Source organism: Erythrobacter sp. R86502, assembly GCF_042466465.1.
Classification (GTDB): domain Bacteria; phylum Pseudomonadota; class Alphaproteobacteria; order Sphingomonadales; family Sphingomonadaceae; genus Erythrobacter.
The window spans coordinates 803,965-1,034,650 of record NZ_JAXHCJ010000001.1 but is presented as its reverse complement, the minus strand read 5'-3'; the positions used below and the strand labels follow the sequence as shown (position 1 = coordinate 1,034,650).

The 230,686-nt window shown below is 60.3% G+C and carries 213 protein-coding genes, 3 tRNA genes and 1 pseudogene (2 of these 217 running past the window's edge); 78 read left to right on the top strand and 139 right to left on the bottom strand.

The window, feature by feature from the left end:
* The 29 genes and pseudogenes from trbG to SJY33_RS04780 form a co-directional block, all read right to left on the bottom strand.
* Window positions 1-644, bottom strand: partial view of a P-type conjugative transfer protein TrbG gene (gene trbG / locus SJY33_RS04920; RefSeq protein WP_379921477.1) — the 5' portion only. Its footprint begins 322 nt before the window's first position; 644 of the gene's 966 nt are visible here — the first part of the coding sequence; it begins with the start codon at window positions 642-644; its stop codon lies off the left edge, out of view.
* Window positions 641-1,324: pseudogene (gene trbF / locus SJY33_RS04915) on the bottom strand (conjugal transfer protein TrbF). Before trbF ends, trbG begins: the two are co-directional and overlap by 4 nt.
* A 5-nt stretch (window positions 1,325-1,329) precedes the next feature.
* On the bottom strand, window positions 1,330-2,649 hold the full coding sequence (trbL, locus tag SJY33_RS04910; RefSeq protein ID WP_379921476.1) for a P-type conjugative transfer protein TrbL: 1,320 nt from the start codon (window positions 2,647-2,649) through the stop codon (window positions 1,330-1,332).
* A 1-nt stretch (window position 2,650) separates the two neighbouring features.
* On the bottom strand, window positions 2,651-2,977 hold the full coding sequence (gene trbK-alt, locus SJY33_RS04905; protein ID WP_379921475.1) for a putative entry exclusion protein TrbK-alt: 327 nt from the start codon (window positions 2,975-2,977) through the stop codon (window positions 2,651-2,653).
* Between the two features lie 4 nt (window positions 2,978-2,981).
* Entirely contained in the window at window positions 2,982-3,716 is a 735-nt protein-coding gene (gene trbJ, locus SJY33_RS04900) for a P-type conjugative transfer protein TrbJ (RefSeq protein WP_379923520.1), read from the bottom strand.
* Window positions 3,717-3,745: 29 nt separating this feature from the next.
* Entirely contained in the window at window positions 3,746-6,235 is a 2,490-nt protein-coding gene (gene trbE / locus SJY33_RS04895; protein ID WP_379921474.1) for a conjugal transfer protein TrbE, read from the bottom strand.
* A gap of 4 nt (window positions 6,236-6,239) precedes the next feature.
* The gene (locus SJY33_RS04890; protein ID WP_379921472.1) at window positions 6,240-6,515 is read right to left on the bottom strand and encodes a VirB3 family type IV secretion system protein; all 276 of its coding nucleotides are present in this window, start codon (window positions 6,513-6,515) and stop codon (window positions 6,240-6,242) included.
* Entirely contained in the window at window positions 6,515-6,847 is a 333-nt protein-coding gene (locus SJY33_RS04885) for a TrbC/VirB2 family protein (protein WP_379921471.1), read from the bottom strand. The genes SJY33_RS04890 and SJY33_RS04885 overlap by 1 nt, the downstream gene beginning before the upstream one ends.
* Window positions 6,844-7,827: a P-type conjugative transfer ATPase TrbB gene (trbB, locus tag SJY33_RS04880; protein WP_379921469.1), complete on the bottom strand. Its 984-nt coding sequence runs from the start codon at window positions 7,825-7,827 to the stop codon at window positions 6,844-6,846. Before trbB ends, SJY33_RS04885 begins: the two co-directional genes overlap by 4 nt.
* Before the next feature lie 139 nt (window positions 7,828-7,966).
* The gene (locus SJY33_RS04875; RefSeq protein WP_379921468.1) at window positions 7,967-9,154 is read right to left on the bottom strand and encodes a GIY-YIG nuclease family protein; all 1,188 of its coding nucleotides are present in this window, start codon (window positions 9,152-9,154) and stop codon (window positions 7,967-7,969) included.
* Window positions 9,147-11,210, bottom strand: coding sequence for a DEAD/DEAH box helicase (locus SJY33_RS04870; protein ID WP_379921466.1), 2,064 nt, complete (start codon window positions 11,208-11,210; stop codon window positions 9,147-9,149). Before SJY33_RS04870 ends, SJY33_RS04875 begins: the two co-directional genes overlap by 8 nt.
* Window positions 11,211-11,215: 5 nt before the next feature.
* On the bottom strand, window positions 11,216-13,963 hold the full coding sequence (locus SJY33_RS04865) for a class I SAM-dependent DNA methyltransferase (RefSeq protein WP_379921465.1): 2,748 nt from the start codon (window positions 13,961-13,963) through the stop codon (window positions 11,216-11,218).
* A gap of 317 nt (window positions 13,964-14,280) precedes the next feature.
* Window positions 14,281-15,651: a hypothetical protein gene (locus SJY33_RS04860; RefSeq protein WP_379921464.1), complete on the bottom strand. Its 1,371-nt coding sequence runs from the start codon at window positions 15,649-15,651 to the stop codon at window positions 14,281-14,283.
* A 67-nt stretch (window positions 15,652-15,718) separates the two neighbouring features.
* Window positions 15,719-17,641: a UvrD-helicase domain-containing protein gene (locus tag SJY33_RS04855; protein ID WP_379921463.1), complete on the bottom strand. Its 1,923-nt coding sequence runs from the start codon at window positions 17,639-17,641 to the stop codon at window positions 15,719-15,721.
* Window positions 17,638-19,959: an AAA family ATPase gene (locus tag SJY33_RS04850; RefSeq protein ID WP_379921461.1), complete on the bottom strand. Its 2,322-nt coding sequence runs from the start codon at window positions 19,957-19,959 to the stop codon at window positions 17,638-17,640. Before SJY33_RS04850 ends, SJY33_RS04855 begins: the two co-directional genes overlap by 4 nt.
* A 340-nt stretch (window positions 19,960-20,299) precedes the next feature.
* Window positions 20,300-20,689 (bottom strand): CopG family transcriptional regulator, encoded by a 390-nt coding sequence (locus SJY33_RS04845; protein ID WP_379921460.1) that lies wholly within the window; start codon window positions 20,687-20,689, stop codon window positions 20,300-20,302.
* A complete protein-coding gene (locus tag SJY33_RS04840) occupies window positions 20,686-22,674 on the bottom strand; it encodes a conjugal transfer protein TraG (protein ID WP_379921459.1) in 1,989 nt (662 codons plus the stop codon). The genes SJY33_RS04845 and SJY33_RS04840 overlap by 4 nt, the downstream gene beginning before the upstream one ends.
* Window positions 22,675-22,786: 112 nt before the next feature.
* Window positions 22,787-23,488, bottom strand: a complete 702-nt coding sequence (locus SJY33_RS04835) for an RES family NAD+ phosphorylase (protein ID WP_379921458.1) — start codon at window positions 23,486-23,488, stop codon at window positions 22,787-22,789.
* Window positions 23,475-23,912 (bottom strand): antitoxin Xre-like helix-turn-helix domain-containing protein, encoded by a 438-nt coding sequence (locus SJY33_RS04830; RefSeq protein ID WP_379921457.1) that lies wholly within the window; start codon window positions 23,910-23,912, stop codon window positions 23,475-23,477. The genes SJY33_RS04835 and SJY33_RS04830 overlap by 14 nt, the downstream gene beginning before the upstream one ends.
* Before the next feature lie 79 nt (window positions 23,913-23,991).
* Window positions 23,992-25,737 carry a relaxase/mobilization nuclease domain-containing protein gene (locus SJY33_RS04825; RefSeq protein ID WP_379921456.1) on the bottom strand — a complete coding sequence of 582 codons (1,746 nt, stop codon included), beginning with the start codon at window positions 25,735-25,737 and terminating at the stop codon, window positions 23,992-23,994.
* Between the two features lie 247 nt (window positions 25,738-25,984).
* Window positions 25,985-26,686, bottom strand: a complete 702-nt coding sequence (locus SJY33_RS04820) for a lytic transglycosylase domain-containing protein (RefSeq protein ID WP_379921455.1) — start codon at window positions 26,684-26,686, stop codon at window positions 25,985-25,987.
* A gap of 3 nt (window positions 26,687-26,689) precedes the next feature.
* Window positions 26,690-27,019 (bottom strand): DUF736 domain-containing protein, encoded by a 330-nt coding sequence (locus tag SJY33_RS04815; RefSeq protein WP_379921454.1) that lies wholly within the window; start codon window positions 27,017-27,019, stop codon window positions 26,690-26,692.
* 3 nt (window positions 27,020-27,022) lie between these two features.
* On the bottom strand, window positions 27,023-27,601 hold the full coding sequence (locus tag SJY33_RS04810) for a S26 family signal peptidase (protein WP_379921453.1): 579 nt from the start codon (window positions 27,599-27,601) through the stop codon (window positions 27,023-27,025).
* Entirely contained in the window at window positions 27,598-28,137 is a 540-nt protein-coding gene (locus tag SJY33_RS04805) for a DUF2840 domain-containing protein (RefSeq protein ID WP_379921452.1), read from the bottom strand. The genes SJY33_RS04810 and SJY33_RS04805 overlap by 4 nt, the downstream gene beginning before the upstream one ends.
* Before the next feature lie 146 nt (window positions 28,138-28,283).
* Window positions 28,284-29,177, bottom strand: coding sequence for a replication initiator protein A (locus SJY33_RS04800; RefSeq protein ID WP_379921451.1), 894 nt, complete (start codon window positions 29,175-29,177; stop codon window positions 28,284-28,286).
* Between the two features lie 8 nt (window positions 29,178-29,185).
* On the bottom strand, window positions 29,186-29,458 hold the full coding sequence (locus SJY33_RS04795; RefSeq protein WP_379921450.1) for a helix-turn-helix transcriptional regulator: 273 nt from the start codon (window positions 29,456-29,458) through the stop codon (window positions 29,186-29,188).
* 130 nt (window positions 29,459-29,588) lie between these two features.
* Window positions 29,589-30,092 carry a DUF2285 domain-containing protein gene (locus SJY33_RS04790; protein WP_379921449.1) on the bottom strand — a complete coding sequence of 168 codons (504 nt, stop codon included), beginning with the start codon at window positions 30,090-30,092 and terminating at the stop codon, window positions 29,589-29,591.
* Window positions 30,070-30,363, bottom strand: a complete 294-nt coding sequence (locus tag SJY33_RS04785; RefSeq protein WP_379921448.1) for a transcriptional regulator domain-containing protein — start codon at window positions 30,361-30,363, stop codon at window positions 30,070-30,072. Before SJY33_RS04785 ends, SJY33_RS04790 begins: the two co-directional genes overlap by 23 nt.
* Window positions 30,364-30,520: 157 nt before the next feature.
* Window positions 30,521-30,787, bottom strand: coding sequence for a DNA -binding domain-containing protein (locus SJY33_RS04780; RefSeq protein WP_379921447.1), 267 nt, complete (start codon window positions 30,785-30,787; stop codon window positions 30,521-30,523).
* A gap of 220 nt (window positions 30,788-31,007) precedes the next feature.
* Between SJY33_RS04780 and SJY33_RS04775 the strand changes: the two genes are divergently transcribed.
* Entirely contained in the window at window positions 31,008-31,232 is a 225-nt protein-coding gene (locus SJY33_RS04775) for a helix-turn-helix domain-containing protein (RefSeq protein WP_379921446.1), read from the top strand.
* A gap of 50 nt (window positions 31,233-31,282) precedes the next feature.
* Here the strand turns inward: SJY33_RS04775 and SJY33_RS04770 are convergent, their stop codons facing one another.
* The 16 genes from SJY33_RS04770 to SJY33_RS04695 form a co-directional block, all read right to left on the bottom strand.
* Window positions 31,283-31,603, bottom strand: coding sequence for a DUF736 domain-containing protein (locus SJY33_RS04770; protein WP_379921445.1), 321 nt, complete (start codon window positions 31,601-31,603; stop codon window positions 31,283-31,285).
* Window positions 31,604-32,214: 611 nt separating this feature from the next.
* Complete coding sequence (locus tag SJY33_RS04765; protein WP_379921444.1) at window positions 32,215-32,739, bottom strand: hypothetical protein; 525 nt, start codon at window positions 32,737-32,739, stop codon at window positions 32,215-32,217.
* 24 nt (window positions 32,740-32,763) lie between these two features.
* The gene (locus tag SJY33_RS04760; protein WP_171008551.1) at window positions 32,764-32,928 is read right to left on the bottom strand and encodes a hypothetical protein; all 165 of its coding nucleotides are present in this window, start codon (window positions 32,926-32,928) and stop codon (window positions 32,764-32,766) included.
* Window positions 32,929-33,223: 295 nt separating this feature from the next.
* Window positions 33,224-34,108 (bottom strand): FRG domain-containing protein, encoded by an 885-nt coding sequence (locus tag SJY33_RS04755; RefSeq protein WP_379921443.1) that lies wholly within the window; start codon window positions 34,106-34,108, stop codon window positions 33,224-33,226.
* A 156-nt stretch (window positions 34,109-34,264) separates the two neighbouring features.
* A complete protein-coding gene (locus SJY33_RS04750) occupies window positions 34,265-35,182 on the bottom strand; it encodes a DUF2493 domain-containing protein (RefSeq protein WP_379921442.1) in 918 nt (305 codons plus the stop codon).
* A 306-nt stretch (window positions 35,183-35,488) separates the two neighbouring features.
* Entirely contained in the window at window positions 35,489-36,547 is a 1,059-nt protein-coding gene (locus SJY33_RS04745; protein WP_379921441.1) for a toprim domain-containing protein, read from the bottom strand.
* 1 nt (window position 36,548) lies between these two features.
* Complete coding sequence (locus tag SJY33_RS04740) at window positions 36,549-40,892, bottom strand: strawberry notch-like NTP hydrolase domain-containing protein (RefSeq protein WP_379921440.1); 4,344 nt, start codon at window positions 40,890-40,892, stop codon at window positions 36,549-36,551.
* A gap of 41 nt (window positions 40,893-40,933) precedes the next feature.
* Entirely contained in the window at window positions 40,934-41,149 is a 216-nt protein-coding gene (locus SJY33_RS04735; RefSeq protein WP_379921439.1) for a DUF6117 family protein, read from the bottom strand.
* A gap of 72 nt (window positions 41,150-41,221) precedes the next feature.
* A complete protein-coding gene (locus tag SJY33_RS04730; RefSeq protein WP_379921438.1) occupies window positions 41,222-43,294 on the bottom strand; it encodes a ParB/RepB/Spo0J family partition protein in 2,073 nt (690 codons plus the stop codon).
* 130 nt (window positions 43,295-43,424) lie between these two features.
* Complete coding sequence (locus SJY33_RS04725) at window positions 43,425-44,618, bottom strand: DUF932 domain-containing protein (RefSeq protein ID WP_379921437.1); 1,194 nt, start codon at window positions 44,616-44,618, stop codon at window positions 43,425-43,427.
* 544 nt (window positions 44,619-45,162) lie between these two features.
* A tRNA-Lys gene (locus SJY33_RS04720) sits at window positions 45,163-45,238 on the bottom strand.
* A gap of 128 nt (window positions 45,239-45,366) precedes the next feature.
* A complete protein-coding gene (gene rodA, locus SJY33_RS04715; RefSeq protein WP_379921436.1) occupies window positions 45,367-46,500 on the bottom strand; it encodes a rod shape-determining protein RodA in 1,134 nt (377 codons plus the stop codon).
* A complete protein-coding gene (gene mrdA / locus SJY33_RS04710) occupies window positions 46,497-48,638 on the bottom strand; it encodes a penicillin-binding protein 2 (protein ID WP_379921435.1) in 2,142 nt (713 codons plus the stop codon). The genes rodA and mrdA overlap by 4 nt, the downstream gene beginning before the upstream one ends.
* Window positions 48,638-49,192: a rod shape-determining protein MreD gene (locus SJY33_RS04705; protein ID WP_379921434.1), complete on the bottom strand. Its 555-nt coding sequence runs from the start codon at window positions 49,190-49,192 to the stop codon at window positions 48,638-48,640. Before SJY33_RS04705 ends, mrdA begins: the two co-directional genes overlap by 1 nt.
* Entirely contained in the window at window positions 49,192-50,157 is a 966-nt protein-coding gene (mreC, locus tag SJY33_RS04700) for a rod shape-determining protein MreC (RefSeq protein ID WP_379921433.1), read from the bottom strand. The genes SJY33_RS04705 and mreC overlap by 1 nt, the downstream gene beginning before the upstream one ends.
* 47 nt (window positions 50,158-50,204) lie before the next feature.
* On the bottom strand, window positions 50,205-51,251 hold the full coding sequence (locus SJY33_RS04695) for a rod shape-determining protein (protein WP_379921432.1): 1,047 nt from the start codon (window positions 51,249-51,251) through the stop codon (window positions 50,205-50,207).
* Between the two features lie 203 nt (window positions 51,252-51,454).
* On the opposite strand from SJY33_RS04695, the gene mutL reads away from it, so the two are divergent.
* On the top strand, window positions 51,455-53,311 hold the full coding sequence (gene mutL / locus SJY33_RS04690; RefSeq protein WP_379921431.1) for a DNA mismatch repair endonuclease MutL: 1,857 nt from the start codon (window positions 51,455-51,457) through the stop codon (window positions 53,309-53,311).
* 13 nt (window positions 53,312-53,324) lie between these two features.
* Here the strand turns inward: mutL and SJY33_RS04685 are convergent, their stop codons facing one another.
* The 11 genes from SJY33_RS04685 to SJY33_RS04635 form a co-directional block, all read right to left on the bottom strand.
* On the bottom strand, window positions 53,325-54,128 hold the full coding sequence (locus SJY33_RS04685) for a DUF1206 domain-containing protein (RefSeq protein ID WP_379921430.1): 804 nt from the start codon (window positions 54,126-54,128) through the stop codon (window positions 53,325-53,327).
* A gap of 54 nt (window positions 54,129-54,182) precedes the next feature.
* The gene (ychF, locus tag SJY33_RS04680) at window positions 54,183-55,283 is read right to left on the bottom strand and encodes a redox-regulated ATPase YchF (RefSeq protein WP_379921429.1); all 1,101 of its coding nucleotides are present in this window, start codon (window positions 55,281-55,283) and stop codon (window positions 54,183-54,185) included.
* 81 nt (window positions 55,284-55,364) lie between these two features.
* The gene (locus SJY33_RS04675; RefSeq protein ID WP_379921428.1) at window positions 55,365-55,859 is read right to left on the bottom strand and encodes a topology modulation protein; all 495 of its coding nucleotides are present in this window, start codon (window positions 55,857-55,859) and stop codon (window positions 55,365-55,367) included.
* Window positions 55,860-55,877: 18 nt separating this feature from the next.
* Window positions 55,878-56,459: an aminoacyl-tRNA hydrolase gene (gene pth, locus SJY33_RS04670; RefSeq protein WP_379921427.1), complete on the bottom strand. Its 582-nt coding sequence runs from the start codon at window positions 56,457-56,459 to the stop codon at window positions 55,878-55,880.
* A 93-nt stretch (window positions 56,460-56,552) separates the two neighbouring features.
* The gene (locus tag SJY33_RS04665) at window positions 56,553-57,179 is read right to left on the bottom strand and encodes a 50S ribosomal protein L25/general stress protein Ctc (protein WP_379921426.1); all 627 of its coding nucleotides are present in this window, start codon (window positions 57,177-57,179) and stop codon (window positions 56,553-56,555) included.
* A gap of 114 nt (window positions 57,180-57,293) precedes the next feature.
* Entirely contained in the window at window positions 57,294-58,220 is a 927-nt protein-coding gene (locus tag SJY33_RS04660; protein ID WP_379921425.1) for a TraB/GumN family protein, read from the bottom strand.
* Between the two features lie 4 nt (window positions 58,221-58,224).
* Entirely contained in the window at window positions 58,225-59,133 is a 909-nt protein-coding gene (locus tag SJY33_RS04655; protein ID WP_379921424.1) for a TraB/GumN family protein, read from the bottom strand.
* A 122-nt stretch (window positions 59,134-59,255) separates the two neighbouring features.
* Window positions 59,256-59,885: a hypothetical protein gene (locus SJY33_RS04650; RefSeq protein ID WP_379921423.1), complete on the bottom strand. Its 630-nt coding sequence runs from the start codon at window positions 59,883-59,885 to the stop codon at window positions 59,256-59,258.
* Window positions 59,872-60,066 (bottom strand): helix-turn-helix transcriptional regulator, encoded by a 195-nt coding sequence (locus SJY33_RS04645; protein WP_379921422.1) that lies wholly within the window; start codon window positions 60,064-60,066, stop codon window positions 59,872-59,874. Before SJY33_RS04645 ends, SJY33_RS04650 begins: the two co-directional genes overlap by 14 nt.
* 4 nt (window positions 60,067-60,070) lie before the next feature.
* Window positions 60,071-60,475, bottom strand: a complete 405-nt coding sequence (locus SJY33_RS04640) for a hypothetical protein (RefSeq protein ID WP_379921421.1) — start codon at window positions 60,473-60,475, stop codon at window positions 60,071-60,073.
* 71 nt (window positions 60,476-60,546) lie between these two features.
* Complete coding sequence (locus tag SJY33_RS04635) at window positions 60,547-60,687, bottom strand: hypothetical protein (RefSeq protein ID WP_379921420.1); 141 nt, start codon at window positions 60,685-60,687, stop codon at window positions 60,547-60,549.
* A 219-nt stretch (window positions 60,688-60,906) separates the two neighbouring features.
* Here SJY33_RS04635 and SJY33_RS04630 point away from each other — a divergent pair, with 219 nt between their 5' ends.
* The 3 genes from SJY33_RS04630 (at window position 60,907) to ppdK (ending at window position 66,693) form a co-directional block, all read left to right on the top strand.
* Window positions 60,907-61,839, top strand: a complete 933-nt coding sequence (locus tag SJY33_RS04630) for a glycine--tRNA ligase subunit alpha (RefSeq protein WP_379921419.1) — start codon at window positions 60,907-60,909, stop codon at window positions 61,837-61,839.
* Window positions 61,839-63,950, top strand: coding sequence for a glycine--tRNA ligase subunit beta (gene glyS, locus SJY33_RS04625; protein ID WP_379921418.1), 2,112 nt, complete (start codon window positions 61,839-61,841; stop codon window positions 63,948-63,950). Before SJY33_RS04630 ends, glyS begins: the two co-directional genes overlap by 1 nt.
* A gap of 76 nt (window positions 63,951-64,026) precedes the next feature.
* Complete coding sequence (gene ppdK / locus SJY33_RS04620; protein WP_379921417.1) at window positions 64,027-66,693, top strand: pyruvate, phosphate dikinase; 2,667 nt, start codon at window positions 64,027-64,029, stop codon at window positions 66,691-66,693.
* On the opposite strand, the gene SJY33_RS04615 is transcribed toward ppdK, so the two are convergent.
* The gene (locus tag SJY33_RS04615; RefSeq protein ID WP_379921416.1) at window positions 66,690-67,457 is read right to left on the bottom strand and encodes a methyltransferase domain-containing protein; all 768 of its coding nucleotides are present in this window, start codon (window positions 67,455-67,457) and stop codon (window positions 66,690-66,692) included. The genes ppdK and SJY33_RS04615 overlap by 4 nt on opposite strands.
* On the opposite strand from SJY33_RS04615, the gene SJY33_RS04610 reads away from it, so the two are divergent.
* The 4 genes from SJY33_RS04610 to SJY33_RS04595 all read left to right on the top strand — a co-directional run bounded on the left by SJY33_RS04610 (window position 67,450) and on the right by SJY33_RS04595 (window position 71,377).
* A complete protein-coding gene (locus SJY33_RS04610) occupies window positions 67,450-68,214 on the top strand; it encodes a ComF family protein (protein ID WP_379921415.1) in 765 nt (254 codons plus the stop codon). The genes SJY33_RS04615 and SJY33_RS04610 overlap by 8 nt on opposite strands.
* Before the next feature lie 395 nt (window positions 68,215-68,609).
* Window positions 68,610-68,999 carry a phosphoribosyl-AMP cyclohydrolase gene (gene hisI, locus SJY33_RS04605; protein ID WP_379921414.1) on the top strand — a complete coding sequence of 130 codons (390 nt, stop codon included), beginning with the start codon at window positions 68,610-68,612 and terminating at the stop codon, window positions 68,997-68,999.
* Between the two features lie 37 nt (window positions 69,000-69,036).
* On the top strand, window positions 69,037-69,519 hold the full coding sequence (locus tag SJY33_RS04600; protein ID WP_379921413.1) for a MerR family DNA-binding transcriptional regulator: 483 nt from the start codon (window positions 69,037-69,039) through the stop codon (window positions 69,517-69,519).
* Between the two features lie 52 nt (window positions 69,520-69,571).
* Window positions 69,572-71,377: an acyl-CoA dehydrogenase C-terminal domain-containing protein gene (locus SJY33_RS04595; protein WP_379921412.1), complete on the top strand. Its 1,806-nt coding sequence runs from the start codon at window positions 69,572-69,574 to the stop codon at window positions 71,375-71,377.
* 78 nt (window positions 71,378-71,455) lie between these two features.
* Here the strand turns inward: SJY33_RS04595 and SJY33_RS04590 are convergent, their stop codons facing one another.
* The 5 genes from SJY33_RS04590 to tyrS all read right to left on the bottom strand — a co-directional run bounded on the left by SJY33_RS04590 (window position 71,456) and on the right by tyrS (window position 75,968).
* Complete coding sequence (locus SJY33_RS04590) at window positions 71,456-71,989, bottom strand: hypothetical protein (RefSeq protein ID WP_379921410.1); 534 nt, start codon at window positions 71,987-71,989, stop codon at window positions 71,456-71,458.
* Between the two features lie 81 nt (window positions 71,990-72,070).
* Window positions 72,071-72,991 carry a cysteine synthase A gene (gene cysK / locus SJY33_RS04585; RefSeq protein WP_379921408.1) on the bottom strand — a complete coding sequence of 307 codons (921 nt, stop codon included), beginning with the start codon at window positions 72,989-72,991 and terminating at the stop codon, window positions 72,071-72,073.
* Complete coding sequence (locus SJY33_RS04580; protein ID WP_379921407.1) at window positions 72,988-74,256, bottom strand: MFS transporter; 1,269 nt, start codon at window positions 74,254-74,256, stop codon at window positions 72,988-72,990. Before SJY33_RS04580 ends, cysK begins: the two co-directional genes overlap by 4 nt.
* Window positions 74,257-74,322: 66 nt before the next feature.
* Window positions 74,323-74,661 carry a PilZ domain-containing protein gene (locus SJY33_RS04575; protein ID WP_379923519.1) on the bottom strand — a complete coding sequence of 113 codons (339 nt, stop codon included), beginning with the start codon at window positions 74,659-74,661 and terminating at the stop codon, window positions 74,323-74,325.
* Window positions 74,662-74,738: 77 nt separating this feature from the next.
* Window positions 74,739-75,968, bottom strand: a complete 1,230-nt coding sequence (gene tyrS / locus SJY33_RS04570) for a tyrosine--tRNA ligase (protein ID WP_379921406.1) — start codon at window positions 75,966-75,968, stop codon at window positions 74,739-74,741.
* A gap of 20 nt (window positions 75,969-75,988) precedes the next feature.
* Between tyrS and SJY33_RS04565 the strand changes: the two genes are divergently transcribed.
* The gene (locus SJY33_RS04565) at window positions 75,989-76,561 is read left to right on the top strand and encodes a hypothetical protein (RefSeq protein ID WP_379921405.1); all 573 of its coding nucleotides are present in this window, start codon (window positions 75,989-75,991) and stop codon (window positions 76,559-76,561) included.
* Here SJY33_RS04565 and SJY33_RS04560 read toward each other — a convergent pair.
* On the bottom strand, window positions 76,558-77,061 hold the full coding sequence (locus tag SJY33_RS04560) for a TspO/MBR family protein (RefSeq protein ID WP_379921403.1): 504 nt from the start codon (window positions 77,059-77,061) through the stop codon (window positions 76,558-76,560). The two genes, SJY33_RS04565 and SJY33_RS04560, sit on opposite strands and share 4 nt — an antisense overlap.
* Before the next feature lie 88 nt (window positions 77,062-77,149).
* Between SJY33_RS04560 and SJY33_RS04555 the strand changes: the two genes are divergently transcribed.
* The gene (locus tag SJY33_RS04555; RefSeq protein ID WP_379921402.1) at window positions 77,150-78,349 is read left to right on the top strand and encodes an exo-beta-N-acetylmuramidase NamZ domain-containing protein; all 1,200 of its coding nucleotides are present in this window, start codon (window positions 77,150-77,152) and stop codon (window positions 78,347-78,349) included.
* Window positions 78,350-78,432: 83 nt separating this feature from the next.
* On the top strand, window positions 78,433-79,725 hold the full coding sequence (locus SJY33_RS04550) for a spinster family MFS transporter (protein ID WP_379921401.1): 1,293 nt from the start codon (window positions 78,433-78,435) through the stop codon (window positions 79,723-79,725).
* Between the two features lie 53 nt (window positions 79,726-79,778).
* Here SJY33_RS04550 and SJY33_RS04545 read toward each other — a convergent pair whose 3' ends face one another.
* Window positions 79,779-80,963 (bottom strand): VWA domain-containing protein, encoded by a 1,185-nt coding sequence (locus tag SJY33_RS04545; protein ID WP_379921400.1) that lies wholly within the window; start codon window positions 80,961-80,963, stop codon window positions 79,779-79,781.
* A 132-nt stretch (window positions 80,964-81,095) separates the two neighbouring features.
* Between SJY33_RS04545 and SJY33_RS04540 the strand changes: the two genes are divergently transcribed.
* On the top strand, window positions 81,096-82,496 hold the full coding sequence (locus SJY33_RS04540) for a methyl-accepting chemotaxis protein (protein ID WP_379921398.1): 1,401 nt from the start codon (window positions 81,096-81,098) through the stop codon (window positions 82,494-82,496).
* 188 nt (window positions 82,497-82,684) lie between these two features.
* Here the strand turns inward: SJY33_RS04540 and SJY33_RS04535 are convergent, their stop codons facing one another.
* The 4 genes from SJY33_RS04535 to SJY33_RS04520 all read right to left on the bottom strand — a co-directional run bounded on the left by SJY33_RS04535 (window position 82,685) and on the right by SJY33_RS04520 (window position 86,080).
* Window positions 82,685-83,545, bottom strand: coding sequence for an AAA family ATPase (locus SJY33_RS04535; protein WP_379921397.1), 861 nt, complete (start codon window positions 83,543-83,545; stop codon window positions 82,685-82,687).
* 80 nt (window positions 83,546-83,625) lie between these two features.
* The gene (locus tag SJY33_RS04530) at window positions 83,626-84,942 is read right to left on the bottom strand and encodes a serine hydrolase (protein ID WP_379921396.1); all 1,317 of its coding nucleotides are present in this window, start codon (window positions 84,940-84,942) and stop codon (window positions 83,626-83,628) included.
* Between the two features lie 44 nt (window positions 84,943-84,986).
* Complete coding sequence (locus SJY33_RS04525) at window positions 84,987-85,562, bottom strand: hypothetical protein (protein WP_379921395.1); 576 nt, start codon at window positions 85,560-85,562, stop codon at window positions 84,987-84,989.
* A complete protein-coding gene (locus SJY33_RS04520) occupies window positions 85,559-86,080 on the bottom strand; it encodes an RNA polymerase sigma factor (protein ID WP_379921394.1) in 522 nt (173 codons plus the stop codon). Before SJY33_RS04520 ends, SJY33_RS04525 begins: the two co-directional genes overlap by 4 nt.
* A 133-nt stretch (window positions 86,081-86,213) precedes the next feature.
* On the opposite strand from SJY33_RS04520, the gene SJY33_RS04515 reads away from it, so the two are divergent.
* Window positions 86,214-87,404, top strand: a complete 1,191-nt coding sequence (locus SJY33_RS04515) for a glycosyltransferase family 87 protein (RefSeq protein ID WP_379921393.1) — start codon at window positions 86,214-86,216, stop codon at window positions 87,402-87,404.
* 1 nt (window position 87,405) lies between these two features.
* On the opposite strand, the gene parE is transcribed toward SJY33_RS04515, so the two are convergent.
* On the bottom strand, window positions 87,406-89,406 hold the full coding sequence (gene parE, locus SJY33_RS04510) for a DNA topoisomerase IV subunit B (RefSeq protein ID WP_379921392.1): 2,001 nt from the start codon (window positions 89,404-89,406) through the stop codon (window positions 87,406-87,408).
* Between the two features lie 56 nt (window positions 89,407-89,462).
* Window positions 89,463-90,671 carry a penicillin-binding protein activator gene (locus SJY33_RS04505; RefSeq protein WP_379921391.1) on the bottom strand — a complete coding sequence of 403 codons (1,209 nt, stop codon included), beginning with the start codon at window positions 90,669-90,671 and terminating at the stop codon, window positions 89,463-89,465.
* 38 nt (window positions 90,672-90,709) lie between these two features.
* Here SJY33_RS04505 and rsmI point away from each other — a divergent pair, with 38 nt between their 5' ends.
* Genes rsmI through SJY33_RS04485 form a run of 4 tightly spaced genes read left to right on the top strand, consistent with a single transcriptional unit; the run spans window position 90,710 to window position 93,580 of the window.
* The gene (gene rsmI, locus SJY33_RS04500; RefSeq protein WP_379921389.1) at window positions 90,710-91,567 is read left to right on the top strand and encodes a 16S rRNA (cytidine(1402)-2'-O)-methyltransferase; all 858 of its coding nucleotides are present in this window, start codon (window positions 90,710-90,712) and stop codon (window positions 91,565-91,567) included.
* A complete protein-coding gene (locus tag SJY33_RS04495; protein ID WP_379921388.1) occupies window positions 91,564-91,938 on the top strand; it encodes a YraN family protein in 375 nt (124 codons plus the stop codon). The genes rsmI and SJY33_RS04495 overlap by 4 nt, the downstream gene beginning before the upstream one ends.
* A gap of 22 nt (window positions 91,939-91,960) precedes the next feature.
* Complete coding sequence (gene gshB, locus SJY33_RS04490; RefSeq protein WP_379921387.1) at window positions 91,961-92,929, top strand: glutathione synthase; 969 nt, start codon at window positions 91,961-91,963, stop codon at window positions 92,927-92,929.
* 27 nt (window positions 92,930-92,956) lie between these two features.
* Window positions 92,957-93,580, top strand: coding sequence for a DedA family protein (locus tag SJY33_RS04485; RefSeq protein ID WP_379921386.1), 624 nt, complete (start codon window positions 92,957-92,959; stop codon window positions 93,578-93,580).
* A 3-nt stretch (window positions 93,581-93,583) separates the two neighbouring features.
* On the opposite strand, the gene SJY33_RS04480 is transcribed toward SJY33_RS04485, so the two are convergent.
* The gene (locus SJY33_RS04480; protein ID WP_379921385.1) at window positions 93,584-94,474 is read right to left on the bottom strand and encodes a tyrosine recombinase XerC; all 891 of its coding nucleotides are present in this window, start codon (window positions 94,472-94,474) and stop codon (window positions 93,584-93,586) included.
* Window positions 94,471-95,622, bottom strand: a complete 1,152-nt coding sequence (gene hemW, locus SJY33_RS04475) for a radical SAM family heme chaperone HemW (protein ID WP_379921384.1) — start codon at window positions 95,620-95,622, stop codon at window positions 94,471-94,473. The genes SJY33_RS04480 and hemW overlap by 4 nt, the downstream gene beginning before the upstream one ends.
* Window positions 95,623-95,670: 48 nt before the next feature.
* Between hemW and SJY33_RS04470 the strand changes: the two genes are divergently transcribed.
* Window positions 95,671-96,231, top strand: a complete 561-nt coding sequence (locus tag SJY33_RS04470; protein WP_379921383.1) for a CAP domain-containing protein — start codon at window positions 95,671-95,673, stop codon at window positions 96,229-96,231.
* Between the two features lie 4 nt (window positions 96,232-96,235).
* On the opposite strand, the gene rdgB is transcribed toward SJY33_RS04470, so the two are convergent.
* Complete coding sequence (gene rdgB / locus SJY33_RS04465) at window positions 96,236-96,862, bottom strand: RdgB/HAM1 family non-canonical purine NTP pyrophosphatase (protein ID WP_379921382.1); 627 nt, start codon at window positions 96,860-96,862, stop codon at window positions 96,236-96,238.
* Window positions 96,859-97,572 (bottom strand): ribonuclease PH, encoded by a 714-nt coding sequence (gene rph / locus SJY33_RS04460; RefSeq protein ID WP_379921380.1) that lies wholly within the window; start codon window positions 97,570-97,572, stop codon window positions 96,859-96,861. Before rph ends, rdgB begins: the two co-directional genes overlap by 4 nt.
* 78 nt (window positions 97,573-97,650) lie before the next feature.
* Between rph and hrcA the strand changes: the two genes are divergently transcribed.
* The 3 genes from hrcA to SJY33_RS04445 all read left to right on the top strand — a co-directional run bounded on the left by hrcA (window position 97,651) and on the right by SJY33_RS04445 (window position 99,681).
* Complete coding sequence (gene hrcA, locus SJY33_RS04455; RefSeq protein WP_379921378.1) at window positions 97,651-98,694, top strand: heat-inducible transcriptional repressor HrcA; 1,044 nt, start codon at window positions 97,651-97,653, stop codon at window positions 98,692-98,694.
* Window positions 98,695-98,710: 16 nt separating this feature from the next.
* On the top strand, window positions 98,711-99,319 hold the full coding sequence (locus SJY33_RS04450) for a nucleotide exchange factor GrpE (protein ID WP_379921377.1): 609 nt from the start codon (window positions 98,711-98,713) through the stop codon (window positions 99,317-99,319).
* A 92-nt stretch (window positions 99,320-99,411) separates the two neighbouring features.
* On the top strand, window positions 99,412-99,681 hold the full coding sequence (locus SJY33_RS04445; protein WP_379921376.1) for a YMGG-like glycine zipper-containing protein: 270 nt from the start codon (window positions 99,412-99,414) through the stop codon (window positions 99,679-99,681).
* Here the strand turns inward: SJY33_RS04445 and SJY33_RS04440 are convergent.
* Both SJY33_RS04440 and SJY33_RS04435 read right to left on the bottom strand, forming a co-directional pair.
* Window positions 99,678-100,190: a vgr related protein gene (locus SJY33_RS04440; protein ID WP_379923518.1), complete on the bottom strand. Its 513-nt coding sequence runs from the start codon at window positions 100,188-100,190 to the stop codon at window positions 99,678-99,680. The genes SJY33_RS04445 and SJY33_RS04440 overlap by 4 nt on opposite strands.
* A 23-nt stretch (window positions 100,191-100,213) precedes the next feature.
* On the bottom strand, window positions 100,214-100,693 hold the full coding sequence (locus tag SJY33_RS04435) for a copper chaperone PCu(A)C (protein WP_379921375.1): 480 nt from the start codon (window positions 100,691-100,693) through the stop codon (window positions 100,214-100,216).
* A 171-nt stretch (window positions 100,694-100,864) separates the two neighbouring features.
* On the opposite strand from SJY33_RS04435, the gene dnaK reads away from it, so the two are divergent.
* From dnaK to SJY33_RS04420, 3 genes are all read left to right on the top strand, one after another.
* Window positions 100,865-102,787, top strand: coding sequence for a molecular chaperone DnaK (gene dnaK / locus SJY33_RS04430; RefSeq protein ID WP_379921373.1), 1,923 nt, complete (start codon window positions 100,865-100,867; stop codon window positions 102,785-102,787).
* A gap of 92 nt (window positions 102,788-102,879) precedes the next feature.
* The gene (gene dnaJ, locus SJY33_RS04425) at window positions 102,880-104,025 is read left to right on the top strand and encodes a molecular chaperone DnaJ (protein ID WP_379921372.1); all 1,146 of its coding nucleotides are present in this window, start codon (window positions 102,880-102,882) and stop codon (window positions 104,023-104,025) included.
* Between the two features lie 6 nt (window positions 104,026-104,031).
* Window positions 104,032-104,655, top strand: coding sequence for a DUF6445 family protein (locus tag SJY33_RS04420; protein WP_379921371.1), 624 nt, complete (start codon window positions 104,032-104,034; stop codon window positions 104,653-104,655).
* Here SJY33_RS04420 and SJY33_RS04415 read toward each other — a convergent pair.
* Entirely contained in the window at window positions 104,652-106,979 is a 2,328-nt protein-coding gene (locus tag SJY33_RS04415; protein WP_379921369.1) for a patatin-like protein, read from the bottom strand. The two genes, SJY33_RS04420 and SJY33_RS04415, sit on opposite strands and share 4 nt — an antisense overlap.
* Before the next feature lie 72 nt (window positions 106,980-107,051).
* On the opposite strand from SJY33_RS04415, the gene radA reads away from it, so the two are divergent.
* The 10 genes from radA to SJY33_RS04365 all read left to right on the top strand — a co-directional run bounded on the left by radA (window position 107,052) and on the right by SJY33_RS04365 (window position 118,811).
* Window positions 107,052-108,419: a DNA repair protein RadA gene (radA, locus tag SJY33_RS04410; protein WP_379921368.1), complete on the top strand. Its 1,368-nt coding sequence runs from the start codon at window positions 107,052-107,054 to the stop codon at window positions 108,417-108,419.
* A gap of 12 nt (window positions 108,420-108,431) precedes the next feature.
* A complete protein-coding gene (locus SJY33_RS04405) occupies window positions 108,432-108,977 on the top strand; it encodes a CvpA family protein (RefSeq protein ID WP_379921367.1) in 546 nt (181 codons plus the stop codon).
* Window positions 108,978-108,982: 5 nt separating this feature from the next.
* Window positions 108,983-109,423: an iron-sulfur cluster assembly scaffold protein gene (locus SJY33_RS04400; RefSeq protein ID WP_379921365.1), complete on the top strand. Its 441-nt coding sequence runs from the start codon at window positions 108,983-108,985 to the stop codon at window positions 109,421-109,423.
* Window positions 109,424-109,470: 47 nt separating this feature from the next.
* Entirely contained in the window at window positions 109,471-111,102 is a 1,632-nt protein-coding gene (locus SJY33_RS04395) for an MFS transporter (protein ID WP_379921364.1), read from the top strand.
* Complete coding sequence (alr, locus tag SJY33_RS04390; RefSeq protein ID WP_379921362.1) at window positions 111,095-112,165, top strand: alanine racemase; 1,071 nt, start codon at window positions 111,095-111,097, stop codon at window positions 112,163-112,165. The genes SJY33_RS04395 and alr overlap by 8 nt, the downstream gene beginning before the upstream one ends.
* An 83-nt stretch (window positions 112,166-112,248) precedes the next feature.
* Window positions 112,249-112,818, top strand: a complete 570-nt coding sequence (gene phaR, locus SJY33_RS04385) for a polyhydroxyalkanoate synthesis repressor PhaR (protein ID WP_379921361.1) — start codon at window positions 112,249-112,251, stop codon at window positions 112,816-112,818.
* 61 nt (window positions 112,819-112,879) lie between these two features.
* Entirely contained in the window at window positions 112,880-114,424 is a 1,545-nt protein-coding gene (locus tag SJY33_RS04380) for an aminoacyl--tRNA ligase-related protein (RefSeq protein WP_379921360.1), read from the top strand.
* A 37-nt stretch (window positions 114,425-114,461) separates the two neighbouring features.
* Complete coding sequence (locus SJY33_RS04375; RefSeq protein ID WP_379921359.1) at window positions 114,462-115,826, top strand: M28 family peptidase; 1,365 nt, start codon at window positions 114,462-114,464, stop codon at window positions 115,824-115,826.
* Window positions 115,827-115,939: 113 nt separating this feature from the next.
* Window positions 115,940-118,240 (top strand): ribonuclease R, encoded by a 2,301-nt coding sequence (rnr, locus tag SJY33_RS04370; protein ID WP_379921358.1) that lies wholly within the window; start codon window positions 115,940-115,942, stop codon window positions 118,238-118,240.
* Between the two features lie 55 nt (window positions 118,241-118,295).
* Complete coding sequence (locus SJY33_RS04365) at window positions 118,296-118,811, top strand: peroxiredoxin-like family protein (protein ID WP_379921356.1); 516 nt, start codon at window positions 118,296-118,298, stop codon at window positions 118,809-118,811.
* Window positions 118,812-118,818: 7 nt separating this feature from the next.
* Here SJY33_RS04365 and SJY33_RS04360 read toward each other — a convergent pair whose 3' ends face one another.
* On the bottom strand, window positions 118,819-119,271 hold the full coding sequence (locus tag SJY33_RS04360) for a universal stress protein (protein WP_379921355.1): 453 nt from the start codon (window positions 119,269-119,271) through the stop codon (window positions 118,819-118,821).
* 152 nt (window positions 119,272-119,423) lie between these two features.
* Between SJY33_RS04360 and SJY33_RS04355 the strand changes: the two genes are divergently transcribed.
* The 5 genes from SJY33_RS04355 (at window position 119,424) to SJY33_RS04335 (ending at window position 124,234) form a co-directional block, all read left to right on the top strand.
* Window positions 119,424-120,842 (top strand): 2-oxo acid dehydrogenase subunit E2, encoded by a 1,419-nt coding sequence (locus SJY33_RS04355; protein ID WP_379921354.1) that lies wholly within the window; start codon window positions 119,424-119,426, stop codon window positions 120,840-120,842.
* 26 nt (window positions 120,843-120,868) lie between these two features.
* A complete protein-coding gene (locus SJY33_RS04350; protein WP_379921353.1) occupies window positions 120,869-121,372 on the top strand; it encodes a hypothetical protein in 504 nt (167 codons plus the stop codon).
* A 4-nt stretch (window positions 121,373-121,376) separates the two neighbouring features.
* Entirely contained in the window at window positions 121,377-121,778 is a 402-nt protein-coding gene (locus SJY33_RS04345; protein ID WP_379921352.1) for an acyl-CoA thioesterase, read from the top strand.
* Between the two features lie 163 nt (window positions 121,779-121,941).
* Complete coding sequence (gene lpdA / locus SJY33_RS04340; protein WP_379921351.1) at window positions 121,942-123,351, top strand: dihydrolipoyl dehydrogenase; 1,410 nt, start codon at window positions 121,942-121,944, stop codon at window positions 123,349-123,351.
* A gap of 16 nt (window positions 123,352-123,367) precedes the next feature.
* Window positions 123,368-124,234, top strand: coding sequence for a class I SAM-dependent methyltransferase (locus SJY33_RS04335; protein WP_379921350.1), 867 nt, complete (start codon window positions 123,368-123,370; stop codon window positions 124,232-124,234).
* A gap of 30 nt (window positions 124,235-124,264) precedes the next feature.
* Here SJY33_RS04335 and SJY33_RS04330 read toward each other — a convergent pair.
* Window positions 124,265-124,354 (bottom strand) — tRNA-Ser (locus SJY33_RS04330).
* Between the two features lie 140 nt (window positions 124,355-124,494).
* Here SJY33_RS04330 and SJY33_RS04325 point away from each other — a divergent pair.
* From SJY33_RS04325 to mazG, 9 genes are all read left to right on the top strand, one after another.
* Entirely contained in the window at window positions 124,495-125,544 is a 1,050-nt protein-coding gene (locus tag SJY33_RS04325) for a lytic transglycosylase domain-containing protein (RefSeq protein ID WP_379923517.1), read from the top strand.
* A 117-nt stretch (window positions 125,545-125,661) separates the two neighbouring features.
* Window positions 125,662-126,768, top strand: a complete 1,107-nt coding sequence (locus SJY33_RS04320) for a D-alanyl-D-alanine carboxypeptidase family protein (protein WP_379923516.1) — start codon at window positions 125,662-125,664, stop codon at window positions 126,766-126,768.
* Window positions 126,765-127,397 carry a dTMP kinase gene (gene tmk, locus SJY33_RS04315; protein ID WP_379921349.1) on the top strand — a complete coding sequence of 211 codons (633 nt, stop codon included), beginning with the start codon at window positions 126,765-126,767 and terminating at the stop codon, window positions 127,395-127,397. The genes SJY33_RS04320 and tmk overlap by 4 nt, the downstream gene beginning before the upstream one ends.
* Complete coding sequence (locus SJY33_RS04310) at window positions 127,394-128,350, top strand: DNA polymerase III subunit delta' (RefSeq protein WP_379921348.1); 957 nt, start codon at window positions 127,394-127,396, stop codon at window positions 128,348-128,350. Before tmk ends, SJY33_RS04310 begins: the two co-directional genes overlap by 4 nt.
* On the top strand, window positions 128,343-129,908 hold the full coding sequence (metG, locus tag SJY33_RS04305; RefSeq protein WP_379921347.1) for a methionine--tRNA ligase: 1,566 nt from the start codon (window positions 128,343-128,345) through the stop codon (window positions 129,906-129,908). Before SJY33_RS04310 ends, metG begins: the two co-directional genes overlap by 8 nt.
* A complete protein-coding gene (locus SJY33_RS04300) occupies window positions 129,908-130,684 on the top strand; it encodes a TatD family hydrolase (RefSeq protein ID WP_379921346.1) in 777 nt (258 codons plus the stop codon). The genes metG and SJY33_RS04300 overlap by 1 nt, the downstream gene beginning before the upstream one ends.
* Entirely contained in the window at window positions 130,681-131,463 is a 783-nt protein-coding gene (locus SJY33_RS04295; protein WP_379921344.1) for an MBL fold metallo-hydrolase, read from the top strand. The genes SJY33_RS04300 and SJY33_RS04295 overlap by 4 nt, the downstream gene beginning before the upstream one ends.
* Window positions 131,460-131,663 carry a hypothetical protein gene (locus tag SJY33_RS04290; RefSeq protein ID WP_379921343.1) on the top strand — a complete coding sequence of 68 codons (204 nt, stop codon included), beginning with the start codon at window positions 131,460-131,462 and terminating at the stop codon, window positions 131,661-131,663. Before SJY33_RS04295 ends, SJY33_RS04290 begins: the two co-directional genes overlap by 4 nt.
* 32 nt (window positions 131,664-131,695) lie before the next feature.
* Window positions 131,696-132,463 (top strand): nucleoside triphosphate pyrophosphohydrolase, encoded by a 768-nt coding sequence (gene mazG, locus SJY33_RS04285; protein WP_379921342.1) that lies wholly within the window; start codon window positions 131,696-131,698, stop codon window positions 132,461-132,463.
* 3 nt (window positions 132,464-132,466) lie between these two features.
* Here mazG and hflX read toward each other — a convergent pair whose 3' ends face one another.
* The 7 genes from hflX to dusB form a co-directional block, all read right to left on the bottom strand.
* The gene (gene hflX, locus SJY33_RS04280; protein WP_379921340.1) at window positions 132,467-133,759 is read right to left on the bottom strand and encodes a GTPase HflX; all 1,293 of its coding nucleotides are present in this window, start codon (window positions 133,757-133,759) and stop codon (window positions 132,467-132,469) included.
* Window positions 133,760-133,785: 26 nt separating this feature from the next.
* Window positions 133,786-134,370: an RNA chaperone Hfq gene (gene hfq, locus SJY33_RS04275; RefSeq protein WP_379921339.1), complete on the bottom strand. Its 585-nt coding sequence runs from the start codon at window positions 134,368-134,370 to the stop codon at window positions 133,786-133,788.
* Window positions 134,371-134,526: 156 nt separating this feature from the next.
* Entirely contained in the window at window positions 134,527-135,909 is a 1,383-nt protein-coding gene (locus SJY33_RS04270) for a sigma-54-dependent transcriptional regulator (RefSeq protein ID WP_379921338.1), read from the bottom strand.
* A gap of 46 nt (window positions 135,910-135,955) precedes the next feature.
* Complete coding sequence (locus SJY33_RS04265; RefSeq protein ID WP_379921337.1) at window positions 135,956-138,193, bottom strand: ATP-binding protein; 2,238 nt, start codon at window positions 138,191-138,193, stop codon at window positions 135,956-135,958.
* Window positions 138,194-138,264: 71 nt separating this feature from the next.
* Window positions 138,265-139,704: a sigma 54-interacting transcriptional regulator gene (locus tag SJY33_RS04260; protein WP_379921336.1), complete on the bottom strand. Its 1,440-nt coding sequence runs from the start codon at window positions 139,702-139,704 to the stop codon at window positions 138,265-138,267.
* 3 nt (window positions 139,705-139,707) lie between these two features.
* On the bottom strand, window positions 139,708-140,784 hold the full coding sequence (locus SJY33_RS04255) for a nitrogen regulation protein NR(II) (protein WP_379921335.1): 1,077 nt from the start codon (window positions 140,782-140,784) through the stop codon (window positions 139,708-139,710).
* A 45-nt stretch (window positions 140,785-140,829) separates the two neighbouring features.
* Complete coding sequence (gene dusB, locus SJY33_RS04250; protein WP_379921334.1) at window positions 140,830-141,846, bottom strand: tRNA dihydrouridine synthase DusB; 1,017 nt, start codon at window positions 141,844-141,846, stop codon at window positions 140,830-140,832.
* A gap of 78 nt (window positions 141,847-141,924) precedes the next feature.
* On the opposite strand from dusB, the gene SJY33_RS04245 reads away from it, so the two are divergent.
* From SJY33_RS04245 to SJY33_RS04235, 3 genes are read left to right on the top strand one after another with little or no spacing between them, the layout of a single operon-like run.
* Complete coding sequence (locus SJY33_RS04245) at window positions 141,925-143,082, top strand: bifunctional 2-C-methyl-D-erythritol 4-phosphate cytidylyltransferase/2-C-methyl-D-erythritol 2,4-cyclodiphosphate synthase (RefSeq protein ID WP_379921333.1); 1,158 nt, start codon at window positions 141,925-141,927, stop codon at window positions 143,080-143,082.
* A gap of 12 nt (window positions 143,083-143,094) precedes the next feature.
* Window positions 143,095-143,673 carry a hypothetical protein gene (locus tag SJY33_RS04240; protein ID WP_379921332.1) on the top strand — a complete coding sequence of 193 codons (579 nt, stop codon included), beginning with the start codon at window positions 143,095-143,097 and terminating at the stop codon, window positions 143,671-143,673.
* A 5-nt stretch (window positions 143,674-143,678) separates the two neighbouring features.
* On the top strand, window positions 143,679-144,191 hold the full coding sequence (locus SJY33_RS04235) for a CinA family protein (protein WP_379921331.1): 513 nt from the start codon (window positions 143,679-143,681) through the stop codon (window positions 144,189-144,191).
* Here SJY33_RS04235 and SJY33_RS04230 read toward each other — a convergent pair.
* The 3 genes from SJY33_RS04230 to SJY33_RS04220 all read right to left on the bottom strand — a co-directional run bounded on the left by SJY33_RS04230 (window position 144,152) and on the right by SJY33_RS04220 (window position 147,061).
* Window positions 144,152-144,613, bottom strand: coding sequence for a type II toxin-antitoxin system RatA family toxin (locus SJY33_RS04230; protein WP_379921330.1), 462 nt, complete (start codon window positions 144,611-144,613; stop codon window positions 144,152-144,154). The genes SJY33_RS04235 and SJY33_RS04230 overlap by 40 nt on opposite strands.
* The gene (lipA, locus tag SJY33_RS04225; RefSeq protein WP_379921328.1) at window positions 144,613-145,593 is read right to left on the bottom strand and encodes a lipoyl synthase; all 981 of its coding nucleotides are present in this window, start codon (window positions 145,591-145,593) and stop codon (window positions 144,613-144,615) included. The genes SJY33_RS04230 and lipA overlap by 1 nt, the downstream gene beginning before the upstream one ends.
* Window positions 145,594-145,720: 127 nt before the next feature.
* Window positions 145,721-147,061: a hypothetical protein gene (locus tag SJY33_RS04220; RefSeq protein ID WP_379921326.1), complete on the bottom strand. Its 1,341-nt coding sequence runs from the start codon at window positions 147,059-147,061 to the stop codon at window positions 145,721-145,723.
* Between the two features lie 319 nt (window positions 147,062-147,380).
* Here SJY33_RS04220 and gyrA point away from each other — a divergent pair, with 319 nt between their 5' ends.
* Window positions 147,381-150,200, top strand: a complete 2,820-nt coding sequence (gyrA, locus tag SJY33_RS04215; protein WP_379921325.1) for a DNA gyrase subunit A — start codon at window positions 147,381-147,383, stop codon at window positions 150,198-150,200.
* Here the strand turns inward: gyrA and SJY33_RS04210 are convergent.
* Window positions 150,193-150,858 carry a lysoplasmalogenase family protein gene (locus SJY33_RS04210; protein WP_379921324.1) on the bottom strand — a complete coding sequence of 222 codons (666 nt, stop codon included), beginning with the start codon at window positions 150,856-150,858 and terminating at the stop codon, window positions 150,193-150,195. The genes gyrA and SJY33_RS04210 overlap by 8 nt on opposite strands.
* Window positions 150,859-150,925: 67 nt before the next feature.
* Between SJY33_RS04210 and trmFO the strand changes: the two genes are divergently transcribed.
* Window positions 150,926-152,311 carry a methylenetetrahydrofolate--tRNA-(uracil(54)-C(5))-methyltransferase (FADH(2)-oxidizing) TrmFO gene (gene trmFO / locus SJY33_RS04205; protein ID WP_379921323.1) on the top strand — a complete coding sequence of 462 codons (1,386 nt, stop codon included), beginning with the start codon at window positions 150,926-150,928 and terminating at the stop codon, window positions 152,309-152,311.
* 4 nt (window positions 152,312-152,315) lie between these two features.
* On the opposite strand, the gene SJY33_RS04200 is transcribed toward trmFO, so the two are convergent.
* Both SJY33_RS04200 and SJY33_RS04195 read right to left on the bottom strand, forming a co-directional pair.
* A complete protein-coding gene (locus tag SJY33_RS04200; RefSeq protein ID WP_379921322.1) occupies window positions 152,316-152,615 on the bottom strand; it encodes a hypothetical protein in 300 nt (99 codons plus the stop codon).
* 206 nt (window positions 152,616-152,821) lie between these two features.
* Window positions 152,822-153,481: a squalene/phytoene synthase family protein gene (locus tag SJY33_RS04195; protein ID WP_379921320.1), complete on the bottom strand. Its 660-nt coding sequence runs from the start codon at window positions 153,479-153,481 to the stop codon at window positions 152,822-152,824.
* A gap of 236 nt (window positions 153,482-153,717) precedes the next feature.
* On the opposite strand from SJY33_RS04195, the gene SJY33_RS04190 reads away from it, so the two are divergent.
* Genes SJY33_RS04190 through SJY33_RS04180 form a run of 3 tightly spaced genes read left to right on the top strand, consistent with a single transcriptional unit; the run spans window position 153,718 to window position 156,976 of the window.
* Window positions 153,718-155,658: a pilus assembly protein TadG-related protein gene (locus SJY33_RS04190; protein ID WP_379921319.1), complete on the top strand. Its 1,941-nt coding sequence runs from the start codon at window positions 153,718-153,720 to the stop codon at window positions 155,656-155,658.
* Window positions 155,655-156,269, top strand: coding sequence for a TadE/TadG family type IV pilus assembly protein (locus SJY33_RS04185; RefSeq protein WP_379921318.1), 615 nt, complete (start codon window positions 155,655-155,657; stop codon window positions 156,267-156,269). The genes SJY33_RS04190 and SJY33_RS04185 overlap by 4 nt, the downstream gene beginning before the upstream one ends.
* Window positions 156,269-156,976: a TadE/TadG family type IV pilus assembly protein gene (locus tag SJY33_RS04180; RefSeq protein ID WP_379921317.1), complete on the top strand. Its 708-nt coding sequence runs from the start codon at window positions 156,269-156,271 to the stop codon at window positions 156,974-156,976. The genes SJY33_RS04185 and SJY33_RS04180 overlap by 1 nt, the downstream gene beginning before the upstream one ends.
* Window positions 156,977-157,008: 32 nt before the next feature.
* Here the strand turns inward: SJY33_RS04180 and SJY33_RS04175 are convergent, their stop codons facing one another.
* From SJY33_RS04175 to SJY33_RS04160, 4 genes are all read right to left on the bottom strand, one after another.
* The gene (locus SJY33_RS04175; protein ID WP_379921316.1) at window positions 157,009-158,388 is read right to left on the bottom strand and encodes a pyruvate dehydrogenase complex E1 component subunit beta; all 1,380 of its coding nucleotides are present in this window, start codon (window positions 158,386-158,388) and stop codon (window positions 157,009-157,011) included.
* Between the two features lie 3 nt (window positions 158,389-158,391).
* The gene (gene pdhA / locus SJY33_RS04170) at window positions 158,392-159,447 is read right to left on the bottom strand and encodes a pyruvate dehydrogenase (acetyl-transferring) E1 component subunit alpha (protein ID WP_379923515.1); all 1,056 of its coding nucleotides are present in this window, start codon (window positions 159,445-159,447) and stop codon (window positions 158,392-158,394) included.
* A gap of 179 nt (window positions 159,448-159,626) precedes the next feature.
* A complete protein-coding gene (locus tag SJY33_RS04165) occupies window positions 159,627-159,866 on the bottom strand; it encodes a septum formation initiator family protein (protein ID WP_379921314.1) in 240 nt (79 codons plus the stop codon).
* Window positions 159,867-160,033: 167 nt separating this feature from the next.
* Window positions 160,034-161,197 (bottom strand): acyl-CoA dehydrogenase family protein, encoded by a 1,164-nt coding sequence (locus SJY33_RS04160; protein ID WP_379921312.1) that lies wholly within the window; start codon window positions 161,195-161,197, stop codon window positions 160,034-160,036.
* 137 nt (window positions 161,198-161,334) lie between these two features.
* Here SJY33_RS04160 and SJY33_RS04155 point away from each other — a divergent pair, with 137 nt between their 5' ends.
* Window positions 161,335-162,561 carry an MFS transporter gene (locus tag SJY33_RS04155; protein ID WP_379921311.1) on the top strand — a complete coding sequence of 409 codons (1,227 nt, stop codon included), beginning with the start codon at window positions 161,335-161,337 and terminating at the stop codon, window positions 162,559-162,561.
* Between the two features lie 145 nt (window positions 162,562-162,706).
* On the opposite strand, the gene SJY33_RS04150 is transcribed toward SJY33_RS04155, so the two are convergent.
* From SJY33_RS04150 to grxC, 4 genes are all read right to left on the bottom strand, one after another.
* Window positions 162,707-162,783, bottom strand: a tRNA-Arg gene (locus tag SJY33_RS04150).
* 33 nt (window positions 162,784-162,816) lie between these two features.
* Window positions 162,817-163,287, bottom strand: coding sequence for a DUF1178 family protein (locus SJY33_RS04145; protein WP_379921309.1), 471 nt, complete (start codon window positions 163,285-163,287; stop codon window positions 162,817-162,819).
* 6 nt (window positions 163,288-163,293) lie between these two features.
* On the bottom strand, window positions 163,294-164,115 hold the full coding sequence (locus tag SJY33_RS04140; RefSeq protein ID WP_379921308.1) for a carbon-nitrogen hydrolase family protein: 822 nt from the start codon (window positions 164,113-164,115) through the stop codon (window positions 163,294-163,296).
* Window positions 164,115-164,378 (bottom strand): glutaredoxin 3, encoded by a 264-nt coding sequence (gene grxC, locus SJY33_RS04135; RefSeq protein ID WP_379921307.1) that lies wholly within the window; start codon window positions 164,376-164,378, stop codon window positions 164,115-164,117. The genes SJY33_RS04140 and grxC overlap by 1 nt, the downstream gene beginning before the upstream one ends.
* A gap of 160 nt (window positions 164,379-164,538) precedes the next feature.
* Here grxC and SJY33_RS04130 point away from each other — a divergent pair, with 160 nt between their 5' ends.
* Window positions 164,539-165,018, top strand: a complete 480-nt coding sequence (locus SJY33_RS04130; protein WP_379921306.1) for an Hsp20 family protein — start codon at window positions 164,539-164,541, stop codon at window positions 165,016-165,018.
* A 400-nt stretch (window positions 165,019-165,418) separates the two neighbouring features.
* On the opposite strand, the gene SJY33_RS04125 is transcribed toward SJY33_RS04130, so the two are convergent.
* The 3 genes from SJY33_RS04125 to tpiA all read right to left on the bottom strand — a co-directional run bounded on the left by SJY33_RS04125 (window position 165,419) and on the right by tpiA (window position 168,451).
* Window positions 165,419-167,056 carry a CTP synthase gene (locus SJY33_RS04125; protein ID WP_379921305.1) on the bottom strand — a complete coding sequence of 546 codons (1,638 nt, stop codon included), beginning with the start codon at window positions 167,054-167,056 and terminating at the stop codon, window positions 165,419-165,421.
* Between the two features lie 126 nt (window positions 167,057-167,182).
* Window positions 167,183-167,566 (bottom strand): preprotein translocase subunit SecG, encoded by a 384-nt coding sequence (gene secG / locus SJY33_RS04120; protein ID WP_379921304.1) that lies wholly within the window; start codon window positions 167,564-167,566, stop codon window positions 167,183-167,185.
* A 111-nt stretch (window positions 167,567-167,677) separates the two neighbouring features.
* Window positions 167,678-168,451, bottom strand: a complete 774-nt coding sequence (gene tpiA / locus SJY33_RS04115; protein WP_379921303.1) for a triose-phosphate isomerase — start codon at window positions 168,449-168,451, stop codon at window positions 167,678-167,680.
* Between the two features lie 244 nt (window positions 168,452-168,695).
* On the opposite strand from tpiA, the gene SJY33_RS04110 reads away from it, so the two are divergent.
* The 9 genes from SJY33_RS04110 (at window position 168,696) to lexA (ending at window position 178,010) form a co-directional block, all read left to right on the top strand.
* A complete protein-coding gene (locus SJY33_RS04110; protein ID WP_379921302.1) occupies window positions 168,696-170,630 on the top strand; it encodes a SurA N-terminal domain-containing protein in 1,935 nt (644 codons plus the stop codon).
* 80 nt (window positions 170,631-170,710) lie between these two features.
* Complete coding sequence (locus SJY33_RS04105; RefSeq protein ID WP_379923514.1) at window positions 170,711-172,201, top strand: anthranilate synthase component I family protein; 1,491 nt, start codon at window positions 170,711-170,713, stop codon at window positions 172,199-172,201.
* Window positions 172,198-173,040 (top strand): phosphodiester glycosidase family protein, encoded by an 843-nt coding sequence (locus tag SJY33_RS04100; RefSeq protein ID WP_379921301.1) that lies wholly within the window; start codon window positions 172,198-172,200, stop codon window positions 173,038-173,040. Before SJY33_RS04105 ends, SJY33_RS04100 begins: the two co-directional genes overlap by 4 nt.
* A complete protein-coding gene (locus tag SJY33_RS04095; RefSeq protein WP_379921300.1) occupies window positions 173,037-173,663 on the top strand; it encodes an anthranilate synthase component II in 627 nt (208 codons plus the stop codon). The genes SJY33_RS04100 and SJY33_RS04095 overlap by 4 nt, the downstream gene beginning before the upstream one ends.
* Window positions 173,660-174,652 (top strand): anthranilate phosphoribosyltransferase, encoded by a 993-nt coding sequence (gene trpD, locus SJY33_RS04090; protein WP_379921299.1) that lies wholly within the window; start codon window positions 173,660-173,662, stop codon window positions 174,650-174,652. The genes SJY33_RS04095 and trpD overlap by 4 nt, the downstream gene beginning before the upstream one ends.
* Window positions 174,653-174,656: 4 nt before the next feature.
* Window positions 174,657-175,457: an indole-3-glycerol phosphate synthase TrpC gene (trpC, locus tag SJY33_RS04085; RefSeq protein ID WP_379921298.1), complete on the top strand. Its 801-nt coding sequence runs from the start codon at window positions 174,657-174,659 to the stop codon at window positions 175,455-175,457.
* Window positions 175,454-175,927 (top strand): cyclic pyranopterin monophosphate synthase MoaC, encoded by a 474-nt coding sequence (moaC, locus tag SJY33_RS04080; RefSeq protein ID WP_379921297.1) that lies wholly within the window; start codon window positions 175,454-175,456, stop codon window positions 175,925-175,927. Before trpC ends, moaC begins: the two co-directional genes overlap by 4 nt.
* Complete coding sequence (locus SJY33_RS04075; protein ID WP_379921296.1) at window positions 175,924-177,117, top strand: molybdopterin molybdotransferase MoeA; 1,194 nt, start codon at window positions 175,924-175,926, stop codon at window positions 177,115-177,117. Before moaC ends, SJY33_RS04075 begins: the two co-directional genes overlap by 4 nt.
* Before the next feature lie 200 nt (window positions 177,118-177,317).
* Window positions 177,318-178,010 carry a transcriptional repressor LexA gene (lexA, locus tag SJY33_RS04070; RefSeq protein ID WP_379921295.1) on the top strand — a complete coding sequence of 231 codons (693 nt, stop codon included), beginning with the start codon at window positions 177,318-177,320 and terminating at the stop codon, window positions 178,008-178,010.
* Between the two features lie 117 nt (window positions 178,011-178,127).
* Here the strand turns inward: lexA and SJY33_RS04065 are convergent, their stop codons facing one another.
* A complete protein-coding gene (locus tag SJY33_RS04065) occupies window positions 178,128-180,431 on the bottom strand; it encodes a ComEC/Rec2 family competence protein (protein WP_379923513.1) in 2,304 nt (767 codons plus the stop codon).
* 100 nt (window positions 180,432-180,531) lie between these two features.
* On the opposite strand from SJY33_RS04065, the gene gltX reads away from it, so the two are divergent.
* Both gltX and SJY33_RS04055 read left to right on the top strand, forming a co-directional pair.
* Entirely contained in the window at window positions 180,532-181,968 is a 1,437-nt protein-coding gene (gene gltX, locus SJY33_RS04060) for a glutamate--tRNA ligase (RefSeq protein WP_379921294.1), read from the top strand.
* Between the two features lie 53 nt (window positions 181,969-182,021).
* Entirely contained in the window at window positions 182,022-183,308 is a 1,287-nt protein-coding gene (locus SJY33_RS04055) for a citrate synthase (protein WP_379921293.1), read from the top strand.
* A 286-nt stretch (window positions 183,309-183,594) separates the two neighbouring features.
* On the opposite strand, the gene SJY33_RS04050 is transcribed toward SJY33_RS04055, so the two are convergent.
* The 4 genes from SJY33_RS04050 to SJY33_RS04035 all read right to left on the bottom strand — a co-directional run bounded on the left by SJY33_RS04050 (window position 183,595) and on the right by SJY33_RS04035 (window position 187,629).
* Window positions 183,595-185,013, bottom strand: a complete 1,419-nt coding sequence (locus tag SJY33_RS04050; RefSeq protein ID WP_379921292.1) for a sensor histidine kinase — start codon at window positions 185,011-185,013, stop codon at window positions 183,595-183,597.
* A complete protein-coding gene (locus SJY33_RS04045; protein WP_379921291.1) occupies window positions 185,010-185,936 on the bottom strand; it encodes a hypothetical protein in 927 nt (308 codons plus the stop codon). The genes SJY33_RS04050 and SJY33_RS04045 overlap by 4 nt, the downstream gene beginning before the upstream one ends.
* A 52-nt stretch (window positions 185,937-185,988) precedes the next feature.
* Entirely contained in the window at window positions 185,989-187,029 is a 1,041-nt protein-coding gene (locus SJY33_RS04040; protein ID WP_379921290.1) for a hypothetical protein, read from the bottom strand.
* A gap of 264 nt (window positions 187,030-187,293) precedes the next feature.
* On the bottom strand, window positions 187,294-187,629 hold the full coding sequence (locus SJY33_RS04035; RefSeq protein WP_379921289.1) for an Hpt domain-containing protein: 336 nt from the start codon (window positions 187,627-187,629) through the stop codon (window positions 187,294-187,296).
* Between the two features lie 70 nt (window positions 187,630-187,699).
* On the opposite strand from SJY33_RS04035, the gene SJY33_RS04030 reads away from it, so the two are divergent.
* Window positions 187,700-190,249, top strand: a complete 2,550-nt coding sequence (locus SJY33_RS04030) for an ATPase (protein ID WP_379921288.1) — start codon at window positions 187,700-187,702, stop codon at window positions 190,247-190,249.
* On the opposite strand, the gene SJY33_RS04025 is transcribed toward SJY33_RS04030, so the two are convergent.
* From SJY33_RS04025 to SJY33_RS03925, 21 genes are all read right to left on the bottom strand, one after another.
* Entirely contained in the window at window positions 190,246-190,527 is a 282-nt protein-coding gene (locus SJY33_RS04025) for a DUF1467 family protein (protein ID WP_379921287.1), read from the bottom strand. The two genes, SJY33_RS04030 and SJY33_RS04025, sit on opposite strands and share 4 nt — an antisense overlap.
* The gene (locus tag SJY33_RS04020; RefSeq protein ID WP_379921286.1) at window positions 190,527-192,182 is read right to left on the bottom strand and encodes a ribonuclease J; all 1,656 of its coding nucleotides are present in this window, start codon (window positions 192,180-192,182) and stop codon (window positions 190,527-190,529) included. Before SJY33_RS04020 ends, SJY33_RS04025 begins: the two co-directional genes overlap by 1 nt.
* Before the next feature lie 25 nt (window positions 192,183-192,207).
* On the bottom strand, window positions 192,208-193,002 hold the full coding sequence (locus SJY33_RS04015) for a type III pantothenate kinase (protein ID WP_379921285.1): 795 nt from the start codon (window positions 193,000-193,002) through the stop codon (window positions 192,208-192,210).
* A gap of 16 nt (window positions 193,003-193,018) precedes the next feature.
* Window positions 193,019-193,720, bottom strand: a complete 702-nt coding sequence (locus SJY33_RS04010; protein WP_379921284.1) for a biotin--[acetyl-CoA-carboxylase] ligase — start codon at window positions 193,718-193,720, stop codon at window positions 193,019-193,021.
* A 20-nt stretch (window positions 193,721-193,740) separates the two neighbouring features.
* Window positions 193,741-195,219 carry an NADH-quinone oxidoreductase subunit NuoN gene (gene nuoN, locus SJY33_RS04005; protein WP_379921283.1) on the bottom strand — a complete coding sequence of 493 codons (1,479 nt, stop codon included), beginning with the start codon at window positions 195,217-195,219 and terminating at the stop codon, window positions 193,741-193,743.
* Window positions 195,219-196,769 carry an NADH-quinone oxidoreductase subunit M gene (locus SJY33_RS04000; RefSeq protein ID WP_379921282.1) on the bottom strand — a complete coding sequence of 517 codons (1,551 nt, stop codon included), beginning with the start codon at window positions 196,767-196,769 and terminating at the stop codon, window positions 195,219-195,221. Before SJY33_RS04000 ends, nuoN begins: the two co-directional genes overlap by 1 nt.
* A 14-nt stretch (window positions 196,770-196,783) precedes the next feature.
* Window positions 196,784-198,844, bottom strand: a complete 2,061-nt coding sequence (gene nuoL / locus SJY33_RS03995) for an NADH-quinone oxidoreductase subunit L (protein ID WP_379921281.1) — start codon at window positions 198,842-198,844, stop codon at window positions 196,784-196,786.
* Between the two features lie 8 nt (window positions 198,845-198,852).
* On the bottom strand, window positions 198,853-199,158 hold the full coding sequence (nuoK, locus tag SJY33_RS03990; RefSeq protein ID WP_379921280.1) for an NADH-quinone oxidoreductase subunit NuoK: 306 nt from the start codon (window positions 199,156-199,158) through the stop codon (window positions 198,853-198,855).
* Window positions 199,155-199,778: an NADH-quinone oxidoreductase subunit J gene (locus SJY33_RS03985; protein ID WP_379921279.1), complete on the bottom strand. Its 624-nt coding sequence runs from the start codon at window positions 199,776-199,778 to the stop codon at window positions 199,155-199,157. The genes nuoK and SJY33_RS03985 overlap by 4 nt, the downstream gene beginning before the upstream one ends.
* A gap of 133 nt (window positions 199,779-199,911) precedes the next feature.
* A complete protein-coding gene (nuoI, locus tag SJY33_RS03980) occupies window positions 199,912-200,400 on the bottom strand; it encodes an NADH-quinone oxidoreductase subunit NuoI (protein WP_379921278.1) in 489 nt (162 codons plus the stop codon).
* Window positions 200,397-201,533, bottom strand: coding sequence for an NADH-quinone oxidoreductase subunit NuoH (nuoH, locus tag SJY33_RS03975; protein WP_379921277.1), 1,137 nt, complete (start codon window positions 201,531-201,533; stop codon window positions 200,397-200,399). Before nuoH ends, nuoI begins: the two co-directional genes overlap by 4 nt.
* Entirely contained in the window at window positions 201,530-203,545 is a 2,016-nt protein-coding gene (gene nuoG, locus SJY33_RS03970; protein ID WP_379921276.1) for an NADH-quinone oxidoreductase subunit NuoG, read from the bottom strand. Before nuoG ends, nuoH begins: the two co-directional genes overlap by 4 nt.
* Entirely contained in the window at window positions 203,545-204,837 is a 1,293-nt protein-coding gene (gene nuoF / locus SJY33_RS03965; RefSeq protein WP_379921275.1) for an NADH-quinone oxidoreductase subunit NuoF, read from the bottom strand. The genes nuoG and nuoF overlap by 1 nt, the downstream gene beginning before the upstream one ends.
* Window positions 204,824-205,045 carry a hypothetical protein gene (locus tag SJY33_RS03960; RefSeq protein ID WP_379921274.1) on the bottom strand — a complete coding sequence of 74 codons (222 nt, stop codon included), beginning with the start codon at window positions 205,043-205,045 and terminating at the stop codon, window positions 204,824-204,826. The genes nuoF and SJY33_RS03960 overlap by 14 nt, the downstream gene beginning before the upstream one ends.
* The gene (locus SJY33_RS03955; RefSeq protein WP_379921272.1) at window positions 205,021-205,164 is read right to left on the bottom strand and encodes a hypothetical protein; all 144 of its coding nucleotides are present in this window, start codon (window positions 205,162-205,164) and stop codon (window positions 205,021-205,023) included. Before SJY33_RS03955 ends, SJY33_RS03960 begins: the two co-directional genes overlap by 25 nt.
* Window position 205,165: 1 nt before the next feature.
* Window positions 205,166-205,834: an NADH-quinone oxidoreductase subunit NuoE gene (nuoE, locus tag SJY33_RS03950; protein ID WP_379921271.1), complete on the bottom strand. Its 669-nt coding sequence runs from the start codon at window positions 205,832-205,834 to the stop codon at window positions 205,166-205,168.
* Complete coding sequence (locus SJY33_RS03945) at window positions 205,834-207,045, bottom strand: NADH-quinone oxidoreductase subunit D (RefSeq protein WP_379921270.1); 1,212 nt, start codon at window positions 207,043-207,045, stop codon at window positions 205,834-205,836. The genes nuoE and SJY33_RS03945 overlap by 1 nt, the downstream gene beginning before the upstream one ends.
* Entirely contained in the window at window positions 207,042-207,833 is a 792-nt protein-coding gene (locus SJY33_RS03940; protein WP_379921269.1) for an NADH-quinone oxidoreductase subunit C, read from the bottom strand. Before SJY33_RS03940 ends, SJY33_RS03945 begins: the two co-directional genes overlap by 4 nt.
* 11 nt (window positions 207,834-207,844) lie before the next feature.
* A complete protein-coding gene (locus SJY33_RS03935) occupies window positions 207,845-208,423 on the bottom strand; it encodes a NuoB/complex I 20 kDa subunit family protein (RefSeq protein ID WP_379921268.1) in 579 nt (192 codons plus the stop codon).
* A complete protein-coding gene (ndhC, locus tag SJY33_RS03930; protein WP_379923512.1) occupies window positions 208,420-208,794 on the bottom strand; it encodes an NADH-quinone oxidoreductase subunit A in 375 nt (124 codons plus the stop codon). Before ndhC ends, SJY33_RS03935 begins: the two co-directional genes overlap by 4 nt.
* Before the next feature lie 142 nt (window positions 208,795-208,936).
* Window positions 208,937-210,367, bottom strand: coding sequence for a coniferyl aldehyde dehydrogenase (locus SJY33_RS03925; protein ID WP_379921267.1), 1,431 nt, complete (start codon window positions 210,365-210,367; stop codon window positions 208,937-208,939).
* Between the two features lie 163 nt (window positions 210,368-210,530).
* On the opposite strand from SJY33_RS03925, the gene SJY33_RS03920 reads away from it, so the two are divergent.
* Window positions 210,531-211,727, top strand: a complete 1,197-nt coding sequence (locus SJY33_RS03920) for a thiolase family protein (protein WP_379921266.1) — start codon at window positions 210,531-210,533, stop codon at window positions 211,725-211,727.
* A 20-nt stretch (window positions 211,728-211,747) separates the two neighbouring features.
* Here the strand turns inward: SJY33_RS03920 and SJY33_RS03915 are convergent, their stop codons facing one another.
* On the bottom strand, window positions 211,748-212,245 hold the full coding sequence (locus SJY33_RS03915) for an SH3 domain-containing protein (RefSeq protein WP_379921265.1): 498 nt from the start codon (window positions 212,243-212,245) through the stop codon (window positions 211,748-211,750).
* A 96-nt stretch (window positions 212,246-212,341) separates the two neighbouring features.
* Here SJY33_RS03915 and SJY33_RS03910 point away from each other — a divergent pair, with 96 nt between their 5' ends.
* A complete protein-coding gene (locus SJY33_RS03910; protein WP_379921264.1) occupies window positions 212,342-213,355 on the top strand; it encodes a 2-hydroxyacid dehydrogenase in 1,014 nt (337 codons plus the stop codon).
* Window positions 213,356-213,377: 22 nt separating this feature from the next.
* Here SJY33_RS03910 and SJY33_RS03905 read toward each other — a convergent pair whose 3' ends face one another.
* The 5 genes from SJY33_RS03905 to SJY33_RS03885 all read right to left on the bottom strand — a co-directional run bounded on the left by SJY33_RS03905 (window position 213,378) and on the right by SJY33_RS03885 (window position 220,391).
* The gene (locus SJY33_RS03905; protein ID WP_379921263.1) at window positions 213,378-214,781 is read right to left on the bottom strand and encodes an NAD(P)H-dependent flavin oxidoreductase; all 1,404 of its coding nucleotides are present in this window, start codon (window positions 214,779-214,781) and stop codon (window positions 213,378-213,380) included.
* 82 nt (window positions 214,782-214,863) lie between these two features.
* Window positions 214,864-215,601, bottom strand: coding sequence for a class I SAM-dependent methyltransferase (locus SJY33_RS03900; RefSeq protein WP_379921262.1), 738 nt, complete (start codon window positions 215,599-215,601; stop codon window positions 214,864-214,866).
* Window positions 215,602-215,606: 5 nt separating this feature from the next.
* Window positions 215,607-216,734, bottom strand: a complete 1,128-nt coding sequence (gene prfB / locus SJY33_RS03895) for a peptide chain release factor 2 (RefSeq protein WP_379921261.1) — start codon at window positions 216,732-216,734, stop codon at window positions 215,607-215,609.
* 171 nt (window positions 216,735-216,905) lie between these two features.
* Entirely contained in the window at window positions 216,906-219,437 is a 2,532-nt protein-coding gene (locus tag SJY33_RS03890; protein WP_379921260.1) for a penicillin-binding protein 1A, read from the bottom strand.
* A gap of 54 nt (window positions 219,438-219,491) precedes the next feature.
* Window positions 219,492-220,391 carry an N-acetylmuramoyl-L-alanine amidase gene (locus tag SJY33_RS03885; protein ID WP_379921258.1) on the bottom strand — a complete coding sequence of 300 codons (900 nt, stop codon included), beginning with the start codon at window positions 220,389-220,391 and terminating at the stop codon, window positions 219,492-219,494.
* A 425-nt stretch (window positions 220,392-220,816) separates the two neighbouring features.
* On the opposite strand from SJY33_RS03885, the gene SJY33_RS03880 reads away from it, so the two are divergent.
* Window positions 220,817-223,693: an Rne/Rng family ribonuclease gene (locus tag SJY33_RS03880; protein ID WP_379921256.1), complete on the top strand. Its 2,877-nt coding sequence runs from the start codon at window positions 220,817-220,819 to the stop codon at window positions 223,691-223,693.
* Between the two features lie 61 nt (window positions 223,694-223,754).
* On the opposite strand, the gene SJY33_RS03875 is transcribed toward SJY33_RS03880, so the two are convergent.
* A complete protein-coding gene (locus tag SJY33_RS03875) occupies window positions 223,755-224,387 on the bottom strand; it encodes a class I SAM-dependent methyltransferase (protein WP_379921255.1) in 633 nt (210 codons plus the stop codon).
* An 86-nt stretch (window positions 224,388-224,473) separates the two neighbouring features.
* Between SJY33_RS03875 and SJY33_RS03870 the strand changes: the two genes are divergently transcribed.
* A complete protein-coding gene (locus tag SJY33_RS03870; protein WP_379921254.1) occupies window positions 224,474-224,788 on the top strand; it encodes a hypothetical protein in 315 nt (104 codons plus the stop codon).
* Here SJY33_RS03870 and SJY33_RS03865 read toward each other — a convergent pair.
* Window positions 224,785-225,531: an SDR family NAD(P)-dependent oxidoreductase gene (locus tag SJY33_RS03865; protein ID WP_379921253.1), complete on the bottom strand. Its 747-nt coding sequence runs from the start codon at window positions 225,529-225,531 to the stop codon at window positions 224,785-224,787. The two genes, SJY33_RS03870 and SJY33_RS03865, sit on opposite strands and share 4 nt — an antisense overlap.
* A gap of 234 nt (window positions 225,532-225,765) precedes the next feature.
* Between SJY33_RS03865 and SJY33_RS03860 the strand changes: the two genes are divergently transcribed.
* From SJY33_RS03860 to zapE, 3 genes are read left to right on the top strand one after another with little or no spacing between them, the layout of a single operon-like run.
* Window positions 225,766-226,545, top strand: coding sequence for a succinate dehydrogenase iron-sulfur subunit (locus tag SJY33_RS03860; protein ID WP_379921252.1), 780 nt, complete (start codon window positions 225,766-225,768; stop codon window positions 226,543-226,545).
* Window positions 226,546-226,549: 4 nt separating this feature from the next.
* Window positions 226,550-227,011 carry a PaaI family thioesterase gene (locus SJY33_RS03855; RefSeq protein WP_379921250.1) on the top strand — a complete coding sequence of 154 codons (462 nt, stop codon included), beginning with the start codon at window positions 226,550-226,552 and terminating at the stop codon, window positions 227,009-227,011.
* A gap of 1 nt (window position 227,012) precedes the next feature.
* Window positions 227,013-228,134 carry a cell division protein ZapE gene (gene zapE / locus SJY33_RS03850; protein ID WP_379921249.1) on the top strand — a complete coding sequence of 374 codons (1,122 nt, stop codon included), beginning with the start codon at window positions 227,013-227,015 and terminating at the stop codon, window positions 228,132-228,134.
* Here the strand turns inward: zapE and SJY33_RS03845 are convergent.
* Together SJY33_RS03845 and xrtA are read right to left on the bottom strand one after the other, a co-directional pair.
* Window positions 228,131-230,029 carry an XrtA/PEP-CTERM system amidotransferase gene (locus SJY33_RS03845; protein ID WP_379921248.1) on the bottom strand — a complete coding sequence of 633 codons (1,899 nt, stop codon included), beginning with the start codon at window positions 230,027-230,029 and terminating at the stop codon, window positions 228,131-228,133. The genes zapE and SJY33_RS03845 overlap by 4 nt on opposite strands.
* 11 nt (window positions 230,030-230,040) lie before the next feature.
* On the bottom strand, window positions 230,041-230,686 hold the 3' portion of the coding sequence (gene xrtA / locus SJY33_RS03840; RefSeq protein ID WP_379921247.1) for an exosortase A. 359 nt of this gene lie beyond the right edge of the window; the window shows 646 of its 1,005 coding nt (coding positions 360-1,005); its start codon lies off the right edge, out of view; the stop codon is at window positions 230,041-230,043.

Here is a 230,686-nt window from a genome sequence, read left to right as displayed (position 1 = left end):
GCGGCGCGCGCCTGGGCTTCCTGCGCTTGTTGCAAGGCGATCAGCTCGTCCTGCGGATACTTCCACGAGACCGACGCCATGTAGACCGACGGATTGGCGCGTAGCTCGATATGATAGGTGCGCCGGTCGGTGTTGATGACGAGGTTTGTGGTGATGTCCGAGCGGACCGGCTTCACCAGAATGTGGACGCGGGCACTGGCCCCGCGCCCGCTTACGGTGTCGCCGATCAGCCAGCGCACCGTATCGCCCGCAGCGACTGGTCCGGCGCCAACCAGCTGCTCGCCCTCCTGCAGCGCAATGTCGGTCACCTGTCCCGGCGCGGCATAGACCTGATAGAGCGCGCCGGGAGCCCAGGCATAGTTCTGGATCGCGTTGATGAATTGCTCGCCCTCGGGCTGCACGCGCGCGGCGGCGTTTGCCGCTCCCACCCGATCCCGGGGGGCGGATGGCTGGGAGCGGCGCGCGGCGGGGGAGGGGGCTCGCCGCGGTTCGGATTGCGTCTGCATTGTCGCAGTGGTCCCCGCATCGGCGACCACTGGCGCCGGTTCTGATGCCACCACTTGGGCTGAAGCCGGACAGGCGGTTGTTCCAAGCAGGGCGGGGAGGAGGGTCACCGCAAGGCGACCGGGAATGGGCGAGATCATGAGCCAAGTTCCTTTGACCAGTTGATGGCATTGACGAAAATGCCGAGCGGGTTCTTGCGCAGGGCATCGGGGGTGCGCGGGGTTTGGACGGTGATCGTCAGGATCGCGGACCAGCGACTGGTCTCGGCAAGGCTCCCATCGCGGTAGCGGCGTTCGACCCAGGCAACGCGGAAGCTGGTCGGCGAGGCGCGGATGACGCTGGTGACATCGATCCCGACCTGTTCGCGGCCAATTAGCGCGAAGGGATCATTGGTCCGCGCATAGTCGTTGAGCACGAGCGCGCCGCGGTCGGTGACAAAGTCATAGGCGCGCAGCCAGTTCTGGCGAACGATGATCGGATCGTCGGGAATGCTGCGCACCTGCTCGATAAACCGCGCGAGGTGGAATGCGATCTGCGGGTCGCTCGGGTCGAAGTCGCTGACCGCAGGGGCGACGGCCTGGGCTTCGCCGAGCTTGTCGACCTGCACCACCCAGGGAATGATCGAGCCTTGCGAACCCTGCCAGACGATCCCGGCGGTGAGGCAGGCGGACAGGCCGAGCGCGCCGAAAAAGGCATAGCGCCAGCTGCGCGCCTGGACCCGTGCCGAGCCGATGCGCTCGTCCCAGACCTAGGCCGCGCGTTGGTAGGGCGTTTCGGGCTCGGGGGTCTTGCCGTAGCGGATCGAGGGTCGTCGGAACATGTGTGTCAGTCCTTTTCTGAGGTGTCGACTGAGGCGCCGCCGCCATGGCTGTCGCCCGATTTGAGCGTGTGCGCGGCGATGCTCGCGCCGTGGGAAATCGTTTGCCGGTCCTTCATCGCCTTGGCCCATGCGGGCTGGCCCTGATCAGCAGCTGCAGACGGCGATGACGGCGGCGTATTGGGACTGGGCGTGATGCTGCCGCCTGTTTTGGTGATGGCGTCGCGGCTGCCTTCGCGGAACGATTGCTTCACGCCGTCACCAGCCTTCCTCAGCGGCGATGTCGCGGCGCTGGCGGCATATTCGCCGACGGCACGCGCGCCGCCTGCCACTGCTGCGCCGCCCGACTTGCCGGCTGAGCCGAGGGCGTAAGCCATGGTTGCGCCGCCTGCGGCCCGCGACGTCCCTTGCGCGACATTGGAGGCAGCACTGGCCACTGCGCCGCCCGCCAGTTTTGCTCCGGCGACGGCACCTGCGGCAGCGCCGCCAGCGAGCAGCGCGGTGCCGGCTGCGGCGCCTGCGCCAAGCTGCGGTCCGCCCGACACGATGCCATTGGCGATCCCGGGACCGAAGATGCCGAGGCCGAGCAGCGCCAGGCTCGCCAGCACGATCGACAGCGCGTCTTCAATCGTGGGTTCGCCCGCAATCGCGGTTGTGAACTCGGAAAAGATCGTCGAGCCGATGCCGACGATCACCGCGAGCACCAGCACCTTGATGCCTGACGAGACGACATGGCCAAGCACGCGCTCGGCCATGAAGGCGGTCTTGCCGAACAGGCCGAACGGGATCAGCACGAAGCCGCAGAGCGTTGCCAGCTTGAACTCGATTAGGGTGATGAACAGTTGGATCGACAGAATGAAGAAGGCGATGATGACGATCGCCCAAGCGACAAGCAGGATCACGATCTGCAGGAAATTCTCGAAGAAGCTCACAAAGCCGAGCAGCTCGGAGATCGATTCCAGCAAGGGATAGGCGGCATCGAGCCCCACTTGCGCGACCCGGCCCGGCTGCAACAGTTCGGCAGCCGTAAACCCGGTACCACTGGCCTTGAGGCCAAGCCCGGCAAAGCTTTCGAAGACGATGCGGGCGAGGCTGTTCCAGTTGCCGATGATGTAGGCGAAGATGCCGACAAAGAGCGTCTTCTTGACCAGGCGGGCAAGAATGTCGTCCTGCTCGCCCCATGACCAGAACAGCGCTGCCAGCGTGACGTCGATGACGATCAGCGTGGTCGCGATGAAGGCGACCTCGCCGCCCAGCAGACCAAAGCCGCTGTCGATGTAGCGCGAGAAGATGTCGAGGAAGCGGTCGACGACGCCGGTGCCACCCATGTCAGCGATCCCCCGCCATATCGAGGGTGGGATCCCCGCTGTTGTCAGCCACAGCCGGCACGACCGCCGCATCGCGCTCAGCTTGCCCTAGGAACCGGCGGCGTTCCGCAGCCCAGGCTGCGGTGCAGATATCGACCGAAGCCGCCTCAAGGCCGAGCGCTGCGCAATAGGCGAGGGTGGCCTTTGCATCGTCTCCGGCTTCATGTGCCGCAGCGATGACATCGTCTGGCGGCGGCGCAGACTCTTCGCGCAATTCGAGCACGGCCATGGTGATGGCAATAGCGACGAAGGCGCCGGCCCCGATCCGCGCAAAGAGCTTGCTGTCCATCGCGTCAGTTCCCGAACAGCCGGGCATTGCCCGGGACATAGGGCCGGCGATCGCCGAGGAAGCGGCGCAGCTGTTCGCGTGCCTGCGCCTTGGCTGCCGCTTGCGCAGCGGCATCGAGCGATTGCGCCCGCGCCAGCGAGGCGACCGTGGCGGTCAGGTCGGCGAGTTGCTGCGCCTGCACCGCCAGCAGCTGATTGCCCGCCTGGGCAGCCTGAAGCGCGCCGGTTGCCGACTGGCTTGAGCCAACGAGGCTGTCGATGGCGCCGCGCGTGCCGTCGATATTGCCAATCACGCCGGCCTGAACCCGCAAGGCATCCTCGAACGCGCCGACACTGTTCTGCCACCTGGCCTCGGCACCCTCGACCAGCATGCGCTGCGGCCCGGTCATCGCGCCCGCGAGATAGTTGTTCTGGAACTCGCGCTCGATCTGGCGAACATCATAGGCAACGCGCTGCGCCTGTCCGAGCAAGGCCTGCGTCTGCCGGATCTGCGCCTGCAGCGGTTCGAGCACGGTCAGTGGCAGCGATTGCAGATTGCGCGCTTCATTGACGAGCGAGGTGGCCTGGTTCTGGAGCTGCCGGATCTGGTTGTTGATCTGCTCGAGCGTGCGCGCAGCGGTCAGGATGTTCTGGGCATAGTTGCGCGGGTCGAACACCACGCCGCCGAGCTGGGCACTGGCAGCGGTCGGCAGCATGGCGCCGACGCTGACCGAGAGAACCGCGGCACCGGCAGCGAGCATCGAGACGAATTTACGGGCTTTCATGGGCACTACTCCTGGGGTTGGTCCGGCAAAGGACCGGGCTGGGGACCGGGCTGGGGAAGGGGGGAAGGGGCGGGCAGCAGTTCGGCTGCCCAGCCAAGACCGCGATGGCGCAGCCAGCGCGCCGCAAAGTCGGCGCAGCCGTGCGCCGCCGTGACCGCATCGATCGCGAGCTGGTCAGCCTTTGATGAGGTCGCGGTGAAGGCGAGCGCGACTTCGCCAAGGCCAAGTTCGAACACTCGGTTGCCGCGCGCCGACTGGCAGTAATAATCGCGCTTGGGCGCCGCCCGCGCGATGATCTCTATCTGCCGGTCATTGAGGCCGAAGCGGCGATAGATCGCCAATATCTGCGGTTCGACCGCGCGTTCGTTGGGGAGGAAGATGCGGGTGGGGCAGCTTTCGATGATCGCGGGCGCAATCGCGCTGGTCTCGATGTCAGCGAGGCTCTGGGTCGCGAAGACCACGCTCGCATTCTTCTTGCGCAGCGTCTTGAGCCATTCGCGCAGTTGTGCGGCAAAGGCCGGACTGTCGAGGACGAGCCAGCCCTCGTCGATGATGATCATGGTCGGCGAGCCGTCGAGTCGGCCTTCAATACGGTGGAACAGGTAGGAGAGCACGGCAGGCGCTGCGGCCGAGCCCGTCAGCCCTTCGGTCTCGAAAGCCTGAAAGCTGGCCACGCCCAGATGTTCGCTCTCGGCATCGAGCAGCCGCCCGAACGGCCCGCCAATGCAATAGGGCGCCAGCCCCTGCTTTAAGGCCTGCGATTGGAGCAGGACGGCCAACCCGGTGAGCGTGCGCTCGGCCATGGGCGCGGTGGCGAGCGAGGTCAGCGCCGACCAGAGATGCTCCTTGGTCGCGGGATCGATGGTTATGCCTTCAGCAGTGAGGATCGCCTGGAGCCATTCGGCCGCCCAGTTGCGCTCTGCCGGTTCGTCGATCCGGGCCAGCGGTTGCAACAGCACCGCGCCAGCGCTGCCTTCGGCCATGCCAGAACCGGTCAAAGAATTGCCGAGGTCCTGCCAGTCCCCACCGCATGCCAGCGCCGCAGCCCGGATCGATCCGCCGAAATCGAAAGCAAAGACCTGGGCGCGACCATAACGCTGAAACTGCAGCGCCATCAGTGCCAGCAGCACCGACTTGCCGGCCCCGGTCGGGCCGACGATCAGCGTGTGCCCGACGTCGCCAACATGGAGCGAAAACCGGAACGGGGTCGAGCCTTCGGTCCGCGCATAGAATAATGGGGCGGCGTTGAAGTGATCGTCCCGTTCCGGCCCGGCCCACACGGCAGACAGGGGGATCATGTGGGCAAGGTTGAGCGTGGAGATCGGGGGTGTCCGGACATTGGCGTAGACATGACCGGGAAGCGATCCGAGCCATGCCTCGACCGCGTTCATGCCTTCGGCGATCACGGTAAAATCGCGGCCTTGGATGACCTTCTCGACCAGACGCAGCTTCTCCGCTGCCAGCGCCGGATCCTCGTCCCAGACGGTGACGGTGGCGGTGACATAGGCTTGGCCGACAAAATCCGATCCGAGCTCCTGCAGCGCGGCATCGGCATCGGCGGCTTTGTTCGAGGCATCGCTATCGAGCAGCGTCGAGGCCTCGTTGGTCATGACTTCCTTGAGAATGCTTGCGACCGATTTGCGCTTGGCGAACCATTGCCGGCGGATCTTGGCGGTCAGCTTGGTGGCGTCGGTCTTGTCGAGCATGACCGCGCGGGTTGACCAGCGATAGGAAAAGGCGAGCCGGTTGAGTTCGTCGAGCAGGCCTGGGAAGGTCGCACTGGGGAAGCCGACCACCGTCAGCGTGCGCAGGTGCGCGCGGCCAAGGCGCGGTTCGAGGCCGCCGGTCAGCGGTTCGTCCGCCAGCACGGCGTCGAGATGCATCGGGGTTTCGGGGACGCGGACACGGTGGCTGCGGGTGGAAACGCAGCTGTGCAGATAGGTCAGCGTCTCGCCGTCGTCGAGCCATGCCACCTCGGGCACAAAGCCATCGATCAGACGCAGCAGGCGCTCGGTGCGGTCGATGAAGAGGTCGAGCAGCTCCTTGGGATTGATGCCCCTTTCGGCCTTGCCCTCGTAGAGCCAGCTCTCGGCGCGGGCGGCGTCTTCGGCGGGCGGCATCCATAGCAGGGTCAGAAAATAGCGGCTTTCGAAATGGGCGCCTTCCTCGGCAAATTGCGCGGCGCGTTCACGCTCGACCAGCGCCGAGGCCGGATCGGGAAAGTCGCTATCTGGGTAATCCAGCGCCGGGCGGCGCACCGCCTCGACGAAAATGGCCCAACCTGAACCCAATCGCCGCAGCGCGCTATTGAGACGCGCGGTTTTAGCGATCAGCTCGGCAGGCGTCGCGCTGTCGAGATCGGGTCCGCGGAAGCGGGCCGAGCGCTGGAAGCTGCCGTCCTTGTTGAGCACGACGCCGGGCGCGACCAGCGCAGCCCAGGGCAGGAAGTCGGCAAGCCGGTCGGCCTTGTTCCGATATTCGCGAAGCGAAAGCATGGGATCAGACCCTCAGGAAAGTGGGGAAGCGCAGATGCCGCCGAGCGACATCGACGAACTGAGGATCGCGCCGCGCCGCCCAGACCGAGACCATGTGGCCGAGCGCGAAGATCACCACCCCGGCGATCCACAGGCGCAGGCCCAGCCCGATCGCGGCCGCCAGCGTCGCATTGGCGATCGCGAGCCCGCGCGGCGCGCCGCCAAGCAGAATATGCTCGGTCAGCGCGCGGTGAACCGGCACGACAAAGCCGGGCACGGCTTCAGGCGACACGGTTTCCATCAGACGAGAGCCCCGCCGCCGAACGAGAAGAACGACAGGAAGAAGGAGGAGGCAGCGAACGCGATCGACAGGCCGAACACGATCTGGATCATCCGCCGCGCGCCGCCCGAGGTGTCGCCGAACGCCAGTGCCAGGCCGGTGGCGATGATGATCATGACCGCAACGATCTTGGCGACCGGGCCCTGGATGGACTCGAGGATCGACTGGAGCGGCGCTTCCCACGGCATCGATGAGCCTGCCGCATAGGCAGGATTGGCGACGGCAAGAGCAACGAAGCCGCCGATCATGGCAGCGGAGAGGCGGGCACGGGCGCGCGATAGGGTCTTGATCACGATGAAACTCCTGTGGCTGGTGGTGTGATGGGGCGGAGGGTGTAGTCGCCATGGGAATCGAGGCCAGTGACCTCGGCGAGTTCGGCAAGCCGCCGCCCGGTCCCGTCGCGGACAAGGACGGCGATGACATCGACGGTCTCGGCGATCAGCGCGTGCGGCACGGTCACCACGCTCTCCTGGATCAGCTGCTCCATGCGCCGCAGGACCCCAAGCGCGGATCCTGCGTGGATCGTGCCGACGCCGCCGGGATGGCCGGTGCCCCAGGCCTTGAGCAGGTCGAGCGCTTCGGCACCGCGCACCTCGCCGATCGGGATGCGGTCGGGCCGCAGGCGCAGGGCCGAGCGGACCAGGTCGGAGAGCGTGACCACGCCGTCCTTGGTGCGCAGCGACACGAGGTTGGGTGCAGCGCATTGCAGCTCGCGGGTGTCCTCGATCAGGACCACGCGGTCGTCGGTTTTGGCGACTTCGGCCAGGAGCGCGTTGGTGAGGGTGGTCTTGCCGGTCGACGTGCCGCCAGCGACCAGAATGTTCTTTCGGGCCGCAACGGCGCGAACCAGCGCGTCGGCCTGCCATGGAGAAATGATCTTCGCTGCGACATAATCAGCGAGCGTGAATACCGCGACAGCGGGCTTGCGGATCGCGAAGCTCGGCGCAGCCACCACCGGCGGCAGCAGACCCTCGAAGCGCTCACCCGTATCGGGAAGCTCCGCCGACACGCGCGGCGCCCTGGCATGAACCTCGGCTCCGACATGATGCGCCACCAAGCGGATGATCCGCTCGCCATCGGCAGCGCACATCCCGCTTCCCGTATCGGCGATCCCGGCCCCGAGCCGATCGATCCACAGCCGCCCATCGGGATTGAGCATGACCTCGATCACCGAGGCATCCTCAAGCCAAGCGGCAATCTCCGGCCCCAGCGCAGTGCGCAGCATGCGCGCTCCGCGCGACGATGCTTGCGACGGGATGGGGATGACGCTCATGAATTGCCTCGTATCGGCGAGGCAACCGATCATCGGCTGCGCTCGTGAGGCAGATCAAAGAGACATCAAATGGTTGCGGTGCAACAGCTAGTTCGATGCGGCGTATGCTGGCGAAGAGTTGGCCGTGAAATGCGGCGCGTCAGACCTGAACGAAGCGCGCTTGATCCCGGTCGTATCGAAATTCCGTCACGGTTCCGTCGCTGATCCGAGTGACGAGCTCATTGATTGCTGCGAGCGGAACCAGAAACCACTCGCGAGGCTGGACAGACCTGCCAAAGCGGTCACCGGCTGAAAGATCCAGACGGGCGGGGGCCAGTGCGCGGTGTATCAAGCCCTCCAGTTTGCTCCGGTTGATATTGTAGAGCTTGTATTCGGCAACAATTTCGACGTCGGCGAGCAGAAATGTCGGGTCATTGCGAGCATTGGCGATGCGGCTCGCGACAGGCTGGCCGGTCACCCCGATCTTGTGGATCAGCTCCCGGTGTTGGTCCACATAGGGGTGAGCCGATTTGCTGCGGAGCACATAGATCGTCCCGCTCGCCAGGTCATCCGGTTCGGCGACATCGCCAAACAGCGGACCGGCGCTGAGTTCGGTTATCCTGCGTGCCGTATCATCCCGGTAAAGTGCCTTTTGGAATGACCGCGACAGAACGGTGGCTTCGGTTCCGTTGTCGTAAATCACGCGCACGCGGCGATCCTTGCGCTCATATTGCGTGACGAAGTCCTCGGTAGAGGCAGCAATATAGGCCAGCTGGCCGCCGACGATGAAGAAGTTGCCAAGCTGTATCTCAGCGAGTGTCACTTCGGTCTGTTCGAACACCTTTGCCTGTCGCGCGCCCGCTTTGAGATCGGCCTGAACCCGCTCGAACAAGGGGCTGAAGGTGTCGAAATCGGGGCAGGGCTCACGATTTGCGATCTCCTCGGCGGCGCGCTTTTCGGCGCGGGATGAGACATGCCGAAGCCGGGTAATGTCGGCCTCAGCGCCGCCTGCTATGCCAAGTTCGGCGAGCAGGGCATCGTCATCGAGCGCGGAAGGAGCTGCTGCAGGGGTTGCGCCGTCAAGGATCCCGGCGTTGTCGATGGGCGACAATAATTCACGCGCCTCCGGCATCTTGCGAAGCTGTTCGAGGCGCACGGCATAGAGCCGTTCGAAGATGTCCCGATCGTCGCCATGCTGCGGCAAACGGCCATGCTCGGCAGCAAACCGCTGGATGTCTTCAAAGCCCGCGACGATCCGCTCCTGTAGCGGCGTCAACGTGCGCTTGGCCTCGGGCGCCATGTCGACGCCGAGTTGAGCCAGAAGCTCCAGATCGCTGAGTTCAGCCATCGGCGCCGGCCTGTGCGGCATGGCGCTGGAGGAAGGCAATTCCTTCAGCCATCTTGCGCTCCCAGGCATCCTGCGAGGTCAGCGCGGGCAGTCGCCCACGCTCGCGCTTGAAGTCCAGTGCACGCTCGGCGAGGGAACGGGCATCCTCGTAGGTAAGCTTGTCCTTCTTTGCGTTGATCACCGCCTGCACCTGAAGGAGTGTCGCCTCGTCCATCGCCTTGGCCATCACGGCAATGGTGGCATCGAACGGATTGACGTGATCAATCAGATCGATGTCGAGATCGGTGACGCTGAGTGCGAACTTGCGCACCCCGTCGATGAACGCGGTGTTGGCCTTGATTTCGCCATCGACGACATCGCCCGTGATCATGGCCTTGGCCTGCTGCGTCACCGTCAAGGCCGCAATTGCATGCTGCCGCACCGCCTTCTGATCCTCGGCGGTCAAGTCAGGATACTTATCACGGATAATCTTGCCCATCTTCAGCTGGGTCAGTTCCTCGGGCACCACGTCAGGATCGAACATGCCGCGTTCGACGACCGACTTGTCCTGCACGAAGCTGGCGATCACCTCGTTGAGGTCTTCGCGGCAGATGCGCGTCGCCTCGATGCTGGTCGGCAGTTTCAGCCCCTTGATCTCGAAATGCATCTGACCGTGGGCGTTGACTCCGACATTGGCTTCCCCCGGCTTGTAGCCGTCGTCGCCATAGTCGAAGCCGTCCTTTGGACCGGCATCCTTGGGGGTGAACTCGAAGCGGGGGGCGAGCACCTGCTCCATCAGCAGGCTGGCGGCGATGGCCTTGAGGTAGTCATTGATCGCATCGACCACGAGCGGATCGTCCGCCGCCGGTTCGGCGATCAGATTGGTGAAGCGCGCCCGGGTCTTGCCCGGCGCATCACGCGTGGCGCGCCCGATAATTTGGATGATCTCTGTCAGGCTAGAGCGATAGCCCACGGTCAGCGCATGTTCGCACCAGATCCAGTCAAAGCCTTCCTTGGCCATCCCGAGCGCAATGATAATGTCGACATGATCACGGTTGGTCCGGGCTTCAGGCGATTTCAGCGCGGTGACCACTTTGTCGCGCTTTGCTGCGTCGTCATCGACAAGATCGGCGATCTTGATGACACCGCCTGTCGCCGTTTGCACGAGGTGGAACCCCGTCACGGGATCAACGCCCTGCCACTCGCCGAGGTGGTTCATGATATCCTCGGCCTCGCGATGCTTGTCCTTGAGGCTCTCGCGCGAGTTGACCGAGGGGATATGGACGATGGTCTTCACCGTCGGGTCGAGCAAGGCTGCGATCTTGTCGGTATAGCGGCCCATGTAGAAGCTGTAGCCGATGTCGAGCACCTTCAGATGCTCGTAACCATTGAGCTGTTCGTAATAGGTGTACGTGACAGTCTCGAACTTCGCCTCGTCCTCGGGCGCCAGCACCGGAATAGCGTCGCCCCGGAAATAGCTGCCGGTCATGGCAACGATATGGGCCTTGTCCCGGCCGATTAGCTGGGCCAGCTGCGCTCCGAGCCGGTTGCCGGCATCTGCCGAGACATGGTGGAACTCGTCGATGGCGATGACGGTGTCGTCGAAAGCCTCGACTCCGAGCTCGTCAAAGGCAAAGCGGAATGTGGCATGGGTGCAGACCAGCACGCGTTCGTCGCCAGAAAGGAATTCGCCCAGTGCCTTGACCTTGGACTTGGCAACCTTCGGATCATCGGCACCCGGCGTGTTGCACAGGTTCCATTGCGGCGCGACCACCCAGTCGGCCCAGAAGCCGTGTTTGCTCAAGGGCTCGCTGGCAAAGCTCGAACCAATTGAACGCTCGGGAACGCAGACGATGGCCTTCTTCACGCCCTGATTGGTCAGCTTGTCGAGCGCAATGAACATGAGCGCACGGGACTTTCCCGAAGCAGGCGGCGACTTGATCAGCAGGAATTGCTCGCCGCGCTTGTCATAGGCGCGCGCCTGCATGGGCCGCATGCCCAGCTCGTTGGCCTTCGCCGTGGCACCGGTTCGGGCAGGGCGGAAGGTGACCGTGGGGATGATATCGCCGTTTGCCATGGGGTTCAGGCCGCCTTCTTGCCGGTCATCTTGGTGTAGAGTTCGAACAGCTTCTCGAGCCGTTCGGTATCGTTGCGGAACTTGCGTCCGATATAGATCCGCTCCAGCACTTCGTCATTGCGCTCATGCGCATGGCGCAGGTTATCGGGCATCTTTTCCGGATCATAGAGCTCGGCAATGGTCTTGGGGAAATGCGCCTCGCGAGCAAGCAGGATATCCTCAGCGCAGCGGGTTAGGTCGAATTTGTGCTGTTCAGTCAGTTTCGGAACGGGAAAGGTATTGTAGCAAACCCCGGATGAATATCGATAATCCGACTTCATTCGGCCTGCCGTGAGGCCGACCCAGCAAGTGTGCATTTTCGAGCAAATGAGAGACATCGTGAATAAAGGGGCATCGTAGATAGCTTGTGCTGCATCAGATATGATCGTGTCACTCTTCTGGAGCCCGATTGGAATGTAGCTCCGGCGCTCAGACGACACCCGAGGAATTATCAATTGATCCCTCTTTCCCGTAATGGTCCGTTCAAATTTGTAAGGCGTATCCACGCCCAGTTTACCGCGCTCGCTACCGCTTTGTCGGTAGCGACGAACTCTCTCAATCCGATCTGCGATCGGAGGAATTTTCAACGCTGCATCAGCGTTGCGATCGTTAATCCAAAGGCAATAGCGCTCAATGCCATTGATAAACTCACTAGAGCCCATGATCCGGCGGCAGAATTGCTTCGCTTCGGGATAAGCCTGCGATAACTCTTCATACTCCATCCGAGAGAGAGTGAAGTTCCCTAGATCTCTCGGGATGTTTCCCGCAAACATCTGAGGCAGCGAGTTGATAGGCTGTGGGGCTTTGTCGATGATAACATCAGGTCCATCGATCAGATAAGCGTTGATGTGGGATGCAAGCTTTTTGACGTCGCCGTCGTAAATGTATTTTTGGCTGACAGATGCTGAGGTAACGCCAACGATTACGCAGATCACATTCGCGTTCCTGCTCGCGTTGTTGGCCCAATAAAAATCCTTGTGACAGAAAAATATAGATTGGCCGTTGCCAAAAATTGGCGGCCAGATCAGGGGAACTTGAACGCCCTGGCAAACTGAATTCGTTGACACGAAAGCAAAGGAGCCCCCGTTCTTTATAAATTGGGAAGCTTTCCAGAACCATCCAACGATATAGTCGATCGACTTGACGGACCGGCCATTCTCCAGTTGCCTAAGGTCAGACTTTTGGCTGTCTGTTTGAAATTTATCTCCAATGTAGGGCGGATTTCCGCAAATGTACGTCTCTCCGCCCGTGTTTTCGAAGTCGATCGACGCTTGATCGAGCGGGCTGCCGAAGAGGTCGTCGGCATAGATTTTTACACCGGTCGCCCGAGTATCCATCAAGCTCAACCAATCAAGCCTCAGAGCATTGCCACAGGTGATCCAATTCTGACTGTCCAACGGCAGGAAATCCGCTAGCGCCTCTTTCTGTCCGCGATAAAGGACGTCGCACTGAAACTCGGCGATTATCAGTGCCAACCGCGCGATTTCGGCTGGAAATTCACGAAGCTCGATCCCGCGAAAATTTGTCAAAGGGATTGCGGTTTTCCGGTCATGCTCGCCTCGCCGTGCATTAACCTCAGCCTCAATCTCACGCATCTGCTTGTAGGCAATGACGAGGAAATTGCCCGAGCCACACGCCGGATCGAACACACGAATGCGCGCCATGCGGTTTCGCAAATTCAGCAGCTTGCGGGCATTTTCTCCTGCCTCTTCAAGCGCTGACCGCAAGTCATCTAGGAACAGCGGGTTCAGCACCTTCAGGATGTTGGGCACGCTGGTGTAGTGCATGCCGAGCGCGCCGCGCTCTTCGTCATCCGCAACGGCCTGGATCATGCTGCCGAAGATGTCGGGGTTGATCTTCTTCCAGTTCAGGTTGCCAATCTGGATCAAGTAGGAACGCGCGATCCTGCTGAACCGCGGCACGTCCGTACTGCCGGAGAAGAGCTGCCCGTTGACGTAAGGGAAGACGTCTGCCCATCGCGGCGTGCCTACAGCCTTGCGGTAGCGATCGTCCAGCTTGCCTTCGTGCCGGGTGGGTGTGTCCATCGCCTTAAAAATCTGGCTGATGACTTCATGTGTGTTGGCGGAATCGCGCGCACTCATCTGTTCAACGGTGCGTGTGAACAGGCCTTCGCCATTGAAGATGTCCGTATCCTCCGCGAAGAAGCAGAAGATCAGACGGGCCATGAAATGGTTCATGTCGGCGCGGCGCTCGGCCGTCGCCCATTGGCGGTTGTCCTTCAGCAGTTCGACATAGAGCTTGTTCAACCGGCTCGTGGCCCGGATATCGAACGTGCTCTCGCGGATCTGCTTGACCGTCGTGATGCCGGCCAGCGGCAGGAAAAGGCCGAAGTGGTTGGGGAAATCGGTGAAAGCACAAGCGACCGTCTCGCCGGTGTTCATATCTTCCGCCTGAAAGTCAGCCCCGTCGGTTGCCAGAATGAATTTAGTCTTCGCCGCCGCCGTCTTCGGACTTTCGCGCAGTGCCCTCAGCGTCTCGTCGACCGCCCCTGCATCGCATGTGGCGATATGGATATTGCTCCGCTGCAGAACGCCGCCAGGCAGGTCGGAAGCATTCGATGCGCCGCTGCGCAGCTTTTTGAGGGTTGTGGCTTTGTTTCCAAAGGCTTCGAGAAACGCAAACGGAAACTCCGCCCGGTCAAAGGGAAGCTCCGCCAGTTCAGAAATTGCTTGTTCGATCTCGACGGCATTCATCCCTCACCAGTAGGGCTTAGAACGGTGTGAGGACAAGATGCCTGTTGGAGTGGTTGATAAGTATGTCGAATTTGAGTTGATGACAGAAGTTGGTGGATGGCGATGTTTGGGGATGATCCGGATTGTCTCGTCGGGATCGCAAAAGGCGGTAAGCTGCCGTTCAGGCCGGTCGCCGCTATCTTTAGCAACGCATCGCAATTTTCGCCGTTCAGCAATATGATCTTCGATCGTGGAAGCAGACATTCGTTTCCAAGAGGACCAGACTGAAGAGCGGCACGGGGTCGAGCAGCAGTGCGATGGACCCGGGGACAGCGGTGTCAGGTCACACCAGCTTCGTCGGACACCTCAGATGTGTGATCCCGCAGAGTGATGCTGGTCCGCGAAATGTAGGGTTGAAAGTCGGGCAACAGCGACATGATGCTCCCATCGGGTTGAAGGAACTCGTGGTCGGCGCCAGGAATGAGATCAGGATCGAGCGGAACTCGCGCATGAGGATTGTGCAGGACGACAGCGCCTTCCACCCAGCTTTCGGCATACGCCGGATCGCGAACGTCCTGATGGAACATGGTCGGCTTCGGGTCATTCGGGTTCCTTTCACCGCGTGCGATGCCGCTCCGGATCATCCTGACGTCGCGGTTGCCGAAACCCGCGATGTAGCCGAGCCGGTTAAACTTGGTGATCGTGCCTTGCGGGTTCAGGAATACAGCGCTGACATTCTCGGCTTCGGGCAGTTCGAAGAAGTTCGATGGCTCGCGAGCATTGCCATAGACGTGCTCGGTCAACCATTCGATCTGACGCATCCCCTCGGCGATTGAATGGCGCACCCCGAACACATATTCGATGGCCAGCGGGGTGATGCGGGTCATCGCTGCCGGCGCATGAAAATCCTGCAATGCGATCACGAATGGCGCACCATCAACCCCAGGCCCATTCCAGTAGCGCTGCTTGTGATAGAGTTTGCGCGTCAGAGCCCGGGCAAGTTTGATCTGCACATAATTTTCGAGATAGGCGCGGATCTCGTCGTCGGACTTCGGCTGCGGTGCAGTTCCAACCTGAGGCGGGTTGGCGGTCGTGGCCTCGATCGCGATGCGACCGCGCGGCCCTGCGAGCAGAAGGTCCGGGACTGCCACGCTCTCTTCATGTGCATAGCCGAGCTCGGTGAACGTCGCGAAGAGATAGAGCTCCCAAAGCCGCGGATCGAAGCCGGTGGTCTGAAACTGTTCAACGAAGTTGCCGTCAGCATCCTCGAAGAAAGGCATCATTGCCGTGATCAGGTCGCGTGCAGGGGAGAACCGTTCCTGCTCGACCAGCACCTTGAAGATCGGATGCAATCTCGCTTCGGCCACGGTCGGCGTGAAAAAGTCGACCGGTGCGCCTTCCTCATCGCCCTGACAATAGCTCTCGTCCGGCAAGGCTGCGTGCTTCTCAATTGCTACCCCGAGACGATCCTGCGCCTCGGCGAAGGTCGGGTATGAGACATCCTGATCAATGGCTCGGAAGCGCCCACGCAGATCCCGCCCTAAGACGATCCATCCGTAATCATGGTCGAACCGGTCCCAGGTGATGAGTGCGAGCAGCCGTTCGTCTGCAGTTGCGAACCACGCCGCTTCCTGGATGATCAGCACAATCGCCGGCAGACGGGTATAACCAGCCAATGCGTCAAAGCGCTGTTGGCTGATCGGAGTCATCGCTTCCGCCCGATGTAGCCGATGTCGCACGCCCGCGCTTCAGGGTTTCCGAAGTCCCGCGCTTCCATCATCGGACGATCTCGATCTCATCCGCGTCGAACCAGTTGCGTGCGATAAGGCCATCGCGAACGGTCACGGGATCGCTCGAGTAATAGACGATCGCGAGGCTCTGTTCGGCACGGCTGCAAGTCACGTAGAACAGCCGCCGGGTGCGATCTAGGGCTGTCTCCTTGCCGGCCGCCTCATTGTCGTGGTCGGCCTTTGTTTTCTCCTTGATGCCCATCAGCTTGCCGTAGTTGAACATGAAGCCGCGGGCTTCCTCGTCGCTGATCACCACCATCACGCGGGGGAATTCGAGACCCTTCACGCCCTGATGGGTGTCGAACCGCGACACACCACGAACATAGCGATCATACTTCGAAATCTGCTCGAATGGAGCATCAAGCGCGAGGCGCCAGGCGCCCGTTTCGCTCTTTGCGTCCTCAAGATCTTCAGCGGCCCGCGCGTCAGCCTCTTTAGAGGTCTGTTCTTCTGCAATAGGCTCGACCGGATCGTCGTGCTTCGCGAATGGCGCCAGAATGTCCGGAATTGTGAACAGCCCGGTCTCGGCAACGAGGCGCAGAACGTCCCGGAGGGTGGGGGAGCTGCCGCTGTGCAGCAATTGATGCAGCCGGGCGCAGGTGGATTTGGCTTCGATGAGCAGGTCGCGCTGGTTCAATCCTGCTTCGGCCAGCCGATCACGTTCCAGCAGCGGCGATGTCTTGCGGAGCGTCGCAGTGATTGCGAACTTGTCGTCTCCGGCCAGCGCCTGCGCGAGCGGAAGCAGCTCACGGGTGAAGAAACCGATGCCGCGCGCCGAGCCATCAAGTAAGCCCGTGCGCATCTGTTCGTGATTGTAGAGTGGCTCGAAAAACGCCTGAAACCCGAACCGGCGCGCCGACATCAGATGCTCAAGCGCCAGCGTCTTTATCTCGGCATCGCCCGCCGACCAGAGCGCGTCGCCCGTGACTTCGGCCATGCGGGCAGCTGCGGCTGACTCGATTTGCGACGGGCTACTGCTTGTCTCCGGTGCAAGGAAGATGCGAACGACGCCGTGCGCCGCATCTTTGCGGGGACGCTGCTCCTGCTGATCGTCCTCGGCACGTATCTGATTGATCAGCTGGATCACCCGCTTCGGGCAGCGATGGTTCATAATCTTGCGTGGCCGGGCCCATTCCGGCGGGATGGCATCCGCCAGCTTCTCCATGCCTTCGGCATAAATGCGCTGCATCGTGTCGCCGAACAGCCCGAGGCTGAAGCTGTCCTTATGGGCGGTCTGTACGTCGAGCAGTGCCTCCATCAGGCGGCGGCTGGTATCCTGGCTCTCGTCGATCATCAGAATTGGAAACCGCGCGATCAGCAGGCGCCGCAAGCCTAACTTGGTGCGAAGAAATTGCGCGGTCATGGCGATGACCTCGGCATGGTTCAGCGCGTCACGCGTACGGTTATCGCCGGTCGGGCTGTAAACGAAGCGGATGATTTCGTTTAGGCTCGCATGCCGCCGACGCTTGGACTCAATCGATCGCGCGCGATCCGAAGCAGCCTTGGAGCCCGCCCGGCCTTTCGCCTGAGCGGCTTCCAATTCGGCGATCTCCTCGAGCAAGTTGGTGGCGAGCCATTGGCGAATATCAGCATCGTATCCGCCAATCAGGGCCCACGCGAACGCATGGATCGTTGAGACCTCGACGCGCGGATCGAATTCCAGACGTTGCTTGATCTCGTCGCAAGCGGCGTTGGTGTAGGTTATGACGCCGATCTGTCGACCGCTCAACGAGAGCTGGCGGCCCTGCTTCGCGCATACTGTGCGGATGGCCTCGACCAGCGAACGCGTTTTACCCGAACCCGCGCCAGCGTAGAGGAAGAAGCTCTTCGGCGCAGAGAGATCCAAGCATGCGAGGATGGTCGCGTCGGCCTCGGCATCGACGAGATCGTCGGGTGCCGCGCTGTTCATATGGTCGGCTCAGGCGCTGGGAGGATGTCCACCTGCTTCTTCTTGAGCCGGTCCTGAAGCCAGTCGAGCCCTTCTGCGATGTAGCGAGGCACGGTCAATGTCTCAAAGCCCTCGGCGAGGATGACATCCAGCGCGAATTCGGCTTTCTTACCATTGCGCAGCGCGTCGTACATCGCCGCGCCGATCGCAGAAGCGCCCCCGCCAGAGTTGATGGCGTCACGGAACTTGCGGACCAGTCCATGTCCGGCGAGGCCTGCAAAAAATTCCAAGTTCTCGAAAGCGAGCGCGTCCTCGAACGTATATGGGTAGGCCGTGTCTATCGCAGTCGCCCCTGGTACAGTCACCGGGATGGGCGTCTGATAGGCAACGCGCACAGCAAACAGAGCGTCCTCAGCCGGTTCGATTGTCTTGGCCGCTGCGGTGGTCGCCATTAGCGCATCGACTTGGGTGAGGGACGGCACCCATAACTTGAGCGTGTCATTGTCGGTGATTTGGCTCGCGCCCCGCGCTGGCTGCGCGGATTTGCCAGTGGTTGCGTCGAGTGTGTCGATGTCGGTGACAATCAGAGTCAACAGGCCGAGATGATCGATCAGCGAGCGGAGCCGATGCGCGTGGCTACCGCCGATTTCCAGCAGCGAGATGTAGCTCTGGTTGAGCTTCTTATAGTTGGTGCGAATGAAATTCGGCAGCATCATCCGCTCGGCTGGGCCCTCGACTAGGATAGCCGCATCGGCAAAGAAGAGATCGGCATGCTGTGCGCGCAAATATCGGGTCACAAACCGCTGGGTTGCGTCACCACTGCCGAACACGTCGTGAAGGTTGATGACGGTGGAGACCGGTACCCGGGCGACCATGCCTGCCGGCAAGCGGCGGAAATATCTCAGGCAGTCGAACGGCGTCTCGTGCGCGACGTGGCTCGAGTGTGTGCTCACCACGAGTTGGGTCCGCAATCGAGGATTTTCACCCAGATCCTCATGCGCTCGCAGGACGTCATAGGCCTTTTTGATGAAAACTTGCTGGACCTGGGCGTGGAGATGCGCCTCCGGCTCTTCGATCAATACCAAATGGAGTGGTTCGGTATGGGTGGCGGATACGCTCTTCGATGCCTTGCCGACGCGCATCCAGGCATCGCGAAAGCTCATCAGCTTGAAAATCATCGAGATGAGGTTCTGATAGCCGAGACCATTGTTGTTTTCGGGCAGGCGCAGCAGCGGCGTGACCTCGCCACTCTCGCTCGTTACATCGACCACGAACGTGACGGCCGCTGAATGATTGAGGCCGTCGATCGCCTTCAAGCGCGTCGATACCTTTGGCCGAGGATCGGTAACGCCAGGATATCCCATTTCCTCGACTTCAAGGAACGCAGCCATGAAACTCTCGGTCAGCCGCTGATCGAAAGCGTCCTGTGCTGCCTCGATCGCCTGCAATGCGCCAAGGTCCTTTGGATCCGGCCCCTTGGTCGGGTCGAGATGCTTGGAATAGTAACTCCGCAGCTGGTCCGAGAGTCGGCTGCCCGGCGATCCTGCGGGCGTGTCCTCGTCTTCCTCCTTCGCCGCCTCTTCGCCAAACCCGCGCTGAGCCGGGATGTCATGAACGCGCACGAGGCCTTTCAGTGGGTCTCCCTCAATCGGCAACGAGGCTGCCGGGAGAATTTGGGGGTGAGCCCGCGACTGGACTGGCGACGCAAGCTGGTCGGGGTCGATCGTAAATGCCCTGATCGTGAAATGGGTCTTGAGCCGACGGCTTAGGAAGTCGCACAGGCTGGACGGCCAGAGCGTGAGCTTGGGCTGCGGGGCCGGGGGATCGAAATTTTCATTGCGCTTTGCGTGGTCGGCCGAGGCGGCCGCCTGCAACTCCGCCGCGTCGGCGGCAGCTCGCATGAAATCCTTGTACAGTTCGGACAAGTCGCCGGGTTCGTAGCGAAGGCGCACGCCCAGCCTGCCGCCCTCCCAATCGAGCGTGGGGATCAGGTCGCGGACCTGATGCATCTCGCCTGGTTCGACATGCAGCCATAGATCGAGCGTCGGAAGCACCCCAAGCCACGGCCCTAGATCTAACTCGACCAACTCGTCGGCGGCGCGCGCGGCAATCCAGCTCTGCCCTATGGCGTCGATCACCGGCCAGTGGCATAGCGTGAAATCGTGAAGCTCGAAGGGACAGCGGCGAGGCGACAGGAAACGCCGCAGGGCCAGCATCGCCGAGGTCTTGCCGCTGTTGTTCGCTCCGACAAACAGAGTCTTGCTTGGCGACAGATCTATTCGCGTCGCCAGTAGCTTGCGAAAATTGGCAATTTCGACGAACTCGATATACACGGTCATTCCCCTGGGCATTCTTACGACGCGTTGGCCCGACCTATCTACGTCTTTTGGGTCGATAAGCGCAGCTCCGCCGTTACCTGCCTATTCTGCATGCTGCTCGTCGCCGACGCGAGCACATTCGCAGCAGACGAAGCAGCTATATTCGCTATGACTTTGGCATGAATACCAGTCCTAGACTACGGAGTTCTTCTTCGTCGCGAGCGGGGCTTTGGTTCACGCAAAGTCTCCGACGACCACGCCGCAATCGGGCTGACACATCGCCTGGACCTAAGCCTGGACCTGAACGCTGTTGGCGGCGGTGATCGGATAACGTCAGCCATGCAGGCGAATACCGCCCCGTCTAGACCCGAAAGTCTCCCAACCGGGACCGTCCCTCCAACCTTCGCGCGAGTGCCTCTACAAATCCCTCATAGCGCTCCTTGCCCTGCGCTTGCGCTGCGGCAAGACCACTATCCGGCAGTGGCGGATTGGCTGTTAGCCAGAACCGCACGAACAATGCCAACGCCTCGGTGGTGATCTCGGTTTGCTGATCGAGCTGGCCTAGCCGCCGGTCGATGCGATCAAGGCGGCGGCTGAGCGCCGCTTCGAGCTGCTCAGGATTGTCTGGCGACATGAATGACCGCAGAGCAGCCTCTACCACATCGGGTTGGCCGACGCGCCTGCGCATTGCGAACTCGGAAAGCTGGTCGATCACATCGGGAGGTAGCCGAAACGTGCGCTTCAGCTTCACAGTTCGATCCCGTCGCCGAGGTCGAGCGAGGCCTGCCGTGCGCCGCGCTCCATAGTGCGCCGGATGCGTTCACCGTCCGCGGCTGATTGGTCAGCGTCTGCGGCGTCAGATTCGGCAAAGTCGAATTCCGCTGCAGGAGACTTGGGCCGCGCAACCACTTCGACATGTTCGGGCAAGTCAGGCTCGCGCCGTAAACCGCCATTGGCAGGATCGATCCTGCGGCCACCGTCTTCGGCTGATTTGGGGTCTGGCTCAATCGGGGGCAGAGCGCTCCAGTCGTCGGTGGCGCGCGTGTCCGCGGGCTGGCCGCAGATCGCGGGGGTGGGCAGCACTCGGGACTGCAGTCGACGGTCAGCGTAATAGCGCGCCTTCTTAGCCTTGATCGGCGGTGCCCCTGACAAGAGAACAACCTCGTCGGTCTGCGGCAATTGCAAGATCTCGCCGGGCGTGAGGAGTGCGCGCGCCGTTTCAGAGCGCGAGATCATCAGGTGGCCAAGCCAAGGCGAGAGCCGGTGCCCGGCATAATTCTTCATCGAGCGCTGCTCCGTGGTTGTGCCGAGAGCTTCTGAGACCCGTTTGGCTGTGCGTTCATCGTTGGTCGCAAAGGCCACGCGAACATGGCAATTGTCGAGGATGGCGTTGTTCTGTCCATAGGCACGCTCGATCTGGTTCAGGGACTGCGCAATCAGGAAGGCCTTGAGGCCGTAGCCCGCCATGAAGGCTAGGGCGCTTTCGAAGAAATCGAGGCGGCCGAGGGCTGGGAACTCATCCAGCATGAGCAGCACGCGCTGGCGCTTGGTCGCAGGGTCGAATTCTTCGGTAAGGCGGCGGCCAATCTGGTTGAGGATCAGGCGGATCAGCGGCTTGGTGCGGCTGATGTCGGACGGCGGCACGACCAGATAGAGCGAGGTCGGTCGCCCGTTGATAAGATCGGCGATCCGCCAATCCGAATGGCTGGTGACCTTGGCGATGACTGGATCGCGATAGAGGCCCAGAAAGGACATTGCGGTCGACAGCACGCCCGATCTCTCGTTGTCAGACTTGTTGAGCAGCTCGCGCGCCGCGCTGGCAACGACCGGGTGCGGGCCCGCTTCACCGAGATGCGGGGTGTCCATCATCGCATTAAGCGTGTTCTCAATGGTCTCGTCGGGGTTGGAGAGGAAAGCCGCGACGCCAGCGAGCGATTTGTCGCGCCCGGCGTACAGCACGTGAAGGATGGCTCCGACCAGCAGCGCGTGGCTGGTCTTTTCCCAGTGGTTGCGCTTTTCGAGACTGCCTTCGGGGTCGACCAGAATATCTGCAATGTTCTGCACGTCGCGCACCTCATTTAGGCCGCGGCGCACTTCGAGCAGCGGGTTGTAAGCGGACGATTCAAGACTGGTTGGATCGAAACGCAGCGTACGGCTGAACGTGCTACGAAAACCCGCAGTGACATCCCAGTTCTCGCCCTTGATGTCATGCACGATCGCCGAGCCCGACCAGGTCAGCAGGGTCGGGATTACCAGGCCGACGCCTTTGCCGGAGCGTGTCGGAGCAAAGCACAGGACATGTTCAGCCCCGTCGTGGCGAAGGTAGTTGTTCTGAAACTGGCCAAGCACTACCCCGGTGTCGGCCAGTAATTCGGCCTTGCGGATGTCATCGCGGGTTGCCCAGCGTGCGGTTCCGTAGGTGTTGGCGTTGCGGTTCTCGCGGCCGCGCCAGACGGACATCGCGATGGCGACCACGATTGCCACGAACCCGCCCGAGGTGGCGATCATCCCCCCGGTATCGAATATCTGCGGAGCGTAGGCGTCGAACGAGAACCACCACCAGAACAGGTCATAGGGGCGATAGACCGGATGGTCGAACAGACGGAACCAGGGCGCACCGAGCTCTGGCTGGAAACTGAGCGCCGAGGCTGTCCATTGGGTTGCCGACCAGACGCTCGCAACAATGATGATCAGTACCGCGAGGATCTGACCCCACAGGATTTTTGCAGCCGACATAGCGCAACTCCGCTTCGTTCACGCCTAGGTCGGTGAGCTTCGGAGAAGTTGGCAAGCGAGGAGTTGGGTTGTGAAGGCCTTGGCGTAGAAACGGACAGGTTTGCGCAGATCGTTAGATCGGCTCCCACGCATAATCCGGTGTGCCCGACCAAGTCAGCCGAACCATTGCGCCTTGGACCACCGACTGCACGACGTTTGGCCAGAGCGCAGCGATGCAGGTGCCGCCTGTGTGGCGGACCGAGGGGTAGATAATGCCGTTGTGGCCCTCGACGCGTGCCTGCGCGGCTAGAACATTGCCAGCGTCATATCCGGTCGCGGGGTCGGCATCGAGCGCGGGATGATCCGCTGCCTCGCGCAGGTCAACGAACACGCCGGCCATGCTCGCCAGCATTTCGCCATATTCGACAACCGCGTTGAAGTCGCCAGCGTCAGCAAGTGCCTTGGTTAGGTGATGCCCGACTTCTGCAATGCAGGTTTCAACCGCCAACGCCGCATACCATGCACCGCGGTCCGCAGGGTTGAAGCGCATTTGCTCACGGGGTTTGGCATAGGCGAAGCTGGCATTGATGAAGCGGGCATGCGGCACGCCATGGACGAGTTCTTCGGGGCTGAGTGCGCCAAGTCCGCGCTCCTCGGCAACCAACCGCCCGCTGGTCGCGCCTTCGATCTCGGCAAGCAGCGCCAACTCGTCGGGATCGTCGGCCAGCGGCGCGAGCACGGCTTCGCGCAGCCGCGCGCTGGCCACAAGCCTGATGGTGCGCGGGAATGCCTCACGCACCAGCGGCAGTGCGGATTGCGGCTCAGAGCCCGCCACGCAGCGCGTCGATATACTGCCGGGTTTCGAGCATACGGGGAATGCCGCCTTCGATCATCGCGTCGACCGGCGACTTCGCGCCGAACACCGGCGCCCGGTTGGGCAGGCGCGGCCAGCGGTCGGCCATCGCGTCGGCAAACAGCAGATGCAGCCCCTTGAAGACACCGATCAAGGCAGAGGCGCGGGTCAGTTGGTCCTGGCTCAGGGTGCCGTCCCATTTGCCAGCCTTGATCCGGTCCCATGTGCTCTCGGATACGCCGAGCAGCGCGGCGCCTTCGGCATTGCTGCCACCCCAGGCATCGACGAGCCGCAGCACGGCCTTGACCGCCGCGCCGGTCAGACGCTTGCGGTCGCCGTCGCTCGAAAAGGTCTGCAGGCCTGCTGCTGCCGGGGCCGCATGATGGGTGAATGCTGCGCTTGCCATGGTCGTTTCTCCTGACGCGAATATACGCATCACATGGTGCGGTTGTCAAGATTGGGCTGATACCGGTCAGCTTGCCACATCATATCTCGATCGACCTGCTTCGGCCGAGTGTCCATTCGATGCCACCACCTGACCGCGGCTGGCCGCTCACATATTGCCCGAGCTGCCGGTCGAGCTGCTTTGACCAAGGGACAAGCGAAAACCCAAGGCCATCGTCGATCATCGCAAACCGGCCCGAAGCAAGTTGGATGCGCTGGCGATAGACGCCTGATACCTCACCGGATGATCGGCTTTGGCGATAGGGCAAGCCATGTTCACGCGAAAGTGAGGCGCCGGCGTCGGCGAGGTCGCGCTCGCGCAAGGTGCCAAGCAGGTTGCGGGACAGGGCGAAGCGGTCACCGCGCCGTTGGGCAAGACCTTCGCTTTCCAGATATTCGAGCCGGCGCGTTTTCGCTGCTTCGACTTCGCTGCCAAAACCTGGACCGAGCGGCAGAGGCTCCGATGCAATCAATTGCTTGTCGAGCCAGGTGGCTCCGCCGCTGCGCTCCTGGGTAGCAAGATCGAGATCAGAATGTGTCAAGAGCGAGGATTGCTCGCGGCCGCGCCGATCAGTCCAGACGCGCAGCTCGACGATTGCGCCCGGCGCAGCATCGCCGGTCAGGTCGATGTCGGAGAATTTGCAATGATGGACCCGGCCATCCACGCCGTCGACTACGGCATAGGCCTGACCGGTCAACTCATTGTGCAGGCCGCGCTCGACCAGTCGCCCGAGGACAGGCTCGCTCGCCCTTTCATTATGAAGGGCAAATCGACCCGCTTCAGCGGCAAGGCCGTGCCCGGTCATGGCGCGGTGCATCGTTTTGATGATATCGCCTCTGGTGCCAAGTTCCCGCAAGGCCTGCTCCAGTGCTGGCTTCAACCGCCAGCAAGCTGGCGCAATCCTGTCTGCCAGTCCCATCCGCTCGAGCTTCGTGGCGCGGCCGATGAGATGCTGATTGGCCGGATTGCCGATCCGTTGCGGATCGGGGCGCAGATCGACCACGCCGCCGAGGCCGTCACCAAGCGTTTGCAGCTGGCGATCAAGACCGGTCCAGCGATCGGCCTGCACCTCGCGGGCCAGGCTTCGATCAATGTCCTGCTGGGTCCGTGCGCCCAGTTCCATGGTCACCAGCTGCGCGGCGCGAGCCCGCATGCCCTCGCTGATGTAGCTGCGGTCGATAACCAGGTCGCGGCCATCCTCGGCCTTGCCGCGTACCAGAATGTGGATGTGGGGATTTTCGGTGTTCCAATGGTCAACGGCGACCCAGTCGAGATCGGTGCCAAGATCCTTTTCCATCTGCGTCAGCAGGTCTCGGGTAAAGCTCCGCACATCGGTCAGTTCGGCCGTGTCTTCGGGCGAAACAATGAAACGGAAATGGTGGCGGTCATCGGCGCAGCGCTCGGCGAAGGCTCCGCCGTCGACGGTATCATCGCCGCTGCCGAACAGCGCCGCATCCTTTCCGTCGCGGGTCACGCCATCGCGCTTGAGATAGGTCAGGTGCTTTGCCAGCGGCGCGGCAGTGAAGCGAGCCCCGCGATGCCGCACAATCCTCGCCTTGACGATCACCCGGCGCTGACTTGCGCGTGAGCTTGCCTGCAGGCTTGCGATCCTTCCCCGGGCAAGCCGACCGCTGCTGCGCCGCGATCCGGAACCACCCGCTCGGCCGCCATGTCCTGACCGGTTGGCAAGCGCCCGCAGTTGGGCTTTGAGTGTGCGCGCCTTGCCTTGGCCGGAACTGCGATCTCGGATGCGCCCGGGCCTGATTTCCAGATCGTCATCACTCATGAGGTCAAGCGATGCAATGCAGCGGCTGGCTCATTGAACGGCGGAATTGCGACAATTATCGAACCAGGAGCCAGCCATGGGGCAGGGCGGCTGGCTGTGAAAATCCCGCAATTCTGCGGCCCCACACCCCGGCGGCTGGCTCCGCTTTCATCTTGCCATCCTCCTGACCCATCCTTTCCTGCAACCCCGCTTCCGCACAATTTTGCGCTAGTCCACGCCATGACGCGCCAGATTGGGAGGTGGCCCATCACTGGTCGCGGTTCCCCAAGACAGGGACGAACAGGCCGCCATGCGGACGCAGCGAAGCAGGTGGCGCAGCCGCCGTTCCTTCGCTTATGTCCGCGTTTGGCGCTGACTCGGTCGCGGCAGTTCGCGCCGCGAACAGCCCGCTTTGCGTCCACGCAATGCGCACGGGCCGCGCAGGCGACGCGCTGGCGACGACATTTGCTGTGCTGTCGGATTGCAGCATCGGTGCGATTTTGGCGACATAAGCGTGGGTTTCGGCAGGAAGCGGGCGACCGCGATCGCGCCACTCCTGATAGCGCCCTGGGCCTGCATTATACGCGGCGAGCATGCCGTAGGCGCCGTAACTGTCGTACATTTCGCGAAGATAGCTGGTGCCTGCCAAAATGTTGTCGCGCGGATCGAACGGGTCGCTGCCGAGACGGAAACGGGCGCGCTGGCGCGCCCAGGTTCCAGGCATGAGCTGCATCAGCCCCATCGCTCCGGCCGACGATACCGCGCCGATCCGGCCAGCGCTCTCGGCCCGCATGACCGCATAGATCCATTGCTCCGGGATGCCGAAACGCAGCGATGCCTCAGCAACGTGCGCTGCAATGTCGACGGTGCGCGGCGCTGCCGGGTCGGCAGCGTCCTGCCCAAAGGCAGGCGCGGCACCGAACATGGCGAGCGCAGCCAAGGCGGCAAAGCCCAAGCGGCGTAGCTGCATGGCTCAGTTCGCCTTTTCGCGCCGCGAGGGACGCGACCACACCAAAACATGGCCGTCGTCATCGCCCTTGAACAGGTTTGCCCGCAGCGGCTGCAAGAATGAGGGATCATCAATCTGCAAGCTGACATAGTCGCCAGCCTTCTCCCCGACATGCTTCCAGCCTGCGCCGATTTCGCGCGCGCCTTCATCTTCGCCAGCAACCACACGGAAGTCCGGAGCATTTTCACTTTCCGATAGGTCTGCCGGGACGAGTGAGATCTCAATGCTGAGCGACAGCGTCCGCAATTGCCCGTTGTAGCCGCCACCGGCCGCACGAAAAGTTCCGATACGCATGGGTCAATCTCCTTGGGTTGAGGGTAAAGAAGCGTCGGAGGTGCGCGGATCGGCGAACCAGACATGGTCGCCAATGCCCGCTTCATCGGTCCAGACTGGGGCCGCGCGACCAATGACATGGGTCAGACGCAGCACGCCGAAATAGCGCCCATCGAAACTGTCGGGCGCTGCCGGGTTCATGACAAACAGCTCGCCGATGCGCAGCACATGGCAGCCGGCCCAGGTCGGCAGTGCGCGCCCCAGACGGTCCCGCGGACGCGCCGCGCCGACATATTGGCCGTCGATCGTGATGCTCAATGCATCTCGGCAGACGCGCTGGCCGCGCACTGCTGCGATGCGCTTCAGCAGCGGGACGCCTGTCGGGAGGTAATGCCGCTCGGCGAGCAAGCGGCGCAATTCCGGCGGCGGCTCAATGGCCACCCGCTCGCCAACATGTAGGCTCGCCTTGCCACGGATGGCGTAGAGTCCAGTGGGGACCGAGGCGGTCGCATTCCACACGGCGAAGCGCGCGACTGGCACGGCCAAGGTCGTGAGCGTTGCGCAACCGACGATGGCTGCAAATATCATGCTGCGCCGCTTCATGGCAGAAGTGCCTTGCGCTGGAGCCAGGCTTGGTGCCGCGCGGGCGTGTAGTCACGCGGAGTAAGTCGGCCCGCCATCCTGTTGTGGATGTGTCGCCAATGTTCCGGAGCAACATCGCAGGGGTCTATACCAGACGCTACGACGCCATCGATCAGCCGGAAAACTTGCGCGACCTTGGGCCAGCCATGGACCGAAAGCAGCAGCTCTCCGCCGGGGTCGACCTGCGGCACGGTTGCGCATTGCTTGCCCAGGCTGACAGCTTGAACGATGTCTAAGGTTGAACGGACGGTGCCATAATTGTTGGACGCCCAGCGGACCAAGGCGAACACCTGACCCGCCTTATAGCTCTCGATCCGCTCGCTACGGCTGAGGATCCGTTCGGTAACGGGCTTACCGAATTTGACCCAGTCCTCATGCCGGCCCTCGCGCCAGACCAGCGTCACACGGGTCAGCTCCGGGTCATCGCCGATCCTCGTATCGGCAGGCCTTTCGGGCGGCGCGCCGCTGTTTGTCCACAGGCGCGTAGCCGTTAGCAAGAATCCGAAGGATTCTTTGTTAGGATAGTTAAGGGCAAAAATTGCCGATGTTTTCCCGTAATTTGGACGGCGTTTTGGTTCCCGATAGTCCGAACTTCCGGTTCCTGATGGTCCGAGTGTGGCGGTTCCTGATAGTCCGTGCTGCATCATGACATATCCACAGGGTGATGGTTGGTGGTCCGCAGACCAAGACGGCGCATTGCGGCGTCGAACGGGTCGGGCCGGACAGCGACAAAGTTCAACCGTTCGCGGCCGAGTGCATGTACGATGGTGAGCGTGTATCCCGGCAGCGCTTGGCGGCGGACGATGTCGCGCAGCTCGAATGCGAAGCGTTTCGGCGGCGAGAGCGCACCTGACTTCATGTGCAGATGCTGGAAGTCGAAGCTCCAGCCTCCGCGCTGTTTGCCCCCATGCTTGCGCACGAGGCGGTAAAGCCAGCGCTCCAGACCACCGGTCAGTGCGAAGTAGTCGGCATCAATGGTGAGCACGAGCGCCTGATCGATCACGCCTTCGTAGAACCAATCAGGGATGATCATCTCGATCCCGAGCGCGCGACCCGAATGGTCGAGACGCTCTTTCCACTCATTGATCCACGAAAAGCGGTGCCGCCGCCGCGCATCATGCTGGCGGATGGAGGTTGCGATGGTGGTCGATTGCAGGCGATCCAGCCCGGCCTTCAGCCGCTCATAGCTGGCTTTGCCTGTGCCCCGCCGGGTGAAGGCAAGGATCTCGTGCGGGGTCGCGGCGATCAACCGCGAGGTAGGCCGACCGGCATCGCGCGCTTCGACGATCTGGCTCGCTACCCAGATGAGGACATCAGCGTCCCAGATAGTCGCCATGCCATGTTCGGCTGTCGCCTCGACGAGGATCGAAACCTCACCCATCCGGAAATCGATCGGACGGACTCGCTTTGATTTGGCGAGGCTGAAGAACGGCCAAGCCATCAGGTCCTGCGCGTCGCGCGCGGCAATATCGCGGCCTTGGGACACGAACAGGTCAAGCTGCGCAGGCTTGGCTGTGAAGGCGGACAGGCGTCGCATTGCGTGCCTCAGCGCCGGACCGGCGGAGTATAGCCATCAAGACGCTTGGCTGGGTGGACGATACCTTTGCCGGGATCGCTGGTTGACCGCCGCAGCCCTTGCTCTGCCCATGCGTCAAGATCTGTCACCGCATAGACGATCCGGCCACCGAGCTTGCGATAGACTGGCCCCGTCCCGAAACAGCGGTGCTTTTCGAGTGTGCGGGCCGAAAGCCCGAGGTGCACTGCAGCATCGGGCGTCCGCAGAAATCGTGCAGTCACAGGGGTGGGTATGGCATCCATGGCAAGGCTCCGGCGAAGGTTGGCAGCGGCAGCGGGCTGTCGCTGGGGTTCGCGAGCTTTGGCGGAGGATTGGCATGGGCAGGGAGTGACCGAATGCAGGTGCCGCAATCTGTCACCCCGGATGTCTCGGTCAGCGGTGTAAGAGAATATCGCGATATCCGCCGGAGACGAGGCTACGCGCTTGGGCGATCAGCCGAAGAACCTGCCGCCGCTCACTCGAGGCTTTCCAGGTCGCTCCGACAAGAGGACGGTGGTTGGGGAAGATCAGGCCGTAGGCGAGGTCACGAGAAGACGCACCCGCCACGAGCGTATCGTGGATGGCGAGGAAGCGGCTCAACCGCAGCCGTTGATTGTGCGTGATGACGTGAGCGCCTTGGGATTTAGAGCTGGAGCCGCGCGTTATCAGATGCATACGCGTGACAGCTGCGATGCGCAGGTGATAGGTTTCATCGCACGGTATCGAGACGGCGGGAACGGGCAAGGCGGCTCGGTATTGAATGCAAAGTCGCAGCTTGGAGCTGCCCCTCGTATAAACGAGATGTTTGCCGACTGATGTCGATATCTCTGCCAGCGGCTTCCAGCTCGACAGCCACATCAGAGGCAGGTCCGGGTTAGAAGTTTCGACGATGATCACGTCGGGCGATGCGCTGGGCGACCAGTGGGCCGGGCTCTGGCGCGGATTTGCTTGTGGATCGGTGGGGAAAGCTCAGGCCCCATCGCCGGGACAGGCCCTCCTTTTCATGGTGTTCGACCGATGGGAAGCGAGCAATGCGCTCTTCAGTTTCGGCATAATCGCGGCGGTAATCAGCATTACGGTGCAGGAATTCCTGCGCGAAGTCCGCATAGTCGTGATCGCGATATTGATCCGCGGTCGATGGTGACCGCCATGACGAACCACCGGGCATAAAGACCCCTGCAAAGCACAGGCAAAAAGGCCAAGCATCAAGGTTTTGTTAACCAACGGTAAGCCGCAAGTATCAAAATCTGGGGATGCTTATGCCCGGAGGCGCAGAAATTCTGACGGAGCGTTTAGGGCAAGGGGGCCAATCCGTGTCCGAGAATTCAGCCTTTTTGTTCTTTCTCAAGCAGATGTCGATATCCGTGGGACGTCATCCAGCGTGCTCGGTCGAGGTGGGTCTCATGGACCTGACGCGCCCAGACCGGCTCCAGGGCAGGATCGATCCCAAAGACGATCTGCACAACTTCGGTCCATTCCGCACCTTCGTCGGCGGCATCAAGTAGCCGTAAATACGTGACAAAATGGCGTTCGTCATACGGCGTTACCGTATCCGAGACGGGCGGGCTTTTTTCGAAAGAAGCAATCGTCATGGTCCGAGCCTTTGGTTCCGACTCATTTTTGCATCGACAGTCTTTTAGCACCAAGACCCACCAAAATGGCGAAAACTTCGCTTGTTCGACAACGGGCAGGGAATTGTACCTTTTCGCGGATAACCCGTGCGCGTTGCCAGCCTGCTGAAATCAGCCGAACTCCAGTCTTGAAGAGTATACTCCGTGGTTAAATACTCTGCAACGGTGGTGAGTTCGTGCAATGAAATTGCGCGAGGTCCTGGCTGCGAATCTGAAACGCTATCGGTTGGCTGCTGGCCTGTCGCAAGAAGAGCTTGCACATCGGGCCCATCTCGATCGAACCTATGTCAGCAGCCTTGAGCGTGGACGCTACAGTGCCTCGGTCGACAAGCTTGAGCATCTTTCCATAGCGCTCGGCATTGAAGCCTCAGAACTCCTTATAAGAGTGACGTCAGCAGACGAATGAGAATGCCAGAAGCCCCGCCCGGCAGGTGCCGGGCGGGGCTGGCTGTTCGGTCAGTCGCCGTTGGTGCGGCGCGCGCGCGACCAGATCAGATTGAAGCTCTTGCCGTCTTCGTCATCGAAGAGGTTGGCAAAGATGGGAGCGGTGAAGCTGGGATCGTCGAGCTTGACCGAGAGATATTCGCGGCCTTCGTTGGAGGTCTTGGTCCAGGCGGCGCCGATTTCCGCGCGGCCGACGAAAACCCGGTGCGACGGCGCATTTTCGTTGTCGCTGGCTTCGGGGACGATGCGGACGTTCTTCTGCTGCACCGACATGGTGACGATCTCGCCCTTGTATTCGCTGCCGGTCTTGGTGAAAGTTCCGATGTTGGCCATGATGCATTCCTTCAAGTTGGTCGAACCCGCGCCCATCGCGGCCTCGATGGCTGGTTGAAGGCAGGGGCTTGCGCCCGCTGCACCGGAACGGCCGAAACGCAGTGGAGGACGACGGCCAGACGGCTTTCTTGCCTCGCGAGGAATGGGCGGCACGTCCAGGGGAAGAAAGTTGGCGCAGACGGCGTTGCAGCAAGGGATCAAGCGGCGAAGCCATCCCCTGCCAACCACGGCCATTGACGAGGCAGCAGTGGGCCCGGGTCACACTTGACCGGGAGAAATGGCACTTCCCGGACTTCCAAGACCGAAATGCGATGAGAAAGGTGTCGTCACCGGTGTGCTGCCTAGTGGTCACCGCAATCGCAGATATCGGCAACGGCCATGCGCCAATCCGGGCCTGATTGAGATCAGCGCAATCGGTCCGCCACTGGCCAGCTCAAAACCGGCTGCGAATTCTCGGCCTCGCTCCGACCGCGCAAACGCCCAGACCAAGCTGACCCAAGAAGAGGGACGCAGAAACTGCCACTCGAACACAACGCCTGCCTCGTACTGGCCGATTTGGCCGTGTGAGCCCCGCCGGGCACCTGCCGGGCGGGCCTTCGAAAATGGCAAAGCTAGGGACGGGCGCGGCTCCAATGAGTCCAGGATGCAGCCGCGATGATCGCAGCGCCAAGCAATGACAAGGCGTGTTGCCATGCGCTTGGCGGCATGGTCGCCGCAGCAATGCCGTGGACTGCGTGATAGCCCGCAATGGCTGCGGGCGCGGCAAAGGCGAAGCCGACCGCAGCACGTGTCAGGTCGGACTTAGCAAACGCCAGCGTTAACTGGGCTGCAGCGAGCACGATGATGGTAGATATGCCTGCGGCGGCGAGCGCAGCGAGAATGCCGCTATCGGTGCGGTAAGTCGCCGAACCCGCAAGAAACGCGACTAACAGCGGAAGGGCGTAAATCGAAAGGCGGAATAGAAGCGCGCAGCACAGGAATACTGCGACGATTAACAGGGCAAAGCCGATCAGCATGGCGTCCTCCTTGTATCCAAGGGTAAGGGACGCGCTCTCCACCTCCACCGCAGCGCAATGTGCATGGAATCCATAGCAGAAATGCGCATCGGCTGGAATACCCGATGAGCATCCAGCCATGCGCCGCAACGCAATCTGACGCGGTCAGGGATTGAACGGGTCATATTCGCGCACGATGCTGTCGGCATCGCCATCGAATTCGGACGTTGGGACTGCGGCGTAGCCGTTACCGGCGTGGAACAGGGTAACGCAGACCATCAGGGTGCGGGCGAGGCTCCAGGCATGACGCTGAGCGATGGTGAGTGACATATTCGAGCTCCTGTCTCGGAGCAGGGACCATCCCCGCTCGACAGGCCCCGGACAGACGGCGCAAAGCCGCAATCACCACGAAGGTGCAGCCGCAGTGGCCGCACGCGCAGCGTAGCGGACCCTTTACGGGTTGATTGAGGGAGGCTTGGGGTCGGCCAACGGATTGGCCACGAAGAGCGAGGTAGTTGCCGCGTGTGCGTAGTGGTCCTATTTGGACGACACCGTCGAAGTCGGCTTCAGATGGAACACTCGAATAGGCCGCGGGAAGTAGCACCGTGTTGCGAAGTCATGCCGGCTAAATCAACTTCGACGCCGTATCGCCTGATGATAGTGTGCCGGTGATATAGCGTGCCGCACGCTCGATTTCAGGGAACATTGTCTTCTCATTGATGCCGAGCTTGTCGAGTTCCTTGAGAATGTCGGCCTTTGATTTTGCATTGACCGTGATGTGCTCGACCTTTATCTTGTCCACGCTACCGCTGACAATCTCCTCGTCGAGGCCGAAGGCGAAGAAAGCGCCAGCTTGGGCGAGAATGCGCTTGTTGTTCTGCTTTGGCTTAACCAGCAATATACTGTCGAGGTCGCTTGGTATGATCTCGGGCAGAAAGCCATTCTTCTCCTGCAGAATGAAGTGCAGCAGCCGCTTGACCGGTGTGCTGCCATTGAATTTGATTTGCTCAAGGTCCGTGTCGATTTTTTCCTTGTAGTTCCATGAGAGTCTGGCGAGGTTGGTCAGGCAGCTCACGGTGTCGCTGTCGAAATAGCGGATGCGGCGCTTATGGACGAGTAGAATGACGACTTGGCCATCCATTTCCACCGTACGAGTAGAAGGCCGACCATCTCGTTTGATCAGAATTCGTTTTTTGACGCTCTCACAGGCAAAATAGAGCGCCACTAACGGATTGAATGTCACGTCAAGCAATCGGGTCGGCAGCGAATAGTGCTGCATTCTCACCAGCATTTCGAGCGCACTGGTGTCGCCGTGAAAATCCTCTGGATGAGCCGCGATTAGCTCACGCAGCAGAATGTGCTCGTTCTCTTTGGTGCCGGATTTGCGGAAGATCGACGGCTTAAGCTTAAAATCGGTGCTGCCGTGGCCCCGATAGGAGGTAACGATGCTGGTCGAGGTGGACCTCTCAAGGATGCTTTCGACGAATTCCGACACGGATGTAATCGACAATTGCGTTCCTCCCAGTCCTGCCACCCTCAACGGCGCCACGCTTATAGGTGTGTACGCTATGTGAGGCGAACGCAGAAATAGTGCGCGGTGTCGGCGACCGAAAGCAAGCGATGGCGGGCGATGTAGTGTCGAAATCCTAGGCTGAGCGCGAGCCCGTCATTCAATCAGCCACACCGAAATCCCCATCTTGCGCGCCTTGTCGACGAGGTTGGCATTGATGCCATTGCCTGGGCAGGCGACCACAGCCTTGGGCAGTGCTTCCAGCATCTGATCGTTGCGCCGAAACGGTGCTGCTTTTTTGAAACGTGACCAGTCTGGCCGGAACGGGACATGGGTGATTTTGCGATTGCGCGCCCATAGCGAAGCGATGTGTTCCCCGCCGGTTGGATTGCCGCCGTGGAACAGGACCATGTCTGGATATTTGGCGAGCACCTTGTCCAGGACGGCCCATATCCGGTTGTGGTTCTGATAGTCAGGACCGGACGTAAACGCGATGCGCGTGCCCACCGGAAGCAGCGGCTCAGTCTCTGAGCGACGTTTGGCAGCGAGGAAGTCGCGGCTGTCGATCATGGCGGCTGTCATAGTGCGATGATTTACGAGTGACCCGGTGCGCGGGGTCCAGGCCTTGCGGAAATGCAATTCGAACTGGTCTCCGGCGGCATCACGCATAAATTCCATCGCATTGCGGCGTTCAATCAAGCTGGTGCCTTCGCGAAGTAGGCGTTCGAGTTCGACCGACATGACCTCGGAGCCATCCTGCTCGCGCTGGCTGCGCTTCTGAGCATCTTCATTGTCGTCGAGTTCGCGCTGGATCCGGCCTTCGGCTCGGTGGAAGAGATTGGCGAGCGACCAGCACAGGTCCTCCAGATCGGGTTCGAGCCTCGTGTCTATCATGGTGGCGATGAGGGCATCGAACATGTCGGCGACGGCGCCAGCGGCAATGCGCTCTTCGGGGAGCGGTCGCGGGTCGGCTTCGTCGGAGAAGGGGCGATAGCCGTAGAGGGCGATTTCATCGAGGAGATGGGCGGTGGCTGAGGCTTCGTGTTCGGGTTCTGAATCGGTCGTGATGGTCATTGCGTCGGTCCTTGGGGCCTTGGGACCGGGCAACTTGTCCGGCCTTCATGGGCGTCCCTCTGACCGGCTGACGCGAGGCTGCATCCGTATGGACCGAAGTGCAGCGGAGGATGGCGGACGGGCGGCTATTTTGGTTCGCGATGGAAAGGCGCGGACGCGCCGCCGGAAAATAGCCGCATGACCGCCATTGCGGCCTCGCGGCAGCCGGTCTTTCGGACGCCACTCGAAGAAGGCCGGGGCTGGGCCAGGTCTTGGCTCAAGTCCCATGCACGTTGCCATCGCCCCATCCTCCAACTCCGTATCGGCTCAGCCAATTTCGACGGAAAAGCGTGTCTGATCCTGCGCTCGGAGATGATGGCGGACCCGTTCCGCCAGTGCAGCAACGCCATGCTGGCGGAGGTCGTCATTGAAGTCAGCGAGGACAGGCATGAGTGATACAAGTTCAAGCCCTGCTGCCTGTGTGCGCTCGGTCAGGACGCCAAACGCTGCGTCGCCTGCAGCATCCAAGTCACGTGCGACGTAGAGAAGTCGAAGTGTTGGCGGAAGCAGGATGGCGGCAAGGTGGGCTGACGAAGTTGCGGCGACCATCGGCATGGTTGGCAGAACTTCGCGCAACGACAGCATGGTTTCAATGCCTTCGCCTGCGATCATGACATCATCCGCAGATCCGAACCTGATGGCGTTGCCGAGGATGTTGCCCATCGCCCTGCGCGGCGATGCGACTTTGGCCTTCGCGCTGCCGGATGGATCGAGCCAGGTGCGATGGGTGCCGGTCTGCACGCCGTCGTTGTCGGTTACTGCTGCAATCAGTGCCGGGAAAGCGCCTAGTGTTGCTGGATCATCGTCCTCGTTCGGTCTGTAGTAGCATCGCGGATGAAAGCGCAGGGCTGGCAGGTCAGATACGCGTGTGATGCCACGTGATCGCAGGTAGGTGCTCGCCATTGATCCAGTCAGTGGTTTCGAGGCGGCAAACAGGCGTATGGCAGCGGTTGTGGATCCTGCGCGCGCGGGCTTGGCGAATGACGCGGCACTGCGCTGATCGTCCAAAGCCGATGGTGGCAGGCTGAGGAAGCGTTCGGCTTCCTCAATGGTTTCGGACAGACGCCCATGCCGCTGGTTGAGCCGGATGAGATCAACGAGATCGCCATGCTCACCGGTTGCGGCATCGACCCAGTTGCCGATCGCGCCGCGTTCGGTTTCGAATAGGCGGACGTAGAGACTGCGCCCGGGTGTTCCGGCGACATCGCCAACCATCCAGTAGCGGCCTTCGCGCCTGCCTGCGGGCAGATAATGGCGGCAAACGGCCTGCACGTTCTGCGCAAGCCGTTCCGATAATTCTGCCGCGCGCGTAGAGAGCTTTGCCATCTCAGGCAGCCTTTCGATCAAGAATTCGGGCCAAGGGGTGCCGTTCGAACAGTCGCTCGAGCACAGCCGACCCTGTCACCATGTTGTCGGGCACGAACAGACGCAGTTTCCAGCTGATTATCTCTGAGAACAGCCCCATGGCTTTGAGCCGGTCGATCGCCGCCGATCCGAACCCGGTGAGTTCGATCCGGTTCACCTGCATCAGCCGCGACCGGCGCAGTTGCAGCCCATCGGCAAGGTCGAGCACCGCGTGCCCTTCACGCAGCAATGCAAGTGCCTGTGGTGGCGATAACACTGGCGCGTCTGGCCTAGCTGTCGCGCTCGCTGCCCATGCTGCGGACACGCGGCGACCGACAATGCGGGTGCCATCGTCGGTCTGAAGCCGATAGACACGCGTGGATTCCTCGGGAAGCTGTTTCCAGATTGGCAGCAGGAGGCCGGTGACGATGTGCAGTTCGCTTGTCGTGAACTCATCGATTTGTGCCACCTCGTCCTGCCAGATTGTCGCGAATGTCCGCTCGTCCACCTCCTCCCAGTGGGTCTCGGGCAGATGGCTATGGGCAAAGTTCAGCCGCTCCATCGGCCGGATCAGCCGGACGCGGCGTTCAACTTCGCCATCGTCGAGCATGACGCTGCGAGCCGGCAGCTGCACTGCAGCGCGTTTCGAGCGAGTGTTGACCAACAGCCGTGCTCCAGGCTCACGCCGAAGGTCGAGCGCCCGCTCGAGCGAGACCGGCTGATTGCGTTGCTGCATTGCAATCGTGAGCAACCGGGTTTCTGCGCCGGTGGCCGGATGGACGTAGATCGGCTCGCTGCCCGTGGCGGTGAAGCTGTCTGCGGTGAGCGTTTCCAGCCCGAGATCGTAACTGCCCGCCGCGATTGTGCTCTCGACCTTGGCGCTAAGCAATTGCTCGAACACCGTGAACAGCACGTTCTGCATATCGATGGTGAGTGCCAGCAGCCGGTTCAGGAAAGTCGTGATCGGCGGCAGTTCGTCCTTGAGGCACCCGCTTCTGTCGGTCAGCGACAGGCCGGTCATGCTTTCGAAGGTCGCTAGCGAGCATCGCTCGACCTTGCACGCATAGATCAACACATAGAGCTGGCGCAGCGCATCGCGGGCATAGGGGCTTTCGAGATTGTCTTCGGGGCGGAACAGCCCCTGACCACCGGTCTGCCGCTGTCCGCGCGTGATCGCACCCAGAGTGTCGAGCCGCCGGGCGATTGTTGAGAGGAAGCGTTTCTCGGCCTGGACATTAGTGGCCACCGGCCGGAACATCGGCGGCTGCGCCTGATTGGTGCGATTGGTGCGGCCCAGGCCCTGGATAGCAGCATCGGCCTTCCAGCCTGCTTCCAGCAGATAGTGATGGCGGAGCCGCTGGTTCCTCGCGCCCAGATCGGCATGGTAGCTGCGTCCAGTGCCCCCGGCATCGGAGAATACGAGGATTTGCTTGCGATCCTCCATGAATGCCTGCGCTTCGGCGAGGTTGGCATGGGCAGGCCGGTTCTCGACCGCGAGCCGGTCACTATTCGCGTCGACCCTGCGGACGATCCGCCGCGATCGACCAGTTACCTCGGCCACCATATCCGTCCCGAACCGCTGGACGATCTGGTCCAGTGCGCCTTGCACCGGCTCCATTGATGCCAATTGTTCGATCAGCCGGTCGCGCCGCTGACAAGCCTCGCGGCACTGCACGACATTGCCATCCTCGTCATAGGCTGGCCTTGACGCGAGATTGCCGTCGCCGTCGGTGAAGCTCTCATGAAGCTGGGTCGGGAAGCTGTGGAGGAGGTAATCCAGAACATATTCGCGCGGCGTGATATCGACCTGAGTGTCGTTCCACTCGCCCGGATCGATGTCGGCGAGGCGGCGCGACAGCAGCGCTTCCCCCGTCGAGACGATCTGCACCACAGCGGCGTGGCCATCGGCGAGGCCCTGCTCGATCGCGGCGATCAGCGTTGGCGTCTTCATCGCCGTAATCAGATGATTGAAGAAGCGCTGCTTGGCGGATTCAAACGCCGAGCGGGCCGCAGACTTGGCCTGTGCGTTGAGCGTGCCCTCGCTGCTCGTGACGTTGGCGGCCTCCAGCGCTGCGTCCAAGTTGTTGTGGATGACCTGAAACGCCCCGGCATAGGCATCATAGATGCGGACCTGGTCCGGTGTCAGCTGATGCTCGACCAGCTCATATTCGACGCCTTCGTAGGAAAGCGAACGGGCGGCATAGAGGCCGAGCGATTTCAGATCGCGGGCCAGCACTTCCATCGCTGCGACCCCGCCCGCTTCGATGGCCGCAACGAAATCGGTGCGCTTGTCGAAGGGAAAGTCTGCGCCGCCCCACAGGCCGAGCCGCTGAGCATAGGCAAGGTTCTCGATCGTGGTTGCCCCGGTTGCAGAGACATAGACGACCCGGGCATCGGGCAGTGCATGCTGCAGGCGCAGTCCGGCACGTCCCTGCTGCGAGGGGGCGCAATCGCCCCGTTCGGATTTGCCGCCTCCGGCATTCTGCATGGCATGGCTCTCGTCGAAGACAATGACCCCGTCGAAGTCGGTCCCCAGCCAATCGACGATCTGCTGGACTCGGGAAACCCGGTTTTCGCGCGCGTCGGAGCGTAGCGTGGCATAGGTCGTAAAAAGGATGCCCTGCTCGAGCCGGATGGGTGTGCCTTGACGGAACCGGGTGAGCGGGGTGACCAGCAAGGGCTCTTCCCCCAGAGCTTTCCAGTCGCGCTGCGCATCTTCGAGCAGCTTGTCGGACTTGGAAATCCAGACCCCGCGCCTGCGACCCTTGAGCCAATTATCGAGCAAGATGCCTGCCACCTGACGCCCTTTGCCAGCGCCGGTGCCATCGCCGAGGAACCAGCCCTTGCGGAACCGGACGGCCGTGTCGCAGTCATCGGGCGCAGCCTCGACCCTGTCCCAGGTCGCATCGACGGACCAGCTGCCGGCGAGATGGTCGGCATGGGCTTCGCCCGCATGAATTACCGATTCGAGCTGGGCATCGGACAGCAGCCCCTGTTCGACGAGGCCCGCGGGCAGATGCGGGCGATAGCTCGGCTTGGGCGGCGCAACCGAGGACATCGCGGCTGACTGCACCAGTCGTGTCGGATGCGGCTGAGCGCCAGCGATGCGGATCGATTGGAGCGTGTAGGGCTCATAGAGCGTTTCGGAGAGCTTGCCGTCGGTCGGAGCACACCAGTCGATCACATCATAGTCGAGCGGCACGCCGGATGTCGCAGGGATCGGGGCTGCAGCCAGTCTCGGCTTTGGGCTGGCTTTGATCGCTTTTGAATTGCGGGCAGCGACCAGTGGCTGAAGCGCTGATGCGGCGATGGGCTGACGTGGCGGGAGGCTGTCGGCCAACCAGCGCAGCAAGGTCGCAAGATCGGGAGCCATGCCTGGCGACGCCGGAAATTGCGCTGGATCGTCAGCGGGAGCCTTGTCGATCACGGTCAACCGGGTTTCGATCGTAGTGCCGTGCGGTGCGAATACGCTGCCCGCAATGCTCGCGCTGAACACCACCCGGGCCTTGTCCTGCATCCGGAAGAAACCATCTTGCCATGCCTTGTGATCTGGCGCGCAGTTGGACCCTGTAATTGCGACGAGCCGACCGCCGTCGGCAAGCCGCGCCAATGCTGACGACAGATGTCGGTACGCTGCGTCGGCTACACGGGCTTCGACATTCAGTGCTGCCGAGAATGGCGGGTTCATGATGATGCAGCTCGGCACCACAGCTGCATCGAGCCGGTCGTGGATCTGTGCGGCGTCATGCATCGACACGGCCGAGCCTGCGAACAGGCTGCCAAGCAGGGCTGCACGCACGTCGGCGACCTCGTTCACGGCCAGCCTGCATCCGGCGAGCTCAGCCTGTACCGCCAGCAGTCCCGTGCCTGCAGAAGGTTCGAGCACCAGTTCGCCTGGCAAAAAGCCCGCAGCAAACCCGGCCACCCATGCCAGTCCCAGCGGCGTCGAGAACTGTTGGTAGGCGTGCATTTCCTCGCTGCGCCGGGTTTGCGTCGGGGCAAGCCGGGCAATCCGTTCGACCAGTTTCAGCCGTTCGAACGGATCGGCGGTCCTGGCGTGGATCGCCGGGCCGTAGCGGCGCATGAACAGTAATTGCGCGACCTCGACGGCTTCGTAGGCGATCTTCCAGTCCCAGGCTCCTGTCGCATCGCTTGCGCCAAAGGCGGACTGCATGGCGGTGCGAATGGCGGGCGTGTCGATCCGGCGACCGGCGGCAAGGTGGCCGAGCAGGTCATGGGCTGCGGTGATGATCGCGGTAGCGGTTTGCTGCGGGCAAGCAGCGGCAAGCGGGCGCGCGGAGGCCCCCGCCAAAGGCGAGTTGGTCATGTCGGAATTCCTTCAATGAAGTTGGGGGAGTGCAGGCCGGATCAGGCGGGCGGAATATAGGCCTCGTAGGGATTGCCCGGTGCGAGGTGCCCGAACGGTGTCATCACATAGTCGCCGTCGTCGCGGCCAACTGCGCAAAGAACGTAGCGGGTTTCGCCGCTGGCAACCTCGGTACATTCCATCAGCGCGAGATCGCCCGCTTGTGCCGCTTTTAGCAGCGTCTTGAAATTGGCGCGGGCATGGTCAGGAATTGCCATGGCAAGGCTCCTTCATCGGTGAGGGGGGGCAAGACACGCGGGGCGACCGGGGCCGCCCCGCGCGAGCAAAGTTCATTCGGCAGCGATCGCGAAGGCGCCGTCGGCGTCCGCCTGTCCGGCATCATCCGCGAGGAAATCGGGCAGGACCGCAATTTCAGTTTCGTCTCCTTCGATGACCGGCAACCGCAGGGGTTCCGGCAACCAACCGGCGCCGCTCAGCAGCCGTTCGGCCTCGCGTGCCATGTCACCCTTCTTGAGATGTTCGATCAGGGCTGCGGTCGCATCGCCCTTGGCTTCGCGGACCGCTTCGATGATCCGGGGCTTGGTCACCCGCCCGAGGTAGTTGTCGACCGTTGGCGTCCAGCCAGCCTCGGCCATGTCGAGCCCGACGACTGCTGCCAGAGCATCTGCGGCGGCAATGCGCTGCGCCACGCCATGCGCCGAGATGCGTCCATCATAGCCCTTGCTCGGCTCAAACAGTGCGTTGACGCCATGGCTGACACAGTGGGCGAGCAGCGCCATCTGCTCATCCTGCGGCATTGCGGCGAGGGCGTCCCACAGCGCCTGTGGTTCATCCGGCAGCCTTTCACCCCAATGTTCGTGCCGCGCCTGGATCGACTGGCTCCAGACACTCTCGCGCAAGTTTGGTGCGACATTGCCGAGCCAGGCCTGGGTAACGCCGATCTGCACACAGCCATGAGTCCCGTGGGGACGGAACACCGCCAGGACGAGCGCATGAAGAAGGGCGAGGAACGCCGCCTGCGGAGCGTTGGCCAGTGCATCGCGCAGCGCGAGCGTGCGTTCAGCAGTGAGTTCGGAAACGAGCCTGTCAGGCAACGGCTTGATCGCCTCATCTTCGTCGTCGTCACCGCCGATTGGCGCCGCTTGCCCTGCGACGGTGACAGTCGCGCCATCGGACATGTCGGGGTTGGTTTCGTGCGCACCGTCATTCTGGCCTTCTGCGACGGGTTCATCTTCAGGACGGACATAGCCGCGGTCGATCCGCAGGCGACCATCGTGGGTCAGCGAAATGAACACGCCAGCACGCACCATGTCGTCCGGATCGTAGACCGTGGGACGGCTGTTCAAGGCGGTCAGTTCGGCATCGATTGCGGTCAGCCGCGCATCGACTTCGTCCGGAAGGTCGCTGCCATCGCCGTAGTCGTCGCCAATGCGGTCATATTCCTCGACCAGCACATCACGCCGTGCCTGCTCGTCGTCGGTCAACGGAACGGTCGTGGCGACGATCCGGCGTTTGCCGCGCTCGCAGCCATAGGGCAGGTCAACCGCAGCCTCGACCCATTTCCAGCCTTCTGCACCGATTTCCTGTGCGAGTTCGGAGAGCTTTTCGCTCACCAGCAATTCGACCAGTCCGGGATCCTGCAACCATCCATCCTCGTCCGACGAAAACAGATCGCGCATCACATAGCCGCCAGCCTCGGTGTAGGCGTCAATGCCGATGAACCGGACGCGGCGGTCGCTTGCGGAGATCGCATCTTCGGTCAGCAAGCGGCGGATGTGGTAAGCCGGCACATGGTGCCCCTGATTGACCTGTTCCCAGACCTGCTCCTGGCGCGCGTGGTTGTCGGTAACCGAGAAGGCCATGAGCTGTTCGAGCGTGATGCCGTCGTCACCATAGATCTCGAGCAGGGTGGGCGAGACCGAGGCGAGCCGCAGGCGCTGGCGTACGGTCGAGACAGAGACGAAAAACCGCGCGGCGATGTCTTCCTCGGACAGGCCAGCTTCGATCAGCGCGCTGAAGGCACGGAACTGGTCGAGCGGATGCAGCGCAACGCGCATGACGTTTTCCGCGAGTGAGTCCTCTTCGGCAATCCCGGCTTCACGCACGACGCAAGGAACGGGCTGATCCTTGGCCATCCGCTTGGTCTTCACAAGCAGTTCGAGGGCTCGGAAACGGCGGCCACCGGCCGGCACTTCGAACATGCCGGTTTCCTTCCCGTCGACATCGAGCAAGGGGCGGACGTTGATGCTCTGGAGCAGGGTCCGGCGGTAAATGTCCTCGGCCAGATCCTCGATCGAAAGGCCGGCTTTCACGCGCCGCACATTTTTCTGGCTCAGCACCAGCTGCGAAAACGGGATGTCGCGCGAGGCGCTGAGCACGAGCTTGGGCAGTGTCTTGGTCATGGGGTTTCTCCATGACGGGCCGCCCGAAAGACTCTCTCTCAGGCCCGAACCCGTCACGAAGCGAAGCGCCGCCCTCTCACTTTCGAGAAGGCAGCGCAACGCAGGAGTAACTGGCTGGGCCCGGGCACGCTTAGTGCACCCGGTCGAGCAACTTCTTGGCCTTGCCTTCCATATCGAGCCGGGCGTCCTGATGGGCCTTTGACCGCGCCAACGCGGTGATGCCCTGAACGAAATCGAAGATCGATTCCGGCGGTCGGCCTTCCTCGGCGAGGACGGTCTCGATGATCCGGCCGGTTTCAGCCTTGGAGAATCCGCGCGCCCGGAGGAAATCCTGCCGGTCTTCGTCGCTGCGGGCGACAATTCGCTCTCGGGCGGTCTTGATGCCGTTGACGAACGGCTGCGGCGAGGAATTGGCAAAGTTCAGCAGCGCCGGTTCGGCTTCGTGGGCAAAGCGGTTCGCCGCATATTTGCTGTGGCGGATGCTGATCTCTTCGAAGTCCTCCACCCCCCACAGGTTCCGGTTCTGGCAGACCGCGCGCAGGTAGAAGCTCGCCATGCCGAGCGTCTTGGCGCCGACCTCGGAGTTCCAGCAATAGAACCCGCGGAAGTAGAGATCGGGCGATCCGTCGGGCAGCCGCCCGGCTTCGATCGGGTTGCAATCATCGACCAGAAACAGGAAGACGTCGCGATCGGACGCATAGAGCGTGGTCGTATCCTTCGAGATGTCGACATTAGGGTTGTAGACCCCGGTCGACCAGTCGAGCACGCCTGGAACCTTCCAGCGTGTGTCGCCGGTGCCGTTGCCAGCGATCTTCTGCACCGCTTCGACGAGCTCATGGTCGTAGATCCGGCCGTAATCGGGGCCCGTCACGGCGCGCAGTTCGACGCGGCCATTGTCGGTTTCGAGCGTCTTGATCTGCTCGGCTCGGTTGGAGGTCAGCCCGTATTGCAGATTGATCGCGGCGAGCGGCGCCGGAAGTTGGCGCAGATAGGCAGCAGGAGCGCCTACCTGGCTGGCCAGTTGCCCAAAGCTCCAATGAGTTGGCGTCACCGGTGCCTCGGCACCCGGCAACATGAGAGTCAGGCGTTCCGGATCATTGCGGTTTGCTTCGACATGGATCAGCGCCGTCTCGACCACGCGCGTCCGGCTCCGGTCAGACCGACCGCGCACTGATCGGGCCAGATCGCCCAGTGACAAAAACCGTTCATCATCGGGGCGCGAGAACCATTCCGACGACACCCGACCCACGCGCGAGCCGCGCGAGACATCGACCTTGTAGCCACCGTTTGGGTCGCGGCGCGTATCGAGAAACTGCATATCCATGGGAAAATCTCCATGACGGCTGGCCGGGAGCCTCTCTCTCGACCCTCATCCCGTCACGGCGAAGCCCCGCCAAACTCTCACTCTCAAATCCCAAGCCTTGTAGTTGCACGAGCGACCAGCGCGATTACCAAGACAAGAAACTGCACCCTGAAAGAGGCGGAGCATCGTGTCATCGCTCGTGCAGGCCGAAAGGCGGGGCCTGTCGGCTTTCCCAGCCTGCGCTTCGTTTCGTGTCCGCCGGTTCAGAGTGCGTGCGGGGCCCTTGTGGTGAAACGCCGCGCCCGCAGGAGTGCACCGGAACGGCGCACGGGACCGAGCGCGTCGCCAGCCCCGCTCCTCGTTTCGGGGCGTTGCGGGGTGTCCCCGCTGAGGTGGGTGTGAAGAAGACGCTCAGCGGCTTCGACCAGGGAGGAAACGTCCTCCCACACATCGAAAATCAAGCCTCTACGCCAGACTACGAAACACGTTGATTACGTGGCGATTACGTGGCGCTCGACAGCCCCTTGGAAGGGGTGTATATTTACACCTAAGTCGTTGAGAAGTTTGGTGGACGCACTTGGGCTCGAACCAAGGACCCGCTGATTAAGAGTCAGCTGCTCTACCAACTGAGCTATGCGTCCATTCCGATCAGCCCTCGAAGGGGTCGGACTGCAAACCGGAGAGCTATGTAAGCGCCCTGATCCGCGTGAGGCGCTGCATTTAGCGCCTCTCGTTTGGATGGCAAGGGGTTAAACGCAGGAAAGTGAATTTATAGTGCCAACCCACGACGCGGGGCCGCCTTGTTCCAGCGATTCACCATCATCAACAGTCCTATGCAGATCATGTTCGTCATCATCGAAGAACCCCCATGGCTCATCCAGGGCAGGGGGATACCCTTGGCCGGCGCCATACCCATCACCATCAACAGATTGATCGCGATGTAGAAAAAGATCGTCGCTGTCGCCCCTGCGGCCAGCAAGGCACAAAAGCGGTCTTGCGATTCGCTGGCAACCTTCCAGCCCCAGCGCAGGATCAGCGCATACATGGTCAGGACGAACATTCCGCCAACCAGTCCCCATTCTTCAACCATGCTTGAAAAGACGAAGTCGGTGTGGGGTTCGGGCAGATAGTTCAGATGGCTCTGCGTGCCGTTGTTGAATCCCTTGCCGAAAATCCCGCCCGATCCGATTGCGATCTTGGATTGCGCGATGTGATAGCCCGCGCCGAGCGGATCGTTTTCCGGATCGAGGAATGTCGTGACACGGGCACGTTGATAATCGTGCAGCGCGAAGAAATAGATAACGGGCAGGGCGGCGACGCCGGCCCCTGCTGCGGTCAGGAACCACCACAGGGGAAGACCTGCCAGAAACATCACCACCACGCCCCCAAAGGCAATGGCGACCGATGTGCCAAGATCAGGCTGCATCAGGACAAGCCCGATGGGCAGCAAAATCAGCATGCCCGATGGCATTGCCGAACGCCAGGATCCAACCATGCCCGGGGGCAATGTCTCGTAGAACCGCGCCATCGCCAGAACCACCGCCGGTTTCATGATTTCGGAGGGCTGGATACGGATCGGCCCGAATTCAAGCCAGCGCTGGCTTCCGCCGCCCACCTGACCCACGATCTCCACTGCCAGCAGCATGAGCAGCACCATCAGATAGGCTGGGTACGTCAGCAATCGCACGGCATCGCGCGGCAGCGATGCAATGATCCCCGCCATGACCGCAAACACCAAAAACCGTACCAGATGCGACATGGCAAACGGCTGCATCGCGCCGCCGCCTGCCGAATAGAGCACAAGTCCGCCAAATCCGGTCAGCAGCACCAGAGGGATCAGCATTTCCCACGGCTGACGCGCAATCGGTTCGGGGACGATCCCGCGTGATGCGTAAGTGTTCATTCCGAAGGCCCGGTTACCGGCGGTGCCGGGGCAGCGGCGGCCGGCGGCGATGCGGATGCGCCGGGCAGCACGGCCGGCCCCGGCGGCGTGCCCGAAGGATTGGCTTCCGGGCGCGGCGCAATGACTTCATCTGCGATCGCTTCAGGCTGCGTGGCAGCGCGGCGCGCCTCGGCCTCGACGCGGTCGAAGATTTCCTCTTCGCGGCGAGGCGGGCGACTGACAGTGGCGCCGCGTTCCGCAGCGTAAGCCGCATAGCGCGCATCAAGCCGTTGCTGGGCGGTACCGCCCCATCCTTCTTCGAGCGCCGACAGCGCTTCAAGCCCCTTGGTCGGATCGAACATGAAAGTCATCACGTCCCGCGCAATCGGATAGGCCGCGCCCGAACCGCCGCCGTGTTCGATCACGACAGCTCCGGCGTAACGCGGATTATCGTACGGCGCAAAAAAGATGAAAAGACCATGATCGCGGTATTTCCACGGTCCGGATTTGCCGTTCGAAATGCTAAGCGAGACGACCTGCGCGGTGCCTGTCTTCCCGGCAATCTGCACCCCGTCGATCGGGAGCCGTGCGCGGCCCGCTGTGCCGGGGCCGTTGACCACATCGCTCATCGCCTGGCGCACGTATTCGACCTGTTCAGTCGGAAAATCGATATCGTCGAAACCCTTGGGCTTTGTATCCAGCGTCAAACGCGGCATGACATGGCGGCCGGTGGCCAACCGCGACGCCATGACGGCGAGCTGTAACGGGCTGGACAGCATATACCCCTGACCGATCGTTGCGTTGACCGTATCGAAGGTCTGCCATTCGCGGCCCCACTTCTTCATCTTCCAGGCAGGATCAGGAACGGTGCCGTAAAACTGGCTGGTGACGGGCAGGGGAAATTCCTGCCCCATCCCGCAGCGCCGCGCCATCGCGGCAATCGGGTCCATGCCGACACGCTGCGCCATGGCGTAGAAATAGACGTCGCAGCTTTGATAGATGCCCTTGGCCATATCGACCGCGCCATGACCGCGCCGGTTCCAGCAGCCAAACACACGGTTGCCGACACGCAAACCGCCGCCGCAGAACACGGTTTCCGCAGGATCAACCCCTGCCTGCATCAGCGCCATCGACACCATCGGTTTGACTGTCGATCCGGGCGGGTAGAGCCCCTTCAGCACCTTGTTGCGCAGCGGTACGCGTTCGTCATCGCGCAGCATCGCGTATTCCACGCCGCCGATCCCATCCGAAAACGAATTGGGGTCGAAGCTGGGCATGGACGCCATACACAGCAAGTCGCCCGTGCGGCAGTCCATCACCACCACCGAACCGCTTTCAAGCCCGATGCGGCGGGCGGCATAATCCTGCAGCGGCCCGTCAATCGTCAACTTGATGGGGTTGCCCTGCACATCTTCCCGGGTTTCCAGATCGCGCACAATTCGTCCCGATGCCGTCACTTCAACCCGCCGCGCACCGGGCACCCCGCGCAGATTGCGTTCAAATTGCTTTTCCAGCCCGTCCTTGCCGATCTTGTAACCGGGTGTGATGAGAAGCGGATTGGGGTCTTTTTCGTATTCCTCAGCCGATGCCGGGCCGACATAGCCGATGAGATGGCCGACGCTGGATGCGGTGGGGTAAAACCGTGAAAATCCGCGTTGCGGGACCACGCCGGGAAGGTCGGGCAATCGCACGCTCAGCGCGGCGAATTGATCGTACCCCAGCCCGCTGGCCACTTCGACAGGTTGAAACCCGCGGGCGGTTGCGACCTTGTCCTTGATATCAGCAATCCGCGACGGCTCCAGCGCAAGAAGCTGGCCGAGGCGATTGATCGTGTCCTCGGCATTCTGAAGTCGTTCGGGGATAATATCGACACGGAAATCGGCGCGGTTGGATGCAAGCGGTGCGCCGTTGCGATCCAGTATCCATCCGCGCCGCGGAGGAATCAGTGTCAGGTTGACCCGGTTGCTTTCGGATTCGAGCCGGTATTTCTCATTCTCGGCAACAGCAAGATACCCCAGCCGTAGCGCCAGCAAGACCCCGATCCCTCCCTGCACGGCGGCAATCATCGCGCCGCGACGCTCGAAACTGCTGCGCAGGATCGAGGCGTTGACCATCCGCGGGCCGCGGTCCGGTCCATCGCGCAGGAACGGGATCTTCATCAGTTGATCCTTCGTGCCCGCGCCAACCGGAACCGGTCAAGCCCAGCCACGATCCGCGCGATAAGTGGGTATAGCACCACCGCCAGCAACGCCTGCGGCAGCGCAACGATGAACAGGTCTTGAGAAAGACGTGCGCCCGATGTCAGCAGCGCAGCAAACCAGTAGATAGTGGCGACGAGCGCGGCCGTAAACCAGTCCTGCCAGAACCCGCGCCAGGGAAAGCGTGTTTCGATCAGTTCAATGAAGATCAGCGCAAGCGACCACAGCAAAACCGCGCTGCCGAAAGGCTGTCCGCTCACCAAATCATCAAATGCGCCCAGTGGCGCGCCGGCCCACAGCGGCAAAAGACCAGGGCGCACCAGCCGCCAACCCAGCAATGTCAGAAAGCCGAGCGACGGCAATAATGGCATCAGATCGGCAATCAGCAGCACGGGAAGCACCGAACCCAGCATGACGGTTAACCACGGCACACTACGCGCGCGCAGCGGTGAGGGCGCACGGTTGATGCGTCGCCCGTAAATGTCCGAGCGCGACCTGGGATCCAGCCGCTCCATCACTCCGCTCCGGTCACGGCGCCTGCGGGTTCCGCCGGCGCAGGCGTGGAAGAGGGAGAGGGCGATGCAGCGGGCGATGCGGCCGCCGTGGGCGCATCGATTTCTTCAAGTTCCGCCACGGCAACCGGTTCGTGCACAGGTTCAACCGCCACGAAATTCGTCGCCGAAGGTTCGGCCACCAGCCGCGCGATACCGCCATCTGGGGTAAGTTTCGAAATCACCGCAACGGCAACGCCGGGGCGGTAATATCCCCCCGCGCCGCTGGTGACCAGCAGATCGCCAACCTTGAGCGGATTGACGCCGAGATTGACCAGACGGATCCGCAGCAACCCATCGCCGCGCCCTTCGGCAAAGGCGATCACGTTGTCCTTTGCGCGGCGCACGGGAAGCACGCTTTCGCTATCGGTCAAAAGCATCACGCGCGCCGAGGTACGGCCCGCTTCGAGCACACGGCCAACAACGCCGCGTTCGGAAATCACCGCCATGCCGGGGGCAACACCGTTTGCACGGCCTGCACTGATATAGGCGTGACGCCTCGCGCTGGTGGCTGTCGATCCGACGAGGCGTGCCGTGGCAACGGGACGCGCTTCGCTGTCGCGCAAGGCCAGCAAGCCTTTCAACCGACGGTTTTCGGCCTTGACGGCCTCGGCTTCGCCAAGACGGATACGCGCAATCTCCATTTCCTGCCGCAATGCCGCATTCTGCCGCCCTGCGTTGAAATAGCCGCTGATGCCAGCGAAGAAGCCCTGCGATCCTGCGCGCGTGACCGCGCCGACTTCGCCAGCAGGGGCCACCACATCGCTTGCAACACCGCGCACGGGTGCAAACGCCGCCGGATACCACAAGGATACCGCAAGCAACGCAAGACCAAGCAAAGCCCCCGCACCGGCCAACAGGTAGCCGGTAAACAGCGAGAACTGCGCCTTCTTCGAAAAGCCCGATCGGCGCGAAGAGGGGGGCGCCATGGGTTAGGATCCCTTCTGTCGTATAGGGCGGCTCAGATACGCGTGCGTCACGCGGTCATCAGCACGCCGCGATAGATGGGATCTTCCATCGCCCGGCCTGTGCCGATCGCGACGCACAGCAGCGGATCTTCGGCGACCGATACCGGCAGGCCGGTTTCTTCACGCAGATGTTCGTCCAGCCGGCGGATCAAGGCCCCGCCGCCGGTCAGAACGATGCCCTGATCAACGATATCGGCTGCCAGTTCGGGCGCGGTGTTTTCAAGCGCGATGCGCACACCTTCAACGATCGCGCCGATCGGTTCGCTCAAGGCTTCAGCGACATGAGCCTGATTGATCGTGATTTCCTTGGGCACGCCGTTCACAAGGTCGCGGCCCTTGAGGGTGATGGTTTCGCCAAGACCATCTTCGGGGATCATCGCGATCCCGTAATCCTTCTTGATGCGTTCCGCAGTGGCATCCCCGATCAACAGGTTATGGTGACGGCGCACATAGGAAACGATGGCTTCGTCCATCTTGTCGCCACCGGTGCGCACCGATGTGGTGTACGCCAATCCGCGCAGGCTGAGCACGGCTACTTCGGTCGTGCCGCCGCCAATATCCACCACCATGCTGCCAACCGGTTCCGTCACCGGCATATCGGCGCCGATTGCCGCGGCCATGGGTTCAAGGATCAGGTGGACATCGGAAGCACCCGCGTTGGAGGCCGCATCGCGGATGGCGCGGCGCTCAACCGATGTTGATCCTGACGGGACGCAGATCACGATCTGCGGCGGCGAAAAGATCGAGGTGCGCTTGCCATTCACCTTGCGGATGAAATGCTTGATCATTTCTTCGGCCACTTCGATGTCGGCGATAACGCCATCGCGCAGCGGCCGGATGGCTTCAATGCTGTCGGGGGTCTTGCCCATCATCATCTTGGCATCATTGCCGACGGCTTTGACCCGGCGAATCCCGTTGATCGTTTCAATCGCCACCACCGAAGGCTCGTTCAGCACGATGCCTTGATCCTGCACATAAACAAGCGTGTTGGCCGTACCAAGATCGATGGCCATGTTTTGCGAGCCGAATTTGAAGAATTTGGACAGGAAGCTCATGTGTAGTGGTGTTCCAGTGATGGCGGGGCGGGTCCGCGCGACGTTCCGGACAAACGGCAGCGGAAAAATTCGACCCGGTTATGACATGACACCGGGCGCCTAGCGAATCCGCAGGCAAAAGGCCAAAATATTTGTCCACTGCCAAAGCGATTTCCGGCCCTGTCCCCTCGAAATTGCGACGTCCGAACGCTAGCGTGCGACAAATGCCCGAAATCCGCCGCCTCCCATCCGCTCTTGTCAACCGTATTGCCGCCGGAGAGGTGGTTGAACGACCGGCTGCGGCGCTCAAAGAGCTGGTGGAAAACGCAATCGACGCCGGTGCGCAGCGAATCGGCGTGATACTGGCAGAAGGCGGCCTCACGCGGATCGAGGTGATCGACGACGGGTGCGGGATGGGGCCGGATGCGATGGCGCTGGCGTTGGAACGGCACGCGACATCGAAGCTGCCCGATACGCTGATCGGTCCGGACGGCGCAATCGAACTGGTGACGACACTGGGCTTTCGCGGCGAAGCCCTGCCATCGATCGCCAGCGTCGCGCGCCTTACGATCGAAAGCCGCGAAGCGGACGCGGGCGAAGGCTGGCGGCGCGTCATCGATCACGGCGCCGTGCTGAACGATGAACCTGCTGCGCTGCCGCCCGGTACGCGCGTGCGAGTGGAGGAACTGTTTGCCAAGGTGCCGGCACGCCGCAAATTCCTGCGCACCGCCCGCAGTGAATATGCCGCTTGCCTGGATGTGGTGCGCCGCCTTGCCATGGCGCGGCCCGATGTCGCTTTCAGCCTTGAAACCATCGGAGACAACGGCAAGCGCACAGTGCTTTCGCTTCAGGCGGGCGAAGACCTGGCAACCCGCGTCGCACGCATCATCGCGCACGAACTGAAAGATAATTCGGTTGCGATCGATATGCTGCGCGAAACGCCGCACGGCATCATGCGGCTGACCGGACTTGCTGGCCTTCCGACGTATAATCGCGGGGTGGCCGATCACCAGTATCTGTTCGTCAACGGCCGCCCGGTGAAGGACCGCTTGCTGGTGGGCGCCGTGCGCGGCGCATACGCAGATATGTTGGCGCGCGATCGCCATGCGGTGCTGGCGTTGTTCCTCGACCTGCCGCCGCCCGATGTCGATGTGAATGTCCACCCGGCCAAGACCGAAGTGCGGTTCCGTGACAGCGCCGGCGTGCGCGGGTTCATTGTCAGCGGACTTCGTCAGGCGCTTGCAACAGGGGACAGGCGCAGTGCGCAGGGGCCGGATCGTGCCGCGATGGGGCGATGGGTTTCGGAACCTGCACCCAGCGCGTCAGCGCCCACCGCGCCGACGCTGGCAAATATTTTTGGAGGCGGTGATGACAGCGCGCCGCACACCCGTCTGGGCGAGGCGCATTCGGCTTGGACGCCGCCGCTTGCGCAGCCACAAGGCCGCGCTGAAGAAGCCGCGCCTTTGCCCGAGCAGGCCCACACCTATCCGCTTGGCATTGCCAGAGGTCAGGTCGCCAATACGTATATCGTCGCCGAATCCGCCGACGGGTTGGTGCTGGTCGATCAACACGCTGCGCACGAACGCCTTGTGCTGGAACGTCTGCGTGCGGCTGGAGCGGGGGAGGCCAACCGCCGCAGTCAGGCGCTGCTGGTGCCCGATGTGGTCGATCTCGACGAAGTCGATTGCGACCGGTTGGAGGATGCCGCCGAAGGGCTTGCGCGTTACGGACTGGTGATCGAACGATTCGGCCCTGCAGCGATGCTGGTTCGCGCACTTCCCGCAGCTTTGCCCAAGGCCGATAGCGGCAGGCTGCTGCGCGATCTGGCCGACGATATCGCCAAACACGGCAAGCAAGAGGACAGCGGGGCGCTGCTGCTTGCCGAACGGCTCGAACTGGTGCTGGCGACGATGGCATGCCACGGATCGGTGCGCGCCGGACGAACGCTGAGCGTGGCGGAGATGAACGCTCTCCTGCGCGAGATGGAGATCACGCCGCGATCAGGTCAATGCAATCACGGACGACCGACATGGGTCAAGCTGTCGATGGAAGATGTCGAAAAGCTGTTCGGACGGCATTGAACCTGCTGACACGTCAGCCTTTGCGAAACTTGGGTACGCGGCCATCGGCATCGAAATCGGGGACGATGGCGTACCGCGCCAGCACAAGGCTGAAGAGGCCGAACATCAGCAGACCGATCGCAAACACGGTGTAAAGCCAACCCGTGCCAGCCAATGCCCCAACGGCTTCGCCCAGTGTTTTCACATTGCCTGCACCTTCGGCCATGAAGCCTGTTTCGATCAGCGACCAAGCCGTGACGCCAAACACCACGGCGCGGGTGGCATAGCCTGCACGCCCCATCCAGCGGGTCTGATCGGGTGCCGCGGGCGATATGCGCGCCATGAAGCTGGCGGTGATCGCCTTGCTGGCCTGCGCAAAGGCCGCAAGGAAGAACACCACCCCAAGAAGGCCGACGATCACGCCGCCAAGTTCAAGCGACAATACGCCGCCAGCTGCTTGAGAAGCACTGCTTTCGCCGCCGCTTTCGGTATTGGTGGCAAACTTGTAAGCCGTCCAGGCAAGCGCCAGGTGGCCAACCGCGCTTCCGGCATGACCGATCCGCTGTGCCCAGCCCTTCCAATCGGACCCATTGTGCTCGATGTCGAACACTGGCGACGCCAGACGAAACAGGGCGTAGCACGCAAGCCCCACCACCAGAATCCACAGCAGCGCGGTTCCGCCGGGCAATTGCGAGACTGTGGCAAAAATCCCGTCGGTGCCTTCAGAAATTTGTCCGATGGTGCCCAGCGCAATCAGTCCGAGCACGATGTAAAGCAGCGCGCGGGAGAAATAGCCGGCGCGTACCATCATATCGAACTTGCTGTCGGTGTCGGGCATTGTCATCTTTCACTGGGATGGCCGCCATGTGCGGGCGGTTTGCCGGGAGGCAGATCAGACGTTGAACTTGAATAGCAGCACGTCGCCATCTTGCACGACGTATTCCTTGCCTTCCTGACGCAGCTTGCCCGCTTCTTTTGCACCAGCTTCGCCGCCGAGCGCGATGTAATCTTCGTAGGCGATCGTTTCGGCGCGGATGAAGCCGCGTTCAAAGTCGCTGTGAATCTCGCCTGCCGCCTGCGGGGCCTTGGCACCATCGGGGAAGGTCCAGGCGCGTGCTTCCTTGGGACCGCAGGTGAAGAAGGTTTTCAAGCCCAGCAGTTTGTACCCGGCGCGGATCACGCGGGCGAGGCCGCTTTCTTCAAGCCCCAGTGCTTCAAGAAATTCGCCCCGGTCTTCGATCGGCATCGTCACCAGATCGGCTTCGATCGCGGCTGACACCACCACGGCTTCGGCGCCTTCAGCCGCAGCCTTGGCGAAAACCTTGGCGGACAATTCATTGCCTTCGGCTGCGTCTTCTTCCGCGACGTTGCATACGTAAAGAACAGGCTTTGCGGTCAGAAGCTGTGCCTGTTTGAACAAGCGATCTTCTTCGTCATCAGCAGGCACGGTGAGGCGGGCAGGCTTGCCATCGCGCAGCAGTTCAAGCGCCTGACCCAGCACGCTCGCCATCGCCTTGGCTTCCTTGTCACCGGCCGCGCCGCGCTTGGCTGCGGCGGGCACGCGCTTTTCTAGGCTTTCCAGATCGGACAGCATCAATTCGGTTTCGACCACTTCGGCGTCAGCGATGGGATCGACCTTGTTGGCGACATGCTGGATGTCGCCATCTTCAAAGCAGCGCAGCACATGGACAATCGCGTCCACTTCGCGGATGTTGCCGAGGAACTGGTTGCCGAGCCCTTCGCCCTTGCTCGCGCCCTTCACAAGGCCCGCGATGTCGACAAAGCCCAGCTGCGTTTCGATGATCTTGGCGCTCTTGCCAATCGCGGCAATCTTCTGCAACCGGTCGTCCGGCACGGCCACCTGCCCGACATTAGGCTCGATTGTGCAGAACGGATAATTGGCCGCCTGCGCGGCCTGCGTTTCGGTCAAAGCATTGAACAAGGTGGACTTGCCAACGTTGGGCAGACCAACGATCCCGCAACGGAAACCCATGATGTATGTTCTCTTGGCTATAGGGAAAGCGCGGCCCTTAGCGCCGCTTGGACGAGATAGCCAGAGCGCGCAGCACCTGTGTCAGCCAAGATTGTGCCGCTTCCGCCATTGGGCAAGCTGCTGCGGGGATGACAGGCGCACCACCTTGTCCGCATAGGGCACAAGCGCGCGATCGGTGCGGACACGCGGGCCGGAATTCCAGTTCAGCACATACCAGAAGAACGCAGCATCGACGCGTTCCGGACAGCCTTCGGGCATGTCAGGACGCGATTGGCCACGCAGTGTCGTCACCCGGCGGATCAATCGCCACAAGCACAGGCGTATCGGAAAATCGAGGTAGATCACCGTATCTGCGCGGGCGAGGCGCGGGGCAAGCGTGCTGCCGTAATTGCCTTCGATCAGCCATGTGCTTTGCGTCACGGCATCGGCAAGGCGCCCGACAAGTTCGGCCTTGTCGGTTTCGACCCAGCCTGCCTGCCAGCCCAGCTGATCCATATGCACAAGCGGCAGGCCAAGTCGCGGCGCAAGTTCGCGGGCGAGAGTGCTTTTGCCCGAACCACAGGGTCCGATAATCATGACCCGCTGCATGATAGATTACCCCTGCATTCTGAGAGCAACATCGTTCATGAAGCGCACATCATCACCCTTGGCAAGCCATTCGGCTTCTGCCCCGATGGCGCCGAGCATGGCGACCAGATCATCCTGTTCATCCTTGGCGTAATTTCCCAGCACGTGGCCCGTCACACGATCCTTGTGTCCCGGATGACCGATGCCCAGCCGGATGCGGCGAAACTCGGCGCCCCCAAGGCTGGCGGCGTGCTGGTCGATCGAGCGCAGGCCATTGTGCCCTGCGTGCCCGCCGCCCTGCTTCACCTTGACCTTGAAGGGGGCAAGATCAAGCTCGTCATGAAATACCGTCAGCGCATCTGTGCCCAGCTTGTAGAAACGCAGCGCCTCACCAACGGCGCGCCCGCTTTCGTTCATGAAGGTAGCAGGCTTCAGCAGCAGCACCTTGTGCGTGCCGATGCGCCCTTCCTGGGTCCAGCCTTGGAACTTGGTCTGCACCGGGCCGAAGCCGTGCATGTCGGCAATCACATCCAACGCCATGAACCCGACATTGTGGCGGTGGAGCGCATAACGCGGTCCGGGATTTCCAAGGCCGACCCAGATCTGCATGGCGTGTTTCCTAGCTGCGGCTTACGCAAAACGAAACGCCGGACTTCCCTTGCAAGAAGCCCGGCGTCTGTAAGCCTGGATCGAACCGATCGCTTAGTTGACTTCGGTTGCCTCGGTCGTTTCGGTCGAGGTGTCGCCTTCGCTGCTCTTGAGCGCCGACGGCGCGACAAGCGTTGCGATGGTGAAGTCACGATCCGTGATCGCGCTGGTGACGCCCTTGGGCAGGGTCACTTCGCTGATATGGATCGAATCGCCCACGTCCTTGCCGCCGACGTCGACCTGAATTTCTTCAGGAATGTCGGCGTTGGGGCAGACCAGTTCGAGTTCGTGACGGACGATGTTAAGAACGCCGCCCTTCTTCAGACCGGGCGAGGTATCTTCGTTGATGAAGACCACTGGCACCTGCACCTGGACCTTGCTGTCGCCGGTCATGCGCAGGAAGTCGACGTGGGTCGGCCGGTCGGTGACGGGGTGGAACGCCACATCCTTGGGCAGAGTACGGACGGTCTCGCCACCGATCTCGATGTTGACGATCGAGTTCATGAAGTGGCCGGTCATCAGCTGACGGACCAGTTCCTTTTGCTCGACGTGGATCAGGGTGGGTTCTTCCTTGCCGCCATAAATGACAGCAGGTGTCCGACCATCGCGGCGAAGTGCTCGGGAGGCTCCCTTGCCAGCCCGTTCGCGCGCTTCAGCCGGCAGGTTCAGAGCGTCGCTCATAATCAAGCCTTTCGAATGCGTGTTTGAAGGTATCGTTCCGCGCACCGCCTCCAGGGATGACCGGAGCGCCGAAGCGCGGGCCCTTAATGACAGGTGGCCCCTTTGGCAACCGTTTTAGGGGATCGGGCGCACGCTGTATCCTTGCGCCCCCAGCATAACGACAAGTCCATCGGGGCCAACCAGGTGCGCAGCGCCCACGGCGATCAGCGGGCGGGGCGCATCGGACAGCAGCGGCGCCAAGGCAGATACCCAGCGTCGGTTCCGGCCGACAAGCAACGCTTCGCGCAGCACAGGATCGACCAAGAACCCTTCGCGGGTGGACTGTTCGATCGCCGCGGCGTCTCCTGCAAGCCACGCCCGTTGCAAACGCAGCGGATCGCGCTGTGTATCGCCGCTGTCCTGCACCACTGCGGCCAGCATCGTGCGCTGGGCCGCTTCGGGCAAGCGGTCGAATATCGAAAGCTGACCGCGCAGACCTTCAAGTTCGCGGATAGGGCGACCGGTGAAATCTGCGATCAGGGCGCGATCGACGCCGTTCGCCCAATCGCCCGGCGCGTCGATCCCCGCAAGGCTGATGGCCATCACCCAGGTTTCCTGGTCGGTGAAGTCGCCGCCGCCCATGTTGCCGCGTTCTGCCAGTGCGGCAAGCTGCGGGCGCAGATCGGGAGGAAGACGCTGAGGCAGGGGCGGCAGGCCGGGGGTCGTGGCCAGGTCGGCGATAACCGTGCGGTGTTTCGCAGGATCACCCAGCCGGACTTCAACCACCAGAAGATCGGCATCGCCAATGGCGTCAGAAATCGCCGGCGTCTGCCAGCGCGTGCCAGCGGGGAGGGCGTGGATCGTACCCAGCAGCCACCCTTCCACCGTGCCATCGGATGATGCAATTTCGTAGAACAGCGGGCTGGCCACTGGCCCGTCATCGGCACCCTTGCCGGGTGCATCGCTGCAACCGGCAAGGGACATCAACAGCGTAGGGGCCAGCACGGCCGCAAGAAAACGTCTTGCGATACGTGCCGGGCTGGCTCCAGCGGACGGCATCATCGTCTTACTTCACTCGCATCGTGGTGATGCCCTTTTCGGCGAGGTAATCCTGCACGCTCTTGGCACCCGCAAGATGGCCTGCGCCCACAGCGATGAACACCGAACCCGGTTCGTCCATCCGCGCATCGATCCATTCTGCCCAATTGGCATTGCGGCTGTACAGAAGCGCATCGGCCACCGCCGGATCGGTCATGCCTTCGTTCATGATCGCGGCCAGCGCATCGGCATCGCCCTTGACCCATTCGGCCACCATACGATCGAGCATCGGCTTGACTTCGCCGATCCCGTTGGCCGCTTCCATCATGAAGGCGATCTGCGCGTCCTGGGTCATGCCATCGAAAATGCCGAGCTGAAATTCGGCGGTTTCCAGTGCGCCGGTGGGCTTTTCGGGAACCTTGGCCAGCAACACCTTTTCCACGCCGCTGTTCAGGTCATAACCCTGCTGCATCAGCGGTACGATCGACATCGTCAGACCTGCGAGCCAAGGCTTGTAAGGATCGAAGGCTTCGGCCGGAATCCCCAGTTTCGCCATTGCCGCAGTGTAGATTTCGGCCTGCTCTGCCGACAGTAACGAACGCAGCGTGGTTCCGGCGGGAAGGACACCCTTTGCCGCAGTCAGCTGCTGCAGCCCCGCCTGGCTTTGTTCGTCCATCGGGATTTCGGTGACAATCATGTCCGATCCGGTCAGCGCGTCGGCGATGGCCGCATCGTACCACTGCACTTCCTTGGGCAGCACGTGAACCGTGCCGAAAAGGTAGATCGTGGTGTCTTCATCAGCGACCTTCCACAGCGCCGGGCCGCTGGCTGCAGCCACGGCGGCATCGGATGTGGCGTGATGATCGGCAAAGGCGGGGCTCGCGGCAAGAAGCGCGAAGGGGGCGGCGGTAAGCGCAAGAAGAGAGCTGAGTTTCATAAAACATTCCTTTCAGAGGTAAGTCGGGTGGAGACAGGAAAATGGAAGGGCATTATGTCTGCGCCCAAAGTAGTCAGACGACAGTATGACCAGGACGTTTGCTTATCGTCTTATGCGAACATCTATCCGGCCCGCTTCACGAACCAGACCGCGGTGAAGACAGCCAGCACGCTTATGAAAACGATGCCGCCATCGACGCCGGGCAGAAAACCCGCCGCTGCGCCCAGCCACCAGCCGATCGATCCGTACAGATAAACCGACAGCGCCCAGTAGCTTGCAGTTTTGACCGAGGCGAAGTCATGCTCGTCCATCTGATTTTGCCAGAGCAGACCGATGACAAATGACAGACCAAGAAGAACGTAGCCGGCAATTGCCTCTCCCTCGCTCAGCACGAATGTACCATCAATCAACCGGTCGATCGCGTCGGTAATGACCAGATACATCCCAAGCAGTGCGCCGATCAGCCCGCAGGTCAGCAGGATCAGTTGCGACCGGCCGGTCTTCGATCGCAGATTCGGCGGATCGAAGCTGCCGATGCGGATGGCGCCAAGGATGGCGGCGGCGCCCAGCGCCATTACGGTGCCGCACACGGCAATCAGGAGCAAGGTGATGCCTTTTTCCATGCCCAGCGCGATCCCCGCGGCAAGTCCGCCACCAATCAGGCTGATGCCAAGATACATCAGAACCTGCGCCAGAACCTGATGGCCTGTGCCGCCCGGACGGTCGGCCACGTTCGGATTAGACTTCATCATCGAAAATCTCCTCGATGCGCATGTCGAACAGGCGCGCGATGCGAAAGGCGAGTGGGAGGGAGGGGTCATGCTTGCCAGTTTCGATGGCGTTCACCGCCTGGCGCGACACATCCAGCTGACCCGCCAGATCGGCCTGGGACCAGTCGCGCTCGGCACGCAGGACCTTGAGTCGGTTCTTCATCGTGTCACACACCCCTGATCCGTTTGGCGTAATGCGCGGCGACAAAGCAGACGAGAGCGGCGATTGAGGCGCCCTCGGATGGCAGATTGCGAACGCTCTCATTAGCAGTAAGGCCGTCATAAAAGCCTTCGAAAAAGGGCAGGAAAACTAGCCAGCTGATCGCGCCGAGGAATCCGGCATTGGCGCCCGCTGTCCAGAGCGAGCGGATCCACTCATCCGCGTCGCGCGTGCTGTACATGAACACCACTGCCAGCGCGCCGAAGGTGAAACCGATGAGGGCAAAATCCTTCGGAATCAATTCGGATGCGGAAAGCAGCACCACGATCAATGCCGCGGCGGCCACGTGATTGAGCACAAGGTGCATCTGACCGTAGCTGCGCGGCGAATGCGGGTTTCCGGGAAAGCTCATGACTTCTGGCCTTTTGGCTGAATTGGAAGCGGGTATGGCCGCGGTGTAGATATGAGGGTTGGCCGCGTGCGTCAGGCCAGAACCAACGGTGCACCGGCTTCATGCAAGGCGGTCAAACCGGTGGTTTCGTCGGTTGAAATCGGGGCCGTGACGATCGCCGTCATCACAAGCGCGGCTACAGCAGCGAAAAAGTTGGTCTTGACGTTTTGCATGGCGAATTTCCTTGAACAGAAAATTAGGTAACGGGTTTGTCATGTGTCTCGTCAACCTTCCCTATTGTCAGGTTGTCCTGACTTTATGTCGTGATTCGCTGACTATGTCAACACTACCTGACTTTGTGTCGTGCTGACGTGACCTGAGCCGTCCGCATCTAACGCAATGCTGCGCCGCGGCATTGACGCTTTCGGGGTGTTCGGCCATTGCCAGCCGCCATGAGTTCTCAGACCCTTTTCACTGCGCCGACCCGCGATCCGGCGCATTCGTTTCAGGACATGATTCTGACGCTCCACGACTTTTGGAGCCAGGCGGCAGGCTGCGTGATTCTGCAGCCCTATGACATGCGCATGGGGGCCGGCACGTTCCACACCGCCACCACGCTGCGTGCGCTGGGGCCGGAGCCATGGAATGCCGCCTTCGTGCAGCCCTGCCGCCGTCCGACCGACGGGCGCTACGGGGAGAACCCCAACCGGTTGCAGCATTATTACCAGTATCAGGTGATCCTGAAGCCGAGCCCTTCGGACATTCAGGAGCTTTACCTCAAAAGCCTCGCGGCGATTGGCATCGACCCGCTGGCGCACGACATCCGGTTTGTGGAAGACGACTGGGAATCGCCGACGCTGGGCGCTTGGGGGCTGGGTTGGGAGGTCTGGTGTGACGGGATGGAGGTTACCCAGTTCACCTATTTCCAGCAGATGGGCGGTTTCGATTGCAAGCCGGTCGCGGGAGAGCTGACCTACGGGCTCGAACGCCTTGCCATGTACATCCAGGGCGTCGACAACGTCTATGATCTGGCGTTCAACTCTGCCGGGGTCAGCTATGGCGACGTGTTCCTTGAGAACGAACGCCAGATGTCGAAGTGGAACTTCGAGGTCGCCGACACCGACGCCTTGTTCGATCTTTTCGCCAAGGCCGAGGCCGAGTGTCGCAATGCCCTGTCCGCTGACGTGCCCATCGCCGCCTACGAACAGGCGGTTGAGGCAAGCCATGTCTTCAATCTGCTTCAGGCACGCGGCGTGATTTCGGTACAGGAACGGGCCAGCTATATGGGCCGGGTGCGCGATCTGGCGCGCTCTTCGTGCGAGGCTTACGCCGCCAAGATGACGCCCGAATGGGAAGCGAAGTATCCCGGATGGAGTCTCGTCTGATGGCCGATTTTCTGTTCGAACTGCGCTGCGAAGAAATCCCCGCCCGGATGCAGGCTGGCGCACGCGCCGAACTGGATAAGCTGCTGCGCCGCGAATTGCAGGCAGCAGGTGTCGCCGCGGGCGATCTTGCCATCTGGTCGACCCCGCGGCGTCTTGCGCTGATTGCACGCGGACTGCCGCTGGCGACCGAGGCGGTCAACGAGGAAGCCAAGGGCCCGCCCGAAGGTGCGCCAGATGCCGCGATTGACGGGTTCTGCAAGAAGAACGGCGTGACCCGCGATCAACTGGAACTGCGCGATGTGAAGGGCCGGATGACCTGGTTTGCGGTTATCGAAAAGCCCGGCCGCGCCGTCAGCGATGTTCTGGGCACAGCAATCCCTGCGATCATCCGCGACTTCAGCTGGCCCAAGTCAATGCGATGGGGCGCGGAGTCCATCGCCACGGATAGCCTGCGGTGGGTGCGTCCGCTGTCGGGCATCGTGGCTCTGCTGGATGGAAAAGTGGTGCCATGCGCCGTCGGCACAATCGCTGCAGGGCGTGAAACGTTCGGCCATCGTTTCCACGCGCCCGGCGCCATCACCATTGACGGCGCTGATGATTATGCCGCCAAACTGCGCGCCGCACATGTCATCGTCGACCATGAAGAACGCGCCGCCATCATCCGCGATGGCGCAGCCAAGGCCGCAGCCGATGCAGACCTTACGCTGGTTGCAGACGAAGGTCTGGTGATCGAGAACGCAGGTCTCACAGAATGGCCCGTGCCGCTGCTGGGACGTTTTGACGAGAGCTTCCTCGACGTGCCGCCCGAGGTCATCCAGCTGACCGCGCGGGTGAACCAGAAATATTTCGTGTGCGAGAACGCAAGCGGGGAATTGGCGAACGCGTTCATCTGTACCGCCAATATCGAACCGATTGATGCAGCCGTGGTCGTCGACGGCAATCGCAAGGTCCTTGCTGCGCGCCTTTCGGATGCGCGCTTTTTCTGGGAGCAGGACCAGAAGGCTTCGCTCGCCGAACACGCGAAAAAGCTTGAGCGGATCACCTTCCACGAAAAGTTGGGCACCGTCGCCGACAAGGTGGATCGCGTTGCAAAGCTGGCGCGCTGGTTGTGCGAAGCGGGCGTTGTCTCTGCCGATCCCGCACTGGCCGAACAGGCTGCACGCCTGTCCAAAGCCGATCTGGTCACCGAAATGGTCGGAGAATTCCCCGAATTGCAGGGGCTTATGGGCGGTTATTACGCCGCGAAGGAAGGTCTGCCGCGACAGGTTTCTGACGCGATCCGCGATCATTACAAGCCAGTCGGGCAAGGTGATGACGTCCCGACCGCGCCGGTGACGGTGGCGGTGTCGCTGGCAGACAAGCTGGATACCATGCGCAGCTTCTTTGCCATCGACGAGAAGCCGACCGGATCGAAAGACCCCTTCGCGCTGCGCCGCGCCGCGCTCGGCATCATCCGTCTGATCACCGAAAACGGTCTTCGGATGGGGGTTGGCGAAGGCGACCTCCTCGATTTCTTCGCCGACCGCCTTAAAGTTCAACAACGCGAAGCGGGCATCCGACACGACCTGATCGATGCGGTGTTCGCGCTCGGCGGCGAGGACGATCTCGTCCGCCTGCTCGCCCGCGTCCATGCGTTGCAAGCCTTCGTCACCACCGAAGACGGCACCAACCTCCTCGCAGGCTACAAGCGCGCGGCCAACATCCTCAAGAAGGAAGACTGGCGCGGGATCGAAGGCGAAATTGCGCACACCGGCGAAGAAGACCCGTTGGCCGGAGTGGATGATCCCGATCTGGCCCCGGTGATTGCGGCCAAGATGGCCGAACGCCATGCAGCCGCTTCGGCGCTTTCCTACACCCCCGAACCGGCGGAAAAGGCGCTGATCGACGCGCTTGCCGATGCTGCACCCCGCGCTGCGGAAGCGGTGGAGGTGGAACGGTTTGCCGACGCGATGGCCGCGCTTGCCACCTTGCGCGCTGCTGTTGACCGGTTCTTTGAAGAGGTGATCGTCAACGCCGAAGAGCCTGAAAAGCGGGCGGCGCGCCTTGCGCTGCTCGCCGCTTTCCGCGACGCGGTTCATACGGTCGCGGACTTCAGCCGGATCGAGGGATGATTTCGTTTCCTGGACTGTGTCTCATGTGTATCACGGTTCAGCCTTGCTACGCCCAAGCTTAACAGGATGACGTAAAGTGCAAACAGTCTATCCCTTTGGCGGAAACGCCGTGCATGACGACAGCCGCCAGAAGGACAAGACCGTGACCGGGGGCAAGGGCGCCAACCTTGCTGAAATGGCCAGCATCGGCCTGCCTGTTCCTCCGGGTTTTACGATTACCACCGAAGAATGCGTGGCATATCTGTCCGATGGTGCCGATTTCTCCGATGGATTGCGAGACGCGGTTGCAGCCGCGCTTGCGCATGTCGAAGCAACGGTGGGCAAGCGGTTCGGGGATGCGAAGGATCCGCTGCTGGTGTCTGTCCGTTCGGGCGCGCGGGTTTCAATGCCGGGGATGATGGACACGGTTCTGAACCTCGGTTTGAATGATGCGACCGTGCAGGGCCTTGCCGCATCAAGCGGGGATGCACGTTTTGCCTGGGATTCGTACCGCCGTTTCATCCAGATGTATTCCGACGTGGTTCTCGGAATCGATCACGGACTATTCGAAGAGGCCCTCGAAATCGTCAAGGAAGACAAGGGCTTTTATAACGATACCGAGATGACTGCTGAAGATTGGCAGGCGCTGGTCGGCCAGTTCAATGCGATCGTCGAAGACGAACTGGGCCGTCCATTTCCGCAGGACGTACAAGAACAGCTGTGGGGCGCGATCCGCGCCGTGTTCGACAGCTGGGATAGCGACCGCGCCAAGGTCTACCGCCGGTTGAACGACATTCCGGGTGATTGGGGCACCGCGGTCAACGTGCAGGCGATGGTGTTCGGCAACATGGGCGACACCAGCGCAACCGGGGTCGCCTTCACCCGCGATCCCGCCACGGGCGCGCGCGCCTATTACGGCGAATACCTGATCAATGCCCAGGGCGAGGATGTGGTGGCCGGTATTCGCACCCCCCAGTACCTGACCAAGAAGGCGCGCGAGACTGCCGGCGCAAAAGCCCCTTCGATGGAAGAGGCGCTTCCGCAGGCCTATGGTGAACTTGCACGGGTGTTCGACCTGCTGGAACTTCATTACAAGGACATGCAGGACATTGAATTCACGGTAGAACGTGGAAAGCTTTGGATGCTTCAAACGCGGTCCGGCAAGCGTACGGCGAAGGCCGCGCTCAAGATGGCGGTCGATATGGTGGCCGAGGGCCTGATTGACGAGCGCGAGGCAGTGCGACGGGTCGATCCAATGGCGCTCGACCAGCTGCTTCACCCGACGCTTGATCCCAAGGCCGAACGTAACGTGCTGACCACAGGCCTTCCCGCATCACCCGGTGCGGCCGCGGGCAGGATCGTGCTTGATGCCGACACCGCTGAACAATGGGCCGGACGCGGAGAGAAGGTAATCCTGGTGCGGGTTGAAACCAGCCCGGAGGACATCCACGGGATGCATGCGGCGCAGGGCATTCTGACAGCACGCGGCGGGATGACCAGCCACGCAGCGGTGGTCGCCCGCGGGATGGGGCGGCCGTGTGTCTCCGGGGCCGGGGCGGTGTCGATTGACCGCAACAGCCGGACGCTGCGCATCGGATCGACCGAGCTTAAGGAAGGCGATTCCATGACGCTTGACGGGGCGACCGGCCAGGTCATGCTGGGGATCGTGCCCACGGTCGAACCTGAACTTGCAGGCGATTTCGGGACGCTGATGGTGTGGGCCGACAAGCTGCGCCGCATGAAGGTGCGTACAAACGCCGAAACGCCCGAAGATTGCCGCATGGCGCGCCAGTTCGGCGCCGAAGGCATCGGGTTGTGCCGCACCGAACACATGTTCTTTGAAGCCTCGCGTATCTCGCTGGTGCGCCAGATGATTCTGGCGGATGACGAAGCGGGCCGCCGCCGTGCGCTGGAGCAGTTGCTGCCCGAACAGCGCGCAGATTTCACCGCGATCTTCGAGGTCATGGCCGGCCTGCCCTGCACGATCCGGTTACTCGATCCGCCCCTGCACGAGTTCCTGCCGCACGCGGATGAGGACTTCGCCGAACTCGCCGATGCGACCGGGCTGGGGGTGGATCACCTGAAGCGCCGAGCAGACGAACTGCACGAATTCAATCCCATGCTGGGCCATCGGGGATGCCGCTTGGGGATCACCTATCCCGAAATCTACGAGATGCAGGCGCGTGCCATTTTCGAGGCGGTGTGCGCGGTGAAGGCTTCATCGGGCGAGGCGCCTTTACCCGAAATCATGATCCCCCTGGTCGCGACCAAACGGGAGCTTGCAATCCTGCGAGTGCTGATCGACCGCGTGGCCGAGGCCGTGTTTGCCGAAGTCGGCACAAAGGTCGACTATCTTGTCGGGACAATGATCGAATTACCCCGTGCGGCGTTGATGGCTGGCGAGATCGCCGAAGAAGGCGCGTTCTTCAGCTTCGGGACGAATGATCTGACACAGACCACGCTGGGCGTATCGCGCGATGATGCGGCGCGGTTCCTGAGTGTCTATGTCGACAAGGGCATCTTCCCGCGCGATCCTTTCGTCAGTCTGGATATCGACGGGGTCGGGCAGCTGGTCGAACTGGCAGCCGAGCGCGGTCGCAAGACGCGGCCCGACATCAAACTTGGCATCTGCGGTGAGCACGGGGGCGATCCGGCCAGCATCGCCTTCTGCGAAAAGGTCGGCCTCGATTACGTCAGTGCCTCACCTTACCGCGTGCCGATTGCGCGGCTCGCCGCAGCACAGGCCGCACTGCACCGCGCCTAGGTTCCTGCCAGCGATCGCCGGCCGGTCAGCGTGATGATCTCGAAGGTCTCGGCGGTCTTGCCATCGGCATCGGCGCGCGCCGCAAAGGCTGCGCGGGCGCGGCCCAAGGCGGCTTTGCCCAGCGCCGCGGCCGGGTGCGCCAGTGCATTGCCGAGCCCCTGATCGCGCAGGTCAGCGACCAGTCGGCCAAGCGTTGCATAGCGCACGGTAAGCCGGTGGGTATCGACCACCGGATCCTTCCACCCAGCCCGCTGAAGCAGGCCCGGTGCGGCGCGCGGATCGACCAGCGGATGAATGCGGGCCGCGGGGCGCTCAGGCTCGGCAGCGATCATCGCGTCCCGCAACGCTGAAAGGCTCTGCCCGCCGATGAAATGCGCCATCACCAGGCCGCCCGGGGCCAAGGCGTTGCGCAGATGGATCAATGCCCCCGGCAGATCGTTCACCGCGTCGAGAAGGCCCAACACAACGATGAGGTCGAAGCCTGATGAGGGGTAGGGCAGTTCAAGATTGAAGTCGGCGCCTTCGTCAACCTGCGCTTCGGGGCCGGAGCGAATGGTCTGCGCCAAGGTGCTAGTCGGATCGCCAAGCACCAGCGCGCGCGAAGGCGCATGGCGAAGGAAGGCCAGCCGTTCGAGCGTGTCCTCGATCATGTCGTCAGCCACAAAGCGCGCCGCATCGGGAAAAGCCATCCGCGCACGCGCCCTGGCGAGACGGTGTGCCCGCCGCTGTGCGCTGAAGATCGAAGGGATTGTGGGAGTGCTCATTACCCGCGCCCTGCCGCGCTTGCCAGCCAAGTGCAAGCCGTGCGACACACTCGATGTGGTTGCGGTCGCACGCCTTGCCCGACATCTCGTTCCGGTTGTCGATGTCCTTTACCCGCCGCGTTGTCCGGCTTGCGGAGACGCGATTGCCCAACAGGAAGGTCTTTGTGTAGAGTGCTGGGCCAAGCTTGCCATCCCGTCGCATGTCGAACACGCGGGCGACGTTGTCCCTGTCTACGCCGCGACACTGTACAACGACACCTCGCGCAAACTGGTGCTTGCCTACAAGCATGGGGGGCGAATTGGCTTGTCGCGGATGCTGGGCCGAATGATGGCGTCCGTGCTGCCAGAGCCGCTTTCAGGTGCCAGCCCAACCATACTCGTCCCCGTGCCGCTTCATCGCTGGCGCTTATGGCAGCGCGGCTACAATCAGGCCGCTTTGTTGGCGAAGGAATTGGCGCAGATGGGCAAGGGCGACGTGGTTCTGGATGCTTTGTTGCGGCACAGGCGTACGCCCAATCTGGGCGGGCTTGGGAGGGACGCGCGAGAGCGCTTGTTGAGAGATGCCATCAAGTTCAACGTTGTACGCGCAAGAAGTGTCGCGGGGCGTAATGTCGTTGTTGTCGATGATGTTCTGACCAGCGGGGCAACATCCCGCGCTTGCATCGCGGCGCTTACCGATGCCGGGGCCGCTTCTGTCGCTGTCGCATGTTTTGCGCGGGTCGAGCATGATCATCTGAACGATGATACAAAAACATAACGCCCGGGGCCATTACGACCCCGGGCGCCACGTGACGAAACGGTGCGGATCCACCCTTGCGGGCCGAGGCAGCGACCCCCTAACTTCGCTGCCGGGATCCAATCCCTATCGTTCGACCGGTCGCGCTGACACCCCGTTGCCAGTATGCGGTCCGGTCACCCCCTGAACCTGACACCGGGCGATGCCATTGTTCGAGTTACGACCCCCTTGCGAAAGTCCTGCGCTCTCTTTCCCACCCTGTTGCATCAGACGGAAGGCTTAACCGCCTGGTTCTGCATTTTTTGCAGCGGCCTGTTGTCTGTGTGCAACAATCATCGCATGAGCGCCGCGAAAGCGACATTTTTTGCGCATCGGGATGAGCCTGTACGCATCGCTTGTTTATTCGGAGCTGCGCAGTGACTGGCGACAACCTTACCACACAGGAACGCGAAGGCGGTACGGTCTTTGCGCCCAAATTCGACGCATTGGGCTTGTTGACCGCAGTCATCATCGATGATTCGGATGGCAAGGTGCTGGTGGTAGCGCACATGAACACACAGGCGCTTGAGGCCACGATCGAAACAGGGAAGGTTCATTTCTGGTCGCGATCACGCGCGTCCCTGTGGATGAAGGGCGAGACGTCGGGCAATGTATTGAACGTAGCGCAGATTATGGTCGATTGCGATCAGGATGCTCTTGTCATTCGCGCCATTCCCGCAGGGCCGACCTGTCATACCGGGGCGCAAAGCTGTTTTTACCGGCTTCTGGATACAGAATCAGGATCACCGGTGCTAAAGCAGGTCTAACTTGACGCTCACGTAAACGGAAGGTATGAGCGTGTGCATGGCAACCGTTCCAGCATCCGCCGCATCGCACTCTCACAAAAGCAGCGCTACCAAGGTCGGCGGCGAGGCGCGTCGCAATGGCGCGCATCTTGACCGACCTGACGTGCATGAACGTGAACAGTTCACGATTTCCGATCTGACATCGGAATTCGGCTGCACGGCAAGGGCGTTGCGCTTTTACGAGGATGAAGGGCTGATCAATCCGGCCCGGGTCGGTCTCACCCGCGTGTATTCAAAGCGTGACCGCGCGCGTCTGGCCTGGATCATGCGCGCCAAGAATGTCGGTTTCAGCCTGACCGAAATTCGCGAGATGATCGATCTTTATGATCTTGACGATGGCCGGGTCGAACAGCGCCGCGTCACGATTGAAAAATGCCGAACGCACGTCGCCAAACTCAAGGCGCAGCGTGATGATATCGATTCATCGATCAAGGAACTTACCGATTTCGTGGCCGAGATCGAAAAGCTCGATCTGCGTTGAGCCGACACGACCAAATCCACCCCCACAGAACGCTCACTAAAGGGATCATGTGATGCCGACCTATACCGCCCCCACCCGCGACACCCGTTTTGTCGTCAACGAAGTGCTTGACCTGGCAAGCTATGGCAATTTGCCCGGCTTCGAGAATGCCACGCCCGACATGATTGACACGGTCATCAACGAAGCTGGCAAATTCTGCGCCGAAGTGCTCGCACCGGTCAACCAGGCGGGTGACGAACATGGTTGCACGCGCCATGAAGATGGCAGCGTCACCACCCCGCCTGGGTTCAAGGAGGGGTATCAGGCCTATGTCGAAAGCGGTTGGGGAACGCTTGCGCAGCCCGAACAGTTCGGCGGTCAGGGGCTGCCGCATGTGCTGGGCTTCGTCCTTGAAGAGTTCAGCGGCACAGCCAATCAGGCATTTGCCATGTATCCGGGGCTGACTGCGGGCGCGATTTCGGCGATTATCGCCAAAGGTTCAGATGAGCAAAAGGCCGCCTATCTTCCCAAGATGATTTCAGGCGAATGGTCGGGCACCATGAACCTGACCGAACCGCATTGCGGCACCGATCTCGGCATGATCCGCACCAAGGCTGTGCCCAATGGCGATGGCACTTATGCGATTACCGGGACGAAGATCTTCATCTCCGCTGGCGAGCATGACCTCACCAGCAACATCATCCACCTGGTGCTCGCCAAAACCCCCGGCGCGCCTGACAGCACCAAGGGGATTTCGCTGTTCATCGTCCCCAAGTTCATCCTTGATGAAAATGGCGAACCAGCAGCGCGCAACGGCGTGACGTGCGGTTCAATCGAAAAGAAAATGGGCATCCACGGCAATGCGACCTGTCTGCTCAACTACGATGGCGCCACCGGCTACATGGTGGGCGAGGAAAACAAGGGTCTGGCCGCAATGTTCATCATGATGAACGCGGCGCGTCTTGGCGTTGGTATCCAGGGCTATGCGCAAGCCGAAGTCGCCTACCAGAACGCGGTGACCTATGCGCTCGATCGGCGTCAGGGCCGTGCTTTGGGCGGTCCGGCTGAACCGGAAGCCAAGGCTGATCCGATCTTCGTTCACCCCGACGTGCGGCGGATGCTGATGGACGCCAAGGTGTTTACAGAAAGCATGCGTGCCCTGTGCCTGTGGGGCGCCCTGCAGGTCGATCTGACGCACAAGGCCCAGACGCCTGAAGAACGCGAGCAAGCCGACTTGCTGATCGGGCTGATGACCCCGGTGATCAAGGGTTACGGCACCGACAAGGGCTATGACATCGCCACCAACATGCAGCAGGTCTATGGCGGGCACGGCTACGTCAAGGAATGGGGCATGGAGCAGTTCGTGCGCGATAGCCGCATCGCGATGATCTACGAAGGTGCGAACGGCGTGCAGGCCATGGACCTTTGTGGACGCAAGCTGGCGGCCGGCGGCGGGAAGGCTATTCAGGCGTTCTTTGCGATGATCGATGAAGAAATCGCGGCGGCCAAGCAGGTTGCCGAGTTGAAGGACGTCGCTGAACGCCTTGAAAAGGCGCTTGCCGAACAAAAGGCAGCGACCATGTGGTTCATGCAGAACGCGATGGCCAACCCCAATCATCTGGGGGCAGGCGCGCATCACTACATGCACATCATGGGCATCGTGACGCTTGGCTATTTCTGGCTGAAAATGGCGAAGGTTGCCGTGAATGCGCTGGCCGGCACCCCTGAAGATCGGGAGTTCTATGAAGCCAAGATCGTTTCGGCCAACTACTATGCCACGCGCTTCCTTCCCGATGCGGGCGCCCTGCGGCGCAAGCTTGAAGCTGGCAGTGATTACATGATGAAGCTGCCGGCAGAAGCATTCGCCACTGCCGCCTGACCGGCTTGCCGATCGGCTAATTGATATGGGAGGGGGCCGTCATGCTTGGACATGGCGGCCCCTTTTTTCGTTCGTTCGCTATTCAAAGCGGCCCATCATCCGCTGCGAACTGACCTTCACCTTGATACCCGATGATGCAGATGCGGCCGCGGGGCGTTCCCATAAGCTTGCCGAATTTCGAGACACGGGCCGCGGCTTGGCCGATGTGGAGACGGGCTTTGAACCCGGCTTCGAAGCCACGGGCGCGGGTACTGACGTGACAATCGGCGCAGGGTCCACTGCGGCAGGTTGTGGCAGTGGAGGTTCGGAGTCGGGTTCGGGCGGCGCTGACTGCGGAACTTTGGCATCTGCCAATTCAGCAGGGGCTGCCATTTGCGCCGTAACGGCAGGCGGTGGCGAGGCAGGGGCCGCAGCAGAAGTCGGGCTGGGTTCTTCTGCCGTGCCGGACAGGATCTGATCTGCCACTTCCTCGATCGATCCTACCACTAACAGCGGTTGACCACCGACGATCCCCACACTGGTCTGTCCGTTTTCGGCCGTCCGCAACCACGCGACGTTTTCAGCCACGACAAGATAATTGCCGCCGCGCGAATTGAGCTTGATGAATTTCATGGGCGGCGCTTCCGGAACAGGTACGCAAAACAGCGTGAGGATTCTCTTCCGATATTACGCCGGCACGGTTAAGGAATCGCTTTACTCCACCGGCAGGAAATCTGGGACCGACAAGTAACGTTCGCCCGTATCGTAGTTGAAACCCAACACGCGGGCGCCTTCTGGAAGCTCGGGCAGCTTGTTGGCAATCGCTGCCAGTGTGGCGCCCGACGATATCCCGACAAGCATGCCTTCTTCGGCCGCAGCCCGGCGCGCCATGTCCTTGGCTTCCTCAGCATCGACCGCGATCGCTCCGTCAATCGCACTGGTGTGCAGATTGCCCGGGATAAAGCCTGCGCCAATGCCCTGTATCGGGTGCGGACCGGGTTGGCCGCCATTGATGACAGGCGAAAGGGCAGGTTCAACGCCATACGCCTTCATCGTGGGCCAATGCTTTTTCAACGCTTCGGCGCACCCTGTCAGATGGCCGCCCGTTCCGACACCGGTGATCATCACATCAATGGGCGTATCGGCAAAATCGGTAAGGATTTCCTGTGCAGTGGTGCGGGCATGGATCGCAGGGTTGGCCGCGTTGTCGAACTGGCTTGGCATCCAAGCGCCCTCTGTCTGTTCGACCAGTTCCTGCGCGCGTTCGATCGCGCCCTTCATGCCGCGTTCGCGCGGGGTAAGGTCAAAGCTTGCTCCGTAAGCGAGCATCAAACGCCGCCGCTCAATCGACATCGATTCGGGCATGACCAGCACCAACTTGTAGCCCTTCACCGCAGCAACCATGGCAAGTCCGATGCCGGTATTCCCGCTGGTGGGTTCAACAATCGTGCCGCCCGGTTTCAGCGCGCCGCGTGCCTCGGCATCTTCAACCATGGCAAGTGCAATGCGATCCTTGATCGACCCGCCGGGGTTCGACCGTTCGGACTTCACCCAGACCTCATGATCGGGGAACAGCCGCGAAAGGCGGATGTGGGGTGTGCGTCCGATGGTGGCGAGGATGTTGTCAGCCTTCATGTCGATACCTCTCGTTTGAGCTCTGCTGGCTCGAAGCTGCGGGCGCGGCGCAGTTCCGGGAAGTACCACGCCCATACCAATGTCACGAATATCGCACCCGCTCCGCCGAATACAACCGCACCGGTGGTTCCGAGGATCGCAGCGGCAAGACCGGATTGCATTTCGCCCAACTCGTTCGAGGCTGATACCGCCAGACCCGAGATTGCCGATACCCTGCCGCGGCGATCATCGGGCGTGAACAATTGGACAAGCGATGATCGGATGAAGACCGACACCATGTCCACCGCGCCCATTGCCGCCAAAATCGCAAGAGACAGCGCAAAGCTGCGCGAAAATGCAAAGGCGATTGTCAAAGCGCCAAAGCCGGCAACCGCCCAAAGCATTTTCACGCCAACTTCGCGTTCGAGCGGCCGGAAGGACAGGATCAGGGCCACGCTTGCCGCGCCGAGCGCAGGTGCCGCCCGCATCAGGCCAAGCCCTTCTGGCCCCACGAACAGGATATCGCGGGCAAATACCGGAAGAAGCGCTGTCGCCCCTGCCAGCAGCACCGCAAACAGATCCAACGTGATGCATCCCAGCAGAAACCGTTCACGCCAGACATAAATCAGGCCCTCGACGATCTGTTTCAGGGGCTTAAGACGGGCACCTTCATGCACCGCCTTAATGGGGCGGACAGTCAGGATCATCAGCATCGAACCCGCGAGCAATGCTGCCGATATCGCGTGCGGCAGCCACATCGTTCCCGCATAGATGACCCCGCCAACAGCAGGACCGGCAACGCTGGCGACTTGCCAGGCGATCGAAGACAAGGCGATGGCGCGTGGCAACAGCGGCGGGGGCACGATGTTGGGCGCAATCGCGCTCATCGCCGGACCAACGAAAATGCGGGCTGCGCCATGCATGGCAGCCAGTGTAAAAAGGATCGGGATTGTTAGCGCATCCTGCCAGGTCGCCAGCGCCAGCACCGCTGCAACGCAGGCATCGATCCCGTTCGCAAACGCGGCAACATGGCGGCGATCAAACCGATCCGCAGCCAGCCCGGCCACCGGTGTCAGCAGGAAAAGCGGAATGAATTGCACCAGGCCCAGCAAGCCAAGCTGGAAAGATGCCTCGGCCACGCCCATTCCGTAATCTTCGCGGGCAACTTCATAGAGTTGATAACCCAGCAGAACGACCATCGACATCGTGGCAAACACCGCCATGAAGCGAGCAAGCCAGAAACGCCGATAATCGCCGATCTGAAGCGGAGAGGTTGGTTCGGTCACTTGCGCGCCATGGCAGGACGCGAAGCTGCTGCCAAGCTGCCGATGGGTGCGAAGATTTAGCTTCGGCTATCGCTGTCGGCGCAGGCGCGGGTTGGGCTGAAGTTCATCGATCAGCGCAGCAAAATCATCAAGCCTGATGATCCGTTCAAACTGGAAGCCAGCGCGGTTGTCGCGGGTCCAGATGACATAGGCTTCGATCCGTCCCACGACCGGCAGACGGATGATGATCCGATCGCCCCGCTGCAGTTGCGGCGCATCGTCCACCATGAAACCGTGCGCAGATAGATTGCACACATGAAGATGAAGGTCGCCATGCACGAAATGCTCGACGATTGCCGGATAGTCGACAGGATGCCGCGCGGCACGCCGCAAATCTGTTACGCTGAGATTGGCTCCACCCGGCACGTATTGCGATCCTTCCATCCCTTGGGTTGCATCAAGGAATGAAGGAGAAACGCTGACAATTGGTAAAAATGCTGGAGTTAGCGTTGCACCAACGCGTGGCGTTTCTTGCCAAGGCTGAGCCGAAGCGTCGCGCCTTCTGCAGGAAGCACCAGCATTGCCGGGTCCGTCACGGTTTCCCCGTCCAGCTTTACCGCACCTTCGGCCAGCTTGCGTTTCGCCTCGCCGCCCGATGCGGTCAGACCTATGGCAGTCAGCAGCGAAGCCATCCGCATGCCTTCATCGCCGACAGCCAGCGTGGGCAGATCTTCGCCCGCGCCGCTTCCGGCAAAGGTTTCCCGCGCCGTGGCTTCGGCACGCACCGCCGCATCGGTACCGCGAACAAGCGCCGTCACCTCATTGGCGAGCGTCGTTTTCGCCGCATTTATTTCCGCACCTTCAAGCGCTTCGAGGCGTTTGATCTCATCCATTGGAAGATCGGTAAACAGGCGGAGGAATTTGCCCACGTCGCGGTCATCGACATTGCGCCAATATTGCCAGAAATCGTAGGCAGGCAGCTGATCTTCGTTCAGCCAGACTGCGCCAGCAGCCGTCTTGCCCATCTTGCCGCCATCCGCTGTCGTCAGCAGCGGGGTGGTGAGGCCGAAAAGCTCGGCACCGTCCATTCGGCGGCCCAATTCCATGCCGTTGACGATATTGCCCCACTGATCGCTGCCACCCATCTGCAACCGAACGCCAAGTTCGCGAGACAAGTGCCTGAAATCGTACCCTTGCAGGATCATGTAGTTGAATTCGAGGAACGTCATTGGCTGTTCGCGTTCAAGCCGCAGCTTGACCGAATCGAACGTCAGCATCCGGTTGACGGTGAAGTGAGTGCCGACCTGCTGCAGCAATTCGATGTAGCCAAGCTGACCCAACCAGTCGTGGTTGTTGACCATCACCGCATCGGTTGGACCATCACCGAACGTGAGCAGCTTGTCGAACACCGTAAAGATTGATCGGATGTTGGCTTCGATAACATCGTCAGTCAGCATCTTGCGGCTTTCGTCGCGTCCGGTCGGATCGCCGATCCGCGTAGTGCCGCCGCCCATCAGGACGATAGGTTTGTGCCCGGTCTGTTGCAGCCGGCGCAGCATCATGATCTGCACCAGCGATCCGATATGCAGCGACGGCGCGGTTGCATCGAACCCGATATATCCGGGCACGATCTGCTGGGATGCAAGCGCATCAAGCCCGGCAGCATCGGTCAGCTGGTGGATATAGCCACGCTCATCAAGCAGGCGGAGAAGGGCGGAATCGTAAGTGCTCATCACAGGAGCGCTTAACAGCGGTGACAGGCGACGGGAAGAGACTTGCCCGGCAGCAGAGTGAAAGGCATGACAGCAACATGCACCCGCTCATGCTTCACCAGACCTGCGATCTGGGACCGATACGTGCCGTAACCGCATCCGTAACGCTGACGCCGGAAGGCTGCGAAGCGGAATTTCGTCTTGATGGGTATGTGCCACACATCGTCGTTCCGCCAATTGCCCGGGCCGAACGGACGGACAATCTCTGGAAAACGACGTGTTTTGAGATCTTCTGGCAACCGATCGGGCAAGCTGGCTACCGCGAATTCAATCTTTCGCCATCAGGTCGCTGGGCCGCGTACGATTTCAACGCCTTTCGTGAAGGCATGAGAGACGCGCCAGTCGGCTCGGTTGCAATCACGTGTTCCCACGATTCAAACGGTTTGACGCTCAAAGCCGCCATCGCCGCGGAGTTGAAAACGCCGGCGCAAGTGGCCTTGAACGCTATTGTTCAACATGCCGATGGCGGAATGCAGTATTGGGCCATGCACTTCCCGCCCGGCCGGCCAGAGTTTCATTCCGAAGCCTGCCGACAGATCATCATCGAACGTTAAGTCGATACAGCGCCCCGACCAAATGGCCCGTTCAGTTGGACGATCCTGAGGTTGAGCGCGCACGCAAAGCTCACCCAGATGAAATAGGGCACGTTGAGCCACCCGACAAAGCTGTCACCCACAAGCCGCGGCAGAACAACCATCAGGCTGGTGACGGACAGCCACAGCAGCACGTTTTCGCCCATGGCCCAGTCAGGCCGCTTCAATTTGAAAAACAGCGGCGACCACAGGAAATGCAGCACGAAGTTCGCGATGAACAAGGCCCACACGCCGTTCAACGCTTCGGGCGTGGGTGCGGATGTCAGGCCGATGTAAAAACTCCAACCCGATAGCGCGAGGATTACAGTCCAGGCGGGGCCGAACAGCCAATCAGGCGGTTGCCATGGCGGCTTGCGCAAATCCCGGTACCACTGACCGATGTCGGTCAGCAGCCCCCCCGCACCGCCCAGAATAACAGCCCATCCGGCAGCGATCAGGGCGGGGGTCCATTCAATGTCCATGATCGCCTAACCCTGTCACGTACCCCAATGTTCCCGGCACAACGCAAAGCGTTTGCGTTTGGTCTCCCACTGATCCAACGCTGATCGCATGAAGACAGGTATCGACCGGCTTTTGGCCGACCCCGAACTCCTCGGCAAACTGAAGGGCCGCCGCGTTGCTTTGGTAGCGCATCCCGCCAGTGTCACCGCTGATCTTGTGCATAGCCTTGATGCTCTGATTGCAGCGGGCGTTCCAGTGAACAGCGCCTTTGGTCCGCAGCACGGTCTCAAAGGGGACAAGCAGGACAATATGGTGGAAACCGCGGATGAAATGGACCCGCGGTACGGCATCCCGATTTTTTCGCTCTATGGTGAAGTGCGGCGGCCGACCGGACAGATGATGTCCAGCGCCGATGTCTTCCTGTTCGATCTGCAGGATTTGGGCTGCCGCATCTACACCTTCGTCACCACACTGCTGTATCTGCTTGAAGAGGCTGCGAAGGCGGGCAAGGAAGTTTGGGTGCTCGATCGGCCCAATCCCGCTGGCCGCCCCGTCGAAGGCACGTTGCTTGTTCCGGGGCAGGAAAGCTTTGTCGGCGCTGCCCCTATGCCAATGCGGCATGGTCTGACCATGGGGGAGATGGGCCAATGGTTCATCGAACATTTCAGTCTCGACGTTGCATACAAGGTGGTCGCAATGGAGGGGTGGCGTCCCGATGAAGCTGGCGGCTTTGGCTGGCCGACATCACGCCTCTGGATCAATCCATCGCCCAATGCCGCCAATGTCAACATGGCGCGCTGCTATGCCGGGACCGTGATGCTTGAAGGCACAACACTGTCGGAAGGGCGCGGCACCACCCGCCCGCTCGAAGTGTTGTTCGGCGCGCCTGATATCGATGCAGGCGGTGTGCTGAAGGTGATGAGAAAGCTTGCGCCGGAATGGCTGGAAGGTTGCGCCATACGGGAATGCTGGTTCGAACCGACCTTCCACAAGCATGCAGGTAAGCTTTGCAATGCATTGATGATCCACGCGGAAAGCGTATATTACGATCACGGCGCATTCAGGCCATGGCGGCTGCAAGCGCTGGCTTTCAAGGCGATCCGGCTGCTTTATCCCGACTATCCGCTGTGGCGCGATTTTCCTTACGAGTACGAGCTGGATCGGCTTGCGATTGACGTCATCAATGGCGGTCCGGGCTTGCGTCAGTGGGTCGATGACATCGCAGCGACGCCGGACGATCTTGACGCCCTGACGTCACACGATGAAGCGGCCTGGATTGCGGAGGTTAAACCGTATCTACTTTATTGATTGGCGTCATGGCGGCACGATAAATTCCGTTTGAAGCACAAGAGGATGGCGGGCAAACCGCTACCATTGGGAGAGAAAACAGCATGGCAACCACGGCGGACACTGCGTCCGGATCGCAATCCGTCAGGGTCACCTTGTGGATCCTGCTGATTGTCTACATTTTCAATTTCATCGATCGACAGATCGTCAACATCCTTGCCGAACCCATCGCTCGTGACCTCGATCTATCCGACACGCAAATCGGGCTGATGACCGGACTTGCTTTTGCGCTGTTCTATACGGTGCTGGGGCTGCCGATTGCCCGATATGCTGACCGGCCCGGCACCAACAGGCCGCGCCTGATCGCAGTTGCGCTGGGTCTTTGGTCGCTGATGACGGCAATGTGCGGGCTGGCGCAGAACTTCGTTCAGTTGCTGCTCGCCCGGATCGGGGTGGGGGTGGGTGAGGCTGGCTGCACGCCCCCTGCACATTCGCTTATCAGCGATATGGTGCAACCCGAAAAGCGCGCTTCGGCGCTGGCATTCTATTCGCTGGGCATCCCGGTCGGCACGCTGCTGGGCATGATAATCGGCGGGACTTTGGCTGATTTTGTAGGTTGGCGCGAAGCCTTCCTGATTGTCGGCTTGCCGGGAGTGGTGCTCGCGCTGGTGGTGTGGTTTGTACTGAAAGACCCCCGGCGCTCTGACGCTGCGGCCATTTTGCGGGCAAAAAACCCGGCCCCCGCCTTGCCGCTGCGGCAGGCATTGGCAGAAGTGATGGGGTCGCGGGCCTTCGTGTTGCTTTTATGCGCAGGGTCTTCGGCCGCCTTCCTGTCCTATGGCAAAACCACTTGGACCACGATCTTCTTCCAGCGCACGCATGATCTTTCGCCCGGGCAGGTCGGTCTTTGGTTTGGGCTGTTGGGCGGCGTTGCCGGCATCCTGGGCACATGGGGCGGAGGGTATCTGGCGGATCGCTTTGGTGCCAAGAGTTGGCGTCACGTGCTCAGCGCACCGGCGATCGGCATGACGATCGCGGTGCCGCTGGCGATCCTGGCCTATCAGGCGCCAAGTTGGCCCTTGGCTCTTGCTTTGCTGTTCCTGCCCACGGTTTTCAATTCGTTGTATTACGGGCCAACCTATTCCGCCGCGCAGGGGCTGGTGCCGCTGCGGGCGCGAGCAATCGCCGCAGCCGCGTTGCTGTTTTTCCAGAACCTGATCGGGCTAGGTCTGGGCCCGTTGTTCTTCGGCATGTTGTCGGACTGGTTGCAGCCTACATATGGCGAAGAGTCGGTGCGTTACGTGCTGTACGGCGCGGCACTACTAGGGCTGATACCGGCATTCTTCTTCTGGCGTTGCAGCCTGCACCTTGATGCAGAGCTTGATCGGCAAGGGTGACACCAAGGCATCGGCATCAAGTGTGCCGATGCCTTGGCATTCTTTTCGGCGGATCAGGCCCCGTGTTTGCGGCTCAATTCACGCATCGCATCGTCCAGGCCATCGAGGGTGAGCGGATACATCCGATCATTGACCAACTGCTTGATCATCTTGGTCGATTGCGAATAATTCCATTGCTTTTCAGGCACGGGGTTCAGCCAGACGGTCGCAGGGTAGGTGTCAGTCACACGCTTTAACCACACCGCGCCCGCTTCCTCGTTCATGTGCTCGACACTGCCGCCCGGATGCGTGACCTCATAAGGGCTCATCGCGGCGTCGCCGACGAACACGATCTTGTAGTCGTGGCCGTATTTGTGGAGCACGTCCCAGGTCTTGGTGCGTTCCTGCCAGCGGCGCTTGTTGTCCTTCCACACGCCTTCGTAAAGGCAGTTGTGGAAGTAGAAGAATTCCATATTCTTGAATTCGCTGGTGGCAGCGCTGAACAGTTCTTCGACCAGCTTGATGAAGGGGTCCATCGATCCGCCGACATCGAGGAACAGCAGCAGCTTGACGGCATTGCGCCGTTCGGCCCGCATGTGGATGTCGAGCCAGCCTTGCTTGGCCGTACCCTTGATCGTGGCGTCAATATCGAGCTGGTCCTGCGCGCCTTCGCGGGCGAAACGGCGCAAGCGGCGCAGCGCCATCTTGATGTTGCGGGTGCCCAGTTCCTTGGTGTTGTCGAGGTTCTTGAACTCGCGTTTTTCCCAGACCTTGATCGCCTTGCCGTGGCGCGATTCTCCGCCGATACGCACACCTTCGGGGTTGTAGCCTGAATTGCCGAAGGGGCTGGTGCCGCCCGTGCCGACCCACTTATTGCCGCCCTGGTGGCGCTTTTCCTGCTCTTCGAGCCGCTTTTTCAGCGTCTCCATGATCTCGTCCCAGTCTCCCAGCGACTTGATCTTCTCCATTTCTTCAGGGGACAGGAACTTCTCGGCGACAGCTTTCAACCAGTCTTCGGGAATGTCGACAGGGTTCTGGCCGTAATCGGTCATGACCCCCTTGAACACCTTGTGGAACACCTGATCGAACCGGTCGAGCAGGCCTTCGTCCTTCACGAAGGTCGCGCGCGACAGGTAATAGAACGCTTCCGGCGTCTGATCGATTACATCCCGATCGAGCGCCTCAAGCAAGGTGAGGTGCTCCTTGAAGCTTGCGCCGATGCCGGCGCTGCGAAGCTCGTCGATGAAATTGAAAAACATGGCGACCTGATTAACCCGCAGGCCATGGCCTGACCAGCCTCAATCGTGAGCGACCAGTCCGCGGCACCTTAACGCTTCACTTACCATCCTGCGACTAGAAGTCTGCGCACAAAACAGGGGTCGCACGTCCACATGAAACAGATCGCCATAGATACCGCCAATGCTCACGCTCTGGGGATGATCCCGGAAAGTTGCGGCGCGGTAACAGTCGGTTGCACAGATGTGGCCGGGGTGGTTGAGGCGGTCATCGCGTCTTCGCGAAACCTGCGGTCCGAGCATGAGGCGTTGGCAGAAACAGTGCGTGCCTTGGAAGCCGATCAGCACAAGGTGTCGCAGGCCAGCGATGAAGCGCGCATCCTGTCCGAACGGGCGATTGAACGCTTGTCCGAAGGCACGGCGCTGATTCAGTCGTCGCTCGGGCAAATTGCGGGCCTGATCGAATTGGTGGACACGCTGGGCCAGCACGTCACCAGCTTTTCTGCGGCGATGGAACAGGTGCGCCGCAGCGCGCAGGATATCGACAACATTGCCGAAACGACCAATATCCTCGCGCTTAATGCCACAATCGAAGCGATGCGCGCAGGCGATGCCGGGCGGACATTCGCGGTGGTCGCAGCAGAGGTGAAAAGCCTTGCCAGCGACACCCGCCGGGCGACCGAAGAGATTGCGGCCACGATCGATGCGCTCGGCGGTGAAGCGGAAGTCGTCATCGGCCGGATCGAAGCCGGATCGAAAGCCAGCGGCGAAGCACGCGCTTCTGTGGCGCGGATTGAAAGCACGATGTCCAATGTCGGATCGCTGGTTGAAGAAGTCGACAAGCAGAATGACGTCATTGCCCGGTCGACCGGCACGATCAGCAACCATGTCGACAAGGTGCAGCGCGTGCTGACCGGGTTCGACGCTGCGGCGCGCAGCAACGAGGATCGCCTGCACGGCGCGCACCGCAAGATGGAAGAGCTGGAAATCACAGCCAGCGAGATGTTCGATCGGATTGTTCACGCGGGCCTATCCCCCGAAGACAGCGCAATGGTCGTTGCGGCTCAGACGATGATGGAGGAGATTTCTGCGCACACCGATGCGGCGCTGGCACGCGGGACGCTTACGATGAGCGCATTGTTCGATACCGATTATCAGCTCGTCCCCGGCACCAACCCGCAACTTTACCGGACCCGGTTGACCGATTGGGCCCATGCCGAATGGCGCCCCTTCCTCGACCGGGCCAAAGCGACCGATGCGCGGGTGTTGGCGGCTGCATGCACGGATATGAACGGCTTTCTGCCCACCCACCTCTCCGAACGATCGCGCACGCCGACGGGCGAAATCAATCACGATACGCAGTTCTGCCGAAACGGTCGGATCATGCTCGAAGCGATTGATCGTAAGGCCAAAATGTCAGGCGCACCCTACATGATGGCGGTGTACCGGCAGGAAGGCGACGGCCAGACCTATCACGTTGTCCGCAATGTCTATGTCCCGTTGATCGTGGGCGGACGGCGCTGGGGCGATTTCGAACTGGCATACAGCTTCGACTGAAGGCGCTTTGTTCCCTAAATGTTTCACGTGAAACATCACCGGAAAGCGTAGCCCAAAAGGGGCTAGCGATAAGCAGTGAAAGGTCAGGCCCTTGATGCCTTACCCGAATCCCGAAGCATCACAGGCCCGGCGCCGCCACTATGGCATGCGCCGGGGCCATGAAATTCGCGTGTCAGACCGTGCCTGTCTTAGCTCGGGTTGCGGCGTGCCATGAAGGCGAGGCGTTCGAACAGCATGATGTCCTGTTCATTCTTCAGCAGCGCGCCATGCAACGGCGGGATCGCGCTCGCCGGATTGCTGTTCTGCAACACCTCCAGCGGCATGTCCTCATTCAGCAGCAGCTTGAGCCAGTCGAGCAGTTCGCTGGTTGAAGGCTTCTTCTTCAGACCCGGCACTTCGCGCAGGTCGTAGAAGATATCCATCGCCTTCTTCACAAGCGTCTTCTGGATGCCGGGGAAGTGAACGTCGATGATGTCCTGCATCGTGTCGCGATCCGGGAACTTGATGTAGTGGAAGAAACAGCGGCGCAGGAAGGCGTCCGGCAGTTCCTTTTCGTTGTTCGACGTGATGACGACGATCGGGCGTTCCTTTGCCTCGATCCGCTCCTGCGTTTCGTAAACGTCGAAGCTCATCCGATCGAGTTCCTGAAGCAGATCGTTCGGGAATTCGATATCGGCCTTGTCGATCTCGTCGATCAGCAGGACGGGAAGCTGCGGCGCGGTGAAGGCTTCCCACAGCTTGCCCTTCTTGATGTAGTTGCGGATGTCGTGGACGCGTTCTTCACCCAGCTGGCCATCGCGCAGACGCGCCACGGCGTCATATTCGTACAGGCCCTGATGCGCCTTGGTGGTGGACTTGACGTTCCATTCGATCAGCGGAGCATTCAACGCTTTGGAGATTTCATGCGCCAGCACGGTCTTGCCCGTGCCGGGCTCTCCTTTCACCAGCAGCGGGCGGCGCAGCGTCACGGCGGCGTTGACCGCGACTTTGAGGTCTTCAGTCGCGATGTAGTTGCTGGTGCCTTCGAAACGCTGTTGCTGATCGGACATCGGGTTTCCTTGTGAGACTGAAATTTGTCGTAGCGATAAGGGGCTGATTGGCCCTGCGCAAGGGGGTGCCGGTAGCTGGATCAGCGTGGCAGAAGAAGAATGCGCTGTGCAATGCCCAGCAGTCTGGCGTCGTCGACCACGGCGGCGGGGTCGTTCCAACCCAGCGTCAGGATGTGCCATGCTCCGGCCTTGTCACGCAGCAACCATGTCAGATTGAGCACGCCGGGTTCGCTGCCCCCTTTGAAGCCGATGTAATCCCAATTGGCCTTGATGCCGGGCGATGCGGAAGGGTTGATCGCCATGATGTCGAACGCCTTTGGATCGGCGGTGCGCTGCATGTGCGCCGCCAGCTTCGCCAGATCGGCAGGCGAAGCGAACCATTCGATATCGATCGCCTTGGGGCCGTTGGCGAAGGCTGCGTTGATGGTTTCTAGCGGCACGTTTCCCGCGGCAAAATCATCGGCTAACGACGCCAGGATTGCGTTGCGAACGGTCCTGTCCCCCTTTCGCCAAACGGCGATCTGGGAATCGCCGCTGGCCTTCAGAAGGAACAGCTGACGTGTGGTCAAAAACGGATCGTTCGCCCCCGGATTGCTATGGCCGCTGTCAGTCATCAGTTTTAGAAGACGGGCCTCGCCGAGAAGCGCGATCAGCTGATCGGTTGCCGTGTTGTCACTGATTGAAATCATCAGACTGGCAAGCGTGTGCAGCGTCACAGGAGCGCCTTTGGGCCAATCTTGCAACTGTCCGCTCGGATAGCTTTTGCGTGTAAGCGGAACGATGTCACTCCAGGCGCGGCGGCCCGCCTTCACATCCTCTGCCAGCGCCGCCAGCACATACAGCTTGAAGGTTGATCCCAAGGCCAGCGGCGTATTTGCGCCAAGACTGATTGTCGCAGTGCCCGTGTTCAGCGGCGCAAACCAGGCGTTCACACGGCCAGGCAGCGCTTCCAGTTCGGCTTTGATTGCGGTGGGCGTGTCGCCGGTTGGCGCGACCGTATCAACCTTGGTGAAAACCAGTTCGTTGATGCGGTTCTGCTCGGCAGGATCAACGCCGATAAATCCAGTCGCCATCCCGCGCTCAAACCGTATCTGTATTGCCGCGCGGGTTGCATTTTGCGGTTCAAGCACAGCTACGCCGGTCGCGGGGCCGAACTGGGCAACAAGGCTTTCGCTCAGCGCGGTGATCTGCGCGTCTGCGACTGCTGCACGGAAGCTTGCGCTGAAGATGTCGGCGGGGGCGGCGGCGCCATTGAGCAAGCGGACAACATCGTCGGCCCGCATCGCCAGGGGTGATTGCTGGGCTGCGGCAATGGGTGTTGCCTGCGCCCAAGCAGGTGCACCGCCAAGCCACGCGGCGCCAAGGGTCAGGGCGAAAAGAGTGCTGCGTAACATCATGTCGTTGCTCCTAAATCGGTGCGCGGTGGGGACAGCGTATCTGATCACGCCTCGTGTTGAATGCGTTCGAGGTCATCGGCGACGGCGCGGGCGGCTCTGCGGTTGAGCAGGATGACCACGGCAAAGATCCCGAATGTGATCGCAAAAGGCATTGCAGCGCCTTCAACAGCAGCAGCCCAGCCCACGTTTCTGGCGGCGCCGGCAGCAGTAGCGGCGAAAAACGCGAAAACACCCGGCACGACTGGGCCGATGTACCAGACAGGCACCCGGCGAAGCGCGTGCAACTGGCGGCGGTATTGGGCTTCAAGATGCATCCGGCAAGGCTGCTCGGGCTGGGGAGCGAGGTTGCCTGCAAACAGCGACAGGTTACGCATCACCAGCATGATCCCGCCGACAATCATCAGCAGTGACACACCGATCAACGCTTCTCCCTCCCAGAAGAAGAAACCGGCAAGGGCGCCCCAAAACGGGAGCTGCACCAATCCCGCCAACCGCTCGATCCGGTTGCGCCGTGCGATCCGACGATCGAACAGGGCTGCCTGCGCACAAATCGCGGCCGGATCAGTGAAATCCGCGTCACTTTCCAATGCGGCCCAAGCCGGCAAGGGTGTGTTCGTCATGATGTCGGCTCCGTTTCGCGGGCAAGGAAATGGTTGGCGAGCAGTTGCTTGATGCGATGCACCCTGACATTGACCGCGCCTGGTGAAAGGCCGGTAATCAGTGCGATATCGGCGGCCGTCTCCCCTTCGAGCCACAACACAATCACTTGCATGTCAGCGGGCGGAAGATGGCGGATAAGCTGTGCGACCTGCGCCAGCACCAAGGCGTCAGCTGTCGCAGCTTCGATGTTGCCGGGGCTGGGCAGGCATTCCACGTCTGAAAGAGGCACCCGCCTGGGGCTGCGCACTGCCCGTGCCACGTGATCGGCAGCGACATTGTGCGCGACCCTGTAAACCCAAGTCTTGAGCGCGCAGTCACCCTTGAACCGCGAAAGACTGTTCCACACCGCGCAATGCATGTCCTGCACCAGATCACGTGCCTTGTCGGCATCGCTTTCGACCGATCTGGCAAGCCGCGCCAGTGCCGGAGCGAATTGTTCGCCGGCCTTTCGGTAAAGCTGTTCTCGCGTATCGGTCATGCTGGCTTAGTCGCATCGGCGCAGGATTTCTTACAGGCGGAGGGCGAATTTTTTTGCGCACGGATGTGTGGAACATCAAGATTGGGGTTCTCAGGCAATAGACACCATCGACAGCAGGCTGCAGGAAAGCAGCATGGGATGGGATGCAATTTTGAAGGCCGAATGGCTGGGGCCCGAACGTGCGCGCGGGTATCTGCTGTTGCTGGCGCTTGTGAACGCGGCAACACTTGTCTTTTTGCTGGTAACGGCCCGCGACGGGATCGATCGCAACGGCTTTCTGATCGGGACGGATTTCATCAGCTTTTGGACATCGGGCCGGATGCTGATGCGCGGCGCCGAGGTGTATGACACGCTGGCGCATGTCGCTGCGCAACGAGAATTCTATACAATCCCCGGCGAATATACCGCGTTTTTCTATCCGCCTAGTTTTCTGCCGTTCGTTTGGCCGCTTGGGCTGATGCCCTATTTTCCAGCCCTTGCCGCATGGTTGCTTGTGACAGGGGCTGCGTGGCTGATCGCGATGCGCGGGTGGTTTTCGGCTTTGGATCTGAAAGGGCCAGCCCCGGTCCTGATTGCCGCTTTTCCGCCCGTCATCGTGACGTTAACGCATGGGCAGACTTCGTTCCTTGTAGCAGCTTTGCTTGCAGGGGGTCTGCTGCTGTTCGGCCGGCGACCTTGGCTGGCAGGCGTTTTGATCGGGCTTGCCACGATCAAGCCGCAGCTCGGACTACTGGTGCCCGTTGCCCTTCTTGCCAGCGGCCAATGGCGCAGCATTGTTGGCGCAGGTGTTGCCGCGATCGGCCTCGCCGCATTTACAGCTTTTGCCTTTGGACCGCAGGTGTGGGGCGACTGGTTCACCATCACCCAGACCGCTGGCAGTGCAGCCGACAGCGGATCGATTGGTTTTGCCAAGATGGTCAGCCCGTTCGCGGGCCTGCGACTTGTGGGCGTGCCGAGCGGCCTCGCAATAGCGCTTCAGGCCTGCGTTACGCTTGGCGTTGCCGCGATGGTTGCGTGGGCTTGCTGGCGCCGCAGGTTTACCCCGGGCATGGGTGCTCTCGTTCTGGCGGGCGCACCCTTGGCCACGCCATTCGTGCTCGACTACGATCTGGTTCTGAGCGCGGTTCCACTTGCGTACCTGTTTGCCCGCGCACGCGCTGATGCTTTTGAGAACGGAGAACGGATCACGATTGCCGTGGTCTTTGCATCGGTCGCCTTTGCCCGCCCGCTGGCGATTAACGCGGGGGTTCCGATCATGCCGCTGCTGTTGGCGGCGCTGTTCGTGCTGGTCTGGCGCCGGGTGCGGAGAGAAGCTCCGGTTTAGATTACGCGTCGATAAGATCCCGGTCGATTTCCCCGGCGCGGTTCTGGATAAAGTTGAACCGATGTTCGGGGTTGCGCCCCATCAATTCATCGACAAGGCGTGCAACGCCTGCCCGGCCTTCAAACTCCTGTGGCAAGGTAATACGGATAAGCCCGCGGGTTTCAGGTGCCATCGTGGTTTCGCGCAATTGCTGCGGGTTCATTTCGCCAAGGCCCTTGAAACGCGCAATTTCGATCTTCTTGCCCTTGAACACCGTCGCTTCCAGTTCGGCGCGGTGCGCGTCATCCCGTGCGTAGCGGCTCTCCTTACCGGTGGTGAGCCGATACAGCGGCGGCTGGGCAAGGAACAGGTGCCCCTTTTTCACGATGTCAGGCATTTCCTGGAAGAAGAACGTCATCAACAAGGTGGCGATGTGTGCGCCATCAACGTCCGCATCGGTCATGATGATAATGCGGTCATAACGCAGGCTGGCCGCGTCACAATCCTTGCGCGTTCCGCAGCCCAGCGCCAGCGCAAGATCGGCGATTTCGCTGTTTGCGCGGATCTTGTCGGCGGTGGCAGAAGCAACGTTGAGGATTTTGCCGCGGATCGGCAGGATCGCCTGCGATTTGCGGTCCCGCGCCTGCTTGGCGCTGCCGCCTGCAGAATCGCCTTCGACGATGAACAGTTCGGTTTCGCGCCCGCCTTCGCCGCTGCAATCGGTCAGCTTTCCTGGCAGGCGCAATTTCTTCGCATTGGTGGCGGTCTTGCGTTTGATTTCGCGTTCCTGCTTGCGCTTCAGACGCTCATCCATCCGCTCCATCACTTCGCCCAGAAGCGCCTTGCCACGCTCCATGTTGTCGGTGAGGAAAAGGTCGAACTGATCGCGCACCGCATTTTCGACCATGCGTGCCGCTTCGGGCGAAGTCAGGCGGTCCTTGGTCTGCGACTGGAACTGCGGATCGCGGATAAAGACCGACAGCATGACCTCTGCGCCGGTCATGACGTCATCTGCCGTCAGATCCTTGGCCTTCTTCGCACCGACAAGCTCACCAAAGGCACGAAGACCGCGTGTAAGCGCGCTGCGCAACCCCTGTTCATGGGTGCCGCCGTCGGGTGTGGGAACCGTGTTGCAATACCAGCTCGTTGCGCCGTCAGAATAAAGCGGCCACGCAATCGCCCATTCCACGCGCCCCTGGCCAACGCCGTCAATTTGCGGGAAGTCCTGCATCCCCGCAAAAGGTTGCGCCGTGACGCATTCGCGCGCGCCGATCTGTTCGGCCAGATGATCGGCCAGGCCGCCGGGAAACTTGAACGTCGCCTCAGCCGGGATTTCTTCGCTGGCGAGCGAGGGCGCGCATTTCCAGCGGATTTCGACACCCGCGAACAGATACGCCTTCGACCGCGCCAGCTTGAACAACCGCTTGGGGTTGAACTTGCGATCGCCAAAAATTTCCTCGTCCGGAACAAAGCTTACCGTGGTGCCGCGGCGATTGGGGGTGGGACCGAGGTTCTGAATCGGCCCCTGGGTCACGCCGCGTGAAAACTCTTGCGCATAAAGCTGCTTTTCGCGTGCAACCTCGACCCGGGTGTGCACCGACAGGGCATTGACCACGCTGATGCCGACCCCGTGCAGACCGCCGCTGGTGGCATAGGCCTTGCCCGAAAACTTCCCGCCGGAATGGAGCGTCGACAGGATCACCTCAAGCGTCGACTTGCCGGGAAACTTGGGGTGTTCATCAACTGGAATACCGCGGCCATTGTCTGCGATGCTCAGACGGTTGCCTTCGTCCAGCCGTACTTCGATACGGGTGGCGTGTCCTGCAACCGCTTCGTCCATCGCGTTGTCGAGCACTTCGGCGGCGAGGTGGTGGAAGGCACGGTCATCGGTGCCGCCGATATACATTCCCGGCCGGCGACGGACGGGTTCCAGTCCTTCCAGAACCTCAATCGCGGAAGCGTTGTAATCGCCGCTCGATGTCGGGGTGTTCGCAAACAGATCGTCAGGGGTGGTATCGGCCATAGCCCGGTTATAGGCCTGCCGCGTGCATGCTCACAAGCCACCCCCAGTGGTTTTACTCAGCGACCGAAACCGCTGGGCGCCGAAGCCACCACTACAATTTCGCCGTCCTTGACTTGCCGCACTTCCAGCGCACGTTCGACCACACCCATCCGGTTGAACCGGAAGGCGCCGTCAACGCCGAGGAAACCGCCCTTGTCGTAAAGCTCGCCCTTCGGGAAAGGCGTCCCCACCTTCCAATCGCGTGCAACGCGCAAGGTCAACAGAACAGCGTCATACCCCAGCGTCGCCGCGCGATAAGGCTGCGTGCCGAACCGCGCCGCATAGCTATCGGCAAACCGTCCGTAACGCTGGTCAGAGACAGCCGAAAACAGGGCGCCTTCCAATGACGCAGCGCGGGCGAGGGATGCTTCACCGCTCCACAATTCAGTGCCGACGATCAGCGACCGGTTGCGGCTGCCGCGTTGCAGTTCGGCCGCGGCGTCGATGGAAAGGCGGGCGCTGTCCGCGATCAGCACGGTGTCATAACCGCCTGCAGCCCGCAGACGCGCAGCAGCACTGACGATCGATGTATTTCCCCGCGCATAGCTTTGCCGGCCTGTCAGGGCCCCGCCAAAGTCACGCAGTGCATTGTCGAGCGCCGAAACGGCGCGGGTGCCATAATCGCCTTCGGGAGCCATGACGGCAAAGCGCGCTGCGCCGCGGGCACGTGCATATTCGACCGAACGGCGGATAGACTGCTCTGGCATGTGGCCGATCACGAAAACGTCGGGCCCGGCCAGCGATGCATCATTGGCAAAGGCGATGACCGGCACGCCTGCGGGCCTTGCCGCTGCCCTGACGGCTGGCACGGCATCGGGCGTGAGGGGGCCAAGTATCAGCTTGTTACCATCCGCAATCGCCGCGCGCGCCGCGGTGGCTACGCCGGCAGCCGTGTCATAGGTCGTGATGCGCAAATTATCGGCAGATGTATCGAGCAACGCCATCGTGGTCGCATTGGCGATGGCGCGTCCAACGCCCGCAGTGTCTCCGTTCATCGGCACCAGCAACGCAATCCGGTGGCGTCCGGTATCGGTTGGCAACGCGGTCGCCGAAGGTTCGGGGGAAGGGGCAGTCGGCACGCTTGCCCGTCCGACGTCTGCCTTGGGGACGACCTGACAGCCCGCTGCAAGCATCGCTGCGCCCGCCAGTGCGATGTTGCGCCCTGTGAATTGGCGCGCTGCTACTGTGATCGGTGCCGTCCAATCCGATAGATTCCAAAGCTTCATTCTTGCCGACCCCTCAGTCGTGCTTCATGGACAGATCAATGACCATGGAGCTCCCATCCATTCCCGCAAACATTCCCGAGCCGGGGCTGTATATCGTGGCCACACCGATTGGCAATCTTGGCGATATCACGCTGCGGGCGTTGAATGTGCTGCAGAACGTATCGGTGATCGCTTGCGAGGATACGCGGGTCACGGGTAAGCTGTTGAAACATTTCGGCATAAAGGCACGCCTGCAACGGCTTGACGATCACGCAACACCGCAGGTGCGAGCGCGGATCATCGACGAAGCGAGGCGAACGCCGGTCGCGCTGGTAAGCGATGCTGGCACGCCGTTGATTTCCGATCCGGGTTACAGACTGGTACGCGAAGCGCGCGAGGCTGGCATCGATGTCGTCAGCGTTCCGGGTGCCTGCGCCGCCATCGGCGCGCTTTCGATCGCAGGGTTGCCAAGCGACAGATTCCTGTTTGCAGGATTTCTTCCCGTGAAAGACAAGGCGCGATCGGAAATGCTTGCCGGCCTTGCTGGGGTTCCGGCAACGCTTGTCTTCTACGAGACGGCGCCGCGGCTGGAGCGCGCTTTGCGAGCCATCGCCGATCTGTGGCCGGATCGCGAAGTCGCAGTCGCCCGCGAGCTGACGAAGCTGCACGAGGAATGCCGCAGCGGCTCTGCCGCCAACCTAGCCGCGCATTATGCTGACCACCCGCCGAAGGGAGAAATCGTGCTGCTGATCGGCCCGCCTGCCGATGCAGAGGCGCCGGTGCTGGATGCAGACGCCATGCTGAGGGCGGCTCTGGGCGATGCGGGGCCCGGCAAAGCGGCGGGTATCGTGGCAAAGGCAACAGGGATTGACCGCGCGGCGCTGTATGCACGGGCGCTGGAGTTGAAGGGCGAATGATCCCGCGCACACCGCAGCAACGCCACGAGGCCGATCAGCGCGGGCGCGAGGCTGAGGCTGAGGCTGCGATGTATCTTGCCGCGCAGGGCTGGCGCGTGGTCGCGGAACGGGTCAAGACAAAGGCTGGCGAAATCGACCTGATCGTTGCCCGCAGCGGGTTGGTCGCCTTTGTCGAGGTAAAGTGGCGGGCACGCGCGGCCAGCCTTGGAGATGCGATCGACGAACGCAGGTTGCGACGCGTCGCTGCAGCGGTCGAAATGGTTTGGCAGGATTACGCCGTGCAGGGCGAAGATATTCGCATCGACGTGATCCTGCTTGCACCCGGCCGCAAGCCCACCCACATCGAAAATGCCTGGATGCCTCTGTCTTGACGATCCCTTTGGAGTTGCCTGAATGACCTTGCGTGTAGCCGTCCAGATGGACCCTATCGATCAGATCAATATCGCAGGCGACAGTTCGTTCGCGCTGATGCTCAGCGCGCAGGCACGCGGATATGAGCTTTATGAATACCCGGTCGAAAGCCTGACGCTCGACGAGGAAGATCGCCTGTTCGCTCATGCGTGGCCCGTGACTGTCAAGCGTGTCGTGGGGGATCATTTTGCGCGCGGCGAGACAGTACGCCTTGATCTGGGCGCAGATATCGACGTGATCCTGATGCGTCAGGACCCGCCGTTCCACATGGGCTATATCACAGCGACGCATCTGCTTGAACGTATCGCCCGCGAAACGCTGGTCGTGAACGATCCTGCCAACGTGCGCAATTCGCCTGAAAAGGTGATGGTGCTGAATTACCGTCAGTTCATGCCGCCGACACTGGTAACACGATCGGTCGACGAGGTGCGGCGCTTCATGTCGAAACACGGCGCGATTGTGGTGAAACCCATTCACGGTAACGGCGGCAAGGCTATCTTCCGGATCGGCGAAAATGCCGAAAATCTCACCGCGCTGTTTGAGGTGTTCAACCAGACCTGGCCTGAGCCACACATGGTGCAGCCCTTCCTTCCTGAAGTGAAATCGGGCGACAAGCGGATTGTCCTTATCGATGGGGAAGTGGCAGGCGCGATCAATCGCGTTCCGGGGGAGGGTGAATTTCGGTCGAACCTTGCGATGGGTGGATCGGCACTGCCCACCGAACTCACCCAGCGCGAACGCGAAATCTGCGATGCGCTCGGCCCGGATCTGAAACGCCTTGGCCTAACCTTTGTTGGCATTGACGTAATTGGCGGTAAGTGGCTGACAGAAATCAACGTGACGTCGCCCACGGGAATTGTGGCGATTGACCAGTTCGACAACACTGATACGGCAGGCCGGATATGGGACGCGATCGAACGGCGGTTGGCCGAACGTCGCACCGCTGCCTGAAGCCTGCCGCAAACTGACTGAGACCCGATGACCGAACTCCTCCTCCGATTGCTCGATATGGGCGGATACTTCGGCATCTTCGTGCTGATGATCCTCGAAAACGTATTCCCGCCGGTGCCGTCGGAGGTGATCGTGGGCGCTGCCGGGGTGCTGGTCGAACAAGGCAAGATGAACGGTTATGTTGTCCTCTTCGTCGCGACATTGGGCACGCTGGTCGGCAATCTGTTCTGGTACTGGGTCGGCGTCCGCTGGAGCGAAGAACAGCTGAAACGGATCATTGATCGCTGGGGCCGCGTCCTGACCTTCGAATGGGACGAATTTACCAAGGCACGCGATATTTTCCGCAAGTATGGCGACTGGATCGTCTTTACCCTGCGGTTTTCGCCGCTTCTGCGCACGATCGTGTCTCTCCCTGCGGGACTGGCCCGCATGGGAATCTGGCATTTTTCCCTGTTCACCTTCCTGGGGTCGCTGATCTGGAACGGGCTGCTGATTATTGGCGGGCGTGCCCTGGCCGGGGTGATTGAGGAATATGAGACGCTGGCAGGCTATGGCATTGTCGCCTTCGTGCTAGCAGGTGTGGCGGTGTATATTTACCGGTTCGTCACCTGGAAGCCTGTCAAGGCGCACGAGCCTGACGATCAGGGATGACCTTCAGCCGCGCGGATGGGCTGTGCGATAATTGTCCAGCAGGCTTGCCGCATCGACCCGGGTATAGATCTGGGTTGATCCCAGTGACGCGTGACCAAGCAGTTCCTGCAAGCTCCTTAAATCCGCGCCTGCGCTTAAAAGATGTGACGCGAAGGAGTGTCGCAGCGCATGCGGCGTGGCCGTATCGGGCAAGCCAAGCGCCCGCCGCGCCTGCGCCATCGCGCGTTGCACCATCGCAGGCGACAACGGGCCGCCTTTGGCACCGCGAAACAGCGCCGCGTCGGGGATGATCGGCCATGGACACAGCCGCAGATATTCAGCGATAGCCGCGCGTGTGATCGGCAGAACGGGCACCATTCGCTGTTTGCCGCCCTTGCCGGTGACTTGGAGCACTTCACCCTGATGTGCATCACATCCCTGAAGCGACAAGGCCTCAGCAATACGCAGCCCTGACCCGTACATCAACAGCAGAACGGCCCGGTCGCGCGCGCCGATCCAATCATCCTTGGCAAGCGTATCGACCAGTTCCATCACATTCACGGCTTCATCCGGAGTGACTGGGCGTGGCAGCCCTTTCTTGATCCGCGGTCCGCGAAGTCGGGGGGCAGACGGTTCGGGATCGCCAGCCTGAACGCGGGCGAAGACGATAAACCCTTTCAATGCCGACAGTTCGCGGGCGGTACTGGCATTGCCAAGGCCTTCGGCCCGGCGTGCGGCAAGATGCGTGCGCAAGGCGTGCGCTTCGATCCGAGCCACGGACGGCCAATCATTGCAGCCCAATGCTGCGGCCAGACGATCCGCCGCAGCAACATAGGCCCGCACCGTATGGGGAGAGCGGCGGCGGTTGTCAGCAAGGTGCGCCCGCCATGCTCCGATCAGCGCAGCGCGGCTCATGCAGCGACCAGGCTATCAGCCACCAACTCGCTGAGCAGTGCGTCAAGCAATCCGCGTCCCGGGGGCAAAACCCCGATCCGGGGACCGTCAGACCAGACAAGGCCCAGCGCCTTCAACCGGACGATGGCAGCTTCATCGACCAGACCCGTGCGCGGCAATCCAAACCGTTCACTCAGAACGGCAAGGTCTATGCCTTCGTTCAGGCGCAGCCCCATCAGCAGTGCCTCCGCCGCCTGTTCGGGCGGTGCAAGCGGGCGTGCTTCGGCAATACCGTCGCCTTGCCGATCGACGGCAGCAAGAAAGTTTTCCGGCTTCTTGTGGCGCACCGTCGCCACGCCGCTACGGCGCCCATGTGCGCCGGGGCCGATCCCGGCGTAATCTTGATACCGCCAGTATGTCAGGTTGTGGCGGCTTTGTTCACCTCTGCGCGCGTGATTACTGGTTTCGTAAGCTAGCAAGCCTGCGGCCTCAGTCAACGCCTGTGTGATATCAAACAGATCCGCGGCCGCATCATCATCCAGCGGCACCAACCGACCACGCCGCACGTCGCTGGCAAACCGCGTTCCCGGCTCGATGGTCAATTGGTACAGCGACATATGCCCCACGCCAAAGCCGATCGCGCGGGTCAGACGTTCATGCCATAATTCCGGCGTGTGGCCGGGCAGCGCGTAAATCATGTCGAAACTGACGCGCTGAAAATGCTGCTGCGCTGTACCGAGCGCTCGTAGCGCCTCGTCAGCCCCATGAAGACGCCCCAGAAAGCGCAATTCGTCATCATCCAGTGATTGCACCCCCAACGACACGCGGTTGATCCCGGCGCTTGCCAAAGCAGCAAAGTTGGCGGCTTCGACCGACGATGGGTTGGCTTCAAGCGTGATTTCAATATCGGGCGCAAAGCCCCACAAGGTCTGCGCTTCGGCCAGCAAGGTTGCCACCAAGGCAGGCGGCATCAATGATGGGGTGCCGCCACCGAAAAAGATCGACGAGAGCGCCTCGCCCCCGGCAAGCGCGGCTTCGGACCGCATGTCGGCCAGCAACGCCTTTTGCCAGCCTGCTACATCGATGCCGTCCCGCACGTGCGAATTGAAGTCACAATAGGGGCACTTTTTCGCACAGAAAGGCCAATGGATATACAGCGCGCGGGCCACAGGACGGTCTTTCAGCCTCGCTTAATGATCGACGGGTAATTCGGGGTCATGTCCCGTATTAGCCTCATCTCGCGTATTGCCCAACCCCTTGGTCTGCTGCTCGTTATCGCAGCAACCCCGGCACACCCGCAAACGCGCGATTACCCTGATCCTATCGAACGCGACTTTCTGGCCGCGCACAACCTGGCGCGTGTCGATGCAGGCGCAGAACCGCTCGTTTGGAACGACAGTCTGGTCCGCGATGCGCAGGGATGGGCCGATCATCTGGCAGCCCGCGGGCTTTACAAGCATGCCTCCCCCCACCGCCGCAAAGGGCAGGGCGAAAACCTGTGGAGAGGTCCGCGGGATCGATGGTCGGCATGGGAAATGGTGGGCTTTTTCGTGGACGAGAAGCGCCACTTTCGCGCCGGACAATTTCCTGATGTGTCTCGCACCGGCCAATGGGCCGATGTCGGTCATTACACGCAGGTCATCTGGCCGCAGACCCGCGAGGTTGGCTGCGCTATTGCTGTGACATCGACGGACGAGGTGCTGGTCTGCCGATACTGGCCAGCAGGAAACATCTGGGGCCAGCGGATCGAGACATCACAACAACGATCACGCCGGTGACGCTTTAGCCGAACTGTTCGGACACCAGTTTGGCAAACGCATCGGCGCGGTGGCTGATCGCGTGTTTTTTTTCTGGAGCGATTTCAGCGAAGGTTTGCTCGGCGCCGGTCGGCACGAACACCGGATCATAGCCAAAGCCCAATGCACCGCGCGGCGGCCAGGTGAGCGAACCTTCGCATCGCCCTTCGTAGATTGCATGGTCACCGCCGGGCCATGCCAGCGCCAGCACACAATGGAACGCAGCTGTTCGGTCGACGTCAGAACCTTTCTGAGCGAGCATGCCTTCGACTTTGCCCATCGCCATGAACCAGTCACGACCCGGCGCGCCTTCGAACCACTGCCGTTCGGCCCAGTCAGCAGTGTAAACCCCGGGCCTGCCATCAAGCGCGGCGACCGAAAGCCCGCTGTCGTCAGCCAGCGCCGCGAGGCCGGAAGCCTCTGCCGCCGCGCGCGCTTTGATCAGCGCGTTCTGGGCAAAGGTCGTTCCGGTTTCTGCCGGTTCAGGCAGGCCCAAGGAGCCAGCGGAAATGCACTTTACCCCATACGGATCAAGCAGCGCACTGATTTCTTTCAGCTTGCCCGCGTTATGCGTAGCAATGACGAGCGTGCCTGAACCGATGCGGCGGGTCACTTCACCGCGTCCAACTGCGCTGCAAAGATACGCTCGCAACCGATGCGGGCGAGGCGCAGAAGGCGCAGAAGCGCTTCCTCGTCGTAGGTCGCGCCTTCGGCGGTGGCTTGCACTTCGGCGATCTTCCCGCCCGACAGCAGCACGAAGTTGCCATCTGCTTCCGCGTTCGAGTCCTCGTCGTAATCAAGGTCAAGCACCGGGGTGCCCTTGAAAATACCGCAAGAAATGCCGGCAACCTGCGCCGTGATTGGGTCATGCTTGATATCGCCCGACGCCATCAGGCCGTTGATTGCAAGACGCAAGGCAATCCACGCACCCGATATGGCTGCAGTGCGCGTGCCGCCGTCGGCCTGAATGACGTCACAATCCAACGTGATCTGCCGTTCGCCCAGCTTCTGCAAATCAACCACCGCACGCAAGGAACGCCCGATAAGGCGCTGGATTTCCTGTGTGCGTCCCGATTGCTTGCCCTTGGCTGCTTCGCGCTGGCCGCGGGTATGGGTGGCGCGGGGCAGCATGGAATATTCGCCCGTTACCCATCCTTCACCCTTGCCGCGCATCCAGGGCGGCACGCCGCGTTCGACGCTGGCAGTGCACAGCACCTTGGTGTCCCCGAAACCGATCAGCACCGATCCTTCGGCATGGCGGGTGTATCCGGTTTCGATCGTGATAGCGCGCATTTCATCGGGCGCGCGTCCTGAAGGGCGCATGGGGATCTCCGTTGGCAAGGTGGCGCCAATAGGCGAGCGCCACTTGTCGCGGCAAGCGCAAACACTAAGGATAGCGCGATGACATCGCTTCCCGTAACCGAAATGACAGCCCGCGCGCGTGAGATTTTCCGCCGGGTCGTGGAAGGCTATATCGACAGCGGCCAGCCCGTCGGCTCCAAAACGCTTGCGGCGGACGGCACGCTGAACCTGTCGCCAGCATCGATCCGATCGGTGTTGGCCGATCTGGAAACCGCAGGTCTGCTGGCTGCACCGCATACCAGTGCTGGCCGGCTGCCAACCGATGCCGGATTGCGGATCTTTGTCGATGGCATGATGCGCGTGGCTGAACCGACGAAGCAGGAACAGGCTGCGATCGAAGCGCGGCTTGCAGGGGCCGGCCCCGTGGAAGCGGCCTTAAAACAGGCGTCGTCCATTCTTTCCGATCTGTCGGGCGCAGCAGGAATGGTCCTGGTCGCCCCCAAGGAGCAGAAACTGGCGCAGTTCAATCTGGTCGATCTGGGGCAGGGGCGTGCGCTGGCCGTTCTGGTCGGGGAGGATGGCGGGGTGGAAAATCGCATCGTCACACTTGGCGGTGCCATCGACGCAAGCGCGCTCGACAGGGCGTCCAACTACATCACTGCAAGGCTGACGGGCCGGACCCTTGCGGAAGCTGCGCTGGCGATGCGATCGGAAATCAATGCTGGCCAATCACAGCTTGATGATGCGAGCCGTGATCTGGTTGAACGCGGCTTGGCCGTTTGGAGCCAAGATGCCGCAGCGCGCCCGGTGCTGATTGTGCGCGGAGCTGCCAACCTGCTCGATGAAAGCGCGCTTGGCGATATTGAACGGGTGCGCAGCCTGCTTGAAGATCTTGAAAACAAGCAATCGGTAGCCGAACTGCTCGAATCGGCGCGTGAAGCCGATGCGACGCGCATTTTCATCGGGAGCGAGAACCGTTTGTTCGCGCTTTCGGGATCATCCGTCATCGCCTCACCTTACCGCGATCGGGAAGGCAGAGTGGTGGGTGTGCTGGGTGTGATCGGCCCCACCCGGTTGAATTACGCGCGGGTTGTCCCCATGGTGGATATGACCGCCCGCTCGCTGGGCAAGCTCATCGCTTAATGGAAGCACATACGACATGAATAACAATGGCAAGCCGCATGACGCGGCGGCAGAGGCTGAACTTAAGGGCGTTCCCGAAGAGTTTCTGGAAGGCAACGACTTTCCCGAAGGCAAGGATTTCGACGAAGGGGTCGATCATGACGCCGTCGCCATGGGCGCGGAAATCGCCGGGTTGCGCGCTGAATTGGGCGCTGCAAAGCAGGAAGTGCTCTACGCTCAGGCCGAAACGCAAAATGTCCGCCGCCGCCTTGAACGCGAAAAGGATGAGGCCCGCGCCTATGCCGCGACCGGCTTTGCGCGTGATATCCTCAGCGTGGCTGACAACCTGACCCGTGCGGTTCAGGCGATCCCCGAAAGCCTGCGCGCAGATGACAGCATGAAAGGCCTTGTCATCGGGATCGAAGCGACACAGCGCGAGCTGGAAAAGGTGTTTGCCAGCCACGGTATCACGCGCATCGCAGCGGTTGGGCTGCCGCTCGATCCGAACCAGCATCAGGCAATGCTTGAAGTTCCCACTGCCGATCAGGAACCCGGAACGGTGGTTTCGGAAATGCAGGCGGGCTGGATGATCAAGGACCGATTGCTTCGCGCTGCAATGGTTGCGGTGGCCAAATCGCCTGATTGACGCGGCGAAATCCCCTTTTTGAGGGGTAGGCGGTGGAACATTGGCATGATTTTTCTGGTTGGCTTTTCGTGAGTTCAATCAGGAGAATACCCATGACAAGCCGCCTCAAGATCGTCGTTATCGGCCTCTCCGCAACTCTTGGTCTGAGCGCCTGCGCTGACAACTATGCAGTCGAGGGTGCCGGTGCAGGCGCGGTTGCGGGTGCCGCCATCGGTGCGGTTACGGGCGGCGATGTTGGCACGGGCGCAGCAATTGGCGCTGCTGCTGGCGGCGCTGGCGGGGCCTTGCTGAAAAAGGACAACGGCGATTGCTACCGCGTTGATCGCGACGGCCGCGAATATGCCGTGCGCTGCCCCAACTAAGGGGATTTGCGTTTCGTATGGAACGGCAAAATAGCTTCATAAGCCGAAAGCGAGGGCGCGCCCGCAAGGCGCGCCCCGTTTCGTATCAGGAACGTGTGCCGCACAATTTCCGCCTGCTGTTCGATCCCGTACTGCGACAGCTTCCATCCCGGCTTCAATGCGTAATCATACCGGCACCATGGGTGCCGGTGCAGCACGAGATACCATCGTCCCCGGACCTGCGATTGCCACACATGCGTCATTTCATGAATGAAGTGCGCCTGAAGATGCAGCGGGGCGATCGAAAAATCGTCGCAATAGTGGGTGGCCCCCGGATGAAAATGAAGGTGGCCCATCGGCGCCATCGTGACCCCGCGCGGGTGCAATGGGAAGAACTTGCGCCGCTTTATCAGAACGCCGCTGTAATCGATTGCGTCCCCATAGACACTGCGGGCCAAAGCGATTTCCCCGCCGGTCAATGGCCTGTCGCCCCCAACCGGGCATATCAAGTCACCCCCGGAGTAAGGCATTGCCTTGTCAGGTGCGGCCATCCTCAGCGTTCTTCGCCTGCCGCACGTACAGGGGCGGTGACAACGGTGCGCGTACCGTCCGACAAGGTAAACGTGACATTGGCCGAACTGCCAGCCTGCAAAGTGGCTGCCGGTTGCATCGCCATGACATGCAGGCCGCCGGGTGCAAATATTACCGGTGTTCCCGGGACGATCGTGACATCATCTGCCATGATCATCTGCATTTTTCCGGCATTTTCGGCGTAGTCGTGGATCATTGTCATGCCCGCGCCTTCCACGGCAACATCAGTCAGAACGGCAGAAGCATCGCCGCTATAGGACAGGTCAAAATATACCGCGGCCGGATTGCCCGCGACGGGGGCGAGCACCACGCGGGCGTTGCGAACCGCAAGCCCTTCGGTCGCAGCGTCTACCGGACCATCGTTCTGATCGGAACATGCAGCGAGGCCTGCCGCACCTGCTGACAACAATATCGCTAGAGCGGCTTGGCGAAAACTGGTCACTATGATGTGTCTCCCGGATGGAACGTGACTGAAATCTAGGATGCGCAATCTCTTGTGCCAAGCAAAACCGCACCTATATCGCCCTCACAATCGAGCCGCCGAAGCGCTTTGCCCGGATCGGGGAAGTGCCGCTGTGCGGTGTCCAACAATTGTCCTATGGATGGGGTAAAAATGGCTAAAGTTATCGGTATCGATCTCGGCACCACCAATTCCTGCGTCGCTGTCATGGATGGCGGCAAGCCCAAGGTGATTGAAAATTCCGAAGGCGCGCGCACGACGCCTTCAATCGTCGCATTCACGAAGGATGGGCAGCGTCTGATCGGCCAGCCGGCCAAGCGTCAGGCTGTTACCAACCCCGACAACACGCTTTTCGCAATTAAGCGCCTGATCGGTCGCCGGTTTGAAGACCCGCTGACTAAGAAGGACATGGGCCTGGTTCCTTATACCATCACCAAGGGCAAGAACGGTGATGCGTGGGTAAAAGCCGGCGAGGACGAGTATAGCCCGTCGCAGGTTTCCGCCTTCATTCTGCAGAAGATGAAGGAAACCGCCGAAAGCTATCTTGGCGAAACCGTGACGCAGGCCGTCATCACCGTGCCCGCATATTTCAACGACGCGCAGCGTCAGGCGACCAAGGACGCAGGGCAGATCGCCGGTCTTGAAGTGCTGCGCATCATCAACGAACCGACCGCAGCCGCGCTCGCCTACGGAATGGACAAGGAAGATGGCAAGACCATCGCCGTCTATGACCTTGGCGGCGGCACCTTCGACGTTTCGATCCTAGAAATCGGTGACGGCGTGTTCGAAGTGAAGTCGACAAACGGGGACACCTTCCTCGGCGGTGAAGACTTCGACAACGCGATCGTCGAGTTCCTGGCCGATTCCTTCAAGAAGAAGGAATCGATGGATCTGAAGACCGACAAGCTCGCTTTGCAGCGGCTGAAGGAAGCGGCGGAAAAGGCCAAGATCGAACTGTCGAGCGCGGCATCGACCGAAATCAATCTGCCCTTCATCACCGCGCGCATGGAAGGTGGTAGCACGACCCCGCTGCACCTGGTCGAAACCATCACGCGCGCCGATCTTGAAAAGATGGTCGATGGCCTGATCCAGCGCACGCTTGATCCGTGCAAGAAGGCGTTGACTGATGCCGGCGTGACCAAGGACCAGATCGACGAAGTGATCCTCGTCGGCGGCATGACCCGTATGCCCCGCGTGCGCGAAGTCGTGGAGCAGTTCTTCGGTGCCAAGCCGCATACCGGCGTGAACCCGGATGAAGTCGTCGCGATGGGCGCGGCCATTCAGGCAGGCGTGCTGCAGGGCGACGTCAAGGATGTGCTGCTGCTCGACGTGACCCCGCTTTCGCTCGGCATCGAGACGCTGGGCGGCGTGTTCACCCGCATGATCGACCGCAACACCACCATCCCGACCAAGAAGACCCAGACCTATTCGACCGCCGAAGACAATCAGAACGCGGTGACGATCAAGGTCTATCAGGGCGAACGCGAGATGGCGGCGGATAACAAGTTGCTCGGTAATTTCGACCTGATCGGGATTCCGCCCGCACCGCGCGGTGTGCCGCAGATCGAAGTCACCTTCGATATCGACGCCAACGGCATTGTGTCCGTGGCGGCGAAGGACAAGGGCACCGGCAAGGAGCAGACGATCAAGATCCAGGCTTCGGGCGGGCTGAACGATGCGGACATCGACCAGATGGTCAAGGATGCCGAAAAGTTCGCCGAGGAAGACAAGAAGCGCCGGGCGGCTGCCGAAGCACGCAACCAAGCCGACAGCCTTGTTCACGCAACCGAAAAGCAGCTCGAAGAACACGGCGACAAGATCGACACCGCGACCAAGACCGAAGTCGAAGAAGCAATTGCCGCAGTTAAGACCGCGCTTGAAGGCGGCGATGCCGATGACATCAATGCCAAGGCACAAGCCCTGACGCAGGCTGCCATGAAGATGGGTCAGCAGATCTACGAACAGCAGCAGGCCGCAGGGCCGGATGCGGCTGCCGAAACTGCTGGTGAGACCGCAGCAAATGAGGACGTCGTCGACGCCGAGTTCTCCGAGGTCGACGAAGACAAGAAGGGCTAACGCCTCGATGCAATCCAGTGCGCCGTTGCAGTGGCGGGGTTTTCCAACCCTGCACTGCGACGGGCATTGGCAACGGGGAATAGGTCAATACCATGTCCAGTGCCCAGATTGATTACTACGCCACGCTTGAATGCGCGCGCGATGCCGATGGTACCGTGCTCAAGAGCGCCTATCGCAAACTTGCGATGAAATTTCACCCGGATCGCAATCCGGGCGATTCCACCGCCGAAGCCAAGTTCAAGGCGATCAATGAGGCTTACGATTGCCTCAAGGATCCCCAGAAACGTGCGGCTTACGATCGGTACGGCCATGAAGCCTTCACGCAGGGCATGAATGGCGGCGGCGGCGGCTTTGGCGGTCGCGGCGGCGGTGATTTTGCCGATATCGGCGATATCTTCGAAACGATCTTCGGCAGTGCGTTCGGCGGCGGCGGGCCCGGTGCGCAGCGTCAGCAAAGCCGACGCGGCGCTGATTTGCGGTATGACATGCAGGTCACGCTGGAAGAAGCGTTTCACGGCAAGTCCACTGAAATCGAAATCGAGGTCAGCCAGTCCTGCGACACCTGCGATGGTTCTGGCGCTACGCCCGGAACATCGGAACGCCAGTGCAACCTGTGCCACGGCATGGGCAGCGTCCGTGCCAAGCAGGGCCTGTTCGTGATCGAACGCCCATGCCCGACGTGCAACGGACGCGGCACGGTGATCGAAAATCCCTGCCGCGTATGCCGCGGCGAAGGCCGTGTCGACAAGCCGCAGACCTTGCAGGTGGATATACCTGCAGGCGTCGATACCGGAACCCGTATCCGCTTATCCGGAAAGGGCGAGGCGGGGCAGCGCGGTTCGCCTGCTGGCGATCTGTACATCTTCCTTCATGTCAAACCCCACCCGGTATTTGAGCGCGAAGGCACCACGCTGGCGACCCGTGTGCCGGTCAGCTTTACCACGGCGGCGCTTGGCGGCTGTGTCGAAATCCCCGATCTTGATGGCTCGACCAACCGGCTTGAAATCCCGGTGGGCATTCAGTCAGGCAAGCAGCTGCGCGTTCGCGGAGCCGGGATGCCCGTACTGCAAGGCCGCGGCCGCGGCGATCTCGTGGTGGAAATCGTAGTCGAAACCCCAACCAGGCTCAGCCGCAGGCAAAAGGAAATCCTTGAGGAGTTCAAGGCGACCGAAACGGGAGACGAATGCCCGGAAAGTCGCGGCTTTCTCAACAAGCTGAAAGACGTGTTCGGGAGCTAGGGCGCGATGCTGCCCTCCTTCCTGATTGTTGACGATTTTCTCAAGGATCCCTGGAGTGTGCGGCGCGCTGCCTTGGCGCTCGATTACGATCCGGCGTTGCAGCACGGCAACTTCGCCGGCCGCAATTCCGCGCAGGTCTTGGACACCAGCGGCATCGATGCGGCCGTGTCGCGCCTTCTGGGCATTGGTCTTGGTCCGGCGCGAGGGACTCAGCACGGCCATTGCCGGTTGACCGGGAAGGGGGATCCGGCCCGCAGCGGGGTTCATATCGACCCTGCCGCCTATTCGGGCATCCTCTACCTCTCGCGGCCGCAGGACTGTGCGAAGCCTGGCGCTGGCGGCACGGATTTCTTCCGCCATCGCCGTACCGGACTGGAAGCCGTACCGCAGGATCCCGCCGGTATAGCGGCATCAGGCTATGGCGATATCAATACGCTGGTCGAAGACGTGGTGAACATGGATACGGCGCATCCAGCCAAGTGGGAACGTACGATGCGCGTCCCTGCACGGTTCAACAGGCTGTTGCTGTTTTCCCCTTGGCAATTCCACAACGCCGCCCCCGGTTTCGGAACAGGGCCTGACGACAGCCGGTTGGTGATGCTGTTGTTTTTCGCCCCCATCCGCCGTTAGCCCATCCGCTCGCGCACTTCAGCGTGGATGCGGTCGATCAAACCGCGCTGGCATCTGCCCGCGGCGCGCTCCTCGTCCAATACGGCAAGAAACACGGCGCGCTTGGCGGCTTGGATGATCTCGGTGCCAACAGCGCCGCCCACGGTCGATGCAAGGATGTCGATCATTCGTTCCGCGCCATGCAACCGGCCCCACAGGTAGTCGTTCTCCCGGTAATCGCGGCTAAAAAACGCACCGAAATTGTAGAATTCAATACCTCGCAATGTTGCCGCCGTGCCGCCGTCACGGATGCTCAAGGCATCGTCGGGCGAGATACGGTCGATCTTGACCGGATTGAATTCATCAAACCCGTCCGAACGTGACAGGGGGAGGGTGGCGACATCATAAAAGGGAAAACCCAGATAGGTCAGCAGCATCCGCCGTTTGAGCACGCGGGGCATATCTTCCAGCGCATCGATCAGCATGTCTTCAGCCGCCAGATCGGTATCGGGAAGCAGCCGGTGCGAGGCCAGGAAATCAAGCACCGCGCCCGGCGCTGTCACCGCATCTTGCGCCACGGTGCGAAACTCCGCAGATCGCAGAATATCGGCATCGGCATTCTGATAAAGCGCGAGAATTTCGAACAACCGTGCCCGCGCACGGTCAAGCGCGTCTTCGCTGATGTCGGAATCAACCTGCCAATCGCGGGCCAGTTTGCGCGCCAGCATTTGCAAGCGGCGGATGCGGAAACCGATGTCGTGTGCGCGGAAGAACGTCACTGCGTCCGGGGTGGCGCCGCCATGCGCGTCAGTCAGTTGATCGATCCCCCGGGTTTCCAGTTCGCAGCGCAGCGCATGGATCAGGGGAGCGGTGTCCACCGTCGCCTGCCCCGATGCCTTGATCGTCAACCGCGCCAAGGATGCCAGAATCCCGTCGAACTTGGTCAAGGCATACGCGCCAAAGGCATAACCGGCCTGCGCTGCTGCAGCCTGCTGCGCCTTTGCGCGCCAGCCTGCGAGACGTTTGGGTGTGGGCCGGTCAAGCAGGAAGGTGAAACCGAACAGCTTTTCGACTGTGCGATCAATATCGGGCTGCAGGTCCATCACGATCCGTTTCAACCGCGCCGCATCACGCGATTGCTGGTCAATCCGTTCCAGATCATCGCGGATCGGCTGTTCGCGCGGGATGGTGGAGAGCGAACCGAAAATCGCGCCGAAAAAGCCCACGGCTCGGGTCCGTGTGCTTTGGTCCGGCCCTGACCCATCCGGGCGCGGATCGAGATATACGAACCTCCGGTCAACCTCGCGCTGAACGGGCCTTCCGTGCAAAGCCGCCAATGCTGCGCCAAAAGGCGCGCCGACCAGGACCGCGCCATCAATCAACGCCACCTCATCCAAAGTGCCGCCCGCGGCGTGGGCAGGCATGGTGCGCGCCAGAAACGCCTCGCGCCCTGGCCATTGCTGCCCTTCATCAAGCGCCAGGGCATCGATTTCGGCAATCGTCAGCGGTGGGAAGGCACCCGGAAAACTCGCGGTGGCACGCGCCGCCAGCACCAGTTCGAGCGGATCGGCCAATCCCGAAGCAAAGGTCGCTGCGGTACCGCGGTCTACTCTTGCCCGAAAGCTGATCGGCAATCGGTGCTCGGTCTCTTCGACAAAGGGGGGGGAGTTCAGGCGCAGCCGGTTGGGATGGCCGCGAAAGTCCGTGGCCGTCACGGCAAGATCGACGGGGTAGCCGGGGGGAAGAAGCGGAATACCATCGCCGTTCTGTGCCATCCGCGCCAAGGCTTCAAACAGCATCGCGGAAAACTTCGCCCCGGAAAACGGCGGGCTGAACCAGCGTCCGCGCACCAGACGCGACACCTTTGCCCGCACCTCTGCGCGGGTTTCGGGCGACACCGTTGCTGTGACCGCATTGCCGGGGCGGCTGAGGAACCATTCTGCGATTGGTTGCGCCCACAGCTTGCCATAACGCCACAGGGGCTCCGCATCGGGATCGGTCAGCTCGCTGACATCGGCATTGGCGAGCCACAGATCGGTCAGGGGTTCAAGGCTGTGGCCCGCATAAATCGCCTGGGCGAGGAAGACGGCATTGATCCCCCCCGCGCTGGCGCCTGTGAGAACATCGGGAAGCACCCGCAACTTCAGCAGGTGATCGCGTTCCAGCGTTTTCAGAAAGTCGCGATAGGCCGCTGCCGCGCCATCAAGGTGCGTGGCCTCAGGATGATGAAACGCACGGCTGGCCCGGGCAAGGTGCCATACCTCCTTCGTGATGCCGTGCATGTAAACCGCAAGGCTGACCCCGCCATAACATACCAGCGCAAGCCGCAATTCCTTCTGGCGCATCGGCACTGTTTAGCGGGGAATCCCGAGCAGATGCAATTGCGTTCAACTTCTGTTCTCATTATGGGCTTGGCTATGGCGAAATCCAAACGGCGTTATGTGTGTCAGGAATGTGGCTCGGTGTCCCCGCGGTGGCAGGGCCAGTGCGCTGATTGCAGTCAGTGGAACACCCTGGTGGAAGACGTGCCTGCAACGGTTTTCTCGCAGAAGCACGATCTTTCAACCGGCGGGCGGCCGGTGATGTTCGAACCGCTCAATGCGCCCACCAAGCTCCCTGTGCGCAAGTCCACCGGAATGGCGGAATTCGACCGCGCATTGGGCGGTGGACTGGTGCCAGGCAGCGCGGTGTTGCTCGGCGGTGATCCCGGCATCGGCAAGTCGACGTTGCTGCTGCAATGCGCTGCAACCATTGCGCGGGGCGGTAATGATGTCGTCTATGTCAGCGGGGAAGAGGCCGCCGGTCAGGTGCGGCTGCGCGCAAGCCGCATGGGGGTGGCTGATGCGCCGATCCGACTGGCTTCGGAAACATCTGTGCGTGATATCCTGACGACCTTGGGCGGCGCAGAAGCCCCTGCCTTGCTGGTGATCGATTCGATCCAGACGATGCACTCCGATACGATCGAAGGCGCGCCCGGCACTGTATCGCAGGTGCGCGGCTGCGCGCTGGAACTGATCCGATATGCCAAGGAAACGGGCTGCGCGGTCGTTCTTGTCGGGCACGTGACCAAGGATGGCACGATCGCCGGACCGCGGGTGCTGGAACACATGGTCGATGTGGTGATGAGCTTCGAAGGCGAACGCAGCCACCAGTACCGCATCCTGCGCGCGCTCAAGAACAGGTTTGGCGCAGTCGATGAAATCGGCGTGTTTGCCATGGCGACCGAAGGGTTGGAGGAGGTTGCCAATCCATCACTGCTCTTCCTGTCTGGCCGCGACATGCCGCTGGCGGGAAGCGCGGTGTTCCCCGCGCTGGAAGGCACGCGGCCCGTTCTTGTCGAAATTCAGGCGCTGATCGTGCGCCTGCAATCCGGCGCAACACCGCGGCGGGCCGTGGTGGGCTGGGACAGCGGGCGGCTCGCGATGTTGCTGGCGGTGCTCGAATCGCGGTGCGGGCTGAACTTTTCGTCAGCCGAGGTCTATCTGAATATCGCAGGCGGATACCGGTTGACCGATCCCGCGGCCGATCTGGCGGTCGCCGCCGCGCTGGTTTCGGCGCTGGCGGACAAAGCTTTGCCGGACAAGACCGCATGGTTTGGCGAAGTCAGTCTGGCCGGAGAGATTCGCCCCGTGGCTCACGCGCCGCTGCGCCTGCGAGAGGCGGCCAAGCTCGGTTTCGTGCGATGCTATGGACCAGCAGGCGCGGCCTCGGAAAACAGCGGCGCAGACTATCGCGGTCTTGCTGCACTTGCGAACGTCGTTGACCAGGTGATGGGCACCGCATAATCCTTCCAGCCCATGGACATTCTCGATATCATCATCGCCATCATCGTAGGGGTAGCTGCCATTGGCGGCTTCATGCGGGGGCTTGTACAGGAAGTGCTCAGCCTTGCAGCCTGGGTCTTGGCTGCGTTCACGGTTCACTTTCTGCATGACGATCTCACCAGAGGATTGCGGATGCTCTACCCGGTCGAACCGGGCGATGCGCTGCTGGCGTTCGTGCTGCTGCTGTTGATCCCCTATGCCGCGATGAAAGTTATCATCGGAACTGCGAGCGGACCGTCCGATGGCGCCGTGCTGGGGCCAATCGACCGCGTGCTCGGCTTTGGCTTTGGCGCGGTCAAGGGCGCGCTGATTGCGATTTTCGCCTTTGCTTTGCTGGTGACGGGTTTCGATCAAAGCTGGGGTTACAAAGGCCGCCCCTTGTGGATGACCGAATCGCGCACCTATGCAGCGGCCGATGCTTTTTCGCGGCAATTGCTGCCATCGATCGCGATCCGGCGTGATCGGCTGCGCTCCGAATCGCAGCGGCTTGAAGCCGCAGTAAAGCGGGCTGGCAGCTGACCCACATGCCCGCTCGTCCGGTTGTGCGGCTGTATTCGCCCGAGGTACTTGGCCTTGCCACCGATCTTGCGCACTATCCGTTGGACGATGCGCTGCCTTTGCAGGCAGAGGCACGTTCGCGCAGCTGCGGCAGCGTCATGACGTTGGGTCTTGCGCTGGGTGAAGACGGGGGCGTTGCGGCGATAGGCATGACGGTCAGCGCCTGCGCGATCGGTCAGGCATCCGCCAGCCTTTTTGCCCGCAGTGCAATCGGAACCGATCCGAGCAAGATCATCGATACGGCTGCAACCGTCGAGCGATGGGTGTCGGGCGAGGGCGCGCTGCCCGATTGGCCGCAGCTTGATCTGTTGGCACCGGCGCTTGCGCATCCCGGCCGTCACGGCGCGGTGCTATTGCCGTGGAAGGCCGCTTGTGCGGCGCTTTCCCCCCGCGGTGTCTCACGCTAGAGCCAGAACAGAACGGTGCCCGGCAGGGCCTAGGGGATAAGAGGGACATGGCCGAAGCCCAGGCGCTCGCAGCGCGCGAGCCGAGCGATAAGGAAATCCGGTTGGTGATCGGCGCATCAAGCGCAGGCACCATCTTCGAATGGTACGATTTCTTCATCTACGGCACGCTCGCCTACATCCTCAAAGATGCGTTCTACGCCACCGATAACGAAACGCTTGGCCTGCTTCTGGTGTGGTCGACTTTTGCGGTGGGCTTTGCCTTCCGGCCGCTGGGTGCCGTGCTGTTCGGGTTTCTGGGGGACAGGCTGGGACGCAAATACACGTTCCTTGTCACGGTGACGCTTATGGGCATTGCCACTGCTGGTGTCGGGTTGATCCCCACTGTCGACACCATTGGCATGGCCGCGCCGATCATCGTCATCCTGCTGCGCGTGATGCAGGGCCTGGCGTTGGGCGGTGAATACGGCGGCGCGGCGATCTATGTTGCCGAACATGCCCCGCCCGAAAAGCGCGGCTTTTACACCAGCTTCATTCAGGCGAGCGTGGCGGGCGGCTTTGTACTGTCGATCATTGTGGTGCTGGCGTGCCGGGCGCTGATACCAGCGGACGCCTTCGCAGCATGGGGCTGGCGCGTGCCGTTCCTGTTGTCGATCGGGCTGCTGGCGGTGTCGCTGTGGATGCGGCTCAAGCTGTCGGAAAGCCCCGTGTTTCAGGCGATGAAGGCCGCAGGCGAAACCTCGGGCAATCCCTTCGTCGAAAGCCTGACCTATCCGGGCAATCCCAAGCGCCTTTTCGTTGCGCTGTTCGGTATCACCGGAATCCTGACCACGATCTGGTACACCGGCTTCTTTTCCGCGATGAGCTTTCTACGCGGGCCGATGCATGTCGATGATCTGACTGTTGAACTGGTGCTGCTGGTGTCAGGCCTGATCGTGATGAGCTTTTACATCATCATCGGCAAATGGTCCGACCGGGTAGGGCGCAAGAAACCCATCATCATCGGCGCGGCGCTGTCGCTTGCGCTGCTGTTCCCGCTGTTCTGGATGATGGGCAGCTTCGCCAACCCCGAACTTGCCGAAGCTGCAGAGCGTACGCCCATCGTGGTCAGCGGCCCCGCGTGTGAGACCGATCCCTTTGCCGAGCTGTTCCAGCGCGATCAGACCGATTGCGGAAAGGTGCTGGAAACGCTGACGGCTTCGGGCGTGCCCTATACCCTCAAGGCAGGTGATACACTGAACATGACGGCGGGCGGCAATCCGATTGCGATTGACAGCGCGTGGCTGAACGATGGCGCCGCTCGGCGTACCGGGCTGCATAGGGCGCTGGCAGCATACGGGTTCGACTTTGCCAAGCAGCGGCCATCGCTTGCCAACATTATCGGTATCGTCGGGGTATTGCTGGCCTTGGGGATGTTGTCGGCGTTGACCTATGGATCGGTTGCAGCGCTTCTATCCGAGATGTTTCCGCCGCGTATCCGGTATTCATCAATGTCGATCCCTTATCATATCGGGGCGGGTTATCTTGGGGGCTTCCTGCCGCTGATTGCCGGGGTCATCGTGGCGCGCACTGGCGATATCTACGCCGGGCTGTGGTACACGTGGGCGGTGGTCGCCTTTGGACTGGTGGTGGCATGGTGGGGCCTGCCTGACGGTCCGCCGCGGGACTTCACCGATGACTGACAGCCGCTTGAACGAAGCTGGGACAGCATCGCCTGCTGCTACGTTGCGGCTGACGGTGGACACCGATGCGCTGGCTTCCAACTGGCGATCATTAAATGCAGCTTCGGGTGCGGGCCACGCCGCGGCCGCAGTGAAGGCGGATTGTTACGGGCTGGGCACGGCATCCTGCGTTCCGGTGCTGCGCGATGCGGGATGCACCACCTTCTTCGTAGCGCACTGGAGCGAGGTGCGCGGCGTGATCGCTCATGTGCCGGGCGCGCAGGTGGCGGTTCTACACGGGGTTCTGAACGGCGATGACTGCGCCTATGCGCGCGCCGTTGGCGCTGTGCCTGTCATCAATGCACCGGAGCAGGCCGAGCTGTGGACCCGTACTGGGGGCGGTCGCTGCCATGTGATGATCGATACCGGGATCAACCGTCTCGGCATCGCGCCGTGCGACGCGCTAGACCCGCGGATTGCCGCGCTGGAAATCGACATTCTGCTCAGCCACCTTGCGTGCGCTGACGAAGACAGCCCGATGAATGCCGCCCAGCTTGCGCAATTCGCCAGCGTTTCGGGACTCGTGCAACACCAACGCGCAAGCCTTGCCAACAGCGCAGGCATCGCGCTGGGGGCCGATTATACGTTCGATCTGACCCGGCCCGGACTTGCGCTGTACGGCGGTGTGCCGCGGCCCGAACTTGCGGGCGTCATCCGGCCTGTTGCCCGCGTCCAGGCGGCAGTTCTCCAGACGCGCACGATATCGCCGGGGGAAAGCGTCGGTTACAATGCTGCCTTCAAGGCTGTCCGGCCCATGCGCGTTGGTACGGTGTCGATGGGGTACGCCGACGGTTTCCTGCGTTCACGCGGGCCGGACAATGCCTTTCATCATCACGGGCGGCGCTGTCCCATCCTTGGCAAGGTGTCGATGGACATGGTGGTCGTGGATCTGACGGATGCGCCGGACGTGCGCGCTGGTGACTGGCTCGATGTGCCGTGGAATGTCGCTGATGCTGCGCAACAAAATGTGCTGTCGCAATATGAAATGCTCACCGCCATAGGCGCGCGACTGCGCTGCAACTGATTGTTCAACCGCAACTTGTTGCACCGCAACGTGTGCAGGTGCTAAGACACGATATCCGGGATCTTCTAACGGGATTGAAAAACATGGTCGGCAGAGCGAAAGCAGCATCGGGCGCAGCAGGTGATGCGATCACTATTAAGAAATACGCCAACCGCCGCCTCTACAACACAGCGTCATCCAGCTACATCACGTTGGAAGATCTTGCGCGCATGGTGCGGGAAAATGTCGAATTTCAGGTGCTCGACGCGAAAAGCGGTGATGACATTACCCATTCGATCCTCACGCAGATCATCATGGATGAAGAAGCCAATGGCGAACAGATGTTGCCGGTCAGTTTCCTGCGCCAGCTGATCGGCATGTACGGCAATTCGATGCAGGCGATGATGCCATCCTATCTCGAAGCCAGTATGACCAACTTCCGCGAAAATCAGGGCAAGATCCGCGAGGCATTTGAAAAAGGCATTAGCGCGACACCGTTTGCTGCGATCCATGAAACCAACATGGCGATGATGCGCGCCGCCGCCGATGTTTTCATGCCGGGTGTTGCCAAACCCAAGGCCAAACCGCCGGCTGGTGAAAACCGCGACGAACTGGCCGCGTTGCGCGAACAGATGGCTGCAATGCAAAAGAAGCTGGACGAACTGGGCAAATAACGCGAAGCGGCGCGCGTTGGCGGCACAACTGCCGCACCCCGTTCAAACAGGAATCGATCCCGTGTCCCAGATCCGCCACGCGCTCACCATCAAGCGTGAAGACGACTTTGCCAAATGGTATCAGGAAGTCATCAGCGCCGCCGACCTTGCCGAAGAATCGGGCGTTCGCGGGTGCATGGTCATCAAGCCGTGGGGCTATGGCATCTGGGAACGCATCCAGCGGTTGATGGATGACCGGATCAAGGCCGCCGGCGTGCAAAACTGTTATTTCCCGCTGTTTATTCCGCTCGCCAATTTCACGCGGGAGGCCGAACACGTCGAAGGCTTTGCCAAGGAAATGGCGGTCGTCACCCACCACCGGCTTATCTCCGATGGCAAGGGCGGGCTGATCCCCGATCCCGCCGCGAAGCTTGAAGAACCGCTGGTGGTGCGTCCGACGTCTGAAACGATCATCGGCGATGCGATGGCGCGCTGGGTGCAATCGTGGCGCGATTTGCCGCTGCTGACGAACCAGTGGGCCAATGTCGTGCGCTGGGAAATGCGCACCCGCATGTTCCTGCGGACCAGTGAATTTCTTTGGCAGGAAGGGCACACTGCACACGAAAACCGCGAACAGGCCCTGGAAGAAACACACCGTGCGCTCGAAATGTACCGTGCCTGCGCCGAAGACGATCTGGCGCTTCCCGTGGTCGCGGGTGAAAAGCCGGAGAATGAACGTTTTCCCGGTGCGGTGGAAACCTGGTCGATCGAAGCGATGATGCAGGACGGCAAGGCTCTGCAGGCCGGCACCTCGCATTATCTGGGCACCAATTTTGCGCACGCTGCCGGGATACAGTTCCAGGATCGCGAAGGCGCGCAGCAGTTCTGCCATACCACCAGCTGGGGCGTGTCGACCCGCCTGATTGGCGGAGTGATCATGACGCATGGCGACGATGACGGGCTGCGCGTGCCGCCTGCCATTGCGCCGCAGCAGATCGTTATCATTCCGATGCTGCGCGAAGCCCCAGAAGACGCCGATCTTATCGCCTATTGCGCCGAACTTAGAGTGGCTCTGGCAGGACAGATGGCCCTGGGTGAACGGCTGCGTGTGCTGCTCGACACCAAGCCCGGAAAGGCTGCGGCCAAGCGGTGGGACTGGGTCCGTAAGGGCGCGCCGATCATCATCGAAGTCGGTCCCCGCGACATGGCCGAAGGCAAGATCGCCGTGCTGCGCCGTGACCGCTTGTGGAACGCGGACAATGGCAAACTAGCCTTTACGTACCCCGCGCAGGGCGATTTCGTTGCGCAAGCAGGCACGCTGATCGAAACCATTCAGGCAAGCCTCTATGCCGAAGCCCGCGACCGGCGCGATGTCAATATCACGCGCAATGTGACCCATTGGCAGGCGGTTGCCGATCACTTCGAAAAGGGCGGCAAGTATCCGGGCTGGGTCGAAGTGCAATGGTCCAAGCCGACGGGCGCTGCGTTGAACGCGGTCGTCGAAAAGCTGAAAGCCTTGAAGCTGACGATCCGCAACGTACCGCGCGGCGGCGCGGCAGCGGACGGAGCCTGCATCTTCACCGGCGATGCAGCCAGCGAACGCATTCTGATCGCACGCGCTTACTAGGCTTGCACCGCGCCAGCGGGGAGGGCAGACAGGGCGCATGATGAAACATGCCCTGCTGCTTTCAGTCTTCTTTGCTGCGCCGCTTGCGGCGCAGAACCACCCCGCCGATGCGGTTTCGCCAGACCGCCTGAAGGCTGACGTCGAAACGCTTGTCGGCTTCGGCACGCGCCACACGTTGTCGGTGCAGGACGATCCCAAGCGCGGCATCGGCGCGGCGGTTGATTGGGGGCTTGCCGAGTTCAAGCGGATCGGCGCCAAGTGCGGCGATTGTCTGGAGGTGCTGCCCGTCGGCGACACCGTCACCGGCCCGCGCATCCCGACACCGACCCTGGTTCGCAACGCGGTCGCGATCCAGCGCGGCACCGAGCGTCCGAACGAGGTCGTGATCGTGCAGGGCCATATCGACAGCCGCGTGACCGACGTGATGGACGCAACCTCCGATGCGCCGGGCGCCAACGACGATGGCAGCGGCACCGCGCTGGTGATCGAAGCGGCGCGGGTGCTCAGCGGCACCAAATACCCCACCACGATCATTTACGCGCTTCTTTCGGGCGAGGAACAGGGCCTGCACGGCGGGCGCATCCTCGCCGATTGGGCCGAGGCGCAGGGGTTCACTGTCAAGGCGGTGCTCAACAATGACATCGTCGGCAATTCGTGCGGCAAGGATGGGTATTGCGAGCCCAAGGTGGTGCGCGTCTTTTCCGAAGGCCCGCGCGCTGATCTGACCGACCGCCTACGCGCCTCGCAAACCCGGTTCGGTGGCGAGAATGATTCGCCCGGACGCAACCTGTCGCGGTGGGTGGCGGGACTGGCGGACAAACATCCCGATGGCCTGCAAGTCCGCCAGATCTGGCGTACCGACCGGATGGGCCGGGGCGGGGATCAGGTGCCGTTCCTTCAGAAGGGCTATCCTGCGATCCGCTTTTCGGTGGGAGTCGAAGATTACGACCACCAGCATCAAGACCTGCGCACAGAGGATGGGGTGTTCTATGGTGACACCATCGACGAGATGGACTTCGCCTATCTTGCCGGGGTTACGGCGTTGAATGTTCGGGCGCTCGATGCCCTGGCGCGGGCGCCAATGCCGCCCAAGGTCACGGTCGATGCTGCGGTGCGGGTGGATACCGAACTCACGATCGCAGTGCCGGCCGGTAGCGACACCGTCGCCGTGGCCTTGCGCCGGACGAACGAGCCCGAATGGCAGGCGGCCGAAGCCGTGAAAGAGACCCTGACGGATGCACAATCGACAGCGTCCGTCGCAGGGCAGGAAACCGCCGCGCTGGTGCTGCCCTTGCGCGGCGATGACTGGATGTTCGGAGCGGCGGCATGCGCGGGCGAGTATTGCTCGCCTGTCGCGAGCGCCGTCCCCGGCGGTGCTTATGTGCCGGTGCCGAAGGAGTAACCCACTTCGGTTCGTGTAAAGCTTGTCGGAAGCGCTGCTTTTCTTCCCTATGGCGGCAAAAAGTGAAGCGCAGCCCTTCGACAAGCCGAGGGCGAACGGGTAGGGGGGTGGTGATGCCCAAACCTCCCAAACTCCCCCAAGGTATGCCGAGCGCCAAGCAGGTGCTCGATTTCATCCAGTCCTCCGATATCCCCGCCGGCAAGCGCGAGATCGCCAAGGCGTTCGGCTTGAAGGGGCAGGAGAAGATCAAGCTGAAGGCCCTGCTCAAGGACATGGCCGAGGATGGGTTGATCGACGGCAAGAAGAGCGCCTTCCACCGCATGGGCGGGGTGCCCAAGGTGACGACGCTGAAGATCGTTGCGATCGAGGACGGCGATCTGATTGCCGAACCCGATAGCTGGGACCCCGAAGCCCCCGGCAATCCGCCGCGCCTGACCATCCGCGAACCGCGCGTGAAGCCCGGCGTGAAGCGCCCGCCGGCGCTCAAGCGCGGGGACCGGGTGCTGGCGCGCACCGAGGAAACCGAAACCGGTCTGCGCGCCCATGTGATGAAAAAGCTGCCCTCGCGCACCGAGGGGCTGATGGGCGTGGTCGAGATCGACAAGACCGGCAAGGCCTGGCTCGCACCAGTGGACAAGCGCGTGCGCCAGTCGACCCCGATTGCCGACCGCGGCGAGGCCGAGGCCGGCCAGCTGGTGATCGCCGAACGGGTGGCGCGCTCCGACCGTGCCGGCGTGAAGGTGATCGAGGTGGTGGGCGATCCGCTTGCGCCGCGCAGCTTCAGCCTGATCGCGATTGCCAAGCACGGCATCCCCAATGTGTTCCCCGAAGAGGTGCTGGCCGAGGCGCCACTGGCGGCCAGGCTCAAGCTGTCGGAAACCGCGCGCGAGGATCTGCGGCACCTGCCGATCGTCGCGATCGACCCCGCCGATGCGCGCGATCACGACGATGCGATCTGGGCTGAGCCGGACGGGCAAGGCGGCTTCAACGCGCTGGTCGCGATTGCCGACGTGTCGTTCTACGTGCGGCCCGGCAGTCAGCTCGACCGCGAAGCGCGGATGCGCGGCAATTCGGTCTATTTCCCCGACCGGGTCGTGCCGATGCTGCCCGAGATCCTCTCGGCAGATGTGTGCTCGCTGAAGGAAGGCGAAGACCGCGCGGCGATGGCCTGCCACATGCACATCAACGCCGATGGCAAGGTCTCGAGCTTCCGCTTCACCCGCGCGCTGGTGCGGATCGCACACAACATCGCTTACGAGGACGCGCAAAAGGCGGTCGATAGCGGCACGCCGCCCGACTATCTCGCCAACTTGTGGGATGCGTGGAAAGCGCTGTCCGCCGCGCGCGATGCCCGTGATCCGCTGGCGCTCGAACTGCCCGAACGCCGCGTGGTGCTCAACGAGAAGGGCGAGATCGCCGAAATCGCGATCCGCGAACGGCTCGATGCGCACCGCGTGGTCGAGGATTTCATGATCGCCGCCAACGTCGCGGCGGCCAAGGCGCTGGAGGCGAAGACCGCGCCGGTGGTCTATCGCATCCACGAACCCCCGAGCCGCGAGAAGCTGATTGCGCTGCGCGATTACCTCGCCACGATGGGCAAGAAGCTGGCGCTGGGGCAGGTGATCACGCCGAGCCTGTTCAATCGGATGCTGAAGGACGTGACTGACGAGGCGGAAAAGGCACTGGTGATGGAGGCGGTGCTGCGCAGCCAGACGCAGGCCTATTACGGCCCCGCCAATGCCGGGCACTTCGGCCTGTCACTCGGCTCCTACGCGCACTTTACTTCGCCGATCCGGCGCTATTCCGATCTGCTGGTGCACCGCGCGCTGGTGGATGCTTACAAGCTGGAACAGCCCGCCCCGCCGGGATCGATCCCTGACACCAGCGGGCTGTCCGACCGGGACCGCGCCAGCTTGCAGCAGATCAGCGACGCGATCAGCCAGACCGAACGCCGCGCGATGGAGGCTGAACGCGATACCATCGACCGCTATGTCGCCGCGTGGCTATCGGCCCGTGTGGGCGAGGTGTTCGATACCCGCATCACCGGCGTTCAGGGGTTCGGCTTCTTTGCCACGATCGTCGGGCTTGGCGGCGACGGGCTGGTGCCGATCTCGACCCTGGGGAATGAATATTTCCGCCATGACGAAGCCGCGCAGGCGCTGGTCGGCACTGATAGCGGCACCACCTATGCCAGCGGCGACCGGCTTAAATTGAAGCTTGCCGAAGCCAACCCACTGACGGGTGCGCTCAAGTTCGTGCTGCCCGATTCCGATACCCGCGCCATCGAGCCTCGCGGTGCGCGGCCGGCCGACGCCAAACGTGGACCGGGCGGACCCAAGAAGGCGGGCAAGTTCATCGTCGGCCAGCGCGGGCGCCCTGGCAACATTCGGCATCAGGGGCGGGGCAAGCGATAGAACGATGGAACAGCAGGCAGGCGCTGCGGTTGATCTTTGTAAAGGAGTGATACTAATGCTGATGCCCAACCAACCCGTCCCCGCACTTGACTTGCCGCTGACGATCGGCGCGCGCTACGATCTGGAAAAGCAGAACCCCAAGCATTTCACCATGCTGGTGTTCTACCGCGGCAAGCATTGCCCGATCTGCCGTTCCTATCTGGAAGACCTGGCGGGCATGCTTGACGATTTCACCGCCGCTGGCGTCAATGTCGCCGCGGTGTCGATGGACAACGAAGAACGCGCCATGGTGGCACACAACGAATGGAATACGGGCGATGTTCCGCTGGTCTACGACCTGCCCGAAGATCAGGCCCGTGCATGGGGCCTCTTCATTTCCGAAGGGCGCGAAGACAGTGAAGAGCCCGGCGTGTTTTCAGAACCCGGACTGTTCCTGATCACGCCGGAAGGCACGCTCTATTACACCAGCGTGCAGAACGCACCCTTTGCCCGGCCTGCGCTATCGGAGATGCTTGAAGGGATCGCCTTCATTACGGACAAGGATTATCCGGTGCGCGGTACGCTTACCTGATTATGCCTCATTCCTGTTCGCTGGCATGCGCCTCGTCATAATTGGCGGGGATGATGTACAGCGGACAGGGCAGGCTGCCGGCGGCGGATGAAAAGTGCGTCACCAGCGGCCCCGGCGCGGCGCCCGATGCGGCGCCCAGAACAAGGGCCGCAACTTCCTGATGTTCGTCCAAAAACTCACTGACGATCCGCTGGCCTTGACCAATCTTGACCGAAATCGTGGGCATGATCCCGCTTTCGGCCAACAGATTACCGGCCACCCCATGCGCCAGCATTTCCGCACGGTCGCGCGCTTCGGATTCGATGGTGGCCTGCACCGCCCCGAACGCGCTGAAATTCTGTTGCGGGACCAGCGCCAGCAGATGCACCGCGCCGCCCACCGCCACCGCACGCCGAGCAGCATAGCGCAGCGCCCACGTGGCCTCTTCGCTTTCGTCGATGATTACCAGAAATGTTCGCATAGTCTGACCGCCCCGTTGGGCGCGAAGGTATCAATGCATTCGTATGGATTGGCAAGTCCCCCCCGGTAATCCTCCATTCTGGCCCTTGCCCGCCGCTAGGGAATTGGCCAGAGACGCAAGGCAACAGATCGATTATCGGAGTATCGCGGATCATGGCCCTGGACATCAAGATGCCGGCGTTGTCACCCACCATGGAAGAAGGCACCCTCGCCAAATGGCTGGTCAAGGTGGGAGACACGGTTTCATCGGGCGACATCATGGCCGAAATCGAAACCGACAAGGCAACGATGGAATTCGAAGCGGTCGATGAAGGCGTGATCGCGGAAATCCTGGTTGAAGAAGGTAGCGAAAATGTGAAGGTCGGCACGGTTATCGCGCGGCTTTCGATCGAAGGTGAAGATGCAGCCGCGCCCGCGCCCGAGCCCGAGCCCGATCAGAAGCAGCCAGAACCTGCCAAACCCGCCGCCGCCCCCGCTTCGGCCGATGGCCCTGGCGCGACCCCGCTGGCCAAGAGGATGGCTGAACAGAACGGCGTCGATCTTGCCGGTCTTGATGGCACCGGGCCCCGCGGCAAAATCACGAAAAACGATGTCGAAGCCGGAATGGACACCGATGGCAAAGGCGTCATAAGCACCTCGGCGCGCCCCGCTGCACAGTCCTCGGCACAAGGCGAACGCATCATTGCATCGCCGCTGGCCAAACGGATTGCAGGCGAAAAGGGTATCGATCTTGGTGAGGTCAGCGGCAGCGGACCCAATGGCCGGATTATCAAGGACGATGTGGCAAACTTCACCCCGGCGCAAAAACCCGTGGCCGCAAAGCAGGAAAGCGCAGATGCTCCTGCGCCCATCGCCAAGCCCCAACCCGCCCCCGAAGGCGGCGCACCCTATGCCGAAGAAAAGCTGTCCAGCGTGCGCAAGGTCATCGCGCGCCGCCTGACTGAGAGCAAGCAGAACGTCCCGCACTTCTACCTCACCATCGACATCCGCTTGGATCCGCTGCTCGAACTGCGCAGCGCGCTCAACAAGTCGCTCGAACCGGACGGCGTGAAGCTTTCGGTCAATGACTTGCTGATCAAGGCGCTCGCCCGCGCGCTGATCCGCGTGCCGCAGTGCAATGTCAGCTACCACGGCGACACGCTGCGCCGCTATGAACGCGCTGACGTGTCGGTGGCCGTGGCCGCGCCTTCGGGCCTGATCACACCGGTGATCACCCACGCCGACACCAAGGGCCTCGCCGCGATCTCGACTGAGATGAAGACCCTCGCCGGCAAGGCGCGTGATGGCAAGTTGATGCCGCATGAATACCAGGGCGGCACGGCGAGCCTTTCGAACCTCGGCATGTTCGGGATCAAGCAGTTCGATGCGGTGATCAACCCGCCGCAGGGTATGATCCTCGCGGTCGGCGCAGGGCAGCAAGCGCCCTACGTGGTGGACGGCGAGATCAAGGTTGCGACGGTGCTCCATGCGAGCGGCAGCTTCGATCACCGCGCCATCGACGGCGCCGACGGCGCGCAGTTGATGGAGGCGATCAAGCAGCTCGTGGAGAACCCGATGGGTCTGGTGGTGTGATCTACGCTGTGTTCAGGAGACCGCCGATGAAGAAGACCTTTGCATCGCTGATACTTGCAAGCCTTGCGGCATGTTCTCAACCTGCCAGCGACAAGCCCGTCGATGCGCCTAGCAGCCCGGCTGCCGAAAACGCTTCGGTAATTAGTCCGTCGGGGGAGGTCGCGGGCGGCGCCGACATTGTCTATGATGGATCTATCCCCAAACCAATCATGGTCGGCAGCGATGGTCCCGACACTGACGCATGCGGCACCGTCGCCAAGGTTGCGACGCTCGTCGGGCAGGAGGTGGGCTATCTCTCGGTCCGGGATGCTCCGAGTGGCATGACGAAGGAACGCGACCGGCTCGAACCGGGGCAGGGCGTATCCGTCTGCGTTAGTGACGGCGCTTGGAGCGGCGTGATCTATGCCAAGCCCGATGATGAAGCGCACGATTGCGGCGTCGGCTCGCCGGTCAATCCTGCGCAACCCTATCGCGGTCCGTGCCAACAGGGTTGGGTCGTGACGCAATACCTCGAAATGGTCGCAGGATAGGCCCTTGTCTGCAAGACAGCCTCAGATCCGTGTCACCGCCATGCCCGCTGACACCAACCCCTATGGCGGGGTGTTCGGCGGGTGGCTGATGGCGCAGATGGCGCTCGGCGCTGGTTCGCTCGCGAGCCGCGTGGGGCAGGGCAAGGCGGTGGTTGTCTCCGCCACTGACTTCGCCTTTCCCGGAGCGATGGCGGTGGGGGATGAACTCAACGTCTATGCCGATGTCATCGCAACCGGGACGACTTCGCTCACCATCGCCGCCGAAGCTATCGCACGGGAACGTAACGGCGAGGCAACCACCAAGGTTGCGCAAGGCACTTTCAAATTCGTGCTGATCGGTGACGACAACCGCCCGCGGCCCATAGCGGCAGCAGCGGCGATTTCGCTGCCGGGAGCGGACGTGTGATGGCTGTCCTACACAAAGCCTGGCTGTCATACGCGCGCCCGTGTTCTTCGCACCCGGCCTTTCCTCTTGCTGCATTCACGCAATCCTGCGGCAGGAGCCAGTTTTCACTCTCTGGACACTGTCTCACGTGTCTCACAATTCAGCCAAACAAGGGATAACCTGAATGTCTGCCTCCTATGACGTGATCGTGCTCGGTTCCGGCCCCGGCGGCTATGTGGCAGCGATTCGCTGTGCGCAGCTGGGCTTGAAAACCGCGATTGTGGAACGCGAGAATCTGGGCGGAATCTGTCTCAACTGGGGGTGCATCCCGACGAAGGCGATGCTGCGTTCGGCCGAAATCTTCCACTACATGCAGAACGCCAAGGATTACGGCCTCGTCGCCTCGGGGATCGAGGCGGACTTGGCAGCCATCGTGAAGCGCAGCCGCGGGGTGGCCAAGCAGCTCAATCAGGGCATCGGCCACCTGATGAAGAAGAACAAGATCACCGTCCATATGGGCGAGGGGCGGCTGACCGGCGCGACCAGCCTCACCGTGACGGGCGAGAAGGGTGAGGAGCAGCTCAGCGCCAAGCACATCATCGTCGCTACCGGCGCCCGCGCGCGCGATCTTCCCTTCGCCAAGGCCGACGGCAAGCGCGTGTGGACCTATCGCCACGCGATGACGCCTGCCGAACTGCCCGAAAAGCTGCTGGTGATCGGATCGGGCGCGATCGGTATCGAGTTTGCGAGCTTCTACAATGATTTGGGCTCGGAAGTGACCGTGGTGGAAATGCTCGACCGGATTGTGCCGGTCGAAGATGCGGACGTGTCGACCTTCCTGGAAAAGTCGCTGCGCAAGCAGGGCATCAACATCATGACCGGCGCCGGGGTCGAGGATATCAAGGTCACAGGCAAGGGCATCACCGCCACCATCAAGGACAAGGGCGGCAAGGCTGCGGCGAGCGAGTTCACCCACGTGATAGTCGCCATCGGGATCGTGCCGAACACCGAGAATATCGGGATCGACAAGCTGGCCGAGATGGAGCGCGGTTTCATTCAGATCGACCCCTATGGCCGCACCAAGACCAAGGGTCTGTGGGCGATTGGCGACTGCACCCCAGGGCCGTGGCTGGCGCACAAGGCGAGCCATGAGGGTGTGTCGTGCGCCGAAGCCATCGCGCAGGAGCTGGGCAACAGCGAAGTCCACCCGCACCCGCTCAACCGCAACAACATCCCCGGATGCACCTATTGCCACCCGCAGATCGCCAGCGTCGGCCTGACCGAAGCCAAGGCCAAGGAAGCCGGCCACGAAATCCGCGTCGGTAGCTTCCCCTTCATCGGCAATGGCAAGGCCATCGCGCTGGGCGAAGCGGAAGGCTTCATCAAGACCATCTTCGATACCAAGACCGGCGAATTGCTGGGCGCGCACATGGTCGGCGCTGAAGTCACGGAACTGATTCAGGGTTACACCGTCGGCAAGACGCTGGAAACGACAGAGGCGGAGCTGATGCAGACCGTCTTCCCGCACCCGACCCTGAGCGAGATGATGCACGAAAGCGTGCTCGATGCTTACGGGCGCGCCATCCACTTCTAGATATGAGGCAGAGCGCATGACCCAGGCCGGACCGGACGCATTGAAGGGGGATGACTGGTCCGGCGATATGGGCGCGCGCTGGCTCGCCAATATCGACCGGTTTGAAAGCATGATCGCGCCCATCGGCGCCGCCTTGCTTGATCGTGCCGCCTACCAGAGCGGCGAGCGGGTGCTGGATCTGGGCTGCGGCGGCGGGGCGACGACGCTGGCCATTGCGCAGATGGTGGGAAAGCAGGGCACCGCGCTCGGGCTCGATATCGCGCCGATGCTTGTCGAACAAGCCAGAGACCGTGCGGCACGGACCGAAAGTTCGGCGAGGTTCGTATGCGCGGACGCTGCGACCGCCAACCTTGATGGTGAGCCTGCGTTTGATCGCCTGTTTTCGCGGTTTGGTTCGATGTTCTTCGAAGCTCCCGTTGCGGCTCTTGCCAACATTCGCCGCCTGCTGAAGCCCGAAGCCCGGATCGATCTGGCGGTATGGGCCAATCCCCGCGATAATCTGTGGATGATGGAGGTGATGGGCACAGTGCGCCGGCACGTGGACATCCCGCCCGCCACCCCGCGCGCGCCGGGGCCGTTCGCCTTTGAAGATCTCGATTATCTGGACAATGTGCTGACCGGGGCAGGTTTCGCCGGCATCGACATTGCGTCCTATCAGGGGTTGCAAGCGGTCGGCGGGCCGGGCGCGACACCTGCGGATGCCACCGCATTCGTGCTTGCATCAATGGCGGTAGGCCAAATGCTGAACGAAAGCGGCGACGCGGTCCGCAACGCTGCCCGCGACGATCTTACCGCGATGTTTGCACAGCATTACCGCGCCGACGAAGGCGTGATGCTGCCCTGCAAGGCGTGGCTGGTCACAGCATACGCTGCGGCGACGTAGTGGCAGAAAGGCGGCGGTGTCGTGTAACCGTGGCGGACAGGGTGGGATTCGAACCCACGGTAGGCTTGCACCTACGGCGGTTTTCAAGACCGCTGCCTTAAACCACTCGGCCACCTGTCCGCTGCAAAACCCGGCTAGCGCCGAATGAAAGGCTTGTCATCATCGTTGAGCGACGCTGTGCCCTTTAGCCAAGACGTTTTGCCAAGTCATCCCCAGTTCGGTTGTTGGGTATTCAGCCAGAGTGTGACATCCGTATGGTCATGATTCCCCGCTTTATCCCAACCGCCGCGCTGGCTTTGGCCGCGCTCGCTACATTTGGTGCGTCGCCCGTCTCTGCGCCCGCAGCAGCGCAGGTCAGTGCCGATGGCATCTCCTTTGACGCCTATATGGAGCTGCTGAAAGCACGCGCCCTGGGTGAAGGCGTTCGCGCGGATACCATCGCCCGCATGACAGCAGGAATCACGCCGAACGATCGTGTCATCGCGCTCGACAGCAATCAGCCCGGCAGCGCGACGCCGCGTGGATATCCGCCGATGTCGGGCTATATTGCGACCCATGTGGATGCTGCCCGGATTGGCGGCGGCCGTTCAATTTATGGCCAGCACCTCGACCTGCTGAGCCGGATCGAACGCGATTACGGCGTGCCGGGATCGGTGATCGTGGCCATCTTCGGTCATGAAACAAGCTACGGCCGGGTAAAGGGCAACTTCGATCTGGCTCGCAGCCTTGCGACGCTTGCGTGGGAAGGGCGCAGGCGCGACCTGTTTGCAGGTGAATTCATCGCCTTGTTGAAGATTGCTGACAAGGGATACGACCGTTCGCAACTGATCGGAAGCTATGCCGGCGCATTTGGCAATCCGCAGTTCCTGCCAAGCGTTTATCTGCGGCTGGCAACCGATGGCGATGGCGACGGGCGCGCGGATATTTTCGACAATCGTGCGGACACCTTCGCATCGATTGCCAACTATTTTCGGGATGCCGGTTGGCGGCAAGGGCAACCCTGGGGTGTCCGCGCCAGCGTACCGGCAGGGTTCGATGTGGCACGTTACCGCACTGCACTGGTGTCGCCCGTATGTCCGCGTGTGCACGAACGGTTGAGCCGCTGGATGACGGTTGCCGAATGGCGCGCAGCGGGGATCGTTGCTCAGCGGCCTTTGGCTGATGACGTCATGGTGTCGTTCTTCCAGCCCGATGGCCCCGGCGCGCCGGCATGGCTCGTTACAGGAAACTACCGTGTGATCCTCGAATACAATTGCTCAAGCTACTACGCGATGAGCGTCGGCTTGCTGGCTGATGAAATCGTGAACTGACGCTTCCCGTGCCTCGCCAATTGGCGGGGCGGGGGGTATAGGGCCGCCGTGATGCTTCCGAAATTCCTGCGACTATGTGTCCTGTCCCTCACGGCTGCCGCGTTCCCCGTGAGCGCGATGACTCCCGATTCCGGCCCCGTCACGCCCGCCGTGCCAGCTGCAAATGAAGCGCCTGTGGCGATGCTGGTTGACCTGGGGAGCGGACAGGTTCTTCATGCCCGCAATCCGGACGCGCGGTTCATGCCGGCATCCGTGACCAAGGTCATGACACTCTACCTCGCGTTTGAATTGATCGAGGCCGGACGTCTCGATCCGGCGCAAGTGTTCGCGATGAGCCCGACTGTCGCGCGCGAGTGGCGGCGCAAGGGTTCGACGATGTTTCTGGACCGGGGCGAACAGGTGCGGGTGGATGATCTGCTACTGGGCATTGCCAACGTGTCGGGCAACGATGCCGCAGCCGTTCTTGCAGAGGGTCAGGCCGGATCTGTCGCCGCCTGGACAATGGCCATGAACCGCGCCGCGCTTGGGATCGGGATGACGGGCAGTCATTTCGGCACGCCCAATGGCTGGCCCGATCAGGGACGCACCTTCACCACTGCGAATGATCTTGTGGCGCTGGCCCGTGCGATGATTACCCGCCACCCCGACAAGTTCGGCTATTACATCGGCCGTGCAGGGTTCGATTACAAAGGGATCGCGCAGGTCAATCATGACCCGATGATCGGGCGGGTACCGGGGGCCGATGGCATCAAGACCGGCTTCACCAACGAATCGGGTTTCTCCTATCTCGGGACTGCTCGCCGCAACGGACAGCGATTGGTGCTGGTCCTCGCCGGTGTCGAGAATGGAAGGCTGCGCGCCCGTCTTGCTCGCTCCTATGTCGAATGGGGCTTCAGCGCCTTTGAAAGGCGGCAGGTTTTCGCGCCCGGCGCAGTGGTGGGGACGGCGCGGGTGCAGGACGGCGATTCGCGTGTGATCGATCTGAAAGCCGCCGCACCGGTGGCAATCAACCTTCCACGGGGAAGCAAGGGCGCGCTGACAGCCACGATCCGCTATGAAGGCCCCGTGCGCGCCCCGATCGCAGCAGGGCAGGAAGTGGCCATGCTGGAAATAAGCGCCCCCGGTGTCGCTCCTGCGCGCGTTCCGCTTTACGCGGCGAAGGCAATCGGACCTGCGGGCCCGCTGGATCGCATCATCAATGCCATTGCTGCGGTGTTTGCATGAGCGAGGCGCGCGGCCGCCTGATCGCCTTTGAAGGCGGCGAAGGAGCGGGCAAATCGACCCAGGCCCGCATGCTTGCCGATGCGCTAGCCGCGCGGGGACAGCGCGTCATCGTTACTCGCGAACCGGGCGGCACGCCGGGAGCCGAGGCGATCCGTGCCCTGCTGTTGCACCCGCCCGGACAGGGCTGGCCGGCCGAGTCTGAGGCTCTGCTGTTCGCGGCCGCCCGCGCCGATCATGTGGCGCGCCTGATCCGCCCCGCGCTTATGCGGGGCGAATGGGTGATCTGCGACCGGTTTGTCGATTCGAGCCGGGCTTATCAGGGCGGTGCGGGGGGATTGGGCGATGCGGCGATTACAACGCTGCATGCCTTTGGCAGCGGCGGATTGCGACCTGATCGCGTCATCCTTCTCGAAGGCGACGAAACCGCACTCGCCGAACGCTTGACCGCTCGGGGTGAGGCGGCTGATGCAATCGAGGGGCGTTCCGCCATCTATCACCGCGCTGTGGCAGCAGCATTCCGCGCGCTCGCCGATGGTGACGAGCGCGGGTTTGCGCGCGTGAATGGCATCGGAACGCCGCAAGAGGTGCATCAAAGGATCATCGGCGCGCTTGGTGATCTGCTGGCATGACGGCTTGGCCCAATCACGCTGATGCCTGGCGCCAATGGCGCGATGCTCTGTCTGGTGAGCGCATGCATCACGGCTGGTTGCTCGCGGGCAAAGCCGGATTAGGCAAGCGAGACTTTGCCATGGCTGCGGCGCGTGAACTGGTGGCCGAGCCTGGCGTTCCCCAGCCCGAAGGCGACCATCCCGATATCATCACGCTGACCTACGGCCCCAAGGACGACAAGGGCGAAAAAGCCCAAGCCGATGGCAAACCCTTTGAACGGGCGCGCTCAATCCGCGTCAAGCAGATCCGCACGATGCAAAAGCGGCTTGTCACCCGGCCAACGTTGGGCAGTCGCCGCGCCATAATCATCGATCCGGCAGATGATATGGAAAAATCTGCTGCCAACGCCTTATTGAAAAGTCTGGAAGAACCCCCGGTCGGTACGTTCTTCCTGTTGGTCACCCACCGCCCGGCGCGGTTGCTGCCGACGATCCGATCGCGCTGTCGATCCCTACGATTTCCCGCCTTGCGCGATGACGAATTGGCCGCGCTTTTGAACGATGCGGGCCTCGCGCCCGATCCGCAGGCTATTGCGGCGGCTGAAGGCTCGTTGGGGGTAGCGATGCGATTTGCCGCACAAGATCTTGCGCCGATTGCTCGGGTTATTGATGGCCTGATAAAGGGCGGAGACACCGGACTGACAGGCCGCGGCGAACTTGTGCGCCTTATTGGCCCGCGGGCAGATCGGGAACGGATCCAGGCGGTTCTAGAACTTGCGCAATCGCTGGTATCGCGCACCGCACGCGCATGCGATGACAAAGATCAACAAGCGCGTTTGATCGAGACTTACGCCGCGCTTGTTAGTCTTGCGGCGGAGGTGCCAACGGCCAATTTCGATCCCGGCATGCTTCCGTTCGAGATCGGCACCTTGCTTGTCGCGGCGGCCCCCGCTAGCAACCCGGCCCATGGCTGACCCCGAAAACAATCCGTTCTACATCACCACTGCGATCAGCTACCCGAACGGGCGGCCGCATATCGGCCACGCATACGAAGCAATCGCTGCCGATGTCATCGCCCGGTTCCAACGGCTTCAGGGGCGCAAGGTTCGCTTCCAGACGGGAACTGATGAACACGGCCTCAAGATGGCGCGAAAGGCTGAGGAACAGGGGCGCACGCCATCCGATTTGGCTGACGAAATGTCGGGATATTTCCGTGACATGTGTGATGCTCTTGATGTATCCTATGATCGGTTCATTCGAACATCCGATGCCGATCACCACGTTGCCAGCCAAGCAATTTGGGAGGCGATGGAAGCATCCGGCGACCTCTATCTCGATCGCTACGAAGGATGGTATTCGGTCCGCGACGAAGCCTATTACGATGCGAGCGAACTGATTGAAGGCGAGGGCGGGGATAAGCTTTCGCCGCAGGGGACCCCGGTGGAATGGACCGTCGAGGAAAGCTGGTTCTTTCGCCTGTCCAAGTATCAGGATCGGTTGCTCGACCTTCTGAAGCAACCCGGTTTCCTTGAACCAGCAAGCCGTCGCAACGAAATGATTGCTTTCGTTGAAGGCGGTCTGCGCGACCTGTCGGTAAGCCGCACGTCCTTTGACTGGGGCGTCAAAGTCCCCGGTTCTGATGGCCATGTCATGTATGTGTGGGTCGATGCGCTCACCAATTATCTGACCGGCCTGGGTTATCCAGGCGATATGGGCGATCTGTGGCCCGCCAGCCTGCATTTGATCGGCAAGGATATCGTACGGTTTCACACGATCTATTGGCCGGCCTTCCTGATGAGCGCCAATCTGCCATTGCCCCAGAAAGTGTTCGGCCATGGTTTCCTGCTCAACCGTGGTCAGAAAGAATCGAAATCCCTCGGAAATGTCACCGATCCGCTGTCGCTGGCAGAAACGTTCGGCGTTGATGCGCTTCGGTATTTCCTGATGCGCGAAGTCGCGTTCGGACAGGATGGCAGCTATTCACCCGAAGCCATTGTTTTGCGGGCCAACGCCGAATTGGCGAACAGCTTCGGAAACCTTGCGCAACGCACGCTTTCGATGATCGTCAAGAACATGGATGGCAGGCTTGAGCCTTTTGAAATAGCGCAAGCCGATGCGGAGTTACAAGCGACGGTTGCGCATGCCTGCCGGACGGAACTTCCGCGTGAATTCAACGACCTCAACTTTTCGGCGGGGATCGAGGCGTGGATGCGGGCGGTTTATGCCTGCAACCAATATGTCGATGAACAGGCTCCGTGGGGTCTCAAGAAAACCGACCCCGAACGGATGAAGTCCGTTCTCCAGACACTGTTCATGGTGTTGCGCGACCTTGCCATAGCCATTCAGCCCGTAGTGCCAGCGAAGGCGGCCGCGCTGTTAGATCAACTGGGTATTCCGGCAGAGGAACGCACTTATGCGGCGCTGGCCGACTCCCAGTGGTTCGCCCGCCTTGTTACCACTGACTTTGGCGTGGCCGCGCCCATACCCCTGTTCCCACGCCTTGAACTACCGGCTTCGGAGGCTGCCACCTGATGTTGGTCGATAGCCATTGTCATCTCGAATACAAAGGGCTGGCCGAAGATCAGGCTTCGGTACTGGCGCGAGCCCGTGAGGCGGGTGTGGGGGCGTTCCTCAATATTTCTACGCGCCGCAGTGAATGGGATCAGGTCATCGCGACCGCCGCCCGCGAACCAGATGTATTTGCCAGCGTCGGGATTCATCCGCACGAAGCCGACGCGCACCAGGACTTGGGCCGATCGGCATTGCTGGATGCAACGCGGCACCCAAAGGTTATCGCCATAGGCGAAACGGGCCTCGACTATTATTACGACAAGTCGGACAGAGATGCCCAGAAGTCTCTGTTTCGAATGCACATTGACGTTGCCAGGGAAACCCAGCTTCCCCTCATCATTCACACGCGGAACGCCGAGGATGATACATACGCAATCCTGGCAGACGAAATGGAGAAGGGGGCTTACCCGGCCCTGATCCACTGCTTCACGGCATCGGCTGATTTTGCAGAAAAGGTGCTGGAATTGGGCCTGACGATATCTCTGTCTGGGATCGTAACATTCAAAAATGCGAAGGACCTGCAGGAGATTGCCAAGACCGTACCCGAAGATCGGTTACTGGTTGAGACTGACAGTCCCTTTCTTGCTCCGGTTCCGCACCGTGGCCGCGTTTGCGAACCCGCTTACGTGGCGGACACTGCAGCTTTTGTTGCGGATCTGCGGGCGGTTGATGTTTCGCATCTCGAAGCGCAGACGACCGCTAATTTCTTCAACCTGTTCACCAAGGCAAAACCGTGAAGTTGGTAATGCTCGGCTCTGGGACCTCAACCGGGGTGCCGCGGTTGGGCGGGCCAGACGGTGCCGGTGATTGGGGCGATTGCGATCCGCTTGAACCACGCAATCGCCGCACCCGCGTGTCGATCATGGTTGAGAGCGATGAAGGCAAGCGCTTGCTGGTGGACACGTCATCGGATTGCCGCGCGCAGTTACTCGCGAACCGTGTCGGCCATATCGACGCGGTGTTCTGGACTCATGATCATGCCGATCATTGCCACGGCATCGATGATTTGCGGGTGCTGCGATATGGTCGTGGTGGACCGATACCGGGCTTTGCCGAAACCGAAACGGTGCGTCGACTGCGCCAACGGTTCGGCTATGTGTTTGCAGGCCAAGACGGGTATCCCACAATCTGTGCGCTCGACACGCTGGATCGGCTCCGGATGATTTCCGGATTTGGCGTAGACTGGTGTCAAATGGCACATGGGCCCGGTGAAACGACCGCGTATCGTTTTGAAGCCGATGGCAAGAGTATCGGATACGCTACTGATTTTAGTGCAATTACGGATGAGATGATCGATCTGTTTTATAAAGTCGATATTTTGGTCAGTGATTGTCTTCGCCGTGAACCGCATCCCACGCACGCGCATCTGGCAATGGCGGTGGAACTGGGGGAACAGTCCCGCGCTGGTCGTGTGGTTTTAAGCCACCTAGACAAGAGCATGGACTATCAGTCGCTATGTCAGGAAGTTCCAGCATTTGTGACAGTAGGCTATGATGGTCTGGATATGACTGCATGAACGCGGATCTCGCGCTGCCGCTGATCACGAGCTTGGGCTGGCTGATTCTGTGCGGCGCGGCTTTGATGTCCTATCGATTGCGGTGGAAGCAGTTTGTCAAACTTGCGCTGATCTGGGCGGCGATCTTCGGGGGTGTTTTTGTCGCTGCCGGATGGATTATGGCATCCAGCAACGGTGCGGAATCGCCTGTCCATATTTAACATAATATGTATTATCAAACTCTAGGATCGACATGCAGGATCTCTTTGAACTGGCCCCGATCGATCGTCTTTTGGCTATCATGAATACACTTCGCGAACCTGATCGCGGTTGCGAATGGGACCTTGCCCAAGATTTTGCCAGCATCGCCCCGTACACCATCGAAGAAGCGTATGAAGTGGCAGACGCCATAATGCGCAACGACATGACAGATTTGCGTGACGAGCTTGGCGATCTTCTTTTCCAGGTCGTCTTTCATGCTCGTATGGCTGATGAAGCTGGCCATTTCGACTTTGCTGACGTCGCCTCAGCGATCAGCGCCAAAATGCTAGCGCGCCACCCGCATATTTTTGCAGACGCTGGCGGTACGATGGATGAGGGCCGCTGGGAGGACATCAAGGCCACCGAGCGTAAGGCCAAAGGCGCCGAAAGTGCTATTGATGGCGTCGCACTGGCTCTACCGGCATTGATGCGTTCCGACAAAATCCAGAAACGTGCCGCTCGAACAGGCTTTGATTGGCCCGACCCTTCTGGTTCAGAGGCTAAAATCGCCGAGGAAATCGAAGAGTTGAAAGCGGCGCGAAGCGGACAGGAAAAATTCGAAGAGGCCGGCGATCTCCTCTTTGCAACCGCGAATTTCGTCCGGGCCTATGGCATCAATCCGGAAGAAGCTCTGCGCGCAGCCAACACCAAATTCGAAAATCGATTTCGTTCCATGGAAGCCATCGCCGGGCCCGACTTTGCAAATCTTTCGTTGGAGGAGAAGGAAGACCTCTGGCAGCGTGTAAAACGCGGCGCTTAACAATCAGGAAAGACTTGAAAACTGACCCAACTCTTTCGGATTGAGGCGAACGGTCAGCCGTCGTTGTGGGCCATCCTCACTTTGCCCCGCATCCTCGTCGCCAAGCACTTCGCCGTGTGCGTGTAGCCAGGCAATCTTGCGACCATCGCTGACCGGCAGAACAAAACTTACTTCGCGCGCAGCCCCCGTCAGCAACCTGGTGAGTTCATCTTCGAGCTCGTCGATACCCTGCCCGGTTGCTGCCGACAGGATGACTGTGCCTTGCCCTTCCCCGGCTTCACGCAGTTCGGCGAGATCATCGGGGCTCAACAGATCAGACTTGTTCCAGATTTCAAGGATCGGGATAGCGCTGGTCCCTGTTTCAGAATCGACCACGCCAAGATCGGCAAGGACATCCAGTACCTGCTTTTTTTGCGCAGCATGGCTGGGATTGGCCATATCGCGCACATGACAGATCACATCAGCGGCCGTCACCTCTTCAAGCGTTGCACGGAACGCTGCGACCAATTGCGTGGGCAGGTCAGAAATGAACCCCACCGTATCCGAAAGGATTGCCTTCTCGACACCTGGTAAGCCGATAGCCCGCATCGTCGGATCGAGCGTGGCGAACAGCAAATCTTCGGCCATCACCTCAGCACCAGTCAACCGATTAAACAAAGTCGACTTCCCGGCATTGGTGTAACCGACAAGTGCCACGACGGGCCATGGCGCCCTTCCCCGCCGTTCGCGGTGAAGCGTGCGCGTTTTCCGGACTTGGTCGAGTTCACGGCGCAGCCGCCCCATCCTTTGCCGGATCATTCGCCGGTCCGCTTCAATCTGGGTTTCGCCCGGACCGCCCAGAAAGCCGAAGCCGCCACGTTGACGTTCAAGGTGGGTCCAGCTGCGAACCAGACGGCTTTGTTGGTAATCGAGATGCGCCAGTTCGACCTGCAGACGGCCTTCGGCGGTTGCGGCGCGCTCTCCAAATATTTCGAGAATGAGGCCGGTGCGGTCAATCACCTTGCGCTTCAAACGATCTTCTAGATTGCGTTGCTGGATGGGTGTCAGCGCGCCATCGACGATCACAAGTTCCGCCTCGTGCTGCTCGCACCAGACCGCGATGTTTTCCACCTGACCCGATCCGAACAGCGTGTTCGGTTGCATCTGCCGTACAGGAAGGATTGCCGAATGCGCGATGACAACGCCAATTGCCAGCGCAAGGCCTTCCGCCTCGGCCAGACGCTCGGACGAATCGAGATCATACCGCAGCGACCGGATATCTGGACACAGCACAAGCGCCCGCGCACCGCGAGTCACTTCATCTTGAAGATCGCTATCGAAGCTCAGTCGTCTACCCCAAAATCGGTGCCATCTTCATCATCGACGCTAAGATCGACCGGGCTGGCTGGCTGGATAGTTGATACCGCATGCTTGTAGGCCAGTTGGACTGCGCCATCACGCTCAAGCAGCATGCAAAACAGGTCATACGCAGCGATCCGGCCCTGAAGCATGACCCCGTTCACCAGAAACATCGTGACCTGAACATTGGCTTCAGCAACGCGGCTGAGGAAAATGTCCTGCAGTTGCTTTTGCTTTCGGTTGCCCGATTGGCTGCCGAACTGGGATGGGTCCAGCGACATGCCTGGCATGATCGTACTGATCGCGTGCTTGTATACCAATTGCGATTGGCCATCACGCCGCAGAAGGATCGAGAAGTTATCGAACCACGTCACGATACCTTGCAGTTTCACGCCTTTCACCAGGAACATGGTCACGGGAACCTTGTTCTTTCGCAAAAGATTGAGAAACGCGTCTTGAAGGTTGCCAGTCTGACGCCCCATCGGGACGCTGGCATCATTGCCACGCGGTTCGATCGGCGCCGAAGGGCGTTCGACTGGACGGGGTGAGAGCGTTCGCCCGCTGGACATGGTCGTGGCTCCTTGTTCTTGGCGGGCAGAAAAGTGTCCGCAGGTATCAGGTCGCCGCTAATAACCTTATGCAGCGCCTTGCGTTATCTATAATGGCAACGCGACGTCGCGGCGACAAGAACTGATTTTCAATAATTCGGTCGCCTTGGCGATCTGTCAATCTTCGCCCTCGCGACGTTCCGCCATACCCAGCAGCTTCAACTTCCTGTGAAGCGCGGATCGTTCCATTCCGATAAAGCTAGCGGTTCGCGAAATATTGCCTGAAAAGCGGCGGATCTGAATGGCGAGGTATTCGCGTTCAAAGCTCACCCGCGCCTCGCGCAGGGGCACGCCCATGATGGCTGAAAGGCTATCACTGGCCAGCCCGATCTGGCCGCCAACAATCTCCGGGGGGAGCATGTCGGGTTCGACCGTGCCGAGCTTTTCGCGCGGGGTCATAATAATCGTGCGTTCGACGACATTGCGAAGCTGACGGACATTTCCAGGCCAGTCATAGGCTTGCAAAGCCGCCATTGCCTCGTTCGAGATTTCGGGCGGGGCAAGCCCCTGATCGTTCGAGTAGCGCGTGAAGAAATGCTCAGCCAAAGCAGGTATGTCCTCGCGTCGATGCGACAAGGCTGGCAACACAACCGGGACGACATTCAGCCGATAGAACAAATCTTCGCGGAACCGTTTTTCCGCCATTTCTACCGCAAGATCGCGCGTCGTCGAAGACACCACGCGAACATCGACGCCGATCTGCCGCGTGCCGCCGACCCGCACAAAGCTTTGATCGGTCAGAACCCTCAGGATGCGGGCTTGGGTCGACAAAGGCATGTCGGCAATTTCATCAAGGTACAGCGTTCCGCCATCGGCCAATTCGAGCAACCCGGGCCGAACCTGCTTTCCGCCCGATTCCTCACCAAACAATTCCTGCTCGAACCGTTCTGGGGTTATGCGCGCAGAGTTAACCAAGACAAATGCGCTGTTTGCCCGCGCGCTCCAGGCGTGCAGTAGCCTTGCAGCGACTTCCTTGCCCGCGCCTGGAGGGCCTGAAATCAGCACTCTGCTGCCCGTGCTGGCCACACGTTTCAAGGTTGCACGCACGGCGTTGATGGCAGGCGAATTGCCCGTGAATTCCGCGCTCCCCCAACTTCCTTCGCGCAGCCGCGAATTTTCGCGCCGCAGGCGTTCGGTTTCGGTCGCGCGCTCTACCAGAAGCAGCAACCTCTCGGCTTCGAACGGTTTTTCGATAAAGTCCATCGCGCCGCGCCCCACCGCGGCGACTGCCGTGTCGATGTTGCCGTGGCCGGAAAAAATAATGACAGGAAGGTTTGGTTCGCGCGCCTTGATGGCATCAAGCAGCTCAAGCCCGTCCATCTGGCTTCCGTGCAGCCAAACGTCGAGCAGCACCAATGATGGCCGCCGTTCGTCGATCGCAGCCAGAGCTTCGGTGCTGTCGGCCGCGGTGCGACAGGCATAGCCCTCGTCCCCAAGGACGCCTGAGACGAGCTCACGGATATCGCGTTCGTCATCAACGATGAGGATTTCTAGTGCCATGGGGTGTGTCCTTTGGCCGTGGGTTTGGTGAGGAGCGAAGCGGGCTTCACAAGGGACCGCCTTCGATAGGGGCCGGGTTGCGGGAGAACCGCAGCGTGACCCGCGTGCCGCCGCTGGGTGCGCTGGCAAAACTCATGTCGCCGCCATGCTCGTCCACAATCTTGTTAACGATTGCCAGACCCAATCCGGTGCCTTTTTCGCGCGTTGTCACATAGGGTTCGGTGATCCGGTCACGGTCAGCGGGAAGGCCAATGCCATTGTCTTCTATAATCACCACGATTCCGGCGCCGGCATCGCGCATGGTCACGGCGATCTCACCGACATAGTCGCTAGACGTTTCACCCCCACGGGCCTCGACCGCTTCGACCGCATTCTTCAGCACGTTTGTCATGGCCTGACCGAACTGATGACGGTCACATCGCACTTCGCGATCAATCAGCTCTGCCGATGCCACGCTGAAAGCAATGCCGGAATGAGCAACCTCCTGTAAAAACACAGCTTGCCTCACGAGGTCCAGCGCGTCTTCGTCTCGAAACACTGGCTTCGGAAGGCGTGCAAACGAGGAAAACTCGTCGACCATTTTTCTCAAGGTTCCGACCTGGCGGACAATTGTGCTGGTCAATTCATCGAACAGTTCACGGTCCTCGTCACCAATCTGGGTCCGGTAACGGCGCTTCAGACGCTCTGTCGCAAGCTGGATCGGGGTGAGCGGATTTTTGATTTCATGCGCAATCCGGCGTGCGACGTCCGACCATGCTGCCTGACGCTGATCGAGCAGCTGGCGCGTGATGTCTTCAAACGTAATTACATGCCCACTGGTACCGGGTGCGACCTTGACCGCCAGTGTCAACAATTCGGTTCCCTTGGCGTGGGTCACAACGGCACGCTCCCTGCCGTCGGAAATGACGCGGCAGAGCTCGGGCGAAAGCGCGGCGAGGGGCTGACCAATCATCGTGCCACCGCCAACCGGCTTGTCCACGGGGCCCAGCAAGGCCTGCGCTGATGAATTCATGAGTGTCACGCAGGTGTCGGTATCGACCGATACCACCCCTGCCGTGACGGATTCCAGCACCGCTTCGGTGAAGGCACGGCGATCATCAATCTGCCTGTTTGCGCTCACCAAGGCGTGCGTCTGCTTTTCTAGCTGAGCTGTCATGCGGTTGAAAGCGCGGTTCAGCAGTCCGATTTCATCAGCCCCAGTGCGCCCTTCAAGCCGCAATGCAAAGTTGCCCTGCCCCACCTTGCGCGCTGCGCCGACCAGATTGGTAAGCGGTTCGACCTGGCGATCGGCAAATCGCAAGGCAAACCATATGGCCAAGCTCACAAGCAATAAGCTCACGCCCACCAGCGCGATGTTGAATCGCAACTGCAGCGTCCGCGCGCTTCCTGTCAGGCGATCATAAGCTGTGCTGATCGATTGCGCCCGCGACCAGGAATTGAACATGGTCTCTTCCGTAGTGCGCGCATTGTAAAGATAGACTCCAGATTGCGCATCGATAGGAGCCAGCGCCTCGATACGCTCCGGGCTGCCAACGACCACGGCAAGCTCACCGCGATCAAGCCGGGGAAGCGCATCGCGGCTAAAAGTCAGCGGACTGCTATCCTGCGACAGGTTGAGCGCGGCTGCTGTCCGGAACGAGCCGTCGTCCATGCGTTGCAGAATAGCGCTTTCGGAGATTTCCCGGCCTTGTGCCTGATAGGCGTAAAAGTCGGGAAAGTCAGCGTCAGTAAGCGGCACGCGTGCGAGGATTTCTCGCATGTCCGTCGCCATGATGACCGTGTTCTGTTCAACATCTCGCTGGTTCGCGTCGTAGTAGCTTTGCGCGAGCGCGTTCGCATTTTCCATCAGTCCGCGCGATTCATCGGAAAACCAGAAATCGACCCCGGTCTGGAACAGGAACGCTGCAAAACCTGCGACCAGCAGGGTCGGTATCGCGGCAACCATCGAGAAGAAAAAAACAAGGCGAACATGCAGCCTAGCCGTGCTTCCCGCTGCCCGCCGCAAAGCCAAACGCCTGCCAATAAGCACAAGCAGAGCCATTGCCGGCACCAGCGTTGCCATCAGCAGTACCGACACCTTCATTGTAGGGAGAAGATCGTCCGGTGCGCCTGAACGGCTGAAAGTTGACCACGTTGCCGAAATCGACGCCAAAAGCGCGAGAACTGCAATTATTTCAAGCCAAAGGAAGATATTCGCGCGACGCCCTGCAATTACAAAGCGACGCCACCACCGCGGCGGATGCCGGGGAACAAAGGGAAGTACGCGGGATCGTGTTGGCTCCATCGTTGCCGCTTTACAACAGTGGTGTGGCAAAAATGCAAGACCAAACTTCTGCCGGATCACATGGTGTGACCTTATGGCGCGCTGAACCGATCAGGCTCAAGGCCAAGCTCGCCAATCCGCTTGCGCAACGTGTTGCGATTGATCCCCAGCAATTGGGCGGCACGCAATTGATTGCCGCCAGTGCGCCCCAAGGCATATTCGATCAACGGCTTTTCAAAGGCGGCTAGCGCACGATGATAGATAGCACCCGATGGTGGGTTTTCTGCGGTCAGCCAACTTGCCAATGCGTCACCAAAACCGCCCTGCCCGCCTGACTGCGGCATGATCGTTGGGGTGAGTTCGGACCCGATAATATCAATCACGCTATCTGTGTCGATACGCTCTTCTCGGGCCATGAGCGCAAGGCGATAGACGACGTTGCGCAATTCGCGGACATTCCCGCGCCAGTTACGTTGTTCCAGTTGCTCGATTGCGTGGGTGGTCAGGGTGCGACGGGGAAGTCCGTCTTCTGCCGCCGCGATAAGAAAGTGCTGCACAAGCGCAGAGATATCTTCGCGCCGCTCCCGCAAGGGGGGCAGGACAATCGGCACGACATTCAAACGGTAAAACAGGTCCTCGCGGAATGTGCCGGAGGCAATCATCGGCGCAAAATCACGATTGGTGGCGGCAATGATGCGCACGTTGACCGCGATTTCCTGACGCCCGCCCACACGCCTGATCCGGCCTGACTGCAGTGCACGCAAAAGGCGGGTTTGCGCCTCGGAAGGCATGTCGCCAATTTCATCGAGAAACAGCGTACCGCCATTGGCCTGTTCGAACTTACCGATGGCCTGAGAAATGGCGCCCGTAAATGCGCCTTTTTCGTGCCCGAATAACTCGCTTTCGACAAGATCTGCAGGGATTGCAGCGGTGTTGACCGCGACAAACGGCCCTGTGCGTCTGTTACCGAGTTCGTGAATTGCTTCTGCCACGAGTTCCTTGCCCGTACCGCTTTCACCAGTAACGAGAACGGTCAGATCATTGCGCAAGACGCGGGTAATCATCCGGTACACGCCCTGCATTGCCGGACTGCGCCCAACCAACGGCATTTTTTCTGCTTCAACGCCGTTGACCGCCTGGCTCGTATCCGCGGATGCCGGTCCCCGGGTACCTGCGGCTTGGCGCACGGCATGCACCAGTTCGTCGAGGTCGAACGGTTTTGGAAAGTATTCGAACGCGTCACTTTCACTCGCACGCACAGCCGTATCGAGTGTATTCTGCGCGGACAAAACGATTACCGGCATGTCCGGGGCACGGTCACGTACGGCGGATAGGCTTGCAAGTCCGTCGCCATCTTCGAGGATAACGTCCGTCAGCATGACTGCAAACTGACGCGCAGCCAATTGCTTGTCGCGCGCGGCAATGCTGGCGCAATGTGCGATCGCAAAACCTTCGTCTTCCAATGCGGCGATGATGACAGTCGCGATTGCAGCGTCATCTTCAACGAGCAGGATGGGATTATTAGCAGTCATAACTCAGACGATGTCCTGCGCTTGTGGCAGATGCAGCCGGAAATGGGTAAGTCCGGTATGCGCATCCCGATCATGGCTGACGTTACCGTTCATGTCCCGTACAAGCTTGCGAACCAGCGACAGACCCAGCCCCTGACCGGCGGGTTTGGACGAAACGAACGGTTCAAACACATGACCCTGCAACGCGGGGTCGATGCCAGAGCCGTTGTCAGAAATTGTGATTTCAATAGGCAGCGGTACGGCTCGACCGCTGCGGATTGGACTGAAGGCAAGGCCACTGACAAACCGCGTCTGGACGATCACGCTACTTTGTCCACCTGCCCCATGGTGGCCGAGAGCAGCATCGCGCGCGTTCGAAATCAGGTTGATCAGCACCTGTTCCAACGCGTCGCGATTGGCGAGGACAGGCGGGAGTGAAGGGTCGAATTCCTCCCGGATCTCGATCTCGCCCACTGCAGAACCCGCAGCGCGCATCGTAGCGATCGCTGCGCGGATTGCCTCATGCGGATTGCAGGCCTCGACAGGGCCAGTGCGAGTGCTGCCCAACTGCTGCATCCGGTCTATCAGACGCGCAATACGGTCCACTTCATCGGTAATCATGCGGGCCAGCTTCTTGTCGCCATGGGCCAGTTTGCGGGCTGCCAATTGCGCCGCTCCCCGGATCGCGGCGAGAGGATTTTTGATCTCGTGCGCAAGAACTGCCGGTGCGCCAAGAAGCGCGTCGCCGCCTGGGGACGCTTCTTCGTGGCCAATTTGCGATAATGTCACCACGCGCCATCCCGAATAACTGCTGAGCGGAGAGGCGGTGAGATTGACGCGCGCTTGCGTCGTACCGATTGCGATGATCAGGTCCCGTGCCACCAGCGCTTCATCACTCGCCACTAGGCGTGCCTCAACCCGCGGATCAAGTGGCCCGATCCGTTCGACAAGCCTGGTCCCAATTAGCCGGCTTGCACTTGTCCCCAGTAGGTCTTCGGCTGCATGATTGACTTCGGCGATGACGCCGCGGCTGTCGATTAGAACAACGGCAAAAATCAGACCGGCTATTTGTGCATGCGCATCAGGACGATGGTTCACCATCTCCGCTGTTGCAACAGGTCCCTCCCCCCTGTCAGTTACCACAGGTCAGGCGGCCTGCTGCATCAGAAAGGGAGTGTAGAACCGTTCGATTTCGCCCAGCACCTCGTTGGCGTCGTCGATGAAATTGGCCCTGTTGCGGAACTCGGCCGATCCGTGAAGTCCCTTGGTGTACCAACCCAGATGTTTGCGTGCCATTTTGACCCCGGTATCGGCGCCGTAATGATCCAGCATGCGCCGGTAATGTTCGACTACCAGACGATATTGTTCGTCAATCCCAGGGGCAGCACGCGCTTCACCAGTGCGCCACCAATGCATGACCTGACCAAGAACCCACGGCCTTCCATAGGCACCGCGTCCGATCATCAGCCCATCAGCGCCGGACTGTTCGAGCGCTTTTGACGCATCTTCGACTGAACAGATATCGCCATTGACGATGACCGGCACCTTCACTGCTTCTTTGACTTTGCGCACGAACGCCCAGTTGGCGCTGCCCTTGTACATCTGGTTGCGTGTGCGGCCATGTACCGTAATCATCTGCACGCCGATATCTTCAGCCATTCGGGCCAGTTCGGGTGCGTTCAGACTGTCGTGATCCCACCCCATCCGCATCTTGACGGTGACTGGCACTTTGACCGCCTTGACCGTCGCTTCCATCAAGCGAACGGCAAGCGGCACTTCGCGCATCAACGCAGAGCCTGCAAGCTGCCCCACTACCTTGCGGACCGGGCAACCAAAATTGATGTCGATGATAGCCGCGCCATTGCCTTCCTGAAGCTTGGCAGCTTCAGCCATGCTTGCTGGATCGCACCCAACAAGCTGCATCGACACCGGCTCTTCGATCCGGTCCCAGGCAGTTTTTTGCAACGACTGCCGGGTTTCACGTATCGCCGCTTCGGTCGCGACCATTTCGGTCACGTTGAGGCCCGAGCCATAGCGCCGCACAAGTGTTCTGAACGGCATGTCAGTCACGCCAGTCATCGGCGCCAGAACAACAGGCTCAGTAATAGTCACAGGGCCGATGGCAATCGGTTTCAAGACTGGCGGAGGAGGAAGCATGGTCATATCATTAGTTTGCCTAAATATTGGGCAAGCGCTTAGTGGATTGCCGAAAGCCCGTCCAGACTTTAAGCGAATGAGCTGATGGCAAGCCATGATCCTCTCCCACCATTTTCTGCGATCGTGGTCGCCGCCGGCAAGGGGCTGCGCGTAGGCGGAGATACGCCCAAGCAGTTCTGCAATTGGAAGGGCAAGCCGCTTATCCGGCATTCGGTCGAGGCATTGCTTGGCCATGGTGCCATCGAAGTCGTCGTCGCAATTCCATCTGGGGCTGAGGATGTGGCGAAGGCAGCGCTCGATGGGCTCAATTCTTTCCGGCTCGTGATCGGGGGCGAGACCCGGCAGGAGTCGGTGCGAAAAGCGCTTGAGGCGATGGACGATGGTTCGCATACGCGAGTGCTTATCCATGACGCTGCCCGCCCGGATTTGCCTCAGCACGTCACTAAACGCCTGATCGGCAGGTTGGAAACTTACGAAGGCGCGATCCCGGTGTTACCAGTGGTCGACAGTCTCGCCATGGCCCGCGATGGCGTGATGGCTGGCAAGGCGGAGCGCGAGGCGCTGCGCCGTGTCCAGACACCGCAAGCCTTCCTCTTCGACGCTATCCTCGCTGCGCATCGCGCATGGCGGGGTGCAGCCCATGCCGGCGACGATGCACAGGTGATGATGGCCAACAAGGGCACAGTCGCGCTGGTCGATGGCGACGAGCGTTTGAAGAAGATCACCTTTGCCGAGGACCTTGCTACAGGGATGAACCAACCCGCTTTCCGCATCGGTCAGGGTTTCGACGTGCACCGCCTCGAAGCCGGGGAAGAACTGTGGCTTGGCGGGGTGTTGATCCCGCATAACATGGGATTGTCTGGTCATTCCGATGCCGATGTTGCGCTGCACGCGATTACAGATGCAGTCCTGGGCGCGGTGGGGGACGGGGATATCGGCACGCACTTCCCGCCCGGTGATCCGCAGTGGCGAGGCGCGCGGTCCGGTCAGTTTCTTGCCCATGCCGTCGGACTTGCCCACGCGGCCGGTTATACGGTGGCCAATGTTGATCTCACCATCATCTGCGAAGCGCCCAAGATTGGCCCTCATCGCCCTGCCATGCGATGCGAGGTCGCGCGCCTGATGGGACTTGCCGAGAATGCTGTCAGCATCAAGGCAACCACCACGGAAAAACTTGGTTTCACCGGCCGCGGCGAAGGCATAGCCGCGCAGGCCATCGTATGTGTCTCGCTTGCCTCGTAAAGGACCCTGATCATGACCAATCGGCTGCCCATTCGTATGTTCGCCCCTGCCCTTGCCTTCGGGTCGTTGGCGACGTCTCAGGCTGCGCTGGCTCAGGATCAGGCATGCGTCGCGCCGACCGACCTGTCGGATGCGGTCGTTTACGCTATGCCAATCGCCTTCGATGCGGCCCGCAGCGCCTGCGCCAAACAGTTGGACCCGGAAGGTTTTGTCGCAGCCCAGGGCGATAGCTACATCGCGCAATTCCGAGAAAATCAGGATCAGGTCTGGCCGGGAGCGTTCCGTATGCTCCAGACATTTATGTCAAACGACGAGCCTGAAGGCGATGAAACGCAAATGGACATGGGTGCGTTGATAGATGCCATGCCCCCTGAAACTCTCCGGCCATTCGTCGATGCGCTGGTCGGTCAAATGATAGCGGCTGAAATCAAAAGCGATTCCTGTGGCCAGATCGAAAGAGGCCTTGAACTGATCAGTCCGATGCCAGCTCAAAATATTGGCGGTCTGGTGTCCTTCATCGTCGAATTGACCGACATGAAAAATCCACCTGTCTGCGGTACTGAGGCCAAATCCGTCGCGACACCGGAATAGGGCCGATGCCATATTCCCTGCTCCCCGATGATATTGCCGACTTAGCCGCGAAAGTAATCGCCCAAAATAAGACGGCTGGTCGAATGGTTGCGCTCGCAGAAAGCTGTACGGGAGGCCTGGTCGCGGGAGCGTTGACAGAGATTGCCGGCTCGTCTGCTGTATTCGATCGCGGTTTCGTAACCTATTCGAACGAAGCCAAAATGGAAATGCTTGGGGTCGCTCGTGACATTATCGATACCTTTGGCGCTGTCTCGATCGCTTGTGCATGGGCCATGGCCAAAGGCGCGCTCGACAGATCGAACGCTCAAGTTGCCGTTGCTATCAGCGGCGTCGCAGGGCCTGGTGGCGGCACACCGCATAAACCAGTAGGCACCGTCGTTTTCGCGCGGGTCGTACGCAATGAGGCTGGCACCCCTGAAGGCGAGCTTAAATTCTTTGAGGGCGGTGACGGCCCGCATGGGCGTGCCGAAATACGGCGTCAGGCAACAATCTGCGCGCTGGAGTTGCTGCTTCCATAAAGCTGCGCTGCACGCGCTTCGAAAGCTTCGACCATTTTGCGAAAAGCGCGGTCAAAATATTGACCGGCTATCTTTTCAAACAAGCGATTTTTGAACGTAAATTCAACAAGAAAGTCGATTTCGCACGTGCTGTCATCCACGGCACGAAACGTCCAGACGTTTTCAAGATCGGACAACGGTCCATCGACATAATGGACCGCAATCTCCCTTGCGCGTTGCTTGGTCACACGAGACGTAAAGCTTTCGCGTATCGCCTTGAACCCCACGACCATATCCGCAACCATTTCCGTGTCACTATTCGAGCGGACCCGCGTGGCTATGACCCACGGAAGAAACTCGCCGTAACGGCCTACGTCAGCCACAAGATCGAACATCTGTTCGGCGCTGTAAGGCAGTCTCCGGGTCTCACGAATTCCCGGCATCAGGCACCAGCCTTGTCGGACACCCTCGCCCGTGCGCGCATCAGTTTTTCTTCTCGGGCCACGCGCATTTTGGCAAAATCATCGCCCGCATGATAGCTCGACCGGGTCAACGGGCTGGATGCCACCTGCAAAAACCCCTTGGCCCGGGCAATGGCGCCGTAAGCTGAGAAAGCTTTGGGCGTGACAAATTCTTCAACCGCAGCGTGCTTCGGTGTGGGTTGGAGGTATTGCCCCATCGTGATGAAATCGACATCGGCGCTGCGCATGTCATCCATCACCTGATGCACTTCAAGTCTCTGTTCGCCCAGTCCCAGCATGATGCCAGACTTGGTGAAGATCAATGGATTGTGTGTTTTGACTTCTTCCAGCAGCCGCAGCGACGCATAATAACGGGCACCCGGCCGGATGGTAGGATAAAGCCGCGGCACGGTTTCGAGGTTGTGGTTATATACGTCCGGCCCTGCTTCGCAGATCATCTCAACCGCGCGGCGCATCTTGCCGCGAAAATCAGGTGTCAGGATTTCAATCGTGGTATTGGGTGTGTTGCGCCGTAAAGATTCAATGACCTTCACAAATTGGGACGCCCCACCATCGGCCAAATCATCCCGGTCGACACTGGTTATAACGATATGTTCGAGGCCCATCTTGGCCGCTGCAATCGCCGTATTTTCAGGCTCGAACGGATCGACGGCCTTGGGCATGCCGGTTTTTACGTTACAGAAGGCGCATGCCCGTGTGCACACGTCGCCCAAGATCATCACGGTTGCGTGCTTTTTCGTCCAGCATTCGCCGATATTGGGGCATGCGGCTTCTTCGCACACGGTGTGCAAGTTAAGCTCACGCATCAACTTACGGGTTTCATTGTACCCTTCGCTGACCGGAGCGCGCACGCGTATCCAATCGGGTTTGCGCTGGCGGGCGGGCCGATCGGCTGGCTTCGGTGGCTGCGGCGTGCTGGCAAGATCATTCATGCGGTCCATTTAGGCGCGCAACGCCTGTCCCGCAAGCATAGCGGGAATTGCAATTTATGACGCATGGACGGCAAAAAAGAGCGCCGGACGGATAACCGCCCAGCGCTCGCTATAGGTCGAAAAGATCGCGAGGCCATTAGCCGCCGGTAGCAGGCGCACCTGTTGCGCTCTGGGTCGCATAGGCGCTCCAAAGCATCGCGACCGGAGCACGTGTACCGTCAACCTTTGCCAAGGTCTCACGGGCTGCGTCAGCCTGACCTAGGCCAATCTGTGCGATGCCAAGACGCGTCAGCGCCAGACCACGATCGACATCGGCCATCGTCAACGCACGTTCATAGAAGTTTGCGGCTTTGGCATATTCGCCATAGCTCAGGAACGTGTCGCCCGCTGCCAGGACGGTGCGCAGCTTTGCTGCCGGCGCATTCGCATCCCGCTCAAGTGCTGGCAACGCGGCGCGATCTTCTGCGATCAGTCCGTTGGCAATCTTGAGCTGCTCGTCCACCCATGTATCGCTGCCCCGGGCAATCGTGCCCGTAGCCGTGGCGTCTTCGATCACGGACTTCACTTCCATCGGCAAGCGGCGTGTGTCTGCAGCTTCAATGTAGAAGATGTAGTCGTTACGATCCTTCAGCGTTCCAACCTTCTTACCCAAACGCAGCAGGTCCAGAAGAACCGGGCCATCATAATCGTTGAGGTTGCGGGTCAGGTTCACCGCATCGCGCCAGTTTTCGGGAGTCGGATTTTCGCTGACCCAGCCCTGAACGAATTCATACACTTGGGGCACAATCTCGTTGGTATAAGCGACCTGCACACCGCGGCGGAGCCAGCGGATGTCGACCGGCTTGCCTTCGGCTCGCTGGGCGTCGATCAGGTCGCTCAAGTAATCAAGACCTTCGACGTATTGTTCCTGCGCGAAATACAGTTCAGCCATATTCATGCGAACATCGGCAGTTGTCAGATTTTCAGCGGTGTAATTTTCGTCAATCGCCTTTTGCAGATAGCTGCGAGCCTTGTCATAGTCATTCAGCGACGTTGCGATTTGCGAGGCCACGAACGAGAAACGTCCTACATCGTCAGGCTTGGCCTTTCCGCTGCCGAGAATGGTCTCCGCGCCTTGAAGCTGAACCGACAAATCCTTGCCGACGATCCCTGCATTGAAAAGAAGGCCCCCAAGCGCAAGCTTCTCGTCGGGCGATACCGCCAACGGAGCAAGCGCATCAAGTTGCGGCTTGATCGCGGCGTAGTTGGCGTCCGGGGCCTTCAAAGCGGTATCGATCGGCTGATACGCTGCAACGAATTCCTTGGAATAGACCGCCTTGGCCGCTTCAGGCGCTTCGTCCTTTTTCTTCCTTTGAGCGTGAGCCGCATCGGTAAAGCCCGGGATGGCGAGCACGGCTGTTCCGCTAGCGAGCGCGATGGCCAAAGCAAATTGACGCGCGATAAGGGCGGAACGACGGGGCGAAGACAAATTGTTCAAAGCTTCCTCCAAATGGTATCTAGACAGCGCACCATTGCGGCCCTGCTGCCTTGGTAATTTCGTCTGCGCCTTAGAACGGCTCATACGATTTATGCAATTCCTGGTAGGCATACCGTGCTGAATGGACTTTGAATGACATCCCGGCACAGCTTGTCGCCACTGTTACAAATGTGGAAAAAATCAAAGACGTTCCTTTTGTGTTCGCCGCCAAAGGTGGCGAAACATCCGGCGAGCGCCTAGATAGGAAGCGTTGAACAGCCCATACAGGGGCTGGCTCGCCGCATCCGGCAAATTCACATAAAAAGAAACGGCCCAAACCTTGAGCGACGAAACCGACATCATCGATTCCACTGCGCCCGCCCCGATGGGTGGGTTTGATCGCATCGACATCGTCGATGAAATGAAGTCGAGCTATCTCGATTATGCGATGAGCGTGATCGTCAGCCGCGCGCTTCCGGACGTGCGTGATGGCCTCAAGCCTGTGCACCGGCGCATTCTGTTTGCCAGTCAGGAAGGCGGGTTTGTCGCCGGTAAGCCATACCGGAAAAGCGCGAAGATAGTCGGCGACGTAATGGGCAATTACCACCCGCACGGCGATAGCGCGATCTATGATGCGCTTGCCCGCATGACGCAGCCATGGTCCATGCGTGTGCCGCTGATCGATGGTCAGGGCAACTTCGGCTCAATGGATCCTGATCCGCCGGCATCGATGCGCTATACCGAAGCGCGTCTGGCGCGGGTCGCTAACAGCCTGCTCGACGATCTCGATAAGGATACTGTCGACTTTACCGACAACTACGATGGTAGCCGCAAGGAGCCAACGGTACTGCCGGCGCGCTTCCCCAACCTGCTCGTCAATGGCGCGGGCGGGATCGCTGTCGGTATGGCGACCAACGTCCCTCCGCATAATCTCGGTGAAGTGATTGATGCCTGTTTTGCTTATATGGATAATCCGGCGATCACCTCGGAAGAGTTGATCGAATACATCCCCGGCCCTGATTTCCCGACCGCGCCTCTGATTCTGGGCACACATGGTGCCCGCCAAGCGTACACGACCGGGCGCGGGTCCATTCTGATGCGCTGTCGGCACGAAGTTGAAAGCACGCGCGGCGCAAAGAGCGAGGGGCGCGAAAGCATCGTCTTCACCTCGATCCCCTATCAGGTGGGCAAGAACGCGCTGGTCGAAAAAATTGCCGATGCGGCCAAGGAAAAGCGCATCGAAGGCATTTCCGACATCCGGGACGAAAGCTCTAGAGAAGGCGTACGGGTTGTTATCGACCTGAAACGCGATGCAACCGCGGACGTTGTTCTCAACCAGATCTGGCGCCACACGCCTGCACAATCGTCATTCCCGGCAAACATGCTGGCAATCCGCGGTGGGCGGCCAGAAACGCTGCGTCTGCGCGATTTCATTTCGGCCTTCATCACCTTCCGTGAAGAGGTCATTACCCGGCGCACCAAGTTCGAACTGGCTAAGGCGCGTGAGCGTGCACACCTCTTGCTGGGCCTGGTGGTGGCGGTGTCCAACCTCGATGAAGTTGTGGCAATGATCCGTTCCGCGCCAAACCCTGCCGAAGCGCGGCGGCGGCTGCTCGCAAAAGAATGGCCGATTGGTGATATCGCGCAATACATCAGACTTGTGGAAGCCATTGAGCCGTCTGCTGACCAAGAAGGGGGTACATATCGCCTGTCGGAACGGCAGGTGAAAGCGATCCTCGAATTGCGTCTTCACCGCCTCACCGCTTTGGGCCGCGATGAAATTGGTGACGAGTTGCAAGGTCTTTCGGTTTCGATCGAGGAATACCTGTCGATCCTCGCCGACCGCGTAAAACTCTATGCGTTGATGCGCGAAGAACTCGCCGAAATCCGTGCAACATATGCCACCCCGCGCCTGTCGGAAATTGCACCTGCGTGGGATGGGCTCGACGACGAAGATCTCATTGAGCGCGAAGAGATGGTCGTAACCGTCACCCATGGCGGTTACATCAAGCGTACCCCGCTTGCGACGTTCCGCGCACAGGCGCGCGGTGGCAAGGGTCGGTCCGGTATGGCGACGAAGGATGAGGACGCGGTTGTCGAACTCTTCGTAACCTCGACACACAATCCGGTGCTGTTCTTCACCAACACGGGCCGCGTATACCGCATGAAGGTGTGGAAGCTGCCCGAAGGTGGCCCGCAAACCAAGGGTCGCCCGATGGTCAATCTTCTGCCGCTTGGTGATGATGAGCGTGTCACGAACGTGCTTCCTCTGCCAGAAGATGAAGCTTCATGGGATAACCTCAACATCGTGTTCGCGACCGAACAGGGAATGGTTCGCCGGAACTCAATGGACGCTTTTGCCAACATTCCTACCGCGGGCAAATACGCGATGGGTTTTGTTGAAGGGTCCGGCGATCGTCTGATTGGTGTTCAGTTGCTCACTGAAGATCAGCAGATTTTCCTGGCCAGCGATGCGGGCAAGGCGATCAGGTTCGCGGCAACTGATGCCCGCGAAACCAAGAGTCGGACCGGTATCGGCGTGCGTGGCATGAGTCTCAAGAAGGACAGCAAAGTCGTGAGCATGGCGGTGCTCGATCCGCTCACTGCCGACATGGAAACGCGTGACGCTTATTTGCGCGCTGCTGCCTGGAAGAACAACGAAGCGGTGCCCACCTTGCCCGATTCACAAGTGGCCGAAATGGCAGAAGGCGAAGAATTCATCCTCACCCTTACCGCCAATGGGTACGGGAAGATATCATCGGCTTACGAGTACCGGACAACGTCGCGTGGCGGCCAAGGCATCACCAATATCGGAACTCCTGACAGCAATCCGGAACGCAATGGACCGGTCGTTGCCAGCTTCCCGGTCAGACACGGTTCTCAGCTCATGCTGGTAACCGATCAGGCAAAACTCATTCGACTGGGTATCGACCTTCGCCATCTGGTTGAGGGTGGGTTCGAAAATCTCAAGGGATTCTCAATTTCCGGACGCGGCTCGTCGGGTGTTCGCATCTTCGATGTCGCCAAGGACGAACATATCGTAGGCGCCGCCCTGATCGACGAGACCACGGAACCGGAAAATCAGGCTGAAGAAGCCGTGGCTGCCGAAATGTCCGAACTTAGCGCAAAGAACGAAGCAGGCGAGCCTCCCGTCACCTGACGGGTTGCTCGCCACGAAGGCATTGCACGATGCCGGTAGCGATCATGACCTGCCCCGCATAGTAAAGTGGCCAGATGAGAATGTCGGGCAGAGTCGCAAGGTCAAGCGCGCCCATTTGCGAAAAGATCAGCCAGTCGCTCATTACAAACAGCACAGCTCCGGTGCCTACACGGTACCGGGGATAATGGCTCATCCATGCAGCTGATGCCATTGCGCCAAGAAAGCAGCCATAGATACCAACCTCCAGCCGTCCGCTCAATAAATAGCTGGTGATCGGAGTTCCCAACAGGAGCGCCATACTCATCAGCTTTTGCACAGCCGAAGGGCGCCCATGTCGGTTTTTCAAGAAAAGAATGATCGCCACGCAGTGGGCTGCCGCAAAGAACAGTGCGCCTACGAATAGATCGAGTTCGATGGCAACATCGCCAGCGGAGGCAAACAAAAGAGCCCCCATCAGCAGCATTCCATCGTAACGATTCTCGTCTTTGGGTGTCCGCAACGCCACGTAAAGCGCCAGCAACAGCACGCTACCGCCTTTTAAAACGTAGCCCCAGACGCCTTCCCCAATCGGGTTGTCGCGCAAAAAATAAAACCCGGTAGCGCAGACAATGCTCGCCAGTAACCAGGGCCTGTGTTCGATCAGCGCCTGTTTTGCCATCGTGATGTCTACGCCTGTGTGTGCATGGGACTTGCAGGTGCGCTAACACGCAATTACCTGCCCTGCCATGACCGCAAAAGCGACTTTACACGATGTGCACATTATTGGAGGCGGTCTTGCAGGGAGCGAGGCAGCCTGGCAGCTTGCTCAACGCGGGGTGAAAGTCCGGCTGTCGGAAATGCGCGGGACCGGAGAAATGACCCCTGCGCATCAGACAGATGGTCTTGCTGAACTTGTGTGTTCCAATTCCTTCCGGTCAGATGACGACACGAAGAACGCTGTCGGCCTGCTGCACCACGAAATGCGCGCGCTCGACAGTTTGGTTATGCGCGCTGGACACATCGCAAGGGTGCCTGCGGGCAGTGCAATGGCGGTTGATCGCGACGTGTTTTCTTCTGAGGTTGAAAAGGCTCTCGGTCAGCATCCCAATGTGACGATTGTTCGCGAACGGATCGATGCCTTACCCGATGCGGGGCTTACCATCGTAGCGACAGGCCCACTAACCGCGGAGGCGCTGGCAGGTAGCATTGTCCGCGCTACTGGGGCGGAACGGCTAGCTTTCTTCGATGCCATTGCACCGATCATTCATCGCGATTCGATTGATATGAGCAAGTGCTGGGTTCAATCGCGTTGGAACAAGGCGACAGATGCGTCGAACGAAGGCGGAGACTACATCAATTGTCCTATGAACGAGGCTCAATATCGCGCGTTTCATCGAGGTCTGATGGAAGGCGAAAAGACCGAATTTAAAGAATGGGAAAAGAATACGCCCTACTTCGATGGCTGCATGCCGATCGAGGTTATGGCGGAACGCGGATGGGAAACTTTGCGCTACGGGCCAATGAAAGGCGTTGGTCTTGACAATCCGTTTGATACGACACACGAATTCCCTCAAGGGCGCTGGCCCTACGCTGTGGTGCAACTGCGCCAAGACAACAAGCTGGGCACGCTTTGGAACATGGTCGGGTTCCAAACCAAACTGAAGTATGCTGCGCAAATCGAATTATTCAGGACGATCCCAGGGTTGGAAAATGCCGAATTTGCGCGGCTCGGCGGACTTCATCGCAACACCTTTCTTAACTCGCCTGAAGTGCTTGACCGTCAACTGCGTCTACGTGCCGCCCCGCATATTCGGTTTGCTGGGCAGGTGACAGGCTGCGAAGGTTATGTCGAAAGTGCGGCGATTGGTCTGATTGCCGGCATAATGACCGCAGCCGAGTTCAACGGACGTGCGTGGCATGCTCTTCCGTCCACGACAGCTCTGGGTGCGCTTCTTAGCCATATTACGGGTGATGCCGACGCTGCAACCTTTCAGCCGATGAACGTAAATTTTGGACTTTTCCCTCCGCTGCATGACGTCGGCAAGAAAGTGCGGAAAGAAGCATACACCAACCGCGCCAAGTCTGATCTGGCACGATGGGTTAGCAAATCACGCGAGTTGGCCGCGGCTTAGCCCTTTAACAACCGCAGCTGGCTTTCTTTGGCGAGGATTTAGGTGCGGTTGCGGCGAACTCGCGCGGGGTAAGGCGTTCGTTTTTATCGCTGTCGGCTTTTTCAAAGCGATTGACGGTGGCAACCGCCCATTCTTCGAAAGTCAGAAGATTGTTGCCATCCTTATCGAGCTTACGAAAAGCATCGGTGCGGCTCGATAGCATCTCATTGCGTGTAATCAGACGGTCACGGTTTCGGTCATAGCGAAAGAAGCGCAATTCTTCACGGCTGAGATCACTGGTTTCTGGCGGTGCCGGCCCGATCATCGTTCCAGGGTCTGCGATCGGCAGTATGTCTGCGGCTGGCGATGCCGATGCGATCGGCGGCGGCGGTGCAGCTTGCTCAACCGCAGCGCGGCCTTGCCACCAAAAGACCCCTACCCCAGCCAAGACCAATCCGCCAAAAACTCCAAGCACCGCTTCCCGCAAAGGTCTGCCCCCCTTTTGCTGCTTCAGTAAGCCGATAGGCCCAATCAGTTGCGAAAGATAGCGCCGCGCAGCGCCGCAAGCGAAGCGCCTCGACCCTCCAAGAGCGGGCGGCCGCCACGATTTATGGCGCGTTGGGCTAGCGCTTCGAAAACGGCCAACCCTCGCACCTCACTGGGTATCCGTCCGGCAGCAGGCGCAAGAGCACGCGCCGACGCAATCAAGGCGGCACGTTCAGCTTCTGAGGAAACAGCCGTTGCTGCGTCAGCCAGTGCCCAGCGGCTTCCTGCCAAAGCAAGCCGCGCTGAAACATTGATCGAAGCGTCCGGCACAAATGCACCGAAGAACGCGCCGCGCGAGGCTCCAAACCTTGCCGCTTCATTTTGCTCTAATTTTGGAGCGGTCACGAGTATCTCCCACCCATCAATGATCGACATGAGCCACGCTTCACGCGCTGCCCAATGCTTGCCGACGGCATCGAGTACAGCATCGCCGCGTGGGCGGTCTGCAATCGGCTTGGCGAGCGCTTCGCGCCACCATGTAAGCCGCATTTGCCCAAGCATGGGCTCAGTCGTTCGGGAAACAATCCGAGCCAGCCGCCGATCAAGATGAAGGGCTATACTTAATGGCGCACGAACTTTTGGCGCAGACCATGCCAGCGCAAGTTCCGCTTCGGGCGGCAATGGTTCGAAGGTATCAGATGTCACGAAACCATCGACTAGCTAGGCATTCCTGCACTTGGCAAGCGAACTGTCGGATTTTTCGATCTCCCCTCGCCCATCGTTGCGGGGGCGCCCGTTAAGACTTCGGTAACCACACTCCTTCGCATTCCGCTTACCAGCATGGCTTAAGGGCAAAGGCTGCATCTGGATCGTTCGCGGAAATTCCGAGCGGGCGTCAGGGAAGGGGCACCTTTGTGATGGGGCAAAACAAGCAGGTCAGAATGTCTTTCATGCGGTCTTTGCTGCACGATACGACCGCCAACACCCTTGCAATTTCTGCAGCGGCTCTGTTCCCGATCATGGCAATGGTGGGCGGAGGAGTTGATGCCAGCCGCTATTACATGACGGCTGCGCGCATGCAGGCGGCCTGCGATGCCGGCGCCCTCGCTGCCCGCCGTGCCATGACGGACGATACCTTCACGTCCGAACACCGGCAGATTGGGCTGAATTTCTTTGACCAGAACTTCAACGACGGGATCTTTGGAAGCGAAGCCCGCGTTCGCAACTATACAAGTGATGGCGACGGCGTGGTTTTGGGAGAGGCCAGTGGCCGCTTGCCCACCACCATCATGGGCGCGTTCGGTTACGAAGAATTCCCGATTGAAGTCAGTTGCACAGCGGAAATCAACATTTCCAATTCCGATATTATGTTCGTGCTCGACGTGACGGGATCTATGGCAGATTGCCCTTCGTCATCAGGATGCAATTCGGGCGCCGGTTCTAAGATCGTCGCGCTGCGTGAAGCGGTCGTGAATTTCTATGATACAGTGGAAGCTGCAACCTCGGCGAGCGCACAGGTCCGATATGGATTCGTGCCCTATTCGCAGCAAGTCAACGTTGGCTTTTCATTGCCTCGCGCCTTTCTCGCCGAGACGCACACCTATCAAACACGCGTCGCGCGGTACTGGCCGGCCGCCTTTCCCGATCTGGAGATAGGGGACGAAATCGTCCTTTCCGACAGACTAGAATGGTTGCCCCGCAATACATCGAAATTCAATTCGACCAATGTCGATCATTATCGGTTCCGCACTGACGGCAGCAACGGCACGACTGCGCAGAATTTTTGCTACAATACGCTACCCAGTACATATCAGGTGAATGTCAGCGGGGTGACGGAAACGTGGGAAGTCTTCAGTCCAACTACGTTCGTGACAGAACAATGGTCGGGAAGTGACTGGTACCGGCGCGGCGCTTGTTACGGCCGTGTCCGCAAAACTCGCCCGGCAAGAGCTGTCGACGTGACGCCGCAGTTCCGCGAATGGATTTACTGCGAGGTGACGCCTGGGGACACAAACCCCTGCAACGTGAACAACCCGCCGCGCAGCCCCGCCGGATGGGAGTCTGTGAATTTAGCCTCCATCTATAATGATAACAATCTTGAAGTTCCGGTTGGAACCAACGGTGCGATGACCAATCAGCTCTGGTCAGGGTGCATCGAAGAGCCTGTATGGCGGGACCCCAACGGCAATTATAGCCCAGTTCCGGCTGCCGCGCATGATCTGAACATCAACCTGCTGCCGGTCAATGAATCGCAAACGTGGAAACCTGCGCTCAACACCGTTGTCTATGAACGCCGCGATTCCGATGGGCGGACCACCGATGATGTCGTTTCCACCGGCAACCAGTCTCGTCCAAGCTGGGCTTGCCCAAGAGCGGCGCGCAAGTTGGCTGAAATAACCCGAAGCGACCTGGAGAACTACGTTAACAGCCTGTCTGCTTCTGGTCAGACCTATCACGATATCGGGATGTTGTGGGGCGCCCGCTTTATCTCTCCGAAGGGCATCTTCACGACCGAAAACGTAAACGCGCCCAATGGCGATGCCATCGCACGTCACATTGTATTCATGACTGACGGCGCGCAGGTCAACAGCGTCGAAAACTATTCTACGCATGGTGTCGAATGGTGGGATCGCCGGGTTACTGGTAACGGGAACCAAAGTCGTGAGAATACGCGGCGCGCAGACCGGCTTCAGGCCATTTGCCGCTCTGCCCAGCAGGAAAACATCACGGTCTGGGTGGTCGCCTTCGGGACGAGCCTTACGCAGAACCTGATCGACTGTGCATCGCCCGGCCGCGCGTTCCATGCCAGCGACAATGAGACGCTTAACGCACGCTTCCAAGAGATCGCTCAGAAGATCGCTGCACTAAGGCTCACATCATGATTGGGCGCACTTCTGCCAATCAATCCTTTGTGCGTCGGCTACGAAGCGACCGTCAAGGCACCACGCTTACCGAGTTCGCGTTCGTGGGACCGGTCCTGATCCTTATGATAATGGGACTGTTCGACATGGCACACACGCAATACTCCAGTTCGGTGCTGCACGGTGCCGTGCAAAAGGCCGGACGCGATTTGACGCTTGAGAATGCCAACAGCAACCAGGCCAGCATCGATGAAGGTGTGCGCAAGCAGATCGCCACGGTGATGCCATCAGGCGCAGAAATAGACTTTGAACGGCTGTCTCACTTCGACTTTGCCGACGTCGACGAGCCTGAAGAATTCACTGATCTGAATAGCGACGGTATATGCAACAACAACGAACCTTTTATCGATTCTAATGGAAGCGGTCGTTGGGAAAACAAGCGCGGAAAAGTCGGCATAGGCGGCGCGCGCGATGTCGTACTCTACACAGCCATAGTGACTTACCCCCGCATGTTTCCAATGTTCACGATGGCAGGCATGCCACGGAATGTAAGGCTTGAGGCTTCGACCGTGCTTCGCAATCAACCTTTCGACGAACAGAGCGACCGCAACACGACCCCAGGGAATTGCTGATGACTGGTTTTGCATCAAGATCGCTTAGCGGAAGGCTTCGTGAGATTTCCCAGCGTCTTGCACGCGATACCTCAGGCTTGGCACTGATTGAATTTGCGTTCGCAGCGCCCCTCGTGCTTGGTATGGGGATGCTGGGGACTGATACGGCCTATCTTGTCATCACTCATATGCAGATCAGCCAAATTGCAATGCAGGTGGCTGACAACGCGTCCCGCGTGGGCGAACAGGACGTTCTGACTGCGCGCAAAATCTATGAACGGGACATCACCGAAGCTTTGACGGGCGCGGAAAAGTTGGGCCAGAACCTCGACTTCTACAGCAACGCTCGCGTCATCGTTTCCAGCCTCCAGCAAAATGCGCAAGGCGGTCAATGGATTGCATGGCAGCGTTGCCGCGGCGCAGCACGGCACAACTCGTCGTATGGCGTCGAAGATGATGGCAAGACCGGCAAAAGCTTCGCCGGCATGGGCGAGCCCGGACGCTACATAACAGCATCACCCGGTACGGCCGTTATGTTTGTCGAAGTGGCTTTTGATTACGAGCCGATTACACCTGTCACCGTATTCGAAGGCCGCCGCATCACTTACACGGCAGCATTTAACGTGCGCGACAACCGCGATCTGACCGGTGGGCCGAAAAAAAACGGAATGTATAATGAAGGACCTGTCGCAAAATGCGCGGTTTTCTCCGCCAATCGCCCGATTTGACACGACCGGACGATTGGCGGAAATCGTCGCTCTTATTTGTAACAGACCTTACGCGCCGCTTCCGAAATTCGAGCGGGGTCGATCAGCGCCAATTTTTCAAGATTGGCCGCGTAAGGAAGCGGAACGTCCTCGTTGCAAACGCGCAGGACAGGCGCATCCAGGTAGTCGAAACCATCCTCCATACAAATGCTGATGATCTCGCTCGCAATTGAGCAAGTCGGCCAGCCTTCTTCGGCTACGATAAGACGATTTGTCTTCGCAAGGCTTTCCAACACAGTTTGCTTGTCGAGCGGGCGCAGCGTACGAAGGTCGATCACTTCGGCTTCGATACCCTCATCTGCGAGTGCGGTGGCAGCTTCCAAGGCCATGCCAACCCCGATAGAATAGGTCACGATAGTAACATCGGTACCTTCCCGCACAACTCTTGCCTTGCCGATAGGCAAGACATGATCATCCAGATCCGGAACATCGAAGCTGCGCCCATAGACAAGTTCGTTTTCAAGGAAAACGACTGGGTCTTCGCAGCGAATTGCCGCTTTCATCAGACCTTTAGCATCCGCGGCATCATAAGGTGCGATGACAATTAGCCCGGGCACGCTGGCATACCACGGACCGTAATTCTGCGAATGCTGTGCACCCACGCGGCTAGCCGCTCCGTTGGGGCCGCGGAATACGATTGGGCAGCGCATCTGTCCGCCTGACATATAATTGGTCTTCGCGGCCGAGTTGATGATATGGTCGATGGCCTGCATCGCGAAATTGAAGGTCATGAATTCAACGATCGGGCGAAGCCCGCCCATGGCTGCTCCCGTCCCAATTCCCGCAAATCCATATTCGGTGATAGGTGTGTCGATCACTCGTTTGGGTCCGAATTCGGCGAGCAGACCTTGTGTGACCTTGTACGCCCCCTGATATTCGGCAACCTCTTCGCCCATCACGAAGACACGGCGATCCGCGCGCATTTCTTCGGCCATGGCATCGCGCAGCGCTTCGCGAACAGTAGTGCTGGTGAAGCTTGTGCCTTCGGGGATTTCAGGATCGCGTGCCAGTTCGGCCTTGGCCTTAATCGGTTCGGCAGCTGGCTTTGCGATCTCGGCCTTCGCAGGGTTGCCAGCTGTGGGTTTCTCAGCAGCTCCGGCTTCTTGCTTGGACGCAGAGTCCGGCTCTTCCCCCTCACCCACGATCAACGCAATGACAGTGCCCACGGCAACATCTTCGCTTCCGGCGGGTACCAAAATCTTTTCTAGCACACCTTCATCAATGGCTTCAAATTCCATTGTGGCCTTGTCGGTCTCGATCTCGGCGATGATATCGCCGGGTTCGATCTGATCGCCCTCCTGCTTCAGCCACCTGGCGAGCGTACCTTGTTCCATTGTCGGGGAAAGCGCGGGCATCTTCAATTCAATTGCCATGACTTAGTACTCCCCCACCAAAACGTCGGTGTAGAGTTCACTGGATTCCGGTTCAGGCGATGTCTCGGCGAAGTCAGCAGCGTTCGACACTTCAGCGCGAATTGCCTTGTCGATGGCCTTCAGATCTTCTTCGGTTTTGCCGCTTTCCAAAAGGGCCTTTTTAAGACCCTCGATCGGATCGTGATGGTCGCGTTGTTCTTGAACCTCTTCACGGGTGCGATACTTCGCCGGATCGGACATTGAATGGCCGCGATATCGGTAGGTGTTGCATTCCATCAGCACCGGCCCTTGGCCAGCACGCACATGTGCAAAAGCCACTTCGGCAGCAGCGCGCACTTCTAGAACGTCCATTCCGTTCACTTCCATTCCAGGTATGCGGAACGATGTGCCGCGACGATAAAAACGGGTTTCGGCCGACGAACGTTTAGTCGATGTGCCCATAGCGTACTGGTTGTCTTCCACCACAAACACAATCGGCAGGTTCCACAAGGCTGCCATGTTGAAAGTCTCGTAAACCTGACCCTGATTGGCCGCACCATCGCCAAAATACGCCAAGCAAATGCCGCCGTCCTCATTGTACTGATGCGCAAGCGCGAGCCCACCGCCAAGCGCGACTTGCGCGCCAACGATACCGTGTCCGCCATAGAATTTGTGCTCGGTCGAGAACATGTGCATCGACCCGCCCTTGCCCTTCGAAATACCAGCTTCGCGGCCAGTCAGTTCGGCCATGATGACCTTGGGATCAATCCCGTAGGCAAGCATATGCCCGTGATCGCGGTAACCGGTGATCACGCTGTCGCGATCGTTGTCGAGCGCGGATTGCAAGCCGATTGCGACTGCTTCCTGGCCAATATAGAGGTGGCAGAACCCACCGATCAGGCCGAGGCCATAGAGTTGACCCGCCTTTTCTTCGAACCGTCGGATTAGCAGCATCTGACGGTAAAATTCGAGCATTTCTTCTGGCGAAGCATCATAGCGCTTCTTTGCTTCGAAAGCGTCCTGAAGCGAATGCAATAGAAAATCGGCGTCGTCGCTGGGGGTAGCGGCGGTTTGCGCCATGGTCGACGATTTGGCAGGCTGCTTGGCCAAGACAGTGATTCCTCTCTCTGGCGCGCTCATGGGGAGGAGAAGCGCATCACGGGCTCTATAAGCAGGGAGACCGGACGTGCGCAACGCCAAGCCGTAGCGGAATGGCTTTGCCGCATACGAAATCAGCAAATTTTAAAGGTCTCGATAGATCAGTCGTCTTCGAGAGTGATGACGACCTCATCTTCGCGCATGACTACCAGCTGATCACGCACGAGCTCGCTGGCGAGATCAGGATCAACCGCTTCAGGATCGAGCAGCATTACGCGATTACGCAACGCGTCTCGCTTGGCAGATAGTTTGACAATCTCGTCTTCGCGCACTTCCAGCGCCGCAACATTTTCGCTCCACGCCAATAGGCCGGTCGGGCCTGCAACCGCAGCACCAGTCATCAACAGGAGAAGCCCAAGAGCTCCCAGTTGCTTTATCCTGCTATCCGGTCCTGATTTGCGCATGACGCGAATGATCCCTCGTTCGTTAAGGATGACAGAATCATACTTGCCTTGTGTCTGCAAGACTATTGCGCGCGTTTGCGAAAAATAGCGCGCAAAATGTTTGTCTAATAGCTGCGTGGCAGACCCAAAACGTGCTCGGCCAGATAGGAGAGAATGAGATTGGTCGATATAGGCGCAACGGTGTAAAGCCGTGCTTCGCGAAACTTGCGTTCGACATCGTATTCTTCTGCAAATCCGAACCCTCCGAATGTTTGCACGCACATATCGGCCGCCGCCCAGCTGGCCTCTGAGGCGAGCAGTTTTGCCATATTGGCTTCTTCTCCCGGGTTTCCGCCTTCATCGTAGGTTTGCGCAGCATACCGCACCATCAGTTCAGCGGCGCGCATTTGCGCGTAACATCGCGCGATGGGGAATTGGACGCCTTGGTTTTGTCCAATCGGCCGAGAAAATACGTTGCGATCCTTCGCGTACACGCTCGCCTTCTCGATAAACCATTTGGCATCTCCGATACATTCTGCCGCAATCAGAATTCGCTCGGCATTCATCCCGGATAAAATATAGCGGAAGCCCCTGCCTTCCTCTCCGATCAAGGCCGATGCGGGGATACGCAGATCATCGAAGAAAACTTCGCACGAAGAATGGTTCATCATCGTGCGGATCGGTTTTATGTGCATGCCGTTCTGAAGCGCTGCCTTCATCTCGACGAGAAAAATTGAAAGTCCTTCGGTCTTGCTCGCAGCTTCCTCCCGCGGTGTGGTTCGCGCCAGAAGCAGCATGAGATCGGAATGCTCGGCCCGGCTTGTCCAGACTTTTTGACCAGTGATGACATATTCGTCCCCATCAAGGACAGCCCGGGTTTTCAGGCTGAGCGTGTCTGTTCCGCTGGTAGGTTCCGACACGCCAAATGCCTGCAACCGCATCGCTCCGCTGGCAATCAACGGAAGATAATGCGATCGTTGCGCCTCACTTCCGTGACGCAGAAGGGTGTTCATGATGTACATCTGCGCATGGGCGGAGGATCCGTTGCATCCAGACGCTTGTATTTCTTCCATTATGACACACGCCTGCTGCAGGCTGAGGCCACTGCCACCGTGTTCGATCGGAATAAGCGCCGCAAGAAACCCGGCCTGCGTAAGTTCATCAACGAATTCTGACGGATAAGCTCTTACAGCGTCCTTACCGCGCCAGTACTCGCCGGGAAATCGTTCGCAAAGATTGCGGACCGCACGGCGTATTTCGGCAAGTTCTTCAGACTCTTGAAGCGGCATCGGCAAGCGTTCTCCTGTTGCTCAGCCACACCGAAGTGCATCCTAAAGCCGATCGAGTCCACAGCGACAATTGGAACGAAAGGAGGCAAAATTTCGTCCCATGGCATTTGCAATGCGTTCTGCTACGCGCTGGCATCATGAGCCATGCCGCAACCGTTTCAACATCGCCTGTGTTTCTTAGCCGAACTCAGGAACGCGCATTGGCTCTGACCATAGCGGTAGTTACTGCCAACGCCTATTATATTCATCCCATTATCGGAGAAGTCGCGGCAGCTTTCGGCGTCGGCGAAGCAGAAATTGGCCTTGTGCCTGCGTTTAATCAGTTGGCGCTTGCGGTTGGCATCTTGCTGTTGCTGCCTCTTGGCGACTTTTACTCTAACCGTAAATTGTGCCTTGTCTTTGTTTCAGCGCAGACCCTTTGCCTTGCCGGTATGGTTTTCGCAAATAATCTAGTCCTCTTTACAACTGCATCAACAATGCTCGGGTTTGTCACGATCGCACCCTACCTGATCCCTGCTTTTGCCTCCAAACGCGTAGCCCCTGAACGTCTTGGAGTGGTCACAGCACAGCTCACTACGGCGGTTATTTTCGGCATTCTGGTGGCCCGGGTAGGCGCAGGCATTATCGCGGAATACGCCGATTGGCATACCGTCTATGTCGGTGCGCTGGGCCTGATGGTTGCGGTAACCGCACTTTTGCCGTTCGCCCTGCGGAGCGAACCAACTCCTGCTAAACAGTCAGACGCACGATACATGAGCGTTATAAAATCGGTTTTCACTCTAGCCGCCAAACATCCTGACGTGCGGATTTCAGCGGCGATCCAAGGGTTGAACTTTGCAATCTTCACCGCCAGCTGGCTTGGTCTTGCGCTCCATCTGACCAGTCCTGAGATGGGATACGGGACAGACGATGTCGGCTATCTGGCTGGCGTTGCCGCTGTCAGCCTGGTTACAACCCCAAGGCTCGGGCGTTGGGCTGACAGGGTCGGACCTCGTAAGGCCAGGCTTACGGCTGCGTCTGTTCAGATCGTTGGGATTGCGCTGTTTTACCCCCTTGGTTTCAACGTCTGGACCGTGATTATACCGCTGTTGATCGTGAATATGGTCGGGCCGAGTATCGATGTAACGGGACGAATGACCATGTTCATTCTGGCTCCGGATATCCGCACAAGATTGACCACATCATACATCGTGGTGATGTTTATCGGTGGAGCCATCGGGAGCGGATTAGGTACGTCTGTCTACGAATACGGCGGATGGGCTGGCACCTGCACGCTGATGGTGGTGATGTCGTGTGGCGTCTTGGCTTTATCACTTCACAGTGAACGGCGCTGGAATAAATCGCCACCCGTCCAATCATTCTGACAAAACGACTGTAACGCTCTGCCATTTTTTAAGCTTTGATAATTAAGCCAAAAGGTGAAGTCCGCTTCGGCCAGATACCGAACGGCGGATTATTCCCCGCCGCCCCGGTAGGACCGAGCGCATTTTCTTTTTCACACCGCAAGGATGGTGACCCCGGCGCGATTCGAACGCGCGGCCCCCAGATTAGGAATCTGGTGCTCTATCCGGCTGAGCTACGGGGTCCCGATGCGTGTCTTAGCAGGGACGCGGTGCCTTTCAATTCAACTTTTCTGGTGGAGCCACAGGCAGCAGTATGGGCGCGATCGGCACCCCTTCTTCAATGAGCGTTTTGGCTTCCTCAAGACTTGCCTGGCCGTGGATAAGCGCGTCCTCCCGTTCGCCGTAATGCATTTTCCGAGCTTCTTCGGCAAAATTTCTTCCGACCCATTGCGAACCCTTGAGTGCCTCAGCCTGTGCCGTGGCAAGCGCGGCCCAAGCCTTTTGCAAATCTGGCGGCACTGATTGGTTGGTGAGCGACGCGGCTGCCTCACTCATATCAGGCCGGCCCTGCCGCATATTGGTTTTTGCCGGGACAGACGGGGCCATTGGCGCCTTGCTTATCCCAACCGAACCGCACGAGGGACAGGATAGCAGGCCGCCGTGACGCTGGTTTTCAAAGTCCGTGGAAGATGCAAACCACCCTTCGAAGCGGTGGCCTTTGCTGCAGGAAAGGTCGTATACGATCATATCAAGTTAGACGGCAGTAACAGAGCGCCGGTTCGCCAGCGCCGGCACCTGTGCGCGTACCTCTGAAATGCGCGAAAGATCAATGTCACAAAACGCAAGACCGGGTCCGTCTGAACCCATATCGAGCAATAATTCGCCCCAAGGGTCAACGACAAGGCTGTGACCGTAGGTCTCTCGCCCGTCCTCATGCTTGCCGACCTGAGCGGCTGCTATGATGAAAGCACTGGCCTCGATCGCCCGCGCGCGTAGGAGCACATGCCAATGTGCGTCCCCTGTATGCCGGGTAAACGCGGCCGGTACAGCGATTGCATCGCACCGCCGGTCGCCCAACTCGCCAAATAGCGCCGGAAAACGCAGATCGTAACAGACAGCCAGTCCAAGCCTGCCAACAGGTGTATCATCCAGCGTAACGACCTCGTTGCCTGGCTGATAAGCCGCACTCTCTCTCCACGTCTCGCCCGTCGCAAGTTCGACGTCGAACATATGCATTTTGTCATATGTCACAGTCGAATTGCCGTTCGCAGAGAAAACCATCGAACGGTTCGCGTTCCGCCCTCCCGCGACGGCAACCGCCATGGAACCGAGCGCGAGCATGACCCCGGATTCTTCAGCCAGGCGGCTGAACATCGCAACGAAGCGAGAATGTTCCTGTCGCACGATGTTGGTGCCAGCGCGGACGCGATCGCGATCCAGCAACAGCGACATTTCGGGGGTGAAAAGCATCTCCGCCCCCCCATCACGCGCTGCAAAGATTGCTGAGCGAATTTCATTATAATTGCGCTCCGGATCGATGCCGGAACACATCTGAAGGATTGCAATCTTCGTCATCAACCCGCCAACAAAGGGTCAAGCTTGCCTTCGGCCTCAAGCGCGGCAAGCTCGTCAGAACCGCCGACATGCGTATCACCGATGAAAATTTGCGGAACTGTCATCGCATTTGGCGCCCTATCTCGCATTTCGTTACGCGCGGGGCCGCCCATCGTTATGTCGTGCTCGGTAAAATCAGCGCCCTTCTGCGCGAGCAACCGCTTCGCCCGCACGCAGTAAGGGCACCCGAACTTGGTATATATGTCGATCTTTGGGCCGGCCATTTGCGCCTCGTGTATGATGGTCTTGAAAGCAAGGGTGGGCGAACCAGATAGGCGTTGTTGCCGCGTTTCGCCAGCTTTGGGGAACGAGGGAACGATTTAGCGGGTGCTGCAACCTGTAGGCCCGCCACGAACTCAAATTGCTCAATAGAGGATTTGCACCATGTCACGTTTTGATTTTACCCCCTATCGCCGCTCGACGGTGGGCTTTGACCGTCTGTTCGATCTGCTCGAAAGCCAGGCTCGTATTAATGCCGGGGATAATTACCCGCCTTTCAATATTTCGAGGCGCGGCGAGGATAATTACCGGATCACGCTTGCGATCGCAGGTTTCCGCGCTGGCGACATCGAAATTACAGCGCAGCAAAACTTGCTTGTGGTTCAAGGGCGCAAACGCGACGAAGCCGAGGACGGCTCCGAACTGATTCATGTCGGTATAGCCAACCGAGGCTTTGAACGTCGCTTCGAGCTGGCTGATTTCGTCCGAGTAGAGCGTGCAGACTTGGCAGACGGTCTGTTGATTATCGATCTGGTCCGAGAGGTGCCCGACGCTATGAAGCCCCGCAAAATTGCGATCGGCGGTTCGGTCAATCTTACCGCTGTACCGGCAATTGACGCCGACGGATCCGCGAACGCAGCTTGATACAAGCTATCTGAAGTTGGCGAATGAAAAGGGGGCGGGCCTTTCGGCTCGCCCCCGCAGCTTGCGCTGCCTCGTTTGAACCTGTCCGTCCGGGTCGCAGAAGACGGACAATTCCAAACAAGCCTGTCTAGAGGTGACGTCTACCAGCGTCACAAGTTATTTGAAGCCATTAGAAGCGACCGTTTCGATCTAAGGTGGTGATCGCTATAAAAGAGTGAAAAGCGGCTCCCGTCTAATGCGTAATTGCAACAAGACGCAAGGCGAAACTATTCTACTTGTAAGGATCCGACACACATTCGAGGAATTTGAGAAACAATGTATGCCGTGAATCCAATTTAAGGCGCGTTGATCGGCAAATGGATCTTGACAAGGCTTGCCAAGGATCCCGTTTGCCAATCTTTTAAACGAGTCGCGATTGCTCAAGCGCTGCAGCGATGAAGCCAGCAAACAGCGGATGCGGATCGAATGGGCGCGACTTTAGCTCCGGATGGAACTGAACACCGACAAACCACGGATGATCTGGCCGCTCCACGATTTCCGGCAACAGGCCGTCGGGCGACATGCCTGCGAAAATGAGACCCTGTTTTTCAAGGGGCTCGATAAACGCACTGTTCACTTCATATCGGTGGCGATGACGCTCAAAAATTTGTTCAGCCCCGCCATAGATCCTTGATGTATGGCTGTTTGGGCTAAGCTTGGCAGGATAGGCGCCAAGCCGCATAGTGCCGCCCAGGTCGCCGTCTTCGGCTCGTTCCTGTAACCCTTCCTTGCTCATCCATTCGGTGATGATCCCAACGACAGGGGTTTGCGTTGGCCCGAACTCTGTCGACGACGCTTGATCAAAACCGGCTGCACGGGCCCCTTCGATGCAGGCCATTTGCATCCCAAGACAGATGCCGAAAAATGGGATGTTTCGTTCCCTCGCAAAACGCACAGCGGAAATCTTTCCTTCGGACCCTCGGGTTCCAAACCCGCCTGGAACCAAAATGCCGTGCATGGGCTCAAGAGCAGCGATGATTTGGGAATCATCGTCACCTTCGAAAATTTCGGCATCGATCCATTTGATGTTGACCTTGGCCCGGTTCGCCAAACCGCCGTGGACAAGCGCTTCGTTAAGGCTTTTGTAAGCGTCTTGAAGGCCGACATATTTGCCGACAACGCCTATGGTCACTTCGCCTTCAGGATTGAAATGCCGATCCGTAACATCTTCCCAAGCCGACAAGTCGGGCTGAGGCGCATCTGTGATCCCGAACGAGCGCAGTACTTCAGCATCAAGCCCCTCAGCATGATATTGCTGCGGCACGGAATAGATTGACGGTGCGTCCAAAGCCTGGATGACCGCCTCGTTCCGCACATTGCAGAATTGGGCAATTTTCCGCCGATCACTTTCCGGTATTGGGTGTTCGGCACGGCACAAAAGAATGTCCGGCTTAATACCAAGGCTAGCCAGTTCTCGAACAGAATGCTGCGTCGGCTTGGTCTTGAGCTCGCCAGCAGCCTTTATATACGGAACGAGTGTAACGTGGACCGACAATGTCTGCAGTGGTTCGAGCTCGTTTCGAAGCTGACGTATCGCCTCCATGAAAGGAAGCGATTCGATATCGCCCACCGTGCCGCCAATTTCGCACAGAATGAAATCGAGATCATCTTGATCGGCAAGCGCAAAGGCTTTGATTTCGTCGGTGACGTGCGGGATCACCTGTACTGTAGCACCCAGATAGTCGCCGCGCCGTTCGCGGGCAATGATATCGCGATAGACGCGGCCGCTGGTGATATTGTCGCTTTGACGTGCGGAAACCCCAGTAAAACGTTCATAATGCCCAAGATCGAGGTCAGTTTCTGCTCCGTCATCAGTCACATACACTTCCCCGTGCTGATACGGGCTCATCGTGCCCGGATCAACATTGAGATAGGGGTCGAACTTACGAATGCGGACCTTGTAGCCACGCGCCTGGAGAAGGGCCGCCAACGAGGCTGCCATGAGACCTTTTCCGAGCGAGGAGACCACGCCGCCGGTGATGAAAATGTACCGCGCCATGGGATACGGGCCTTAAGCAACAGGTGGGATTCAAGGCAAGCAAAATGCAGACGCTTTTGCGCCCCATTCACAATGCCGTTGTTCTATAGCGTGCGAAGGACTGCCTTGGCCCGTCCGCACGTAATATTACTGCGCGACGTCACCAGTGGGAATTGCCGGTTCCGAAGGAGCAGGATTTGCTTCTATCGGCGAGGGAACCGGGTCAGCCAAGAGATCATTCGGTGCCGGGACTGCTGCTGGAACGCTGCGGTCCAAGGTCGTTGTCACCCCGCCCACTCGGCTTTCGCGAACTGCAAGTGCTGCGAGCACAATGGAAAGCGCGACGAATGCTACCGCCAGCCACTTAGTTGAACGGGTGAGAAAATCAGCCGCCCCTCGCGCGCCGAAAGCCCCGCCGGGGCTCGATCCGATGCCTAGGCCACCGCCCTCAGATCGCTGCATCAAAACGACAGCAACCAGTGCCGCCGCCACGAGGGCCTGAATTACGGTGAGGAACAGAAACAGGGACATGAAGTGATCTCGTGGCCGTGGGCAAAGATAGCCCGGTTAAATATATTGCGCGCCATGTAGGCGCAGCAAGCCCCCCGGGCAAGCCCGCCGCGCAGAGCAAGCTGATCGCGATCAGACGTCGAATGGTTCACTCGCGGCAAGTGCTATGCCCATGAAGGTATCCGCTGTCAGACTGGCTCCACCTACAAGGGCGCCGCCAACATTGGGCACAGCAAAGATTGCCGTGGCATTTTCTGGCTTTACGGAGCCGCCATAAATTATACGGACATCATTGCCCTGTTCTTCGCCGTAGAGTTCGACCAGCAAAGAACGGATTGCCGCATGCATTTCGGCAATATCATCGGTCGTTGCGGCGGTACCGGTTCCGATCGCCCAGATTGGTTCATAGGCGACAGTGAGCCTGTCACCGAGTTCGCCAAGAAGCTGTTCAAACGCTGGAAGCGAACCACGAAGCTGTGCTTTGACAAAAGCTACAGCATTGCCTGATTCGCGCGTTTCGGCACTTTCACCGCAACACATTATAATGCGAAGCCCGGCCGCCAGGGCGCTTTCGGCCTTTGCCTGTACACGCGAATCGGTTTCCCCATGCGCGGTTCGACGTTCGGAATGTCCAAGGATTACGAACTTTGCACCAGCATCGGCAATCATCGCCGCCGAGATATCGCCGGTATGCGCACCGCCTTCGGCGTGGTGACAGTCTTGTGCGCCTACACCGATCTGTTCCGCTTCGCGATGAATCGGATGGATCAAGGTATAGGGTGGCGCCAAAGCCACTTCGACCTTCATGTGACGCTGCGCAGCACGGTCAATGGCGCGCGCTTCAGAAAGCATCGCACGCGTTCCGTGCATCTTCCAGTTTCCGACGATGTAGGGTCGGCGGGTCATGATGTGTCCTGCATTTTTTATATTTGAGAGGGATAACCCGGATCGGGCCATGATTCTGTAAGCGATGTAGTGCGCACGGGCCGCGTTCGCTAGCCGAGGCCGACGTACTAGTCAAAACGCTCGCGAACCTGTTGCCGCGCGGTCGCAGGGCCTCTACAGCGCGCAAGCATCGTATGCCATTGCGATGTGCGCAAAAGACGTTCGCGTCTTGCCATCAGCCAGTTTCGGATGGGTCAATTACGCTATGCTTTCGTTTTTCCGCCGCTTTTTTCAGTCGAAAATCGGCCTCCCGATCTTTCTTGCCTTTTTGGCTCTTATAGCCCTCGCCTTTATCGCGTCCGACCTTACCGGCACGACGCTAGGTGGGCTCGGGAATGGTGATCGGATTGCGGTCGTGGGGGACGAGGGTATTCCTGTGTCGGACCTGACGGTTGCGACCAATAATGCCCTGCAACAGGTTCGTGAACAGAGCCCGACAATCACGATGCCTGAATTTGTGACTGAAGGTGGATTTGACGCCGTGATCGATCAGTTGATCGACCGGTTTGCGGTGGGTGAATACGGCAAGGACTATGGGCTGCGCGCTGGCGAAAATCTGGTGAACAGCGAAATTCTCAAGATTCCTGCGTTCCAGGGCCTTACCGGCCAATTCAACGAACAGGCTTATATCGGAGCGCTGCGGTCCCGCGGTCTGACCGATGCCACGTTCCGTCGGGATCTGCAGGTCGATCTTATCCAGCAGCAGCTTTTGCGGTCCGCAGTGGCCGCGCCGCGACTGCCGCAGAAGGTAGCGCGCCAATACGCGGCGCTCGTCCTCGAAAAGCGTAAGGGCGAGATCGCCCTGATCCCGAGCCTTGCCTTCGCCCCGGCAGGCACCCCGTCCGATCAACAGCTTAACGCCTGGTATCAGGACAACCGGGCACAATTTATCCGGCCCGAACGGCGCACGTTGCGCTTTGCGGTGTTTGGTTCGGACACGCTGAAAGTTGATGCTACGCCATCGGCCGCAGAAATCGCTGAGCGTTACAAGCGCGATGCCGCACGCTATGGCGCAAGCGAACGCCGGGTAGTCACCAGCTTCGTGGTTCCCACAGAAGACGCTGCCAAAGCACTCGCCGCCCGTATCCGGGCCGGAGCATCGCTCGAATCGGTTGCCCGAGAATCAAACTTCACCGCTTCAAAATCTGAAGCTCGCGACCGCGAAGCCATGGCTGGAGCGACTAGCTTCGCGTTTGCGCAGAACGCGTTCAGGGCGTCGCAAGGTGAAGTTGTCGAACCGGCGCAAGGAACGCTCGGATGGTATGTGGCGCGAGTTGACACCATCGAACGCACTGCTGCACGGACGCTGGCCGATGCAACCGCGGAAATTACCCGTAATCTGACTGATGAAAAACGAGCCGCAGCAGTTGCCGACCGGACATCTGAAATTGAGAGCGAAATCGACAGCGGTACAGCACTTGGCGAAGTCGCAGCCGCCTATGGATTGAAGGTTGAAACAACCCCTTCGCTGCTAGCTGATGGAAGGGCATTTGGGCAGCCGCAGGTACAGATCGTTCCGCAGCTTGCTCCTGTTCTATCGAATGCCTTCCAAATGGATGAAAGCGAACCCCAGCTGGCCGAAATCGTACCCGGCCAGCAGTTCGTGATTTACGAAGTCGGGCGCATAGATGAAGCCAGCGCGCCCCCGCTCGCAGAGGTGCGTGAGGCGGTATTGGCGGGCTGGAAGCGCAGCCAAGGGGCGGTCCTTGCCAAGCAGGCAGCTGAACGGATTATCGCAAAGGTACGCGCCGGAACACCGCTTGCCGCCGCGATGGCCGCCGAAAATAAGGCCGGTTTTGAACGCGAGACCATTGACCTAGAGCGCCGCGAATTGTTGGAACGGCAGCGTGGCCGTATTGCTCCACCACTGGTGCTTATGTTCAGCATGGCAGAGGGCACTGTAAAGTCGCTTGAAGGCCCCCGCGGATTGGGATGGTATGTTGTCGCGCTCGACGACATCAGCACGCTACCTCTTGAAAGCGAGCCAAACCTGGTTTCGCAAACTCAGCAGCAGCTCGGTGCCGCCCTGAGCGAAGAATATCGCCAACAGGCTGCCGCGGCGATGCGTAACTCGCTTGGCGTTACACGGAACGACAACGCGATCGAAGCAGTGCGCGGGCGGCTCGTGGGTGAACAGTAAACTGCAGGCTTGATAAGGTGAATGACACGCTTCCCGGCGCCGCAATGGGCCTACCTGAAAATGCCGCCAACGCGGCAGCTATGCTCGCAGAAGGGCGGGCCGCTTTGGTATGGCGTCGCATCATAGCTGACAGCGACACGCCTGTCGGCGCGGCCCGGCGGCTCATCGTACCGGGCCGCGGCGACTTTCTGCTCGAATCAGTTGAAGGGGGAGAAGTTCGCGGGCGGTACAGTCTGCTTGGGCTCGATCCCGATCTGGTGTTTCGATCGAAAGGAACACGATCCGAAATCAACCGCAATTGGCCGCTGAACCGCGAAGCATTCGCGCCGTGCTCGGGTGATGTATTAGCAGAATTGCGAGGTTTGGCCGCAGCCTGTCGGATTGACCCCATGCCCGAAGGGCTACCGCCAGCGCTGGCCTGCCTCGTTGGCTATCTTGGCTACGAAACGATTGGTCTGGTCGAAACACTGCCGCGTGCGACCGAAAGCGCGCTGGACCTTCCGGACATGTTGTTCGTGCGCCCCACGATTATCCTCGTGTTTGACGGCCTGACAAACGCGCTCTTTGCGATTGCGCCAATATGGAAGGCCGATAATCCCGTTGCAGCAGTTGCGCAGGCAGGGGATCGTATTGATGCAACCCTGAGCAAACTGGAGCAGGCGATCCCTGCCCGCGCCAATCAAGCGGTGCCTGAAATTCCGCCCGATCTGGTTCCGGTGATCGCCGCCGAGGATTACAAATCCATGGCGCTAAAAGCCAAGGACTACATTCTCGCAGGTGATATTTTTCAAGTCGTGCTGGCCCAACGTTTTACCTGCCCCTTCCCTCTGCCGCCGCTGGACCTTTATCGTGCGCTGCGGCGTGTCAATCCATCGCCATTCCTCTATTTTCTTGATTTTCCAGGCTTTGCGCTGGTGGGTTCGAGTCCCGAGATATTGGTGCGCGTGCGTCCCAACGATGCTGGCGCGAACGAGGTGACAATCCGCCCCATCGCCGGCACCCGCCCGCGGGGGCAATCGCGGATTGAAGACCGAGCGCAGGAAGAAAGCCTTCTGGCTGATCCCAAAGAACGCGCCGAGCATTTGATGTTGCTCGATCTGGGGCGCAATGATGTCGGGCGGGTGGCCGCGGCAGGCAGCGTTACCGTTACCGACAGCTTCACGATCGAACGCTACAGCCATGTGATGCATATCGTCAGCAATGTCATAGGCGATCTCGCTGATGATAAGGATGCACTTGATGCACTGTTCGCAGGCTTCCCCGCCGGTACCGTATCGGGGGCTCCCAAGATCCGCGCCTGCGAGATCATCGCTGCGCTCGAACCTGAAACCCGCGGCGCTTATGCAGGAGGAGTGGGCTATTTCGCACCTGATGGCAGTCTGGATTCTTGTATTGTTCTGCGCACCGCCGTTGTGAAAGACGGCATCATGCACGTGCAAGCTGGCGCGGGGATCGTGGCAGACAGCGACCCCGAATATGAATTATCCGAATGCCGCGCAAAATCGGGCGCGCTGATTGCTGCTGCACGCGAAGCTGTTCGTGTCGCGAACGAGCCAGGATACGGGCAGTGAAGTACCGGGTATTTTTCGCTGCCTTTGCGATGGTAGCGCTCACCAATTGCTCCGATGCGCCATCAGGTGATGCGGTGGTGACAGTGAACCTTGACGGTTCGCCCAACTCCGATGCCCCCTCGCAAGCAACTGCCAAGATGCCGATGTCAGGGCCATCAGCCTGCCGCAGCGTTAACTTTGAGCAGGTTCCTCTGACACACTGCGTCGCAGACCCTAACGACCATCATATCGGCATGGTAAATCTTGCGGCGGACAAGAAGCCGTTTGGTTCGATGAAGGCATTTGCCGACAATGTGGACCCTGACGCAATCGCCTTTGCTGTGAATGGTGGGATGTACGGCGATGATCTGAAACCGATCGGCTATTATGTCGAGAACGGAAATCGCTTTTCCGAACTCGATCGCAACGGCGGTGAGGGCAATTTCTACATGAAGCCCAACGGCGTCTTCTTCGGCACAGGAAGCAAATGGCGCGTGCTGGGTAGCAATACGTTCTTTAAGACGATTGGCGACCGACCTGAATTTGGCACGCAATCAGGCCCCTTGCTTCTGATTGATGGAAAGTTGCACCCCAATATTCAGAATGATGGTCCATCAAAGGCTATCCGGAACGGCGTGGGCGTGGACAGCGCCGGCAAGGCGCATTTCGTGATATCTGAAGCACCGGTCAGCTTCGGACAATTAGCCAGATATTTCCACGACGAAGTGAAGGTGAGTACCGCGCTGTATCTTGATGGGCAGATATCCAGCCTATGGGATCCCGCAAACCAGCGGCTCGACAACAAACGGATCGGCCCCATCATTGTGGTGACAAAGCGCAAGAAAGCAGCAAGCGAATGACACCCACGCCCCATATTCTGGTCATCGACAATTACGATAGCTTCACGTTCAATCTTGTTCATTACCTGATGGAATTGGGGGTTGCCGTGCGTGTCGAACGCAACGACGCGCTGACCGCTACGGAAGCTCTGCGAACAAACGCCGTGGGCTTTCTGATCTCACCCGGCCCTTGTACGCCCAATGACGCCGGGATCAGCCTCGATCTGGTGGCAGCCTGCGCCGATGCTCATTTGCCATTAATGGGCGTGTGCTTGGGCCACCAGGCCATCGGGCAGCACTTTGGCGGCACTGTGCAGCGCGGCGGCTTGATGCATGGCAAGACCTCTCCTGTGATCCACGACAGCACGGGGGTGTTCGAAGGGATCCCCTCGCCCTTCGTTGCCACGAGGTATCACAGCCTTGAGGTGGTCGACGTGCCGAACGATTTGATAGCCAACGCCCACGCAGAAACTCCCGGCGCCGACTATGCGTCCGTCATGGGCTTCCGCCACCGCGATCTTCCGATCCATTCGGTGCAGTTCCATCCGGAAAGCATCGCGACCGAGAACGGTCACGCCCTGCTCGCAAATTTTGTAAGCCTGTGCGGCTTGAAAGCTTCAATGCCAGAAAGGCTCCGCATATGAGCCAACTTCCCGATGTTTCCGCGCCGCTGTCCGAAGCAGACGCCGAAGTTGCGTTTGGCGTCCTTCTCGATGGACAGCCATCAGAGACGGAAATCGAGAAATTTCTAGTCGATCTTTCGCTGCGCGGCGAGACAGCGGACGAAATTGCAGGTGCAGCACGAGCGCTCAGGGCGCGACTCATTCCGATTGATGCGCCAGAAGGTGCCATCGATGTTTGCGGCACCGGAGGCGACGGGCACCACACACTCAATGTCTCCACCGCAGTCAGTCTGGTGGTTGCCGCTTGCGGCGTCCCGGTCGCCAAACACGGGAACCGCGCCGCCAGTTCCAAGGCAGGCGCGGCTGATACGTTGGAGGCCTTGGGCCTTGATATGGATGCAGCGGGCAAAACGGCAGAAAAGACATTGGCGGAACTTGGGATCTGCTTTCTTTTCGCCAGAAACCATCATCCTGCGATGGCGCGTATTCAACCAATTCGGCTGAGAATTGGCAAGCGCACCATCTTTAACTTGATGGGACCGCTATCCAATCCGGCCAAAGTCCAAAATCAGCTGATCGGGATCGCACGTCCGGCCTATGTGCCTATCTATGCAGGAGCAATGGCACGGCTAGGCACGGGAAGATCGTTGATCGTTTCGGGCGACGAAGGTCTTGATGAATTGAGCTTGGCAGGCGGCAACGAGGTCGCAGTCGTAACCGGTCATCGTTTCACGATGGAGCGGCTCGACGCAGACGTTGCAGGGTTGCCCCGGTCGCCGATCGATGCAATCCGGGGCGACGACGCGCCATACAATGCAGCCGCATTGAAGGCTTTGTTGGAAGGTGCACAAGGCCCCTATCGCGATGCGGTCCTGTTCAATGCCGCTGGCGCGCTGACAGTTGCCGGACGCGGCGATGACTGGTGGGCGCGCGCGCAACTGGCAGGAGAGGCGCTCGATTCCGGACGTGCGCTCCACCTGCTCGAACGTTGGATTGCAATGGCGAAATGACACGATGAACAAGCTTGAAGAAATCTGCGCTGCCAAGCGTGACGTTGTGACTGCTCGCAAACAGGCGATCAGCGAATCGCAACTCTATCTTGCGGCACGCACGCAGTCCGTACCCCGAGGCTTTGAAGCCGCTTTGCGCACGCAAGCACAGCACGGATATGCGCTAATCGCAGAGATCAAAAAGTCCAGTCCATCGAAGGGTCTCATTCGCCCGGATTTTCGGCCGGCAGAGCATGCAGCAGCCTATTCAGCCGGCGGCGCGACCTGTCTTTCGGTGCTTACTGATGCACCGTATTTTCAGGGGCATGAGGATTATCTGATTGCCGCCCGCGCCGCTTGTACAATTCCCGTGCTGCGCAAGGATTTCATGGTCGACCCTTGGCAATGCCTAGAAGCGCGGGCTATCGGCGCCGACGCCATCCTGATCATCGTCGCCGCGCTTGAAAACGGCCTGATGGCTGAAATCGAAGCGGCAGCAATTGACTTGGGCATGGACGTCCTTGTTGAAGTTCATGATGAAATCGAGATGCAACGGGCGGCGAAGCATCTTAAATCGCGCCTGATTGGAGTAAACAACCGCGACCTCAAAACCTTCATGACCAGTCTCGATGTCACCGAACGTCTCGCCCCCCTTGCGCCGGATGGAACCTTGCTAGTTGGCGAAAGCGGGATCAGCACCCACGCTGACATCGCCCGATTAGAAAGGGTCGGTGTGCGGACGTTTCTTGTCGGCGAAAGTCTGATGCGGGCCGATGACATAATGAATGCCACCAGATTGCTTCTCGGGACCGAAAACGCGGAATGACCTGGCTGACCCATCTGGATGATCACGGGGCCGCTCGCATGGTTGATGTGAGCGGGAAGCCAGAAACGCTGCGAAGCGCCTTGGCCTCCGGTCGTATCACAATGTCCGCCCAAGTGCTTGAAGCCGTGCGGGCAGGCAATGCTCCCAAGGGGGACGTTCTTGGCGCAGCGCGTATAGCGGGTATCATGGCAGCGAAGCGCACGGGTGACCTTATTCCGATGTGTCATCCTCTGTCACTTGAGGCAGTCACAGTGGAATTTGATTTTGAAACAGACTGTATCAAGGTTACGGCCTGTGCATCTTTAACAGGCCGCACTGGCGTGGAAATGGAGGCGATGACTGCTGTTTCGGTTGCCCTTCTCACAATTTACGACATGGCAAAGGCCTTGGACAAGGGCATGGTGATCGGTGACGTTCGCCTGATTTCCAAATCCGGAGGGAAATCGGGCGACTGGGTCGCTTCCCTTTGAAAGCCCCCCTAAGCCTCGAAGAAGCTCAAACCAAGCTTTTGGCTCTTAGCCCGGCATTCTCGACTGAATGTGTCCCGACCGAGACTTCTCTTGGCCGTGTTGTGTCGGAGACAGTCATTGCACTGCGCACACAGCCATCAGCCGATTTGTCGGCAATGGATGGTTATGCACTTTCGGCCGGTCAGGGCCCTTGGTCGCTGGTTGGTGAAAGCCGGGCCGGTGCGCCGTTCACTGGTGCGCTCCGCAACGATCAATGTGTCCGGATTTCAACGGGCGCGATCGTACCGGATGGCGCGATCAGTGTCCTCCTTCAGGAAGACGCGGTCCGCGTTGATGATAGTGTGTCCGCCCGTCAGGCGCCGGCCCCCGGACGGCATATCCGGCCGTGCGGTTTTGATTTTCGCAGCGGAGATGTGCTCTTCACGCGCGGCGCCCGGATGACAGCGGGGCGCATCGCGCTTGCTTTAACTGCGGGCCATTCGCAGATTCCGGTCACACATAAGCCACGCGTGACTGTGATCGATAGCGGCGATGAGTTGACCTTAGACCCTGCAACGTGCCTTCCGCATCAAGTTCCTGCCAGCAATAGTGCGATGATCGCCGCGATGCTTGCGCCGTTGGGCTGTGACGTTACGCGCATTGGTCCCGTGCCCGATAACCAATCGGCGCTGGGTGCGGCATTTGCTCAATCAGCTGATGCCGATGTTGTGATAATCTCTGGGGGTGCATCGGTCGGAGATCATGATCTTGTGCAACCGTCTCTGTTGGCCGCAGGTGCGCAAGTCGCCTTCTGGAAAGTCGCGATCAAGCCGGGTAAACCGTTACTCGTCGCTAGCCGGCAGGGAGGACGGGGACGACAGGTGGTGCTCGGCCTACCTGGCAATCCGGTTTCCAGCTTCGTCACGGCCTTCCTTTTTGCGCTACCCCTGATCAAAGCGATCCAGGGCGATCCGGCTCCCTTTCCTAAAACCGAAGTGGCATTCACCGGCGAAGACCTGCCCGCCACAGGTTCCCGGCGCGAATTCCTTCGGGGTGTCCGTGAAGGCAATACCGTGCGCTTGGCCGGTTCTCAAGATTCCAGCGCGTTGTCCGCCTTGGCTCAAGCCAATTGTTTGATTAACCGTGCCGCGTTTGCCCCGGCTTTGCAAAGTGGTGAGCCAGTTATGGTATTTAATCTCCAAAATGGCTGAAACCCCGGACCGAAGCCTACCTTCAGCTTGACAGTGAATTTAAGGTTGCCTAATTGTTCCTTGTTCGTTCACCTTAAAGGCGGACGCAGCGTGCATGCAATGCACATGGCAGTATCACCTGCCAGTGCCTCTTGGAGCACATGTGGGACTGGCGTCCGGTCTCTGACCAGGCGTGAATGCGACCAAGGGAGATTTGATCCATGCTGACAGCCAAACAGCACGAGTTGATCCGTTTTATTCAGCAAAGGCTGGAAGAAACAGGGATTTCGCCAAGTTTCGAAGAAATGAAAGAAGCGCTCGATCTGAAAAGCAAATCGGGCGTCCACCGTCTGATTTCTGCTTTAGAAGAACGCGGCTTTCTTAGGCGGTTGCCCAATCGGGCGCGCGCGCTCGAAGTGATCCGTCAACCGGAAAATTCGGCGCCCTCCCGCACGCCGTCGGCGTTGGCTGACAATGTCGTACCAATGGTTCCGCCCGCACCAAGAGTGGCAGAGGCTGTTGCTTCAAATGATGTGATTGAGCTGCCTTTGCATGGACGTATCGCCGCCGGCGCGCCCATTGAAGCGTTTGAAGAGCATTCAACACTTCCGGTGCCAGCGGCCTTGCTGGGTCCAGGAGAGCATTATGCTCTTGAAGTGTCCGGCGATTCAATGGTTGAAGCTGGTATTTTTGATGGTGACTTTGCGCTTGTTCGTCGCACCAATACAGCTCGAAATGGCGAAATAGTGGTGGCGCTGGTTCGCGGTGAAGAAGCGACGCTCAAATATCTGCATCGCGAAAGCGGGCAGGTTCGACTTGATCCCGCAAACCCCACCTATGATCCGCAGTTTTATCGGCCAGACGAAGTCGAGGTGCAAGGCAAGCTTGCTGGTCTTCTGAGGCGCTATCACTAAATGATCGCGGCTTTAGCGCGGTACAACCGAAACCCGTAGTCCTGCAGATGTGTGGTATCCTCCGCTGAATTCGAGGCCGCTCGGCAGGATAGTCCGGGCGGCCTCTGTCGTGTGAACCTATCTTTGCCTTTTACGTAAACTTGCGCGCGATGGTTTTAGCTTGGTGGCAATTTGGTATTCTTTGAATTTGCGATCTTTCAAATCAGACGGGATCCTCCACCAGCCATGATCGCCCTGACTTTGGGCCACCGTAGTGATGTATTTTTGGGCAAGGTTTATCGACAATCCGCCGCTCATCCTAAGGTAGCGTTTGTCGGCTTTGAGCCAACGCGGACGACATGATCGCGGTAGATATCGTTCGGACACCACAACGTCCGCCCTTGCACATGCTGCCGCCAGAGCGCGCTCTTCAACTTGGCTTCGGCCTCGCCCTAACAGCAGCACCCAGTCTCTCGCGCCCCTGTTGATTATGACGGTGCAGAAGGCTGAAGAGCACTCGGCCCCATTCCATTTGGCAAGCGGTATCGGTTTTGCCGAAACGCCCGCTAGCTCCATCAGGTTATCGCGGGTGTAGGTGGAACGGCCGTCTCGCAAGGAAAGCAGATGCCTCGATCCGTCGCTACCATTTACCGTGATGCCCACATGCTTGCCGTCACCTGCGATCAAAAGGTCGGGTATCGGCGTCATCGCGGTCATCACGATGGCAAGCGCGACGGGCATGATGCCTGCGATCCTGACCTTTCCTTGCCACAAGGCCAACCATAGGCCTCCTAAGGCAAACATCCCTACAGTGTAGCCGCTGATCTGCGGAATCAACGTAACTGCGCCGTTCAGCGCCGCTGTGAAATGAGCAATCGCGAGCAACAGATCAAGCGAACGCGCGGCCAACCACCAGGCTGGCGCGCCAAGACCGAGCATATCGAGAAGCAATCCCACGGCAATCATTGGCATGGAAACGAAGGTAACCAAAGGGATGGCAATGACATTTGCTAAGGCGCCGTACATTCCGGCGCGGTGGAAGTGAAACAGCACGATTGGCATTAGGGCCAGTTCGATCACCAGTCCGGTCACAAACAGCATCACTACGCGCCGCGCCGCTTTCATCAGCGAAGGTTCATCCCTGGGGGTAAGAAACGCACGCACTGGCGCGCTGTTGGACAGAGCTATGATGGCAAGAACTGCCGCGAAACTCATCTGAAAACTGGGACCGATTGCGCTTTCCGGCCACAGCATAAGCACAAAGCCTGCTGCGATCGCCACCATTCGGAGCGAAAGCGCCTCTCGGCCAAGCGCAAGCGCACCGAGTACAAGCAGGGCCGCTACGCAGCTGCGCACCGTCGGCACCTCTGCCCCAGTCAGCAGCGTATAACCCACCCCGGCAAGCGCGCCGATCGTGGCCGATGCTACGGGCAGTCGCATACGCAGCGCCACAGCGGGCCATAGAGCAAGCAATTTCAACGTTACAAAATAGGCTGCTGCAATCACCGCACTGACATGCAAACCGCTAATCGATAGCAGGTGGGTCAGCCCGGAATCACGCATCGCTAATTCGTCGCTCTCCTTGATGCCTCCCCGATCACCGCTTGCAAAAGCAGCCGCGATGGCGCCCGGCGAACCTTCGACACGGTTGCGGACATGTGAAGAAAGCAGCCGTTGAAGGCTTGCGATATCAGACTGATCGTTCGCGTTCCGAAGCACCTGTAGGGGCCCGACGATTGTTCCAGTGGCTGAAAGTCCCTTGAACCAGGCCGCACGAGCAAAATCATAGCTTCCCGGAAGCATCGGGCTTGCAGGCGGCATAAGCCTTGCCCGAAGCCGAACCACCGCCCCCTCCGACAAACCTTGCGGCACGCCCTGTCCACCAAATGTCGCCATCGGGACATTGACCCTGACCATGCGCGCCGCTCCGTGGTTTGCGGCTTCTTGTGAGAGGCGAACGGCCAAAGTGAGGCGCAAGCGATTGTCGGCAGGTTGATCCTCTCGCGCAAGGATGCGTCCTTCCAACAAAGCGACTTGCGGTGCCGGAATGGGCTCTGCCCCGACAACTGATGAACGGATCCAAATCGCCGCCACTCCAGCGGCAAACACAAGGCTGCAAACCACCACAGCCAAGCGCACATTCACTCTGGTGTCATAGAACGTATGATCAGGATTCCAGATGACCGCTGCGGCAAATGCAGATCCGACAGTCAACGCCAGAACGAGACACCATTGCCACGCATAAGGAAGCACAAACCACGTAACAATCCCGCTCGCGAATATGACGGCCAGCCATGGTGCCCGGTCAAATCCCGCATTATCCAAAAATCGATCTACACTATCTAAGAGACGTGTGCGTCTGCTGGACAAGCCCCGAAGTGTTTGCCAAGGGCCCAGCGTCGGTTTCTCAGCGGCGGCAAAGCCGTCTGCATCGTCCCCCATCGGAATGATCGGCATATCGCGCATCGGCTTGTCCCCCGACCGGCCCGGCACCATAAAAGCTCGCGCCAAGCCGCTCAAAGTGAACAGGAAGTCAAACATAATGGCAAGCGAAAGCAGCACCCCCAATGGACGCGCGCCCGGCGAAGTCGTAACCCGCTTCGCGCCCTCGCCTACCGGGTTCCTGCATATCGGCGGTGCCCGTACCGCGTTGTTCAACTGGCTCTATGCGCGCCATCATGGAGGCAGAACGCTTCTTCGGATTGAAGATACAGACGCAAAACGTTCGACGCAGGCGGCCATTGATGCGATTATCGAGGGGCTGGACTGGCTAGGTCTTGATTATGACGCACCGCCAGTATTTCAGTCCGACCGTGCGGAGCGCCACGCTGAGGTTGCCCGGCAACTTCTGGATGCCGGCCATGCATACAAATGCTTTGCGACCACGGAAGAGCTCGAAGCTATGCGCGAAGCGCAGCGTGCGAACGAGCAACCGATGCGTTATGATGGCCGCTGGCGCGACCGCGACGCCTCCGAAGCGCCCGAAGGATTGCCATTTACAGTACGGTTGAAGACGCCGAGTGATGGTGAGACTACGATCGTCGATCAGGTGCAGGGCGCCGTTACTGTCCGTAATGCGGAAATCGATGATTACATCATTCTGCGCGCTGACGGGACGCCAACTTACATGCTTGCCGTTGTCGTCGACGATCATGATATGGGTGTAACGCATGTCATACGCGGCGATGATCACCTCAACAACGCCTTCCGACAGATACCGATTATCCGTGCAATGAATGAAATCGAGGGGAACTGGCCCGATCCCGTCTATGCGCACATTCCGTTGATCCATGGATCGGACGGGGCGAAACTTTCGAAGCGGCACGGCGCTTTGGGCGTAGAGGCGTATCGTGACGATTTCGGCATATTGCCAGAAGCGCTGTTCAACTACCTGCTGCGACTGGGCTGGGGTTATGGCGATCGCGAAGAAATCACCCGCGGTGAAGCGGTGACCCTTTTCGATTTGGCTGGCGTCGGTAAGAGCCCTTCACGGTTCGACATTAAGAAGCTGGAAAGTCTGAATGGACATTATCTGCGCGAAGCGGATGATGCGCGGTTGTCAGCTTTGGTGGCAGAACGGATCGGAGAGACGGCGGATCAAGCTTTGCTCGCCCAAGCAATGCCGGTATTGAAAGTTCGTGCCAAGAATATCGACGAAATTGTTGAAGGTTCAGCCTTTTTGTTTGCGTCGCGGCCTTTGACGATGACCGACAAAGCCGCGCAGCTACTCGAAGGCAATGCGCGTGAAATCTTGCGCAAGGTTCATGACCGTCTTGCAGGCGAAAACGACTGGACAAGCGAGGCACTCGAAGCCACTACGAAGGCGCTCGCCGAGGAGCAGGGATTGGGACTTGGCAAGTTGGCGCAGCCGATGCGCGCGGCGCTGACCGGGACGACAACGTCTCCCGGTATCTTTGATGTTCTGGTCCTATTGGGACGGGACGAGGCGCTCGCCCGGCTCGAAGCGCAGGCTGCTTAGCAGTCGGCGCAGAGCTTGGGATTGAGACTGGAAATTTGAACAGGAGACAGATCTTGGCAGACAAGACGGCGAAACTCGAAATCGGCGGCAAGTCACTGGAATACAGCGTGCTTGAAGGCAGCACTGGCCCCGACGTGATCGATATCCGCAAACTCTATGCGCAGACCGGGGCCTTTACTTTTGATCCTGGCTTCACCTCGACCGCCAGCTGTGAAAGCGCGCTGACCTACATCGATGGCGATGAAGGTGTCCTTCTGCACCGCGGCTATCCGATCGGGCAGCTGGCTGAAGATTCCAGTTTCATGGAAGTCAGCTATTTGCTCTTGAACGGCGAACTGCCGAGCAAGGACGAGCTGGACGATTTCAGCTACACCATCACGCGTCACACGATGCTGCACGAACAGCTGATGACTTTCTACCGCGGCTTCCGGCGTGATGCGCACCCAATGGCCATCATGTGCGGCGTTGTCGGAGCGTTGTCGGCGTTCTACCACGACAGCACAGATATCTCGGACCCCTCGCATCGCACGATCAGTTCGCACCGGTTGATTGCCAAGATGCCGACGATTGCTGCAATGGCTTACAAATATTCCGTCGGACAGCCGTTTGTGTATCCGGACAACTCACTGAGTTACACTGGCAATTTCCTTCGCATGACATTTGGCGTTCCCGCCGAACCCTACGAGGTAAATCCGGTGGTGGAACGGGCGCTGGACCGGATATTCATCCTCCATGCCGACCATGAACAAAACGCGTCTACCTCAACCGTGCGACTTGCCGGTTCTTCGGGCGCCAATCCCTTTGCGTGCATTGCTGCAGGTATTGCCTGCCTCTGGGGCCCGGCCCATGGGGGTGCCAATGAAGCAGCGCTCAATATGCTTCGTGAAATCGGAACACCCGACCGTATCCCGCACTACATCGAACGCGCTAAGGACAAGAATGATCCGTTCCGCCTGATGGGCTTCGGGCACCGCGTCTACAAGAACTACGATCCGCGTGCGGCCGTAATGCAGAAAACTGTGCGGGAAGTGTTCGATGCTCTCAAGGTCACCGATCCGTTGTTCGAAACCGCACTTCAGCTGGAAGAGATCGCGCTCAACGATCCCTACTTCATTGAAAAAAAGCTGTTCCCGAATGTCGATTTCTATTCGGGTATCATTCTTTCGGCGATCGGATTCCCCACGACGATGTTCACTGCGTTGTTCGCACTTGCCCGGACGGTTGGTTGGGTTGCACAGTGGAATGAAATGATTAGTGATCCCGGCCAGAAAATCGGTCGTCCGCGTCAGCTCTATACCGGACCCACACAGCGCGACTATATTCCGCTTGGCAACCGCTAAGCCGAAACTGTGCCAATGATGACGTCCCGCGCGATCGGTCTTTTACTGATCGCGCTGGGCGTCATTTAAGCACTTCAGGGATTGGGGTGGCTTTAGCTGGACTGCGCAAAGCTTTCACGGTCGGTGGCGATGTAGGGGGTGGTCGCTGAGTGACAGCCTTTGGATTCCAGGCAACCTTATGCGGGTCAGCCAAGTTTTTTCGCCGCAAATAATCGCCTTGGACTGACTCAGAAGTCGCTTCGGCGAGAGCACTACCATACGCTCACTCGCAAGCGCCCCTACTTTACTAAAGCTGCTGATATTGCGGCAGTTCCAGACGGAACAGCGCCCCGCCCTCTGGTCGGCCTTCGACTGTCAAACTGCCGTCCATAGCGATGGCAAGTCGGCGTGAAATATACAGTCCCAACCCTGAGCCTTTGTCCTTTCCGCCGTCATTTCCCCGGCCCAGTCGCTCTCCTTTGTTGAAAATGCGGTCGGCCTGTTCGGCGGTCACGCCCGGGCCTTCGTCAGCAACTGTCACGCAAACCTTGCCACCGGCCGCTGCTATGGTTGCAATTGTCACTGTGCTCGCAGCGGGCGAATAGGCCACGGCGTTACCGATCAGATTGATGAGGATCTGCAAAACACGGCGGAATTCCGCCGAGGCCACGGCAGTGCCTTGACGCCCTTGGACAACCAACGCTGTCTCTCGGTTCTGGGCGCGTACTCCCAAAATGCCCGCCGCTCGAACCGCGGCATCGGCAAGGTCTACGGCTTCCTTAGCCGTAGTGAAACCTTCGGTCTCCACGACTTCAAGATCGGCTAGATCATCAAGCATCGCGGCCAAATGCTGCCCGGCACTGGCGATTGTGCCAGCATAGTCGCTATATTCGTCTCGGAGCGGGCCAGCCAGGCGGGCACGAATTGTTTCCGCATTTGCAATAATTCGCGCCACAGGTTGCCGCAACACAGGGGTCAAGGCCGTGCCAACGAGCCGTGTGGGCGAAGTGCCATTGTGGCGTTCGTCAAGCGACGGCTCCCTCGGGGTCGGTGCCAAGGGCTCTTCGGCGATGAGCAGGACTTCAAAACCAACCGGGTTTTGCACATCTGAACCGATAGGTATCAACCTGACACGCCAGTTGCGTGGCGATCCGGCAAAACGGCATGAGGCGCCGTCAAGAAGGCGCCAGTGAAGAGGTTGATGATGTGCGATTCCCTTCAATTCGACGAGTTCGGTCCACACCTTTCCGGGCACGTCCACCGCAGCCAATTGCAGGGCGGCAGCATCTGGTGCGCGTGTGTTCAATACCTGAATTCGTTGTCGGGCATCTAGCCTGCCGCTAATTTCGGCAGTTGCCCGATCAATCGCATCGATCTTCGCAGCAAATTCGCGCGTGGTTGGCGGTGCGAGCGGGCTCCGTTGCCAATTTTCGATCAGGACTTCGCAGCCCCCGCCTTCGTGTTGGGCAACGGGATGAATGCGAGCGAATCCTGATATCTCCGCATCACCATCAAAAGCGCGAAAGGTACGGCCGATCTTGAGTCCCATCGACCGTGCCTGTTGGACCAGAGCGAGAAGCTCGGGTATCGCGAGCGTACCAGGCACGTCGCCGCCGCATCGTTCCTGAAGGTCTGCCAAGGGGGTATCGGCATTTAACAGCCGATCGAGCGAATCGGTCAGGCCATAAGCGCCCACAAGCCCTTCTGTCTGATCGATGGTATTCATAGAACAAGGCCATCGCCGAGCATGGCTTCCGCCTGCTGGATCGAGAGGCTGCCGAGCCCATACTGCGCTCTTCCCGTCGGATCGATCAAAAGAGCCTGTCGCTCAATCGCCGAATACGAAAGGCCCGCAGCGCGCAGCATCAGCGATAGCCGCAATCCTTGTCCGACATGACAGGCCAACACCCCTTCGTTCCGGCTCACCCGCGCGGCCGCAGACAACGCACTGGCAAATAGAGCAAGACCCGCGTGTTCGAGCGAAAGGGCGGCGGTGATCCCCCGGCGCAGCGCAGCAATGAGTCGGGAAATCAGGCCAACGCGACTAGCAGCCTCATCATAACTGCTCTGCAACCCACGCAACATAGCGCCATCGGTTGCTTCGGCTTGGGCCTGTGCTGTCAACGCATGGAAAAGTTGCGCCGGCAATTCGCCCAATGGAAGCTCCATCCGTCGTTGGCTTTGCACAAACCGAGATTGCGCTGCCATTGCCGCCATCGCCAAGCTGGCGATCGCACTGTCCTGCGATGCGATAAGTTCTTGCAGCAGCGGGCTCAGGACCGGATCGATTCCGTGTCGCTTCAGAAGACGCTCTGCAATCAGTCCTTCAGCAGCTAGGGCGTGGCAAAATCCAAGCAGGGCTTCATTATCCATTAGCCGTTCGGACAATGATTCGACGTCGACTGCACCGCCGACATCGTTTCCTCGAAGGCTTGCATCCCCGCCGAGCGATGCTGCGCGCAACTGGATCGCGAGATCTAATATCATACCGCGTACCCGAGCGAGGATCGCTTCACTGACCAACGCCTCAGCATTGGTAGCAAGCAGGTGGCGCAAGACGGGCACGACGGCGGACAGCGCACGGGTTTCGCGCGCCAGTTCATCGGTAAGGAAAGCCTCGACGCGACGGTCGTCGGCCAAATCCATCATCTCATCGCCCATCCGGCAGGCATAGCGCCTGCATAGTTAAGACGGCGTTAGATCAATCCTGACCGGATCGCAGCAGCAAAGCTGATAATAGCCCCAAGGCGAGACAGGCAAGAACTTCGGCGAGAAGTCCAATAGCCGCCGCGATGCCAAACAAAAGCAGAAGACCAGCCCGGTCGAGGGCTAATGAGAGAATGCGTGATCCCGCGCGCGGACTCGCTAGACGGACCAATCCGATCACGACCGGCCCCAGCGCGGCAAGTGGCTGCCATTCAGGCCACGGTGCCAAGGCGAACAACAGCGTCAAAGCCGCCATTGCATCAACCGTAACCGCCAAAATGGCCAATTTTTTAGCGGGTTCATTGTCATACGCCAAACGGGCAGCAGATCGCCCCTGTTTATGAGATACTTGAGCGGCAATAGCCCCTAAAACCGCTAACAGAAGTCCTGCAGCGGAATAGCCAACGACAGCAAACCCGATTGCGCACAGCAATATTGCCACGGCCAAGCCAGCAGTCACGCGCCAGCCATCAACAATTCCGCGCAAAACAAGGAACCTGACGAGGATTGCGGCAATTGCATGTGTAGGAGCGCGCCAGTCCGGCACGTCCACCGCTTTTCCGATCAAAGTCTGCTCGGCATGTTTAACCACGCCCTGATCGGCTGCTAGCAACCAGTCTGCTCCCTCCAGTCCCTGACCGGATATTTCCTGGCACGGGGTTCCGTCCTGCAAAGTCAACCGCAGTAGAAGTGAGATCGCATTGGCGTCCGATGGAAAATCGGCCAATTGCTGCACCGGCCCACCGCGCATCACCAGGACCCCAGCCCAATGACGGTGCGCATCGATCCGCTCGAAATCATCAGGATGGTTCGCAGCCAGCGGATCATCTTCTGGTATAGCGATGATTACCGGGCGCATAGGCCCATCCGTTGTTACCACCGCATGCAAAACCGCCGGGCTAGGCAACAATCCATCATTCAAGATTATAAGTTCATCGTCAGATCGTACCAAAGCGGGCAGCGCGGCAAAGGTTGAAATTGGCTGAAAGACCGTGCCGCCTTCGATAATCCGATATTGCATCGCCCCGGCGACCACCGCATCGGTGCGAGTAAGGCACAAAATCCTTTCCACCCCCAAGGATAGCAGCAGCCGTGTCTGCCGCTTCGTCACGCTGAGGCCCGCAATCGGCAATTGACCGCGCAACGTGCCGTCAGATGTCTTTTTGATTGCTGCAATCAGGCCAATGCGCATTGCAGTAAGGCTCCCTCGCGACGCTGCGCGAGAAAGGCTAGGCGATTTCAGACTCCAGGTTCAAGCAGCAAGGCGGCCTTAACCCCATCGAAAGTGCAGGAAAGGCAGTCAGCGGCGCATCGCGCGCTGATTTTCTCTTTCCTGCGCGCGAAGATAGTGGCCCAACACCGCGTCAACCTCGCGGACGGCCATCGGCTCACCCGGGGCGGCAAGCAGAGCGATTTCTGCTGCCTGTAATAGATCTTCGGCGTGGAAACTTGCCGCAAGGCCCTTCAGGCGCATTGCTGCCACATGCCAATTGCCATCACATCGTGCGCGCTTGAGCAGATCAAGCTGCCGCGCTGCGCTTGTCAGGAACGCGGCGCGCAATTCCTTCAAAAGCATGGCGTCATCGCCAGCTGCCGCCGCAAGTGTCGCATCAAGAGCACCGTGATTGAAAGCCATGATCGGTCCATAGTGCGAATTGGGTTAATGCGGGGTTTATCCGGATTTCGCCTGTGTTATGACGTCAGCCATGGCAGAACGGCACCAGATGCGCGCTTTGGGGCGCAAGAGCGGCGATAACGGCGCAAGCACCAGCGACGTAATAGAGGTCGAGGATCTCGGCTCCGCTGAAGAGGCTTTGTTCCTTTCGGAAACGTGGGAAGAAGATGAAGCCATCGATGTGCCCCGCCCGTCACGCTTCGGCTGGATCGCACCATCTCTTGCGATTTTGATCATTGCTGGTTGGACGACATTCTACGTCTTTGCCCATTTTGACGCCATGCGTGCAGGAGCTTTGCCGGACCAGTGGGCAAACTGGATCGTACAATGGGCTGTTCCAGTCGGATTGGTCGGTATCGTGTGGCTTTTGACGATGCGCACTTCGCGTACAGAAGGACGGCGCTTTTCCTCCATTGCAGCTCACATGAACCGCGAGGGCGCGGCGCTCGAAGATCGTCTGAAAGTTGTGAACCGGGAATTGAGCCTTGCACGCGAGTTTTTGGCCGCCGAAGCGCGCGATCTAGAAGCCCTCGGTCGCATTGCTGCCGAACGCCTGTCCACCCACGCAGGTGAACTGCAATCGCTGATTGCCAGCAATGGCGCACAGGTCGAAGCAATCGGTTCAACCAGTGACACCGCGCTTAACAATATGAATCGGTTGCGCAATGATTTGCCGGTGATCGCCAATGCCGTGCGAGACGTTGCCAACCAGATCGGCAGCGCGGGCCGCATCGCCGAAGACCAGCTGGGGAATCTGTCCACCGGATTTGAACGATTGGCCGCTGCAAGTGGCGATAGCGAAACCCGCGTCGCAGCGTTAACAGCACGGATTGATGACGTTCTGGGCGGATACGAACAGCAATTGACCCGGATCGAAACGATCGTGTCCGACCGCTTCGCGACGCTGCAGCACGAGGTCGACACCTACCGGCAAACCGTCGCCGGGATCGAACAAGATGCCCTTGCTACGTACGGACAACGTGCAAAAAGTCTTGCTGAAGAAAGCGACGCCCTGGCCGAACGCTTGCGAAACGCCGGAGACACGGCACGCGCTACATTTGCTGCAGCGATCAGCGGTCTGCACGAAACTTTGCTCGAAAAACTCAGACTTATCGATCAGGTCGATGGGGATACTGGCGCAGCAGCAGAACAGCGTATCGCCCAGCTACGCGCGGAAGTGTTGCGGTTTGACGAGCAACTGTCGGAACGCAGCCACCGTTTCAACGAATTGATCGAACAGCGCCAGGCGGCCATCGAAACCAACGAAGCACAAGCCACAGAAGTTCTAGGGCAACGCCTCGCTGCGCTTGATGATGCGCTTGCACAACGACGTGAAGTTCAGGTTTCGGATATCGAAAAACTGGTAGTCCAGGGCGAGATCATGACAGAGCGCGTCTCGCAGCTTGGCCGGGTGCTCGCCTCCGCCGATCAGACGGCCCAATCAGCACGCGAAACGCTCGACGCCGGACTGGATGCGTTGGCGAACCAGATCGAAGAAAAACGCAAAGTCATCGCAGCCACAGAAGTGGAGCTGAATCAGTTGACCGATGGCGGGATTCGGCTGCTTGAAATATTGCAATCCGGTTCGCGGACATGCAGCGACGATCTTAGTGTCGCAATTGCAGATGCTCACACCGCGCTTGAAGAAGTTGAGTTACGAGCGGACAAGGTTGGCGCGCTGATGCTCCGCAACACGCAGGCCGGCAGCGACCTTTCAGGCTATCTGCACGATACCCGTTCCGAGATCGACGCCGCTGAAATTGCGATTGCCGGGTTTAAGGCGCGGCTCGCCGATGATACGGAAGATGCGCTGGCCAAATTGCAAGGTTTGCGAGGGGGCTTTGCCAAGCTTCGTGACGAAAGCGGAAGCTTGGCTGGCGAGACACAGGAACACCTGCGCACTTCCCTTGCTGACCTTGAAGACGCAATCAACCAGGCATTTGCCACTTTGGACGACGGTGCGCGTGACCGGATGCTGGCATTGGCATCGGGAATTGGCACGGAAGCTGTCGACGTGCTGGAGCGGGCCTTGCGGAACGAAGCAGCAAGCACGCTTGGCAAGCTTGAACAATCTGCCGCCCATGCCTCAGGTGTTGGCCGAGAGGCGGCAGTGCAGTTGCGCGATCAGTTGGTGAAGGTCAACGAGCTTACGGGCAATCTGGAACAGCGCGTAATGCGCGCGCGCGATCTGGCCGAAGAGCAGGTGAACAACGACTTTGCACGCCGCATGGCGCTGATCACGGACAGTCTGAATTCGGCCGCCATTGATATCACTGGCGCTCTATCGGTAGAGGTCGCCGATACAGCTTGGGAGGCTTATCTGAAGGGCGATCGCGGTATCTTCACCCGGCGTGCGGTGCGACTGATCGATAATGGCACCGCCAAGGATATCGCCTCACTCTATGCCAACGACGACGCATTCAAAGTGAATGTCAGCCGTTACATCCACGATTTCGAAGCCTTGCTTCGTCAGACGTTGTCGACCCGTGATGGCCACGTTTTGAGCGTGACCATGCTCGGTTCGGACATGGGTAAGCTGTACGTCGCGCTTGCGCAGGCGATCCAGCGCTTCCGCGCCTAGCGGGTGGATAACGGCGGTTTGGGTAGCACGTCGATATCCGCAGCAGTAATCCAGCTATAATGATAGTTGGCAACGAAGATTGCCGTCGCAACCGTTGCCACCATCGCCGCACGCGCTGCAACCTTGCCCGGTCTAAAATTCACGGGCGCGCTTTCGGCTTGCCCGGGAATTTTTTCCACGCCGGCTTCATCCGCCGTCTTCACACCAAACGGCAGCATGAGAAACGCACTCATCACAAAAAACAGGAAATATATCGCTGCTATTGACGTGATCTGCATCAGGCCGCCGCTCCTGGCATGACCACGCGCACCTGAGGTCGTTTGCCTGACCATCGCTGCGCCGCACGGCGTGCCGCCAAACGGGCTGATTCACGGATAACGGCGTGATCGCGCGCGTCCTTACCTTTGAGCCGGCTGATTGCGGTCAGCACATCGCCCGCTGCCTCTTCAAGAAAGTCCGGCAAATCTTCATCAAGCGGGATGCCGATCGCTTCAATAACCGGGCGGCTACCCCGCGCCAGTACGACAACGAGCACCCCGTCGCTCGAAATCCGGCGGCGCATTGTGATGGAATCGCCATCAGCAGGGGTAATAATATCGCCATCCAGCACAAGGCGCCCCGCCCTTACCTCTGCGACCTTACCAGGCTTGCCTGGCGCAAGGCGGACAAGATCGCCGTTCTTCTGTACTACCTGAGAAGGTATGCCGCTGGCCTTCCCGACCCGCGCCTGTTCCGCCATATGACGGATCTCTCCATGCACGGGCACGAGAATTTCAGGCTTGAGCCAGCTATAGAGAGCCTCAAGCTCCGGGCGGCCGGGATGTCCCGAAACGTGAATCAACGCCTGGCGATCGGTAACCATCTCGATACCGCGTGCGGCCAGTTGGTTTTGGATTTTGCCGATAGGAATTTCATTCCCGGGGATCTGCCGCGAAGAGAACAACACGACATCGCCCGCTACCAGTTCGATCGGATGGTTCTTGTCCGCCATGCGGCCCAAGGCAGCGCGTGGTTCGCCCTGCCCGCCGGTTGCGATAATCAGAACCTCACCGCGCGGCAGGCCCATAGCCGTGTCGAAGCTGACAGGCGAGGGGAAGTCTTCGAGATAGCCGTTATCCTGCGCTACTTCGATGATTCGATCGAGAGAGCGCCCGGCGACACACAGCTGTCGCCCGGTTTCCCGCGCAACTTCGCCCAACGTCTGCAAGCGTGCAACATTGCTGGCAAAGGTCGTTACGACCACCCGCTTGCCGGTATGGCGTGCCACTTCTTCCATCAGGGCGCGATGCACTGCACCTTCGGAGCCGGAAGGATTGGGATTGAAGACATTGGTCGAATCGCAAACCAGTGCGAGCACGCCGTCTTTGCCGATATCGCGCAGTTCTTCTTCGGTTGTAGGCTCGCCGATGATGGGCTCGTCGTCGAGCTTCCAATCACCTGTATGGAAAATTCGGCCATGCGGCGTGTCGATCAGCAAGGCATTACCCTCTGCGATCGAATGTGCGAGTGGCAGATAGGTGATGGTGAACGGGCCGAGTTCGATCTCACCATGATCTTCTTCGATGATATTCAGTTCGACCTTACCGAGCAGCCCTGCCTCTTCAAGCTTGCGCGAAACCAGATCAGCGGTGAACGGCGTCGCGTAAAGCGGGACGCCCAATTCCTCAGCAAAATACGGGACCGCGCCGATGTGATCTTCGTGCGCGTGCGTCAGGACGATCCCCAGCAAATCCTTACGACGTTCTTCAATGAAATCGAGATCGGCAAAGACCAGTTCAACACCCGGATATTCGTTACCGGAAAATGTCATGCCGAGATCAACCATGATCCATTTGCCCTGGCTGCCGTAGAGATTGACATTCATGCCAATCTCACCCGAGCCGCCAAGCGCAAGGAACAACAATTCGTCTTCGGGGGTAAAATCTTTCTTCAAGGGTTTTCCGGTTCTATTATAGTTTTCAGGCGTCTGCCGCCTGACGAGCAAGAATAGCGAGGCCGTCCAGCGTTAGATCGGCGTCGACATGGTCGAAAATCTGGGTAGCGTCATCGAACAATATGGCGAGCCCGCCCGTCGCTACAACCTTTGCGGGACGGCCGATTTCAACCTTTATCTTGGCAATCATGCCTTCCATCATCGCAACATACCCCCAAAACACACCGATCAGCATCTGATCTTCGGTGTTTCGGCCAATAACGCTGCGGCTGGACGGGGCACGAATCGCGATGCGAGGAAGCTTGGCCGTTTTCCCTACCAGTGCATCAAGCGACAGGTTAATTCCTGGAGCAATCGATCCGCCTTTGTACGCTCCGGTAAAATCGACTGCTTCAAATTTAGTAGCGGTGCCAAAATCCACGACAATAAGATCGCCGCCATATTTATGATGCGCGGCCAGAATGTTGAGCGCGCGATCGGCGCCCAGTGATGACGGTTGGTCGACATCGATGGCAAATTGCCACGCGGCTTTCCCTTGCCCGGCAAACAGCGGCGTGATGCTGAAATACTTCTGACAGAGCACTGTAAGGTTATGGTCTGCCCGCGGAACAACCGAAGCGACGATGATCTGCGTGATAGCGTCGCGCTCAACCCCCTCGATCTTGAGCAGCTGCAAAAGCCAAACGGCATATTCATCACCCGTTCGCCGAGGGTCAGTCGCAATCCGCCAGCGTGCGCGGATCGTGTAGGTACCTCCTTCTTCGTAGGTGAAGAGAGCGAAGACGACATTGGTATTTCCGACATCGGCGGCGAGCAGCATCTCTTGCATTCCCTGATTACGTAATGTCGCCAGCGCGAATGACACGTTCGCTGCCATCCGCCAAGCGCAGCCGCAAGGCGCCGTCGGTTTCGTCCAGACCTGCAAAGCTACCTGACATCACCGATCCATCAGTGTCATGGACGGTTATCTTCGATCGGTGCGTGTGGATTGATCGATCAAGAAACGCTGCAAGGATCGCCTCAAGACCGTAGATGCGCCAAGCATCCATCCTCTTCTCAAAACTGGTCGCCAAAGTCGCAGCAAAATCTTGAACGGTCGGCGCACGGCCTGCATCGGCGATCGCGGAGGTTTTCCGGCCCGGCACTTCAGGTGCTCTCGCCAGATTGACGCCAATACCGACGATGATGTGATCCTTCACCATCTGCAGAAGAATGCCAGACAGCTTACCGCCATTCAGAAGAACGTCGTTTGGCCATTTCAGCGCAAGATCCGCGCCGTCGGGCAAGTACGATTGTGTTGCTTCGTAGACGGCCAGGCCAGCGACAAAACTCAAACTGGCAGGTGGTGGTCCGACGGGCGTCAAGGGTACTGCGCAGGATCCCATGAAATTGCCTGTTCCGTCGAACCAGTGACGACCCTGCCGTCCCCGCCCCGCAGTCTGACGATGCGCGACAAGCCAGCGTCCCTTGCCCCAGCCTTCACCAGACTGGATGGCAGCCGCTAAATCATCATTGGTTGAGCCTGTTTGCTCAACCAATTGGATGGTCGAGGTATTCGTCAAACCGTCAGAAACAGCGAGGCAGCTGCCTTGTTCGCCAGATCCGACAAGGACGGGGTGAGCAAGTAGCCAAGAGGAGATACGATCAGGGCCGTGATTCCCAGAAGTACCCAATGGGCTGCGCCGCTCTTTCCTGTTACCACACCTGCTGGTTCGTCGAAGAACATCACCTTGACGAACTTGATATAGTAGAATGCGCCGATGACACTGGCCGCGATGGCGATGGCGCCAAAAACGACCAGATCGGCTTCAATCGTCGCCTGAAACACCACGAATTTGCTGTAGAAGCCGAGCAGCGGTGGGATGCCCGCCAAGCTGAACATAAACACCAGCAGAGCCCACGCAATGGCCGGCTGGGTTACGGACAGACCGCGGATATCGGCAAACGTTTCATACAGCGCACCGTTTTCGCCGCGCAACATGAGAAGCGCGACGAAACTGCCAATGCTCATCACGACGTAGATGAACAGATAGACCAGCATCGCGCTCGCCCCAGCGGCATTTGCGACGGCCAGCCCCAGTAAGATGAAGCCGACATTGTTGATCGACGAATAGGCGAGCAGTCGTTTCAGGTTTTCCTGACCGATTGCACCCAGCGCGCCAAAAATGATCGACGCCAGCGCCATGAACATCACGATCTGCTGCCACGCGGCAACCTGCGCGCCGAACACCTCGAACACGACGCGTGCCAGAAGGGCAACCGCAGCAACTTTCGGCGCTGTGGCAAAGAACGCTGTCACGGGCGTCGGAGCGCCTTCATAAACGTCTGGCGTCCACATATGAAACGGCACCGCCGAAACCTTGAAGGCCAGACCTGAGAGCACGAAGATCACACCGAACAACGCGCCGGTTCCCATTTGCCCCGTCAATCCAGCACGAACGGCCGCGAAGGAGGTACCGCCTGTGAAACCGTACAGCAGGCTCATGCCGTAAAGCAGAATGCCTGATGCCAATGCACCAAGCACGAAGTACTTGAGCCCGGCCTCACCCGAGCGTGCATCGCGCCGCAGGATTGCAGCCAGAACGTAAGCCGACAGGCTGTTCAGTTCGAGCCCGAGGTACAGGCTCATGAAATCATTGGCGGAGACCATGATGCTCATGCCCACGGCCGCAAACAGGATCAAGACCGGGTATTCCGCGCGCATTCCCCGTTCAGGCCCGACCGTAAGGCCGCCAAAGAATGCCGGAGCGATCATCAGCGCCGCAATCGCAGCAAGATAGATCAATGCTTTGGCAAACAAGGCAAAGCTGTCAATCTTGAACAAACCGCCAAAGGCCAGCGTTGCCGGACCTTCCCCGCCAGTATGCAGACCCGGCACCAGAAACATGCCCGCGGCAAACAACGCCGACGCAGCAGCAACGGCGATCGGACGCGCAGCCTTGTCCCCGCCCCAAGCGGCAACAAGCAACAACACGAGACCGGCGCCGATCAGGATGAGTTCCGGCGTCAAGAACGCGAAAGAAGCAGCGAATTCCATTAGTGCGCGCCCTCCTCGGCGCTCGAATGTTCAGGCATCGCGTTCGCGGCACCGGCACGGGGCGCGCCCGCGGCCAAGGCAGCGTCGCCCGCCGGTGCGGCCGCTGCGAGCCGCGCATCAAGCACGGCGATGTCAGCGCGCATCGGCGCCAGGAAGCTTTCGGGATAGACACCCATCCACAGCACCGCAGCAGCAATAGGAGCCATCATGACCCATTCACGTGCGGAGATGTCGCGCATGGCCGCAGCGTCTTCGTTCACCTGTCCGCCAAACGCCACGCGGCGGTACAGGTAAAGCATGTAGGCCGCCCCTAGGATGATCCCTGTGGTGCAGATCAGCGCGACTAAGCTCGACGTCTGGTAGATGCCCGCAAGCGACAGGAACTCGCCAACGAACCCGCTGGTGCCCGGCAAGCCAATGCTTGCCATGGTGAACAGCAGGAAGAACAGCGCGTAATAAGGCATGTTGATCGCAAGGCCGCCATACCGCGCGATCTCGCGGGTGTGCAGCCGGTCGTAGATCACGCCGACGCACAGAAACAGCGCGCCCGAGACGAGGCCGTGGCTGAGCATCACGATCATCGCGCCTTCAAGCCCCTGCACGTTAAAGGCGAACAGCCCGACCGTGACGATCGCCATGTGCGCCACCGAAGAATAGGCGATCAGCTTCTTCATGTCGGTCTGCACCAGTGCCACCAGCGAGGTGTAGACCACTGCGATCATCGACAGCGTGAACACCAGCCACGCGAACTGCGCCGAGGCTTCAGGGAACATCGGCAGGCTGAACCGGATGAAGCCGTAGCCGCCGAGCTTCAGCAGGACACCTGCCAAAATTACCGATCCGGCAGTTGGTGCCTGCACGTGGGCATCGGGCAGCCAGGTGTGCAGCGGCCACATCGGCACCTTGACCGCGAAGCTCGCAAAAAAGGCGAGCCAGAGCCAGGTCTGCGCCGCTGGCGGGAAACTGTATTGCATCAGCGTCGGGATGTCCGAGGTGCCAGCTTCGGCGACCATCCAGAACATCGCAATCAGCATCAACACCGACCCGAGCAGCGTATAGAGGAAGAACTTATAGCTCGCGTAGATGCGGTTGTCCCCGCCCCACACCCCGATAATCAGATACATCGGGATGAGGCCCGCCTCGAAGAAGACGTAGAACAGGAACAGATCCTGCGCCGCGAAGGTGCCGATCATCAGCGTTTCCATGAACAGAAACGCGGCCATGTATTCCCCTACGCGCTTCTGCACGGAATCCCAGCTTGCCAGAATGCAAATCGGCATCAGGAAAACGCTGAGCATAATGAGCATCAGCGCGATCCCGTCGATGCCCAGCGCATAGCTGAAACCGGCAAACAGTTCGGCCCGTTCGGTGAATTGCCACTGCGCGCCGCCGATCTGATAGCCGGACCAGAGCACAATACCGAACACGAAAGTGACAAGCGTCGCCGCCAGCGCAATCCAACGGGCCGCGGCCGCGCCGGAAAAAAGACACGCCGCCGCACCGGCAAGCGGCACGAGCATCATCAGCGACAGGATGGGAAGGCCTTCCATTGAGAAGCGCGCTCCTAAAGCAGAACAAAAGTGATAGCAGCGACCAGCCCGAGCAGCATGATCAACGCATAGGTGTAGACGTAGCCCGACTGGATCGATCGTGCGGCACCCGCACTGCGTTCAACCACCCAGGCAATGCCGTTGGGGCCAAAGCGATCAATCGTACCGACATCGCCAAGCTTCCAGAACTTCCGGCCAAGCCAGAAAGCTGGCTTGACGAAGATCGCGGCATACAACTCGTCGAAGTACCACTTGCGGTAGACGAAGTTGTGAAGGGCACCGAAGGTAGCAACAAAACGCCCAGGAAGATCGGGTTTGGCGATGTAAGCCACATAGGCGCCGGCCAGCCCAATCAGCATGACGATCAACGCGGTATACTTCACCCAATAGGGCACCGCATGCATCGCATGGATCAGATCCTCGTTGTAGAAAATCGACTCGCCCCAGAAGGCTGCACTGTCGAGGAATGCGGGCGCAAAGACTTGACCGGCTGCAATTGCGCCGATGGTCAGAAGGCCCAATGGAAGCAGCATCGAGATAGGGCTTTCATGCGGGTGATACCCGGCTGTGCCCTCATGATCGTTTGGTGATGGCACATCATGAACCGCATCGTGGCCAGCGTTTTCCTGGCGCGGTGCGTTGCCGTGATCGGAATCGTGATGCCCATCGTGAACCGCGTGCTGGATATGCTCCGACTGCGCCCAGCGCGGTTTGCCCCAGAATGTCAGGAACATCAGGCGCCACGAATAAAAGCTGGTCAGCAAGGCTGCGATGGCGCCCGCCCAGAAGGCAAACTGCCCTGCACCATTGCCTCGTGCAAACGCGACTTCAAGGATCGCATCCTTCGACCAGAAGCCCGCAAAGCCAACACCAAGGTGGTAGACGCCGAGGCCCGTGATCGCCAGCGTGCCGGCCAGCATCGCGTAGAAGGTGAACGGGATATGCTTACGCAGCCCGCCATAGTAACGCATGTCCTGTTCGTGGTGCATCGCATGAATGACCGAGCCCGCTCCCAAGAACAGCAGCGCCTTGAAGAAGGCGTGCGTGAACAGGTGGAACATCGCCGCGCCATAGGCGCCGACACCGGCGGCGAAGAACATGTAACCGAGCTGCGAACAGGTCGAATAAGCGATGACGCGCTTGATGTCCCACTGCGTCGTGCCGATTGTGGCGGCAAAGAAGCAAGTGGCAGCGCCCACGATGGTGACGATCATCAGCGCAGTCGGCGCAGTTTCGAACATCGGCGACAGGCGGCACAGCATGAACACACCCGCGGTCACCATGGTCGCGGCGTGGATCAGCGCGGAAACCGGCGTCGGACCTTCCATCGCGTCCGGCAGCCAGGTGTGCAGGCCAAGCTGCGCCGACTTCCCCATCGCCCCGATGAACAGAAGGATGCACAGAATGTCCATCGTGTAGAGGCGCATGCCGACAAAGGTGATCGTCGAACCGCTTAGAGCGGGCGCCGCGGCGAGGATTTCGGGGATCGAGGTCGTCTGGAACACCAGATACGTGCCGAAAATGCCGAGCATGAAGCCCAGATCGCCGACGCGGTTGACCACGAAAGCCTTGATTGCAGCAGCACCTGCACTCGGCTTGCGGAACCAGAAACCGATCAGAAGGTAGGAGGCAAGGCCGACGCCTTCCCAACCGAAGAACATCTGGACCAGATTATCCGCAGTCACCAGCATCAGCATCGCGAACGTGAAGAGCGAAAGATACGCGAAGAACCGCGGCTGATCGGGATCTTCCTCCATGTATCCCCACGAATACAGGTGGACGAGCGCGGAGACCGAATTGATGACCACCAGCATGATCGCTGTCAGCGTATCGACCCGCAGGGCCCAATCAAAACTAAGCGTTCCGCTTTCGACCCACTTCATAACCGGCACGACAGCTGCCGTTTCGCTACCGCTGAGAAAGCCCAGAAAAATCGGCCAGCTCAGACCGGCAGAAAGGATGAGCGCGCCCGTGGTGACAGACTTGGCTGCGACATTGCCGATCATGCGGTTGCCCAGCCCTGCGATCAGGGCGGCAAGCAGCGGCGCGAAAACAATTATTAGGATGTTCTGCACGGGAAGCCCTAGCCCTTCATCCGGTTGATATCATCAACCGCAATGGAACCGCGTGTGCGGAAATAGATCACCAGAATGGCCAGCCCGATGGCAGCCTCCGCCGCGGCAACGGTCAGCACCAGCATCGCAAACACTTGGCCCACCAGATCCTGCATAAATGCGCTGAACGCGACAAGGTTGAGGTTCACAGCCAACAGGATCAGCTCAATCGCCATGAGAATGACAATCACGTTCTTGCGATTGAGGAAGATCCCCAACACGCCGAGCACGAACAGGATCGCGCCCACCGTAAGATAATGTTCGACGCCGATCACAATTCGACCCCCTGCCCGATCTCCGGGTTCTTCATCACAGTGGCATCTTCGGGACGCCGGCGGATCTGCTTGCCCACATCCTGACGTGCGCGGGCACCGGCCTTGGGGGGTTGGAAGGTCAGCACGATCGCGCCGATCATCGCTACCAGCAGGATGATACCTGCGATCTCGAACAGCGCGATATACCTGCCATAAAGCAGAGCGCCGAGCGCTTGGATATTCGATCTGTCTGCTGCCTGCATCGCCGCCCCATCAGGCGACCCGAGTGAAAGGCCGCCAGCGTTGTAAGCGCCAACCGCCAGCAACAGCTCAGCCAGGAGCACTGCAGCGATCAACAATCCCAGCGGCGCATTGCGGCTGAACCCAGCGCGCATTGCGGCAAAATCAATGTCGAGCATCATCACGACGAACAGGAACAGCACCGCAACCGCGCCTACGTAGACGATCACCAGCAGCATCGCGATGAACTCCGCGCCAACCAGCACCATCAGGCCAGCTGCGTTGAAAAACGTCAGGATGAGCCACAGCACCGAGTGCACGGGGTTACGCGCCATGACGACCATCACAGCGCTGGCGACGACAATTGTCGCGAAGAAATAGAAGGCAATGGCCTGTATCATGTTGGTCCCCGTCCTTCGGTCCTACCCGCGATGCGGGCCGATCCGAGAGCCGTCCTTAGTGATCCCAAAGTCTGCGTGCCAAGGCGTTGCAAGAGGCGCAGCCCAAGCGGTGTTCTGTTATGTCCGGCGCGCCCTAGCGGTAGGGCGCGTCGGCTTCAAGGTTGGCTGCAATGGCCCGCTCCCATTTGTCACCATTCGCGAGCAGCTTTGCCTTGTCATACAGCAGCTCCTCGCGGGTTTCGGTGGCGTATTCGAAGTTCGGACCCTCAACGACAGCATCCACCGGACAGGCTTCCTGACAGAAACCGCAATAGATGCACTTGGTCATGTCGATATCGTAGCGGGTGGTGCGGCGGCTGCCGTCCTCACGTGGTTCGCTTTCGATGGTGATCGCCTGCGCAGGGCACACGGCCTCGCATAGCTTGCACGCGATGCAGCGCTCCTCGCCGTTCGGATACCGCCGCAGCGCGTGCTCGCCGCGGAAGCGGGGCGAGAGCGGGGCCTTCTCGAAGGGGTAGTTGATCGTCACCTTGGGCTTGAAGAAATACTTGAGCGTCAAGGCGTGCGCCTTGAGGAATTCCCACAACGTGAACGATTTGATGAGATGCGAAACGGATGTCATGACTGGCCTTCCACAGCGGTCGGCTGCGCAGGGGTGGTTTGAACGAAATCATTGGCGGTGGCGGGCGCTGCCGGATTGACGGCCGGGCGATCGAAATGCCCTGTCGCCATCAGGTAGCCGCTGGTCGCCGCCACAAACAGCAGGCTCATCGGCAGGAACACCTTCCAGCCCAGACGCATCAGCTGGTCATAGCGATACCGCGGCACGGTCGCCCAGATCCAGCTGAACATGAAGAAGAACATGAAGGTCTTGAGCAGGAACCAGATGATCCCCGGCACCAGATACAGCGGTGCCCAGTCGACCGGCGGCAGCCACCCGCCCCAGAACAGCAACGTGTTCAGCGAGCACATCAGCAGGATGTTGGCATATTCGCCGAGCCAGAACAGCGCGAAGCTCATCGACGAATATTCTGTCTGGTAGCCCGCGACGAGCTCGCTTTCCGCTTCGGTGAGGTCGAACGGTGCGCGCGCGGTTTCCGCCAGCGCCGAGATGAAGAAGACCACCCACATCGGGAACAGCAGCGGGTGCACGACATAGGCGTTGATGAAGCCGAGCCCGAAGCCCTGCTGCGCGTTGACGATGCCGCTCATGTTAAAGGTGCCGGCAAACAGCACCACGCACACCAGCACGAAGCCGATCGACACTTCGTAGGAGATCATCTGCGCCGACGCGCGCATCGCGGAGAAAAACGGATACTTGGAGTTCGACGCCCACCCGCTCATCACCACGCCGTAAACCCCCATCGAGGAGATCGCGAGGATGTAAAGCAGGCCCACGTTGATATCGGCCAGCACCACGCCGGCCGAGAACGGGATCACCGCCCAAGCCGCGAGTGCGACGGTGAAGGTGATGATCGGCGCGAGCAGGAAGATGCCCTTGTTCGCAGCCGATGGAATGATCGTTTCCTGCAGGAACACCTTCAGGCCGTCCGCGAAGGACTGCAGCAGGCCGAACGGCCCGACCACGTTGGGCCCGCGCCGCATCATGATCGCGCCCAGCACCTTGCGGTCGACATAGATCACCATGGCGACGCTGAACATCACGAGCAGCGAGATCACAATGATCCCGGTCAGCGTCGCGACGGTCCAGGCCCATTCGTAGCTGAGGCCGAGCGATTGGAAGAAGTCGGTCATTCCGCGGCCTCCTTCACGTCCGTCCCGTGGAGCAGTTCGGCCGAACATTGCTGCATCACCGCGCTCGCACGGGCGATCGGGTTGGTGAGGTAGAAATCCTTGATCGGGTAGCCGACAATCTCGCCTTCGGCCTTTGCATCGCCGCTCGCTGCGGGAAGCGCGCCATAATCGGCCAGCCCTTCCTCGCCCAGCGCCGGCACTGCGGCGATCATCTTCGCCTGCAATTCGCCGAAGCTGTCGAAGCCGACGGTGACGCCCAGGCTGTCTGCGAGCGCGCGCAGGATCGTCCAATCTTCACGCGCATCGCCGGGGGCGAAGACTGCCTTTTCGGCGAACTGCACGCGGCCCTCGGTGTTGACGTAGGTCCCGTCCTTCTCGGCGTAGGATGCGCCCGGAAGGATGATGTCGGCGTGATGCGCGCCCTTGTCGCCGTGGTGGCCGATATAGACCTTTAGCGAGCCCGCGTAGGGCGCATAGTCCATCTCGTCCGCGCCGAGGCTGAGCAGCACCTTGGGCGCGGACGCCGCGATGTCGCCCATCCCGCCCGGAAGCGTGAAGCCGAGCATCAGCGAGGCCATCCGCGCCGCCGAGATGTGGAGCACATTGAAGCCGTTCCAGCCATCCTTGACCAGGCCGAATTCGCTCACCAGCCCGAGCGCTGCGGGCAGCGCGCCCTTGGCAATCGCGCCTGCGCCGAGGATTACCGCCGGACGCTCGGCCCCGGTCATCGCATCGCGCAGCTCCTGCGGAAGCCGGCCAAGAATGCCGAGATCGCTGCCGAGGAAGGTCGCCGGGTAAGTCGGGTCCCAGTGTGGGCCGACGATGAAGACCTTCGCCCCGCCCTTCACCGCCTTGCGCAGACGGACATTGAGCAGCGCGGCATCCCAGCGCACATTGCTGCCCACGATCAGGATGACGTCAGCGGTCTCGATCCCGGCGAAGGTCGAGTTGAAGTTCACCGCCGCGAGGTTCGACACGTCATAGGTCATGCCGGTCTGGCGCGCTTCGGTGAGCTGCGATCCGCAGGCGTTGACCAGCGCCTTGGCGGCGAACATCGTCTCGGCATCGAGCAGATCGCCCGCGACCGCCGCGATGCTAGCCTTGTCGTTTTGCAGAGCGCCCGCGATCATGCCGAAAGCCTGCGCCCAATCGGCAGGTTGCAACCGGCCATCGCGGCGCACCCACACGCGGTCCAGGCGGCGCTTGGTCAAACCGTCGACCTGATAGCGGCCCTTGTCCGACAGCCACTCTTCGTTGACGTCGTCATTGACGCGCGGCAGCGCGCGCAGCACTTCGCGGCCCTTGGAATGGAGCGTGATGTTCGCGCCGACCGCGTCGGACACATCGATGCTGAGCGTCTTCTTCAATTCCCACGGCCGCGCCTCGAAAGCATAGGGGCGCGAGGTCAACGCACCGACCGGGCACAGATCGATGACATTCGCCGAAAGCTCGTGCGAAGCCGCCTGTTCGAGATAGGTCGTGATCTGCATGTCCTCGCCGCGGTACAGCGCGCCGATTTCGTCCACGCCGGCGATCTCTTCGGAGAACCGCACGCAGCGGGTGCAATGAATGCAGCGGGTCATGATCGTCTTGATCAGCGGGCCCATGTTCTTTTCGGTCACAGCGCGCTTGTGCTCGTGATAGCGCGAGCCACCGCGGCCATAGGCGACCGCCTGATCCTGCAGATCGCACTCGCCGCCCTGATCGCAGATCGGGCAATCGAGCGGGTGGTTGATGAGCAGGAACTCCATCACCCCTTCGCGGGCCTTCTTGACCATGGGCGAGTCGGTGCGGATTTCCTGACCGTCAGCGGCCGGCAGCGCGCACGACGCCTGCGGCTTGGGCGGCCCGGGCTTCACTTCGACCAGACACATGCGGCAATTGCCCGCGATGCTGAGGCGTTCGTGATAGCAGAAACGCGGGATTTCCTTGCCCGCCAGCTCGCACGCCTGCAACACAGTCGCGCCCGCCGGGACCTCGATTTCCTGACCGTCTACGGTGACCTTGGGCATTACTCGGCGGCCTCTTGGAATTGCGCGTTGTGTTCGTGAATCCGGCGCTCCAGCTCCGGGCGGAAGTGGCGGATCAGACCCTGGATCGGCCATGCCGCCGCGTCGCCGAGTGCGCAGATGGTGTGGCCTTCGACCTGCTTGGTGACTTCCTGCAGCATGTCGATTTCTTCGATCGCCGCATCGCCGGTACGCAGGCGCTCCATCATGCGCCACATCCAGCCTGTGCCTTCGCGGCAGGGGGTGCATTGGCCGCAGCTTTCATGCTTGTAGAAATAGCTGAGGCGGCTGATCGCGCGGACGATGTCGGTCGACTTGTCCATGACGATGACCGCCGCGGTGCCGAGGCCCGAGCCCAGTTCCTTCAGCCCGTCGAAATCCATCGGCGCGTTGCGGATTTGCGCCGCCGGCACCAGCGGCACGGACGAGCCGCCGGGAATCACCGCCAGCAGATTGTCCCACCCGCCGCGAATGCCGCCGCAGTGCTTTTCGATCAGCTCTTCAAAGCTGATGCTCATCGCTTCCTCGACCACGCAGGGCTTGTTCACGTGGCCGCTGATCTGGAATAGCTTGGTGCCCTTGTTGTTCTCGCGCCCGAAGCTGCTGAACCACGAAGCGCCGCGCCGCAGGATCGTAGGCGCGACCGCGATGCTTTCAACGTTGTTGACGGTCGTGGGGCAGCCATACAGACCCGCGCCCGCCGGGAACGGGGGCTTGAGGCGCGGCTGGCCCTTCTTGCCTTCGAGGCTTTCGATCATCGCGGTTTCTTCGCCGCAGATGTAAGCGCCCGCGCCGCGGTGCATGAAAACGTCGAAATCATAGTCAGAACCGCAGGCGTTCTTGCCGATCAAGCCGGCGTCATACGCCTCGCCAATGGCCTTCTGCAGGGTTTCGGCTTCCCGGATATATTCACCGCGCACGTAGATGTAGGCGGCGCGCGCACGCATCGCGAAACCGGCAACCAGCGCGCCTTCGATCAGCTTGTGCGGATCGTGGCGCAGGATCTCGCGATCCTTGCAGGAACCGGGTTCGGATTCATCGGCGTTGATGACGAGGAAGCTCGGGCGTCCGTCCCGCGATTCCTTGGGCATGAACGACCATTTCAGCCCGGTCGGGAAGCCCGCCCCACCCCGTCCGCGCAGACCCGAGGCCTTGATCTCCTCGATGATCGCATCCTGCCCGCGCGCGAGCAGCGCCTTGGTGTCATCCCAGTCGCCGCGCGTCTGCGCTGCCTTGAGGCCCCAATCCTGGAACCCGTAGACATTGGTGAAGATGCGGTCCTTATCCGCGAGCATTGCTGCTTCCTTCGTTGTTGGCCTTCGATTTGGCGCGCTTCAACCGCACCAGCGAAATCACCTGAAACATAAGCCCCAGACCCATCAGGATCACGCCCATTTCGAACGACCCTGTCGCGGTCACCATCGCGCCCAAGGCAAAGCCTGAAAGGCCAAGCACAGCAAAGGCCAGCGTTAACGGGCTCATCCGATCGCTCCCGATTGCCATAGGCCAGCCAGCACCGCGATGATGAGCAGAATCACGCCAACGCGTGCCAGACCCATCAGCAGCTTGTAGGCGATAAACGCTAACAGCAGCGCGCCAAGAAGGGATACAGCTCCGGTCACGTTACCAATCGCCCCGATAATCGTGGTTGGCGCTGACCATGTCCTTTAACGTGGTCGGCCCGCCCGACGGCTCCGAGGTGTACCGCCCCGGTTCCTGCGTCCCGGCCTTGGGCGTCTGCCCGGCGGCCAGCGCATCGAGCACCGCGTCCAGACGCTCGGGCGTCAGGTCTTCGTAGTTGTCGTCGTTGATCTGGACCATCGGCGCGGTGGCGCAATTACCCATGCATTCGACTTCGGTGAGCGTCCACAGCCCATCGGCCGAAATCCCGCCCTTCACCATGCCGCGGCTTTTGCAGGCGGTCATGATGTCGTCCGAGCCGCGCAACATGCACGGCGTGGTGCCGCACACCTGCACGTGGAATTTGCCGACGGGCTTCAAGTTATACATGAAGTAGAAACTGGCGACTTCGAGCACGCGGATCACCGGCATGTCGAGATACTTGGCGATATACTCAATCACCGGCAGCGGCAGCCAGCCTTGCGTATCGGTCTCCGCACCGACCTGCCGCTGGGCGAGATCGAGCAGCGGCATCACCGCCGATTTCTGGCGGCCCTCCGGGTACTTGGCGATGTGCCAATCAGCGGTTGTCTTGTTCTCCGCCGTCCACGCAAAGCCGGCCCAACGGGCGCGAAGTTCGGGAGTGTCGGGAGTGGGGGTACGATCAGCCATTATCTGTCACATTCACCAAAAACGACGTCGATCGCGCCCAGAATAGCGGTCGCGTCGGGCAGCATGTGGCCTTTGGACATGAAGTCCATGGCCTGAAGGTGCGAGAAGGCCGTGGGGCGGATCTTGCAGCGGTAGGGCTTGTTGGTGCCGTCGCTGACGAGATAGACGCCGAATTCGCCCTTGGGGCTCTCGGTCGCCACGTAAACCTCGCCCGCGGGGACGTGGAAGCCTTCGGTGTAGAGCTTGAAGTGGTGGATCAGGCTTTCCATCGACTGCTTCATCTCACCGCGCTTGGGGGGCGAGACCTTGCCGTCGGTCGAAGCGATCGGCCCGGTGGGCATATCGCGCAAGCACTGGCGGATGATCTTCGCGCTTTCGTAGACTTCCTTTACGCGCACCATGAAACGGTCATAGCAATCGCTGTTTGTCCCGACCGGAATGTCGAATTCCATGCGGTCATAAACATCGTAGGGTTGGCTCTTGCGCAGATCCCACGGAATGCCCGCGGCGCGGATCATCGGGCCGCTGAAGCCCCATGCAATCGCGTCCTCGCGGCTGACAACCGCAATATCGACGTTGCGCTGCTTGAAGATGCGGTTGTCCGTAACAAGGCTCATCGCGTCTTCGAACAACTGGAAGAAACGGTTGTCGAGCCAGTCGCCGATATCCACCAGCAGCTTTTCCGGCACATCCTGGTGGACGCCGCCGGGGCGGAAATAGGCAGAGTGCATCCGCGCGCCGCTCGCGCGTTCGAAGAAGTTCAGGCAATCTTCGCGCAGATCCATGATCCACAGGTTCGGCGTGAACGCGCCGACATCGAGGATGTGCGCGCCCATGTTGAGCATGTGGTTGCAGATGCGGGTCAGCTCGGCGAACAGCACGCGCAGATATTGCGCGCGGATCGGCACCTCGATGTTCAGCAGCTTCTCGATAGCGAGCACATAGGAATGCTCCTGCGCCAAGGGCGAGCAGTAATCGAGCCGATCGAAGTATGGCAGCGCCTGGAGATAGGTCTTCTGTTCGATCAGCTTTTCGGTGCCGCGGTGAAGCAGCCCGATATGCGGATCGATCCGCTCAATCACTTCGCCGTCCAGCTCCATTACCATGCGCAAGACGCCGTGGGCGGCCGGGTGCTGGGGGCCGAAATTGATCGTGTAGTTGGAAATCACCTCACCGTCGGTGGTGGGCGACTCTTCAAGTTGCATGCTCATCGTCCGCCCTCCTTCGAGGTGGGTTCGGGTGCCGAAGGCGCGTCCTTGCCGGTTTCCTTCTGGTCGGGCGAACCGGGTGAAACAGACTTGCTCGCCGCTTCATCGGCCTTCGGGCCGGCACCGGTCTGGCTGGGCTTTTCCGTGGTCTTGGGATCGGAAACGTCAGGCGCACCGCGCGACTTTTCGTCACCCGGAAGCTCGTAATCCGCGCCTTCCCAGGGGCTGAGAAAGTCGAAGCTGCGCATTTCTTGCGCGAGTTCGACTGGCTCGTACACGACGCGCTTTTCCTCTTCGGAATAACGCAGTTCGGTGTAACCCGTCATCGGGAAATCCTTGCGGAACGGGTGCCCTTCAAAGCCATAGTCCGTGAGAATGCGGCGCAGATCGGGGTTTCCTGCAAAGGTCACGCCGAACATGTCGAACACCTCGCGCTCAAGCCAGCCCGCGTTGGGCCACAGCGTGGTGACGGTCGGCACCGGAGTATCTTCGGAAGCCGAGCACTTGACCATCACGCGGTGGTTCTTGGTGAGGCTCTGAAGCATGTAGACGACCTCGAACCGCTCCGGGCGGCTTGGATAGTCGGCTCCGGCGATCTCCATCAGCTGCTGATACGCGTGCTCGTCGCGCAGCGTTTGCAGCACCTGCGCAATCGCATCGCGCTGGACACGGAAGATCACCTCACCATGCGCCTCAACCGCATTGATGAGCCACACGCTGATGCTTTCGCTGATGGCGTTGATCACGCCCTCGTTGGAAGCGAACTTCGGGGCGGAATGGAGTACAGCCATGATGCTCGCCCTTATCTTTCGATCGTGCCCACGCGGCGGATTTTCCGCTGCAGCTGCATGACGCCGTAAAGCAGCGCCTCGGCCGTCGGCGGGCAGCCGGGGACATAGATGTCGACCGGCACGATCCGGTCACAGCCGCGCACGACGCTGTAAGAGTAATGGTAGTAGCCGCCGCCGTTCGCGCAGCTGCCCATGCTGATCACATATTTGGGATCGGACATCTGGTCATAGACCTTGCGCAGCGCCGGCGCCATCTTGTTGCACAGCGTACCTGCAACAATCATCACGTCCGACTGGCGCGGAGACGCGCGCGGCGCGGCGCCGAAACGCTCCATATCGTAACGGGGCATGTTCACGTGGATCATCTCGACCGCGCAGCAGGCCAGGCCAAAAGTCATCCACCAGAGCGATCCGGTGCGCGCCCACTGGAACAGATCTTCGGTCGAGGTGACGAGGAAGCCCTTGTCATTCACTTCGGTCTGCAGCGCAGTGAAATAGGACGCATCCGGTTGCCGCACGTCCCCGCCCTTGGCGGTTGTCAGCGCAGATATGTCAGGCAGTCCTTGGGGAGGAGTAACGATCGTATTCATTCCCAGTCCAACGCCCCTTTCTTCCATTCATAAGCTAGCCCAACCGCGAGGATGAACAGGAACACCATCATCCCGCCCCAACCGGTCCACCCCGTGACATCCAGACTGACCGCCCAAGGGAACAGGAAGGCGGCTTCAAGATCGAAAACGATGAAGCTGATCGCAACCAGATAGAAGCGGACATCGAACTGGCTCCGCGCGTCTTCGAATGCGGGGAAACCGCATTCATATTCGGACAGCTTTTCAGCGTCCGGATTGTGCGTGCCCGTCAGCCGCGACACCGCCATCGGTGCCACGACGAAAAGCACCGACAACCCGAAGGCCACCAGTACAAATAACAGTATCGGCAGATACTGGCTGAGATCGATCACGACGATGTCCAAGCTGTTAATCCCGAGGGGTGCCCTAAGCGTGTAGCGCCGCTGGCGCAAGCCTGCGACTCGGGCAAATCCCTATATGAATGATGCACGAAATCGAACAGACGTTGCGAGGGCACTCTTCCCTCGCAACGCGCTACTTCATCATGCGTTCAATCGATTTGTCGGTGGTCTTGCCATATGGAGGCTTCATGCCGCTGAGCTTGGCGATGTCGATCTTGGGCTGATGATAGACTGCGCGCCCGTGACTGAATTCGCGGAAGCCTTCGATCGCGTGATAGCTTCCCATGCCCGATGGGCCGACCCCGCCGAACGGAAGGTCATCCATGGAAACATGGAACACCACATCATTGGTCGTGACGCCGCCGGAAATTGTCCGGTTCAAGACGCGTTCCTGTTCGGCGTTGTCTTGCCCAAAGTAATACAGCCCCAGCGGGCGATCATGGTCGTTGATATAATCTACTGCCTGATCGACCGCTTTATATGTCATCACCGGCAACACCGGGCCAAAGATTTCTTCCTGCATGGCCGTCATGTCATCGCGGACGTTCTTAAGGATCGTGAGCGGCATCTTGCGCTGGTTGGCATTGCTGAAGTCTTCGCCCGCGGGATTGACCTCGATCACTTCGGCGCCCTTGTCCCTGGCATCCGCGACCAGGCCTTGCAGCCGTTCAAAATGACGATCCGACACGATCGATGCGTAATCATCATTGTCGAGCAACCGGGGGTACATTGCGCTTGCTGCGCCGATGATGCCTGCCACGGCCTCATCCTGCTTGTCTTCAGGAACGATGAGATAGTCGGGGGCGAGGCATATCTGGCCTGCGTTCATCATCTTGCCAATCGCTATCCGTTCGCCAGCCTTGGCAAAATCCGCGCTGCGGCCCATGATAACAGGTGATTTTCCGCCAAGCTCAAGTGTCACAGGAACAAGGTTTTCGGCTGCGGCCTGCATCACCCGGCGACCGGTGGCAGTCGAGCCTGTGAAGACCAGATGATCAAACGGCAGCGAAGAAAACGCTGCCGCGACATCCGGACTACCGGTGACCACGGCCACCTCTTCTGGCTGGAAATACTGCGCGGTAAGTTCGGCCATCAATTCGCTGGTACGCTCGGTAAATTCAGACGGCTTGATCATGGCCCGGTTGCCTGCGGCCAGCACCTGCATCAAGGGGCCAAACGCCAGTTGAAGCGGGAAATTCCATGGCGACAGTATGCCGATTACCCCTTTAGGTTCATAGCGAACCTCGGCCTTCGCTCCCAGAAGGCCCAGCGGAAATTGCACCTTGCGCTTGTCCGGTTTTGCCCAGTTGTCGATGTTTTTAAGGGCGTAATGGCCCGCACCCACTGTGGTTGCGATATCGGTCAACATCGATTGTGCGTGAGACCGATTGCCGAAATCGGCGCTCATCGCCTTGGCAAAGGCATCACCGTGGTCCTTGATCAGCGCAATCGCACGGCGCACCCTGTCCTTGCGCTGCGACAAGGCTTCTGGCCGAGAGGCGGTGAAAGCGGCGCGTTGGCGCGCCAGAAGAGCTTCAAGTTCAGCGCGGCGGTCATCGGCCATGTCGTTCTCCCGTTCGGACATAGGTGCGTTTTTATTTGCGACCTGTCTTTGCGCAAAAGGTGGCCTCAAGGCAAGTCGCAACGCCCTCGCCCACGATTGCCAATGACGCCTCGCACCACTACATCCCCCGCCAACCACCCTATCGTCACGCAAGGACATTGCCATGACCCAGCTTTCCGCCGCCGATCCGATTGTGATCCTTTCCTATGCCCGTACGCCCATGGGCGCGATGCAGGGCGCGCTGGCTGATGTGAGTGCTACCGATCTGGGCGCTGTCGCCGTGAAGGCCGCGATGGATCGTTCAGGCGTCGCGGGCGAGGATGTCGACCGCGCCTATATGGGGTGCGTCTTGCCTGCAGGTCTCGGCCAGGCACCGGCCCGTCAGGCTGCGATCAAGGCCGGCCTGCCGCTGTCCGTCGAAGCGACCACCGTCAACAAGGTCTGCGGTTCCGGGATGCAGACCGTCATCATGGGCGCAGAAGCTCTCGCCAGCGGGACCATCGATATCGTGGTGGCTGGCGGGATGGAAAGCATGACCAATGCACCGTACCTGCTGAAAAAGCACCGTTCGGGCGCACGGCTTGGCCATGATACCGCCTATGACCACATGTTCCTCGACGGGCTGGAAGATGCCTACGAACAGGGCCGCGCGATGGGCACCTTTGCGCAGGACACGGCCAATGATTACCAGATGACCCGCGAGGATATGGACGCATACGCGATCGAATCGCTCGCCCGGGCCAATCGTGCAATCGAAAGCGGCGCCTTTGCCGATGAGGTTGTTCCTGTCACAGTTGTGACCCGTGCCGGCGAGGTTACAGTCGAACATGACGAGGCCCCTTCCAAGGGCCGCCCTGACAAGATCCCGCAGCTGAAACCCGCCTTCGCCAAGGATGGTACGATCACTGCGGCAACCTCAAGCTCGATCTCCGATGGTGCTGCCGCTGTCGTCCTGACCCGTGCCAGTGTGGCTGCTCACAAGGGGCTGTCCCCCGTTGCGCGCATTGTTGCCACAGCAGCCCATGCACAGGCCCCGGCGCAATTCACCACCGCTCCCATTCCGGCGATCAAGAAGGTGCTCGACCGGGCGGGCTGGAATGTCGACGATGTTGACCTGTTCGAAGTCAACGAAGCCTTTGCGTGTGTCGCGATGTTTGCGATGCGCGATCTTGGAATTGGCCATGACAAGATCAACGTCAATGGCGGCGGCACGGCACTGGGTCATCCCATCGGTGCAAGCGGCACGCGCATCATCGTCACGCTGCTCAATGCGTTGAAACAGCAGGGCAAGACCCGCGGCGTGGCCGCGCTGTGCATCGGCGGCGGCGAAGCGACCGCCGTTGCAGTCGAACTGGTCTGAAAACTGCGAGCCGGGCGACGTTATTCGTCGCCCGGCAAGCGATCCGAACCCCACAGGCGGGATGCGCTGATCCAGCCCTTTCTGCCCGCGATGTCGATGTCGCACCAGCCTTTGCGGCACGACTTCAACTTCATCACGACACCCGGCTGCGCCCGCCATTTGAGCGCCGACGCTCCGTTTGGTTCAGCCCGCACATCCGAAAGCGCCGTACCAATCACAATTGCCCCGCGATCAGGATCAAGCTGGCTCGCCGCAATCCAGCCTCGCGTGCCTTCGTGATCTTCAACCAGACGCCAGCCTTCGCGCAGACGCACGACCTTTACCGGCAGTCCCTGCCGCAGATATACCCACGTCACCGGATATTCGGCGCTGGGACCAACCCGCATGTTCACCCGTTCGTAGCGCAAACTGGCCCAATAGGGCAGCGTACGATCTTGCGCGCGCAGTGGCGTGATGATGAAACTTGCGGCCATCAACAGCACCAGGCCGATTGTCGTGATTGAACGGGTTCCCTGCATGGTGCGAGCGATAGCGCCTTGTGCCGTGCGGATTCAAGCGGCGCATGCACATCGGTGCCTTGACCGCCGTAGCATTAGGGCATTAGCCCATCACCCATGACCCAGCGCCCCTCCCGTCCGCTTGCCGCGCCCGCCCGCGTGATCGTGACCCGTCACCTGATGCCAGAAGTCGAAGCGCGGATGCGGGAATTGTTCGATGTGACGCTCAATGAAGGCGATGTGCCGTTGACCCGCGCACAGCTCCGCAACGCGATGCAGGACTGCGACGTTCTGGTTCCCACCGTTACGGACACGATCGATGCCGAACTGATTGCGAGCGCGGGCGAGAGGTTGGGCCTGATCGCAAATTTCGGGGCGGGTACCGAACACATCGATCTGGCCGCTGCGGCTGCCCGCAAGATCATCGTCACCAATACGCCGGGCGTCTTCACCGACGACACCGCCGACCTTGCGATGGCAGGGATCATCGGCGTGCCGCGCCGCATTCGCGAAGGTACCGCGCTAGTGCGCAGTGGAAAGTGGACGGGCTGGGCGCCTTCGGGGCTGCTAGGAAGGAAGCTTGCAGGCAAGGTGCTTGGCGTCATCGGTATGGGGCGCATCGGGCAGGCGGTCGCGCACCGTGCCCGCGCCTTCGGGCTGGAAATCGCCTATACCAACCGCAAGCCCCTGCCTGAGGCTTTGGAGCGGATGCTCGGCGCACGCTATATCGGCGACGTAGACACGCTGATGGCCGAGGCGGATATCCTCACCCTGCACTGCCCGCTAACTGAGGAAACCCGCCACTTGATCGATGCGCGCCGGATCGCATTAATGAAAGCGGGTAGCAGCATCATCAACACCGCACGCGGCGAATTGATCGATCAGGAAGCTCTGATCGCGGCGCTGGAATCAGGGCATCTGGCTGGCGCCGGGCTCGATGTCTACCCCGACGAACCCCACGTCGACCCGCGCCTGATCGCCCATCCCAACGTCATGACCCTGCCCCATATCGGCAGCGCCACTGCCGAAGGGCGTGAGGATTCCGGGCACAAGGTCATCGCCAATATCCGCATGTGGGCTGACGGCCACCGTCCGCCCGATCAGGTGCTGACCGCACTGGTGCGGGGATAGAACGCCGCACCAGCGCGCGCGATCAATCCCCGGTCAAAATCCGCTCGACCAGTTCGCCCACGCTTGGCGTGTAGCCATTGGAATAGAACGGATCGGTCTTGAACCGATAGGCCGCATGGCCTGCGAAGGCGAGGTTGTCATCAGGATCGCCGCCGTGCGCAATGTCCTGCAGCGTCTTCTGGATGCAGAAGCTGCGCGGATCGGCCAGACGCCCGGTGGTGTAATCGTCATGGTCCTTCCAGCTCGAAAACGAGCAGTGCGAAAGACATCCCATGCAATCCTGCTGATCCTTGCGGATAATATCGCGTGATTCCGGGGTGACGAAAACGATCGAATCTTCGGGTGTTTTCAACGGTTCGCTATGGCCGGCGCGCATCCACATTTCGGCGCGGGTCTTGTCTTCGGGCCTGACCCAGAAATTGCGCGCCTTGCCGTCTTCGCCCAACTGCACCGTGCCGTCTTCTGCACCGCGCTTGAAGAACGGGATCTGGCGTTCGGACCGGTGCATCAGGTCGTACAGGAACGGGGTCTTGACTGCGCTCGAATAGAACCCGGTGGGCGAGAACTTGTGAAGCAGCACGTCGCCCGGCTCAACCTCGCGCAGCATGTCCTTCCAGATCTGCGGAATCGGGCTTTCCTGTGTCACCAGCGGACGCGTGCCGAACTGGAAGGCGATGGTGCCCAGTTCGGGATTGTCGATCCAGTCGTTCCATTCGCGCAGATACCACACCCCGCCTGCCATCACGATTGGCACGCTATCAGCGATGCCTTCGGCGCGCATCATGTCGCGCAGCACCTTGACGCGGGGATAGGGGTCCTCGGGCTTGGTGGGGTCTTCGGCATTGCTCAGGCCGTTGTGTCCTCCCGCCAACCACGGATCTTCATAGACCACCGCCGCCATCAGGTGAGGAACCTTATGATAGGAACGCTTCCACAGCGCACGAAATGCCCGGCCCGAACTGACGATCGGAAGATAGCACACATCGAAGCGCGCCGCGATTTCCGCCAGCTTGTAAGGCATCCCGGCGCCGCAGGTTACGCCTGTGACCATACCGCGGGTGTTTTCCAGCACGCCTTCGAGCACGGCTTGCGCCCCGCCCATTTCCCACAGCACGTTGATATTGATCGCGCCCTTGCCGTTCGCGATCTCATACGCCTGTTTGACCTGCGTGGTCGCGCCGTCGATCGCGTATTGGATCAGTTCCTGGTGGCGTTCTTCACGGGTGCGGCCGTGATAGATTTGCGGGATCGGGTTACCGTCCGCGTCGTAGCTGTCGGCGTTGACCGCGCTGACAGTGCCGATACCACCTGCGGCGGCCCATGCCCCCGAACTGGCATGATTGCTCGCCGAAACACCTTTGCCGCCTTCGATCAGCGGCCAAACTTCACGACCGCCATAAACGATCGGGCTCAATCCCTTGAACAATGAAAATCCCCTCTGCGCGAAAGCCGCGCGTGTTTTCGTGATAATGACATAGTGAGCCTGATGGTGCCTCGCAACCTTGCGCTCAGCCTGCCTCGCACACCTTGATGGCTTCAGGCGGGGTGCGTTTTGAACCGCGTTGGAACCGTGCAAAATATCCCTTGATGTCAGGCCGTTCGGTGTATTCGACAAGAACGTAACCCACCGCCTCAAACTCGCAGAAAAGCAATCTGTGCGGCAGCCCGTGACGGCCGACGGCCGTGTCGCTTTCCACCACGACAATCTGACCATCGGAATTGAGCGAAGGCCATGTGTTCCACAAAAACGCGTAAGGATCGGTCACTTCGTGGTACATATGAACCATGAAGATGCGATCGAAACTGTCCGGCGGAAGCTGTGGGTGATCGGCGTCGCCGAACTTGATCGAAATGTTTTCGAGCCGTTCACGCTCCACCCGGCGTCCCAGACGGTCCAGCGCCTCGCGGCTGATGTCCTGAGCCAGAACGCGGCCATCGCCGCCAACGCGCTCGGCCAATCGAACGGTGTAGTAGCCCTCGCCCGCCCCGATATCTGCGACGGTCATTCCGGCCCGCAAGTCGGCAAGATCCATTACCACCTTGGCTTCGTTGCGCTGGTCGCGCGCGTCCTCGTTCGAGAACTGGGTGGAGACCACCTTTGCCACCGGCCGATCGGGTTTGGGAAAAACGCTGGCCCCCGATGAACGATCGCTGGCGACGGGCATCAACCCATCACACGCAGAAAGCAGCAACAGCGCCGTTGCCGCGGCAAAGGCCGGAGCGGACCAGACGGTATGGCCGCGCATACCGCTTATTCCACGTCCTCGATTTCGACCTTCTCGCCCGTCACGCGCTGCGCCAAGGCGGCCGAAATGAAGGGATCGATCGCACCGTCAAGCACGGCATCGGGCGAGGTCGAAACCACGCCGGTGCGCAGATCCTTGACCATCTGATAGGGCTGCAAGACATACGACCGAATCTGGTGGCCCCAACCAATATCGCTCTTGGCCGAATGTTCGGCGCTGGCGGCTTCTTCACGCGATCGCATCTCGGCCTCGTACAGCCGCGCCTTCAGCATGTTCATCGCGATTTCGCGGTTCTTGTGCTGGCTGCGATCCTGCTGGCTGGCGACCACGATGCCCGAAGGCTGGTGGGTGATGCGCACCGCGGAATCGGTGGTATTGACGTGCTGACCGCCCGCACCCGACGCGCGATAGGTATCGATCTTGAGGTCGGCCGGATTGATGTCAATTTCGAAGCTGTCATCGATCACCGGATAGACCCACACGCTCGAAAAGCTGGTGTGGCGCCGCGCCGAACTGTCATACGGGCTAATGCGGACAAGCCGGTGGACCCCGCTTTCGGTCTTCGCATAGCCATAGGCGCCTTCGCCCTTGATATGCAGCGTGGCCGACTTGATACCGGCCTGTTCGCCGCTTTGATATTCAACCGTTTCCACCTTGAAACCGCGCCGCTCGGCCCAGCGGCCATACATGCGGAACAGCATTTCGGCCCAATCCTGGCTCTCGGTCCCGCCTGCGCCGGCGTGGATTTCAAGATAGGTGTCGTTGCCATCAGCCTCACCCGAAAGCAGCGCCTGGACCTTGTCAGCATCAGCCCGGTCGGCAAGGCGTTCGAGCGTGCGCAGGCCGTCATCTACGATGCTGTCTTCGCCCTCGGCCTCGCCCATGTCGATGAACTCGATCGCATCAGCCATTTCGGCGGCAATTTCGTTGACGGTGTTGACCGCGTTTTCCAGCGTCTTCTGTTCGCGGCTGATCGCCTGCGCCTGCTTGGGATTGTCCCACAGATTGGGGTCCTGCACGCGCGCGTTCAGTTCATCGAGACGCCGCAGCGCACGGTCCCAGTCAAGCGCAAGACGCACCAGCGCCAATGCCGCCTCGATCCGATTGATATAGGCCTGACCTTCGGCCCGCATGGCTGATCCTTCACATCAATAAGCTGACAAGGCCGATGCGCTTAACGTCGGCGGCGGGATTGTAAAGCGGGCACGCCCCGTCTCGCTGTTGCTACATCGTCCAATCTTACCCGGCGCAAGGAGCCTTTTGCGCGTTGCTGCGGGACAAAGCCTCGCCAGTCACGGACGCGATCAATCCACCGCGACCGGTTCGGCAAATTCGATGGTTTCAGGCTCGGGCGTGTCGATCACCGCGCTCTCGGCACTTTGCCGTCCTGCGCGGATCAAAGCCATGATCTCGTTACGCTTGGCCGCGATTGCATCCTGGCGCGTGTACCGCTCTGGTTCGGTGTCGGGTTTGAACGCTTCCCAGATCACGGCCGAGCGCGGATCATCGGTAGGCCACCCATCGAACACCCGCTTGCCCGAGCGACGGTCGACGCGCACCATCCGGACACCGGCAGGAGCCACCGCCGGAAGATCCGACCACTTGGGCTTGGTCTTTTCGATCAGGCTCTTGATGATCGGTGCGGCGATGGTACCGCCGAATGCATACCCGCCCATGTTGCGCGGCTGATCAAAGCCCACATAGGCCCCGGCGATCATCTGCTGCGTGCCGCCGATGAACCACACGTCCTTCGGGCCGGTCGTGGTGCCGGTCTTGCCAAACAGGGGCAGGTTCAGCGGATTGAGCACAGTGGCGGTTCCGCGGCTGACAGCGCCGCGCAGCATGTGCATCACCTGAAACGCGGTGCGCGCATCCATCGCCTGCGTTCCGCGCACGCCAAAGCGCGGCATCTGCTGGCCATCCCATTGCGCCATGTTGCAGCCCCGGCAATCGCGATTGTCGGCGCGCCACAGAACCTTGCCGCGACGGTCCTGCACATAATCGATCACCGTGGGCGGATTGAGCCGTCCGTGATTGGCAAGCGCGCTGTAGGCTGCAACCATCTTCACCAAGGTTGTCTCGCCCGCACCAAGCGCGGTTGAGGGATAGGCCGGGAATTTGCCGATCCCGAGCCTTTCGATCCCCTTGACCACATTGGGCATCCCGGCGGTCATACCGATCTGAACAGTCATGATATTCTGCGACTGTTCCAGACCGTAACGCATCGGGTACTGTCCGCCGCTGCCCGTGCCGCGGATGCACTTCTCGCCCAGATTGGCGCCCTGATAATAGCAGAAGCGATTGTTATCGACCTGCGTTGACGGCGTCATCCCGCTGTCGAGGCCCGCAGCATACACGAATGGTTTGATCGTGGAGCCAGGCTGCCGCAGCGCCTGCGTCGCGCGGTTGAAATCGGACAAGCGATGATCGAAGCCGCCTTGCATTGCGACGATCCGCCCGGTCTGTGCGCTTTCAACAACAAGTGCGCCTTGCGCCTGCGGGATTGTGCGCACCTGCCAGCCATTGCCACTGGGGTTGACCGCGATCACATCGCCGGCCTTCAGCGCGCTGGGCAGGCCGCTGAGCGGTGCATCCTGACCATCGGCAAAACCGACCCGCGCCGATGATCCGCTGCGGCTGATCACCACGCCGATCCGCCAGTCCTTGTAGCTGATGCCCAAAGGCGAACTTTGGAGTTGGCTCGCCCAGTTGCCTTCGCTGACATCAATCGTCGCGATCGGCCCGGCCCATGCGCGCCCCCCGTGATACCGCAACAGCCCTTCGCGTAGCGCATCACGCGCCGCCGCCTGCATATCAGGATCAAGCGATGTACGCACCCACAGACCACCTGCATAAACCGAATTGGGCCCGGCCTCTGCGGTTTCACCGAAACGATCGATAAGCTCGCGCCGAACCTCTTCGAGGAAATAGCCCGCATCGACGCTGCGTTCGCGGCGTTGCGTCACAAGGCTGAGGGGCTGCGCAGCAGCGGCACTGCGTTCGGACGCGGTGATGAAGCCATTTTCCTGCATCTGGCCAAGAACGAAATTGCGTCGTTCCATCGCGGCGTCTTCCTGACCATTGCGCCCATAACGTTCAGGCGCCTTGGGCAAGATGGCCAGAAACGCCGCTTCATGCAGCGCAAGATCATCAACGTCCTTGTCGAAATAGGCACGCGCCGCAGCCTGCACACCGAAACTGCGGCGTCCCAGCGGAATTTCGTTGAGATATAGCTCAAGGATTTCCTGCTTGGTCAGCACCTGTTCGATTCGGCCGGCCAGGATCATCTCCTTCAGCTTGCGCGTGACCGAATATTCGTCGCCCAGCAGCAGGTTCTTGGCGACCTGCTGGGTGATCGTCGATCCCCCCACGGCGCGTTTGGTGCGCGCCGGGTTGAGATAATCGACAACCGCCCCGGCCGTGCCGAAAAAGTCGATCCCGCCGTGGCTGAAGAAGGTCTTGTCCTCTGCCGAAAGATAGGCCTCGATCAAAAGGTCAGGAAAATCGGCATATTGCAACTGCACCCGGCGTTCACGGGCGTAGGAATGGACAATATCCCCGTTAATGCCCCGAACCACAGTAGGCAACGGCGTTTCATAGGTCAGCAATGTATCGGCTTCGGGCAGATCGCTTGCCAGCCATACGAACAGCGCAATCCACAGGACAAGCGCCAGACCAATCGCGGCTGCGATCAGTTTGAACAGCAGGCTTTGCCGCCACCGATCCCGGAACCAGGCCAGCGCGCCGCCAACGTCGCGGTTGGCGCGGTAACGCAGGTAAGCCCAATGCGACAATCTGTCGGCTACGGGATGCGAAGATGCAGTCGGCTCGGTCATGGGTACGCGGCAACTAGCACGGCGATGTTGGCGAAGGCTAGACGGTTTCCCATCCTATTCGCCGCTTCCTGCAGGGACCCGCCGCCGCGCAAAATAGACCCGGATCGCGCGCGCCAGAACGTTGGCGTACTGCGCCCGCCCTTCGGCAGTGGTCAGCAAGGCGCGGTCGCGGGTATTGGTCACAAACCCGCTTTCAAACAGGACAGACGGCACATCGGGGGCGCGCAATACTGCCAGCGCAGCAGCGCGGCGGGGTTGCGGCACGAACGCCAGTCGATCGTCCGCTTCGCGCAGGATCAGGTTTGCAAAGTCCAGCGCATCTTCCTGAGTCCGCTGCTGCGACAGTTCGACAAGAATTGCGCTCACATTCGCGCTTTGCCCGGCGATCCGGACACCGTTCAGCCGGTCTGCATCGTTTTCCCGCGCTGCAAACCGCGATGCCGCCTCGCTCGAAGCGGCGTTGGACAAGGTGTAGATGCTGGCACCGCTGACCTCGGAACGGTCTCCGGCAGAATCGGCGTGAATCGAAAGGAACAGATCCGCTTCGAGACGGCGGGCAATTTCGGGGCGATAGGCCAGCGGCAGGATACGATCATCCGACCGGGTAAGCGCAACGCGAACCCCTCCTTGCGCCAGCAGCGCATCCCGCACTGCCAACGCCAGCGCCAGCGTGATATCCTTTTCGCTGATCCTTTGCCCTTCGGGATCGGTGCCAATCGCACCCGGATCGCGGCCGCCGTGTCCTGCATCGATTACCACCAACGGACGCTGGGGATCATCGGGCCCGGAAACGGGCGGGAGGGAAAGCAGCGCGGCCGCTTCGCCCAGATCGAACCGCAATACGTAGTCACGGCCCCAGTGCGGGACCGGAATGGTAAGCCCCAGAAGCCCTGCCCCTCCCAGTAGAACAACCGGCACGGCAAGCGCGATCAGCAGGAGAGTGCGAAAACTCATGATAGCAAGGTGCTTAGGGTCTTGCGCCCCAACAGCGCAATAGAGTTGCGGGGTTTGGCCCACAGTGCTAGCGGTATTGCCCGAGAGGTTGCATCAAGGCGCAAGTTGCGCTGACTTGTTCTCCTCTCGCGCCGGGGCATTTTCTACTTTCGCGCCCGGCTTAGTACAGGTTGATGTAGTGACAGGACGTTTTTCCCGATCGATGAGCACGATGCGCAATCAGCGCGTGCGTGCCCTCACGGGTCAATACGCGGCGACTGGCCGCACGTTCCTCGCTGCAGACACGAGCTTCGCGCTGAGCGCCGCTGGCGGCAATTGCGCGATTCCCCCTTCCGGCAGCGCCCACGGCACCGCCGGTTCATCAAACAATGCGCGCCCCCTTCACGTCCCTTCGCGGGCAAGGCCGGGCGCATGGAGACTATTCAATGGCAACGCGCATGCTTATCGATGCGCGCCACCCGGAAGAAACACGGGTGGCGGTTCTTCAAGGCAACCGGATTGAGGAATTCGATTTCGAATCTGCCGAACACAAGCAGATCAAGGGAAATATCTATCTAGCCAAGGTCACGCGGGTCGAACCGTCGCTTCAGGCGGCTTTTGTAGACTTTGGCGGCAATCGCCACGGCTTTCTCGCCTTCAGCGAAATTCACCCCGATTATTACCAGATCCCCAAGGCCGATCGCGACGCCCTGCTGGCTGAAGAAGCCGACGCGGCCGAAGAAGAAGAACGTCTTCGCGCCGAAGAAGAGGAAGAAGGCTTCTCCCCCGGCGAAGAATATGACGCCGAAGACGAAAGCGGGGAATCGCTCGCTGAAGACTTCGCGGAAAACGGGGTCGAGGAAGTCGATACGTCCGACAAGGACGATGTATCAACCTTTGAAGACGGCGCTTCTGACGACGAAAATTCGGACGACGACTCCGGTGATGACGACCACAACGAAGAAGAAAACGGCGAAGGCTCCGATCAGGACCGTGGGCGCGGTCGCCGGGGGCGGCGTCGTCAGGGCAGCAAGAACGGCGATGCCGGCGGCAATGGCAAGGTTGGCCGTAGCCGCGCCAAGCAGGTTGACGAGGTGCGCGCCAAGCGCATGGCGCTGCGCCGCCGTTACAAGATTCAGGATGTTATCCAGCGCCGCCAGGTGCTTCTGGTCCAGGTCGTCAAGGAAGAGCGCGGCAACAAGGGCGCGGCGCTGACGACCTATCTCAGCCTTGCAGGCCGTTACACCGTGCTGATGCCCAACAGTTCCAGCGGGGGCGGAATCAGCCGCAAGATCAGCTCGACCAGCGATCGCAAGCGCCTGAAGGATATGGTTTCGGACCTCAAGCTGCCGCGCAGCATGGGTCTGATCGTACGCACTGCCGGGATGAGCCGCACCAAGCCCGAGATCAAGCGTGACTTCGATTACCTCGCCCGCGTCTGGGACGACATTCGCGAGAATACGCTTGCCTCGGTCGCGCCGGCGCTGATCCATTCGGACAGCGATTTGATCAAGCGCGCGATCCGCGACATCTACAACCGCGAGATCGAAGAGGTCGTGGTTGAAGGCGAGGATGGCTACAAGTCAGCCAAGGCTTTCATGAAGATGCTGATGCCCAGCCACGCGCGCCGGGTGAAGGCCTATTCCGATCCGGTGCCGCTGTTCCAACGCTACGGCGCCGAAGATCAGCTGCGCGCGATGTATGATCCGATGGTGCAGCTGAAATCCGGCGGCTACCTGATCATCAACCCGACCGAGGCGCTGGTGTCGATCGACATCAACTCCGGGCGTTCCACCAAGGAACACGGGATCGAAGCGACCGCGCTGCACACCAACTTGGAAGCGGCGCGTGAAATCGCCCGCCAGCTGCGCCTGCGCGACATGGCCGGTCTCGTGGTGATCGACTTCATCGACATGGAATATTCGGGCAACGTCCGCAAAGTCGAAAAGGCGATGAAGGACGCGCTCAAAAACGACCGCGCGCGCATTCAGGTCGGCCGCATTTCCAGCTTCGGCCTGATGGAAATGAGCCGCCAGCGGCTGCGCACCGGTGTGCTTGAAGCGACCACCCGCCCCTGCCCGCATTGCGATGGCACGGGGCTTGTACGCACGGCATCGTCCGCCGGTCTTTCCGCGCTGCGTCTGATCGAAGACGAAGCGGCGCGGGGTAAGGGGACCATAATCCGTCTTTCGGCCAGCACCGAAGCGGCGATCTATCTGCTCAACGAAAAGCGCGCCGATCTGGTCGAGATCGAGCAGCGCTACGGCGTCTCGGTCGAAGTCATTCCCGAAGGTGAGGATGAAGGCGCCAAGATGAGCGTGGCCAGTGCTGGCCCGCGGCCTGCCTTCGCGCCCAAGTTCGAACCGATCGTCGATGACGAGCCGGAAGACGATCTGCCCGAAGAAGATGACGACATCGACGAGGATGACGCCCCGCAGCAGGACACCCGTCAGTCGCGGCGCGAACGCGGTGATCATGATGACGCCAATGACGAGGGGGGCAGCCGTAAGAAGAAGCGCCGTCGCCGTCGTGGCGGGCGCAACCGCAATCGCGGCGATCAGAACGAAAACGGCGACAACGAAAACGGTGACGCCGACGAGAACGGCGACGACCGCAACGATGAAGCCCGCAACGCTGACGAAAGCGACGAGAGCGGCAACGCTTCGGATGGCGAGCATGACAATGGCGATGATGGCGATGATCGTCCCAAGAAGCGCCGCCGCCGCGGTGGTCGCGGTCGCAAGCGCCGCGATGACGCAGACGGCAATGACGCCGCTTCGCAGGACGACAGCGTTTCACAGGACGACAGGGCTTCCGAAACGACTAGCGACGGCGACTTTGCAAACGCCGTTTCGGAACCGGCCCCTGCACCTGAAGCTGACACTCCTGCCGAAGCTGCCCCGGCAGCCGACGTTCCGGCTGACGTGCCGGCTGAAAAGCCCAAGCGCGTGCGTGCGCCTCGCAAGAAGAAGGTAGCCGAAGTGGCCGCCGAACTCGCGCCTGAACTTGCAGCCGACGCCCAGGACACGGCCGAAGCAGCTGCGCCCGAAGCGCCGGCCGAAAAGCCCAAGCGCAAGCGAGCGCCGCGAAAAGCCAAAGTGACCGAACCCAGCGAAGCCTTGTCGCAGCAAGTCATGGAAGACATGGCCGTGATTGCCGGGCCCGACGCTGCGCCGCAAACCGCCGAGGCCATGGCTTCGCAAGATGCAGCGTCAGAAGCCTCGCCGGAACCGGCCCAGGACAGCACTGCGCCGTCGGCAGAGACGCCAGCAGACGGCAACAAGCCGCGCAGGGGTTGGTGGCAGCGCACATTCGGCGAGTAACCCTACGCCGATCTGGCAGACATTTCAGGGGCGGGAACGGGCAACCGGTTCCGCCCCTTTGCTATGCCCGCTTGTGCGCAATCCCCCATTCCATCCACCCGGCAAAGCGGGGGGCCTTGGGTGTGTAACCCGCCCCCAGGCTTTCAACTGCAAAACCTGAACCCTCCAACGCCGACGCAATCGGACGGGTGAGATGACATCCGCCTGCCAGGCGGCTCCACACCGGTTCGATCCGTTGCTGCCAGCGCCGCACGCCTGCATCAGGGGCGCGGCCGTGTTCAAGAAACAGCACGGTCCCGCCCGGTCGCAAAACCCGCCGCATTTCGCGCATCACGGCCGGGGCATCATCCACGGAACACAGGGTAAAGGTGCAGACCACGCAATCAAAGGACGCATCGGCAAAGGGGATCGCCTCACCCCGCCCCTGCCGCAAATCTGCCGGCCAGCCTTTGCTGCGCGCTGCGCTGCGGGCGTCGTCAAGCAAGCCCGCGTGCGGATCGATCCCGGCATAGGACGTGATTGCCGCCGCGTCGTAGAACGCATGGTTGATGCCGCCACCGCAGCCCAGTTCGAACACATCGCCACGCGCACGCGGAACAATCGCAGCGCGCCGTTTCATCACCTGCCCCTGCGAACATGCGCAGGTAATAAGCCGCGGCATGATTTTCGCTTCGTACCAGCTTGTGAGTCCCATGGATTTTTCCCGCACTCTTTCCTCGTAACACGATGCGTGGCACGTTGCGTCACAATTGCAAACTGGCTCTGGAGAGGTGCTGCGCAATGACCACTGACAGCAGGCGGGACTACCCCGCCCCGCCCACACAACCGGCGCGCTTCCACGTTCATTTTAGGCTGTGGCTCACTGCGGCGATGCTCTTCGCCTTCCCAGTATTGGGCATGGCGATAAGCGACGAAGTCGCCTGGGGGTGGGAAGATTTCGCGGCGATGGCGTTGCTTCTCGGCCTTTTGTGCGGCGCGATCGAAATTGCCCTGCATGTCCTTGATGCACCGCGTTGGCGGATCGCCGGAATCGGGCTGGCGGTTCTGCTGTTCCTGACAGCGTGGGCGCACCTCGCGGTGGGAATATTCCGCTAGGCAGGGACTTCGTCACCGCGAAAATCGAACACCCGGCCCGATTGCGCAGGTATCAGCCGCGATAACACACCAAGCAGGTTGGCCGCACAATCATCCGGCTGTGTCAGCTGGCCATCGGGCAAGCCCGACTGGAAGGGCTGCGACAGCGCACTGTCCACCGTGCCAGGATGCAGTCCGACAATGATGCTTTCCGGATGCGAGCGCGTCATCTCAATCGCGAAATTGCGCAGCAGCATGTTGAGCGCCGCCTTGCTGGCCCTGTAGGCGTGCCATCCGCCAAGTCGATTGTCCGAAATCGAACCCACCCGCGCCGACAGGGCAGCAAACCGGAACGCCTGACTGCGCGGCATGATGCCCAGCATATGCTTGGCAATCATCGCAGGGCCAATTGTGTTGAGCGCCAGCACATCTGCCATGACGCCGGGGTCAAGCCGCTTGTACGTCCGCTCTGGCCCCGCGCCGCCTTCCAGCGTCAACACACCGGTTGCCACGATTACCCAGTCCGGCGGATCATTGCGCATGATGTCGGCAGCAGCGGCGATGCTGTCTTCGGCTTTCAGATCGAAGGCGAACGGGCGAAAAGCGGCGCCATTCGGGCTATCGCCCGTGCGCGACCCGGCATAGATCGTTTCGGTGCCTGCCGCCGCCAACGCTGTACACAGTGCGCTGCCAATTCCGCCCGATGCGCCAAAAATCGCGGCCGTGCGCGGCCACAGCGATACCTGCTGTCCTACATTGTCCATGCTGGATAAATCCTGTGCATGCGGTTGTGGTTCCTGTCTTTATCGCGCCTTCCTGCGCTCGCTTCCGAAAGGATTTCGCCGCAGTGCCTTTTTTGCGTTCTGGACAGTGTCTCATGTGTCTCCAACATGGGTGCTGTGCCGCGCTCAACCCCTGTTCCAAACGCTGCAACAGCCCCCGCTTGCGCCAGCGGACAATCGCGTTAGATAGGGGCCAACACGAAACGGGATCATTTCATGGCGACCTTCACTCTCCCCAAGAATTCCAAGATCAATGCCAACGGCAAGGTCCACACCTCGCAAGGCGGCCGGGTGAAGGCGTTCAAGGTCTATCGCTACGATCCCGACAGCGGCCAGAACCCGCGTTACGACAAGTTCGAAATCAATCTCGACGAATGCGGCCCGATGGTGCTGGACGCGCTGTTCAAGATCAAGAACGAGATCGACCCCACGTTGACCTTCCGCCGCTCATGCCGCGAAGGCATCTGCGGGTCGTGCTCGATGAACATGAACGGCAAGAACGGCCTCGCCTGCACCACCGCGATTGAGGATCTGAAGGGCGAAATCCGTATCACCCCGCTGCCGCACATGGACGTGATCAAGGACTTGGTGCCTGATTTCACGCACTTCTACGCGCAATACGCCTCGATCCGTCCGTGGCTGCAAACCGTCACCCCGACGCCGAGCGGCAAGGAGCGGCTGCAATCGCCCGAACAGCGCGAACAGCTCGACGGGTTGTACGAATGCATCCTGTGCGCCTGCTGCTCGACCTCGTGCCCGAGCTACTGGTGGAACTCGGACAAGTTCCTGGGCCCGGCGATCCTGCTGCAAGCCTATCGCTGGCTGGCCGACAGCCGCGACGAGATGACCGGCGAGCGGCTTGACGATCTGGAAGATCCCTTCCGTCTGTATCGCTGCCACACGATCATGAACTGCGCGAACGTCTGCCCCAAGGGTCTCAGCCCGGCCAAGGCGATCGCCGAAACCAAGAAGATGATGGCCGAACGGGCCATCTGACCCGGTGAGCTTCAAGGACGAGGTGTTCGAACACGGGCCTTGCCCGGACCATCCCGGCTGGCACCGCTGGGATCTGAAGGACGAGACGCTGTTCAACGCTGCAGTGATGGGCAAGCTCATCACTCGCGTCGACGATGACGGTAAGGCGCGGCTGCGCATGATGCCCGAGCGGCGGCACACCAATCTGCAAGGCGTGATCCACGGCGCGATCACGCTCTCGTTGATCGACATTTCGCTGTTCGTGACGATGCACCGGATCGGCACCGGAAATGCCGGCCCTTCGGTGACGCTGGAACTGTCGACGCAATTCGTGGGCGGCGGCGATCCGGTGCGCCCGCTCGATGCGGTGACCGAGATTGTGCGCGAGACCGGCAAGCTCGTGTTCGTGCGCGGCATGGTGGTGCAAGGCGATGATGTGGTCGCCAGCTTCTCGGGCATCGTGCGCAAGATGCAGCCGCGGGGCTGACGTGCCCGGCCTCCTCGCCCGCTACGACGCGCTGATCGCCAGCGGAGAGCTGCGCGCCGATGCAGACCAGCGCGCGGCGGCCGAACGGCTTGACCGGTTGCAGCGCGAACTTGAAGCGCCGCGGCCCAAGCGGGGCCTGTTCGCCCGCCTCACCGGGACTGCCCCCGCATCGCCCGACCCGCGCGGAGTCTATCTGTGGGGCGGCGTCGGGCGCGGCAAGTCGATGTTGATGGACCTGTTCGTCGACACGCTCGGCATCGAACACAAGCGCCGGGTCCACTTCCACGCCTTCATGCTCGAACTCGACCGGCTGATCACCGAGGCACGCAAGGCCGAGCGCAAGGACCCGTTGATGGCGGTGGCCCTGCAAATGAGCGAACAGGTTCGCTGCCTCGCTTTTGACGAGATGGTCGTGAACAACACCGCCGATGCGGCGATCATGGGTCGTTTCTTCGCCGCGCTGATGGAGGCGGGAACGGTGATCGTCACTACCTCCAACCGTCCGCCGCGCGATCTCTACAAGGACGGGCTCAACCGCTCGCTATTCCTGCCCTTCATCGATCTGGTCGAAGCGCGGATGGATGTGCTGAGCCTCAACGGCCCCACCGACTACCGGCTTGACCGGATCGGTGATCTTGCGACCTGGCACGCGCCGATGGGCGACGCGGCGACTGCGCAGGTGCGCGAAGCCTTCTTCCGTCTGACTGACTTCGAACCCGAAGATGCCGCCCATGTCCCATCGGGCGAACTGGATCTTGGCGGTGGACGCCATCTGCCTGTGCCCAAATGCCTCAAGGGTGTCGCTGTCTTCAGCTTCAAGAAACTGTGCGGGGCAAACCGCGGGGCTGCCGATTACCTGGCCGTAGCGCAGGCGTTTCACACCGTTATTCTGGTCGGCATTCCCAAAATGGGCCCCGAAAACCGGAACGAGGCGATCCGCTTTACCAAGCTCATTGATGCGCTTTACGAACACCGGGTGAAGCTGTTCGTCACCGCCGCCGCCGCCCCTGAAGACCTGTATCGGGCGGGTGACGGCGCGTTCGAGTTTGATCGGACGGTCAGCCGCCTGAAGGAAATGCAGAGCGCCGCTTACATGGCCTTGGGTCATGGCTCCGAAGATTAACCGCTCGGTCCAAGCCGTGTGAGCGACTTCTCGAGCATCAGCAATTGCCACAGGGTGCGCGAATGATCCGCCCGCCCGGCAATATGTGCTTCGGCCATCGTGCTGATTGCGAGAGGATCAAAAATGCCGGTCTGGGCCAGATCCCCGCTCGTACTGATCCCCCGCGCCGCGCTGGCAAGCGGGCCGCGCAGCCATTCTGCGATCGGTGTGACGAAGCCCTGCTTGGGCCGATATAGAATGTCGTTCGGCAGATAAGGTTCGAGCGACTTCTTGAGCAGGTACTTGCCCGTCCGCCCCTTCACCCGCATCGCTTCCGGCAATCTTGCGGCGAACTCTACCAGACGGTGATCGAGCAGCGGTTCGCGCGCTTCAAGGCTCACCGCCATGCTGGTGCGATCAACCTTGGTCAAAATATCGCCGGGCATCCAGAACGTGAGATCGGCATATTGCGCCCGGTCAAGGCCCGAGCGACCGGGCGCGCTGCGCATCAGCGCAATGAGTTCATCCTCTCCGCGGAAACCTTGAAGACTGCCGGAAAACGCATCGGAGTACAAAGCTCGGCGGGCATCTGGTCCAGTAACTGACAGGCCGCGCGCGTAACCTTCTTCGCCCGTCTCTGCGAGTGACAGCAATGTCGCCTTGGCGCGCAGCGGGCGCGGCGCCCAATCCGCCTTGGGCCAAGCGCGGCCCAAAGCGCCGAACAGCGAACCGCGCACGGATGCAGGCAGAATGGCGCGGGCGCGTTCTTCGTGATGATGGAAGACCTGCCGTCGATACCCACCAAACGCTTCGTCTGCCCCGTCGCCCGATAGTGCCACCGTCACCCGTTCGCGCGCAAGCTGACATACCCGCCAGGTCGGCAGTGCGGAGGCATCGGCGAAGGGCTCGTCGAACATCGCCGCAAGCTGATCGATCGCGCCGAAATCATCGGTCGCCACGATCCGCTCGGCGTGATCTGTTCCGAACTTCGCGGCGACTTGCCGGGCGTAGCTCGTCTCGTCATAGGCGGCGACATCGAAGCCGATCGAGCAGGTTTGTACGGGCCGACTCGAAGCCTCGCTCATCAGTGCCACCACGCCTGAGCTATCCACCCCGCCCGAAAGAAACGCCCCCAGCGGCACGTCGGCCACCATCCGCGAACGCACGCCTTCGCGCATCAGGTGGACAAGTTGCTCGGACAAATCCGCTTCGGTCCCGCTTTGTCGCTGCGTGAAATCAATATTCCACCATCGCTGCGGACGGGCCGGGACGCGGCCCTGTTCCAGAATCCAGAAATGTCCTGCAGCAAGCTTTTCGACCCCGGAAAGAATCGAGTGCGTATCAGGGACATAGCCCCAAGTCATATAAGCTTCGATCGCTTGCGGATCGATCCGGCGACGCAGCAGCGGATGTGCGAGCAGGCCTTTCAATTCGGACGCAAACGCGATGCTGCCATCCGATAACGGCGCATAGAAGAGCGGCTTTACTCCCAAGCGGTCTCGCGCAAGGAACAGCTGGCGCTTTTCGCGATCATACAGCGCAAACGCGAACATGCCATCGAACCGCTTCAGGCAATCGGGGCCCCAGCGCTGCCAGGCCGCGAGGATCACTTCGGTATCGCCCGATGTTCGGAAGACGAAGCCCGCCTCAGCCAGTTCGCGGCGCAGTTCGCGAAAATTGTATATTTCGCCATTGAAGACGATCACCGCGCGGCCATCGGCTGCGTGCATGGGTTGCGGAGACCCGGCAACATCGATGATCGACAGACGGCGGTGGCCAAGGCCTACGCCTTGATCGGTCCATACCCCCGATCCGTCAGGACCGCGATGCGCCAACGCGTCGCACATCCGTTCAACCCGGATGGGATCGACAGGCTTTGGCGTTTCAGCGTGGAAAATTCCGGCGATCCCGCACATCGATCTGCCGCCTAAAGCAAGGCCGCACTTGCGGCAATCGCTGCAAGCGCAATGATCGCAAGCGCCGCAAGGCCGGGCGCAATATGGTACCGGTCCGTACTTGCCACCCATGCCCAGCTGGCGATCTGCGCAGGACGCCAGCCATAATCTTCGGGGTCCCGCTCAAAAAAGCGCCATGCGCCTCCGAGCAAAACCGCCACGATAATCGCAAAAAAAATCCAGCCATATACAATGTGATCGAAACCTGTGGCGCGTTCGGCCCCGATATATTGTGCGACGTAGATGGTAGCCCAGGCCCGTAAGCCATTGGCAAGGATCGGGACCACGATACAGGCAGCCAGAAAGGCAGCGCGCCGGCTCCAACGCTTGAACCGGGTGAAGCAGACCAGCACCGCTAGTGTGACCATCGCAACCAGAAACTTCACCCCCGAACACGCTTCGGCGACAACAAACAGTCCTGCGGGCGTTTGAATGAATATGCCGTCAATTCGCGCCGGAACACCGCTCGCCTGTGTCAGTGCAGTGGCGATCTTGGCTGTGACATGTTGGAGAAACGGGATGATTTCATCGCCGAATGGAACGAGAAATGCCGCAAAAGCCATTGGCAGGGCAAGCAGCAGGCTGATCCGTATGCCAATAATGGTGAACACCGCCGCT

Bases quoted from the DNA above. Each gene is read 5' to 3' on its own strand.
- trbL (WP_379921476.1), bottom strand. From the start codon at position 2,649: ATGGGTGGCACCGGCGTCGTCGACCGCTTCCTCGACATCTTCTCGCGC.
- secG (WP_379921304.1), bottom strand. From the start codon at position 167,566: ATGTCCCTGTTTCTGTTCCTCACCGTAATTCAGGCCCTCGTGGCGGCG.
- SJY33_RS04815 (WP_379921454.1), bottom strand. From the start codon at position 27,019: ATGCGTATCGGAACTTTTCGTGCGGCCGGTGGCGGCTACAACGGGCAA.
- trbE (WP_379921474.1), bottom strand. From the start codon at position 6,235: ATGCTTTCGCTTCGCGAATATCGGAACAAGGCCGACCGGCTTGCCGAC.
- SJY33_RS04695 (WP_379921432.1), bottom strand. From the start codon at position 51,251: ATGAGCTTCCTGTCCAAATTCTTCAAATTCGGCTCGCAAAACATGGCC.
- rph (WP_379921380.1), bottom strand. From the start codon at position 97,572: ATGCGCCCTTCAGGACGCGCGCCCGATGAAATGCGCGCTATCACGATC.
- SJY33_RS04635 (WP_379921420.1), bottom strand. From the start codon at position 60,687: ATGCAAAACGTCAAGACCAACTTTTTCGCTGCTGTAGCCGCGCTTGTG.
- SJY33_RS04855 (WP_379921463.1), bottom strand. From the start codon at position 17,641: ATGAACAGCGCGGCACCCGACGATCTCGTCGATGCCGAGGCCGACGCG.
- SJY33_RS03920 (WP_379921266.1), top strand. From the start codon at position 210,531: ATGACCCAGCTTTCCGCCGCCGATCCGATTGTGATCCTTTCCTATGCC.
- dnaJ (WP_379921372.1), top strand. From the start codon at position 102,880: ATGTCCAGTGCCCAGATTGATTACTACGCCACGCTTGAATGCGCGCGC.
- SJY33_RS04665 (WP_379921426.1), bottom strand. From the start codon at position 57,179: ATGAGCGACGCTCTGAACCTGCCGGCTGAAGCGCGCGAACGGGCTGGC.
- SJY33_RS03935 (WP_379921268.1), bottom strand. From the start codon at position 208,423: ATGAATACGATCGTTACTCCTCCCCAAGGACTGCCTGACATATCTGCG.
- SJY33_RS04765 (WP_379921444.1), bottom strand. From the start codon at position 32,739: ATGGCTGGATGCTCATCGGGTATTCCAGCCGATGCGCATTTCTGCTAT.
- SJY33_RS04630 (WP_379921419.1), top strand. From the start codon at position 60,907: ATGAGTTCTCAGACCCTTTTCACTGCGCCGACCCGCGATCCGGCGCAT.
- SJY33_RS04320 (WP_379923516.1), top strand. From the start codon at position 125,662: ATGACTCCCGATTCCGGCCCCGTCACGCCCGCCGTGCCAGCTGCAAAT.
- SJY33_RS03900 (WP_379921262.1), bottom strand. From the start codon at position 215,601: ATGCGCGGCCATACCGTCTGGTCCGCTCCGGCCTTTGCCGCGGCAACG.
- radA (WP_379921368.1), top strand. From the start codon at position 107,052: ATGGCGAAATCCAAACGGCGTTATGTGTGTCAGGAATGTGGCTCGGTG.
- SJY33_RS04145 (WP_379921309.1), bottom strand. From the start codon at position 163,287: ATGATCGTATACGACCTTTCCTGCAGCAAAGGCCACCGCTTCGAAGGG.
- trmFO (WP_379921323.1), top strand. From the start codon at position 150,926: ATGACCGCAAAAGCGACTTTACACGATGTGCACATTATTGGAGGCGGT.
- SJY33_RS03910 (WP_379921264.1), top strand. From the start codon at position 212,342: ATGACCCAGCGCCCCTCCCGTCCGCTTGCCGCGCCCGCCCGCGTGATC.
- rodA (WP_379921436.1), bottom strand. From the start codon at position 46,500: ATGAACACTTACGCATCACGCGGGATCGTCCCCGAACCGATTGCGCGT.
- SJY33_RS03985 (WP_379921279.1), bottom strand. From the start codon at position 199,778: ATGATACAGGCCATTGCCTTCTATTTCTTCGCGACAATTGTCGTCGCC.
- SJY33_RS04030 (WP_379921288.1), top strand. From the start codon at position 187,700: ATGGCAGAACGGCACCAGATGCGCGCTTTGGGGCGCAAGAGCGGCGAT.
- SJY33_RS03875 (WP_379921255.1), bottom strand. From the start codon at position 224,387: ATGGGACTCACAAGCTGGTACGAAGCGAAAATCATGCCGCGGCTTATT.
- SJY33_RS04000 (WP_379921282.1), bottom strand. From the start codon at position 196,769: ATGGAAGGCCTTCCCATCCTGTCGCTGATGATGCTCGTGCCGCTTGCC.
- SJY33_RS04300 (WP_379921346.1), top strand. From the start codon at position 129,908: ATGTTGGTCGATAGCCATTGTCATCTCGAATACAAAGGGCTGGCCGAA.
- grxC (WP_379921307.1), bottom strand. From the start codon at position 164,378: ATGGCCGGCCCAAAGATCGACATATATACCAAGTTCGGGTGCCCTTAC.
- SJY33_RS04310 (WP_379921348.1), top strand. From the start codon at position 127,394: ATGACGGCTTGGCCCAATCACGCTGATGCCTGGCGCCAATGGCGCGAT.
- SJY33_RS04825 (WP_379921456.1), bottom strand. From the start codon at position 25,737: ATGAGTGATGACGATCTGGAAATCAGGCCCGGGCGCATCCGAGATCGC.
- SJY33_RS04160 (WP_379921312.1), bottom strand. From the start codon at position 161,197: ATGCCGCTTCAAGAGTCTGAAGAACTTGCCGAAATACGCCGTGCGGTC.
- SJY33_RS04775 (WP_379921446.1), top strand. From the start codon at position 31,008: ATGAAATTGCGCGAGGTCCTGGCTGCGAATCTGAAACGCTATCGGTTG.
- SJY33_RS04450 (WP_379921377.1), top strand. From the start codon at position 98,711: ATGAATAACAATGGCAAGCCGCATGACGCGGCGGCAGAGGCTGAACTT.
- SJY33_RS04110 (WP_379921302.1), top strand. From the start codon at position 168,696: ATGCTTTCGTTTTTCCGCCGCTTTTTTCAGTCGAAAATCGGCCTCCCG.
- SJY33_RS04820 (WP_379921455.1), bottom strand. From the start codon at position 26,686: ATGCAGCTACGCCGCTTGGGCTTTGCCGCCTTGGCTGCGCTCGCCATG.
- SJY33_RS04550 (WP_379921401.1), top strand. From the start codon at position 78,433: ATGGCAACCACGGCGGACACTGCGTCCGGATCGCAATCCGTCAGGGTC.
- SJY33_RS04480 (WP_379921385.1), bottom strand. From the start codon at position 94,474: ATGAGCCGCGCTGCGCTGATCGGAGCATGGCGGGCGCACCTTGCTGAC.
- alr (WP_379921362.1), top strand. From the start codon at position 111,095: ATGACTGACAGCCGCTTGAACGAAGCTGGGACAGCATCGCCTGCTGCT.
- SJY33_RS04705 (WP_379921434.1), bottom strand. From the start codon at position 49,192: ATGGAGCGGCTGGATCCCAGGTCGCGCTCGGACATTTACGGGCGACGC.
- SJY33_RS04355 (WP_379921354.1), top strand. From the start codon at position 119,424: ATGGCCCTGGACATCAAGATGCCGGCGTTGTCACCCACCATGGAAGAA.
- rnr (WP_379921358.1), top strand. From the start codon at position 115,940: ATGCCCAAACCTCCCAAACTCCCCCAAGGTATGCCGAGCGCCAAGCAG.
- trpC (WP_379921298.1), top strand. From the start codon at position 174,657: ATGAACAAGCTTGAAGAAATCTGCGCTGCCAAGCGTGACGTTGTGACT.
- SJY33_RS04365 (WP_379921356.1), top strand. From the start codon at position 118,296: ATGCTGATGCCCAACCAACCCGTCCCCGCACTTGACTTGCCGCTGACG.
- mreC (WP_379921433.1), bottom strand. From the start codon at position 50,157: ATGGCGCCCCCCTCTTCGCGCCGATCGGGCTTTTCGAAGAAGGCGCAG.
- SJY33_RS04140 (WP_379921308.1), bottom strand. From the start codon at position 164,115: ATGACGAAGATTGCAATCCTTCAGATGTGTTCCGGCATCGATCCGGAG.
- SJY33_RS04045 (WP_379921291.1), bottom strand. From the start codon at position 185,936: ATGATGGATTTGGCCGACGACCGTCGCGTCGAGGCTTTCCTTACCGAT.
- SJY33_RS03885 (WP_379921258.1), bottom strand. From the start codon at position 220,391: ATGAGTTTTCGCACTCTCCTGCTGATCGCGCTTGCCGTGCCGGTTGTT.
- SJY33_RS03940 (WP_379921269.1), bottom strand. From the start codon at position 207,833: ATGGCTGTACTCCATTCCGCCCCGAAGTTCGCTTCCAACGAGGGCGTG.
- prfB (WP_379921261.1), bottom strand. From the start codon at position 216,734: ATGCGGGCCGAAGGTCAGGCCTATATCAATCGGATCGAGGCGGCATTG.
- SJY33_RS04730 (WP_379921438.1), bottom strand. From the start codon at position 43,294: ATGACCAAGACACTGCCCAAGCTCGTGCTCAGCGCCTCGCGCGACATC.
- dusB (WP_379921334.1), bottom strand. From the start codon at position 141,846: ATGACCATGCTTCCTCCTCCGCCAGTCTTGAAACCGATTGCCATCGGC.
- trbK-alt (WP_379921475.1), bottom strand. From the start codon at position 2,977: ATGGACAGCAAGCTCTTTGCGCGGATCGGGGCCGGCGCCTTCGTCGCT.
- SJY33_RS04400 (WP_379921365.1), top strand. From the start codon at position 108,983: ATGCCCGCTCGTCCGGTTGTGCGGCTGTATTCGCCCGAGGTACTTGGC.
- SJY33_RS04515 (WP_379921393.1), top strand. From the start codon at position 86,214: ATGGGATGGGATGCAATTTTGAAGGCCGAATGGCTGGGGCCCGAACGT.
- SJY33_RS03870 (WP_379921254.1), top strand. From the start codon at position 224,474: ATGACCACTGACAGCAGGCGGGACTACCCCGCCCCGCCCACACAACCG.
- SJY33_RS04335 (WP_379921350.1), top strand. From the start codon at position 123,368: ATGACCCAGGCCGGACCGGACGCATTGAAGGGGGATGACTGGTCCGGC.
- SJY33_RS04860 (WP_379921464.1), bottom strand. From the start codon at position 15,651: ATGACTCCGATCAGCCAACAGCGCTTTGACGCATTGGCTGGTTATACC.
- SJY33_RS04230 (WP_379921330.1), bottom strand. From the start codon at position 144,613: ATGCCGGGAATTCGTGAGACCCGGAGACTGCCTTACAGCGCCGAACAG.
- SJY33_RS04240 (WP_379921332.1), top strand. From the start codon at position 143,095: ATGACCAATCGGCTGCCCATTCGTATGTTCGCCCCTGCCCTTGCCTTC.
- SJY33_RS04375 (WP_379921359.1), top strand. From the start codon at position 114,462: ATGATGAAACATGCCCTGCTGCTTTCAGTCTTCTTTGCTGCGCCGCTT.
- SJY33_RS04645 (WP_379921422.1), bottom strand. From the start codon at position 60,066: ATGAAGAACCGACTCAAGGTCCTGCGTGCCGAGCGCGACTGGTCCCAG.
- SJY33_RS04445 (WP_379921376.1), top strand. From the start codon at position 99,412: ATGACAAGCCGCCTCAAGATCGTCGTTATCGGCCTCTCCGCAACTCTT.
- phaR (WP_379921361.1), top strand. From the start codon at position 112,249: ATGGTCGGCAGAGCGAAAGCAGCATCGGGCGCAGCAGGTGATGCGATC.
- SJY33_RS04780 (WP_379921447.1), bottom strand. From the start codon at position 30,787: ATGACGATTGCTTCTTTCGAAAAAAGCCCGCCCGTCTCGGATACGGTA.
- nuoN (WP_379921283.1), bottom strand. From the start codon at position 195,219: ATGGAATTCGCTGCTTCTTTCGCGTTCTTGACGCCGGAACTCATCCTG.
- SJY33_RS04255 (WP_379921335.1), bottom strand. From the start codon at position 140,784: ATGGTGAACCATCGTCCTGATGCGCATGCACAAATAGCCGGTCTGATT.
- SJY33_RS04520 (WP_379921394.1), bottom strand. From the start codon at position 86,080: ATGACCGATACGCGAGAACAGCTTTACCGAAAGGCCGGCGAACAATTC.
- SJY33_RS04865 (WP_379921465.1), bottom strand. From the start codon at position 13,963: ATGAATGCCGTCGAGATCGAACAAGCAATTTCTGAACTGGCGGAGCTT.
- SJY33_RS04875 (WP_379921468.1), bottom strand. From the start codon at position 9,154: ATGGCTGAACTCAGCGATCTGGAGCTTCTGGCTCAACTCGGCGTCGAC.
- trpD (WP_379921299.1), top strand. From the start codon at position 173,660: ATGAGCCAACTTCCCGATGTTTCCGCGCCGCTGTCCGAAGCAGACGCC.
- SJY33_RS04440 (WP_379923518.1), bottom strand. From the start codon at position 100,190: ATGCCTTACTCCGGGGGTGACTTGATATGCCCGGTTGGGGGCGACAGG.
- lipA (WP_379921328.1), bottom strand. From the start codon at position 145,593: ATGGACCGCATGAATGATCTTGCCAGCACGCCGCAGCCACCGAAGCCA.
- SJY33_RS04870 (WP_379921466.1), bottom strand. From the start codon at position 11,210: ATGGCAAACGGCGATATCATCCCCACGGTCACCTTCCGCCCTGCCCGA.
- SJY33_RS03880 (WP_379921256.1), top strand. From the start codon at position 220,817: ATGGCAACGCGCATGCTTATCGATGCGCGCCACCCGGAAGAAACACGG.
- SJY33_RS04210 (WP_379921324.1), bottom strand. From the start codon at position 150,858: ATGGCAAAACAGGCGCTGATCGAACACAGGCCCTGGTTACTGGCGAGC.
- SJY33_RS04025 (WP_379921287.1), bottom strand. From the start codon at position 190,527: ATGCAGATCACGTCAATAGCAGCGATATATTTCCTGTTTTTTGTGATG.
- SJY33_RS03860 (WP_379921252.1), top strand. From the start codon at position 225,766: ATGGCGACCTTCACTCTCCCCAAGAATTCCAAGATCAATGCCAACGGC.
- SJY33_RS04655 (WP_379921424.1), bottom strand. From the start codon at position 59,133: ATGAAACTCAGCTCTCTTCTTGCGCTTACCGCCGCCCCCTTCGCGCTT.
- SJY33_RS04415 (WP_379921369.1), bottom strand. From the start codon at position 106,979: ATGCGCCAGAAGGAATTGCGGCTTGCGCTGGTATGTTATGGCGGGGTC.
- mutL (WP_379921431.1), top strand. From the start codon at position 51,455: ATGCCCGAAATCCGCCGCCTCCCATCCGCTCTTGTCAACCGTATTGCC.
- SJY33_RS04745 (WP_379921441.1), bottom strand. From the start codon at position 36,547: ATGGCAAAGCTCTCTACGCGCGCGGCAGAATTATCGGAACGGCTTGCG.
- SJY33_RS04420 (WP_379921371.1), top strand. From the start codon at position 104,032: ATGCTGCCCTCCTTCCTGATTGTTGACGATTTTCTCAAGGATCCCTGG.
- SJY33_RS04685 (WP_379921430.1), bottom strand. From the start codon at position 54,128: ATGCCCGACACCGACAGCAAGTTCGATATGATGGTACGCGCCGGCTAT.
- SJY33_RS04190 (WP_379921319.1), top strand. From the start codon at position 153,718: ATGTCTTTCATGCGGTCTTTGCTGCACGATACGACCGCCAACACCCTT.
- pdhA (WP_379923515.1), bottom strand. From the start codon at position 159,447: ATGGCGCAAACCGCCGCTACCCCCAGCGACGACGCCGATTTTCTATTG.
- metG (WP_379921347.1), top strand. From the start codon at position 128,343: ATGGCTGACCCCGAAAACAATCCGTTCTACATCACCACTGCGATCAGC.
- cysK (WP_379921408.1), bottom strand. From the start codon at position 72,991: ATGAAGGCTGACAACATCCTCGCCACCATCGGACGCACACCCCACATC.
- SJY33_RS04050 (WP_379921292.1), bottom strand. From the start codon at position 185,013: ATGAATACCATCGATCAGACAGAAGGGCTTGTGGGCGCTTATGGCCTG.
- SJY33_RS04175 (WP_379921316.1), bottom strand. From the start codon at position 158,388: ATGGCAATTGAATTGAAGATGCCCGCGCTTTCCCCGACAATGGAACAA.
- SJY33_RS04125 (WP_379921305.1), bottom strand. From the start codon at position 167,056: ATGGCGCGGTACATTTTCATCACCGGCGGCGTGGTCTCCTCGCTCGGA.
- SJY33_RS04200 (WP_379921322.1), bottom strand. From the start codon at position 152,615: ATGATCGGGCCGGCACCGCCAGAAACCAGTGATCTCAGCCGTGAAGAA.
- SJY33_RS04725 (WP_379921437.1), bottom strand. From the start codon at position 44,618: ATGGATATGCAGTTTCTCGATACGCGCCGCGACCCAAACGGTGGCTAC.
- SJY33_RS04405 (WP_379921367.1), top strand. From the start codon at position 108,432: ATGGACATTCTCGATATCATCATCGCCATCATCGTAGGGGTAGCTGCC.
- SJY33_RS04245 (WP_379921333.1), top strand. From the start codon at position 141,925: ATGGCAAGCCATGATCCTCTCCCACCATTTTCTGCGATCGTGGTCGCC.
- SJY33_RS03890 (WP_379921260.1), bottom strand. From the start codon at position 219,437: ATGACCGAGCCGACTGCATCTTCGCATCCCGTAGCCGACAGATTGTCG.
- SJY33_RS03960 (WP_379921274.1), bottom strand. From the start codon at position 205,045: ATGGCAATCGGGAGCGATCGGATGAGCCCGTTAACGCTGGCCTTTGCT.
- mazG (WP_379921342.1), top strand. From the start codon at position 131,696: ATGCAGGATCTCTTTGAACTGGCCCCGATCGATCGTCTTTTGGCTATC.
- moaC (WP_379921297.1), top strand. From the start codon at position 175,454: ATGACCTGGCTGACCCATCTGGATGATCACGGGGCCGCTCGCATGGTT.
- ychF (WP_379921429.1), bottom strand. From the start codon at position 55,283: ATGGGTTTCCGTTGCGGGATCGTTGGTCTGCCCAACGTTGGCAAGTCC.
- SJY33_RS04545 (WP_379921400.1), bottom strand. From the start codon at position 80,963: ATGTTTTTCAATTTCATCGACGAGCTTCGCAGCGCCGGCATCGGCGCA.
- SJY33_RS04130 (WP_379921306.1), top strand. From the start codon at position 164,539: ATGTCACGTTTTGATTTTACCCCCTATCGCCGCTCGACGGTGGGCTTT.
- SJY33_RS04555 (WP_379921402.1), top strand. From the start codon at position 77,150: ATGAAGACAGGTATCGACCGGCTTTTGGCCGACCCCGAACTCCTCGGC.
- SJY33_RS04035 (WP_379921289.1), bottom strand. From the start codon at position 187,629: ATGGCTTTCAATCACGGTGCTCTTGATGCGACACTTGCGGCGGCAGCT.
- SJY33_RS04890 (WP_379921472.1), bottom strand. From the start codon at position 6,515: ATGGAAACCGTGTCGCCTGAAGCCGTGCCCGGCTTTGTCGTGCCGGTT.
- SJY33_RS04535 (WP_379921397.1), bottom strand. From the start codon at position 83,545: ATGTCCGATCAGCAACAGCGTTTCGAAGGCACCAGCAACTACATCGCG.
- SJY33_RS04395 (WP_379921364.1), top strand. From the start codon at position 109,471: ATGGCCGAAGCCCAGGCGCTCGCAGCGCGCGAGCCGAGCGATAAGGAA.
- SJY33_RS03925 (WP_379921267.1), bottom strand. From the start codon at position 210,367: ATGGCCGATGACCGCCGCGCTGAACTTGAAGCTCTTCTGGCGCGCCAA.
- SJY33_RS04485 (WP_379921386.1), top strand. From the start codon at position 92,957: ATGACCGAACTCCTCCTCCGATTGCTCGATATGGGCGGATACTTCGGC.
- SJY33_RS04615 (WP_379921416.1), bottom strand. From the start codon at position 67,457: ATGAGCACTCCCACAATCCCTTCGATCTTCAGCGCACAGCGGCGGGCA.
- tmk (WP_379921349.1), top strand. From the start codon at position 126,765: ATGAGCGAGGCGCGCGGCCGCCTGATCGCCTTTGAAGGCGGCGAAGGA.
- SJY33_RS04180 (WP_379921317.1), top strand. From the start codon at position 156,269: ATGACTGGTTTTGCATCAAGATCGCTTAGCGGAAGGCTTCGTGAGATT.
- SJY33_RS04740 (WP_379921440.1), bottom strand. From the start codon at position 40,892: ATGACCAACTCGCCTTTGGCGGGGGCCTCCGCGCGCCCGCTTGCCGCT.
- SJY33_RS04155 (WP_379921311.1), top strand. From the start codon at position 161,335: ATGAGCCATGCCGCAACCGTTTCAACATCGCCTGTGTTTCTTAGCCGA.
- gshB (WP_379921387.1), top strand. From the start codon at position 91,961: ATGACCTTGCGTGTAGCCGTCCAGATGGACCCTATCGATCAGATCAAT.
- SJY33_RS04530 (WP_379921396.1), bottom strand. From the start codon at position 84,942: ATGATGTTACGCAGCACTCTTTTCGCCCTGACCCTTGGCGCCGCGTGG.
- trbJ (WP_379923520.1), bottom strand. From the start codon at position 3,716: ATGCTCGCTGCCGGTGCCGCGGTTCTCTCGGTCAGCGTCGGCGCCATG.
- SJY33_RS04750 (WP_379921442.1), bottom strand. From the start codon at position 35,182: ATGACCATCACGACCGATTCAGAACCCGAACACGAAGCCTCAGCCACC.
- SJY33_RS04770 (WP_379921445.1), bottom strand. From the start codon at position 31,603: ATGGCCAACATCGGAACTTTCACCAAGACCGGCAGCGAATACAAGGGC.
- SJY33_RS03865 (WP_379921253.1), bottom strand. From the start codon at position 225,531: ATGGACAATGTAGGACAGCAGGTATCGCTGTGGCCGCGCACGGCCGCG.
- SJY33_RS04095 (WP_379921300.1), top strand. From the start codon at position 173,037: ATGACACCCACGCCCCATATTCTGGTCATCGACAATTACGATAGCTTC.
- lexA (WP_379921295.1), top strand. From the start codon at position 177,318: ATGCTGACAGCCAAACAGCACGAGTTGATCCGTTTTATTCAGCAAAGG.
- nuoF (WP_379921275.1), bottom strand. From the start codon at position 204,837: ATGCTCGCGGATAAGGACCGCATCTTCACCAATGTCTACGGGTTCCAG.
- SJY33_RS04785 (WP_379921448.1), bottom strand. From the start codon at position 30,363: ATGCCCGGTGGTTCGTCATGGCGGTCACCATCGACCGCGGATCAATAT.
- SJY33_RS04760 (WP_171008551.1), bottom strand. From the start codon at position 32,928: ATGTCACTCACCATCGCTCAGCGTCATGCCTGGAGCCTCGCCCGCACC.
- SJY33_RS04015 (WP_379921285.1), bottom strand. From the start codon at position 193,002: ATGCTGCTCGCCGCCGATGTCGGAAATACCAATGTCGTCTTCGCTCTC.
- SJY33_RS04260 (WP_379921336.1), bottom strand. From the start codon at position 139,704: ATGACTGCTAATAATCCCATCCTGCTCGTTGAAGATGACGCTGCAATC.
- SJY33_RS04800 (WP_379921451.1), bottom strand. From the start codon at position 29,177: ATGCGACGCCTGTCCGCCTTCACAGCCAAGCCTGCGCAGCTTGACCTG.
- SJY33_RS04525 (WP_379921395.1), bottom strand. From the start codon at position 85,562: ATGACGAACACACCCTTGCCGGCTTGGGCCGCATTGGAAAGTGACGCG.
- SJY33_RS04650 (WP_379921423.1), bottom strand. From the start codon at position 59,885: ATGATGAAGTCTAATCCGAACGTGGCCGACCGTCCGGGCGGCACAGGC.
- SJY33_RS04675 (WP_379921428.1), bottom strand. From the start codon at position 55,859: ATGATTATCGGACCCTGTGGTTCGGGCAAAAGCACTCTCGCCCGCGAA.
- SJY33_RS04165 (WP_379921314.1), bottom strand. From the start codon at position 159,866: ATGACTGGTGCTGCGGTTGCAGGCCCGACCGGCCTATTGGCGTGGAGC.
- tyrS (WP_379921406.1), bottom strand. From the start codon at position 75,968: ATGAGCACTTACGATTCCGCCCTTCTCCGCCTGCTTGATGAGCGTGGC.
- nuoG (WP_379921276.1), bottom strand. From the start codon at position 203,545: ATGCCCAAGGTCACCGTAGACGGTCAGGAAATCGAGGTCCCGGCGGGC.
- tpiA (WP_379921303.1), bottom strand. From the start codon at position 168,451: ATGACCCGCCGACCCTACATCGTCGGAAACTGGAAGATGCACGGAACG.
- mrdA (WP_379921435.1), bottom strand. From the start codon at position 48,638: ATGAAGATCCCGTTCCTGCGCGATGGACCGGACCGCGGCCCGCGGATG.
- nuoE (WP_379921271.1), bottom strand. From the start codon at position 205,834: ATGGCTGATCGTACCCCCACTCCCGACACTCCCGAACTTCGCGCCCGT.
- SJY33_RS04325 (WP_379923517.1), top strand. From the start codon at position 124,495: ATGATTCCCCGCTTTATCCCAACCGCCGCGCTGGCTTTGGCCGCGCTC.
- SJY33_RS04795 (WP_379921450.1), bottom strand. From the start codon at position 29,458: ATGGATGCCATACCCACCCCTGTGACTGCACGATTTCTGCGGACGCCC.
- SJY33_RS04270 (WP_379921338.1), bottom strand. From the start codon at position 135,909: ATGGCACTAGAAATCCTCATCGTTGATGACGAACGCGATATCCGTGAG.
- hrcA (WP_379921378.1), top strand. From the start codon at position 97,651: ATGACATCGCTTCCCGTAACCGAAATGACAGCCCGCGCGCGTGAGATT.
- hfq (WP_379921339.1), bottom strand. From the start codon at position 134,370: ATGTCCAGCGGGCGAACGCTCTCACCCCGTCCAGTCGAACGCCCTTCG.
- SJY33_RS04735 (WP_379921439.1), bottom strand. From the start codon at position 41,149: ATGGCAATTCCTGACCATGCCCGCGCCAATTTCAAGACGCTGCTAAAA.
- SJY33_RS04640 (WP_379921421.1), bottom strand. From the start codon at position 60,475: ATGAGCTTTCCCGGAAACCCGCATTCGCCGCGCAGCTACGGTCAGATG.
- rsmI (WP_379921389.1), top strand. From the start codon at position 90,710: ATGACCATGGAGCTCCCATCCATTCCCGCAAACATTCCCGAGCCGGGG.
- SJY33_RS03845 (WP_379921248.1), bottom strand. From the start codon at position 230,029: ATGTGCGGGATCGCCGGAATTTTCCACGCTGAAACGCCAAAGCCTGTC.
- SJY33_RS04540 (WP_379921398.1), top strand. From the start codon at position 81,096: ATGAAACAGATCGCCATAGATACCGCCAATGCTCACGCTCTGGGGATG.
- SJY33_RS04470 (WP_379921383.1), top strand. From the start codon at position 95,671: ATGTCCCGTATTAGCCTCATCTCGCGTATTGCCCAACCCCTTGGTCTG.
- nuoH (WP_379921277.1), bottom strand. From the start codon at position 201,533: ATGACCGACTTCTTCCAATCGCTCGGCCTCAGCTACGAATGGGCCTGG.
- dnaK (WP_379921373.1), top strand. From the start codon at position 100,865: ATGGCTAAAGTTATCGGTATCGATCTCGGCACCACCAATTCCTGCGTC.
- SJY33_RS04235 (WP_379921331.1), top strand. From the start codon at position 143,679: ATGCCATATTCCCTGCTCCCCGATGATATTGCCGACTTAGCCGCGAAA.
- SJY33_RS04560 (WP_379921403.1), bottom strand. From the start codon at position 77,061: ATGGACATTGAATGGACCCCCGCCCTGATCGCTGCCGGATGGGCTGTT.
- SJY33_RS04590 (WP_379921410.1), bottom strand. From the start codon at position 71,989: ATGAAATTCATCAAGCTCAATTCGCGCGGCGGCAATTATCTTGTCGTG.
- SJY33_RS04185 (WP_379921318.1), top strand. From the start codon at position 155,655: ATGATTGGGCGCACTTCTGCCAATCAATCCTTTGTGCGTCGGCTACGA.
- SJY33_RS04830 (WP_379921457.1), bottom strand. From the start codon at position 23,912: ATGGCAAGCGCAGCATTCACCCATCATGCGGCCCCGGCAGCAGCAGGC.
- SJY33_RS04600 (WP_379921413.1), top strand. From the start codon at position 69,037: ATGGCAACCGTTCCAGCATCCGCCGCATCGCACTCTCACAAAAGCAGC.
- parE (WP_379921392.1), bottom strand. From the start codon at position 89,406: ATGGCCGATACCACCCCTGACGATCTGTTTGCGAACACCCCGACATCG.
- SJY33_RS04495 (WP_379921388.1), top strand. From the start codon at position 91,564: ATGATCCCGCGCACACCGCAGCAACGCCACGAGGCCGATCAGCGCGGG.
- SJY33_RS04505 (WP_379921391.1), bottom strand. From the start codon at position 90,671: ATGAAGCTTTGGAATCTATCGGATTGGACGGCACCGATCACAGTAGCA.
- gltX (WP_379921294.1), top strand. From the start codon at position 180,532: ATGGCAAGCGAAAGCAGCACCCCCAATGGACGCGCGCCCGGCGAAGTC.
- trbB (WP_379921469.1), bottom strand. From the start codon at position 7,827: ATGAGCGTCATCCCCATCCCGTCGCAAGCATCGTCGCGCGGAGCGCGC.
- SJY33_RS04810 (WP_379921453.1), bottom strand. From the start codon at position 27,601: ATGAAGCGGCGCAGCATGATATTTGCAGCCATCGTCGGTTGCGCAACG.
- SJY33_RS04265 (WP_379921337.1), bottom strand. From the start codon at position 138,193: ATGGAGCCAACACGATCCCGCGTACTTCCCTTTGTTCCCCGGCATCCG.
- glyS (WP_379921418.1), top strand. From the start codon at position 61,839: ATGGCCGATTTTCTGTTCGAACTGCGCTGCGAAGAAATCCCCGCCCGG.
- SJY33_RS04595 (WP_379921412.1), top strand. From the start codon at position 69,572: ATGCCGACCTATACCGCCCCCACCCGCGACACCCGTTTTGTCGTCAAC.
- SJY33_RS03915 (WP_379921265.1), bottom strand. From the start codon at position 212,245: ATGCAGGGAACCCGTTCAATCACGACAATCGGCCTGGTGCTGTTGATG.
- SJY33_RS03945 (WP_379921270.1), bottom strand. From the start codon at position 207,045: ATGAGCATGCAACTTGAAGAGTCGCCCACCACCGACGGTGAGGTGATT.
- SJY33_RS04360 (WP_379921355.1), bottom strand. From the start codon at position 119,271: ATGCGAACATTTCTGGTAATCATCGACGAAAGCGAAGAGGCCACGTGG.
- SJY33_RS04850 (WP_379921461.1), bottom strand. From the start codon at position 19,959: ATGACCGTGTATATCGAGTTCGTCGAAATTGCCAATTTTCGCAAGCTA.
- pth (WP_379921427.1), bottom strand. From the start codon at position 56,459: ATGCAGATCTGGGTCGGCCTTGGAAATCCCGGACCGCGTTATGCGCTC.
- SJY33_RS04065 (WP_379923513.1), bottom strand. From the start codon at position 180,431: ATGGGGGACGATGCAGACGGCTTTGCCGCCGCTGAGAAACCGACGCTG.
- SJY33_RS04290 (WP_379921343.1), top strand. From the start codon at position 131,460: ATGAACGCGGATCTCGCGCTGCCGCTGATCACGAGCTTGGGCTGGCTG.
- SJY33_RS04840 (WP_379921459.1), bottom strand. From the start codon at position 22,674: ATGTCGGCTGCAAAAATCCTGTGGGGTCAGATCCTCGCGGTACTGATC.
- SJY33_RS04660 (WP_379921425.1), bottom strand. From the start codon at position 58,220: ATGATGCCGTCCGCTGGAGCCAGCCCGGCACGTATCGCAAGACGTTTT.
- nuoI (WP_379921278.1), bottom strand. From the start codon at position 200,400: ATGACATCCGTTTCGCATCTCATCAAATCGTTCACGTTGTGGGAATTC.
- SJY33_RS04105 (WP_379923514.1), top strand. From the start codon at position 170,711: ATGCTCGCAGAAGGGCGGGCCGCTTTGGTATGGCGTCGCATCATAGCT.
- lpdA (WP_379921351.1), top strand. From the start codon at position 121,942: ATGTCTGCCTCCTATGACGTGATCGTGCTCGGTTCCGGCCCCGGCGGC.
- SJY33_RS04350 (WP_379921353.1), top strand. From the start codon at position 120,869: ATGAAGAAGACCTTTGCATCGCTGATACTTGCAAGCCTTGCGGCATGT.